135 protein-coding genes, 4 other RNA genes and 2 pseudogenes (1 of these 141 only partly in view) are annotated in these 167,523 nt (G+C 63.7%); 73 read left to right on the top strand and 68 right to left on the bottom strand.

Annotation, left to right across the window (positions count from 1 at the left end; genetic code table 11):
• Positions 1 to 30 precede the first annotated feature (30 nt).
• The 3 genes and pseudogenes from ASF90_RS24335 to ASF90_RS24325 all read left to right on the top strand — a co-directional run.
• Positions 31 to 1,680: pseudogene (locus ASF90_RS24335) on the top strand (hemagglutinin repeat-containing protein); the annotation flags it as partial.
• Between the two features lies 1 nt (position 1,681).
• The coding region (locus ASF90_RS24330; RefSeq protein WP_236699299.1) for a hemagglutinin repeat-containing protein at positions 1,682 to 2,887 on the top strand (1,206 nt) is incomplete at its 5' end.
• On the top strand, positions 2,776 to 3,117 hold the full coding sequence (locus ASF90_RS24325; protein ID WP_193552575.1) for a hemagglutinin repeat-containing protein: 342 nt from the start codon (positions 2,776 to 2,778) through the stop codon (positions 3,115 to 3,117). The genes ASF90_RS24330 and ASF90_RS24325, both read left to right, overlap by 112 nt.
• Before the next feature lie 43 nt (positions 3,118 to 3,160).
• On the opposite strand, the gene ASF90_RS17080 is transcribed toward ASF90_RS24325, so the two are convergent.
• The 12 genes from ASF90_RS17080 to ASF90_RS17040 form a co-directional block, all read right to left on the bottom strand.
• The gene (locus ASF90_RS17080) at positions 3,161 to 3,667 is read right to left on the bottom strand and encodes a hypothetical protein (protein ID WP_055852934.1); all 507 of its coding nucleotides are present in this window, start codon (positions 3,665 to 3,667) and stop codon (positions 3,161 to 3,163) included.
• A 110-nt stretch (positions 3,668 to 3,777) separates the two neighbouring features.
• Positions 3,778 to 4,161, bottom strand: coding sequence for a SymE family type I addiction module toxin (locus tag ASF90_RS17075; RefSeq protein ID WP_055852932.1), 384 nt, complete (start codon positions 4,159 to 4,161; stop codon positions 3,778 to 3,780).
• A gap of 342 nt (positions 4,162 to 4,503) precedes the next feature.
• On the bottom strand, positions 4,504 to 5,139 hold the full coding sequence (locus ASF90_RS23610; protein ID WP_153066507.1) for a hypothetical protein: 636 nt from the start codon (positions 5,137 to 5,139) through the stop codon (positions 4,504 to 4,506).
• Positions 5,140 to 5,467: 328 nt separating this feature from the next.
• Positions 5,468 to 5,713 (bottom strand): hypothetical protein, encoded by a 246-nt coding sequence (locus ASF90_RS23605; RefSeq protein ID WP_153066203.1) that lies wholly within the window; start codon positions 5,711 to 5,713, stop codon positions 5,468 to 5,470.
• A 375-nt stretch (positions 5,714 to 6,088) separates the two neighbouring features.
• Positions 6,089 to 6,652, bottom strand: coding sequence for a hypothetical protein (locus ASF90_RS17070; protein WP_055852930.1), 564 nt, complete (start codon positions 6,650 to 6,652; stop codon positions 6,089 to 6,091).
• A gap of 57 nt (positions 6,653 to 6,709) precedes the next feature.
• A complete protein-coding gene (locus ASF90_RS17065; RefSeq protein WP_153066096.1) occupies positions 6,710 to 7,549 on the bottom strand; it encodes a hypothetical protein in 840 nt (279 codons plus the stop codon).
• A 70-nt stretch (positions 7,550 to 7,619) separates the two neighbouring features.
• Positions 7,620 to 7,943 (bottom strand): hypothetical protein, encoded by a 324-nt coding sequence (locus ASF90_RS23600; protein WP_153066095.1) that lies wholly within the window; start codon positions 7,941 to 7,943, stop codon positions 7,620 to 7,622.
• 822 nt (positions 7,944 to 8,765) lie between these two features.
• Positions 8,766 to 12,611: a LamG domain-containing protein gene (locus ASF90_RS17060; protein WP_236699298.1), complete on the bottom strand. Its 3,846-nt coding sequence runs from the start codon at positions 12,609 to 12,611 to the stop codon at positions 8,766 to 8,768.
• 207 nt (positions 12,612 to 12,818) lie between these two features.
• Positions 12,819 to 13,847 (bottom strand): pectate lyase, encoded by a 1,029-nt coding sequence (pelA, locus tag ASF90_RS17055; protein WP_055852922.1) that lies wholly within the window; start codon positions 13,845 to 13,847, stop codon positions 12,819 to 12,821.
• Positions 13,847 to 14,824 (bottom strand): pectinesterase family protein, encoded by a 978-nt coding sequence (locus ASF90_RS17050; RefSeq protein ID WP_055852919.1) that lies wholly within the window; start codon positions 14,822 to 14,824, stop codon positions 13,847 to 13,849. The genes pelA and ASF90_RS17050 overlap by 1 nt, the downstream gene beginning before the upstream one ends.
• A gap of 13 nt (positions 14,825 to 14,837) precedes the next feature.
• The gene (locus ASF90_RS17045; RefSeq protein WP_055852917.1) at positions 14,838 to 18,038 is read right to left on the bottom strand and encodes a TonB-dependent receptor; all 3,201 of its coding nucleotides are present in this window, start codon (positions 18,036 to 18,038) and stop codon (positions 14,838 to 14,840) included.
• 184 nt (positions 18,039 to 18,222) lie between these two features.
• A complete protein-coding gene (locus tag ASF90_RS17040; protein WP_055852913.1) occupies positions 18,223 to 21,003 on the bottom strand; it encodes a TonB-dependent receptor in 2,781 nt (926 codons plus the stop codon).
• Positions 21,004 to 21,288: 285 nt separating this feature from the next.
• Between ASF90_RS17040 and ASF90_RS17035 the strand changes: the two genes are divergently transcribed.
• Positions 21,289 to 22,311 carry a sugar kinase gene (locus ASF90_RS17035; protein ID WP_055852911.1) on the top strand — a complete coding sequence of 341 codons (1,023 nt, stop codon included), beginning with the start codon at positions 21,289 to 21,291 and terminating at the stop codon, positions 22,309 to 22,311.
• A gap of 132 nt (positions 22,312 to 22,443) precedes the next feature.
• Here ASF90_RS17035 and ASF90_RS17030 read toward each other — a convergent pair whose 3' ends face one another.
• Positions 22,444 to 22,725, bottom strand: a complete 282-nt coding sequence (locus ASF90_RS17030) for a hypothetical protein (protein WP_055852909.1) — start codon at positions 22,723 to 22,725, stop codon at positions 22,444 to 22,446.
• 429 nt (positions 22,726 to 23,154) lie between these two features.
• Complete coding sequence (fabV, locus tag ASF90_RS17025; protein ID WP_055852906.1) at positions 23,155 to 24,363, bottom strand: enoyl-ACP reductase FabV; 1,209 nt, start codon at positions 24,361 to 24,363, stop codon at positions 23,155 to 23,157.
• 316 nt (positions 24,364 to 24,679) lie between these two features.
• Here fabV and ASF90_RS17020 point away from each other — a divergent pair, with 316 nt between their 5' ends.
• Together ASF90_RS17020 and ASF90_RS17015 are read left to right on the top strand one after the other, a co-directional pair.
• Positions 24,680 to 28,018 (top strand): winged helix-turn-helix domain-containing protein, encoded by a 3,339-nt coding sequence (locus ASF90_RS17020; RefSeq protein ID WP_055852903.1) that lies wholly within the window; start codon positions 24,680 to 24,682, stop codon positions 28,016 to 28,018.
• Positions 28,015 to 28,428 carry a hypothetical protein gene (locus ASF90_RS17015; RefSeq protein WP_055852901.1) on the top strand — a complete coding sequence of 138 codons (414 nt, stop codon included), beginning with the start codon at positions 28,015 to 28,017 and terminating at the stop codon, positions 28,426 to 28,428. Before ASF90_RS17020 ends, ASF90_RS17015 begins: the two co-directional genes overlap by 4 nt.
• Before the next feature lie 4 nt (positions 28,429 to 28,432).
• On the opposite strand, the gene ASF90_RS22745 is transcribed toward ASF90_RS17015, so the two are convergent.
• From ASF90_RS22745 to ASF90_RS17000, 4 genes are all read right to left on the bottom strand, one after another.
• Positions 28,433 to 28,501: non-coding RNA, sX9 sRNA (locus ASF90_RS22745), on the bottom strand.
• A gap of 398 nt (positions 28,502 to 28,899) precedes the next feature.
• Entirely contained in the window at positions 28,900 to 29,151 is a 252-nt protein-coding gene (locus ASF90_RS17010) for a hypothetical protein (RefSeq protein ID WP_115552481.1), read from the bottom strand.
• A gap of 735 nt (positions 29,152 to 29,886) precedes the next feature.
• Complete coding sequence (locus ASF90_RS17005) at positions 29,887 to 30,519, bottom strand: response regulator transcription factor (protein ID WP_055852897.1); 633 nt, start codon at positions 30,517 to 30,519, stop codon at positions 29,887 to 29,889.
• A complete protein-coding gene (locus tag ASF90_RS17000) occupies positions 30,516 to 31,742 on the bottom strand; it encodes a sensor histidine kinase (RefSeq protein ID WP_055852894.1) in 1,227 nt (408 codons plus the stop codon). The genes ASF90_RS17005 and ASF90_RS17000 overlap by 4 nt, the downstream gene beginning before the upstream one ends.
• Before the next feature lie 33 nt (positions 31,743 to 31,775).
• On the opposite strand from ASF90_RS17000, the gene ASF90_RS16995 reads away from it, so the two are divergent.
• From ASF90_RS16995 to lldD, 4 genes are all read left to right on the top strand, one after another.
• Complete coding sequence (locus tag ASF90_RS16995) at positions 31,776 to 32,342, top strand: PEMT/PEM2 methyltransferase family protein (protein WP_055852891.1); 567 nt, start codon at positions 31,776 to 31,778, stop codon at positions 32,340 to 32,342.
• Positions 32,343 to 32,580: 238 nt separating this feature from the next.
• Positions 32,581 to 32,973: a DUF2141 domain-containing protein gene (locus ASF90_RS16990; RefSeq protein ID WP_055853001.1), complete on the top strand. Its 393-nt coding sequence runs from the start codon at positions 32,581 to 32,583 to the stop codon at positions 32,971 to 32,973.
• Between the two features lie 25 nt (positions 32,974 to 32,998).
• Complete coding sequence (locus ASF90_RS16985) at positions 32,999 to 34,516, top strand: carotenoid oxygenase family protein (protein ID WP_055852888.1); 1,518 nt, start codon at positions 32,999 to 33,001, stop codon at positions 34,514 to 34,516.
• Between the two features lie 220 nt (positions 34,517 to 34,736).
• Positions 34,737 to 35,897, top strand: a complete 1,161-nt coding sequence (gene lldD, locus ASF90_RS16980; RefSeq protein ID WP_055852886.1) for an FMN-dependent L-lactate dehydrogenase LldD — start codon at positions 34,737 to 34,739, stop codon at positions 35,895 to 35,897.
• Positions 35,898 to 36,139: 242 nt separating this feature from the next.
• On the opposite strand, the gene ligD is transcribed toward lldD, so the two are convergent.
• The 3 genes from ligD to ASF90_RS16965 are packed head-to-tail and all read right to left on the bottom strand — an operon-like array spanning position 36,140 to position 39,621.
• Positions 36,140 to 38,263 (bottom strand): DNA ligase D, encoded by a 2,124-nt coding sequence (gene ligD / locus ASF90_RS16975; RefSeq protein ID WP_082473592.1) that lies wholly within the window; start codon positions 38,261 to 38,263, stop codon positions 36,140 to 36,142.
• Positions 38,264 to 38,266: 3 nt separating this feature from the next.
• Complete coding sequence (locus tag ASF90_RS16970; RefSeq protein WP_055852883.1) at positions 38,267 to 39,223, bottom strand: Ku protein; 957 nt, start codon at positions 39,221 to 39,223, stop codon at positions 38,267 to 38,269.
• The gene (locus ASF90_RS16965; protein ID WP_055852997.1) at positions 39,223 to 39,621 is read right to left on the bottom strand and encodes a hypothetical protein; all 399 of its coding nucleotides are present in this window, start codon (positions 39,619 to 39,621) and stop codon (positions 39,223 to 39,225) included. Before ASF90_RS16965 ends, ASF90_RS16970 begins: the two co-directional genes overlap by 1 nt.
• 152 nt (positions 39,622 to 39,773) lie before the next feature.
• Here ASF90_RS16965 and ASF90_RS23935 point away from each other — a divergent pair, with 152 nt between their 5' ends.
• Entirely contained in the window at positions 39,774 to 39,947 is a 174-nt protein-coding gene (locus tag ASF90_RS23935) for a hypothetical protein (RefSeq protein ID WP_162847477.1), read from the top strand.
• 33 nt (positions 39,948 to 39,980) lie between these two features.
• Here ASF90_RS23935 and ASF90_RS16960 read toward each other — a convergent pair whose 3' ends face one another.
• On the bottom strand, positions 39,981 to 40,376 hold the full coding sequence (locus tag ASF90_RS16960; RefSeq protein WP_055852993.1) for a DUF779 domain-containing protein: 396 nt from the start codon (positions 40,374 to 40,376) through the stop codon (positions 39,981 to 39,983).
• A 453-nt stretch (positions 40,377 to 40,829) separates the two neighbouring features.
• Here ASF90_RS16960 and ASF90_RS16955 point away from each other — a divergent pair, with 453 nt between their 5' ends.
• Together ASF90_RS16955 and ASF90_RS22740 are read left to right on the top strand one after the other, a co-directional pair.
• A complete protein-coding gene (locus tag ASF90_RS16955; protein WP_055852881.1) occupies positions 40,830 to 41,390 on the top strand; it encodes a hypothetical protein in 561 nt (186 codons plus the stop codon).
• 71 nt (positions 41,391 to 41,461) lie between these two features.
• On the top strand, positions 41,462 to 42,790 hold the full coding sequence (locus ASF90_RS22740; RefSeq protein ID WP_082473591.1) for a peptidoglycan-binding domain-containing protein: 1,329 nt from the start codon (positions 41,462 to 41,464) through the stop codon (positions 42,788 to 42,790).
• A gap of 267 nt (positions 42,791 to 43,057) precedes the next feature.
• On the opposite strand, the gene adh is transcribed toward ASF90_RS22740, so the two are convergent.
• Positions 43,058 to 44,587, bottom strand: coding sequence for an aldehyde dehydrogenase (gene adh, locus ASF90_RS16945; RefSeq protein WP_055852878.1), 1,530 nt, complete (start codon positions 44,585 to 44,587; stop codon positions 43,058 to 43,060).
• Between the two features lie 432 nt (positions 44,588 to 45,019).
• Between adh and ASF90_RS16940 the strand changes: the two genes are divergently transcribed.
• A complete protein-coding gene (locus ASF90_RS16940) occupies positions 45,020 to 45,643 on the top strand; it encodes a polymorphic toxin-type HINT domain-containing protein (RefSeq protein WP_161556460.1) in 624 nt (207 codons plus the stop codon).
• Positions 45,644 to 45,873: 230 nt separating this feature from the next.
• Positions 45,874 to 47,199 carry a hypothetical protein gene (locus tag ASF90_RS22735; RefSeq protein WP_082473590.1) on the top strand — a complete coding sequence of 442 codons (1,326 nt, stop codon included), beginning with the start codon at positions 45,874 to 45,876 and terminating at the stop codon, positions 47,197 to 47,199.
• A gap of 153 nt (positions 47,200 to 47,352) precedes the next feature.
• Here the strand turns inward: ASF90_RS22735 and ASF90_RS16935 are convergent, their stop codons facing one another.
• The 3 genes from ASF90_RS16935 to ASF90_RS16925 all read right to left on the bottom strand — a co-directional run bounded on the left by ASF90_RS16935 (position 47,353) and on the right by ASF90_RS16925 (position 50,485).
• Positions 47,353 to 47,985 (bottom strand): hypothetical protein, encoded by a 633-nt coding sequence (locus ASF90_RS16935; RefSeq protein WP_168371666.1) that lies wholly within the window; start codon positions 47,983 to 47,985, stop codon positions 47,353 to 47,355.
• Positions 47,921 to 48,217 (bottom strand): hypothetical protein, encoded by a 297-nt coding sequence (locus tag ASF90_RS16930; RefSeq protein ID WP_055852871.1) that lies wholly within the window; start codon positions 48,215 to 48,217, stop codon positions 47,921 to 47,923. The genes ASF90_RS16935 and ASF90_RS16930 overlap by 65 nt, the downstream gene beginning before the upstream one ends.
• Before the next feature lie 147 nt (positions 48,218 to 48,364).
• Positions 48,365 to 50,485, bottom strand: a complete 2,121-nt coding sequence (locus ASF90_RS16925; RefSeq protein WP_055852868.1) for a TonB-dependent receptor — start codon at positions 50,483 to 50,485, stop codon at positions 48,365 to 48,367.
• A gap of 156 nt (positions 50,486 to 50,641) precedes the next feature.
• On the opposite strand from ASF90_RS16925, the gene ASF90_RS16920 reads away from it, so the two are divergent.
• From ASF90_RS16920 to ASF90_RS16840, 17 genes are all read left to right on the top strand, one after another.
• On the top strand, positions 50,642 to 51,844 hold the full coding sequence (locus ASF90_RS16920; RefSeq protein ID WP_055852989.1) for an amino acid aminotransferase: 1,203 nt from the start codon (positions 50,642 to 50,644) through the stop codon (positions 51,842 to 51,844).
• Positions 51,845 to 52,323: 479 nt separating this feature from the next.
• The gene (locus ASF90_RS16915; RefSeq protein WP_055852866.1) at positions 52,324 to 53,334 is read left to right on the top strand and encodes a class 1 fructose-bisphosphatase; all 1,011 of its coding nucleotides are present in this window, start codon (positions 52,324 to 52,326) and stop codon (positions 53,332 to 53,334) included.
• A gap of 442 nt (positions 53,335 to 53,776) precedes the next feature.
• Positions 53,777 to 54,208: a hypothetical protein gene (locus ASF90_RS16910; protein WP_055852863.1), complete on the top strand. Its 432-nt coding sequence runs from the start codon at positions 53,777 to 53,779 to the stop codon at positions 54,206 to 54,208.
• 257 nt (positions 54,209 to 54,465) lie between these two features.
• Positions 54,466 to 54,855 (top strand): hypothetical protein, encoded by a 390-nt coding sequence (locus tag ASF90_RS16905; protein ID WP_055852861.1) that lies wholly within the window; start codon positions 54,466 to 54,468, stop codon positions 54,853 to 54,855.
• 179 nt (positions 54,856 to 55,034) lie between these two features.
• Positions 55,035 to 56,663 (top strand): TldD/PmbA family protein, encoded by a 1,629-nt coding sequence (locus tag ASF90_RS16900; protein ID WP_055852859.1) that lies wholly within the window; start codon positions 55,035 to 55,037, stop codon positions 56,661 to 56,663.
• 98 nt (positions 56,664 to 56,761) lie between these two features.
• The gene (locus ASF90_RS16895; RefSeq protein WP_055852856.1) at positions 56,762 to 57,115 is read left to right on the top strand and encodes a hypothetical protein; all 354 of its coding nucleotides are present in this window, start codon (positions 56,762 to 56,764) and stop codon (positions 57,113 to 57,115) included.
• Positions 57,116 to 57,357: 242 nt separating this feature from the next.
• On the top strand, positions 57,358 to 57,825 hold the full coding sequence (locus ASF90_RS16890; RefSeq protein ID WP_055852984.1) for a hypothetical protein: 468 nt from the start codon (positions 57,358 to 57,360) through the stop codon (positions 57,823 to 57,825).
• A 1,450-nt stretch (positions 57,826 to 59,275) separates the two neighbouring features.
• Positions 59,276 to 60,910, top strand: a complete 1,635-nt coding sequence (locus ASF90_RS16885; RefSeq protein ID WP_055852852.1) for a TldD/PmbA family protein — start codon at positions 59,276 to 59,278, stop codon at positions 60,908 to 60,910.
• A gap of 14 nt (positions 60,911 to 60,924) precedes the next feature.
• Positions 60,925 to 62,259, top strand: coding sequence for a TldD/PmbA family protein (locus tag ASF90_RS16880; protein WP_055852849.1), 1,335 nt, complete (start codon positions 60,925 to 60,927; stop codon positions 62,257 to 62,259).
• The gene (locus tag ASF90_RS16875; protein WP_055852846.1) at positions 62,256 to 63,068 is read left to right on the top strand and encodes a DUF4159 domain-containing protein; all 813 of its coding nucleotides are present in this window, start codon (positions 62,256 to 62,258) and stop codon (positions 63,066 to 63,068) included. Before ASF90_RS16880 ends, ASF90_RS16875 begins: the two co-directional genes overlap by 4 nt.
• A 211-nt stretch (positions 63,069 to 63,279) precedes the next feature.
• The gene (locus ASF90_RS16870) at positions 63,280 to 64,272 is read left to right on the top strand and encodes a MoxR family ATPase (protein WP_055852844.1); all 993 of its coding nucleotides are present in this window, start codon (positions 63,280 to 63,282) and stop codon (positions 64,270 to 64,272) included.
• Positions 64,273 to 64,282: 10 nt separating this feature from the next.
• The gene (locus ASF90_RS16865) at positions 64,283 to 65,179 is read left to right on the top strand and encodes a DUF58 domain-containing protein (RefSeq protein ID WP_055852841.1); all 897 of its coding nucleotides are present in this window, start codon (positions 64,283 to 64,285) and stop codon (positions 65,177 to 65,179) included.
• Between the two features lie 238 nt (positions 65,180 to 65,417).
• Entirely contained in the window at positions 65,418 to 65,807 is a 390-nt protein-coding gene (locus ASF90_RS24320) for a hypothetical protein (protein ID WP_055852838.1), read from the top strand.
• Positions 65,804 to 66,994: a BatA domain-containing protein gene (locus ASF90_RS16855; RefSeq protein WP_055852836.1), complete on the top strand. Its 1,191-nt coding sequence runs from the start codon at positions 65,804 to 65,806 to the stop codon at positions 66,992 to 66,994. Before ASF90_RS24320 ends, ASF90_RS16855 begins: the two co-directional genes overlap by 4 nt.
• Positions 66,991 to 69,255 carry a hypothetical protein gene (locus ASF90_RS16850; protein WP_055852833.1) on the top strand — a complete coding sequence of 755 codons (2,265 nt, stop codon included), beginning with the start codon at positions 66,991 to 66,993 and terminating at the stop codon, positions 69,253 to 69,255. Before ASF90_RS16855 ends, ASF90_RS16850 begins: the two co-directional genes overlap by 4 nt.
• Positions 69,255 to 71,051 carry a hypothetical protein gene (locus ASF90_RS16845; protein WP_055852831.1) on the top strand — a complete coding sequence of 599 codons (1,797 nt, stop codon included), beginning with the start codon at positions 69,255 to 69,257 and terminating at the stop codon, positions 71,049 to 71,051. The genes ASF90_RS16850 and ASF90_RS16845 overlap by 1 nt, the downstream gene beginning before the upstream one ends.
• 44 nt (positions 71,052 to 71,095) lie before the next feature.
• Entirely contained in the window at positions 71,096 to 71,356 is a 261-nt protein-coding gene (locus ASF90_RS16840) for an AraC family transcriptional regulator (protein ID WP_082473589.1), read from the top strand.
• A gap of 175 nt (positions 71,357 to 71,531) precedes the next feature.
• Here the strand turns inward: ASF90_RS16840 and ASF90_RS16835 are convergent, their stop codons facing one another.
• Positions 71,532 to 72,167, bottom strand: coding sequence for a DUF938 domain-containing protein (locus tag ASF90_RS16835; RefSeq protein ID WP_055852829.1), 636 nt, complete (start codon positions 72,165 to 72,167; stop codon positions 71,532 to 71,534).
• Between the two features lie 184 nt (positions 72,168 to 72,351).
• On the opposite strand from ASF90_RS16835, the gene ASF90_RS23590 reads away from it, so the two are divergent.
• A complete protein-coding gene (locus ASF90_RS23590; RefSeq protein ID WP_153066506.1) occupies positions 72,352 to 72,708 on the top strand; it encodes a hypothetical protein in 357 nt (118 codons plus the stop codon).
• Between the two features lie 83 nt (positions 72,709 to 72,791).
• Here ASF90_RS23590 and ASF90_RS16830 read toward each other — a convergent pair whose 3' ends face one another.
• Positions 72,792 to 73,586 (bottom strand): EcsC family protein, encoded by a 795-nt coding sequence (locus ASF90_RS16830; RefSeq protein ID WP_055852826.1) that lies wholly within the window; start codon positions 73,584 to 73,586, stop codon positions 72,792 to 72,794.
• A gap of 167 nt (positions 73,587 to 73,753) precedes the next feature.
• Between ASF90_RS16830 and ASF90_RS16825 the strand changes: the two genes are divergently transcribed.
• The gene (locus ASF90_RS16825; protein WP_055852824.1) at positions 73,754 to 74,212 is read left to right on the top strand and encodes an SRPBCC domain-containing protein; all 459 of its coding nucleotides are present in this window, start codon (positions 73,754 to 73,756) and stop codon (positions 74,210 to 74,212) included.
• A gap of 13 nt (positions 74,213 to 74,225) precedes the next feature.
• Here ASF90_RS16825 and proP read toward each other — a convergent pair whose 3' ends face one another.
• A complete protein-coding gene (gene proP, locus ASF90_RS16820; RefSeq protein WP_055852821.1) occupies positions 74,226 to 75,716 on the bottom strand; it encodes a glycine betaine/L-proline transporter ProP in 1,491 nt (496 codons plus the stop codon).
• Positions 75,717 to 76,149: 433 nt separating this feature from the next.
• On the opposite strand from proP, the gene ASF90_RS22720 reads away from it, so the two are divergent.
• A non-coding RNA gene (locus ASF90_RS22720) (sX9 sRNA) lies at positions 76,150 to 76,224 on the top strand.
• Positions 76,225 to 76,312: 88 nt separating this feature from the next.
• Here ASF90_RS22720 and ASF90_RS16815 read toward each other — a convergent pair.
• The 6 genes and pseudogenes from ASF90_RS16815 to ASF90_RS16790 all read right to left on the bottom strand — a co-directional run bounded on the left by ASF90_RS16815 (position 76,313) and on the right by ASF90_RS16790 (position 83,537).
• On the bottom strand, positions 76,313 to 76,642 hold the full coding sequence (locus tag ASF90_RS16815; protein WP_055852819.1) for a thioredoxin family protein: 330 nt from the start codon (positions 76,640 to 76,642) through the stop codon (positions 76,313 to 76,315).
• Between the two features lie 156 nt (positions 76,643 to 76,798).
• On the bottom strand, positions 76,799 to 77,197 hold the full coding sequence (locus ASF90_RS16810; RefSeq protein WP_055852817.1) for a host attachment family protein: 399 nt from the start codon (positions 77,195 to 77,197) through the stop codon (positions 76,799 to 76,801).
• A gap of 106 nt (positions 77,198 to 77,303) precedes the next feature.
• Positions 77,304 to 77,441 (bottom strand): annotated as a pseudogene (locus tag ASF90_RS24525) (alpha/beta hydrolase); the annotation flags it as partial.
• A 227-nt stretch (positions 77,442 to 77,668) separates the two neighbouring features.
• Positions 77,669 to 81,391 (bottom strand): M48 family metallopeptidase, encoded by a 3,723-nt coding sequence (locus ASF90_RS16800; RefSeq protein WP_055852981.1) that lies wholly within the window; start codon positions 81,389 to 81,391, stop codon positions 77,669 to 77,671.
• Between the two features lie 277 nt (positions 81,392 to 81,668).
• Positions 81,669 to 82,109, bottom strand: coding sequence for an NUDIX domain-containing protein (locus ASF90_RS16795; protein ID WP_055852814.1), 441 nt, complete (start codon positions 82,107 to 82,109; stop codon positions 81,669 to 81,671).
• Positions 82,110 to 82,325: 216 nt separating this feature from the next.
• Positions 82,326 to 83,537 (bottom strand): MFS transporter, encoded by a 1,212-nt coding sequence (locus ASF90_RS16790; protein WP_055852812.1) that lies wholly within the window; start codon positions 83,535 to 83,537, stop codon positions 82,326 to 82,328.
• A 213-nt stretch (positions 83,538 to 83,750) separates the two neighbouring features.
• On the opposite strand from ASF90_RS16790, the gene ASF90_RS16785 reads away from it, so the two are divergent.
• On the top strand, positions 83,751 to 84,365 hold the full coding sequence (locus ASF90_RS16785) for a TetR/AcrR family transcriptional regulator (RefSeq protein WP_055852809.1): 615 nt from the start codon (positions 83,751 to 83,753) through the stop codon (positions 84,363 to 84,365).
• Here the strand turns inward: ASF90_RS16785 and ASF90_RS23585 are convergent.
• Complete coding sequence (locus ASF90_RS23585) at positions 84,347 to 84,619, bottom strand: hypothetical protein (RefSeq protein WP_153066505.1); 273 nt, start codon at positions 84,617 to 84,619, stop codon at positions 84,347 to 84,349. The genes ASF90_RS16785 and ASF90_RS23585 overlap by 19 nt on opposite strands.
• 89 nt (positions 84,620 to 84,708) lie before the next feature.
• Between ASF90_RS23585 and ASF90_RS16780 the strand changes: the two genes are divergently transcribed.
• From ASF90_RS16780 to ASF90_RS16770, 3 genes are all read left to right on the top strand, one after another.
• Positions 84,709 to 85,365 (top strand): SDR family oxidoreductase, encoded by a 657-nt coding sequence (locus ASF90_RS16780; RefSeq protein ID WP_055852806.1) that lies wholly within the window; start codon positions 84,709 to 84,711, stop codon positions 85,363 to 85,365.
• A 110-nt stretch (positions 85,366 to 85,475) separates the two neighbouring features.
• Positions 85,476 to 86,540, top strand: coding sequence for a M4 family metallopeptidase (locus tag ASF90_RS16775; RefSeq protein WP_055852803.1), 1,065 nt, complete (start codon positions 85,476 to 85,478; stop codon positions 86,538 to 86,540).
• Positions 86,537 to 86,848, top strand: coding sequence for a protealysin inhibitor emfourin (locus ASF90_RS16770; RefSeq protein WP_055852801.1), 312 nt, complete (start codon positions 86,537 to 86,539; stop codon positions 86,846 to 86,848). Before ASF90_RS16775 ends, ASF90_RS16770 begins: the two co-directional genes overlap by 4 nt.
• Before the next feature lie 410 nt (positions 86,849 to 87,258).
• On the opposite strand, the gene ASF90_RS16765 is transcribed toward ASF90_RS16770, so the two are convergent.
• Complete coding sequence (locus tag ASF90_RS16765) at positions 87,259 to 87,735, bottom strand: SRPBCC family protein (RefSeq protein ID WP_055852798.1); 477 nt, start codon at positions 87,733 to 87,735, stop codon at positions 87,259 to 87,261.
• A gap of 244 nt (positions 87,736 to 87,979) precedes the next feature.
• Between ASF90_RS16765 and ASF90_RS16760 the strand changes: the two genes are divergently transcribed.
• From ASF90_RS16760 to ASF90_RS16750, 3 genes are all read left to right on the top strand, one after another.
• Entirely contained in the window at positions 87,980 to 89,152 is a 1,173-nt protein-coding gene (locus ASF90_RS16760; protein WP_055852797.1) for an HDOD domain-containing protein, read from the top strand.
• A 490-nt stretch (positions 89,153 to 89,642) separates the two neighbouring features.
• Positions 89,643 to 91,370 (top strand): peptidase S10, encoded by a 1,728-nt coding sequence (locus ASF90_RS16755; protein WP_055852794.1) that lies wholly within the window; start codon positions 89,643 to 89,645, stop codon positions 91,368 to 91,370.
• A 34-nt stretch (positions 91,371 to 91,404) separates the two neighbouring features.
• Positions 91,405 to 91,812 carry a 2-oxoglutarate dehydrogenase gene (locus tag ASF90_RS16750; protein WP_153066504.1) on the top strand — a complete coding sequence of 136 codons (408 nt, stop codon included), beginning with the start codon at positions 91,405 to 91,407 and terminating at the stop codon, positions 91,810 to 91,812.
• 108 nt (positions 91,813 to 91,920) lie between these two features.
• On the opposite strand, the gene ASF90_RS16745 is transcribed toward ASF90_RS16750, so the two are convergent.
• The gene (locus ASF90_RS16745; RefSeq protein ID WP_055852789.1) at positions 91,921 to 94,212 is read right to left on the bottom strand and encodes an ATP-binding protein; all 2,292 of its coding nucleotides are present in this window, start codon (positions 94,210 to 94,212) and stop codon (positions 91,921 to 91,923) included.
• A 343-nt stretch (positions 94,213 to 94,555) separates the two neighbouring features.
• A complete protein-coding gene (locus ASF90_RS16740) occupies positions 94,556 to 95,521 on the bottom strand; it encodes a hypothetical protein (protein WP_055852786.1) in 966 nt (321 codons plus the stop codon).
• A gap of 164 nt (positions 95,522 to 95,685) precedes the next feature.
• Here ASF90_RS16740 and ASF90_RS16735 point away from each other — a divergent pair, with 164 nt between their 5' ends.
• Both ASF90_RS16735 and ASF90_RS16730 read left to right on the top strand, forming a co-directional pair.
• Positions 95,686 to 97,206 (top strand): helix-turn-helix transcriptional regulator, encoded by a 1,521-nt coding sequence (locus ASF90_RS16735; RefSeq protein WP_055852784.1) that lies wholly within the window; start codon positions 95,686 to 95,688, stop codon positions 97,204 to 97,206.
• Between the two features lie 131 nt (positions 97,207 to 97,337).
• Complete coding sequence (locus tag ASF90_RS16730; protein WP_055852782.1) at positions 97,338 to 97,517, top strand: CsbD family protein; 180 nt, start codon at positions 97,338 to 97,340, stop codon at positions 97,515 to 97,517.
• A gap of 548 nt (positions 97,518 to 98,065) precedes the next feature.
• Here ASF90_RS16730 and ASF90_RS23925 read toward each other — a convergent pair.
• Entirely contained in the window at positions 98,066 to 98,812 is a 747-nt protein-coding gene (locus ASF90_RS23925) for a ricin-type beta-trefoil lectin domain protein (protein WP_115528132.1), read from the bottom strand.
• Between the two features lie 1,365 nt (positions 98,813 to 100,177).
• Between ASF90_RS23925 and ASF90_RS23580 the strand changes: the two genes are divergently transcribed.
• The 3 genes from ASF90_RS23580 to ASF90_RS16715 all read left to right on the top strand — a co-directional run bounded on the left by ASF90_RS23580 (position 100,178) and on the right by ASF90_RS16715 (position 103,133).
• Positions 100,178 to 100,555 (top strand): transposase, encoded by a 378-nt coding sequence (locus ASF90_RS23580; protein WP_115559549.1) that lies wholly within the window; start codon positions 100,178 to 100,180, stop codon positions 100,553 to 100,555.
• A gap of 709 nt (positions 100,556 to 101,264) precedes the next feature.
• Entirely contained in the window at positions 101,265 to 102,446 is a 1,182-nt protein-coding gene (locus ASF90_RS16720; RefSeq protein WP_055852779.1) for an MFS transporter, read from the top strand.
• Positions 102,447 to 102,686: 240 nt separating this feature from the next.
• A complete protein-coding gene (locus tag ASF90_RS16715; RefSeq protein WP_055852777.1) occupies positions 102,687 to 103,133 on the top strand; it encodes a hypothetical protein in 447 nt (148 codons plus the stop codon).
• 6 nt (positions 103,134 to 103,139) lie between these two features.
• On the opposite strand, the gene ASF90_RS16710 is transcribed toward ASF90_RS16715, so the two are convergent.
• A complete protein-coding gene (locus ASF90_RS16710) occupies positions 103,140 to 103,679 on the bottom strand; it encodes a hypothetical protein (protein WP_055852774.1) in 540 nt (179 codons plus the stop codon).
• 937 nt (positions 103,680 to 104,616) lie between these two features.
• Between ASF90_RS16710 and ASF90_RS22710 the strand changes: the two genes are divergently transcribed.
• The 6 genes from ASF90_RS22710 (at position 104,617) to ASF90_RS16690 (ending at position 109,639) form a co-directional block, all read left to right on the top strand.
• Positions 104,617 to 105,147: a hypothetical protein gene (locus tag ASF90_RS22710; protein ID WP_082473586.1), complete on the top strand. Its 531-nt coding sequence runs from the start codon at positions 104,617 to 104,619 to the stop codon at positions 105,145 to 105,147.
• Positions 105,148 to 105,163: 16 nt separating this feature from the next.
• On the top strand, positions 105,164 to 105,535 hold the full coding sequence (locus ASF90_RS23570; protein WP_153066503.1) for a hypothetical protein: 372 nt from the start codon (positions 105,164 to 105,166) through the stop codon (positions 105,533 to 105,535).
• 9 nt (positions 105,536 to 105,544) lie between these two features.
• The gene (locus tag ASF90_RS16705) at positions 105,545 to 106,198 is read left to right on the top strand and encodes a hypothetical protein (RefSeq protein WP_055852772.1); all 654 of its coding nucleotides are present in this window, start codon (positions 105,545 to 105,547) and stop codon (positions 106,196 to 106,198) included.
• A gap of 260 nt (positions 106,199 to 106,458) precedes the next feature.
• Positions 106,459 to 107,109 (top strand): hypothetical protein, encoded by a 651-nt coding sequence (locus ASF90_RS16700; RefSeq protein WP_055852769.1) that lies wholly within the window; start codon positions 106,459 to 106,461, stop codon positions 107,107 to 107,109.
• An 81-nt stretch (positions 107,110 to 107,190) separates the two neighbouring features.
• Positions 107,191 to 109,029 carry an XVIPCD domain-containing protein gene (locus ASF90_RS16695; RefSeq protein ID WP_055852978.1) on the top strand — a complete coding sequence of 613 codons (1,839 nt, stop codon included), beginning with the start codon at positions 107,191 to 107,193 and terminating at the stop codon, positions 109,027 to 109,029.
• Between the two features lie 388 nt (positions 109,030 to 109,417).
• Complete coding sequence (locus ASF90_RS16690) at positions 109,418 to 109,639, top strand: hypothetical protein (RefSeq protein ID WP_055852768.1); 222 nt, start codon at positions 109,418 to 109,420, stop codon at positions 109,637 to 109,639.
• 545 nt (positions 109,640 to 110,184) lie between these two features.
• Here ASF90_RS16690 and kwaB read toward each other — a convergent pair.
• From kwaB to ASF90_RS16680, 5 genes are all read right to left on the bottom strand, one after another.
• Positions 110,185 to 111,132: an anti-phage protein KwaB gene (gene kwaB, locus ASF90_RS16685; protein WP_055852765.1), complete on the bottom strand. Its 948-nt coding sequence runs from the start codon at positions 111,130 to 111,132 to the stop codon at positions 110,185 to 110,187.
• Positions 111,132 to 111,698, bottom strand: coding sequence for an anti-phage protein KwaA (gene kwaA, locus ASF90_RS22705; RefSeq protein WP_082473585.1), 567 nt, complete (start codon positions 111,696 to 111,698; stop codon positions 111,132 to 111,134). The genes kwaB and kwaA overlap by 1 nt, the downstream gene beginning before the upstream one ends.
• Positions 111,695 to 112,327: a hypothetical protein gene (locus tag ASF90_RS23565; RefSeq protein ID WP_153066502.1), complete on the bottom strand. Its 633-nt coding sequence runs from the start codon at positions 112,325 to 112,327 to the stop codon at positions 111,695 to 111,697. The genes kwaA and ASF90_RS23565 overlap by 4 nt, the downstream gene beginning before the upstream one ends.
• 173 nt (positions 112,328 to 112,500) lie before the next feature.
• A complete protein-coding gene (locus ASF90_RS23920; protein WP_162847476.1) occupies positions 112,501 to 112,644 on the bottom strand; it encodes a hypothetical protein in 144 nt (47 codons plus the stop codon).
• 202 nt (positions 112,645 to 112,846) lie between these two features.
• Complete coding sequence (locus tag ASF90_RS16680; RefSeq protein ID WP_055852764.1) at positions 112,847 to 113,194, bottom strand: helix-turn-helix domain-containing protein; 348 nt, start codon at positions 113,192 to 113,194, stop codon at positions 112,847 to 112,849.
• A gap of 89 nt (positions 113,195 to 113,283) precedes the next feature.
• Between ASF90_RS16680 and ASF90_RS16675 the strand changes: the two genes are divergently transcribed.
• On the top strand, positions 113,284 to 113,610 hold the full coding sequence (locus tag ASF90_RS16675) for a nuclear transport factor 2 family protein (protein ID WP_055852975.1): 327 nt from the start codon (positions 113,284 to 113,286) through the stop codon (positions 113,608 to 113,610).
• A 182-nt stretch (positions 113,611 to 113,792) separates the two neighbouring features.
• Complete coding sequence (locus tag ASF90_RS16670) at positions 113,793 to 114,389, top strand: NAD(P)H-dependent oxidoreductase (protein ID WP_055852761.1); 597 nt, start codon at positions 113,793 to 113,795, stop codon at positions 114,387 to 114,389.
• Between the two features lie 20 nt (positions 114,390 to 114,409).
• Here the strand turns inward: ASF90_RS16670 and ASF90_RS16665 are convergent, their stop codons facing one another.
• From ASF90_RS16665 to ASF90_RS16655, 3 genes are all read right to left on the bottom strand, one after another.
• Positions 114,410 to 114,811, bottom strand: coding sequence for a hypothetical protein (locus tag ASF90_RS16665; protein WP_236699294.1), 402 nt, complete (start codon positions 114,809 to 114,811; stop codon positions 114,410 to 114,412).
• Between the two features lie 430 nt (positions 114,812 to 115,241).
• Positions 115,242 to 115,955: a hypothetical protein gene (locus tag ASF90_RS16660; RefSeq protein ID WP_055852757.1), complete on the bottom strand. Its 714-nt coding sequence runs from the start codon at positions 115,953 to 115,955 to the stop codon at positions 115,242 to 115,244.
• A 130-nt stretch (positions 115,956 to 116,085) separates the two neighbouring features.
• Positions 116,086 to 116,739: a glutathione S-transferase family protein gene (locus ASF90_RS16655; protein WP_055852754.1), complete on the bottom strand. Its 654-nt coding sequence runs from the start codon at positions 116,737 to 116,739 to the stop codon at positions 116,086 to 116,088.
• A 462-nt stretch (positions 116,740 to 117,201) separates the two neighbouring features.
• Here ASF90_RS16655 and ASF90_RS16650 point away from each other — a divergent pair, with 462 nt between their 5' ends.
• Entirely contained in the window at positions 117,202 to 118,293 is a 1,092-nt protein-coding gene (locus ASF90_RS16650; protein ID WP_115559547.1) for an ATP-grasp fold amidoligase family protein, read from the top strand.
• A 221-nt stretch (positions 118,294 to 118,514) separates the two neighbouring features.
• Here the strand turns inward: ASF90_RS16650 and ASF90_RS16645 are convergent, their stop codons facing one another.
• Positions 118,515 to 119,426 (bottom strand): LysR family transcriptional regulator, encoded by a 912-nt coding sequence (locus ASF90_RS16645; protein WP_055852751.1) that lies wholly within the window; start codon positions 119,424 to 119,426, stop codon positions 118,515 to 118,517.
• Positions 119,427 to 119,551: 125 nt separating this feature from the next.
• On the opposite strand from ASF90_RS16645, the gene ASF90_RS16640 reads away from it, so the two are divergent.
• Together ASF90_RS16640 and ASF90_RS16635 are read left to right on the top strand one after the other, a co-directional pair.
• Positions 119,552 to 120,289, top strand: a complete 738-nt coding sequence (locus ASF90_RS16640; protein WP_055852749.1) for an SDR family oxidoreductase — start codon at positions 119,552 to 119,554, stop codon at positions 120,287 to 120,289.
• Positions 120,290 to 120,347: 58 nt separating this feature from the next.
• Entirely contained in the window at positions 120,348 to 121,247 is a 900-nt protein-coding gene (locus tag ASF90_RS16635; RefSeq protein WP_055852744.1) for an SDR family NAD(P)-dependent oxidoreductase, read from the top strand.
• Positions 121,248 to 121,744: 497 nt separating this feature from the next.
• Here the strand turns inward: ASF90_RS16635 and ASF90_RS16630 are convergent, their stop codons facing one another.
• Positions 121,745 to 122,407 carry a hemolysin III family protein gene (locus tag ASF90_RS16630; RefSeq protein WP_055852741.1) on the bottom strand — a complete coding sequence of 221 codons (663 nt, stop codon included), beginning with the start codon at positions 122,405 to 122,407 and terminating at the stop codon, positions 121,745 to 121,747.
• 175 nt (positions 122,408 to 122,582) lie between these two features.
• On the opposite strand from ASF90_RS16630, the gene ASF90_RS16625 reads away from it, so the two are divergent.
• From ASF90_RS16625 to ASF90_RS16615, 3 genes are all read left to right on the top strand, one after another.
• Positions 122,583 to 125,078, top strand: a complete 2,496-nt coding sequence (locus tag ASF90_RS16625) for a DEAD/DEAH box helicase (protein ID WP_055852737.1) — start codon at positions 122,583 to 122,585, stop codon at positions 125,076 to 125,078.
• Positions 125,075 to 126,595 carry a ribonuclease H-like domain-containing protein gene (locus tag ASF90_RS16620; protein ID WP_055852733.1) on the top strand — a complete coding sequence of 507 codons (1,521 nt, stop codon included), beginning with the start codon at positions 125,075 to 125,077 and terminating at the stop codon, positions 126,593 to 126,595. Before ASF90_RS16625 ends, ASF90_RS16620 begins: the two co-directional genes overlap by 4 nt.
• A 584-nt stretch (positions 126,596 to 127,179) precedes the next feature.
• Complete coding sequence (locus ASF90_RS16615; RefSeq protein WP_055852729.1) at positions 127,180 to 127,965, top strand: DUF1868 domain-containing protein; 786 nt, start codon at positions 127,180 to 127,182, stop codon at positions 127,963 to 127,965.
• A gap of 503 nt (positions 127,966 to 128,468) precedes the next feature.
• Here ASF90_RS16615 and ASF90_RS16610 read toward each other — a convergent pair.
• The 3 genes from ASF90_RS16610 to ASF90_RS16600 all read right to left on the bottom strand — a co-directional run bounded on the left by ASF90_RS16610 (position 128,469) and on the right by ASF90_RS16600 (position 131,233).
• Positions 128,469 to 129,584 (bottom strand): saccharopine dehydrogenase NADP-binding domain-containing protein, encoded by a 1,116-nt coding sequence (locus ASF90_RS16610; RefSeq protein ID WP_055852727.1) that lies wholly within the window; start codon positions 129,582 to 129,584, stop codon positions 128,469 to 128,471.
• 57 nt (positions 129,585 to 129,641) lie between these two features.
• Positions 129,642 to 130,271, bottom strand: coding sequence for a hypothetical protein (locus tag ASF90_RS16605; protein ID WP_055852724.1), 630 nt, complete (start codon positions 130,269 to 130,271; stop codon positions 129,642 to 129,644).
• Positions 130,272 to 130,795: 524 nt separating this feature from the next.
• On the bottom strand, positions 130,796 to 131,233 hold the full coding sequence (locus ASF90_RS16600) for a hypothetical protein (RefSeq protein ID WP_236699293.1): 438 nt from the start codon (positions 131,231 to 131,233) through the stop codon (positions 130,796 to 130,798).
• 116 nt (positions 131,234 to 131,349) lie between these two features.
• On the opposite strand from ASF90_RS16600, the gene ASF90_RS23560 reads away from it, so the two are divergent.
• Positions 131,350 to 131,820, top strand: coding sequence for a hypothetical protein (locus tag ASF90_RS23560; RefSeq protein ID WP_153067877.1), 471 nt, complete (start codon positions 131,350 to 131,352; stop codon positions 131,818 to 131,820).
• Between the two features lie 513 nt (positions 131,821 to 132,333).
• Here the strand turns inward: ASF90_RS23560 and ASF90_RS16590 are convergent.
• The 4 genes from ASF90_RS16590 to ASF90_RS16575 form a co-directional block, all read right to left on the bottom strand.
• The gene (locus tag ASF90_RS16590) at positions 132,334 to 133,956 is read right to left on the bottom strand and encodes a M56 family metallopeptidase (RefSeq protein ID WP_055852717.1); all 1,623 of its coding nucleotides are present in this window, start codon (positions 133,954 to 133,956) and stop codon (positions 132,334 to 132,336) included.
• 3 nt (positions 133,957 to 133,959) lie between these two features.
• A complete protein-coding gene (locus ASF90_RS16585) occupies positions 133,960 to 134,346 on the bottom strand; it encodes a BlaI/MecI/CopY family transcriptional regulator (protein WP_055852713.1) in 387 nt (128 codons plus the stop codon).
• 688 nt (positions 134,347 to 135,034) lie between these two features.
• Positions 135,035 to 135,961, bottom strand: a complete 927-nt coding sequence (locus ASF90_RS16580; protein WP_055852710.1) for a pirin family protein — start codon at positions 135,959 to 135,961, stop codon at positions 135,035 to 135,037.
• Positions 135,962 to 135,973: 12 nt separating this feature from the next.
• Complete coding sequence (locus ASF90_RS16575; RefSeq protein ID WP_055852708.1) at positions 135,974 to 136,384, bottom strand: DoxX family protein; 411 nt, start codon at positions 136,382 to 136,384, stop codon at positions 135,974 to 135,976.
• Positions 136,385 to 136,562: 178 nt separating this feature from the next.
• Here ASF90_RS16575 and ASF90_RS16570 point away from each other — a divergent pair, with 178 nt between their 5' ends.
• Positions 136,563 to 137,435, top strand: a complete 873-nt coding sequence (locus ASF90_RS16570) for a LysR family transcriptional regulator (protein ID WP_055852705.1) — start codon at positions 136,563 to 136,565, stop codon at positions 137,433 to 137,435.
• 99 nt (positions 137,436 to 137,534) lie between these two features.
• On the opposite strand, the gene ASF90_RS16565 is transcribed toward ASF90_RS16570, so the two are convergent.
• Entirely contained in the window at positions 137,535 to 138,410 is an 876-nt protein-coding gene (locus tag ASF90_RS16565) for a LysR family transcriptional regulator (protein WP_055852703.1), read from the bottom strand.
• 102 nt (positions 138,411 to 138,512) lie between these two features.
• Between ASF90_RS16565 and ASF90_RS16560 the strand changes: the two genes are divergently transcribed.
• From ASF90_RS16560 to ASF90_RS16550, 3 genes are all read left to right on the top strand, one after another.
• Positions 138,513 to 139,448, top strand: a complete 936-nt coding sequence (locus ASF90_RS16560; RefSeq protein ID WP_055852700.1) for an NADP-dependent oxidoreductase — start codon at positions 138,513 to 138,515, stop codon at positions 139,446 to 139,448.
• A gap of 37 nt (positions 139,449 to 139,485) precedes the next feature.
• Complete coding sequence (locus tag ASF90_RS16555; RefSeq protein ID WP_055852697.1) at positions 139,486 to 140,355, top strand: NmrA/HSCARG family protein; 870 nt, start codon at positions 139,486 to 139,488, stop codon at positions 140,353 to 140,355.
• A 220-nt stretch (positions 140,356 to 140,575) separates the two neighbouring features.
• Positions 140,576 to 142,114 carry a S41 family peptidase gene (locus ASF90_RS16550; RefSeq protein ID WP_161556457.1) on the top strand — a complete coding sequence of 513 codons (1,539 nt, stop codon included), beginning with the start codon at positions 140,576 to 140,578 and terminating at the stop codon, positions 142,112 to 142,114.
• A 94-nt stretch (positions 142,115 to 142,208) separates the two neighbouring features.
• Here ASF90_RS16550 and ASF90_RS16545 read toward each other — a convergent pair whose 3' ends face one another.
• Complete coding sequence (locus tag ASF90_RS16545) at positions 142,209 to 144,641, bottom strand: penicillin acylase family protein (protein WP_082473583.1); 2,433 nt, start codon at positions 144,639 to 144,641, stop codon at positions 142,209 to 142,211.
• Between the two features lie 250 nt (positions 144,642 to 144,891).
• Between ASF90_RS16545 and ASF90_RS22700 the strand changes: the two genes are divergently transcribed.
• From ASF90_RS22700 to ASF90_RS16530, 4 genes are all read left to right on the top strand, one after another.
• Positions 144,892 to 144,968, top strand: a non-coding RNA gene (locus ASF90_RS22700) — sX9 sRNA.
• 346 nt (positions 144,969 to 145,314) lie between these two features.
• Complete coding sequence (locus ASF90_RS16540; RefSeq protein WP_193552573.1) at positions 145,315 to 153,852, top strand: glucoamylase family protein; 8,538 nt, start codon at positions 145,315 to 145,317, stop codon at positions 153,850 to 153,852.
• Positions 153,849 to 154,070 (top strand): hypothetical protein, encoded by a 222-nt coding sequence (locus ASF90_RS16535; protein ID WP_055852685.1) that lies wholly within the window; start codon positions 153,849 to 153,851, stop codon positions 154,068 to 154,070. Before ASF90_RS16540 ends, ASF90_RS16535 begins: the two co-directional genes overlap by 4 nt.
• Before the next feature lie 946 nt (positions 154,071 to 155,016).
• Positions 155,017 to 155,910: a LysR family transcriptional regulator gene (locus tag ASF90_RS16530; RefSeq protein WP_055852683.1), complete on the top strand. Its 894-nt coding sequence runs from the start codon at positions 155,017 to 155,019 to the stop codon at positions 155,908 to 155,910.
• Between the two features lie 47 nt (positions 155,911 to 155,957).
• On the opposite strand, the gene ASF90_RS16525 is transcribed toward ASF90_RS16530, so the two are convergent.
• Together ASF90_RS16525 and ASF90_RS16520 are read right to left on the bottom strand one after the other, a co-directional pair.
• Positions 155,958 to 156,572, bottom strand: a complete 615-nt coding sequence (locus tag ASF90_RS16525) for an FMN-dependent NADH-azoreductase (RefSeq protein WP_055852680.1) — start codon at positions 156,570 to 156,572, stop codon at positions 155,958 to 155,960.
• A 244-nt stretch (positions 156,573 to 156,816) separates the two neighbouring features.
• The gene (locus ASF90_RS16520) at positions 156,817 to 157,698 is read right to left on the bottom strand and encodes a pirin family protein (protein ID WP_055852676.1); all 882 of its coding nucleotides are present in this window, start codon (positions 157,696 to 157,698) and stop codon (positions 156,817 to 156,819) included.
• A 371-nt stretch (positions 157,699 to 158,069) separates the two neighbouring features.
• Here ASF90_RS16520 and ASF90_RS16515 point away from each other — a divergent pair, with 371 nt between their 5' ends.
• Entirely contained in the window at positions 158,070 to 158,414 is a 345-nt protein-coding gene (locus ASF90_RS16515) for a hypothetical protein (RefSeq protein WP_055852673.1), read from the top strand.
• A gap of 356 nt (positions 158,415 to 158,770) precedes the next feature.
• On the opposite strand, the gene ASF90_RS22690 is transcribed toward ASF90_RS16515, so the two are convergent.
• The 6 genes from ASF90_RS22690 to ASF90_RS24455 form a co-directional block, all read right to left on the bottom strand.
• Positions 158,771 to 158,847: non-coding RNA, sX9 sRNA (locus tag ASF90_RS22690), on the bottom strand.
• A 60-nt stretch (positions 158,848 to 158,907) separates the two neighbouring features.
• Positions 158,908 to 162,000, bottom strand: coding sequence for an efflux RND transporter permease subunit (locus ASF90_RS16510; RefSeq protein WP_055852670.1), 3,093 nt, complete (start codon positions 161,998 to 162,000; stop codon positions 158,908 to 158,910).
• Positions 161,997 to 163,202, bottom strand: a complete 1,206-nt coding sequence (locus ASF90_RS16505) for an efflux RND transporter periplasmic adaptor subunit (protein ID WP_201782834.1) — start codon at positions 163,200 to 163,202, stop codon at positions 161,997 to 161,999. The genes ASF90_RS16510 and ASF90_RS16505 overlap by 4 nt, the downstream gene beginning before the upstream one ends.
• A 468-nt stretch (positions 163,203 to 163,670) precedes the next feature.
• Positions 163,671 to 165,062, bottom strand: coding sequence for an ATP-binding protein (locus ASF90_RS16500; RefSeq protein ID WP_055852667.1), 1,392 nt, complete (start codon positions 165,060 to 165,062; stop codon positions 163,671 to 163,673).
• Entirely contained in the window at positions 165,059 to 165,724 is a 666-nt protein-coding gene (locus ASF90_RS16495) for a response regulator transcription factor (RefSeq protein WP_055852664.1), read from the bottom strand. The genes ASF90_RS16500 and ASF90_RS16495 overlap by 4 nt, the downstream gene beginning before the upstream one ends.
• 200 nt (positions 165,725 to 165,924) lie before the next feature.
• Complete coding sequence (locus ASF90_RS24455; protein ID WP_269079393.1) at positions 165,925 to 166,053, bottom strand: hypothetical protein; 129 nt, start codon at positions 166,051 to 166,053, stop codon at positions 165,925 to 165,927.
• A gap of 66 nt (positions 166,054 to 166,119) precedes the next feature.
• Between ASF90_RS24455 and ASF90_RS16490 the strand changes: the two genes are divergently transcribed.
• Positions 166,120 to 166,794, top strand: coding sequence for a response regulator transcription factor (locus ASF90_RS16490; RefSeq protein ID WP_055852661.1), 675 nt, complete (start codon positions 166,120 to 166,122; stop codon positions 166,792 to 166,794).
• On the top strand, positions 166,791 to 167,523 hold the 5' portion of the coding sequence (locus ASF90_RS16485) for a HAMP domain-containing sensor histidine kinase (RefSeq protein ID WP_055852658.1). It continues 632 nt past the right edge of the window; the window shows 733 of its 1,365 coding nt (coding positions 1–733); it begins with the start codon at positions 166,791 to 166,793; the stop codon falls past the right edge of the window. The genes ASF90_RS16490 and ASF90_RS16485 overlap by 4 nt, the downstream gene beginning before the upstream one ends.

Raw genomic sequence — 167,523 nt, 5'->3', positions numbered from 1 at the left:
CACCTGGGCGGCAGCATCAGCGGCGACCAGGTGGGGCTGCGCTCGGCCAGCGACATCCGTATCGAAGGCGCCAGCGTCAGTGCAGTGGATGCGCTGAGCGTGCAGGCGGTCGGCGACATCACCGTTGCCTCCACTGTGGAAACACTCAGCGGCGGCGGCTATCACCAGTACAGCACCACCCAGCTCGAGCGCGTGGCCGGCCTGTATGTCACCGGTGCCAACGGCAACGGCGTGTTGTCGGTGGTGGCTGGCCGCGACGTTAACCTGCAGGCCGCGCAGATTCGCAACGCCGGCACCGACGGCGTCACCCAACTGGTAGCAGGCAACAACCTCAACCTCACCACGCAGACGCTCTCCAACACCACCGACACCACCGCCAACGGCCGTAACTTCCAGCGCAGCAGCGAGATCACCCACCTCGGCACCACCGTGCAGGGCGCGGGCAGCGTGGTGCTGGCGGCAGGCAACGATCTCACTCTCACCGCCGCGCAAGTCGGCGCCGGCAAAACCCTGGCTCTGCAGGCCGGGCGCGACATCAACAGCGTCGCGGCCGTGGACAGCAGCTCGCGCGATCGCAGCACGGTCACCAAGAGCAACTCGCTGGCCACCTCGACCTACGACGAAACCGTGCGCGGCACCCAGCTCGGTGCCGGCGGCGATATCGTCATGCAGGCCGGCCGCGACCTCACCCTGGCCTCCACCGCAGCGGCCAGCCAGACCGGCGGCATCGCGCTTGCGGCCGGCAACGACATCAAGCTACTCGCCACGCAGGAGCAGCATGATGCGGTGGTGGATAAGGAGGCAGCGGCCAGCCAGACCGGCGGCATCGCGCTTGCGGCCGGCAACGACATCAAGCTACTCGCCACGCAGGAGCAGCATGATGCGGTGGTGGATAAGGAAACGCGCAAGAAGAGCACCTTCTCCAACGAAAAGACCACCACCCACGACGAATGGCACGACAGTCTTGCGGTGGGCTCATCGCTCAGCGGCAAGTCCGTCAACATGGTGGCCGGCAACGACCTTGCCGTGGTGGGTTCGACAGTGCTTGCGCAGGACAACGTGCGTCTGGCTGCAGGCAACAATGTCACCATCGAGTCGGCGCAGGACACCAGCAGCGAAGCGCACAGTGTTCGCCAGAAGAAGTCCGGTTTGACCGGCAGCTCTGGTGGTGGCGTGGCAAGCGTCGGCTATTCGAAGTCCAGCAGCGACAGCCAGCAGTCCACACGCTCGGTCACCCAAGTTGCCTCTTCGGTCGGTTCAACGGACGGCAATCTCGTCATCAGCGCGGGCAACCAACTGACCATTGCCGCCTCGGACATCGGTGCCGGCAAGGACCTGACGCTGGCAGCCAAGGACATCGCCCTGCTGGCACGCCAGGACACGGTCGAGTCGCAATCCAGCCAGTCGAGTAAATCCAGCGGATTCTCGGTGGGCGTGACCTACGACCCGGGTGCCTCGTACCGCAGCGCACGCGATTCGACCACCAAGAACATGGTCGATACCGGCTCGACCATGAGCAAGRTCAGTCGTGATGCCGAAGGCGCAGCGGCCGGCACCATGGCCGCCATCACCCCGGTGGTGATCCAGGCCAGCAGCCACCGCTCCAATGCATCGCAAAACGAGAGCACCAGCGACGCGCGCGTCAGCGTTTTCGCCAGTGCCGCTGCGGCCATCAACCGANCAGTCGAGTAAATCCAGCGGATTCTCGGTGGGCGTGACCTACGACCCGGGTGCCTCGTACCGCAGCGCACGCGATTCGACCACCAAGAACATGGTCGATACCGGCTCGACCATGAGCAAGGTCAGTCGTGATGCCGAAGGCGCAGCGGCCGGCACCATGGCCGCCATCACCCCGGTGGTGATCCAGGCCAGCAGCCACCGCTCCAATGCATCGCAAAACGAGAGCACCAGCGACGCGCGCGTCAGCCAGTTGGCGGCCGGCGGCAACCTGACCCTGCTCGCCAGCGATGGCTCGATCACCAGCCAGGGCACGCAAATGTCTGCGGAGGGCAATGCGCTGCTGCTCGCCAGCAAGGACATCGTGTTCGATGTCGCGCACAACACCCAGTCCAGTGGYAACGCYAGTAAYGGCAAGGGCTGGGGCTTCAACAATGCCGCCGGCTTGCCGTACGGCAACTACAACCAGCAAGGCACCGGCAATGGCCAGACCGACACCATCACCGGTACGCAATTGTCGGTGGGCGGCAATGCCAGCCTGACCACTACCCAAGGCGACATCACCCTGACGGCAAGCAACATTGCCGCGCAGGGCAATGTGAGCCTGCGCGCGGCGGGCGATCTGACCATCCAAAGTGGCCAGGACATCCTGGGAAATACCAATCAGTCCACCAGCAAGGGCATCGGCACGGTGGTCATYTCCGACACCGAGCGYTTTGCCGGCTACAACAAGAAGAACCACTTCGACGACAACGCCCAGGTCTCGCAGGTGGCCAGCACTGTCGGCAGCCTGGGCGGYAATGTGAGCCTGACCGCAGGCGGCACGTAYACSCAGTCGGCCAGCAACGTGGTCGCRGCCAAGGACGTGGACATCACCGCGGCCTCGATCCAGTTGCTGACCGCCAACCAGAGCAGCTCCGCCTCGCAGAAGGACGACGACCTGAAGATCGGCGCGTTCGCGCGCATCAARTCSCCRCTGATCGATCTGATCAACAACGTGGACGATGCGCGCAAGTCCGAAGGACGGTTGGGTGCGATGCTGGGTATGGCGGCAGCGGCGAATGCGTACGAGACAGCGAAAGCGGTTCAGAGTGGTTCATTGCTCAGCGTGGAAGCCGGCGTGGGCTTCGCCACAAACGAGAGCAGCTTCAACAGCAGCAGCCAGAGCTCGCGGGCTCCACCATCACCGGTGGTGGCAATGTGCGCCTGAAGACCACCGAGGGCGACCTGCATATCGTGCAGGGCAACCTCAAGGCCGGCGATACCCTGAGCCTGAACTCGGCACGCGACCTGGTGCTGGAGGCAGGCAACTCCAGCAACACCGAACAGAGCAAGCCCTTATTTAGCCGAGTGATCTCGAGAAGTGAACCTGGCCCCGTTTGTCGATTTCTTGGAAGATGTTGTCACCAGCCTTCTCAAGGCAGGCATATCTCGGTTTGACCGGCACAACTAAGCAGCAAATTTTTCAGAAATGGCGCTGTCTTCAACATACAGACCCTACGAAGACACCTATGTTCCTTAAGATATTTTTCCTGTAGCCCGAATCGGCCATCAGACGTGGGTACTTTTCGAAATCAACCAGATCGCGCGCCCGGGATGAGAAGTGCGCCTCTTCAAAAGAAATTTTGCACGACGCATTATCGAAAAATTCTCGCAACTTCGCTCTTACCTTCGCAGCAATGCTTCTATCACATAATATAGCAATCTGAACAATGTCTAGTTGATCAGTCAACTCTTTGTATAGGTCTATAGCGAAAACGGCATGGCTTTCTTCTTTTTGATAGAAGTAGACATCCCCAGTTCCGACCTTAGTGCGATCGAAATATTCTATGTAGAGGCCAGCGAAATCGACTTTAATCCCGAGCTCTTGTATTGCTTTTTTAAGTTGGCTGTTGACGGAAAAATCTCGTTCGCCGCTTCCAACCCAAGTGACAAGATCTACCATCGAAACAACAAGATAGAAATCACACGCCGACAGCCTAGTTTCCATCCAAATTCCCCGATTAAGCCGTGTGTTATTGCGATCTTTGGCAATTGATTGCTACAAGCCGTACGAACACGACATCAGGCAATCCTCGGATGGGCACTCGCGATAGTCAATCATCGGGCGTCACTTGCTTCCATATCTTGCTCATCCTCATCGAACACGCTGACGACTAGCTCGCCGTTGCGCATGCGGATGTGGAGTTTGCTGCCGATGGTGAAGCCGAGTTGTTCCAGCCAGCGGCCACGTAGGCGCAGGGTGGGGATGCGTTGGTGGCTGGCGGGGTAATAGCCGTAGCCGACGGTGCAGTGTTGCGGGGCACGCGGGTGGCCTGGGCGACGCGGCTTGCTGGGATCGGGGGGGGGATCGGGGATCGGGGTGCGTTCGAGGTAGGGCCGCGGGGTGATCGAGGGGTCGAGCGAGTGCCACCCGATCTCGGTGGGTGGCGGTACCGTGGCGCGCTTGCGCGCTGGCTTGGGACGGGACGTGGATCGACGCATGGCAAAGCCCTCCTTGACGAACAGGCCCCGCCGCCGAGTGGCGACGGGATGTCGGGAGGTTAGAAACCGCTAAGAGTCGGCGGGCGTATTTCCCCGAAGGGTGTTCTATTAGCCGCCCTCCCGACGCAGGCATCGCGTCGGTTGTGCCCGCAAGACGCTGCAGGCACAAAAAAACCACCGGTTTGACGGAGGTGGGTACCGCTCTTAGAGGAGTTTCTACGCTCCTTGTGGTAGAGATTGCTGCGGGTTTGTTGGGATGTCAACCATTAGGATTCAAGCTATGGGTTGGTATCCACTGACAGCCCCGCAGACATTGAAGAAGCATAAGAACTCCCTAGCCGCTTATTTCTCGGTGGCTGTACGTTTAGGCTCTCGCGACGGTGAAGATCTCACTTGCTTGCGAAGCTCCAGAACTTTCAACTCACTTATCGCTACCACTATTGTCGAGCGGTGTTCGGGAATGTAAAAGAAGACATTACCTCCGGCCACGCCGAGGTAACGCGGCCTTTTTCCAATTGGCTCGACACCAGCAGGCACACTTCCGACTTGGCTCGGCGTGAAAGAATACTCCTCTCCAGACAAGACTCCGAGCGCCCGTAGCTTGCCGTGCCCGTATGCAAAAAAAGGGAGTACAGACAAAACAAAAATAAATATCGATCGTATATTCTTATGCGAGACGAGGTCTGAAAGCACCTCAAATCGAAGTCCCAGCAGATAAAGTGGAAGTCCCACAAGCACTGGAAGTATCCGCCACTTTTCATCTGGCCCAAATAAAAATAATAATAGCGTCATTGAGAGATAGGCCACAATCAGCAAGGGAGCAAAATTTCGAAGAAATCGTCCCGTCGCGGTGTTTACTCCTCCCCCTGGGGGAAGCAAATCTCCGTAAGCCAAAAACTCTCCCATCACGGCGCCTAACACAAAAAAGACAAACAGGGATGCAATTGGGTATGCGGCAGTCTTGATGACGTCGGTCAAGCCAGCATATTCGAGAATGTTAACATTGAATGTGGGCCAGTAACCCCATAGGTATAGAACCCCTACTGCCACGAAGTACAAGCTAGAGATATAAGCATACTTCGAGCCCGCTCCAATAGACTTCGTTTGCTCAGACATTCTTAGCTACGACTCCATATTTTATATGCGTCACAGATGGCATGACTTTTACAGAAAATGGGTAAGCCTGACTTCTAAAGTGAACCTGACCCCGTTTTTCCTCTAAAGTGAACCTGACCCCTGATTTGTGACCTTGCTACTAAAGACCATCAGCGCATCCCTGCCTGCCACGTGCCTCTCCGACTAGTTGTCAGAGTTCAACCGCATTACCAACGTACATTTTTCCATGCCAATTGCTGAGATAGATTTTCCAACTGGATGAGAGAGGATGTGGCTGCATTACAATATGATTGATGCCAAATACTTGATCACAGCCCGTTCCAGTGGTGTCTATTATATCTAACGTTCTAGCTCCATTGCCCTTGACCCACCGCTCAACGCTAATTTTCAAGCGATATGCATAGCCTTTTGGTTCTAGATCTGGTGCTTTCTGCATCTCAATAACCTTCCCTACAACTATTAGGTCCGCCCGACGGGCTTGGTCCGCTTCGGTGTCTCTGATCGGTGGAGTTGACCCAGGAATTGAGCAAGTGAAAGCACAACCAGAACTGCAGATGAGAGATATCGCAACCACTGACGATACTATTAATTTCATTGAATTTAATACCTCGTTAACTTCACAACAAAGCGACCTGGATTTGAAGTTATGGTAAGAAAAAGATCTTAGGTTAATTCTTGATCTGATTGAATTAATTACTTTTCTCCGAGGCTCTTCGTGGCCGCCAATGATGAAGAAGCGGGCTCAGGTTGGCTAAGTGAACCTGACTCCGTTCTTCTGGAGCCGCGAAGCGACTTCGGCTTGAACGAATTGTTAGCCCCCTCGTAGTGGAAGCATCCAGTAAAAAATAGCCATGGAAGATAGGATCAGAAAAATGCCGGCTAGACGGCCACCAGCAACTTTTGCATCGATCTTCCCAAGGAAAGATGCATGGGTCAGAGCTACAAGTCCAATATTGAGTGCCGCAAATACAAACAGGTAGAAGAGCGCGCAAAGAAGCCCTGGTACATGGCTCCAATAGCCGAACAATAGGCAGGCGATGATCACGGCTGAAACAACCGCGAACATGGGACCGATCAGGTCAACGACAAAAGCTGCTGGACGCTCCACTAAGATGCGCACTGCTGAAACTTTCTTGGAAGTCGATCTGCTATCTACCGATCCTAGTATCAAGAGAGTGAAGCCAGTAACAGCAGTGCAAGCTATGAATAGCAGAATGACGGCTGATGTCCCAAGAGGTTCCATGATCGCAGCAGCGATGTCCTTCTTGGCGATTTCAGGTCCGTACTCAATGAGCACACAAAAGAACATGCTGACAAGAAAGAAAGCCGGGAAAGTCTCAAGTGTCCGTTCTATGTGCTGGCGAGGATTTATCATAGGGGCTAACGCCTGGCTTAAGCCGTGCCGCGAAGCGGCGTCGGCTTGAATGAACTGTTAGCTCTCTGCTTGCGCGGATTTGCCTAGCATATAGTTGACGAACGCCGCACAGGCAGTGAGCATAAACTTGGCATCGACAAAATCAAGGCCTGATTCTTCTAACAGCGCATGCCTGATTCCGTCAGAGTCCGATGTGTACCCGTAAAGCGATGACAGACTTTTGTTTAATGCGGGATGCATCGGCGCCTTGGCCGATATCTCCTTAAGCGCTGCACCGAGCGTCGCGCTCTGGTCGCCAGTAACTGCCTGCGCTACCGCCTCAACGGCGCTAATGGACTCTTTTATGGAGTTTCGGTAATCAGGGCTCTTGCGATCACTGAGTAGCTCAAGAGCTCGCTTAAGGTGTGTATTAGCACCAGCAAGGCCACTAGTGATTCCGATAGCCTCCTCAATGGCCTCAAGTTCGCTTGATGAGCTGATTGGAACGATTTGCGTGTCAACCAGGCGATAGCCTGACATTTCACGCTCGAGAACTTCATTACACGCACGAATGAAGCGCGGGCGGCTCTTTCCGAGAATCGACGACGTGAACTCGATGAAGTCATAGACTTCGTACCATTCGAACTCAAAGAATACGGTTCGAACAGCATCTACCGTTCTGTGGATGTACTCGGGAATATCATTCGTGGGGATCTTAAAGTAGTCGCGCCAGTACAGCCTGATCAGCTCATAAAGGTTGGAGTGCGTTGTGTACGAATAGCTGGAGCGGGACTCATGGCTGCTCCATACAACTTCTTGAACGACGTTCCAAAGCGACGTACGTAATCCTTCATCCATCGATTCCAGTTGCAGCGCATCTCGCGGCGCCACGAACCCCTGCCTTTCTGAAAAACGCACAGACATCTCCTTAGAGAGCTAACGCTTGAGTTAAGCCGAGTTGCGAAGCAACTCCGGCTTGAATGAGTTGTTAGCGCGCTGCTTGATCGCCCAATGCGGGTAGCTTAAATACGTTTTTTGACCAAGCTGCCTGCGGGTTGTTTACGTACTCCCAAAACTCTGGTGGTAGCCAGCCTGAAGTATTCCACGCTGTTGCTTCGACCAGCATGAAAAGCGTATCGCCGAAGTGGCTGTGAAAAACAGCCCCAAGTTCTATCGCGGTTAGCCGTGAAACAACAATAGCTGAGAAAGGAAAGGGCGACACCCATGTGTCCACTGCGTTTGAACTGTTGAGCACTGCATGGACATGGTTAGCATTAAGAAGCGCGGAAAAGCTAAGGAGGAAAGCCTTCACACGTCACCTCCTCGAATGGTTTTGCTCTCTATTACGACGCTATCGACTGACGGCATCGGATTAATGGGATTAGTAGTTGGATCAGAAAGATTTAGATCTTCTAGTGGCACTGGCTGAGGCAAGCCTTTACCAGCAACAACCTGAATCTTTGTCATCTCGTACCGATACTCTTCCGATTGCAATCGGTCTGGATCATTCTTGGCGAAAATTGAGTACTGTCGGAAGTACTCGAAGATAATGCCGACTGCTGTAAACGCCAGAAGTATCGCAAGCCAGACAACGCTTCTTAGTAGGTAAACGCCGGCTAAGAGTAGGGGGACTAGGAATAGCGTTGGCACCAGAGGGCCCATTGCAGTTCCACGGCGTATGAGAAGATCGGATGCGTGCTGGAGTCCGCGCGACCATACACTATTGGGGCCATCACTCATTGATTCAATTCCCTATTGAGCGCTAACTACTATCGGACCGCCTAAGCGCGGCGTAACACGACGCTCGCCGGCTCCCTGATCGTAGTCAATCGCTACGAGCGTTGGAAGCTCACCGCTTTCCGGCTATGTCCCTCTGACGCCAGGTGTTATGCCGCATCCCCAATGCGGCCAAAGCCAGTGCCACGATGCCCCATGCCTTGCTCAACATTGTTTCTTCCCCCTGAAGAAATGTGTGGCTTTGCGGCTGCATTACGTACTGCGTGCATCGATCCTCGCCGAGTTTTTAGGTTGCGTCAATGCGCTTGCGCGAGTGGTCGTTGGCTTTGTCGGCTTTGCCCTCATCCGCCCTTCGGGCACCTTCTCCCGCGTGCGGGAGAAGGGATTGGTGAGTTGGTTATGGGCTGTTTTTTGTCGTTGGTGCTGTGGTTGGGGTTGGTAGAGGCAGCGTATTGTTGAGGTCGGTAATCTCTGCGACGTTGCCATCGGTGATGACGCGTAGTTGTGCGGCTTTTAGGTTTGTGGCGTTGGTTAGCGGCAGGCGCACCTGAGTGGTGATTGGCTGCAGATTGCGTGGTGCGGCGAGTGCCGGGAAAGCCGCTCTTGCCAGCTCCTTGCCACGCGCATCCTCCAACACCACAAACCCGGCTGGTGCGTCGGCGTGGCCGAGGCTGTGCACGGTCACTTCGATGGCGTCTGCAGTCACGCGTACATCGCCATGCCCGATGCCCAGGTCCGGGCGCAGTTCGACCGGGGTGGTGGCTGCGATGCGTTCGAGCTGCAGGATGGTGGTGCGGGCTGCGGGGAAGTCGATGTCGATGGAAGCGCTTTTTTCGAACGCCACTTCACGCGTGGCACCTGCACCGTCGAGCTTGCCGTCGCCATCACGGTCCACGCCTTGGGTAATGCGCCATTGGCCCGGGGCGACGTTCCAGCCGGTCATGCTGGCGCGCTGAGGTTTACTGGAGGTGTTGTAGGCGATGACGGTGAAGCGGTCTTGCTGCGGTGCGGGGATGGCGATGGCGACTTGGGTGGCGGCTTCTGGATCGGCGAAGCGCCAGCTGACGGTGTGGCCGGGATAGGTTTGGTTGCGTTTGAGGGCGACGCCGCCCAGGCGGGCGCGTTGCAGGTTGACGGTGGGGGATTCCACGCGGTCGCTCCACCAGTGGCCTTCGGTGTTCATGTAGAAGTTCTGCAGTTTCTCTCTGGCCTCGCTGCGGTAAGTGCTGGCGAGATAATCGAGGTTGCCGGTTTGCTCCCAGGCGACGTGATGCGGGAAGTCCGGGGCGCTGCCGTCTTCTTTGTTTGCGGCATCCAGCAGCTTGCTGCTCCAGTCGCTGCGCTTACCCATGACGTCGAGGAAGTTTTCGTTGAGCAGCGACAGGCCATTGGGGCCGCTGTTGGCGACGCGGTAGTTGATCGGTTTGAGATAACGCTCGTCGCCGGTGAAGCGGTAAGCGGCCCAGAAGGTGTGCAAGGTGTCGGCGCCGCCGCTGCCTTCGAACAGTTCACCGCCGCGGGTTTTGCCGGTCTGCCAGTTGATCTCGTTGGGCAGGGCCCAGTTGCCCTTGGCGTTGGTATAGGCGTGGGCGAGATAGCCGTCCGCCAGCCCGGTGACGATGCGGCGGCTGTTGGGGTCGGCATTAAAGCCGCCCAGGATGATGGCCGGGTGCACGACAGGAAACGAGTACGGTTTTTGCCATTGCCAGTTGGGCTCGCGGTAGACCTTACGGCCGCCGAACCAGTTACTGGCGAACAACAGGTGGCCTTGCGGGTTGACCTGGATGATGGTGTCGAAGGCTTTCACCGTTTCCATCAGGCGCTCGACGGTGCGCGGGTCGCCCCAGTTGAGATACAGCAGGGCGCTGTTGAGGTTGATGCCCTCCTCGTAGGAATGCAGCTCGTCGGTTTCGATGGTGGACAGGCCGTTGGTGAACATGCCGTTGCGATAGTTGGCATCGGACAAGGCGAGCATGGAGGCGTTGAGGATGTCCGGGTCCACGCCCATCAGGGCGACGCCGGGCCATTGCTGCACCAGGTCGGAATCGTCGGAGATGCCGCCGCCGAAATCGCCGTACGCCACCTGGCGCTGCTCGATCCACCAGCGGATGTAGCGACGCGTGGCGCTGAGGTCTTGCAGCTGCCAGAACGCCCAGGCGGGCACGCCCTTGGGCACTGGAGGCATCTCGACAGGCAGCGTGCCCTGGTTGGCGTAGCTGATGTCATTCCAGTACTGGCGGCCTAGGGCGTTGTTCGGGTCCACGCGCAGCAGGTCGGTGATGTCGGCGTCCAGTCGCTTGTAGAGCAGTTGGCGCTTGGAAGTGGTGTGTTCTTCGACCAAAAAGCCCCAGTTGTCCTTGACCTGATTGAAGCGGTCGGCGACGTGCTCTGTGATGGCCTCGGCGCGTGGTTTGAACACCAGCTGCAACTGGGTGCCGTCGAGTGCGTTGGCATCGAAGCCGGGCGCGGCGGCGGCGATGCTGAGCATCAGGCTGTCGTTGCTCAGGATGCGGTCGCGCAGGTCCAGCCACAGGGTGCGCGGCTGGCCGGGGGTGACCGCGACCGAGACATCGATCATGTCGCGTGCGGGCCAGATGGGATCTTTGATGCGGATGTTGAGCGGGATGCTGCCGTTGTGGGTGGCCGGCAGGTTCAACACCGGCAGGGTGATGGCAATGCCGTCCAGGCCGTCGTGCATGTTTTCCCAGCCGTACGACCAGCTGCGCATCAGTGCCTGGTCCGGCGGCGGGTCGCCCAGGCTGGACGGCACCAGGATGTGCACGATGGGCTGCTGCGCGCCTGCTGCGGCCTTGTCGCTGGGGCGCTTGCGTGCCGGTGCCTTGGTGGGCAGCGCGACCACAGTCTGGCGCTCGCTCGGCGGGTAGCGGCCGGCGATGTACTCGCGCAGCGGGGCGAGGTTGTCGTAGTCGGGCTGGATATCGCTGCGCACGGTGTAGCTGAGTTGCGCGCTGCCTTTGGGCACCTCACCCGGTTGCACGTTGTAGGCCCAGAGTTCCTGGATAGGGGTTTCCTGCGCGGTATTGGCAAAGCGCAGCGTGCCGCCACGGTGTGGCGCGAACTGGTCCACGCTGCGCACCACGCCTTGCTTGCGCTCGAACAGCGGCTGCGCTGGTGCATTGGGCGTGACATAGGTGGCCTGGCCGTAGGCGGCGCCGCGCAGCTCGATGCGGTTGACCGGCTCGTCCGGCAGAGTGAGGTCCAGTGCCTTGCCGCCTTCGACGTAGGTGTTCCAGTCGGGCAGCTGGAAGTAATCGTTACGGCCGGGCAGACGCGAGCGGTTGTAGACGCCTGGCCAGGTGGTTTCGGCGATGCCGTCGGTGGCCTTCCACATCCATTGCTTGAGGTCGCGCGCGTCGGTGAATTCCACCTTGCGGATGCTGGTGACCGGTGCGTCCAGCACGGGCGGCGCGTGGCCGTTGTCCCAACCGAAGCGATGCAGGAAGGCGGCGCTTTGCGCGGCCTGGGTGGGCGGCTCGGCGGTGGTGGGCTCTTGCAGGCGCGCCAGTGCGGCGGCGCCGTTGGCATCGAGCATGCGGTCGTAGATGCGGATCTCGTCAAAATCGCTGCCGCGCAAAAAGTTGTAGCGGCTTTGTACCTGATGCGGCGACATGACGCGGCCGGCGAGGCCGAACTGGTCGAGTGCGGCGTCGTAATCGAGCGCACCGCCGTTGGTGCAGGGTGCACCGCAGTCCACGCGTGCGGCCTCTTTGCCGTCCACATACAGGCGCACGCCGCGGGTTTCGTCCCAGGCAAAGGCGATGTGGGTCCACGCGCTGGCGCTGGGGTTTTTATCCAGCTTGAAGGAGACGCGGGTGCGCGCGAGGTTGGCATCGGTGACGAAGGCATCGAAGCCGTGGCCATTCCAGTCGATACGCAGCCAGGCCATGTCCCAGCTGGTGTGGTCGGCGTAGCCGACGCGGAAGATCACGAACGGCGCTTCGCCGACCGGGTAACGCGAACGCCAGAAGAAGCCGAGCGTGCCGCGCTGGGTGTAGAGGTTGCCGGGCGCATTCCACGACAGCACGCCGTCGTCGGCCCATTCGATGGCATTGCCGCGTTTGCCGGTGGGCACCAGCGTGATCTTGTCGCGGAAGTTGGGGACGCGATCGCCGCGGGCCACATCGGCCTCCAGGCTGCGATCGGCCGAGACCCGGAACAGCAACTCCGGGGCCGTGGGGGTGGCCGCACTCACCGGCAGCGCGATCAAACACAACAAACCCATCCAAACCTTCAGCACACGCACCTCGTCTCTTTCAAAACCACTGCCGCACCGCATGCGCGACAGACACTGCAACGTGCCACCACAACGCAGCACGCGGCGCACGCTTGGCGGCGAGCACGCGGGCCGGCACGTACGAGAGTACATGCCGTGCCTGGGTGCTGCGCGCGCCAGCCTGCGCCGCGTGCGGTGGTGCGATCGCTGCGTCCACTACAGCCCGTTTGCGGCCTTCCACTTGGGGATCTCGTCCTTCAACAACTTGTCCGGCCAGGTGCCATGCCAGGCATAGCCGACGCGGCGTTCGTTGGGCACCTGCATGTAGTCGGTCAAGGCTTTGCCCTCGCGGTTGGCATACAAGGGCCGTTGATTTTGCAGGTCGTAGAAGCGTGCCCATAACGACGCACCGGGTTGCGCGACCAGGATCACGTCCTTGCCGGTTTCCTGATTGGGGTCGTCGATTTTCTTGGTGGCCAGATCGCGCATGCGGTGGGTGTCGAACCAGACACCGGCCGATTGCACCGCGGTCTTGATCTTGGCCGACGGGTTGGGCTGGCGCATCAGAAACCGCACGATGCTCACCGACTCGCTGGACGACAACGAGGCCAGTTCATACGCGCGTGCCTTGGCCGGCTTGAGCGTGACTTCGTCGTACTGCGCGCCCCACACGGTGAGCGTGCTGCCGATCTTGACCTGGGTGGCAAGCACGCATTCCAGGCCCTTGGTGACGGCCTGCACTGCGCGTGCGCCGTGGCTGCTGCGCAGCTGCGCGCCGGTGTCGCCCTTGCCCTCGCCGATGTCTTGCAGCAGGTTGAGCACGCGCACCATCGCATCATCGTTGTAGGTGATCTGATGGTGGTAAGACGACAGATCCGGATAGAACTGCGGCCAGCCGCCGTTGGCGTACTGCGCCTTGAGCAGATAGTCCACGCCACGGCGTGCGGCAGCGATGTACTTGGCGTTCTTTTCGTTCTTGAAGGCGGTGGACAGGTATGTGATTTCGGACGTGGTCGCCTTGTTGTCGATGGTGGCGTCGTCCTTGCGCCCGGGTTGTTGCAGCTCGGCGATTTCGGCGGCGGTAAAGGTGCGCGTGTAGTCCACCGCCACGCCCTTGTACTGCTTGGACCAACCACCGGAGGCGGTCTGCAGCAGCAACATGTTGTCGGCGATCTTGTCGGCCATGGCCGACAGCGGGGCCAGCAGCAATGCGGTGGTGAATGCGAGTGTCGATAAGCGGATCATCAGAACGGCCTCCAGCTGCCCAGGATGGTGTTACGGTCCAGCGCGGCGGCCTGCGCAGCGGTGAGCTGGCGCGACCACTTCACGCGGCGCGACGGGTTGGCGCCGTTGCCGCTGCTCTGGTATTCGCTATAGCGGGCGGTCGCCTCGTTGGTGGTGTTGCCCCAGTTGTTCCAGCCTTCGGGCAGGATGTGTGCGCCCAGCTGGCTGCTGATGAAGCTGACGCTGGCATACGGCCGCCACGGGCGCCCGAGGTGCACGCGCGAGACACCGCTGGCGGCGGTGACGCGGGCGTTGCGAAACACGAAGCCGCGCGCGCTTTCCTGCGGGGTGGAGGCGGCGGTGAGATAGCCATCGCCCAGCGAGTGCAATTGCACGTTTTCGAACAGCGCGGTGCCGGCGCCGAACACGAAGTCCACCGTGCCTTCCACATAGCAATCCAAAAAGTACGACAGCTTGGCGCCGCGCAGGTACAGCGTGTCCTGGTAACCGAGGAAGCGCACGTTGCGGAAGGCAGCGCGGTCGCCATCCACACGCACCGCCACCGCCTGCCCCACCGGGCCTGCGTGATTGCCCAAGGCGAGTTTTTCGGCGGTGAAGTCGTTGCCGGCGATGATGACGCTCGACGAGCCGGAGGTGCCGTATTCCTTGCCGGTGGCCGGATTGATGCGCGAGGCGTAGTTGTCGTAGGTGATGATGGTCTGGGTGGGGCCAGCGCCGATGAGCTTGAGCGCCGGTGCGTTGGACGGCACCACGATCAGTTCCTGGTAGGTGCCGGCGCCGATGTTGATCTGCGCGCGTTTGCCGCCCTGTACGGCGGCGTCGATGGCGGCCTGTACGGTGCGGTAGCCGGCGCTGCCCTGCTTGGCCACGGTGTAGACCGGGTCGGCGGCCAGGGCCACCGTGCTGCAGAGCGAGAGCCCCGCGAGCATGGCGGTGGTGGCGAGGTTGCGTAACACGATCCTGCGATGCAGTTGCATTGCTGTGCTCCTGTTAGAACTTGTAGCGCGCGCCGACGTAGTACTGGCGTCCGGTGACGGTGTATTTATCCGGCAGTTCCAGCGTGGAATCGACGTAGCGACGGTCGGGGGTGTCGAGAAGGTTGATCGCCTCAAAGGTCAGCGACAGGTGGTCGTTGAGCTTGTAGGACATGTTGAAATCGACGTTTTCAACGCTGTATTTGCCGGTGACATCGGCGGTGACCAGACGCTTGCCGTCCAGGTCGTAGACGTCTTCCTGGGCGAGGATGTTGTTGATGTAGCCATCGCGATAACTGGTGGACACGCGCGCACTGAAGCGGCCGTCGTCGTAATAGACGGTGGCGTTGTAGGACTGCGGCGAGAGGTTGAGCAGGTCGCGCTCGGTGGTGGTGGTGGTGATGCTGGTATTGCTGTTGCCGGCGGTACTGAACAGGTAATTGATCTTGGAATCGACCTGGGTGTAGTTGAGCTGCACGCCGAAGTTGCGCCAGAAGCCGGGCAGGAAATCGAAGGCCTGCTGATAGGTCAGCTCGAAGCCCTTGAGCGGGCCGCCGGGCGTGTTGAAGTAGCTCTGCACATTGAAGATGGTGTCCGGGGTGAAGCCTGCGGGCAGCAGATCCAGCGAGTAGCCCATCGCTTCCCAGGTGGTGAGCACGCGGGTGCGCTGCACGTAACTCTGGATGTCCTTGTAAAACACCGCCGCCGACAGCAGCGAGCCTTCGCGGAAATACCATTCGGCGCTGAGGTCGTAGTTGGTGGAGCGGAACGGGTCGAGCTTGGGATTGCCCAGATTGATCGAGAAAAAGCGCCCGTCATCGAAGAACTGGGTGGGGCCGCCGCTGACGCTGGGCGACAGGTAGGCCAGCGTGGGGCGTGCCATGGTCTTGGCCGCACCGAAGCGCAGCACGACCTCATCGCTGACATCCCATGACAGGTTCAACGAGGGCAACACATCGCGGTAGTTGTGATTGACGGTGGTGGGCACCAGCAGGCGCTCGCCGGGGTTGGCGGTGGCGCTGGCCACGCCGAAGAACGACTCGCAGTTGGGCGAGATGGCGCCGGAGGCGGTGGCCGTGCACGGTGCATAGCCGCTGGCGGCGATCTGCGTCTGCACGTAGCGCACGCCCAGGTTGCCGCGCAGCGCGCGACCCCACAGGTCGGTATTGAAATCCAGCTGCAGATACGTGCCCAGGCTCTTTTCGTTGACCGCGAAATTGTTGTTGGACGAGCCGAAATGGCCGACATCGGCCAGGCGGTAATCGCCACCGGGCACGCCGGTATCGCAGTTGCAATTGATGTTGAGCAGGTCGGCGACTTTCTGGAAATCCGGAATCACCCAGGTGGTGGGGAAGTTGCCGTTCAAGCTGCGGCCGAAGCCTTCCAGCGTGGTGTTCAGATCGCCCACGCCCACGCCGGCCGGCAACGCCTGCGCCAGGCGACCGTAGGAGACATGGCGCGACTCGGTCGTCTCCATGTCGTAGTCCTTGTAGGCCAGACCGGTGCGGAAGGTGAAGGTGGAATTGATGTTGAATTCCAGATCCAGCTTGGCGGTGTCGAAGGTGTTGCTGACCGACTGCGGATTGAGCCGCACTTCGCTGATGTTGGTGCCGCGCGCGGTGCCATTGCTGTTGACCGGCACCGCGCCATAGCCCAGCCACTGCCAGTTATTGGGGTCGGCGGCGTCGAACGGGAACGTCATGCTGGGGTAATCGCCACCGTTACGCCGGTCGAGCACGAAACCGTCGAGGTTGGTGTTGTCGAAGCTGACCAGCGAGAACACCGGGCGCTCGTAATCGGAGGTGGAATGGCCGACCAATGCAGTCATGCGCACCTGGTCGTTGAAGCGGTGTGCCAGGTCCAGGTTGAACTGCTTGAACTCGGTGGATTCTTCGATGGTGCTGGATTCGGTGCGGTAGTCGACGTTGTCGAACACGCCGTAGGTGAGGCGGTTCTGCTCGTCCACCTGCGCTTCGCGCACCGCAATCTGGGTCTTGCCGCCGAAGTTGGCGGTGCGGTGCAGGTTGGCGCCAACCGAGTCTTCGCGCTGGTCCTTGTCCAACTTGGAATACAGCAGGTCGACGTTAAGCAGCGTGTCGTCGCTGAACTTGAATTGCAGTGCGCCAGTGACACCGAGCCGCTTGATCTCGTGATCGGTGCGGATATAGCGCGGGTAGCGCGGAATCCAGGCATCGGTGGCGGTTTCGTAGGCCTGGATGTTTTCGGGCGTATTGGCCGGGCGCGCGATGCCGGTGCCGCAGCTGGTGGCACTGATGCCGTAACTGCCCCAGCCGTTGTTGCGGTCCTGGTTGGCCTGCGAGCCCACGCCGGCGCGGGTTTCATTCGACAACGGGTTGCGCGGGGTTTGCGGGTTGTAGCCCACTGGCGAGCAGAACCCGTAGGTGCCGTTGTTGGTGGCGGTGCTCTGGTTGGAGTTGCGGTAGTTGCCGTGCTCCCAGCGCACCGGGTTGTAGCCTTCTTCGCGCAGATGGCGCTCGCTGTAGGACACCGACATCAACGCGCCGACGCGACCATCGGCCCAGATGTTGCTGATCAGGCCGGAGAAGCGCGGGTCTTTTTCGCGCGAGAGATCGTTGTAGCCGTATTGCGTGGACGCAGCAGCTTCAAAGCCGTCGAAGTCGAACGGGCGCGAGCCACGCAAATCGACAGTGGCGCCCAATGAGCCTTCGTCCATCTGCGCCGACTGGGTCTTGCTGATGGTGACGCGGCTGAACAACTCGGAGGCAAAGGTATTGAAGTCGAAGCCACGGCTGCGGTTGACGCCATCGCTGCCGCTGCCGGCGGTGGCCAGTGCTTCCAGCCCGTTGATGCGCACGCGGGTGAAATCCGAACCCAGGCCGCGCACCGAGATCTGCTTGCCCTCGCCGCCTTCGCGGTCGATGGAGACGCCGGCGATGCGCTGCATCGATTCGGCCAGATTCAGATCGGGAAACTTGCCGATATCTTCGGCATAGATCGCATCCACCTGCTCCACGCTGTAACGCTTGGCGTCCAGCGATTGCTGAAGGCTTTCGCGGTAGGTGGCCTTGACCTGCACACGGTCCAGATCCACCGGATCGGTGGGCGTGGTGGGCGAACCGACGGTTTGCGCGGCAGCGCCGACACCGTGCAAGGCCAGCACGATGGCCACCGACAGACGCGCGGCGGACAGGCGGGCGCCTGCCGCGTGGGCAGGACGACACGAACGGGCTTGCATGATGCGGCTCTCTCCCTGGCACTGGCTGCAAAGACGCGCTCAGCCCCCCAAGGCCATCGGCGTCGCACGAAACATCCCGCCCACCGCGTTGCATGCGCGCCCGAAAAACCGGGCGCAAGACGTCATCGCGATCAGGCGTTGGAATCAGGCCCGCTGCGCGTGTGCGCAGCGGGCGGACACGCTTTTAGAACTTGTAGCGGGCGCCGAGCAGGAACTGGCGACCGGTTTCACCGTATTGCAGCGGCAACTGGCCGGTGCGCGGCGACGACACCCATTCATCGGAGGCTTCGTTGGTGAGGTTGATGCCTTCCAGGCTCAGCTCCAGCTGCTTGCTGATCTTGTAGCGCAGCGAGGCGTCGATCATGGTGGTGCCGGTCATGCCGTGCACGCCATCGACGTTGAAGCCGGCTTCCGAACCCGGTGCCTGGGTCAGGTAGTCGTCGCGGTTGGTGGCCGACACGCGCCCTGCGAAGGATTCGCCTTCGTAGAACAACGTGGCATTCCACGACGAGCGCGACAGCCCGAGCAGATCGTTCTTCATCACCGGCGCGCCGCTGCTGGCCAGGTACTGGATCTGCGAATCAACCCAGGTGTAGTTGAGCTGCACGCCCAGGTTGGCCCACTTGCCCGGCAGGAAGGTGAAGGGCTGGGTGTAGTTGGCTTCCACGCCCTTCAATTCGCCGCCCGGGGTATTGAGCGGGATGCTGAAGGCGAAGTCGTCGTTGACGGTGGCACCGGTGCCGTCCAGCAACGAGGCCGGCAGGCCGCTGCTGGAATACGGGCGTACTTCGCGCGCGGTCTGGATGAAGCTTTCGATGTCCTTGTAGAACAGGCCAACACCGACCATGGCGCCTTCGTTGAAGTACCACTCCAGGCCGAGGTCGACGTTGGTGGCTTCGATCGGGTCCAGATCCGGGTTGCCGCCGGCCACGGTGCGCGACCCGCCGGCCACAGCCACGGTGACGCCGGGGGTGAGGCTGCCCAGGCCTGGACGGCTCATGACCTTGGCCGCACCCAGGCGCAGCAGCAGGTCGGGCATCAGCTCGGCGACCAGATTGAACGAGGGCAGCGTGTTGTTGTACTTGCGGCCCACGGTGGTCTGCGTCGGGATGTTGTTGATCAATGCGAACCCGGTGGACTCCTGCTCGGTACGCACGTAACGCACGCCGAAGTTACCCGACAGCGGAATGGACCCCAGGTCGGTGGAGAACTCGCCCATCAACCACACGCCGCGGTCTTTTTCTTCGACGCTACGGCTGTTGTTGACGCGCGGAGCCACTGCAAAGGTGCCGCTGTTGCTGTAGATGCCGAACTGATCGGCCACCGCATCCAGGTTGGGCACGACCCAGGCATTGGGGCTGCCGTTGATGCCCTTGAGCCCTGCCTGTTCGGTCAGGTCTGCCGGCACGATGGTGGTGCCGTTGGCGAAGGTGGGCACGGCCAGCTCGTTGGCGCGGCGCAGTTCGACAGTGCTGAACGTGTAGTTCTTGGCCAGCACGCCGCCCTTGAGGCGGAAGCCGGGGCTGACGTTCCAGTTAAAGTCGATCTGGCCGGTGTCGAAGTCGTTATCCACCGACTGCGGACGCAAACGGATTTCGGCCAGCTCCCAGCCATTGGGATTGGTCGGGTCGATCCCGTAGTTCAGCACCGGCGCGCGGTTGTTGCCGCGGTAGTCGTAGCTGTACCCGTCGACGTCGTACTTGTCCATGATGATGGTGGTCTGGATCGGGTTCTCGTGCGCAGAGCGCGAGGTGCCCACCCGGGCATTGACGCTGAAGGCATCGTTGAAACGATGCTCCATGTCGAAGCTGATCTGCTTGAACTCGGTGTTCCACTCGTCGTGGCGGTTTTCGGTACGGATGTCGACATTGTCGAATTCGCCGTAGACCAAGGCGTTGTTGCGGATCTCGCCGTTGCGCACGATGGTGGCCGGCTTGCCGTCGCGCACTGCACGACGCGGGGTGAGCCCGTCGCGGTTGCGGCTGAAGGAGATCGCTTCGATGTAATGCTCGTCGCGCTTGGCGTCGATCTTGGAATACAGCATGTCCAGCGACAGCGTGGTGCGATCGGACGGCTTCCACTGCAGCGAGCCGGTGATGCCCAGGCGCTGCTGGTCGTGGATCTGCTGGGTGTAGCGCGGGAAGCGCGGGTGGTAGACATCTGCCGAGCGCGCGGCGGCGAACGGCGAGGTGGCGCTGAAGCCGCCGTTGCTGGGGCCATTGGCCCAGCGGCCGGTGTTGGAACCTTCTTCCAGCACTTCGCGCTCGGTGTAGGCCACCGACAGCAAGGCGCCGAAGGTGTTGTCGGCCCAGGTATTGGCGATCAAGCCGGCCACGCGCGGGTTGGCCTTTTCGGCCATCGCGTTATAAGCGGCCTGGGTACTGGCAGCGAAGGTGAAGCCGTTGTAGTCGAACGGACGCGCGGTGCGCAGGTCGACGGTGGCGCCGAGCGAGCCTTCTTCCACATCGGCCGAGGCGGTCTTGCGCGCGATCAGCTGCGAGAACAGGTCCGAGGCGAACACGTTGAAGTCGAAGCCGCGGCCGCGGTTGGTGCCACCGCTCTGGTCGCCGGCGCCCACGGTGGTGAGCGCTTCCATGCCGTTGATGCGCACGCGGGTGAACTCCGGGCCCAGACCACGCACCGAAATGGCGCGGCCTTCGCCGGCCTCACGGGTGATCACTACGCCGGGGATGCGCTGCAGCGATTCGGCCAGGTTGAGGTCGGGGAACTTGCCGATGTCTTCAGCGACAATCGCATCGACCACGCCGGCTTCGCCGCGCTTGATGTCCAGGGCCTTTTCCACCGAGGCGCGATAGCCGGTCACCGTGACGGTGTCCAGGTCCACGGCCGGTTCTGCAGGCGCTTGGGTGGTTTCTTGTGCTGCCAGGTGGCCGCTCAGCGCCAGGCCGATCGACAACGCCAGCAAGGTAACCGGTGTCTTCCGGTTGGTGGTCCGAAATTGCATGTCCTCCCCTCCCAAGGGTCCATGAACAATGTGAAATGCGGGGGTGTGAGCGGCAATGACACCGCTGGTCAAAACGACGTTACCAGCTGAATCGTCGTTCAACATCTTGCAGCGCAGCAGAAAACGTCATCATATTTGCCCTAAAGGGGTGCAAGCGGTCGCTTCAGGTCGCATCATGACGCTCGCCCGGCGGGTTTGCTGCCGGCTAGAATGACACCGATGGTCATCGTAACGCGCCACCGGTCCCCCACCCCGTGACGCACCACACAGACGAGGTACTACCGCATGAGTCGAGCCCGCATCCTGTGTTTTGGAGAGTTGTTGCTGCGCCTGGGGGCGCCTGGTCATGAGCTGCTGTTGCAGCAGCCGCGACTGGACGTGCATTGCGGTGGTGCAGAAGCCAATGTCGGCGTGTCGCTGGCGCATTTCGGTCACGACGTGGCGATGGTCAGCACCGTGGCCGACAACCCGCTGGGTGCCGCGGTACTCGGCGAGCTGCGCCGGCATGACGTCGATACCCGCCATGTGCGGCGCGTGGATGGCCGCATGGGCCTGTACTTTTTGACCACCGGCGCGATCCATCGCCCCAGCGAAGTGGTCTACGACCGCGCCGATTCGGCGTTTGCGCTGGCGTCCGCCGATGCCTATGACTGGCCGCGCCTGCTTGAGGGTGCGCAATGGCTGCACCTGTCCGGGGTGAGCCCGGCGCTGGGCGCCGAGGTGGCGCAGGCCGCGCTGGCGGCAGCGCGCGCTGCGCGGGCGGCCGGGGTCAAGGTGTCGTTCGACGGCAACTACCGGCCCAAGTTATGGCAGCGTTGGCAGGGCGATGCGCGCGGCATCCTGCATCAGCTGTTCGACTGTGCCGATGTGGTGTTTGCCGACTACCGCGATATCGGTGTGGTGCTCGGTGGCGAGTTCCCGCAGGACACGCTGGAAGCGCGCGTGGAAGCAGCCGCGCAGCAGGCGTTTGCCGCATTCCCGCAGCTGCAGTTGATGGCCTGCACGCAACGCGTGGCGCATAACGTGGACCACCACAGCCTGGGCGCGATGCTGGTGCCGCGCGAGGGCGCGGTGGCGCGCGCGCCCAGCGAAGAACTCACCCCCATCATCGACCGCATCGGCGGTGGCGATGCGTTTGCCGCCGGCGTGCTGCACGGCCTGATCGAAGGCTGGTCGCTGGACGACACGGTGCGCTTCGGCCTGGCTGCCGGTTGTTTGAAGCACTCGATTCCCGGCGATTTCAATCCGCTGTCGGTGGCCGATGTGCAGGCGTGCGTGGGCGATGCGCGATTCGATGTGAAGCGGTGAGGAGCGGGGAATCGGGAATCGGGATTGGGGAATCGTAAGAGCGCTTTCATGCCGCTGCTCTGACCGCGTTGGAGCGATGAGGCATCTTGAGCGCGCCCCAGTGCGATCTCGCAAACCTCAGATCGGCACGGACTAGCGGCGCGTGCGGCGCTTGTTGATGACCCACGCCATTACGGCACTCACCAGCACCACGCAGACCGATGCCGGGACGCTGAAAAACGCCGCAATCAACAGCGCGTTCTGCCAGGGTGGTGCTGAGCCATCCTGCATCACCGCGGCGCAGACTACCGCGGTGGTGATTGCGAGATTGGCCAGTGCCTTGAGCGCGCCATGCACCCGAACAAAGCGCAACAGCACAGCGCAGGCGGTGCTGACGAGCAAGGCCAGCACGAGATGGGCGATGAGTTTGTCCATTGGGTGCCAGGAGTGGGAGTGGTGATTGGGGATGGATGCCGCGTTATTGACGCAATGGTGCGTGCATCAAGGGTGTGATGAGGAACACAAGCGCAGATCGCCTTTCCCTCGAGAAAAGCGGCCCGACGGGCGGAGAAGAGGAAGGCCGCTAGACGTTGCATCATCCGCCTGGCTGGCAATGAAGGCGTTAGCGAGCGCGCCGGATGCGTCACCGGCAGCCGCGACGCGGCACTGCAGTAGCCCGCCGTATCAGCGCGTCGATAGCGCATCGCGGCGCAGAGCCACACAACAACAGCAAGCCACGGCCTGCCCCCATAAGAACGGCCGGCATCACTGCCGGCCGTTTTCTATAGCTCCGTGTGCGCGGAAATTGGAAGAGTAGGGAGCCACGCTCTTGCGATTCTCGATTCCCCATTCCCGATTCCCCATTCACCCCAGCTCGATGCAATCGAAGCTCACGTCCGTCGCCACATCGGCGTCGTAATCCACGTCGTCGCGCTCGAAGCCGAACAGCTTGAGAAACTCGTGCTTGTAGCCGGCGTAGTCGGTGAGCGCGAACAGGTTCTCGGTGGTGACCTGCGGCCATAGCGCCTTGCAGGCGTCCTGCACGTCGTCGCGCAGTTCCCAGTCGTCCAGGCGCAGGCGGTTTTCGTCATCCAGCTCGGCCGGCTGGCCGTCTTCGCGGTACAGGCGCTCGCGGAACAGGCGGTCGAGCTGGTCGATGGTGCCTTCGTGCAAGCCCTTTTCCTTCATGATCTTGTAGACCATGGAGATGTACAGCGGCATCACCGGGATCGCCGCGCTGGCCTGTGTCACCACCGACTTGAGCACCGCTACATTGGCGCTGCCGCCGCGGGCGGCCAGGCGCGCGTTCAAGCGTTGCGCGGTGTGGTCCAGGTCCACCTTGGCCTTGCCCAGCGCGCCGTGCCAGTAGATCGGCCAGGTGATTTCGGTGCCGATATAGCTGAAGGCCACGCTGCGTGCGCCATCGGCGAGCACGCCGGCGCCTTCCAGCGCGTCGATCCACAGTTCCCAATCCTGCCCGCCCATCACGGTGATGGTGTCGTCGATTTCCTGCTCGGTCGCCGGCTCGATCGAGGCCTGGATGATGGCGTCCTTGTTGGTGTCGATGGCGGTGGCGGTGTAGGTGTTGCCGATCGGCTTGAGCGCCGAGCGTTTCACTTCGCCGCTGCCCGGCAGCTTGCGCACCGGCGAGGCCAGCGAATACACCACCAGATCGACGCTGCCGCCCATCTCGGTCTTGATCAGCTCGATCACTTTTTCGCGCGCCGCATCCGAAAACGCATCGCCATTGATCGACTTGCTGTACAGGCCCGCGGCCTTGGCGTGTTTGTCGAAAGCCGCCGAGTTGTACCAGCCGGCGGTGCCGGCCTTGGTGGCGGTGCCGGGTTTTTCGAAGAACACGCCCAGCGTGTCCGCACCGAACCCGAACGCGGCAGTGATGCGCGAAGCCAGGCCGTAGCCGCTGGACGCGCCGATCACCAAGACCTTCTTCGGGCCGTCGTTGCGCACGCCGCGCGTGCGCGTTGCGGCGATCTGCTCGAGCACATTGCGCTCGCAGCCAAGCGGATGCGTGGTGGTGCAGATGAAGCCGCGCACTTTGGGATGGATGATCAACGTGGACTCCTGGTCAGCAAGATGCTGGCGGCATCTTAATCGGTGCACCGCATGCGAAACAGCCTGATGCGTAACACACGCTGCTGTATGGAGGGCGATGCGCCCGCGCGCGGCGACTGCCTGCCACGCGCGTCGCCCTGCCAGCCACCGGCCCGCCGCGCCCGACAGCACTGCCCTGCGCTCGCGCGTCACACCGTGTGAAGCGCGACGCCGGGCAATTGCCGCCGCAACAGCTGTGCTATTTTTCGGGGCTGCCGTGCCGTGCCTGTTGGCGATTGTCCAGGCCCCTTCCAGTTGTACGACCGGTATCCGAGCGATGTCTCTTCGTAGCGAGCGCGTCACGCAGCTAAGCTCCGTTCCGCGGTTCCGCCTCGGCCCGCTGCTGGTCGAGCCCGAGCGGCTGACGCTGATCGACGACGGCCAGACCATCACGCTGGAACCGCGCATGATGGAAGTGCTGATCGCACTGGCCGAGCGCGCCGGCGAAGTGATCAGCGCCGAGCAGCTGCTGATCGAGGTGTGGCACGGCAGCTTTTACGGCGATAACCCGGTGCACAAGACCATCGCGCAGCTGCGCCGCAAGCTGGGCGACGACAGCCGCCAGCCGCGCTTTATCGAAACCATCCGCAAACGCGGCTATCGGTTGCTGCCCAAGGTGGTGTTTCCGCAGGAGTATCGCGGCGCGGTGATCGGCACCGGGTCGTGGGCGCAGGGCAGCCCGTACGTGGGCCTGCAGGCGTTCGACCCGGCGCACGCAGAGGTGTTTTTCGGCCGCAGTCACGCAATTGCACAAGTCGTTGCGGCGTTGCGCGCGCAGCTGCACAGCCAGCGCGGGCTGGTGCTGGTGAGCGGGGCCAGCGGCTGCGGCAAGACCTCGTTGCTGCGGGCCGGCGTGGTGCCGTTGCTGTCGCACGCCGGCGGGCTGGATGGGCTGGAAGCGGTGGCGGTGACGTACTGCAATCTGGCGCAATGCCGTGGCGGCGATGTGCAAGACACGCTCGCGCGCGCACTCGGCGACTGGTCAATCGCCGAGCGCGCGGTGTTCTCGCCCGCGCAACTGGCACGGCTTGCCGAGTGGCTGCAACACCCTGCCCCGCTGCATGCCGCAATCGTCGAAGCGCTACGGTATAGCGCCCCGGTACGCGATAGCGCGCAGACCCAGCGGCATCTGCTGCTGGTGATCGACCATGCCGAAGCCATGGTGGCCGCACCCGGCATCACCGATGCCGACCGCAGCGCGCTGGCCGCTGTATTGCAGGCGCTGTGCAGCAGCGCGCATGTGGCGGTGTTACTGCTGACCCGCAGCGACTTTTATCCGCGGCTGATCGATGCCTTGCCGGACATCGTCGAACTCAAACGCGGCGACGGGCATGTGGATCTGCTGCCGCCGCGCGACGGCGAGATCGGCCAGATCATTCGCGTGCCCGCGGCGATGGCCGGGCTGCGCTTCGAAGAAGAGCACGACAGCGTCAGCCGCCTGGACGATGTACTGCGCGACGCCACCGCACGCCAGCCCGATGCGTTGCCGTTGTTGCAGCATTTGTTGCATGCGCTACACGCGCAGCGCAGCGACGATGGCCTGCTGACGTTTGCGGCCTACCGCGCCTTGGGTGGATTGGAAGGCGCGTTGACGCACCATGCCGAAGCGACCTTTCGTGCCTTGCCGGCCGCCGCGCAGGCAGCGCTTGGCGAGGTGCTGACACAGCTGAGCGTCATCCACCCCGACAGCGCTGCGGTGACCGCACGCCGTGCACCCTGGTCGGCATTGCCGGCCGACGGTGCAGCGCATGCGCTGGTCGATGCCTTCGTGCATGCGCGGCTGTTTGTCAGCGAACTGGTGGCCGGCGAGCCGGGGTTTGCGGTGGCGCACGAAGCCTTGTTGCGGCAATGGCCACGCGCGGCCGAGTGGATCCACGAAAACCGCCGACTGCTGCAGGCACGCAAGCGCCTGCAGCTGGCCGCGCAGCGCTGGGCAAGCGAGGGCCGGCGCACCGATCACCTGCTCAACAGCGGGCGCCCGTTGAGCGAAGCGCGCGAAGCCGCACGGCGCATGCCGCAGGATCTGGATGCGGTGGATGTGGCGTTCCTGCGTGCCTGCGAACGCTCGCAGCAACGCCGCCGCGGCCTGTATGCAACAGCCGCCACCTTGTTGGTGGTGCTGGCCAGCGCATCGCTCCTGCTCGGTTGGCAGGCGCGCCAGGCCCAGCAAGTGGCAGAAGAGCGCCGCGATCAGGCCCAGCAACTGGTGAGCTACATGCTGGGCGATCTGGCCGAGCAGTTGCGCACCGTAGGCAATCTCAAGCTGCTCGACAGCGTAGGCAGCCGCTCGCTGCGCTATCTGGAAGATCTGCCCAACGCCAGCATGCAACCGGGCGATCTGATCAACCACGCCCGGGCCCTGCGGACCACCGGCGAAGTGCTGATGAACCAGGGCAAGTTGGACGAGGCGCAGGCGGCGTTTACACGTGCGGCCGCCACCGCCGAGCAGGCACGCCTGCGCGCACCCGACATGCTGGATGCACATGCGGAAACCGGCCAGGCCGCGTATTGGCTGGGGAATATGGCCTATCGCAAGAAGCAGTTCGCGCTGGCGCACGCCCATTGGTCGCAATATCTGGCCGCGAGCGAGTGGCTGGTGCGCAGCGTGCCGGCCGATCCTCACTGGCAGCTGGAACTGTCGTACGCGCTCAACAATCTCGGCATGCTGGCCAACGCGCAGGGCGATGTCGCAACGGCGATCGGATTTTTTGCGCGCGACATCGCGCTCAAGCGGGTGCTCAGCGCGCGCGCTCCGGACAATGCATCACTGCGCTACGAATTGATCGACAGCTTGTCCGGGCTGAGCCTGGCGCAGGAAAACCAGGGCTTACTGGCGCCTGCAGAGCAGGGGTATCGCGATCAAATCGCGATGCTGCGCGTGCTGGTCGCCAAGGACCCCAACGCCGATGCCTGGCGACGACGTCTGGCGGTGTCGTTGATCCGCGTGTCCAATCTGGCGTTGGTGCAGGGTCATCTGCCCCAGGCGCAGCGCGACGCGCAGGACAGCGTACGCATCCTGCAGCCGCTGGTGGCCTTGCAGCCGGACAATCAGACCTGGCGCAGCGATCTGGGGCATGCCTATACGCAGGCCGGCTGGATCGCCGCATTGGACGGGCAGTCTGCGCAGGCCACGCAGCAATTGGGGCAGGCGCGTCACACCATGGCCAGCCTGCTGCAGCAGTCGCAGCCGCTGCCCGACTGGGAATTGCTGGATGCCATCATCGCGTTGCGCTTGCACCACATCCAGGCCGCTCATGCGGGCAGCCTGGATCAGATCGTGGCGCGCGTGGATGCACTGCATCAAGCCAAGCCGGACGATCTGTCGGCTATTTCGACATTGGCACTCGCGCTGGTCTGGCAGGGCGAACAACGCGCAGCAGCGGGCGATGACAATGGCGCACGTGCTGCATGGCAGCGCGCGGTGACGCTGTTTGGCAAGGACATCGGCAACAGCCGCGACAAGAACCTGCTCGACCCCTGGATTCGCGCCCAAGTGCATCTGGGCCAGCGCACTGCTGTTACGCAACAGCTCGGATGGCTGTACCAAGCGGGCTACCGCCACCCGGGGTTTGTCTCCTTCTATGCCCCGCTTCTCAAGGAACAGGACAAGTCATGACGGACTTCAGTATCAAGCTCACGGTTGCTCGGGTGGGATTCGGAGGAAACACGGGCGCTGGCGAATATTTCTACAGCTTTGCTCCGGATCTGCTGATTGTCGACAAGGACGACGGCATATCCACGTTGACTTATCACTTCGATGAAGACGTTGTTCCCAAGCATTTCAAGATCAAGAGTTTGCTGACGACCGACGCGTTCAAACAGATCAGTGAACCCTTGATTGCCTCCGGCGGCCGCAGCGTCTCGGTCGTCAACGCCAATAGCGTCCCCACACTGATCTTTCTGACTCTCATCGTTGAAGACCCAAGCCGCAAGGACAAGAAAGGAAATAAAGTCTGGTTCAGTTGCGATCCCCAGGTCGGCAACGATCCAAAGATCAACCCGCAGGAACGTCCGCCCCGAGAATAAGAACGGCTAACCAGACGTAGCGAGCGGCTGCCAGGTCGGTGTGGACGGCGCGCAGGGACCGGCAGCGTGTGGTACGCGCCCGATTCTGAGCACCGGCCGCGCCCGCCTGGTGGTCGCGCAGTGATTTTTTACTCGCTCCTCATCTGCTGCTGCACGCGGTCTGGCAGTTCGCTGCCAGGCGATATGCCGCTCGGCTAGGTTGAACGGTCGAGCGAGAAGGGACGCGCAATGGGGGCGACCGTCAGGGCGCTGAGCCGTGATGCGCTCACTGCTGGCAAGCGCCGCTGCTGGTCAGTCACACCGGCGACGTTGGATACCGAGGTGCCAGTCGGCGCAGACAGACGGTCGGCACCGGGAGCGCACTGTCGTGCCGGTCTGCGTGTTTGGAAAAGACGCTATGGGTCCGCCGGTTCCCGGCAACCCTGACAGACCGCTGTTTGCCTGCCGGTGGTTGCTCGCTCCCTGCGGTGGTCATAACCAGGCCGGGGACGCGTCGGGGCCGAGCGGATTGCAGGCATCTTTGTCGCAGACGCGGGCTGCGGCGCGCTGCCTGTCCAGCTCGCCAGGACCGAAGACCATGCGCAGAACAGGGTCGACCGCCGACGGCTTGGTCAGCAATGCGGCCTGGGCCCAGGGTGCGGGCAGTTCGGCCTGCGTTGGACCCGACCAGCCCACCATGACGAGCAGAACGAGAAGCACAGCGACGGATCGGGGTTGGCGCATGACGGACTCCGCAGCAGACCGGAGCGCGGCGCGTTTCCGGGCGGCGCCAGTGGCCGCCGGATCACCTTGGTACGTGGCCGCTCGCCAGACCTGACGGCAACCTTACGGTTGCTGGTGGAAGCTGACGGATTCTGGAAACCCTTTTTGAAACAGCTAGATAGAGCAGCCGTGCGGAGTGCGGGCTGGTTGACGGACCGGCACGCTTGGCGTCGCTGCCTGCCTTCGCCACAGCTGCGTGACCTGTGGGCAAAGGGGCATTTAGGTGCAGCTCTTAGGTCAACCAAGTGGCAAAACTGGAGTGACTGGCCGCTGGCACCGAGCCATGCGGACTGGCTGCTGGGCTGTCACTTCTCCCTTTGCGCGAAGCTGCTCCGCGGGGATGGGCGAGGTTGAGGGCGAAGCTCCGTGTCGTCAGATTCCGCGGGTGGCTTCGCCCCGTACCCTCACCCCAACCCCTCTCCCGCAGGAGAGGGGCTTTAGGCTCCCCCCCTAGCTCCTCGACAGAAGAAGATTCTCTCCTCGACAGCAGAAGATTCCCCCATCGACATGCTGATCAGCCTTGGTCAACCGGAAGCAGACGACAGGCTTCCCGGTCGCCATGGAGCTCTCCCTTCTCCCATCGGGAGGGAGCTCTCCCTTCTCCCATCGGGAGAAGGTGCCCCGCAGGGGCGGATGAGGGTACGGGCGAAGCCTCATGCCCCCACTTCGCCTGGCACTCGCACCCACTCCCCGCCCTCAGATCACCCGCAAGGTGATCGCCTTCAGCACCGCGCGGGTGCGGTCGCGGGTGCCGAGCTTTTCCAGGATGGTGGAGACGTAGTTCTTCACCGTGCCTTCGGCCAGGAACAGGGTGCGGGCGATTTCCTTGTTGGAATAGCCGCCGGCCAGCAGGCGCAGGATCGCCACCTCGCGTTCGCTGAAGGTCTCGCTCGGCGCCTGTTGGTCGCGGAACTGGTAACGCGCGCGCACCGGGTCGGTGCTGACCGGTTGCAGCAGGGTTTCGCCGGCAGCGACGCGGGCGATGGCATCGCGCAGGTCTTCCGGGGCGGCGTCCTTGAGCAGGAAGCCCTGCGCGCCGGCTTCGGTGGCGCGCAACAGCAGGTCGCTGTCGTCGAAGGTGGTCAGCAGCAGCACGGGGGTGCGGTCGCCGCGGGCGCGCAGTTGCCCCAGCGCCTGGATGCCGTCGACGCCAGGCATGCGGATATCGCTGAGCACCACATCCACCGCGGTGACACTGAGCGCATCCAGCAATGCCTGGCCGTCGTCGGCCTCGCAGACCACCTCCACGCCTTGCTGCTGCAGCAAGGCGCGCAAGCCGGCGCGGACCAGGATCTGGTCGTCGGCCAGGGCGATTCGAAGTGAACTCATAGCGGAACTCTCGCAGTCAGATGCATCCCGCCCGTGGGGGTGAGGCCTAGATCGAGGTGGCCGTGCAGGGCCGCCAGGCGTTCGCGCATGCCGGTGATGCCGTTGCCTTCGCGGATGCACTCGGCGCGGCGGCCGTCGTCTTGAATGTCCACGCGCAGCTGCGCGTTCTCGCACTGCAGATGCACCGCGACTTCATCGGCATCGGCATGCCGCACCGCATTGGTCAGCGCCTCCTGCACCAGCCGCAGCAATAACTCCGCCACGCGGGCATCGGTGATGCGCACATCCGGGTCGATGCGCAGGCGCAGCGCCGGGCGCGGGAACGGTGCGGCCAGCGCGCGCAACGCGGTTTGCAGGTCCAGGCCGCGATCGTCGCGCATGGACTGCACCACGTTGCGGATGTCGGCCAGCAGTTCGGCAGACAGCTGCTCCAGCACCGCAATGTCGTCGCGCTGCGCCAACGCGGGGTCGGCGCTGAGCAGGCGCAGATTGATGCGCATGGCGGTGAGTTTGTGCCCGGCCACATCGTGCAGCTCGCGCGCCAGGCGCAGGCGTTCGGCATCGCGTGCGCTGTCGGCCAGCAGCGCGCGTGTGGCCAGCAGGTCGGCGTTGACGTAGGCCAGCGCATCGCGCGCGCGTTCGGCACTGCGCGCGTAGTTGGCGGTCAGCGCGGCAAAGGCCTGGAAGCTGGTGTAGATGGTCACCATCAGCAGTGGGCGCGGGAGATGCGCCTGCACGAAAATCGCATACGTGGCCGCATTGATCACCAGCATCAGCGCCAGCACCTGCGGCGGTTGCCAGCGTATCGCCGCCTGCGCGACCACCAGCACCAGCAACACCGGCGAGGTCCCGGTGCGCGGCTCCAGCCAGACCAAGGCCACCGCCAGCAGTGCCTGCAGCAACAGGGCGCCCCGCTGCGGCAGCGGCCGTGGCGGCAGCAGGTAGCGCAACAGGAACACCAGGGTGAAGCCAATCAAGGTGGCCCAGCGCCATCGCGCAGACGGTGAGAGCTCCGGACCGAACGACAGCATGACCGCCGCGATGGTGAGCATGCCGGCCAGGTTGAGCGGTTTGGCGATGTCGCGCAGGGGGGATGTCATACGGCGATGCTGACCGCCGCGTGGCCGCTCGGCAATGGTGCGCCTGCAGAAAGTGACTTCCGGCAGGTGGGATCGATGACCTGCGGCCCCTGTGCCGGGTGCAGCGCCTGCGCACACTGGCATCACCAACCCACCCCATCGCCACGGAGTTACGCCATGTCTGCGTCCAGTCTGTTTCTCGCACTCAATCTGATCTGGGGCGGCTATGAAGTGCTGCTCAGCCGCCGTCGCCGCGCCAGCGATGGCGGCGCGCACGATCAGGGCACGCTGCAGCAGTTGTGGCGGGTGCTGTATGCGGCGGTGGCCATTGCGGTGGCGCTGGCCTATAGCGGGCTGGCGCATTGGCCGCAGAGCTGGCACGCGCCGCTGCAGTGGGCCGGCTGCGCCTTGATCGGCGGCGGGTTGGCGCTGCGGGGGTGGGCCATCCAGGTGCTGGCACGCTGGTTCACGGTGGATGTGACCATCCAGCCGGACCACCAACTGGTGCGCAGCGGGCCGTATCGCCTGCTGCGTCACCCGTCCTATACCGGCGCGCTGATGGCCTTCTACGGGCTGGCGCTGGGCATGGGCAATGCGTTGTCGGTGGTGGCGATCGTGGTGCCGGTGACGTTGGCGTTCCTGCATCGCATCCGGATCGAAGAAGCCGCACTGCAACGCGCCTTCCCGGTTGCCTACCCGGCCTATGCCGCGCAGAGCCGTCGCTTGCTGCCGCTGGTGTGGTGAGTTGGCAGCAGCGCCTGCAACGCTGCAGGGCTTCGCGCGCTCGCACACCGGTTCGGCCTGCGCCGCATGTACACAGGAGCAGTGCCGCACTGTCTGGTGTCGCTGCCGCATCGGCCGATCTGCGACAGCCGCCACCGCTGCCGGGTCGGCGCGCTGCGTACCATCGGGCTGCGCGCGCCGCATCCCCCATCGTTGCCAGGAGAGTTGCATGCTTGCCCGCACTTACGCCGTTGTCGCCTTGGTCAGCCTGCTTGGCAGCGCTGCCGTCAACGCCGCCGATCTGGACGTGGGCATTAGCGGCCTGCGCTCGCAACAGGGCCAGTTACGGATTGCGGTGATCGCCACCGCCGCGCAACTGGACAACGCCCAACCCCCGGTGCAGGCGCAGACGGTGCCGATCACCGGCAGCGCGCCGCATATCCAGTTCAAGAATCTGGCGCCCGGGCGCTACGCGGTGATGGTCAATCACGACGAAAACGCCAACGGCAAGCTGGACACCAACCTGATCGGCATGCCGGTGGAAGGCTACGGCTTCAGCAACAACCCCACCGGCATGCGTAAACCCGGCTTCGACGAAATCGTCTTCGACCTGCCGGCCAGCGGCAAACGCCTCAGCGTGCAGATGCGCTGAGGCCCACGCGCGAAAGGAGCCATGCATGCACCGCCGCCGCTTCCTGCAATCGTTACTGGCCGCCACCGGCAGCGCTGCGCTGGGCGGCTTTGCCTTGCGCAGCCTGCCTGCACACGCCGCAGAAGCGGCCGCATTCCAGGCGCAGTTGCAACGCACGCCGTGGTTGCTGGGCTGGCGTAGCGTCACCAGCCCCACCCTGGGGCCGGCCACCGCAACGCTGCAGGGCGCACTGCCCGAGGGGTTGGCAGGCAGCCTGTATCGCAATGGCCCGGCCTGGACCGAGCGCGCCGGGTTTCGCTACGAACACTGGTTCGACGGCGACGGCATGGTGCACCGCTGGCAGCTGGGCGGTGGGCAGGTGCAGCACCGCGGGCGCATGGTGGCCACCCACAAGTTCACCCAGGAGCAGCAGGCCGGGCGCTTTCTGTATCGCGCGGCCGGCACCTCCGTGCCGAACATGCAGCCGGCGCGCAACAACGACGACGTCAACACCGCCAATATCTCGGTGACGATGCTCAACGGCCGCCTGTTCGCGCTATGGGAAGCCGGCTCGGCGATCGAACTGGACCCCGACGCGCTAAGCACCATCGGCCCGGTCACCTGGCGCGAGGATCTGGCGGCGATGCCGTTTTCTGCGCACCCATTGACCGACCACGATGGCAGCGTCTGGAATGTCGGCTCGATCAGCGTGGTGGGCTCCACCGGCGTGGTGCTCTGGCACCTGGGCGCCGATGCCACGTTGCGCAACGTGCAGCTGCTGCAGACCGACGCGCCCGCCTACATGCACAGCTTTGCGATGACCGATCGCCATCTGATCCTGGTCATGGCGCCGTATCGGCGGCTGGACGGCGACGGCGCGTTCTTCGAGCAAATGCGCTTCACCCCGGATGCCCCCTGCCGGATTGCGGTGGTGCCCAAGGATGCACTGGACCAACCGCGCTGGTTCGAGGCCGACTTTGCGGTGGCCTATCACTTTGCCGATGCCTACGCGCAGCACGACCGTATCGTGGTGCGCGCCATCGTGCACACCGATCCGGAAGAAGCCCGCTCGCCGATGCGCGCGGCCATGCACGGCGACCCGAACGCCACGCCGGCAGCGGTGCAGTTACGCAGCCTGCATCTGGATCTGGCCAGCGGCCGCGCGCACTGGCAGGTGCATCCGGTGGACAACCTGGAACTGCCGCTGTTCGACCACCGCACCCCACGCACGCACGGCGCACGTCTGTATGCGCCGTGCATCGATGGCCCGAACCAGTCGCCGTTTCTCAACGCGGTGGCCGGCTACGACCTGGAACGCGACCGCCGCCAGGTGCACCGCTACGGCTCGCATGTGCTGGCCGAAGAACATGTGTTCGTCGCCAAGCCGGGCAGCACGCGCCCGGACCAGGGCTGGCTGGTGGGAACGGTGCTCGACACCCAGCGCGCACGCACCGGGTTGATGGTGCTGGACGCACAGCACATCGATGCCGGGCCGATCGCGCAGGCATGGCTGCCTTACGCGATTCCGCTGGGATTCCATGGGCATTTTGTGGCGGCTGCATAGCGCGGCGGAGGACCTGCCCGCGCTTGCGTCCTATGACCGCTGACAACCTTCTCCGCCGAGCGACGCATGGCGCGTTGCGAACGACAAGGCCATCACCACGCTGACGAACAGCGTGGCCGTTGTAAGACACGCGTTGCTACCAACAGACGCGCAGCCCATCCCCGCAACACACCGATCGCCTTACACTCAACGGCTACCCCGCAGCTGTCGTCCGTCTTCGATGATCATTTCTGCCGCTTCCGATTACCGTGCCGCTGCGCAGGCGCGCTTGCCGCCCTTCTTGTTTCACTACATCGATGGCGGCGCGTATGCCGAGCACACGCTGCGGCGCAATGTCTCGGATCTGGCCGATATCGCGCTGCGCCAGCGGGTGCTGCGTAACATGTCCGACCTGAGCCTGAGCACCGAGCTGTTCGGCGAAACCCTGGCGATGCCAGTGGCGTTGGCACCGGTCGGGCTCACCGGCATGTATGCGCGGCGCGGCGAAGTGCAGGCCGCACGTGCGGCGGCCGCGCGCGGGATCCCGTTCACCCTCTCCACGGTGTCGGTGTGCCCAATCGAAGAGGTGGCGCCGGCCATCAGCCGGCCGATGTGGTTCCAGCTGTATGTGCTCAAGGATCGCGGCTTCATGCGCAATGCGCTGGAGCGCGCCAAGGCGGCCGGCGTCACCACGCTGGTGTTCACCGTGGACATGCCCACGCCGGGCGCGCGCTACCGCGATGCGCACTCGGGCATGAGCGGGCCCAATGCATCGCTGCGACGGATGCTGCAGGCGGTGACGCATCCGCGCTGGGCGTGGGACGTGGGCCTGCTCGGCAAACCGCATGATCTGGGCAACATCTCGGCCTATCGCGGCAGCCCCACCGGCTTGCAGGACTACATCGGCTGGCTCGGCGCCAACTTCGACCCGTCGATTGCGTGGAAAGACCTGGAATGGATCCGCGAGTTCTGGACCGGGCCGATGGTGATCAAGGGCATCCTGGACCCGGACGATGCGCGCGATGCGGTGCGCTTCGGCGCCGACGGCATCGTGGTGTCCAACCACGGTGGACGCCAGCTCGATGGCGTGTTGTCCAGCGCACGCGCGTTGCCGGCCATTGCCGATGCGGTGAAGGGGCAGCTCAAGATCCTGGCCGACTCGGGCATCCGCAGTGGGCTGGATGTGGTGCGCATGCTCGCGCTCGGCGCCGATGCGGTGTTGTTGGGCCGCGCATTCGTCTACGCGCTGGCGGCCGGCGGCCAGGCTGGAGTAGAAAATTTGCTGACTTTGATCGAGAAGGAAATGCGCGTGGCGATGACGCTGACCGGCACGCATTCGATTGCCGAGATCAGCGGCGATGCGTTGAGCCGGGTGACGCGCGAGAACGCTGTGTCTCCTTGAATCGGGGAATGGAGAATTGGGAATCGGTAAAAGCGCTTGGCCGCATTGGTTTTGCTGCGTGCATGCCGGGCAATAAGCAATGGCGGCGTTGTCTGCCACCGCTGTTCGCCCTTCTTTCAGCGGGCCATAACACGGCAGCAGTCTTTGCTTGAGCGGGCACGATGCTTCGACATCGGGAAGTACGCGTATCTCCTACGCCGCACTGCTTCTGCGTAGCGACTGCACAATCGTCGTATCAATCGTTAGCGCTTGCCCTCGCTTGTCGGCAACCGCTGCTTCACTGCCCGCACCTCCGCCCACGGGTCACTACGCTGTCGCTTGGCACGTTGCACGGCCTTGTCGATCGGAAACACATCCGGCCCGCTGATCTTGCCGAGCTCTTCCCAGTGCAGCGGTACGGCGACGGTGGCCTTTTCGCGCGCGCGCAGCGACCACGAACACACGCTGGTGTTGCCGCGGCCGTTGCGCAGCCAGTCGACAAAGATCACCCCATGCCGCTTGGCCTTGCTCATGGTGGCCACGTAACGCTCCGGCGCCTGTGTGGCCAGCGCCTGCGCGAATGCCTCACAGAAATCGCGCGCTTGCTCCCAGCTGGCATCGGGCACGATCGGCACGACGACATGCAGCCCCTTGCCGCCGGATAAGCGCACTGCGCTTTCCAGTCCCGCCGCGCGCAGCTTGTTGCGGATGTCGCGCGCGGCAGCCACCACGGCGGACCAGGCGACCTGTTCGCCCGGATCCAGGTCGAATACCAGGCGGTCCGGATGCTCCGGGTCGTCGATGCACGCCCCCCACGGATGCAGCTCCAGCGTGTTCATCTGCACCAGCTCGAGCAAGCCGGCTGCATCCTCGATATACAAATACTCCTCAGTGCCGCTTTTCTGCTTGAGCGCAATCGCCTCGATATGCGCGCCCAGTTGCCGACCCTGGTGCTTCTGGAAGAAACAGTCGCCTCCCACGCCATCGGGGCAGCGCAGCAACGACAGCGGCCGGCGCGCAACTTCCAGCAACACCAGCGGTGCGACGGCGCGGTAGTAGGCCGCCACCTCGCCCTTGCTGATGCCCAGCGCAGGAAACACCACACGCTCGGGATGGGTGATGGTGACGCCGTCGGTAGGCAGCGCCGCCGCTGTCTTCTTCGACGTGGCCGATGCAGTGCTGGTGACGCTCGATGCTATGAATGTCCTGCTCTTGGACGCTGCCTTGGCAGCGCGTTTGGGTGTGGCCGTGCTCGCAACGCTGCTGGTGGTCCTGGAGACTTTTTTGGTCGCAGTATCCCGTGTCGCCACGCTCGATTTCGCTACCGCAGTGCGTGTCTTGGTCGCGCGCTTGGCGGGTGCAGCGCGGTCGCCACCTAGATCGGTCATGGGTTTGTCGTGCCGTAACCGCTTGAACGCGGCCTGCCGCAACAGCCCTTGCTTGGCCCAGCCACGGAATGCCACTTCGGCGATCAGCGCAGGCCGCACCCAGTGCACATCGCGCGGACGGCCCGGCAGATGCGATGGCAGTTCCAACGTGGCGGTGTCGCTGTGCAGCGCACGCAGTTGCGTGGTGATCTTGCCCAGCAATGCGTCATCGAAACCGGTGCCCACGCGGCCAACGTAACGCAGCGCCTTGCCGTCCAGTTGTGCAAGCAGCAACGCACCGAAGCCGCTGCGCGTGCCCTTGGGATCTGTGTATCCCACCACCACAAACTCGTCGCTGTCTTCGTGCTTGGTCTTGACCCAATCCGCACCGCGGCCGCCGTGATACGCCGCATCTGCGCGCTTGCTGACAATGCCTTCCCAGCCCTTGTCGGCACTGGCCGCAAATACCTCCGGCCCGCGTCCGATCACATGGTCGCTGTAAGCCAACGTGCCCGGGGTGTCGCCCAGCAATGCACGCAGCAGCTGTTTGCGCTGCAGCAGCGGCGTGTCGCGCAGATCGACGCCGGCCACACCGAGCAGATCGAACACGAGATAGCGCAGCGGCTGCTGCGCGCTGCCATCCAGCGCCCGTTGCAATGCGGAGAAATCACTACGTCCCTGCGCATCCAGCACCACCAGCTCGCCATCCAGGCGTGCGTCGCGCACCGGCAACGCCTGCAGCGCGCTCACTACCTCTGGGAAGCGGTCGGTCCATGCCTGATCGTTACGCGAGCGCAGTTGCACACGGCCATCGACCAGGTCGGCCAGCAGGCGATATCCATCCCATTTGATTTCATGCAGCCATCCATCGCCGTCTGGGGCCTGCTCGCGCAACAGCGTGAGCTGCGCGCGCAATTCGGTCGGACACGGCGCATCGCGTGCGCCGTCCAACTCCAGTGCCCGCGTGCGCCAGGTAGCCTGCGTTGGGCTGCGCTTGGTGGCGTGGTCGTGCCGGCCCATCGGCTAGCCGGCCTTGCGGCGCGGTGCGGCTTTTACCGCGGTTTTCTTGATCGCCTTGCTCGCCGTCTTCTTGGTGGCTTTTTTGGCGACCTTCTTGGTTGTGGCCTTCTTGGCCGACGCTGCGTTCGAGCCAACTGTGCCGGTCTTCTTCGCCGGTGTGCGCGTATTGGCCTGCAGGCTTTTCTGCAGCAAGGACATGAAATCCACCACGTTGGTGGTGGCGTCTTCATGCTTGGTGGGCTCCACCTCCACCTGCGTGGTGCCACCCTTTTCCTGGATGCGCTTGCGCAGGATCTTCTCGAGCTTGCCGCGGAATTCGTCGTGATAGTCCTCCGGCTGCCAGCTGCCGGACATCGACTCGATCAACTGCCTGGCCATCTCCTGTTCCTTGGGCGTGATGCGGTACTCGCCCACCGCACCGGCCGGTAATTTGAAGTCCTGCGGGTCCACCACTTCCTGTTGATAGCGCAGCAGCAACAGGATCAACGCATCACCCTGCGGCATCACCGCGGCCAGGTATTCGCGGGTGCGGATCACCACCTTGGCAATACCCACCTTGCCGGTGTCGCGCAGCGTTTCGCGCAGCAGCACATAGCCTTTTTCGGCCTTCTTGCCTGGCACCAGGATGTAAGGCTTTTCGAAATAGCGCGGGTCGATGTCCGCCGCATCGACAAAGGTTTCCACCTCCACCGTCTCGTGGCTTTCCGGCGACGCCGAGCGGATGTCCTGCTCTTCGACGATGACGTAGCTGCCCTTGTCGTACTCGAATGCCTTGACGATCTCCTTCCACGGCACTTCATCGCCGGTATCGGCGTTGACGCGCTCGAAGCGGATCGGCTTCTTGTCGCGTGAGTCGAGCATGCGGAAGTGCAGGTCCACCTTGCGCTCGCCGGACATCAACGCTACCGGCACATTGAGCAAGCCGAACGAGAGGGTTCCGGTCCAGATCGGTCGTGCCATCAGTGCGCCGCTCCGTGGATGGCTGCGTCGGGAATATGATCCAGCGCCAGCCACGCGTCCTCGACGATGGTGCGCGCATGCGGCCAGTCCAGGCGCGAATTGCCGCGCATGCTGTCCCACTGCGCCGCCAGCGCCTGCTCGCAGTGCGCATCATTGCCGCGCGGCCAGTCTGCAGCGTGGGTCAGACGGGCGAACGCATAGGCCGGCGACAGATCGCGCCAGGTGGGCCCGCCGCGGCGGCGGCGGCGCTGGTAATCGACCAGGCTGTAGCACTGGAAGTCCTGCGCCACACCGACTGCATCGACTGGCGGTCGCTTGCGATGGGTCCGCTTGGCCGCTGCAGGCTCCACCTGCGCACTGAACAGGCGACGGTCGGGACGGCGGTCCTGGGGGCGCATGGTCTGCTCCACGGTGCAGCGTTGAGGGCCCACATCAGTAGCGCCGCTGCCGTGATCCAGACGTGAGAAATCCGCTTATATCGTGCGATTTGCGTGCCCTTCACCGCGCACGCGCTGAACTGGCAGCCCATCCAGACACCAGGAGCGGCGCCATGTCCCGCGACCCCTTACGCGACCAACCCACCCAACCGGGCGAACAGCACGGCAAGCGCGATGCCGAGCAGTATGAGGATCGCGGTGCAGGCGATGCACCAGGCCGCTTGATCCCGGCCGATGACGACACCCCTGCCAAGACCCCGGGCAGCACACCGGCAGCCGAGCACTGACACCGGCGCGGTCGCGGGGCATGCCTGGCGACGCTAGGCCCGCCCCGCCGCTTGCAGACGGCGGAATTCGTCATCGCTGAAGAGCCGCGAGCGCACCAGAAATCGCACGCCTTCGCCATTTTCCAGCGAGAACATGCCACCACGGCCTGGCACCACATCGATGATCAGCTGGGTGTGCTTCCAGTACTCGAATTGCGGCGCGCTGATGTAGAACGATGCGCCGCCGATCTCACCCAGCAGCACGTCGTGATCACCAACGATGAAGTCGCCGACCGCAAAGCACATCGGCGACGAGCCATCGCAACACCCACCGGATTGATGGAACAGCAGATCGCCGTGCCGCGCACGCAGCGTGTCGATCAGCTGTAATGCTGGCAGCGTGGCCATGACCTGCAATGGCAGGTCCGTCTGGGTGATCGTGCCGTGCATCATCCGCCTCCAATGGCCGCGTCAGGCTGCCATATCGCGCACGATACGCCCCTCGCAGTCATGCTGGCGCGCATGCATACGACAGTGGATGTGGCTGTCGCGTGTGTCGGTCGGAACGGTCGTAGCCACCCAGGTGTTCTGCAGGGGGCCTGTACCGCTTGAGGTCAAGCGGCAGGAGGCAAGTCAGATTCGGCCGTATCCGCGATCAACCATCATCCGAGCACCGGACAACCACGCAGCCTGCGCGTGAGCCCGCTCCCCACAGCCGCATGGAGCGCAGACATGGCGGCACTCGCAAGAGGCGCCGGCCGCGCGGACGCAGCCGATAGTCGCCGCCCTCACATGCCACTCGTACACTCCGCCTTTGTGCGCCATCCGCATCCGCCCGACGCCTGCGCGTCACGTGGTGCTGGTCACTGTGCGCTTTAACGCTCATACGGAAGGAACCACACCATGAAGCAACGCCTGCTCACCGCCGCCCTGCTTGCCCTGCTACTGCAAGGCTGTCAGGCGCCCGAGTCCACTGCCGCCGCCGATCCCGCTGCGCCGACCTCCACGGCCACGACAACCGCCGCCCCGGAACCGGCACCTCCGGCCACCCCGGCAGCACAGCGCCCCGCGCTGCCCCAGGGAGCCTGCGAGAAAACCGAAGACGGCTTCTCTGCGTTTCTGGAAGCGATCGTCGCCGATCCGGCGGTACGCGCGGCCTACAGTGCCCCACACGTCGAAGAAAGCGACCTGCGCGACCCGTCCAAGCCTGTGGACCGCCCCGGCGAGCCGTTCCGGCTGGTCCTGATCGATTCGCGCTGGTCCTACGACGAGCCCGACAAGCAGCCCGAGCAACTGGCGCGGGTGAAGCTGGAGCTCAAGCCCGACGGCGAGCGCATGCGCGCAGAGTTCATCAGGGCCGAGTTCTCCCCCGACGAAGAAGTCATCAAGACCGTCGGGACACCGGAGGCCTATGTGTTCGACTACACGCAGCAATGCTGGCAGTTGACCCAGCATCTGCGCTGATCGGCGGCTAGCCCGCCTGCGGGCAGACTCCGTCACTCTTGGTTGTCTCGCTATCAATAGGGAAATTGCACATGCCCAGGTACACCATCGTCGAATCGGTCGGACGCGGCGTCCAGCACATCCACGACTACGAAGACATCGAGCGCCATCACCCCACGCGCGGTAACGAGCGTGGGCGCGTGTACGGCACCGTCAACGGCGAACGCGAAGAACTGCTCGGCAACTACAACGGCGCGGCAACCGTCTCGCGCGATGGCGATCATTACGTGTCGAAGGATTTCGTGCTGCAGGCCGGTGGGGCCAGTGCGGTGCCGGTGCCGGCCATTGCCAGCGGCTATATCGGCCGCGTGGATGCCAGCGACGGGATCGTGCAGATCTACGACAAGCCGGCCTCCGACCCGAGCCGCGAAATGATCGCGCAGTACCGGCATCTGGACCTGCGCAATACCCAACTGGAAACCGGTGCGCGCATCGAATACGGGCAATCGGTGGGCATCCAGGGCGGCTTCAACAACGGCAATCCCAGTGCGTTCGGCAAGCACGTGCATGTGGACATCAACACCAGCTACCTTCCACAGGCCGAGCGCTATGTGCGCGACATCAGCAGCGGCGCGATCACCACCGATCAGCGCCCGCAACACGCCCAGCCCAACCTCACCGGTACGGCCCAGGTGACGGACATTTCAGGCAATGGCCGCACAGTCGCTGCGCCGGGCGGGGCCGCGGCGGTGAGCGCCGCTCCAATGGCCGATGGCGTGCTGCGCAAGAACGAACACGGACCGGACGTCACAGCGCTGCAGCAACGCCTCAACGCGCTGGGATACACCGATGCCCAGGGCCAGCCATTGGGCACCGACGGCAAGTTTGGCGATCGCACCCTGCAGGCTGTGCAGGCATTCCAGCGCGATCACCAACTGAGCGATGACGGCATCGCCGGCCGGGACACCTTCAAGGCGCTGGCCGGCGCCCAGCCGCGCCAGCCCGAGCATGCCGCCGCTCCCGAGCAACGTGACGCATCATCGCGCCAACCGCTGTTGTCCGATCAGGCGCATCCGCAGCATGCGATGTACCAACAGGCAGTGGGCGCGCTGGAAAAGCTCGGTCCTGCGGGCGGGTTCAAGGACCGCAAGGAGCTGGAGCAGGCCGCCGGCACTCTCACCCACGACGCCAGCATCAGCGGGCTGACCCGCATCGACCACGTCACGCCCAACAAGGCGGGCAACGGTCTGTTTGCGGTGGAAGGCAGGCTGGACGACCCGGCACACCGCCGCGCCTACATCGATCGCGATCAGGCGGTGCAACAGACGCTGGAGCAATCCACGCAGAAACTGCGGCAGGATCTGCCGACCGGCATCGAACAAGAGCCGGCGCGCGAAACCAACCGCGCGATGGCGATGTAGCCGGTCATCGGTTATCGCAACGTCCTGCAGGCGGCAGGGTCTGCTGCCTGCAAGGCGTTGCTGCATGCGCGATTGATCGATCGGGACACGCGACGAGCAGTTGCAACGTGACAACGGACTGCGTGCAGGAGCTGCGTTGGGGTGATACGAGCCGCAGCGCGCAACGGCCACGCCGTCGTCTACGGGGCACGCTGACACCTTCGACACGGGCGCGCCGTGCCTGCGCTGTTGATAGCGTGCCGCCCGAACAGGCGGCACGCCATTGCCTCAGAAGAACCCCAGCGCCTTCGGCGAATAGCTCACCAGCAGGTTCTTGGTTTGCTGGTAGTGGTCGAGCATCATCTTGTGGTTTTCGCGGCCGATACCCGACTGCTTGTAGCCACCGAACGCGGCATGCGCGGGATAGGCGTGATAGCAGTTGGTCCAGACGCGCCCGGCCTGGATCGCGCGCCCCATGCGGTACAACCGCGACGCATCGCGACTCCACACGCCAGCGCCCAGGCCGTAAAGCGTGTCGTTGGCAATCGCCAGCGCCTCGGCTTCGTCCTTGAAGGTGGTGACCGACACCACCGGCCCGAAGATTTCTTCCTGGAACACACGCATCTTGTTGTGGCCCTTGAACACCGTGGGCTTGACGTAGAAGCCCTCGGCCAGCTCGCCATCGAGCGTGTTGCGCTCGCCACCGATCAACACTTCGGCGCCTTCCTGCCTGCCGATGTCGATGTACGACAGAATCTTTTCCAGCTGCTCGCTCGATGCCTGCGCGCCAACCATGGTGTTGGGATCGAGCGGATTGCCCTGCTTGATTGCGGCCACGCGCTTGAGCGCTTTTTCCATGAACTTGTCGTAGATCGATTCCTGGATCAGCGCGCGCGACGGGCAAGTGCACACCTCGCCCTGATTGAAGGCAAACAGCACAAAACCTTCCACCGCCTTGTCGAGAAAATCATCGTCTTCGGCCATCACATCGGCAAAGAAGATGTTGGGCGATTTACCGCCCAGCTCCAGCGTCACCGGAATCAGGTTCTGGCTGGCGTATTGCATGATCAGCCGGCCGGTGGTGGTTTCGCCGGTGAAGGCGATCTTGGCGATGCGCGGGTTGCTGGCCAGCGGCTTGCCGGCCTCCAACCCAAACCCGTTGACCACGTTTAGCACGCCGGGCGGCAGCAGATCGCCAATGACCTCCATCAACACCAGGATCGACGCCGGCGTCTGTTCGGCCGGCTTCATCACAACGCAGTTACCGGCGGCCAGGGCGGGCGCCAGTTTCCAGCACGCCATCAGCAACGGGAAATTCCACGGAATGATCTGCCCCACCACGCCGAGCGGCTCGTGGAAATGGTAGGCGATGGTGTCGCTGTCGATCTCGGAAATGCCGCCTTCCTGTGCACGAATCGCGCCGGCAAAGTAACGGAAGTGATCCACGCACAGCGGTACATCGGCATTGAGCGTTTCGCGCACCGGTTTGCCGTTGTCCCAGGTTTCGGCATAGGCCAGCAATTCCAGATTCTGCTCGATGCGGTCGGCGATCTTGAGCAGCACATTGGAGCGATCGGTGGTGGAAGTCTTGCCCCAGGCCTCTTTTGCCGCGTGCGCAGCATCCAGCGCCGCTTCGATATCCGGTGCGGTGGAGCGCGCAATCGAGGTAAACACCTTGCCGCTGATCGGCGTGGTGTTGTCGAAATACTGGCCACCATGCGGCGCAACCCACGCACCGCCGATGAAGTTGTCGTAGCGCGATTTGAAGATGGACTGCGGGTCGGTATTGAGCGGTTTGGTTGAGGCAAGCGCGTTCATCATGGTCTCCTGGCAGCGTGGTCCGATGCGAACGTGTATACCCCTGCAAGTGCTAGCGCAATGTCATGTCAAGCGCTGTTGCGCTGCGTCATCATCAAATTGCGATTCTGCAGGGCTGGTTGCTTGGAAGAGCGCTGCACCGCGTCATTGCGGGAATAGGACGCAACGGTCTACACCGCGGCACCTGACCAAGTTTCCATCGAGATGTTGGGAACGGCCGTCCCGGATTCGGCTGACACTTTCGATACGACGTCACCGGACAGCATCGCTTATACCGCCACAAGCATCCTACTCAGCGACTGACTCGCTAGCGTGCTTTTCGCGTAATGTTCGCCTGTTTAGCAGGGCGCCATTCGCGCAAACTGCGAAGATCAAGCCTTAGGTGCCTTCCATCGCTTGATGTCAGGCCACTTCATCATCGAGAGCGACAACATGAGTATTCCGATGTCCAACGGTTTCATCGCCGGCACGTTAGTGTGGACGGAAACGGGCCAGGTCGCGATCGAGGCGATCAAGCCCGGCGACAAGGTGCTATCGCAACCGGAGGAAGGCGGCGAATTGGCTTATCGTTCCGTGGTCAGGACGATCAAGCATACGAACAAAGCGATCGTTAGGGTCTTTTATGTAGACCCCAATAGGCCGGAGGCCACGATCCCCACCTTCGTGACCGAAGATCACCCTTTCTGGATGAAAGGCCGTGGATGGGTCGCCGCTGGCGCACTACGACGCGGTTACAAATTACAAGGTACCGATGGGCGCAAGCTTCGCGTAGACAGCGCCTCGCCTGTTTATCAAACCGAGACTCCAGGTGTGGGCTGGCGCCCACTTCTCCCTAGTTCGGACTTATACGAGCCCTCAGACTTAGGTAGTGACTTCGACTTCAACGGTTCCAAGTTGGGCTTGGTCAAGTCAAGGACTTATCGACCTACCGATGAATCCGTTGAGGGGAAGTTGCTGGGTGTGGATGTCTACAGTATTGAGGTTGAAGGGTTCCACACTTACTACGTCGACAAGGCCGGCACCTGGGTACACGACGCCAACTGCACCTCCGTCTAAAGAGTCAAGAACAACGGTAGTTCGTCCCGGAGCAATCGTGGCGCTTACCTCACACCATACTGTCCGACTCGCATCTATTGCGCGTATAGACAGACAGTTATTATCAGGAGCATGGATGGAGTTGCAGTTGCCGTTCCTGGGAACGACAGTCCTGAAGCAACATAAGTATATTGGTCTGAAGATGGAGGCATGCCTTTATTGGTCATGCCATTGAAAAGGGGCAATCCTTCTTGTCGCAGAACACCAAACCTTATTGGATCATCATCGCATTGGTCGCCGCGACTCCCATCGTGCTCGGCGTCATCGTCGACAAGCAGCGCGCACGCAAGGCCGAAGATGCTCGCACCGCGATGCGGAGCATTTTGGAGTGTCCAAGTACACGACCGGAAGCCTGGCAGATCCCTGGGCTTGAGCGCGTCGTCTCGATTGCTTACCAACGGGACAGGCTGACTTCTATTGATTCAGAGGGCCGACTATGGTCGTACTACGCCTTTCCCACAGCCGACTGTATTGGCGCGCCCGAACGCAGTTATCCAGGGCGAAGCGCCGGTGACGAAGACCCTGCCGCGACCCGAATGGGGCACATCACATCGTCACTGATCGGGGGCATCGGCCTCACCGATGACGGCCGCCTGGTCGATTGGAGCGTCTCTTCTGTGAGTGCTGCAAGTCAGCTGAGCGGCCGGCCGGATATTCACACCCGAGATGCCTCGAATGTCCGTTCAAATATTGTCGACGCGTCCAAGAGCAGGGAACATTTGCTTGCCGTTGATCGTCAGGGCGATGTCTGGAGCGAGGGCTGGGACGATTGTGGTCAACTGGGCCGGCCCGGCCTGTGGGATGGCAGGTCGGATTCTCCGTATGGTCGTGTTCCGGATCTGGCAAACATCAAGGCAGTGGCTACCGGCATGCGTTACAGCTTGGCGCTGGATAAGGCCGGCACGGTCTGGGGTTGGGGAAGCCTGTCAAACACGAACACCTTGGCTGGAGGCATTTATCACCCTGGATCGAAAGCGCCCCTGTGTCGACCTAACGGGAAAGGGGCGCTCGACGTCGATGAGGCGCCACACCCGACTCCGGAGAAAATTCCCGGACTGCCAGCCATCAAATCCATCAGCATGTTGAACGGGTTTGCACTCGCGCTTTCCCGCAAGGGACATGTTTGGGCCTGGGGTAACAACGAATGCGGCGTGACCGGGGTCGAGCCACCTCCGGGGGGAGTCAGCCCCTTCCAGGCCAAACCGCATCGCATCGAAGGTCTCCCACGCATTGTCGCCATCAGTGCCGGCGTGCGTCATGCCTTATTCCTTGACGCAGACGGTGGCGTGTGGGCAACAGGAAACGACGAAGCTCACCAGCTCGGCTCATTACCGCCGCTGACTGGCGCCATCTCAAATTGCGCATCAAGCAGGGATTCTGCGGGTACAGAACCTTATTCCGCCATTCCTCTCAAGGTTCCAGGACTTCCCCCCGCCATCGCGATCGCTGCAGGCCGCGATCGCAGCGCCGCCGTGGATCGCGATGGGCATGTGTGGATCTGGGGACGCGTCCCATAACGCTTTCGCCAGATTCCAGCATTCCCTGCATCCGCCCCCATCGGGGTGAATCCATCTGCATGGAGCAACCGACTCGTTATGCATCCCCACCGTTTGCAACGCGGCACCACCCGATTGCGGTGTCGCCTCTAACGGTGTTCAGGGTCTACCGAATCAACTACCTGAAGCAGGCATCGCCTCATCCGGCGGTGCAGCACAGTCGGCAACGGTTTTCATCTGATAGGTGCGCAGCTGCCATGCAGCGGCCGGCGTCTGCTGCCATACATAGACCCAGCGATAACGCTGACCGGCGTTGCACGCATCGATGGTGACTTCATCGCGCGGGCGGCCTTGCGACGGCAGGGGCAGTGCCGCGGTGGCTGCATCGATGCGTGTGCCCACGGGCCTGTCGAAAAGGACGGTGCTGACGCGAACAGTGCCCAAATCGGCAGCGGCTGGCGGCGGCATCTGCCTGGTTTGACCGCTCGGCCTGGGTTGCTGCAGCAACCAGGCATGGATCTGTGCGATGGCCGGGGCACCGGCGGGGTAGTCGTGCACGATGCGCATGTCCATATGGTCTGCCCTGGCCACATTGCAGGCCAGCAGACACGCCACCGTCGCCGAAAAAACCAACGCTTGCTTCCAGGCTGTCATCGTTGCGCTCCTTGCAGTGAATGAGTGGCCCAAACTATCACGCACGTGTTGAGTGACGACAGCCTTCTTCGCATAGCGCGACGCTGCTTCAAGCCGCCGTCGTACCTCCTGCGACGCGCCATGCCTGCACTGCCGCAAGCACGCGGTTGCCATGCAGGGCGCTGCTATCGCGCACGGCATAGGCGTGTGGTCTGGCTTGTACCTGCGCCGCCAGTTGCGCGCAGGCGGCGTGCGCGTCTACCAACACATCGGCGAGCTCTGTTGCGTTCAACGACAGCAGGATCGAGAAGCCGGTGGCCGACATCGTGCAGTTGATGTCCAGCCAGTAGCGGTTGTCCTGGCGCAGGAGAAACCAGTCTGCGGGGGCGTGATCGATGACGCGCATGGTGTGGCCTGGCGTTTTACTGAAGATGCCTCTGCGCTGCTGTGGCGGCCGCATAGCGAGGCGTGCTATCGGGACGGCTTCGTCGCGCCCGGGTGCGCTCCTACGGGGCAGCGGGCGCGTTGTTGGACGCGCACCGCTACGGCCTGCTCAGCCACCAAAATCCCACTGCAGCCCCACCGTATACGTGCGATCCGGGCCCGGCTCGTAATAGCGCCCGTTGCCGTCGTTGACGATCACCGAGCCCACGTACTGCCGGTCCAGCGCGTTGTCGATGCGTGCAAACGTACGCACCGCACCCTGCGTAGTGGTCCAGCGGCGCGAGGCTTCCAGATTGACCAACGCATAGCCGGGCGCGCGTTCGGTGGCCAGGTCGTTGGCCACGGTGGCGTCGGAGGCCACCGTTTCGGCGGCAAACTGCCACTGCGCCGGCTGCCACTGCCAACGCGCGAACAATTGCTGGCGCGGCACGCCGGGCAGTCGCGAGCCGCTGGCCACCGGTGCGGTGGGCGTGGCGCAACCGCTGCTGGCGCAGGTGAGATAGCCATCGCGCACGGTGGCGTCGACAAACGTGTAAGCCAGCTGCACTTGCTGGGTGGCGCCCAGCGGTTGCTGCCAACTGAGCTCGGCGCCCTGGCGGCGGGTGGCGCCGATGTTGCGGAAGGTGCTGCGGCCGTTGGTGTTGCTGGCCACCGCCAGTTCGTCGTCGGTGTCGGCGCGAAACAGCGCCACCTGCAGCGCCGCGCCGCTCTGCGCGCGCCACTTGCTGCCGACTTCGTAGTTGCGGCTCGTGGCCGAGCCCAGATCCAGCGCCAGACCGGCAGCGCCATCGTTGCGATAGCCCAGCTCGTTGAAGGTGGGTGTTTCGAAGCCGCGTCCGGCGGAGGCGTAAAAACGCAGATCGTCGGTGGCGCGGAACACGATGCCGCCCACCGGCGTGGTGGCCGAATAATCGCGCCGCCCGCTGTCGTCGGGATTACGGCCCACGATGTAGTGGTCGTCCGACTTGAAACGCACCTGGCTATGCCGCACGCCCAGCAGTGCCGACCAGCGGTCGCTCCACTGCCACCAGGCTTGCGCGAACTGGTCCACGTTTTCGACCTGATCGCGTTGATTGCGGCGCAGCGCGCCCTGCACGCCCAACGTGGCGCCGACGAAGTTTTCGTAGCCGGTGCGGTGCTGCCGTTGGCGATCGACATTGGCGCCGACGGTGAGCTGCAGGGGCCGGCCCAGCGCCTGCCCCTGCCACGCCCAGCGCGCGTCGGCGCCTTCGTAATTGCTGTCCAGATCGATCACGCCACCGGCGTGCAGCGGGTTGCGCTGCACCGCCACCGGCACCGCCAGGAACTGCTCCACGCTGCGCTGGCCGCCATAGGCCATCAGCCGCAGCGTCTGGCTGTCGAATTGCTGGGTGAAGATCGCCCCGGCCTGCGATTGGCGCACCGATTTGCGGGTATTGAACTGCGTGGCCACCGATGTGGCCTGGCGCGGGTCGGCGTTGAATTGCGCGCGGGTCAGACCCAGCGGGTCCTGTGCATCGGGCGCGTCGAGATAATTGAGCACCAGATCCAGCCGGCTGCCGGGCGCCAGATCAAAACCGAGCTTGGCGTTGACCGAGTCGCGCTTGGCGCGGCTATGGTCGCGGAAGCCATCGGTTTCGAAGTGATTGGCGGCCAGGTTGTAATGCACCGCGCCCTGCTGCCCGAGCAACTGCGCGCCCACATTGACGGTGGCATTGCTGCCGTAGGTGGCACGCAGCCGCCATGGATCATCCGGCTTGCCATCGGCGCTCCACAGCTGCAGCACGCCGCCGGAAGAGTTGCCGTACAGCGCCGAAAACGGCCCTCGCAGCACTTCCACCCGCTCGGCGCCCAGCACGTTGAAGTGCGACAACTGGCCTTGGCCATCGGGCATGCTCGCCGGGATGCCGTCTACCAGCAGGCGCACGCCGCGTACGCCAAAGGTGGAACGCGCGCCGAAACCGCGGATCGACAGCTGGGTGTCCTGCGCGTAGTTCTGGCGGTCGCGCGCCACCAGCCCGGGGATACCGTCCAGCAGCTCGGACACCTGCGCGCCGCGGCGGTTGTCGTCGTCGGCCGACACCACGGTGAACGAGGCCGGCAGGTCGAAGTCGTCCACCCCGTGCACGCGCGCGGCATCCACCTGCACGGCTGGCAGCAGCTGGGGTGTGGGCTCGGCGGCCAGGGCGGGCGCAACGGCGCTCGCAACGAACACGCCGCACGCGGCGGCCAACAAGGTGAGTCTGGGCATGCGCGTAGTGTCCCTCATCCGTCCTGTGGCCGCATTGTTGCGTACGGAACGAAGCATGCTACGCCCGCCACGCCCTGCTACGATGAAGTGGTTTGGCCCAGCAGCGGCCAACGATCCGGAAGTACCCCACTCTTTCGTCCTTCAGTGAGTCATGCCGTGTCCTTCTTTGCAAACGTAGAACAGGTTCCAGGCGACCCCATCCTGGGCCTGACCGAGGCCTACAACGCCGATAGCCGCCCCAACAAGGTCAATCTGGGCGTGGGTATCTATTACGACGAAAACGGCCGCATCCCGCTGCTGCGCGCCGTGCACAAGATCGAGCAGCAGCTCGCGCAAGAAGCCAAACCGCGCGGCTATCTGCCCATCGACGGCCTGGCTGCCTACGACAAGGCCACCCAGGAGCTGCTGTTCGGTGCCGAATCGGCACTGGTGGCCTCCGGGCGTGTGGCGACCTCGCAGACCGTCGGCGGCAGCGGTGCGCTGCGCGTGGGCGCAGACCTGCTCAAGAAGTTGCTGCCCACCTCCACCATCGCCATCAGCAACCCGAGCTGGGAAAACCACCGCGCGGTGTTCGGCGCGGCCGGCTTCGAGGTCGTGGATTACACCTACTTCGACGCAGCGACCCACGGCCTGAATTTCGACGGCATGCTCGCCGATCTGGCAAAACTCGAACCGGGCACGGTGGTGCTGCTGCACGCCTGCTGCCACAACCCCACTGGCGCGGACCTGACCAAGGACCAGTGGAAGCAGGTCGCCGGCCTGTTGAAGGAACGCAACCTGTTCCCGTTCGTGGACATCGCCTACCAGGGCTTCGACAAGGGCATCGAGGCCGATGCCTACGCGGTGCGCCTGCTCGCTGCCGAAGGCATCGACAGCTACGTGGTGGCCAGCTCGTATTCCAAGTCGTTCTCGCTGTATGGCGAGCGCGTGGGCGCGCTGTCGGTGGTCTCGGCCACCGCGGCCGAAGCCAAGGCCGTGCAGTCACAGGTCAAGCGCATCATCCGCACCATCTACTCCAGCCCGTCCACGCATGGCGCCGCACTGGTGGCCGGCGTGCTGACCAGCCCGGAACTGCGCGATGTGTGGGAACAGGAATTGACCGAAATGCGCGAGCGCATCCACGCCCTGCGCGCTGGCCTGGTCGAGCGGCTGGCCACGCTGGGCTCGCCGGAATTTGAGTTCATCCAGCGCCAGGCCGGCATGTTCTCGTACTCGGGACTGACCAGGTCGCAAGTGGACCGCCTGCGCGATGAGTTCGCCATCTACGCCGTGGGCACCGGCCGCATCTGCGTGGCCGCACTGAGCCAGCGCAATCTGGACTACGTGGCCCAGGCCGTGGCGACCGTCAGCCGGATGTAAGCAGCCACCGATGCGGTTGACCGCATCGGTCGATCTACGCAACGCAAGTACCGGGAGCGCGTAAGCCTCCCGGTTTTTTTATGCCCGCGCAGCAGAGCCTTTGACAGGCCTGCGGCCACACGACGCGCTCCACAGCCCACCGCGGACAATGCACGTGACAGGCAGCGACGCGTTCCAGGCCCGACGCCGTCGCTTGCCAGAGGCACAAGCCGCGAGCGACGACAAACGCTTCGCCTGCCAGTGCCGCATGCGCGGGAGCAGCCACGCTATCGGCCGGCGACGCGCACTGCCTGCTCCCTTCCCCCGCCCGCGGGGGAAGGTGCCCGAAGGGCGGATGGGGGCAAGCACGCCGACCCACACCTTCCCTCAATGCGCGCATGGTCGATCAACACCGCTGCAAAACGCGCAGCAAGTGATCGAAATCTAACGGCGCAATGGCGACAATGGCGGCCCACTTCCTACACAGGCTGCCCGCCCCCATGTCGCGTCCCTCGCTGACCCGCTTCCTGATCGAAGAACAACACGCCGGCCGTATCGATGCGGAATTGCGCCAGCTGATCACCATCGTTTCGCGCGCCTGCAAGCGCATTTCCATCGCAGTGAGCAAGGGCGCGCTGGGCGGCGTGCTTGGCGATGCCGGCACCGGCAACGTGCAGGGCGAGGCGCAGAAGAAGCTCGACGTGCTGAGCAACGACATCCTGCTCGAAGCCAATGCCTGGGGCGGCCACCTGGCCGCGTGCGCCTCCGAAGAAATGGACCACAGCCAGCCGGTGCCCGACCAATATCCCAGCGGCGATTTCCTGCTGCTGTTCGACCCGCTCGATGGCAGCTCCAACATCGACGTCAACGTCTCGGTCGGCACCATCTTCTCGGTACTGCGCGCGCCCAAGGGCACCGAAAAGCCCGGCGACGAACACTTCCTGCAGCCGGGCACGCAGCAGGTTGCCGCCGGCTACTGCATCTACGGCCCCAGCACCATGCTGGTACTCACGCTCGGCCACGGCACCCACGCCTTCACCCTGGAGCGCGAAGAAGGCAGCTTCCTGCTGACCCAGGCCAACATGCGCGTGCCCGAAGACACCGCCGAATACGCCATCAACATGTCCAACCAGCGCCACTGGGAACCGGCCATGCAGGCCTATGTAGGCGACTTGCTGGCCGGCAAGGACGGCACCCGCGGCAAGGACTTCAACATGCGCTGGATCGCCAGCATGGTCGCCGACGTGCACCGCATCCTTACCCGCGGCGGCATCTTCATCTACCCCTGGGACAAGAAGGACGCGGCCAAGCCCGGCAAGCTGCGCCTGATGTACGAAGCCAACCCGATGAGCATGCTGGTGGAACAAGCCGGCGGCGCGGCCACCACCGGGCGCGAACGCATCCTGGACATCCAGCCCACACAACTGCACCAGCGCGTGCCGGTGTTTCTGGGCTCGAAGAATGAAGTGGCGCAGGCCACGCGGTATCACCTGGATGCGGATAAGGCGTAACGCCGAGTTTCGGCTTGGCCACGGACAAGGCCTGATTTACTCAAGACACCCGCCTGGTGCGGGTGTCTTGAGGATTGTCGCCAGGAGTGGCTTATTCGTTGGTGATAGATCGCAACTGTGCCAACGACCGCAGAAGCCTGGCGACCTACACGAGCGCATGTGTCGCTCGCCTCGAGCCCTATGCCGGTTCCTGGCAGAGCCTGCTATTTGAGACAGGCCAGTAACCAAAGTACGTTGTGTACACGTACGCACAAGGTGGATCTGCACTTGTGGACATCCACAGCGCGCGTGCAGGTGATCTGCTCTGACCCAGGCAGGATGTGCATTGCAGGCTTGATGACGGCGACCGCATCCGCATTGGAGAACTGGCGTGTTGATCTTGAATGCGACCTTCGCTGCGACTCAGCCGACATGACGTGGGCCGCTTTAGCGCAAGGCGCTAATGCTAGCCATGGCACAGGTGGCGAAAGCGGGCTTGAAGATTCTTGCCGTCTCGATATACGCCAGCCTTACCGCTTCAATTTTCAGCAGATTCATCCTTTTCACCGTGGCAGTGTTTTTCGGCGATGCTGATAGTGCAGGCAGCCTTCTTTCTGGTTTTTTTGTTATTTCATTCGTCATGGGTTTGCCTGCATTTCTGGTTCTGGGCGTGCCCGTATTGCACTTGATTCCCAGGCTGAAGCACGCGCGTCCTCGCTACGCGGCCCTGGCCGGGGCAATCAGTGCAGCGATCGTCGACTGTTGGCTGTACTTGTTTGGCCATGCCCCGGAGCTAACCGATTCCCTGCGGGCTGCGACGATATTTTTTGGATCCACCATCATCTGGGCCGCATTCGCCGGCTTGCTGTATCAGTACACCAGGAAATCAACGTAAAACGCGTAGCTGCAGCGTATGGCCGTGGTGTTCCTTGCTACGCACCACCAAACGCAAGACATGCTGGACTGCAGGATGTTCGCGCGGCGCACGGTGCCTACATGCTCATCAGCATGGCACGCGTTTTACCAGCCAGATGTCGATCTATGGCGCGAACGGATGGCCACATGTTGCATGCCAGGGGACGTTGACGCACGCGCATCCATCCACAAGTATTGGCGCGCTCGCACTCCCGCCGCGCCAACCGAGCTGTACCGATGCGTATGCGCACTGCCCGTTGCCTGCTGGTTGTTGTTGGTTTGGTACTTCCGTACGCGGTGCGACTGCCGTATGGCATGGACTGGTTGCGGCAATACACCGACACCGGCTGGGGCGGATGGCTGTTGTTGGGCGGATTCAACGCAATCGCCTGGGGGGCGCTGCTGGCGATCAGTTTTGCGTACCGGCGGGCGGTCGCGCTGCTCATGCCGTGCCTGCTTGGCTTCGGTACGTTGGCCTGGGCGCACGCCACGCTGGATCTGCGTGCCGACGCGCAGTCGGCGCTGGCGCTGATCTTCATCCCGATCTATGCGCTGCTGCCCATCGCCATCGGCGGCCTGCTGGGCTATCTGTTGGACCGGCGATTGCGGGCTCTACCTGCACGCTAAGCCCGCCATGGCGCATTGCCTGGAACCCAGGGTTTACGCGATGGGCATGACGGCGCTGCAGATGGAGCTGCCAGATGCCGCGTGGCCATTGCCCCCTTGACCGCCATCGCCCGCACCAGCCAGTCTCGGGGGCTGGCGCGGCGGGGAGTCGTACCGCTCGCCTTCAACGGAGAACCGCTGTGGACCGTCGTACCTTCCTCACCTTGTCCGGCGTCGGCGCAGCCGGCCTGTTATTGCCGCATACGCGTCTGATCGCTGCAGAGCAATTGCTTGCACCTGTAGATGCGGCACGCAACCGGCGCCTGTCCGATACCGCGCTGACCACGGCCAAGGCGGCCGGTGCCAGCTATTGCGATGTGCGCGTGGGCCGGTATCTGCGCCAGTTCGTGATCACTCGCGAGGCGCAGGTGGAGAACGTGGTCAATGCCGAATCCAGTGGCGTTGGCGTGCGCGTGCTGGCCGAGGGTGCGTGGGGCTTTGCGGCAACCAATACGCTGACCAGCGATAGCGTGGCTACCGCCACGCGGCAGGCGGTGGCGATTGCCAAGGCCAATGCGCGGCTGGGCGGCACGCCGGTGCAGCTGGCGCCGGTGACGCCGGCCGGGCAGGTCAGTTGGAAGACACCGATCAAGAAAAACGCGATGGAAGTGCCGCTGCAAGACAAAGTCGCGCTGCTGATGGACGTCAACGCGGCCGCGCTCAACGCCGGCGCTACCTTCGTGGCCTCGCGCATGTTTGCGATCAACGAGCAGAAGTATTTCGCTAGCAGCGATGGCTCCTATATCGACCAGGATGTGCACCGGCTGTGGCTGCCCTTCACCGTGACCGCGGTGGACAAGGCCAGTGGGAAATTCCGCACCCGCGATGGGCTGTCCTCGCCGATGGGCATGGGGTATGAGTATCTGGATGGCGATGCGCGCGAGAAGCATGCACTGCCTGGCGGGCTGGTCGGTTATGGAAGCAGCTACGATGCGCGCGAAGACGCCATTGCCGCTGCAAAGCAGGCGCGCGCCAAGCTCACTGCGCCTTCGGTGAAGGCCGGCAAGTACGACCTGGTGATCGACCCGAGCAATCTGTTTCTCACCATCCACGAATCAGTGGGCCACCCGCTCGAGCTCGATCGTGTGCTGGGCTATGAGGCCAATTACGCCGGCACCAGTTTCGCCACGCTGGACAAGCGCGATGCGAAGTTCCGCTGGGGTAGCGACGCGGTGACCTTTGTCGCCGACAAGACGCAGCCAGGCAGCCTGGGTGCGGTGGGCTACGACGATGAGGGCGTCAAGACCAAGCAGTGGGACTTGGTGAAGGACGGCATTCTGGTCGATTACCAATGCACGCGAGATCAGGCGCATCTACTCGGAAAAACAGCATCCGACGGCTGCAGCTACGCCGATTCGTGGTCCAACGTGCAGTTCCAGCGCATGCCCAACGTGTCGCTGGCAGCGGGCAAGACGCCGCTGGCGGTGGCGGACATGATCAAGAACGTCGAGCGCGGGCTGTACATCCATGGACGCGGTTCGTACTCGATCGATCAGCAGCGCTACAACGCGCAGTTCGGTGGACAGCTGTTCTACGAGATCGAAAACGGCCAGGTCACGCGGCTGGTGGAAGACGGCGCTTACCAGATCCGCACGCCGGAATTCTGGAACGCCTGCAGCGCGGTCTGCGATGCGCGCGACTTCCGGTTGGGCGGCTCGTTCTTCGATGGCAAGGGGCAACCGAGCCAAGTGTCGGCGGTGTCGCATGGCTCGGCCACCGCACGTTTCGATGGCATCAACGTGATTAATACCGCGCGTTCGTTGGGCTGAAGTCTTTTAGCTGAAAGCGGCTAACGGGATGGTTTGTTCGCAGGTGTAGGGCGAGGTACCCGCAGCGCTAACGTGACACTCAGTGCCCTCTTTGCTGGATGGCTTCGCTGGTATATCCAAACCGCAACACGTTGCTGGACAACGGCGAACGCCTACAGAACAAGGAAACGCGTGCAGGCGTACCTGGCCTGCTTGCCTACCTGATCGCCAGCACTGCAACACAGGCACCGCAACACGCGGTGTCCGACGCAGAAGATCGCGCAGCACGCTTGCGCCGCAACAAACCGTTTTGGGAGGCAATCGATTCGGCGCAGCACCCGATCGATTGGGCTGCATGGTCGGACCCGCAGCGATGCAAGGTGTCGGCTCAACTGTATCGCCAAGCACTGGCATTGCCGCCTGCGCAAGCAGCGCCGTCATTGCGCGCATTACGGGTTATCCATTTCGATTGAGTCCTGGGTAAGCGGTCATGATTGCATCGCCAACGATGCGCGAGGCAAGCAAGGCCTGCCGACTCCATGTGCCGTGAGTTGACTCACCACCGGGCAGCGGTGAGTATCGCCCTCGGGCCGGAGTGGGACGGTCTACGAGAAGTCGATCTCTACGCGCAATGCCTTGCAAGCAGTCGCCTGACTGCCCGCAGGGATCACATATCGATAAGGGAGTTCTCATGAAGACCGCATGTATTGCACTGGTGGCTGCCGTCGTGTTGCAAGCCACACCCGCCGTCTCCGCACCAACCGCGCCATCGCCACTGGTTGGAACCTGGCTGCTGGATATCGGCAGCCTGCCGATGCCGGCTGCTGCACGACCCAAACGCGTTGTCCTGGATTTCAAACAAGTTCCAGGCAACAAATGGTTCACCAGTGCCGAGATCGTCGACCAAGACAACAAGACGCTGCAGGCGCAATCCACGCTGTTGCTGGACGGCACGCCGGGTAAGGCATCCGGCACTTACCTGGTCGATCGTGCCGCAGTCAAAATGCCCGAGCCCGGCGTGCTGGTGATGCAGTTGATGTACCAAGGCGTGCCGGCATCTACCCGCACCTATACGGTCAGCGCCGATGGCAAGGTGATGACCGAGATTGAAGCGTACTTCAAGGACGGCAACCCGATGATGCGCACGGCGTATTTCAAACGCGCGGCAAGTCAGACCAAGTGAGCACTGTCGAGCCGGCGCCGCACCGTGGCGCGGCTCGATTCCGGGGGGAGACGTCGCAGCTCGGCGGTTGGCCTTACACAGGCCGCGTCGTCGGCTCGACACCCTGAGTAAGGTTCAGCGAAGCTCTGAACAATCCACCGAAATCCTTTAACTCCAGCATCCTGCGTACCAATGCTGCGGCTTGGTCATCTAAGTCATATGGCTCGTCCACCGCGCGCTTCGAGGGCATCAAGGTGATCAATACCGCGTATTCGTTGGGCTGAAAGTGTTGGACTGGAAGCGGCTGACGGGACGGCTTTTTGCTGGTCTTGGTGTGCCGCCTTCAGCTCTTACGAGACACGGCTTGCCTCCATCGCTCGATGGTTCCGTTGGGCACTCAAACCGCCACAGTTCGTCGAGAGCCCGGCGCCCTCACCACTCGCGGGACACGCTGTGAATCCATCCTTGCCCGCTCCGTTGCGGCATCCATGCCGCCACAGGGTCCCGCAAGCGGTAAGGACACCGCACCAGACAGTGTGCTGGCCGCTTTATTGAAAACCCAACACACCGACCCTCTTCACTGGTCCTTGCCCGCCTACCGTCGCGGGACCTTTGGCGGCATGGATGCCGCCAAAAAGCTTACATGGACGTACTTGCAGCGTGTCCCGAGATGGTGGGCGGGCAAGGACCCTGCAGCGAAACCGCAGCCCTAGCGGTGCGCGACTGAGACATCCACTGCGGCTACTAGGCTCAGAAGCACAGAGACGTCGAGACATACCGCCTCTCGGATGCAGTCAAATGCCTGGTGCGTCGGGGATGCGGTGTCCTCACCGCTCGCAGGACACGCTGTGAATCCATCCTTGGACGCTCCGTGGCGGCATCCATGCCGCCACAGGGTCCGGCAAGCGGTAAGGACACCGCACCGGCACGTTGATCGATCGCTTGTTGAAAACCAACACACCGACCCTCTTCACTGGTCCTTGCCCGCCTACCGTCGCGGGACCTTTGGCGGCATGGATGCCGCCAAAGAGCTTACATGGACGTACTTGCAGCGTGTCCCGCGATGGTAGGCGGGCAAGGACCCTGCAGCAAAGCCGCAGCTGTATCACTGCGCGACCAAAGCCTCCACAGCCTTTTTCCAGCTGTTTGGAACATGTAAGACAACTACTGCGCACAACCCTGCGATCTTCACGCAAGGCGCGATCGTCAACAGGACAAACGCGTGCGGCATCGATCAACCGCGTGTCGCGGCGATGATGTAGCACCCATGTGCAGCCAGTCGTGTTCGCCACGTTTCAAGACAGATCCGCCGCGTCACTGACGTCATGTGGGACATCGCTTACCCACACCCCCCTGCCGAAAGTCATTTGACGCCGCATTCTTCGCCCGGCAAGAATCGGGGATACCGCGTGCAGAGCTGTGCGCGTCACCACACCACCTGCGCGCCGCGCGGGACTATTGGGGAGTTGCCGTGCAGCGACGTGATTTCCTGGCCCTGACCGGGCTGACCATGGGCGGGCTGATCGTGCCGGCCTACTTCGGCAAGGCGATTGCCGCCGAACAGTTGTTGACGCCCTTCGATGTGGGCCGCAAGAAGCGCCTGGCCGATGCCGGGCTCACTGCCGCGCGTCAGGCCGGCGCGAGTTATTGCGATGTGCGCATCGGCCGCTATCTGCGCCAGTTCGTGATCACCCGCGAAGACAAGGTGCAGAATGTGGTCAACACCGAATCCATCGGTGCCGGCATCCGCGTGATCGTGGGCGGTGCGTGGGGCTTTGCTGCCACCAACGATCTGACCGAGCAGGGCGTGGCCAAGGCCGCCGCACAGGCCGCTGCCATCGCCAAGGCCAATGCCAAGGTGCAGGGCACGCCGGTGCAGCTGGCGCCCACGCCCGGTGTTGGCGAGGTCAGCTGGAAGACGCCGATCACCAAGAACGCGATGGAGGTGCCGATCAAGGACAAGGTGGATCTGCTGCTGGGTGTGAATGCCGCCGCCACCGCGGCCGGCGCCAGCTTCGTCAACTCGATGCTGTTCGTGGTCAACGAACAAAAGTATTTTGCCAGCACCGATGGCTCCTACATCGACCAGGATGTGCATCGCATCTGGGCGCCACTGACCGTGACCGCCATCGACAAGGCCAGCGGCAAGTTCCGCACCCGCGAGGGGCTGTCCGCGCCGATGGGCCTGGGCTACGAATATCTGGATGGCGCAGCATCGGGCAAGTTCGTCTCGCCCAATGGCGTGGTGAACTACGGCCTGTCCTACGACATGAAGGAAGATGCCATCGCCGCCGCCAAGCAGGCACAGGAAAAACTCAAGGCGCCGTCGGTGAAGCCGGGCAAGTACGACCTGGTGCTGGACCCCTCGCACACCTGGCTCACCATCCACGAATCGGTGGGCCACCCGCTGGAGCTGGACCGCGTGCTCGGCTACGAGGCCAACTACGCCGGCACCAGTTTCGCCACGCTGGACAAGCTCAGGGCCGGTTTCCAGTACGGCAGCGACAAGGTGCATATCCTCGCCGACAAGACCCAGCCCGGCAGCCTGGGCGCGGTGGGTTACGACGATGAAGGCGTCAAGACCAAACAGTGGGACCTGATCCGCGACGGCAAGCTGGTGGACTACCAGGCGATCCGCGATCAAGCGCATATCCTTGGCAAGACCGCCTCCGATGGTTGCTGCTACGCGGACTCGTGGTCGAGCGTGCAGTTCCAGCGCATGGCCAATGTGTCGCTGGCCGCCGGCAAGACGCCGCTGAGCGTGAGCGACTTGATCAAGAACGTCGAGAACGGCATCTACATCATCGGCGACGGCTCGTTCTCCATCGACCAACAGCGCTACAACGCGCAGTTCGGTGGCCAGTTGTTTTACGAAATCAAGAATGGTGCGATTACCCGCATGCTCGAAGACGTGGCCTACCAGATCCGCACGCCAGAATTCTGGAATGCCTGCAGCGCGGTGGCCGATCAGCGCGACTACCGCCTGGGCGGTTCGTTCTTCGATGGCAAGGGCCAGCCCAGCCAGTCCTCGGCGGTCTCGCATGGTTCGTCCACCGCACGCTTCGATGGCATCAACGTCATCAGCACCGCCCGCTCGCTCGGCTGACAGGAGAAACCCACATGAGCATCCTTACCGAAGCGCAGGCCAAGGCCATCCTGGACAAGGTCATCAAACTGTCCAAGGCCGATGAGTGCACCGCCACGCTCACTGGCGCCATCGACGGCAATATCCGTTTTGCGCTCAATAACGTGTCCACCAGCGGCATTGTCGACAACACCGATCTGCAGGTGCAGGTGGCGTTTGGCAAGCGCGTGGGCACCGCCACCATCAACGAGTTCGACGATGCATCGCTCGAGCGCGTGGTACGCCGCGCCGAAGATCTGGCAAAGCTGGCACCGGAGAATCCGGAGTTCATGCCGGCCGTCGACAAGCAGACCTACACCGCCAGCCCCACCTTCAGCGCATCCACTGCAGCGGTAGACCCGGCGTTCCGCGCGCAGGTCGCAGCCGATTCGATCGCCCCCTGCAAGGGCAAGGGCTTGATCGCGGCCGGCTTTCTGGAAGATGGCCAGAGCTTTACCGCGTTCGCCAACAGCAAGGGCAACTTCGGCTATCAGCGCAACGCACGCTTCGACTACACCTGCACCGTGCGCACCGAAGACGGCCGCGGCTCGGGCTGGGTGGGGCGCAATCTGAAGGACGCATCCGACTTCAAGGCCGAGCAGGACGTTCGCATCGCGATGCGCAAGGCCAGCGATTCAGCCGAAGCCAAGGCGCTGGAACCGGGCAAATACACCGTGATTCTGGAGCCGGCAGCAGCGGCCGGCTTGATCTCGTTCATGATGCGCTACTTCGATGCGCGCATGGCCGATGAGGGCCGCAGCTTCCTGTCCAAGAAAGGCGGCGGCAACAAACTGGGCGAGCAGGTATACGACCCGCGCGTCAACATCACCGCCGACCCATGGGACGCGCGTGCAGCAGTGATGCCGTGGGACGAAGAAGGCCTGCCGCGCGAGAAGATGTCCATCGTCGAAAACGGCAAGGTCGCCAACCTGCAGTATTCGCGCTATTGGGCGCAGAAGAACGGCAAGCGTGCGATCGGCGAGCCGGGCAATCTGCTGATGGCCGGCGGCGACAAGAACATCGCCGAGCTGGTGCGCGGCACCGAGAAAGGCATCCTGGTCACGCGCACCTGGTACATCCGCATGGTTGATCCGCAGACCGTGTTGCTGACCGGGCTGACCCGCGATGGCACCTTTTACATCGAGAACGGGCAGATCAAGTACCCGGTGAAGAATTTCCGCTTCAACGAATCGCCGATCATCATGCTCAACAACATCGACGAACTGGGCAAGCCGGTACGCGTGGCCGGCGATGAATCCAGCTACGTGATGATGATCCCGCCGATGCGGCTGCGTGATTTCACGTTTACCTCGTTGTCGGATGCGGTGTGAGTAGGAGCCGGGAATCGGGAGTCGGGAATCGGGAATGGGAGAGCAAGAGCGGCTTCTCTCAACCTGAGTGTTCACGAGTGCTTCCGGTTCCAGGTTCCCTCCCGGCGCCTGCAACGCGCCGCCATTTCCTGCAGCTGCTGCTTGGCAGCGCTGCCAGTTTGGCGCTGCCATGGCCGGCGCGTGCGGCCGGCGCTTACGACTTCTGGTTTACGCGGCTGCGCTACGACTCTGGCGATTGGGATGTGGATGCGCGCATGCCATCCAACCTGATCACCTCGTTGATCGACTACACGCAGCTGCGGGTGGACCCGGAAGAACACGTCATCGACCTGGCCGATCCGCGCATGTTGCAAGCGCCGTTCTGCTATCTGTCCGGGCACAAGCTGGTGGAATTCAATCCGGCCGAGCGGCGCAATTTCGAACAGTACGTGCGTAACGGCGGCTTCGTGTTTGTGGACGACTGCAACCACGATATCGATGGCTTGTTCGCCACCTCGTTCGAGGCGCAGATGACCGCGCTGTTCGGCAAGAGCGCGCTGCAGAAATTACCGAAGAACCATCGTCTTTACAGCGCATTCTTCAAGTTCCCGGACGGCCCGCCCGCCACCGGCTTCGAACTCAATGGCTGGGGCGATGATCTGGTGCACGACTACCTCAAGGGCATCAGCATCGATGGAAGATTGGGTGTGCTCTACAGCAACAAGGATTACGGCTGCGAATGGGATTACGACTGGCGCAACAAACGTTTTCTGGCCGAAGACAACACCAAGTTCGGCGTGAACATCGTGATGTATGCGTTGACCAACTGACATGCTGCGCAGCGCGCGCGATGCGGCCCACCGATAACGTGTCGCGCGCAGGCACGCTCTTACGTAAGGCACGTCTGGCTGGGTAACCTCATCGCATACGCAGATCACCGTGGCTTCGCAGGAACCTGCTCGCACCATGCAACACCATCGATAACACCGTACTACGCGCCAATACGCGATACGCACGCCGCCACATCATCAGAGACTCCGCATGACCTCCCCCGACGAAGACACACTCACTGCCCAGCTCTCGCAACTTGGCGCGCTGCGCGCCGCTTTGGCCCAGGCCGTGGTTGGGCAGGATGCGGTGGTGGAGCAGCTATTGATCGGCCTGTTGGCTGGTGGCCACTGCCTGCTGGAAGGCGCGCCCGGGCTGGGCAAGACGCTGCTGGTGCGTTCGCTTGGCCAGGCATTGGAACTGCAGTTCCGCCGCGTGCAGTTCACCCCCGATCTGATGCCCAGCGACATCCTGGGCACCGAGTTGCTGGAAGAAGACCACGGCACCGGGCACCGGCATTTCCGGTTTCAGCAAGGCCCGATCTTCACCAACCTGCTGCTCGCCGACGAACTCAATCGCACCCCGCCCAAGACCCAGGCCGCATTGCTGGAGGCGATGAGCGAGCGCACGGTCAGCTATGCCGGCACCACTTATGCGTTGCCGGATCCGTTCTTCGTGCTGGCCACGCAGAACCCGATCGAGCAGGCCGGCACCTACCCGCTGCCGGAAGCGCAGCTGGATCGTTTTTTACTGCATGTGCGCGTGGAGTACCCCAGCGAGCAGGAAGAGCGCGACATCCTCAGTCAGACCACCGGCAGCGCAAGCGCGCAGGTGCCCAAGGTGATGGATGCGGCCAGCGTGCAGGCGCTGCAGCGGCAAGTGCGGCAGGTGCATGTGAGCGCGGATCTGCTGACCTGGATCAATCGCCTGGTGCGGGCAAGCCGTCCCGGCCCGCAGGCCAGCGATGAGGTGCGGCAATGGATCAAATGGGGCGCCGGCCCGCGTGCGGGGCAGTCGCTGGTGCTGGCGTCCAAGGCGCGCGCGTTGCTGCATGGCCGGCTGGCCGCCACCCGCGAGGATGTGCTGGCGCTTGCGGCGCCGGTGATGCGACATCGGTTGCTGCTGTCCTTCGCTGCCGAAGCCGAACAACGCAGTGCCGATGATGTGGTCGCCGCGCTGCTGCGCGCGGTGCCGTTCCCGAACTGAGCGCAGCGCCATGCATCCACCGCTGCCGGCTCTGATTCCCGCCGATGTGCGCAGCCGTTTGCGCGGCTTGCAGCTGCGTGCGCGTCAGGCGCAGGGCGGGCACGGGATTGGCCAGCACGCCAGCCGCAGCCGCGGCGCCGGGCTGGAATTTGCGCAATACCGCGCCTACGAGCCGGGCGATGCGCTGCGCCAGATCGACTGGAAGCTCTACGCGCGCTCGGACCGGTTTTTCGTGCGCGAAGCCGAGCGCGAAAGCCCGCTGACGCTGTGGTTGCTGCTCGATGCCACCGCGTCGGCCGGGCAAACCGACAGCGCGCGGCCGGAGCACACCCGCCTGCAGACGATGGCGACACTGGCCGCCTGCGCGGCCGAAGTGGCGCTGCAGCAAGGCGACCGCGTCGGCCTGTATGCCTTGCATGGCGGCGGCCTGGTTGCGGTGCCAGCAGGTGTCGGCAGCCGTCAGCGCGACCGGCTGTGGCTGGCCCTGCACGGCTTGCGCGCCGGCGGCCGCTGGCCCGGGCTGGAGGCGTTGCGGCCGTTGTGGGAACGCATCGCCGCGCACGATCTGCTGCTGTCCATCGGCGATGGGTTCGATGAAGAACTGGCGAGCGCATTGGAAAAGTTCGCCGCCGCGCGTCGTGAAGTGCTGCAGCTGCAGGTGCTCACCTGCGACGAACGCGATTTTCAATTCAGCGGCGGGCACCGCTTCCGCGACCCGGAAACCGGCGAAGAACTGCTCGGCGACGGCGCGGCGATGCGCGACGACTATCTGCAACGCTTTGCCGCGGCCCAGCGCGCACGGCAGGCGCGCTGGCAGGCGGCCGGCATCGCGCATGCGGTGCATTACCTGGATGCGCCAGCCGATGCCGCGCTGCGCCAGCTGTTCGGTCAGGGTACGGCTCGATGAGCGCGTGCCTGCGCGGGGCGACGACGGCGCATTCCAGCGCGCGATCGGTCTCGCTGTCGGCAGTGGCGGTACAGCAGCCACCACAGCGGCAAACGCCTCCTGCAGTCAGCGGGCAACGTACGCAGAGGCAGCCACGCGTGCCGGGTAGCATCGCGCGTGGCATGTCGATACCAGCGCGGCGTACAGCGCCGTGCGCGATGTATCTGCATTACCCGGGCGACGCCTGCGCATGAGTGCAATGCAGACCATCGTTGCGCATGCGCACGCCATGCAACTGCGCATGCCACCGCTGTTGCGATTGCAGTCGCAGTTGCGGCCGCAGTTACCTAGGCGAGGTCTTCGCACGGGTACAACGCTGACCAACGTCGAGCACGTGCACATCATGCAACTCCGTATGCCACTGCAGTTGCAGTTGCCTAGGCAACGTCTTCGCATGAGTACAACGCCGACCACCGTCGCGCGCGTGCGCGGCTTGCAACTCTGGATGCGATTGCGATTGGAGTTGGAGTCACGGCTACAACTGCCGTTGCCGCTGAGCCAGCAAACCCACCCTACCCACAGCCACCCGCACACCGGCAGCACCATGCATGCACTCGCGCACAACGTCAGCGCAGAGGCATGGCAATGAACTTGCTGTTGCTAGTCCCCGCCGGGCTCGCGGCATTGGCCGCCCTGCTGCTGCCGCTGCTGATCCATCTGGCGCGGCGTAGCGAGCACCGGCCTACCGACTTCGCTGCGCTGCGCTGGTTGCGTGCAGTGCCACGCCCACGCCACCGCGTGCGCCTGGATGAGCTGCCGTTGCTGCTGGTGCGCCTGCTGCTATTGGCAGCGTTGGCACTGCTGCTGGCAGAGCCGGCGTTGCGTGCGCATCAGGATGCGCGCCCGCGTATCGCAGTGAGCCCGGGTGTGGACCTGGCCGCGGCACGCGCGCTGGCGCAGCCCAAGGATGCGCAATGGGTGTGGCTGGCGCCGGGCTTTGCACCGATCGATGCCAAGGCAGATGTCGCCACCAGTGATGATGCTCAAGCCGGCAGTCCGCAACCTGTCGGCAGCCTGCTGCGCGAACTCGATGCCAGCCTGCCCGCAGACGCGCCGCTCAGCGTGATCGTGCCCGCGCAGTGGGGCGTGGTGGATGCGCAACGGGTGCAGCTGTCGCGTGCAGTGCAGTGGCAGGTGCTGCCCGGTGCGTCGCCGGTGGCCGCCACAACTGCCACCGTACCGCTGCGCGTGCAGGCAATTGCCGACGACCGCGCCGCACCGGCCTTGCGCTATCTGCGCGCGGTGCATGCCGCCTGGGCGCTGCCGGGCAGCTTGCCGGTGAGCGCGCCTGCCGATGCCGCGCCGGCGCGCTGGACACCCGGCACGGTAGTGGCGTGGCTGTCGCCCACCGCCCCGCCCGCGCCGGTGCTGGAGTGGGTTGCGGCCGGCGGCCAGCTGCTGCTGGATGCGCGCACGCCGGTGCCGCCCGCACTCGCCGCGCCGCTGCAACCCGTGCTCGAAACACAGGGGCAGCCGGTGCTCGACGCCGCCGCCTTCGGGCGTGGGCGCCTGCTGCGCTGGGCCGCGCCATTGCAGCCGCAGCAGCTGCCGGCGTTGTTGGACGCCGGGTTCCCCACCCGCCTGCACGCTGCGCTGCAGCCACCGCCCATCCCGCAGCGCGCCCTGGCGCAGACCCAACAGCCGCAGCGCGGCGGCGCGATTCGGCTGACCACGCCGCCATGGCCGCTGGCACCGTGGCTGGTCGGTGTGGTGTTGCTGCTGTTTGCGCTCGAGCGCTGGCTGGCCACCGCGCCACGCCGGAGCAGCGCGGCATGAGCACGCCCCCACTGCAGCGCGCCTGGCAGGCCGCACGCCGACGTCGCGCTGCCGGGGTGCTGGTGTTCGGGTGGCCGCTGGCGCTGCTGGCGGGCGCGGGTGCCTGGCGTATGGGCGCACACGCCGCGGTGGTGCCGCTGTTGCTGGTGGGCGTCGCGATGCTGGTCGCCATCGCGCTGCACGCGGCGCGGCAGCTGGACCAGACCTGGCTGATCCGCCGGCTGGATCGCGAACCGGACCTGGACGACAGCAGCGACCTGCTGTTCGCACCGGCCACGCAACTTGGCGCGCTGCAGGTGCTGCAACGTCAGCGGTTGGAGCAGCGCCTGCGCAGCACTCCGCGCGATCTGCGCCCGGCTTGGCCGTGGCGGCGCGCATGGCCCTGGAGCCTGCTCGGCCTGGCCGCCTGCAGCGCGCTGCTGCTGTGGCCGCCGCGTGAGCTGCCGCCAGCCGCCCCTGCCGACCGCGTGGCCGCTGCGCGTGCCAGCAGCGGCGCCGCGATGCTGCGTCAGGCGCAGCTGCGCAGCACACCGCCGGCCTACACCGGCCTGCCCGCCGCGCGGCTGCCCGGCCTGGATGCGCGCGTGCCCGCCGGCACCCGGCTGGACTGGCAACTGCAGGTCAGCCCGGCCCCGCGCAACGTGGCGTTGCGGCTCACCGACGGCCGCCTCATCCCGCTGACCCGGCAGGGCAGCAGCGACCAATGGCAGGGCCAATGGATCGCCACGCGCGCCAACCTGTACCGCATTCTCATCGACGGCACGCCCGCCGACCGCCAGTTGCACCGGCTGGATGTGCTGCCGGACCGCCCGCCGCAGGTGCGCGTGCTCGCCCCCGAGCAGAGCCTGGTGCTGTGGACACCGGCCAATGGCGCCTGGGCACTACGCTTCGAAGCCAGCGACGATTACGCCGTGGCCGCCAGCGCCGAGCTGCGCCTGACCCTGGCCCAGGGCAGCGGCGAGAACATCACCTTCAAGACCCAGGGCCGCACGCTCACCGGCAGCGGCCCGGTTACCCGCCGCAACTTCGCCGCCACGCTGCAGCCGCAGGCGCTGGGCATGGCCGCCGGCGATGACCTGATCGCGCAGCTCATCGTGCATGACACCCGCCAGCCCGGCCCGCAGGAAGGCCGCAGCGCCAGCGTGATCCTGCGCTGGCCGCCGCCGGAACAGACCATGGCCGCCGGCCTGGAGGCGAGCGTCAAACAGACCTTGCCGGCCTACTTCCGCAGCCAGCGCCAGATCATCATCGACGCCGAGGCGCTGCTGAAGGAAAAACCGCGCCTGGACGCGGCCACCTATCTCAAACGCGCCGACGCCATCGGCGTGGACCAGCGCCTGCTGCGGCTGCGCTACGGCCAGTTCCTGGGCGAAGAAAGCGAAGGCGCGCCAAAGGGCCCGCCGACCGCCGACGCACCGCCCACCAGCGACGCCCCGGCCGATGCCCTGCCCACGGCCGACATGCCCACCGCCGATGCGCCGGCCGCGCCGGACGAGCACGCCCATGACGCCACGCAACCACACACAGATCATGACCACGCCGCCGCCCCCGCCAGCGGCGCCGCTGCCCTGGACGACCACGACCACGATCACGCGGATGGGCGCCCCGAGCGCAGCGGCTTCGGCCAGGCGCAGGACGTGCTGACCGAGTTCGGCCACACCCACGACCACGCCGAAGCGGCCACCTTGCTGGACCCGCAGACCCGCGCCCTGCTGCGCGCGGCGCTGGACCAGATGTGGCAATCCGAAGGCGAGTTGCGCCAGGGCCACCCCGAGCGCGCGCTGCCGTTCGCCAACAAGGCGCTGGGCTTCATCAAGCAGGTGCAGCAGGCCGAGCGCATCTATCTGGCACGCGTCGGCACGCAACTGCCGCCGATCGACCCCAGCCGGCGCATGAGCGGCAAGCGCGACGGACTGGCGCGCGGCGCCGCTGCCCTGGACGCGCGCACCAGCCCGGATCCGCAACCGATGGCGCTCTGGCAGGCGCTGGGCAACGCTGCGCCCGCCCAGGATGCCGCCGCACTGGACGCCTTCGCGCGCTGGCTGCCGGCGCACGAGACCCAGCTCGATGCCCCGCTGGACCTGGCCGCCGCCGTCGAGACCCTGCGCGCCACACCCGACTGCGCCAGCTGCCGGCAACGCCTGCGCGCGCTGCTGTGGCCGGTACTGGTGCGTCCGCCGGCTGCCGTGCAACCGCGCACTGCCCCCGATGCTGGCGGCCAGCGCTATCTCGATGCCCTGCACGCACAGGAGCGCCGCTGATGCCGGCCTGGATCATCATCGCCACCCTGGCCGGCATCACGCTGCTGGCGTGGTGGCGCCTGCGCCGCGCCCCTATCGCCGGCTGGCGCAAGGCCGCGCTGCTCGCCTTGCAGCCGCTGTGCGCCGCGCTGCTGTATTGCGCACTGGTCCCGCCGTCGCTGCCCGGGCATGGCGGCACGCTGGTGGTCGCCACTGCCGGCAGCGACACGGCAGCGCTGACCATCGCGCCCGGCGACGCGGGCATCGCGCTACCCGAAGCCCCGGCCGCGCTGCGCCATGCCGAGCGCATGCCGGATCTGGCCACCGCCTTGCGTCGCCATCCCGGCACCACCGGGCTGCGCATCGTCGGCGCCGGCCTGCCCGCGCGCGACCGCGACACCGCGCGCGGCTGGCCGCTGCGCTACACCGCTCCAGCGCCCACGCCGGGCTTGAGCGAGCTGTCCACGCCATCGTTACTGGCGCCAGGGGCCGATCTGCGGATCCACGGCCGCATCACCGGTGTGCACGAGGCCAGGCTCGAACTGCTGGACCCGGCGGGGCGCCGCGTCGATCTGGTTGCGCCCGACGCTGACGGCCGCTTCCAGCTCGGCGGCAGCGTGCGCGCCGCTGGCGACAGCGTTTTTGTGGTGCGCGTGCTCGGGCCGGACGCACGCCCACGCGACCAGGCCGAGGTGCCGGTCACCGTGGTGGAGAGCCCTGCCGCCAACCTCTGGATCATCGCCGGCGCCCCGCAACCCGAGCTCAAATATCTGCGCCGCTGGGCGCACGACGCCGGCCTGGACCTGCACACCCAGATCGCCACCGGCGGCGGCATGCAGCTGGGCGACGCGCCGCGTGCGCTGGACGCCGCCACGCTGGACCGCAGCGACCTGCTGATCCTCGACGAGCGTGCGCTGGCCAGCCTGTCGCGGCTGCAACGCGATGCAGTGCGTGCAGCGGTCGAACGCGGCCTGGGCCTGTTACTGCGCCTCAGCGGCCCGCTCGATGCCGCACAACGCACTGCCATCGCCGCGCTGGGCTTGCCGCTGCGTGGCGATAACGCCGCCGCGCCGCTGCTGGTCGCGCCCGCATCCAATGCCTCACAGCAGGCGCTGCATCCGCAATCGCCACAGCAGGCAGCGGACGCGCGCGCTGCCACAAGCGAGGCACTGCTCACCCTGGAACGCCGCACGCTGGTTCCCGACGCCCCCGATGCCATCGCCGTGTTGCGCGCATCCAACGGCACGCCGTACGCGTGGTGGCGCGCCATCGGGCGCGGGCGTATCGGCCTGATCGCCGTCACCGACAGCTACCGCCTGTTGCTGCAAGGCCAACCCGATCTGCATGCTGCGCTGTGGAGCCAGACGCTCTCGCCGCTGACGCGCGCCCAACCCACAGCGCGCGGCCCCACCCGCGTTGGTTGGCGCGACCAACGCATCAGCGTCTGCAACCTGAGCCGCGATGCACAGCTGCTTTCGCCCGATGGCGCCACCCACCCACTGCCACCGGACCCCGGCACCGGCGCGGCGGCCTGCGCCGCCCTCTGGCCCGAGCACACCGGTTGGTATCGCTGGCAAGACGCAACACGCAGCGGCGCGCTCTACATCCGCGCACCTGCCGACGCGCCTGCCCTGTTCGCCAACACGCAACGCGATGCAACGCGTGCACTCATCAACCACAGCGCTACGCCACATCAGGCACGCCCAATGCCCCAGCCCGGCCCACGCTGGCCATGGTGGCTGGGGTTTGTCGCCGCGGCGGCGGTGCTGTGGTGGTTGGAACGGTGGCGCAGCGCACGCGCGACACCTGCCACCTAGGCAGCGATGTGTGATGCGTGCGCCCAAGGTTTGAACGCTGCCGTATGTCCTACCAAGCGCCTAGGCTAGGAGTGAGCAGCCGCACATTGCAGCACCGCCTGCATGAGCAAGGCACCATGTTTCAGCACACGCTGGACAAGGTGCGCGCGGCGCTGGCCGAGCATTATCTGCGCAAGACCATGATGTCCAGCGCAGAGATCGCCTTGCTGCTCGGGTTTGAAGATACCAACGCGTTCGTCCGCGCCTTCCGGGTCTGGACCGGCAAGACGCCGCAAGCCGTCCGTCGCGATCCGCCGCAGGAATGATGCGATGGCGCCGCGTGCGATCCAGCGCGCGCGCTGCAGTGCGGCCATTACGACAACGCGATAGAGGCCAACGGCAGCGCTACACGGTCGGCGATGCGATGACTGCCGCCGCTGGCGCGGATGCGATCCTCGTCGGCAACTGCACGACCGGCGCGCATCAAAACGCCAACGCGTTCTAGCCCCGACGCCACACCCGGCAGCAGTTGTTGGCCGGCATTTCCACATCGTCCACCAGCTGCAGGCCCACCTGCGCAGCCAGCGCGTCCACGTCGGCCGCATCACGAATGCCCGATGCCGCATCGCGCGCGCGCAACATCGCATCGAAGTCGCGATTGCTGTCGCTGGTGAACTGACCATCGCGATTGAACGGCCCGTACACCACCAGCACTGCCTGCGGTGCCATCACCTCGGGCAAGCCCGCAAACAAGGCCTGCACCTGCGGCCAGCCCATGATGTGCAAGGTATTGGCGCTGTAGATTGCATCGAAACCACGCTGACCATCGGACAGTGCGGGCAAGGCCGGCAGTGGCGCCAGACCAGACGTCGGCGTCAGTACAGCCTGCATGGCGATTGGCGGCGGCGTGTTGGGTAGCGCGGCGTCATCCAGCCATTGCTGCATGCCCGGCAGATGATCGGCGTGATCGCTTGCCTGCCACTGCAACCACGGCATCGCCGCAGCAAAATGCACCGCATGCTGGCCGGTGCCTGCGCCGATTTCCAGCACATGGTGGCGATCGGCGAAGTGACGCTGTAACACGGCAAGAATCGGATCGCGGTTACGTGCGGAAGCGGGAGAGAAGGGCTTGGTCATCGTACTGGAACGCATCTTGAATTCTCGATTATGCCTGGCGACATGCCATGCGAGGTCAAGTGACCAAATTTCCGATCAGGACGTCTTGGGTGATAGGCATATGGAATATGGATCTACATCCCATCTCTTGAAGCGCCAACGATGCACTATCTCGGTCGGGGGACCTACTCACGAGGATATGTGCATGAACAAGGCCGTTACTTTTTGCACCGCAAGTATCTTGTTAGCCGCTGCCAGCCTGATGTACGCACCGAGCGCTAACGCACAAGCATCAACCGTGCTGCTTGATTGCACGGGCAGCGATTATTGTTGGGCAGGGGTAGATAGCCCGGGGTCTCCGCAACCATTTAAATATGCGTGGAGTTTCAGCAACACGGCCGGTGCCATCTTCCCCAGGAACTGCACAAATAGTTCCGACTGTTCTTTCTATTGCCTGCGGGGCGATACCTTCATCAATGCCACGGTGATGGTGAGCGATGCCAATAACCAATTCATTGGATCTGCCACTGCACGCGCGCTGTGTACGGCGCAGCCGATTTGACTCGGGCCTGATGACAGCTTGCAGACTTTAAGTATCGGGTCGATCAGCCAAGGCAGGGCTGATCGATCCGATGCCGTTACCTCTCAGCGCGCAGGAGGCAGCGCCTCATACGCCCGCCGCACCGCCTCCTCGCCGAACTGTCGCTCTAGCCGGCGCACGATGAAGTGCCCGCGGGCCATGGCCTGGAAGTGGCGGATAAAGACCGTGTTGAGGGTGGCGCCGCTCACCGCGCCTACCAACGGCACCGCCTGCACGGCGAGTTTCTCGCCCACGTTGACCGAGAACTTGGCAGCGATGCGCGAGACCAGCGACACCAAGGCCGGCGCGCCCTTGCTGGCGAAGCCATGCGCAGCGACATGGCGGGCAGCGGCGCTGAGCTGCTGCGCCATTGCCGCGCGCACCGCGAAATAGCCCGATTCGGCGCCGTCGTCCACCACGCTGCGGCCGCCGTGCGCCAGCACTTCCAGGCAGGCCAGCGCAGTGTCCGGGCTTTGCAGCGATTCGCCTTCGGCGCGCGCGATGTCGGCGATGGAGCGCAGCATCACGGTGGTGGTCAGCGGTAGCTCCACCATCAGGCCCGGCAGGCCGAAGAAGCCGCCGGCACCACCGGCCACGGCCACCGCCAGGGTGTGCCGGGTGGTGGAGGCCGGCTGCAGCGGCTCGGTCTTGCCGCGCAGACTCAGCAATGCCGACTTCATGGCCACCTGCAACGCGCGACGGGTGAGGCCGTCGATGCTGCGGGTCACCATCTTGGGCAGCCGCTTGGTGATCAAGCTCTCGATCGGCGCGCCCAGCGCGTTGGCCAGCTGGGCTGCCACGCCGGGGTTTTCCAGTAGCGCGTGCGCCGCGGCCAGGTCGCGCTGCGCGGCCATATCCATCACCGGTATCGGAAGCGTCGTCATGCCTGCTCTCGTCATAGGGTCTGCGTCGATGGTACCCAGCGCCGTGTGAGCGCCGGACGAGCGGCCGGCCGCAGATCGGGCAAAGCTGCAATTGGCTGGCAAAATGCGCGATCATCGGCGTCCACGCAGGCAATGCCCATCAGATGAACCGTGAGATCCGCCACAGCATCGTGATCGCCGCCGCACCGGAAGTGGTGTCCGCCGCGCTATCCGAGCCCGTGCAGCTGGCGCGCTGGTGGACGCGCGAGGTGCAGCAGGCCGATGACTGCGTGCGCCTGGACTGGAGCAGCCACGGCTGGCAAGTGGTCCTGCGCATCGACGAAGGCGCCGACCATCGGCTGGTGCGCTGGCGCTGCGAGCGCTCCAACATGCTCGACACCGCGGCCTGGGAGGGCACGGTGATGCGCTTCGATCTGATCTCCACCAGCGAGGGCACGCGTGTGGAATTCGTGCAGTCCGGCTACCGCGATTCGCCGTGTCTGGAGGCGTGCACCCAGGGCTGGCAGTACTTTCTGGGCAGCAGCCTCAAGCGCTATGTGGAAACCGGGCAGGGCATGCCCTACCCGGACATGCCCGACACCCGCGACCCCGCACTGCGCTGAGCGCGGCGCGCGCTCATGCGGTGCGCGGCTGGCCTACCGACGGCACGCCGGGTACCGGCAACTGCGCATCCACCGTGACCGGGCTATCGGCCTGTAGCAACGCGCGCGCCTCCGCAGCGCTGGCCACCGCCGGCGGCGAGCCGCGCAGCGGCAGGCCGGCGGTTTCGCGCACGAACAGCATCGTCACCAGCCCGATCGCCGCCGCGCCCATCAGGTAATACGCCGGCACCAACGGGTCGCCGGTGCGCTCCACCAGCCAGGCAGTGACCAGCGGCGTGGTGCCGCCGAACAACGACACCGAGACGTTGAAGCCGATCGACAGGGCGCTGTAGCGCACCGGCGTGTAGAACAGCGCCGGCAAGGTGGACGGCATCGAGCTGGTAAAGCACACCAGTGCCAAACCCAGCAGCATCAATCCGAGGAAGATCAGCGCATCCGAGCCGCTGCCGATCAGCAGCAGGCACGGAATCGCCAGCGCAAACAGGGCGATGCACGCGCCGATGATCATCGGCCGACGCCCCAGTTTGTCGCTGAACATGCCGCCGACAATATTGAGCGGCATCATCACCAGCATGACCAGGATGATCAGCAGCAAGCCCTTGCTTTCCGCATAGCCCATGGTGACGCTGAGGTAGCTGGGCATATAGGTCAGCAGCATGTAGTCGGTGACGTTGAACACCAGCACCAGGCCGACGCACTTGAGCAGTTGCGGCCAATGCAGGCGCAGCAGGGTCATCAGGCCCTGGCCGGCAGTCTCCCGTTCGCGTTGCTCGGATTGCTCGGTGTAGGCACGAAACGCCGGGGTTTCTTCCAGTTTCATGCGCATGTACAAGCCCAGCAGTCCCAGCGGGCCGGCGATCAAAAAGGGCACGCGCCAGCCCCAATCGAGCATCTGCGACGGCGTCACGCTCATGTGCAATGCGGTCACCGTGGCGGCACCGGCGATATAGCCGCCCAGCGTGCCGAATTCCAGCCAGCTCCCCATTACACCGCGATTGCGGTCGGTGGCGTATTCGGCAATGAAGGTGGCCGCGCCGCCGTATTCGCCGCCGGTAGAAAACCCTTGCAACAAGCGCGCCAGCAACAGCAATGCCGGTGCCCACAGACCGATACGTTCGTAGGAGGGAATCAGGCCGATGCTGAAGGTGCCCAAGGCCATCAGGATCATCGTGGCCGCCAGCACCTTCTGCCGCCCATAGCGGTCGCCCAGCGGGCCGAACACCATGCCGCCGATGGGTCGCACCAGAAAGGCGACGGTGAAGGTGGCAAAGGTGGCGATCAACTGCGCAGTGGGATTACTCGCCGGGAAGAACACCTGCCCCAGCGTCACCGCCAGATAGCCGTACACACCGAAGTCGAACCACTCCATCGCGTTGCCCAGCGCCGCGGCGCTCACCGCGCGGCGCAGCATGCTGCGATCCACCACGGTGACGTCGTCGAGTTGCAGTTGGCGGCGGCGTTTGAACCAACCGAAGTGCGAACGAATCGCGCGCGTGTCGTGCATGTGCTTGGTCTCCAGGTGCGTTGCAGCTGCGGGCCATCGCTGCCCGCTCGTCCTGACAACACACAGGACACGGCACTTCACACACACGGCAGGAGCACATGCACTGGAGAGACCGGAGGCATTCCCGGACGGCCGCGTCAACTCAGCGGCGCTGCGGGACAGATGACCAAAGGGATGGGCGTACGCCCAAGGGCTTGATCAGCCCGCTATGTTACTACAGCGAGCAATTGGCTGCAGACGCGACCGTGCGCGACGCAGTATCTGCGCTGATTTCAGGTGTTTTTCTTGATTTTTTTGCAATTGCATCAACGGCAGCAACGCCTGCTCCGCGATGACAATGACGACGTTTTGATGCAGTGGCACTGCACGCTTGGAGCAGCCAACAAAACGCGTGTGCAGCCGCCAGGCAGGCACGGCATGTGCTCAGCGCGACATGTACGACTCGTACATTGCAATTCCTAGTGCGCCGTCTGCATCCACCGGACGACTGCTCACTGCATTTTTAGCCGCTCTCGGTTCGTTTGCGCGCGATGACGCGCGCGATCGGGGCAACCGCAACACATCCACCACAGCGCAGGCTGCAAGCGCAGCGCGCGTCAACCTGCGTCCAGCACCGCCAGCAAATCTTGCAGATCTTCACGGGTCTGCGGGCGCACCGCGCGGGCGACTTCTTCGCCATCGCGCAGCAGGATCACCGTCGGCCAGAGCTTGACCCGAAAGGAGCGACCCAACGGCCGCCCTTTTCCGCCTTCGAACTTGCGGTACGCCATGGCGTCATAACCACCCAGCAGTTTCTGCAACAACGGCTGCGCCGCGATGCAATGCCCGCACCAGTCGGTGCCGAATTCCAGTAGCTGCAGCCCGGCCTGCGCGTCCACCTCACTACGCTCCGGTGCCTGTGTGGCGTAATCGCGAACAAACCCCATCGACACTGTCTCCATGACCGTAAGTGACCGACACCCTACCGCACAGGCGACCGATCGCTGCGCAAGCTGCGTCCGGCAGCGCGGTGCACAAACACTACCCCACGATCCCGAACGCCGGCCGCGCGGGCCGAACGGCGCTCGGTTCGATCGTTGCGCTTACGATAATGCGCGCTGGATGTCTTCCAGCGGCAGATTGGTCAGGTCCTTGGCCAGATCGCCCACCAGGCGCTGCTGGGTTTCCTTGTGCAGCAACGGACGGATGCGGCCCAACGTGGTCGGGTCGGCCACCAGCACCAGGTGCATGTACTCGTGCTTCAGTGCGCCATCGTTCAACGCGTGCGACAGCTGTTTGGCGAAGGTCATTTCGTCCCGGTCTGCATCGGTGAGATCCTGCGGCGCCTTGCCGGCCGGGCCGTCGTCGTCGACGTTCTGCACATCGGTGCGCGCATGCTGGCGCAGCACCACCTTGGCTTCGTTGCCGGTATTGGTGAACCAACGCGCTTCGCCGCCGTCAGCCACTACCACCAAGGCACCCTGAGGAATTTGCAGGCTCATCCGATTTCTCCTGTTTCGATGATCGGTGCGGCATGTGCTGCACCCAGTCGGTCTCAACCTAGGCGAGAAGATGTAAGCGCCGTGCCTAGCCGGTGTCAGTGCCGCGTTAGCGTGGCGCGGCCAAGGTTGGCACCGGCAGCCCCAGATGTCGGCTGAAAAAGCGCGCGGTCACGCGCAGCACCTTCTGGCTTTCCGGCAGCGTGTCGGTGCGATGGAACCCGCGGCCCAACCCATCTCACACATGCGTGCCGGGCGTTGGCAGTCGCACACGTGCGCGGTGGCGCCACACCTTGCATCCCTGCTGAAAACGATCAGCGGCAGGGATGCACATGCACACGCAGTAGCGCACCCATCAGACGCGCGCTGTGCACGCGCATCGGCGCTCGGCGTTGGTGCGCCGTTCCCCGCACAGCGACTTCTGCGTCACCGGCACGCAGCGGAGCACTGCGTGCCAGCTGCTGTGCGCCACGCTCAGCCCAGATACGGCCGCTCGTTGGTAAACAGCAAGTTCCGTGCGCCGTCGCGCCATGCCTGCGGACAGCGCTGACCGAGCAACACCGCCGCCATCGCATACGCCACGCCGCGCCCGGTCAGGCTGACCCCCTTCAATGCCGCCTCGGCATCTTGCTGGCTGTTGCCGGCCTGCACGGCGGTAAAGAAATGCGAGATCGCCGTGGCGTCGTCGCCAAGATCGCGCAGGGTGGTGTCGCGCGCTGCCTGCACCGGCCAGCCCTGACGTGCGGCCAAGGCCCACGCAACCGGTGCGGTGAAATAATCGATCCCCGCCTCATCGCCGAGCGCGCGTGCCTGTTGCAGCAGTGCCGCGGTGGCGCCCTCCGATGCTGCCGCCAGCCGCACCAGCCTTGCCTGGACCTCGGGATCTGCCGCAGCGCCCGCCACCGCAGCGTCCAACTGGCCAGCGGCCAATGCGTGATAGCCCTGGTATGGCGTGTCCTGCGTGCCCTCGCCGCTTGCCAGCGCAAGCATCGAGGCCAGCGCTGGCGAGCGCTGCGCCATCGCCGCAAGATCCGGGGCCAGGCCACGGTAACGCTGCAGCCGCACCAGCTGCGGCACGATGTCATCGGCCATCGCCGGAACCTGTGCGACTTGTTCGTAAAGCGCCTGCGCTTCCGGCAAGCGGCCTTGTTCGGCATGCACGGCGGCGGCAGCGCGTTGCAGCCACGGATCGTTCGGCCAGCGCGCGTGCGCATCGAGGAAGGCCCGATCGCGCGCCGCCGGGTCGCTGCCGCAACGGATTGCCGCGTACTGCAATGCCGGCGCGTCGGGGCGGGCCAGGGCCATCGCCGTGTGCTGTTTGCAGACCTGAGCACGCTGCTCCGGGGTGGCGGTGTCCTGCTGGACGCGCAAGGCCACCACATCCAGCGGGTCGCGCTGCAGGCGCTCGGCCAGGATCGCCGGGACTGCCTGCGGCGCCGCGCGTTGTAGGCGATCCAGCCATTGCTCCAGATAGGCCGATTGCGCGCCATCCCAGCGTGCATGCGCCTGCATCAGCGCCAGATCCTGCGCAGGTGTCAGCTCGCCCAGCAGTTGGTGCGGTGGCCGATCGGACACCGCAGTCACCACATCGCGGTACTGGCTGCCCTTGCCGCTGACCGTTTGCGGCGGCTCGTTGAAGACCGCTTGCGCGGTGGTGCGTTCCCAGCGTGCGTTGTCGAGATGGCGTGTGCTGTCTTCTGCAGCCGCGCCATAGCTGGCGCGCCAGTGCAGCAGCAGCGCGGCGCCGGCCACGTTATAAGCGAACTGGCCGCCGTGCCCGCCGCTAGGCGCATCGAAGGTTTCGATCACCCCGCCTGCCGCAGAGCGCGTGCTGATGTGGTGGCTTGCCTGCTCTGCCAGCTGGAACACATGCCGACCGTTTGGCGGCAGCGAGGCGATCTGGTCGTCGATGCGCACCGTCACCGTCTGCTGCAAGCCGTTGTAGGCCACCACCTCGGCCAGGCCGACTGTGCCGCCGGCCCACAGCACCCCGGCCACGATGGACGCGGCCACCACAACGCGCGCAACGGAGGGAAACAGGCCATCGGCGGCCAGAAAGCGCTGCCACAGGTTTTGTTTGAGGTTGCGCTGGCGCTCCTCGCCCGGCAGACGCGCCGGATAGTCCGCAGGTGCCGCCGCCGGTGTGTCGCTGGTGGGCGCCGGCGCGCCGTGGCGCATCTGCTCGGCCACTGCATCTTCGGCGTGCAGCAACTGCTCCAGGCTGGCATCGCGCAGCTCGCCCAGCGCGCTCATGGTGACCTGCACCCAACCCTTGGCCGCATCCATCCACGGGTTGATGTTGTTTTCGTCGGCCTCGGACAGCCGGAACTCCGGCAGGCACTGCTGCCACTGTTGTTTGCCCAGGGCAGCGGCCAGCGGAGCATTCAAGCGCATGTGCGCGACCTGTTCGTACACCCGGCGCAGCACCCGTTGCAGTTCATTGCACGCGGCCACCAGCTGGCGCAGCTCCTTGGCCGACACCCGGCCATCGGCGATCACGCTGTGGAAGGTCTGCAGGTACAGCAGATGCGCATCGTCCAGATCGGCGAGGGTGTGGTCGGTGTAATGCAGCACGGCCAGGTAGCCACGCAGCAGCTCGGGCCAGCCGCCGCCGAGGGTGTTGGCTGCGGCCAGATGCACGCTGCGGCAGCGTCGGTCGTGGCCGCTGACCCGCGCACGCAACACCTGTAGTTCGTCATCGAGTGTTGCGATCACCGCAGGCAGCTGCGCGCGCGTCAGGCTGGTGCCTTTCCAGGTCACCACGCCGCCATTTGCACGCAGCCCGCCGTCCATCAAGGCCTGCAGGCTGGCGCGTTGCCGCTCGCGTTCGCGCAGTTGCTCGATGGCCTGGCCATCCTCAGGCAGGTACAACCCATCCAGCGCCTGCAGCAGATCGCCCTGCGGCAACGGATCGGCGTAGAGCTCGGCCACGGTTCGCGCAGCGCGGGTGCAGGAGCGGCCCAGATACAGGCCTTGATAGCGCCGCGATAACGACAGGGCCGCAAACTCGCGCTCCAGCGCGGCCAGCGACACCTCGATGTCCACACAGGTGGGCGCCTGCCCGTTGAACAAGCCGAGCGAGACCTGCTCGCGCAGCGCTTGTGCGTTGCGCAGCACGTCCATGGCCGGGCGGGCGTCGATCGGGCAGGCGATGTAGTGACGCTTGAGGTTTTCTTCGCGCGCTGCGCTGGGCGGATGGGTGGCCCACATCTGCGAGGGTTGTGCGATGTCGTTCTGAAACAGCCGGTACGCGTGCGCCGCATCCTCGGGCACCGCCGGTACCACGCCGTGGCCGGGGTCGTTCAAGACCACGCGCATGTGTTCGATGGTGCGCGACTGGATGGCGAACAGATCCTTGACCGGGCGGTCCTGCGCAAACTCGCGCCCGGCAAAGCGCAACGCGCGCTGCCAGCCGTCGTCGGCCGCTTCCAGCTTGTGCAGCGCGTGGACGAGGGCGTCGCTGCCGGTGAGCGAGGCGGCTACCAGATCGGCCTGGTATTCCATCTCGCGCGATAGCGCACGCTGCGCCAGCACCACGCCACGGAAGGCGATTTCGACCAACGAACGGATCGACCACACGATCAACGACAGGCCCCAGCCGATCCACGCCACGCGCAGGTCGATCCGCGACAGCGTCGCCAGCAGCTTGTCCAGGGCATCGCGCTTGCCCACGATATGCGCGGCGATCTGCTGGGCGATGTAGACCCAGCGGCCGACCGCCATCGTGCGTTGGGCGAAGTGGCCGAATTCGTGGGCAAGCACGGCCTTCAATTCGCCCAGGTTGAGCACATTGACCAGGCCCAGGCCGATATCCAGATTTTTGCGCGAGGGCAGCAGCAGGTTGAGCAGCGACAGGTCGTAAAACACGCCGGCGTTGACCTGCGCCGACAGGTAGACCTTGTGCGGACGCGGTGCACCGGCTTCGTCGGCCAACCGATGCAGGAACGCGAACAGCTCCGGTTGCTCGGCCGGGCGCAGTTCCAGCGCGCGCGTATCGCGTTCGGCACGCTTGTTGAACACCAATGCCTTGGCCATGAAGACGGCCAGAAACGCGGCGCCTACGGCCACCAACCACATCCACACGGCCTGCTCGCCGCCGGAGCCCTGCAGCAGCCCGGACGCCAGCCGATACGCCGTCCAACCGAACCACCCCAGCAATCCCAGATACACGGCGATGAAGCCGCCCAGCCCGAGCATGGCCAGCCAGGCATTGCGTCGGTATTTGCTGCTGGGTGCGGTGAGCCGTTCCGGCACTACCGCCGGGCCTTGCGGATAGAGCGATTCCATTCTTCTTCCCTGTAATGAGTAACCGGGCGCAACGCAGTCAATCGGCATCCCGGCCGGGTGATTCGATGTCCAGGTGCGATCTCCCCTCGCCCCGGACGCGCCAAAAATAACGGACTGCTGCTGCAAAATCCATGTGTGCCTGCGGGCGCCGCGCGCTGCCACGCGCGGCCCGCAGCAGCAACACGTGTCAGGCGGGCTGTGCGTCCCGTTCCGCCTGGAGCTGCTGCACCGCCTGCCTTGCCGAGCGGGTCAGCGGCGTGGGTAGCGCATCCAGGGCAAACCAGCCGATATCCAGCAGCACCTGCGGTTCGCGCAGCTCGGCGGTCTCACTGCCTTCGATCGCGGCCAGATACACCGGCGCCACCCAATGCTGCGGCGGGTCCATGTCCGGCTCGAAGTGGCTGACAACGCACAGCACGCGCTGCGGATGCACCTGCAGGCCGGTTTCTTCCAGCACCTCGCGCACCACGGTGGCCTCTACCGTTTCCATCCAGTCCACCTTGCCGCCGGGCAGTCCCCAATGCCCCTGCTCGGGCGCCCGCCCGCGCAACACCAGCAGCAAGTGGCCATCGGCGCGTTGGATGAAGGCACCGCAGCCAACGCGGGCACGCAGATCGGAATGGGGCATGAGCTGTCTCGTGAGCGGGCTGGTAATTGTCCCAGATGTGGCCGTACGGGTAACGCGTCACGCGCAGGTTGGCATTGTTCCGGTGTGGGTGACGTCCCCGTCCACCGCTCACGTCGTCCAGGTACAGCTCACCTGCGTCGCGCCTGGGCGTCAGCGCGTGCCTTGCCGCGCAGCGCCACCGCCGCCTGACACTGGGCGCAACGTCCCTCGCACGCGCTAGTGGCCAGGAACCGCTGCGCGCGCGCCGGCCGCAAATCCGTGGGTGCGTGCGGACCATGCAATCGCCCATCCGATTGCCAGCAACACTGCCATGGCGGTCGGAAAGCTCTGCGCTCCCCAATGCTCCAGCAGCACTCCGCCCAACACGCCACCGCCGGCGATGACGCTGTTCCAGGCCACGACATTAAGCGACAGCGCGACATCGGCGCCGTCGCCTGCGCTATCGGCAAGCGCGGTTTGCAACAGGGTCGCCGCACCGCCGAAGGTCAGCCCCCAGACCGCGACGCACGCATACACGACCGGCTGCACTCCCTGCAGCAAGGCCAGCACCACCGACACCCCAAAGAACGTCGCCAACGACACCAGCACGGTGCGGCGCAGATGCTGTTCCACCAACTTGCCGGCGATACCGATGCCCACCAGCGCCGCCATGCCGAAGGTCAGCAGCAGCACGTCCACGCGATGGCCCAGGCCTGCACGTGCGGCGAACGGTGCCACGTAGGTGTAGAGAATGTTGTGCGCCAGCATCCAGGCCATCACCGTGGCAAGCACCGGGCGGACGCCGGGCGTGCCGAGCACCTTGCGCAACGGCACCCGCTGCGTTGCAGTCTGGCCGGGGTAGTCCGGCACCTTGAGCAACACCCAGACGATCAGCGCGACCGTCAGTGCCGACATGGCCGCGAACGCGGTGCGCCAGCCGATCAGCCCGCCCATCCAGGTTCCCAGCGGCACGCCGAGCGACAGCGCAATCGGTGTGCCCACCATCGCAATCGCCATGGCCTTTCCCTGCTGTTCCGGTTGAACCATGCGCCGGGCGTACCCGGCAAGCAGGCTCCACGCCAGGCCCGCCGCTGCGCCAGCGAAGAACCGTGCCACCAGGGTCAGACCATAGTGGGTGGATAGCGCGGTGACGGAGTTGAACACCAGGAATCCGACGATGGTGAGCAACAGGACGCGACGACGACGCCAGTGCTGGGTGGCGATGGTCAACGGGATCGCCGCCAGCAGCGAGCCCACCGCATAGGCGGTCACGGTCTGCCCGGCGAGCGCGGGGGTCACTGCCAAGCCGTCGGAGATCTGCGGCAGCAAGCCAGCCGGCAGCGTTTCGGTCACGATGCAGATGAAGCCGGTCATGGCCAAGGCCAGCAGCGCGGCGATGGGTAGCGGAGCAGCACCGGCAGGTGCCGGCGAGGCAGTGGAAGAAGTCACAAGATGTCCTTGGTCATGAGCAATGAAATTCTTTATCTATGTATCGATCGATACATAAATGAGAAAAAAAGAGACCCGCTGCGCAGGCCTGTCGACATTGTCGTCTCGCGACGTCGCAAGATATGTATCGATAGATATAAATCTAGGTCGGTAGTCCTTGGTTGTCAATGACATATGTATCGAATAGTATTTATCTAAGCGGCGGAGCGCGTTATGGCACAGATGGGCAGACCACGGACCTTCGATCGGGATGTCGCGGTGGAGGAGGCACTGCATTTGTTCTGGGAACAGGGTTACGAGTCGACGTCGCTCAGCCAGCTCAAGGCTGCGATCGGCGGCGGGATCACCGCGCCCAGCTTTTATGCAGCGTTCGGTTCCAAGGAAGCGCTCTACAAAGAATGCATGGAGCGCTATCTGGCGACTTACGCGCAGGTCACCCACTGTTTGTGGGATGCATCGCTTGCGCCAAGACAGGCGCTGGAACTTGCCCTGCGGCGCTCGGCCAAGATGCAGTGCGAACGCGGGCATCCAAAGGGCTGCATGGTTGCCTTAGGGGTCATGAGCGCGCCATCCCCGGAACTGGCTGCGATCTCAACCCCGCTGACGCGGTCGCGCGCGCGGACACGTGCGGGCATCCGCGCCTGCGTGGAGCGGGCAATTGCCAGCGGAGAATTGGCAGCCGACCTCGATGCAGCCGCATTGACCTGCGTCTTCGACAGCTTCCTGCTTGGGCTTTCCACGCTCGCCAGGGATGGCGTGGGCTTCAAGCTGATGGATGCAGCCATCGCGCAGGTGCTGCAGCTTTGGGATCACAACAGCGCTGGATAGCCGATGCCTGGCAATCGTTCGGTGCGGCAGCGCGCATGCATCGCCCGCCGCGCCGCGTCCACGGCAGCGACAACACGTATCGCTTGATGGCGGCTCCCATCAGAGAACGGTGACACCGCATGGCGAGCGCTCATCAGCTTGGGATGGACGGTGTCGTGCCCCGACAGTGCTGCGCTCTGCTCACTGCCTCTGGTCGCTGACAGCGTTCTTCGCGCCTGCAAATCTTGCACGATCGATCCATCGGAAGAACTCACACCCCTCTGCGCTGACATCGTCTTAGCGTCGCATTGGCGAGGATGATCGCCCTCGGCGCTGTGTCGGCGCGCATCGGTTGGAGTTGTGCATGTCTCGTATCCTCGTCATCGGTGGCCACGGCAAGGTGGCACGTTTACTCACCCCACTGCTGTTGACCAGCGGGCACCACGTCACCGCGCTGTTCCGCAATCCCGAGCACGAAGGCGATGTCATTGCCGATGGCGCCACGCCGGTGGTGTTCGACATCGAACACGCCGACACCGACGCCATCGCCGCGCAGCTGGCCGGCCACGATGCGGTGGTGTGGTCGGCCGGTGCCGGTGGCGGCGATGCCGCGCGCACCTATGCGGTGGACCGCGATGCAGCCATCCGTTCGATGCATGCGGCCGAACAGGCTCGCGTGCGCCGCTACGTCATGGTGTCGTATCTCGGCGCCGGGCTGGAACACGGCATCGGCCCGGATGACGGGTTCTTTGCCTACGCGCAAGCCAAGGCCGCGGCCGACGCGCATCTGCGCAGCACCCATCTGGACTGGACCGTGCTCGGCCCCGGCCGGCTGACGCTTGATCCAGCGTCGGGCCGCATCACCCGCGACCCGGGCAGCGATGCCGACGGTGGCGTCTCGCGTGCCAACGTGGCTCAGGTGATCGCCGCAGCACTGGCAACGCCGGCCACCATCGGCAAGACCGTCGGCTTTATCGACGGGCAGACCCCGATCCAGGACGCCTTGTCGCAGCTGGACTGAACACCAGGCCTGTCGCAACCCGCTGCACGGGCGCAACACGACCAGGCCTAACGTTTTCCTAAACCCGGCCTCGGCATAGTCGCGGGCACACCCCACTGTGGAGTCCGCTGATGTCTGCGCCTCTAGCCCCGCGCCGTGCCGGCATCCTGCCGCCGTATCTGCTGGACCATATGGCACAGGCGGCGCCCGAACATGCACGCCATTGCGCGCAACTGTCCCGCCAGATCACCGCCCACCTGCGCCAGCAGCGCGCGCGTGGGCTGCTGGCACGCGGACAGGCCCTCGCAGCGGATGCCGCACCGGCCATGCAAGCGGTGCGGCGGCGCATCTACGATGCGCAACAGGGCACCGCATTGCCCGGCATCCTGGTCCGCGACGAGGGCGCTGCGGCCACCGATGATGTGGCAGTGACCGAGGCCTACGATGCTCTCGGTGCCACGCACGAGTTCTTCCAGACCGTCTACGGGCGCAATTCCATCGATGGCGCAGGCATGCCGTTGATCGGCAGCGTGCATTACGAGCGTAGCTACGACAACGCGTTCTGGGATGGCGAGCAGATGGTGTTCGGCGATGGCGATGGCGAGGTCTTCAACCGCTTCACCATCGCCATCGATGTGGTGGGCCATGAGCTCGCTCACGGCGTCACCGAACGCACCGCCAACCTGATCTACCAGGGGCAATCGGGCGCATTGAACGAATCGGTGTCGGATGTGTTCGGGGTGCTGATCAAGCAGTACACGTTGCACCAAACCGCAAGCGAGGCCGACTGGATCATCGGCGCAGGTCTGCTGATGCCTGGCATCAACGGAGTGGGACTGCGCTCGATGCGGGCGCCCGGCAGCGCGTACGATGACCCTGCACTGGGAAAAGACCCGCAACCGGCCACGATGGCCGACTACGTCAACACACAGGAGGACGATGGCGGCGTGCACTACAACTCCGGCATCCCCAATCACGCGTTCTATCGCGCTGCGGTCGCGATCGGTGGCGCTGCGTGGGAGACAACCGGCCGCATCTGGTACCGCACGGTCACCGGTGGCGAACTCGCCGCAACTGCGGATTTCGCCACCTTTGCCGCACGCACCGTCACTGTCGCCAGCACCGATTACGGCGCTGACAGTGCAGAGACACGCGCCGTGCAACAGGCCTGGCGCGACGTAGGCGTCCTCGCATGAGTCCACAGCGGCCGCCGGTGGAGTTGGGCGTGACGCTACGTCTTGCACGCGAGGGCGGTGTGGCGGCGTTCCCGGCCATGCGCCGCGAGCGGCAACTGCCAATGGATGCGTTGGACGATGCGCAGCGGCTGCACCTGCGCGCGTTGCTGGACCAATGCCTGGTGCATGCGTTGCCGCGCCCGCAGGCTGGTGGCGGCGACCGGCGCTATTTCAGCATCGCCTGGGACGGTGCCAGCGAACCGTTGCGCATTCCCGAAGAACACGCGCCGGCCGAAATCGTGCGGCTATGGAAGCAGGGCACGCTGTAGCGCGGTGTGCTGCACTGAGCGTGCGCTTGGTGCACCGCGCGCGTGCACATACCGCGCAAACGAAGACACCGTGCAGTGCACGGTGTCTGTCGAAGGTGGTCCAACTGCGGATGCCTGCACCCTTTAAGCTGCCTAGATGCTCTAGAACTGCACAGCTGGTGACGCATGGTGGGGATCGGTGCGTTAGCGCAACGTGCAGCGCAGGGGTCAGCTTGAAGACACGCCCATCATTGCTGCGCTGCAGCCATTGCTGCAGACACCGTCCAACGCCCTTACAGCAGCTGACACTGCGCACTGTGTGCACGCCCGCCTGCTGTTACGCACCCCAACAACACGATGCACGCGTGATCACTACCGGCGCGCAACGCCGGGTGCGCCGACGCTGCCACGCGCACTCGGATCCGGCGCGCTCAGTGCTCTGTCTGCGCCTCTACCAGATGCGCCAACAGCGTCAGCGAGTCCTGCCATCCCAGGTAGCAGGCGTAGAGCGGAATCTGCTCGGGGATGCCGTCCTGCACGATGTGCACATCGGTGCCGCAGGGCAGCGCGTGCAACTGCACGGTGGTCAACATGGTGCCCGGCAACGCCGGGTCGTCGAATACGTCGTTGTAGCGCAGCAAGGCGCTGGGCTGCAGCTCCAGGTACGTCCCGCCAAACGCGTGGCGCTGGCCATTGGCGAAGTTGGTAAACGCCATCCGGAAGGTACCGCCCACCTGCGCATCCAGATGCTCGACGGTGCCGGTGAAGCCGGCAGGCGGCAGCCACTTGACCAGCGCATCGGCATCGAGGAAGGCGCGGTAGATGCGCTCGGGGCTGGCACGTACGACACGGTGGAGCGTCACTGTGGACATCGGGCACTCGCTTGGCTGGCAGAAGACACCCATCATGCTACCGATCGATGACGCTGGAGTGCAGCTGCAGCACGGGTGAAGCAGGCGCTGGCGAGCGACGCGGCAGGCGCTGCGTGGCCCGCGATCGCACCGAATGCGTCGGGGATGGCGTGGCATGGCGCCTGCCAGGCCGCGCTTCTTGCCAGACATCCACGGTCACGCGGTGCACGCGCCACTGCACGCGACATTGCCGCCGCGCCCGCCATCGCCGATAGTCGCGGCATTCATCAGACAACGACCTATGATGCTCGCGATTGTGTTGCTGCTTATTGCCGGACTTGTCGCTGTGGCGATGATTGTCGGTGCCATCGTGTGGTGGATGCGCATGCGCCAGCACGCGCCCGAGGCCTCTGCCCCGGCAGCCGGTGGTTCCGCTGCGCCCGATGCGCCGGCCGCGCAAACCTCGATCGCACCGGCACCGATCGCGATGGACGAGCAAGCGCCGCCGCAGCCAGCGCCTGCCGCAGCGCAGCCCTTGCAGGCCGAGCCGCCGCCGATGCGTCCGCTCCTGCGCCGCATGTATGCCGCCGTGATGGCCAACCCGTCGCTGGCCGACGGCAGCCTGCCCAGCGACCCCGCACAGGTCGCCGTGCTGGAAGTGGCGACCGCCGCGCTCGACCATGTCGACCTGCGCCCGCAGCTGTTGCCACGTCGCCCGCATCTGCTGCCGCAGCTGATGCGCGCGGTCAACGACCCGGACGCGTCCGGGCGCGGTATCGCCGCCATCATCGCGCAAGACCCCGCGCTGTCGGCCAACCTGCTGCGCATCGCCAACAGTGCGCTATACCGCCCGCAAGGCGCTCCGCTGGAAAGCCTGGAGCGCGCGGTGGTGCACATCGGCACCGAGGGCGTGCGCCAGATCGTCGCCGCGGCGGTGATGCAACCGGTGTTGAGCCTGGATGGCGGCCTGCACTCGCGCCTGCCCGCGGCGGTGTGGGACTACGCGCTGCGCACTGCCACCGCAGCGGCCGCCTATATGCGCGAACGCGGCGGCGACACCTTGTCGGCGCAGCTGGCCGGCCTGCTGCAGGGCCTGGGCGCGGTGGTGATCCTGCGCGTGCTGCGCGACGCCTACGCCGAACGCCCCGGCCTGCCCTACAGCCTGGAAGTGGCTGCCGCCCTGGTCGAACGCCATACCGCCGCAGTGGCCAAGACCATCGCCACCACCTGGGAGTTGCCGGCGGTGCTGGGGACCGCACTGGACGAACAGCGCCCCGAGTACGACACCACCTTGCTGGCCACCAGCCTGGGGCGCGCCCTGCGCTACGGCCGCCTGGCCGCCGCGCTGGCCATGCTGGCCCGCTGCGGCGCCGAGCAGGAGGACCACGCCCTCAGCGTGCTAGCCACGCTGGAACCGGATGAAGAAGCAAACGCTGCGTTGTGGCAGCGGCTGGTGGCTGCCAGCGTGGAGTAGATCGGCAGCTGCCTGCCGTTGGCTCGCGCATCGCGTGCATTGGCCGTCATCCGCGCAAGCGTTGCGCTGCTGGCCTGCACCGCTGCGCCGACCGGCTGATCACGCCGCCAGGCTGGATGCATCTGCCGGACCCGCTCCCCGCTCAACGCGCATGGCATCGGCGCGCAGCCACACGAACAACCCGACCAACTGATCGACCGGGCGGTCTGCCGCCGCGCGCGACGCGCGGGAGCGATGTCGAGTCGGTCACAACGCGTTGCACCGGCGCTGGCCAGCGCAGTTTCCGCTTCGCTCGCCACGCTGTGGCTTCGCATCGCAGTCTCAGAGGCGGCCGGCAGGCTCCACAAGCTAAGCACCGGTCTGATCCGCTCGCTGCATCACGACCTTGGGATGACATGCCGGCTGCAACGCACGTGCGCAATGACCGTGCGCGGCGGGGTGCGTGTGATCGCCACACCCTCGCAGCGCCTCCCTCTGCCACAGGTGCACCATGTCCCAGCGCAATGCCGGTACCGTGCGACACCCGCTTGTCCTGCTGTTTGGTCTCTTGCTGGCTGTGCCGCTATGCGTTGGCGCGCAGCAGCAGGTGCAGGCGGCCAGTGCCAACACCCCGTATATCGATCGCATCGCCTATTCGGTTAAGGCCGACGCCGGGCTGGATGCAAGCGTCGCCAACGAGCGCTCTGCGTTGATGCATTACCTGTGGCGCGGCAAGCAGGACACCGTGGCCTACAGCGTACGCACCGGCCACCTGATTGCGCGCGACGCTGCCGGGCAGCCGCAAGCGACCTTGTCGTATGTGGCCTACACCGCGCCGGCACGCAACGGCAAACCGCGGCCGCTGACGTTTTTCTACAACGGCGGTCCCGGCGCATCGGCATCGCTGTTGCATCTGGCCTCGTTCGCACCCAAGCGCATGGCCACCGCAGCGCCCAGCTTCGGCAGCTGGCCCAATTACCCGATGGTGGACAATGCCGAGAGCCTGATCGCCAGCACCGACATGGTGTTTATCGATCCGCCGGGTACCGGCCTGTCGCAGGCGATCTTGCCCAACACCAATGCCAGCTTCTGGGGCAGCGATGCCGATGTGCGGGTGATGCGCGACTTCATCCAGCGCTATGTGCAGGTCAATCGCCGTGCCAATGCACCGCTGTATCTGTTCGGCGAATCCTATGGCACCACCCGCTCCGCCATGCTGGCGCTGGCGCTGGAATCGGCTGGGGTACGTTTGCGCGGCATCGTGCTGCAGTCGTCGATCCTGAACTACTACGCCGACACGATTGCGAGCGGTGGGCTGTATTACCCGGATTACGCAAAAGGCATGAAATACAGCGGCGACACCATCGGCGGCTATTTCCCCAGTTATGCCGCAGTTGCCGCGTATCACAAGCAGACCGAGGTCAGCGCAAGCGATGAGTTCTATGCGCTGCAGATGCGCGCGTTCGTCAGCGTGGTGCATGCGGAGTTTCAGCGCTATGGCCCCACCTGGGTGCTCAGTCAGTATGGGTTTCCAACCATCCTGGGCAAGCCGGTACAACCCGGTGCAGCGGTGCTGACGCGGTGGCGGCCACTATCCGGATTGACCACGCAGGCCTTGCAAGGCTACTTCTCGCTGGCCTCGTTCAATCAAGGTCTGCTGCCCGGCACTAGCATCGGCCGCTACGACGGGCGCGTCAGCCTGCCCAACAGCGACGGGCGACTGAAGAACGATAACGACCCGTCCAACATCCTGATCGAGCGCCCCCTGACCAACGCGCTGGCGCAGCAGTTCCGCACCTATCTGGGGTATAGCGCGCCCAACGCGACCTATACCTCGCTCAACATGGACATCATCAACGTCTGGGACTTCCGCCATGCAGGCCGGCTGCTGCCAGATACCCTGCCAGACCTGCTTGGCGCGCTGCGCCTGAATCCGGCGCTCAAGGTCTTTGCGGTCAGCGGTTATCACGATCTTGCAACGCCGTTCTACAGCAACGAAAAACAACTGGCGCGGCTACGCACTATTCGCAATCTCGATGCCGATGTGCAGGTGGCTACCTACGCGGGCGGCCACATGATCTATCTCGACGACAACTCGCGCCCCAAATTGCAGGCCGACCTCACCGCCTACTACGCCAACGCGCCGATCGCCGATGCCGTGCCGTTGGCCTTGCTGGATTCGCCATGGCCGGACAACCGCAACGTCAATGCTGCGACTGCTGCAACCGCAACGCCATGATCGCGCTCCGCTCATCCATCGCGAGGAACTCCTGATGCGCCTGCTCCGCTGCCTCCGTTACGCCACCGCCATGCTTGCCGTGGTGGCGACCACCGTCAGTGCGCAAGCGTTGCCGCCGCAACGCGTCGCGTCCATCACATCCAACGCCCGCCACGGAGGGATCGATGGCCCATTCATGCCCATCGCGCAGCTCGGCCTCGAAGCGGAGCGCACGGACAGCACCGGCGACACGCTGGAAGACCAGGCGCAACAGCGCATCACCAGCACGCTCGACGAGGGTGGTGCACTGGCGCATCGCGATGCGCTCACCAAGCAGCAGGCGCAAGCGCGCGGGCTGGGGTTTGTCGCCACGCACTTCGAGCAGATCGATCGCAGCGGCAGCGGTCGCGTCACGCTGCAGGACATCGAGGCGTACTTGCGCGATCAACGTCGCGACAAATGATGCAGACCACTGCAGCCACCAGTGAACACCGCCTATGCCATGGACGCATGGCTGCCGCAGGGTCGCGGCGCAGGCACTCGCAGCGCGAGCGAGTTCCTGCGCGCACACTCATCCCTGCGTGGAAATCAGTTCCTTCACCCGCGCTGTCAGCACGCTCACGCTGAAAGGTTTGGTCAGCACCGCCATGCCCGCTTCCAGGTGGCGGTCGTCCAGCAATGCGTTTTCGGCAAACCCGGTAATGAAGAGCACCTTGAGACCTGCGCGGTGGGCGCGGCCGGCATCGGCCATCTGACGGCCGTTCATGCCGCCGGGCAGGCCCACGTCGCTGATCAACAGATCGATGCGCGCGTCCGATTGCAGCAGCCCTAGGCCTGCCACGCTGTCGCCGGCTTCGATGACGGTGTAGCCCAACTCCTGCAGCACCTCGCCCAACAGCAGGCGGATGGACGGTTCGTCGTCGACGATCAGCACCGTCTCGCCGGCATCGGTGGGGGTGAGTTGCAGCGGGTGGGCATTGGCATCGGGCTGCGCTGCATCGCCCAGGTGACGCGGCAGATAGAGACACACACTGGAGCCCTTGCCCACTTCCGACTGGATCCGCACCTGCCCGCCGGATTGCTTGGCAAACCCATAGATCATCGACAGCCCCAGCCCGGTGCCTTCGCCTAGCGGCTTGGTGGTGAAGAACGGATCGAACGCGCGCGCCACCACGTCCGGCGGCATGCCGGTACCGGTGTCGCCGACGCAGAGCCACAGGTATGGGCCCTGCCGCATGCCCAGTTGCCGCGCCAGATCGTGGTCGATCCAGTGGTTGCCGGTCTCGATCCGCAGACAGCCGCCATTGGGCATGGCGTCGCGCGCGTTGATGCACAGATTGAGCAACGCATTTTCCAGCTGCGATGCGTCTACCAACGCAGGCCACAGTGCGGTGTTGGGCGTGTACTCCACATGGATGCCCGGGCCCACCGTGCGCTGCACCAGCTCCAGGATATCGACGATCAACTGGCTGACATTGGTCGGCTTGGGCAATAACGTCTGCCGCCGTGCAAACGCCAGCAAGCGGTGCGTCAAGGCCGACGCGCGGGTAGTGGCGCTCTGCGCGATGCCCAGATAGCGCGGTAGCTCGGGAAAACGCTGCTGCTCCATGCGCAGCGTCATCAACTCCAGTGCGCCGGAGATGCCGGCCAGCAGATTGTTGAAGTCGTGCGCCAGCCCGCCGGTGAGCTGACCCACCGCTTCCATCTTCTGCGATTGGCGCAGCGCTTCTTCGGCGACCATCAGCTCGCGCGTGCGCGCGGTGACGCGCTGTTCCAGCGTCTCGCTCAGCTCGCGCAACGCGGCCAATGCGCGGTCGCGCTCTTCGGACAAGGCGTGCCGCGCGTCGATGTCCAGCAACACGCCCGGAAACCGCAGCGGCGTGCCGTCGGGCGCATGTTCGACGCGGCCATTGGCCTCCAGCCAGTAGTAATTGCCGTCGCGACGCTTAACCCGGTACTGGTGCGCATAGGCGCCGCCACGTGCGGTCGCTTCGCTGATCGCCGCGCGCAGGCCGTCGCGATCGTCCGGATGCACCGTGGCGATGACCTGCTCCAACGGCAGGCCGGTGCGACTGATGGACGGATCGAAACCGAAGGTGTCGGCAAAGGCCTCGTCCACCGAAAACGCATCGGTGGGCAGGTCCCAGATCCAGGTGCCGATGATGGCGCCGGCCGCCAGCGCCAGCTGCACGCGCTCGGCATTGCGGCGCGCGACGGTCTCCGCTTCCAGCGCGCGATCGCGCTCGCTGGTGCGGCTCACCACTTCATGCACCAGATGCGTGTTCGCATTGCTCAGCATCGCGTTCTGAATCTCGCGATGGCGCTCGGCCGCCACTTGCGCGGTGGTTTCGATGGCGATGTTCAACAGCCCCACGATGCTGCCGTCTTCTCCGCGGATGGGCGAGGCGGTGGAATTCCAGTACGTGGTTTCGCGCACGCCGTTACGCACCATCGGCAACGAAACAACGCCCTGGCCGTAGCCGTCGCCGGTCCGCATCACCTGTGCAAAATCCTCGGCGATGGGCGCATAGGTTTCGCCCCAGACCTCGGCCACCGGTTGCCCCAGCGCGTGCGGATGGCGGTCGCCCAACGATTGCAGGTAGACATCGTTGTAGAACAGGCGCAGTTGCGGCCCCCACAGCACTGCGCCCAACAACTTGGCGTTGAGCATCATCGACAACGCCGAGCGCAGCGATTGCGGCCAGGTGTGCGGCTCGCCCAGCGGCGTGGCCGCCCAGTCGTGCGCCCGGATCACCGCGCCCATGACGCCACCGCCGGAGAGAAATTCCAGACCGCTCGGCTCGATGGCGGGGTGCGCTGTGCTCACGTGATGGCGGCCGTGCCTGGTTGGAAGTGGCCGCATTGTGGCATGCGCTCCTGCGCGGGATGTGCAGTGCCTGCGCGGCGTCGGCCGGGTGAGGCGGCCGGTGTCTGCGGTGGCGTGGACGCCGTGGTTGCCTGCGATTACCGCTGCGACATGGCGGCAGCTGACCAGGCCTGTCGTCACCCACACCGCCCCGACGCGACAACCAAAAAACACCGGGCCATCCCTAGATGGCCCGGTGTCGAGCGAGTCGCGGCATCCATTGCCGGGAAGGGTTGCCCCTGCACCTTGCTCACCTCCTGCTCCTTGTCGACAGCGCCGGCTTGCGCACGGCGCCCTGCTGCAGGCCACGGTCCCCACCGTGGGCCTTCAACACAAGCGCTTATACCTCGATGATCGGGTCGGTGCGGCGGCCGATACGGCCAGCGCCAAACGCGATGCCGGCGCCCAGGATCAATAGCGCCAAGGTGGTCCAGGCCGCGCGCGACACGCCACGGGCAGCTACATCACCTGCCTCACGGGCCTTCTGCTCAGCGGTGCGCTTGAGCGATGCGTACTGCGCCATGGCCTGCTGATAGGTCTGCGCGTAGTTGTCGGCAATCTGCTCGGCCTGCGCGCGCGGCTTGCCGGTGCGGGCCATGATCAGGTTGATCAGGGCATCGCGGTCGGCGGCGTCGATGGCCGGCTTGGCCTGGGCACGCACGCGGTCGAACCAGGCGGCAAAGGCGTCCGGTGCTGCCTGCGGAGTCTGCGCCGCGTCGCTGGCGGTGGCCTTGCCGTCGGTGGTGGCGCCTTCGGCCTGGTCCTTCAAGCGCTCGGGGTTGAGCTCGGCCTTGCCGGTCTGGCGCAGCACCGTTTCCAGCTGGCCGCGCAGGTCGCCCCATTCCAGGTCGATGCCCTGCTTCTTGAGCTCATCCTGCACGCCGTTACCCAGCGTCGGTGCGGCGGCGGCAATGCCCTGACCGGTCAGCGACAAGCCTTTGCCGACCACGCCGGACACCGCGCCCACCGCACTGCTGGCCAGCGCGGCCACCAGCCAAAGGGTCACCAGCGAGGTCACCGCCCAGCTCAGCAAGCCGTGCGTGCCGCCACGGGAGGTGGCCAACCGGCCGGCGACAAATGCGCCCACCGCCATCGAAATCAGGGTGCTCACGCCCAGCCAGATGCCGGCGCCGGTGCCCAGCCCGCTGACCGGGTTGACCTCGCGCAGCGGGTCGATGGTGGACGCGCCGATCGCGGTGCCCAGCACGCTCAGGGTCAGATAGGTCACCAGCGCGACGGTGCAGCCGGCGAGCACGGCGCCCCACGACATCTTGGGAGCGTAGGAATGACGGATAACCTGTGCCATGGAGTGGCCTCGTTACAGTGGAAAAGTGCGGCTAGTGTGGAAGTGGCACCGGCTGGACGCCTGAGCCGAATGCACCAGTGCAGCTAGTGCATTCGCGTCAGGCAGCCGCTACCGTGAGCGCCCACTGTTGGTTTCCACCGCCGTTGTTTGCCCAAGGGTCACCCATGTCGTCAGACAGTGAAGCCGCATCCTCCAGCAGCCCGCCCAGTTCCACCAATCGCCGCCAATTGCAGCAGATCATCACCGGCCTGAGCGAAGGGGTGATCCTGATCGAGCCGGATCAGACCATCACCTGGGCCAACGAGGCCGCGCTGGCCATGCATGGCGCCAGCGAACTTGCCGAGCTCGGCGCCACCGTCAGCGATTACCGCGCGCGCTTTCAGTTGCGCTATCGCAACAACCATCGCTTGAATGCCGGCAACTACCCCATCGACCGCGTGATTGCCGGCGAAGTGTTCAACGACGTGGTGGTGGAAGTGGTGCGCGAAGGCACCGATGCGCAATGGGTGCACCGCGTGCGCAGCCTGGTGCTCACCGACGCGCAGGGCGAACCGGATTGCCTGGTGCTGATCGTGGCCGACGCCAGCGATTGGGCCAGTGCCGAACAACGCTTCGAGCGCACCTTCAACGCCAATCCTGCGCCGGCCTGCATCTGCCGGCTCGATGACAAGCGCTACATCAAGGCCAATCAGGGCTTTCTGGAAATGACCGGCTACACGCGCGAAGCGGTGGTGGGCAAAAGCGTGTTCGAAGTGGACGTGATGGAAATGGCCGACCGCCGCGAGCTGGGGCTGGAGCGGCTCAACGAAGGCGCCACCATTCCGCAGATGCAGGCCGAACTCAGCCTGCCCGATGGCACCACCAAGCTGGTGGTGGTGGCCGGCCAGCCGATCGAAATCGGCGAAGAAGCCTGCATGCTGTTTACCTTCATGGACCTGGAACCGCGCCGCCGCGCCGAGGTGGCGTTGCGTCAAAGCGAGGAGCGCTTTGCCAAGGCGTTTCGCATCACCCCGGTGCCCACCCTGATGTGCAATGCAGAAACCTTGCAGATCGTGGAAATCAACGACGCTGTCTCGCAGATCACCCAGTACGCCACCGAAGACATCGTCGGCAAACCCATCGAAGACATCGGCCTGTTTCCCAGCCGCCAGGCCTACCAACAGTTTCATCGTGCGCTGGCCGAGACCGGCAGCATGCTCAATGTCGAATACGCCATCGCGCGCAAGGATGGCGAGCAACTGGACTGTCTGGTCTCCGCAGAAACCGTGAGCATCCACGGCGTGCAGTGCTATCTGCTGTCGCTGATGGATATCACCGACCGCAAACGCACCGAGATGGAACTGGTCACCGCCATCGAAGCGGTGATGCAGGACGCCTCCTGGTTCAGTCAGAGCTTGCTGGAGAAACTGGCCAACGTGCGCCGCGCCAATCGACCCAGCCAGACCAGCGGCTGCGGCATCGCCGAACTCACCGACCGCGAGCGCGACGTGCTCGGACACATCGCCGAAGGCCTGGCCGACAAACAGATCGCGCAGGAACTGGGCGTCTCGCCCAATACGGTGCGCAATCACGTGGCGGCGTTGTATTCAAAGATCGACGTGCATAGTCGCGGTGAAGCGATCGTCTGGGCACGCGAGCGCGGCTTTGTCGGTCGCAGCGCCAAACCGGCAGCGCGCAAGAAGTAACTGCACACGTGGCGCGAATGCACTAATGCATTTAGTGCATTCGCAACTGGGCCAGCCACGCGCGAGCGCACATCATGCTCACACCGGCCCGGAGACACTGGCCGGGTTCCCCAAACTACGAGAAAGGTCCCATGGATAAGAACCGTATCGAAGGTACCGCCAAGCAGATCAAGGGCTCGGTCAAGGAAGCCATCGGCCGTGTCACCGGCGACAAGAGCACCGAGCTGGAAGGCGCCGCCGAAAAGAATATCGGCAAGGTCCAGGCCAAGGCCGGTGAAGTGGTCGACAAAGTGCGTGACGCTTCGAAGTAAGCGTGGCGTGAGGGTTTGCGAGGTTGGAAGAGTGCGAGCGTTGGCGCGATAAGTTGATGGTGCGACGAGTTGCAGGAGGTAGCCGAACAGCAACACTTGTCGACGCTTTGGGCCAAGTAGCAGTGTAGTTGTGCCAAGCAAGAGCTAAGGCTGTTCCAAGCAAGAGCTTAGTTGGCCGAATCGGGGAGCAACTTGATTGGCTGCATGAGGTGTCTGGATGGATGATGTGTCTGGATCATCTGCTTGCCACGACGCGTTATCTGCTCGTGTCGACTCGCGCTACCCATTAACTCGCGTTGCACAGCGTTAAAACGCTGGATACCCTCACCACCAAGCGCCAAACAAACAACGACGCCCCGACTAAATCGGGGCGTCGTTGTTTTTATCGTATCCAGTCAAAGGCCAAGTTACTTGACCACGCAAAAACCAGCTAACGCACGCCCGGCAAGCCAACCAAAGCACGTATAGCCATTCCCTTCTCCCCTCGGGAGAAGGTGGCCCAAAGGGCCGGATGAGGGTACGGGCGAAACCTGATGTTATAGATTCAGCTACTGTGTGCCTGAGTAGGACCAAACTTGATTCGCATCGCCGGTGCAATCCCAAATGTACGTCTTAGCTCCATCCATAGCTCCGCGTCCAGGATCAGCCAAACATTTATTGCTAGCTCCATTTCGGATTTCGCCGATTAGCTGCCATTGCTGATGGCTTCCGCCATTACAGGTCCACATTCTAATTAATGCCCCGTTATCCGAGCGGCCATCGGCTGCTTCGAGGCACTTCCCGGCAAACTGCACTGATCCGTTGCGCCCAAGACTCCATTTTTGCTGAGAAAGTCCATTGCAATCCCACAGCTGTACGAGTGCGCCGTCTGCGGTTGAACCACCAACAACATCTAGACATTTTCCGTCAATACCTCGGATTTCGCCGCTGATTGGATCGTAATTCCAACGCTGCTGCGGATTACCCAACCACTCCCATAGCTGTAATCTTGTCCCATTGGCAGTTAACCCATTAATTACATCCAGCACTTTCCCGTTAATGCCAACGAGCGACGCGAATGTGAAAGTCCATTGTTGGTTTTTACCTCCAAGCTGATCGTACAACTGAAGCCCTGACCCATTTGCCGTGCCATATCCAGCCACATCCAATATCCGTTGACTTGGTATGCTACGGAAATAACCAGTTCCACTCTCTAGTCGCCAGACTTGCTGGTCATTTCCATTACACGCGAATTGCTGAATTGGTGCTCCGTTTGACTTGGCTCCACCTTCAACATCTAGACATTTCCCACCCATTCCGACTACGGCACCAAAAATTGAAAGTGGTGGAGATGGCGGAGATGGCGGAGACGGCGGAGACGGCGGAGACGGCGGAGACGGGATTTGTGAGATTATGGCTCCCGTTGGAAAATAGCTCGTGCACCGATTTGTAGAGGAAGTTCCAGTTTTGTACCAACCACTCGGGATAGGCGACACCGGGCATATTACAATTCCATTGTAAGGCTTTTGGATATAATACTGACCCAAATCACAAGTCTGACCGTTATTATTATAAGATTGCGTGACAACATAATCCGCAGGAACAAAAGAGTCTGCGCATATGAGCATGTTGTTTCTTGGCAACTCATACCGCCGAGTTTTGAATAAAAGCGTTCCGCAGCTTAACGAGCTTCCATTAGATGTGAATACGTATCCCGGGGGGGTAGGACTACTGCCGCAGGCCAAAATACCGTCCCTTGCTTGTTGTATGGTGTATTGCCCTGAGTAACAGCCGCGGTCACTTTGATCATAATTTGTTATTACATAACCTGTTGCAATCGGCGAAAACGCGCATATCAGCAAGTTATTTCGAGCAGCATTTATCCTTACTCGTGGCTCCCCACAAGTAGCAGTGTTGTTATCCCCAAAGGGAGTGATTACGTAGGGATCAGGAATACTAGAGCTACGGCAGATGAGCTTCCCTTCAGAGGGAACTTCCATGGTCCAAGCCAACCCTGACCCGCAAGATGGGACACGTACAAGTGATGTTTTTACATAGCCGGGTGGCATCACATTGTTAGAACAGACCTGAATTTGCGCCGAGGCATCTATTGAAAATAGACACGCCCCTAAAATCACAATTATTTGTAGAAATTTCATTACCCCATTCATATTCACCCCCTGATATTAATAAATAAATTTAGAATAAAATTCTATGGCTGAACTTACATTTTTTTAAAATTACCCCTCAGACGGAACGTATTGCATACGAAAATAAATTCCTTAGCAATACCACAACATAGCTCAGCACTTATTTTCAGATAATGCTGCGGACACGAACGCACCGCAATTCGGAAACCGATTAAAATGTAAAGCTACTTGAATAATCCCCATCTTTAAAGCGACCAGCAGCCCCATAAGATCGCAAGTTCACAAGCACTGACGCCTGGTACGTCTCCTATTATGGGGTACAGCGATAAAATATAGGAAAAAACTTTCACTGCGCGATAAGTCACCTCCTCGGCACACCAGTCCGGCTAAGACAGATTTGAACGACTCCTCATGATCCTGCGACAATCGAAATAAAGCCAACGAGGCGATGATGCGATGCTCTTGGCGGCGACGCGGAGTAAGGGGGAAAGCTCGAACGTAAACAGAAGCTGCGTGGGATCATGAGGTGCTGTGGAGGGATCTTATAGCGTTGATCATGCCGCACTCTCCTACCTCGGGGCTGCCGGGGCCGCAGGCTTATCGGCTAGAGACTATGCTGGACATCTACTTTTGCATCAGTGGTATGCACTGAGCGATCTGTGGGCGGAAGAGGTTCTTTACGACACGCTATCAATGCGCCGTTTCGAGAACATCGGCGGCCTGGATGAGACCACAGTTCTCAACTTCCGTCACTTGATGAAGCGACATGATGTGAAGCGCAAGCCGTTCAACCACTTCGACGCGCACCTGTTGCGCAAGGAGCAGAGCCTGCGCGGTTGCATGATCGTAGATGCCATTATCACAGGTACGCCCAATTGGACCGAGCACACACAGCCGGTGCGATCCTGAGATGCACCGGACTAGATAACGACAATTAGTATTTCCTCGGGATAAGGGTGCATATCGGAGGGGACGATGTGTCCGGTCTGGCGCACCACGTGTAATCTACGACAGCCACCGTGGCCGATATCACATGCTTACAAGCTGTTGCACGGCAAAGGGGACCGTGTGCGGCTACGGCAGCAACGCCGGGCGGAAGAGCGCCAGTAGACGAAGAGCAAGCGCCAGCTATCTTACCTAATCGCGTAGAAGCTCTCAAAACTTTAGGCGATCCCGAGCACTCGCGAGATGGAGTAGACCAAATGCTGAGAGCATGCCAAGGCGTGCGTGCCTGCTTGGGAAGGTGGAATATCTTGTCAGGGTGACCAAGCGCCAGCTTGGCTATGTCAAGTTGTGTTACTCGTGGCTTGGCGAAGAACACCGCGCAGGTTAGACGCTGTTTGCGCCGTCTAACCTGTGGCTGAAGCGAAAGCAATTAATGCCTGCTGTGGAAATGGTGTGCACGCAACCCAGGTGCCGCTCGAAAACGCCCTAAAAAAGGCAAGAACCGAATATCTAAGCGCTGTGGACGAGGTCGATGAGGTGTGTATCATCCTCCAACCGTATTGATTGGATTCCCTAGAGAGAGCGATACGAGGGTTGCATCGCTTGACGCAACCAGGGATCAATTCTCTGTACCCATAAGGCGCATCCGATGACACACGCCGTACCAACACCCATGCGACCCAGCACTGCGCTGGTGGTGATCATCGTGGCGCAGTTGCTGGGCACCTCGTTGTGGTTTTCGGCCAATAGCGCGGCCGACGACGTGATGCGGCAGTGGGGCGTGGGTGCGGCGGCCATCGGGTTGCTGACCATGGCCACGCAGGTCGGTTTTATCCTGGGTACGTTGAGCTTTGCGCTAAGCGGGTTGGCCGACCGGTTTGCGGCCAACCGCATCTTTGCCAGCTGCGCGGTAGGCGGCGCGGCGTGCAATCTGGGCTTTGCGGTGTTTGCCAGCGATGTCGCCACGGGAATGGTGTGGCGTTTTGCGGTGGGGCTCTGCCTGTCTGGCATCTACCCGATCGGGATGAAGCTGGTGGTGCAGTGGGCGCCGCAACATGCGGGCAAGGCACTGGCATGGCTGGTCGGCATGCTGACGCTGGGCACCGCGTTGCCGCAGGGCATCAAGGCGATAGGCGGCGCGTTGCCGTGGCAGACGCCGATCCTGGTGGCGTCGGTACTGGCGGTGATTGCGGCAGTGATGATCCTGCGCCTGGGGCAAGCTGCGTCTGCCCCGCGACGGGCGGGCGGCAAGCTGGCATTCGGTGCGGTGTTGCAGGCTTTTTCGCTGAAGGACTTTCGCGCGGCCACGTTTGGCTACTTCGGACACATGTGGGAGTTGTATGCGATGTGGACGCTGACGCCGCTGCTGATCACCCGCGCCGGGTTGGCACAGGCGCTTGGGCTGAGCACGGCCATGTTGGCGTTTGCGGTGATTGCCGCAGGTGCCGTTGGCTGCGTGTTGGGCGGGCAGTTGAGTGCGCGCATCGGCAGCGCGCGCGTGGCAGCGGTGGCGTTGCTGATGTCGGCACTGTGTTGCCTGGCGTTTCCGTGGGTGGGTGCGCAGTCTGGCTATGCGGCACTGGCGTTGATGCTGGTGTGGGGCGCCAGTGTGGTGGCGGACTCGCCGCAGTTTTCTGCATTGGCTGCACGCGCGTGCCCGCCCGCCATCGTGGGCAGCGCGTTGTCGATGCAGAACGCGATTGGCTTTGCGATCACAGTGGTGGCGATCGGCGTGACCACGCGGTGTGTGGACGCGCTAGGGCTGCACATCGCGTGGGTACTACTGCCGGGCCCGTTGCTTGGGTTGGTGGCGCTAATGCCGTTGTGGCGCAAGCGGCCAGCAACGTCAGCGTGATGTGATGCCAGAGGCGAGCGCCGCGCGGTGTGGCGCAACGCCCTACACGGCAAGGGCATCGCAGTCGGCAGAAGTGGCGCTAGATGTCGCGCACACGGTTGAGGTAGCCGATCTTTCGTAGCGGCATCCTTGTGTCGTCGCGGCGAAAGGCGCCAGAGACAGGCCCTGAGTACCAAGCGGGCTGAACCACCCGCGCATGCAACGCGTGAGCTAGGATCGCTGCGGACCGGGGGGAACACCATGGACAGGATCACCATCGCGCGCCGTGGCGCGCTGGCGCTGACAGCGCTGTGCATGCTCGCGTGCGCACAAGGCGCGCCGGCACAGAGCATGCGCTCGGCCACGGGCAAAGCGACGAGCAAGTACATCCCGCCAACGCGGCAACCGTACAACTCCATGGCGCGCGACACCACGCCCCTCAATTGCGAGCAGCACCGCGCGCACCCGCATCCGGGCATGGTGCGTTACTGCCAGAGCATCGAGAACATGATGCTGCGTAACGAGGCGCGCAACCAGGGACGCCCCGCTCCGTCGGATTCCATCATTGCGCTACCGGGCCTGGGCACGGCAGAGGCCAAACAGCTGGGTTACGCCTGCGTGGGCGGGCAAGCGATGAAGCGGCTGCGCAATGGATGGGAGCAGGTGTCGGCTGCTGCGGGTGGGTGGCAGCGGTGTCAGGGTGGATAAGTGAACCTATTCTCCGCCGGCTCTGAACAAGGCCAACATCCGCCAGGAAACAGCGGCGCTGATCAGAAATGAAATCCCCACCGCTAGCACCGGAGCGAAGCGCAGTGGCGTATGGCTAAACCCTGACCACGGGAATGCCCGCTTGATCTGCAAGAACGGATATCCCAGCAAAACCGCGAAGAAAGTGGGATCCCAGCTGAATCTGTCGCCACGTGGCACGCCATTGAAGACTACGTCAAGGCCAAAATAAAGCATGTAAGCAGCAAAGCCCATGAGTATCACTGCATGGACTTTGAGCGCGGTGCCAAGCTTTTCCCGGCGAATGAAGGCGAGCACCGAGAATGCCAACGCAACGATCACCGCAGGCACAGACACATAGGCAAACGCAATCTCCTGCGCCATCTCCGGTACCTTGCCGGTACTCACCAACAGCAGGGCGCCCCCATGTGCGAGCAGTACAAGGGCGCACAGTGCAGAGTTTACGCAGAGCATCGCAAAGGAACTGATGCTGTCCAGCCTATCCAACAGCGAGTTAAGAATTTTCACGACTACTCTCGGTACCAGTGCCCCCTTATGTCACATCGAACAGCTCGTCAGGACGTGGCGGGCGGAAAGACACTGACTGTGATCCTACCTCAAGGTAAGCAGGGTGGATAAGTGAACCTCGCCGCGTTGTTTGTAGTTAAAGCGCTAGAGTCAGCGCAGCGGCGCGAGCGCAAAGTGTGGGCGAAGACAGTCACGCAGTGAATTTCCCATTTCTTTCACTGTGGCGCGCATAGACGTTGGAGTGAGCGATGCGATTTCGGAGAAAGTATGTGTTGACAGCGAGAGTTAGCATCACTAACGTTGCTGTACCTGCCCCGGAGCGAGTCAGCCAAGAAAGCCAATCTCCCACCCTTTTTTGTGACGAAGATGCTTGGTCATGAATAGGAGCAGATGTGTGCGGCGCACAAACATTCGGCGGGACGTTGTGAATCGGTTGCCTGGGCGACAGCGTCTCTGTTTGGCACCTCAAGCGCATCGCGAGATCAACTTAATGCTGATCACAGCTTATCGGCAGTTTCCAATTTCCATAGTTCACGTCGATAAATCGATGAATCATGTGATCCAAAGGCAGCTATTCCACGAGTAGGAACTAGACACGTGAGATAGCTGATGGCACTGCCAAATTGCTAAGGAACCTCTGAATAACTCATGGCCCAGCGAGAGAGTGTTGCAATCTAGCCTAATCACGACAATCGCCGGCGCTTAAAATCAAGCACTTGCGCGTGATTTAGTCTGTCCAAGGCATCGATCGGAAGGCTATGAAAGAGTTGTTCAGAGCTTCCCTAAAGTATGATCACTAGCCCGTATGGACGAATTGCTGATGAGACCTACCAAAGTTGCGCTAGTCTCATTCTTCGTCCTCTGCATATGCTCGCTATGTGCATGCGCGCATACGACTGCCAATCCAACCTCGCGACTTCCAGAAGAGCCACGCGCAATGACGACGCCTGAGACCTCAATGGTCAATCCTATGCTTAGCGCTGTTGAAATCGCTGAAAAGTTTTTGAAGTTGCTGGAAGGGTTGCAATCCAGAAAAGATCTGACCGTTGAGCGGATACGCGAAGTCACCGGGGTGTCTCTAAGAAAAGTTTCCTTCCCTTCCGAAAATCTTGAGTCATATATATATGGCCAGGCGGTTGGCAGTGGCTGGAGCTACTCATTAGAGCTCATCCCCGAGTCCCCCTCTCTGAAGCAGGGAATAAGCCTATCCTTCATTAACGAAGGTGATGACTATTCCAGCCTAGAAAGCAATTGCGTTGATTTTGAGAAGTACAAGAATTCTCTGATAACCGCTGGATTCATCGATTCGCCTGTATACGGTGAAATAGGTCAATTGCAAAGTTGGCGGCTTTCCAAGTTTGCGAAGGATGGGAGTGGGAACGATATTGTTATATCGATCGTTCCACAGAACGAGATACCTGGTTCGCCTGGTAGGCTCTGCGTCAAATCAGTTGGTACATTGAATTAATCAAGGATGGATGCTGATGGCGACTCCGAATCCACAACTTGAAGCGGCGTTAGCCCAGTTTGCTGGTTCTGGTGTAAGCCAGTATCAAGTTACCCAGTTGCGTGGTGCGCTTGCAAAAGATATGACAGGCAATCGACGGTCAACCATCAATGCCTCACCGTTTTTAGCCAACGAGCTCAAAAAGTCTGCGGCTCAGATCGATCAATCGTACCCGTATAGCCAGGGGAGAGCACAGTTTGAGGACTTTGGCTTCCTAAGGCTTGGTGTAGCGGCTGAAGGTACTTACGGCGGCAGCAACAGGATCATGAGTTTGCAACTGCGAGGACTTCATGCCGGCTCGGTAGCTAATCCTTACCCAGCCTTCTATGCTCAACAATTCATCTCTTAGGATCCGCTGATGCGCTTCTCCCGAGTCGCCCTGCTCTTCCTAACCGCACTTTTTGTGCATGCATTGGGCGCTTGCGCGCATACAGCATCCCAACCCCTCAAGCCGCTGGCGAAGGAGCACGCTGATATGACCTCGCCGGAGACCGTCACGGCCGACAACATTACGCTAAGCGTTGAGGAGATCGGCAATCGGTTCTTGAAGCTGATCGAGGGGCTGGACTCTCGTGATGACCTAAGTCCTGAACGCATTCGGGAAGTCATGGGAATCACGCTTAAGAAGCCAGACCCAGGAAAACTGGCGGTGGGATACTGGAGCGTCGATCTGGCAGATGGGTGGCGATATGCATTTACTTACGTGCCTGAATCCCCTTCTTTGTTAGAAGGGGTCGATCTGACATTTCAAAACAGTGTGGATGATATGGCAAACATGTCTGCGATTTGCGGGCTGGATTTCAATCATTACGACAAAGCACTCCGAGCAATGGGTTTTGATGCGTCGCCCACGTACGGTCCGATTGGTCAGTTAGAAGATTGGCGCTATACAAAGCTATCTAAGAATGGCGCCGGGGGGAATATCGTCATATCAGTAATTCCTCAAAATTTGAATGGCCGCGAACACACGCAACTTTGTGTCAAGTCGATTGGCGCATTAAACGGGCGCTAGGTCATTCAGGAGAATCAGACATGGCCGAGCCAAGCCCATAGCTGGAAGCCGCGCTCTCACAGTTCTCTGCTGGGCAAGACGTCAGTGGCAACAAAGTAGCACAGCTCCGCAATGCGCTAGCGTTGGATTCCAAACTGTTAGCTTAGTTTGAACAGTGCTAAGCGCAACGAGGGTAGTGAGTGTCTACGAAACCTTGGGCGTATCACGACCCGTCTAATGATGCGCTGTATGCTCTACAACCCATTTGTTAGGATCTGCCAATGCGCCTCCCTCAAGCCGTACTGCTCTTCCTAACAGCACTCAGTGTGCCTGTACTATGCGCTTGTGCTCATACAGCCCCCCAACCCTTGAAGCCGTTTCCGAAGGAGCACGCTGACATGACCTCGCCGGAGACCGTCACGGCAGACAAAATTAACCTAAGCGCTGAAGAGATCGGCAAGCGGTTCTTAAAGCTGATTACTAGCTTGGATTCACGTGCTGACATAACACCACAGCGCATTCAAGATGTCATGGGCTTCCCAGTCACTGTCGCACCTGGTGCGCTCGGTGCCGTTGTATGGAGTAAAGATCTGGGTGCTGGGTGGAAGTACGCGTTTGACTACGTTCCTGAATCTAAATCACTGTTACCGGGCGTCGGCCTTTCATTCGAGAACGACGCAAATCGCAAGTCTGAAATTGAAGTCATTTGCAACTTGGATTTTGAGCATTACGACAGTGTGCTGAAAAGCTCCGGATTTATTGCATCACCCACATACGGGCCGATCGGTCAACTTGAGAACTGGCGCTATGCAAAGTTCGCGAAGGACGGTAAGGGCGGAGATATCATTGTTTCTATCGTTCCACTGAGTGCTGCTGAGAGTTCTCCAAATCAGGTGTGCGTTAAATCCATCAGCACCTTGAATGGCCGGTAAGACGCTAAGGAGAAACCTCTCATGGCACGTCACAGCCCTCAGCTCGAAGCCGCGCTCTCCCAGTTCTCCGCTCAGCCGGGTATAAGTCCTGATCAGGCTGCGCAACTACGTGACGCGCTCAAGGCAGATGCCGACTTGTTGAGTCAGGTGGATAAGCAGGCCCAAGCCGGGGCACTGCGTGGCTTTGCTGTACAGGCTTCAAGCAGTAGTCCGCCCAATTTAGCTGGAACTTACGATATCCAAAGTGGCGTCATCACTCTTCCGGCATCAAGCCTTCAACCAACTGGCATGGTGGCAAGCCAAGACCTGAAAGCTACGTTGCAGGTGCAGCAGATGTCCGTTGCGTTTGCACACAGTACCTATCCAGATGCAGCGGGGAACAGGCAGCCCGTCACTCAAGACATGGTCAACAATCTGCAAGCGACTATCAATGGCTCTCCTGCTCTTGCGGATGAGGTGAAGAGGGCTGCCACCACTATTGATTTAACGGACACGCAAAAGCCGCAAAGAGCAAATCTTGAGGGATTCGGTTTTGTCGGCCCAGGTGTGGCTGCTGGTGGAACATACGATGGCAACCGAAAACTGATGAATTTGCCACCCGTTGGATTGCAGTCCTTCTCAGCTGCAAGTCCATCCGGAAGATTCAATCCGCAGGATATGACTTTCGTATTGGGCCATGAGATACAACATAGTTTCAACCATTCTTCCAAGCAGCAGGCGACCGCACTTTTTCTAGCACAAGTTGAGAAGCAATCGAAGATAAGAGGACCTGTTCACGATTACACCGATGAACTCAGGGCCTATATCCAGGCGGGGAGGGAGGATGAGGCAAAGGCAGAGATTTCTGGTTGGAATGCGTTGTTGAGTCGCGAGAAGCAGGTCAACCCAGCTGCAAATAGCTTGGATGCCATGCTGGCGACGAAACTCGACAGGAATCTTGATTTCATTGAGCAGGATAAGACGTCAATTTCAACTAAAGCGTTACCAAAACCTGGGCTCGCGTTCAATCAAGACGGAACTCTCTCCCAATCGCCAGGCAATATTGCAGCGATGGGGCAGCACTACTTCGACCGGCCCTCGCAGCTTTACGCACAGCCAGGTCAACGCCCGGTGGGTATTGGCGAGCACCGCAATCAGGCTGGGCAACTGCAGCCCACTGCGGACTACCCCAACTACTACGGCACTTGGGCCGTGGAGCAAATCCTGCAGGCCGAAGACAAGGCGAACGTGCTGTATCAAGGTGCCCGCCCGAAGGTGACTATCGATATGGCGGCGTTGGGCTTGAAGGAACACCTTATCGAGAACGAAGGCCTGGACCGAGGCGCAAACAAGACGCCGTTTCCGTATCACGACAGCAGCACCGCGCCGCCCACCTTGCACCATTTCGATCACACCCAAGATGGCAGCGTGCGTCCGTCGCAGGACCACACCTATGTGCCCGTGGTACCCAGCACACCTGCGGCAGCCGGCCCGCGTGGCCCAGACAATCCCGCACACCCCGACCACACCATGCTGGAGCAGATCCGCAATGGCGTCCGCAAGATCGATGAAGGGGTGGGCAAGCCCTACGATGAGATGAGCGAGCGCGTTAGCCGCAGTCTGTTGGCGGTATGCAAGGACAACCGCGACGCTTACCCGGGTGCCGGCGACCGGTCGCTGGCAGACAACGCGCTGAGCCGCGTGGACCATGTGGTGATGGGCAAGACGGGCAACGTGTTTGCAGTGGAGGGTCGGTTGGATGACCCTGCGCACAAGCGCGTGCATGTGGACATCGATCAGGCGATCCGTACGCCGGTCGAACAGTCTGACCAGAAGTTGCTGGCCGCCAATCAGACCATCGCCCAGGAACGAGCACTCGCCCAACAGCAGGACCTGGCGCGAGGGATAAGTGAGCCGAGCCAAGGCGTGCACACGCGGTAGCGCTTCAGGTCACCACGTCCTATCGAATGTTTGAGCTCATAGGCATCTCTGGCAACCCTAGAGCAGGCGCGAGTAAGCACCGATAAGCAGTGATCATGGCAGGTGAGGAGACCTCGCCAGACAGCACGCTTGACCCTGCCAACCGGCCCCCGCACACTCCGACACGGAGCCTAGAAACTCCACACACAGCGGCACCCACCTCCGACACCCTGGTGGGTTTTTTATGCCTGATCGAAAGATTTGGCATGGCTCGGCGTTTCTGCGCCGGGAGGGCGGCGAATACAACACCCGCAAGGGGAATAAGCCCGCCGGCTGTGTGCGGTTTCTAGCCTCCCGGCATCCCGCTGCGTTGTGCAGCGGGAGTCGTCCCAGGCCAAGGAGATGCGCCATGCACGACGAACCCGGCTACTGGATGTCCGAAGGCACGCAATACCACCTGCTGCGCGTACGCGACCAATTGCGCCTGCTCGCTACCCTGGCCACACCGCGAACGCGCGAGGAAGACGCCATGAGCATGCCGGCCATTCCGCTGCAGCAATGGGCGCATTGCCTGCAGCACCTGGCCGAGCAGGTGGATGATGTGCTTGAGGATTTGAGTAGCGCCCCCTAGCGCTGTGCCTGTCTCCGTCAGCGTGTCAGACCCGCAACCGGTGGGCTGGCCGGTTGGACCTGGGCGAGTATCTCGCCCTGTATCAGACCGCCGCACCTACATACAAGACAACAATGACCCGCTTTCGCTTATTCATACTGCTGCTTTGCTTTGCACTTACCTCGGCGCTGTCGAGCGCGCGCACCTTGCCGTCTGAGAAAGCCAGCGATTTGTCGGGACCCAATAACTAAACCTGACCCCGTTATATCGACCCCGTTATATCGCCAGGTTTGTACCTGGGCGAGCACCTTGTCCTTTATCAGCCTGCCGCACCTGCATACAAGACAACAATGACCCGCTCCGCTCATTCTCACTGCTGCATTGCTTGGCAATGGCTTTGGTGCGGTCGAGTGCATGCACCCAGCCGTCTGAGAAAGCGAGCGATCTGCCGGAGGCCAAATGACCCCGTTATAGACCCTCCGTTATAGGAGGGTACTTCCGAATTACAGCTAAGGGTTGGATAGATGAAATTATAATTATCGCTCCGACTTCGATGAGCAGTATAGTTATGCTATCTGATCTTTTGCTCTTGATTCATACTGATTCTGCGTGAGCTCAGACCTTAAAAAATTATCCGTAAGTAATTTCAAAAATGAATTTTGAGCTGATTTTGTTGCCAAGATTAACTTGGTTCCATCTGTTGAGATCTTAATTCTTTTACCTAACGAACTGTGATTAGAAACAAATTCAATTATTTGATCATTGGGTACTCTTCCTAGTACCAGCGGCTTCCTAGCTGCTTGAGCCAACTTCCTTTTAAACGGCAGATCATCTTTGCGTTCCTCAAAGAAGTCAGTCGCATCTATCAAGTTAGCGCCTGATATTTGCTGGACAGCCTCCCTGGCTACGTTCTCAATTGCGTGGCGAAAGCCGTACATTCTCTCGAGGAGTTTTAAATCGAGCACGTAGATTTCCTCTTCAATAAGCGCAAAATGCACGTTGAGCCCAATCTTAACGATATCACCCGGCACCTCTTGAAATGAATTTACATTTCCAGGCTTAAAAATATTGAATGAACTTCCTCGTCTTACCACATTGACGGGATAGTGATGCTGATAAATAGCCATCTTATTCGTAGCGGATCCTACAACAATGACTATCGCCTCAAGTTCACCGATTGAGTCCACGGTATAATCAAAATTACCATCTCCGCCCTGCATTGCTTTTTTCATGGCAGAGAGTGTTGCCGGGACATCCTCCATATCATAACGATAGATGACACTAGCCCGGTCGTCTGCTTGAGTGACGTCGAGGAGAGAGGTAGCCTCGGATTGTGCCAGCTTGAAATAAGCCGCACCAATAACTTTGTCTGAAATTTCCGACTGGAGGGTTTGAGGTAGATTTATACGCCTAACTCGCAACCCGGAAGTTCCGTCAAGGACAAAGTAAATTTCTCCAGAAGCTCCTTTTTGGGTAAGTATCTCGAATGAACGAATCTTCATTGCGTCGATCATCACTTGCTCCTTGAGGCAATTGCGACTCTGTCGTCAATCAATTTTAAACACACTAAATCCTTCACTTTAATTCGAGACCTAGTAATAACAACAAAATCTTCATCTGAGCCATCAAACTTCAGCTTATACAACCTAAATCCCAGCACAGCCAAGGTAGGATTTGAATAAAATCTATCGGTTTTGATGTAAATCACCCCAATGATTGTCAATAGAATTCCGACACAGACCACGTAGCGCGAGCTACTTAGATTGAAAGATATTATCGGAATTATGTATGTCGTCAGGAAAGTAAGATGTTCATAGTTAACATCTTCCGCCTTCAACACCTCTCGCGGCAAATCACCACCACGTCTTGTGAGGTGATTGAAACGAATTATGGATACCATGCCTGATAGCATTAATAATGCAGAAGAAAGTGCTATTTTATTATTGCCAATAATTTCTTTCCAGCCAACGAAATTACAATCTTCGCCAGTGCAAAGCGGAATATCGATCGCCAACACAATTGCTAGGACAAACAACAGCCATAGCGATGCCACGTAAAGCTCTGCTTTCAACCACCTCATACCCTATAACTCCTTAAGAGTAATTCAGGGCAGGAAATAAATTTCAGAGCGACGCAACTTATTAATTCGTCAAAAGCCAGGGCCACTCTATTTGTATTTTTTGCTGGATAATTAACGATAATTAAGACACTTAAGCAAATAACGGCGACCTTAGGTAGTAGAGGAACAAAATTTGAATTAATCGCATTGGATTGCACCACCATGGGGCTGCCGTTTTTACACAGGACTAGGTCGCCGCTACTTTCTGCGCTTGCCAGCCCGATTTCTTCCACGACATAGCCCTGGGGACGTGGAACTTCGGCCACCAGCCGTTCGAACCGGGACCAACCCTTAGCGGACAGGCTCTTTAACGTGTTGCGGGTGTCCAACAGTTCACGGCGCCGGTAGCTGCCGGAAAACGAAACAAGAGCGGGCAGGCAAGACAAGGCAAACACCAACCACGCGATGGGCGCGAGTACCGCGCTGATGCCTTGATTGAAACCTCGTGCGAATGGGCCGCTTTGGTACGACAGCAGCCACGGCACGCCTGAACAGATGGCGAAAAAAGCGCCAACTCCCACAGCGAACCCAAGCGGGCATGATGATGACCGCATAGCGGTAAACCCGGTACCTCCCAGCCTGCTTCCCATGCATGAAACCCCCGTTCCAGTCTGCACACTATCGTTGTGTAGCAGTTTTGTCAGCGGGGCACCCGACATTTTGTATCAGCGGCGTCATCCACTGTGATTGCCCGCACTAAATCATTTCGGTAGAGGCGCTCGCCTTTTTGCGAACGCCTCTACCGATCTACTGCAGCGCTCGCTTATTTCTTTTTTGCCTTCTTGTCCGGCGCCTGACTCAAAGCGGACGCGGCCGCTGTTTTTGAATCCTTGCCGGTGTTGCCGCTGCGCAAGACCTTGCTTGCGGCCTTGGCCGCTTTCGGGCCGGTTTTCTCGTTGGTCGCCATGCGTGTGACCTCCTCGCCACCCCAGTGGTGGCGAGGCGAAACTATGACGATTATGGTGGCCGCACAAGTCTGGTTGCAGCGCGCGAGACGGCAGATACTGCAAGACCGCCGGTGCGTTATCTGGGCCAGTTCTCTAGCGATATGCTCGGTGCTGTGTGCCTGATGTTTCAGGGTCGGCGTGCAACGGCACGGTGCCAAGCGATTACTGCGGCGACGGCTCGGCCAACTGCTTCCGTGCCTCGCCCCAGGTAAGCATTGCATCCAGTGCGGGGCAAAGCGCCTGGCCCCATGGCGTGAGGCGGTAGTCCACTTGCGGCGGGACCTGCGCGTAGACGGTGCGCAGCACCAAGCGGTCGCGTTCTAGCTGGCGCAGCTGTTGGGCGAGCATCTTCTGCGAGATGGCGGGAATTAGCCGTTCCAGGTCTGAGTAGCGCTGCACTTTGCCATCGAACAGGTGGAACAGCAGTAGCAGTTTCCAGCGACCTTCGATGAGTTTGAGCAGGGCTTCGACATCGCATGCGGCGGTGTCCGGGGTGTGCGGCTTTCCCATGGGTGCGTGACTTACCTTTGCGTGCGTTCTTGCGGCAGGTGATGCCGCTGCCGATCATGGCATACCCCTTTACACCAGACATCGCTGCCATGTCGCCTGCCCTGCCCCACGCCATCGCCTGCTTCTTTGCCGCCAGCAACGCCGGCGATGCCACCGTGCTGCTGCCGCACCTTGCCATTGATGCGGTGGTGCACGATGAGCGCCGCGAGCACCGTGGCGCTGCCGCCATTTCGGCGTGGCTGGCACAGACGCAGGCCACCACGCCGTATTGCGCGGTGCCGCTTGGCGTGCACACCCAGGGCGAGCATGTGCGCATCACCGCGCAGGTGTCCGGCGATTTCCCGCAGAGCCCGCTGCAGCTGGAGCACGTGTTTCGGCTGGTGGGCGGCAAGATTGCAGCGCTACAGATTCATTGACTAGGCATGCCGGCGTGTTGCGCCGTTAGCACGTGCCGTGTGCCCTGCTGCCACAGCAGTCGGTACGACGTTTCGCCATGACGAGCGCTACCGCAACGCGATGGATGCGCTATCGCGCGCGTACTCACCGGCAGCGGCGATCATCTTCTACAACCTCTCTCTCTTTTGGAGCCAGCCAGCTGATGCATGCCCTTATCGTTGTTGCCCACCCCGAGCAGCGCTCGCACACACACGCGGTGGCCGCGCAGATTGGCGAAGCGCTGCTGGCCTCAGGCGGGGCGCATACATTTGAAGTGGCGGACCTGGCGCAGGAAGGCTTCGACCCGCGCTTTACGCCGGCCGATGTAGCGCTGTTTTCGGGGCAGGCCGGAGCGCCGCCCGATGTGGCGGCCGAGCAGGCGCGGCTGGACCGGGCCGATGCATTGGTGCTGGTGTTCCCGATTTACTGGTGGTCGTTTCCGGCGCTGCTCAAGGGCTGGATCGACCGCGTGTTTACGCTGGGCTGGGCGTTCGATGAAGACGCCAACGGCAAGATCGTCAAGAAGCTTGGGCGTCTTGGCGTGCATGTGGTGGCGATCGGTGGTGCGGATGAGCGCACCTACGCGCGGCACGGCTACTTCGGCGCGATGAAGACGCAGATCAATCACGGCATCTTCGACTTCTGCGGCGCGCCGGTGCGCACCACGGAGTTACTAACAGTGCCGGACCCCGCATTCCCGCAATTGCACTTTGCCACCGCGCGGGCGGTGGGTGAGCGGGTGTTTGCTACCAAGGCGTGAATAGGTCGCGTTGATACGACCTAAGGCCGTGCGGGGACGCCGGATGCCTTGCTGGGGGCTAGATACGCAGCGTCTATGTGCACTGTGTTGGCAGTCGCTTGCTGCCAAGCTGCGCGTAGCGAATCGCGAGACGCATCCGCGAAGGCTGAGCTTGGCCTGTTTAAATGCAGCACCGGGCTACGCAGGCTCACGGTGTAGGTTTGCCCAGGCGTGAGTCTGTAGTTGCGTTGCAGGTCCACCGTGATGACCAGGCGCTGGCCTGGCGCGATGATGACGTAATCATCTTCCCGTGCATTTTCCAGATTGACGTAGATGCCGTAGTACGGCGCCTCGCTGCCGCTGGCATCGCGCAGGCTCAGCACGTTGTTCATCATCAACCCCTGCCTGTTCAGGCGCGGGAAACTTTGATCGAGCAGCTGCACTGCCTGGTCGCCATCGTTCTGGGCGATGACTTGCAGACGCATCGCTTGTTCGGGCAACTGTGCACTCTGTGCAGGTTGCTTGAGCTGCACGTGCAACCTGCCGGCTGCGATGACGGGGCTGCTGCAAAGCAGAGCGGTGGCAATCAGGAGTGCGGCCCAGGGCTTCATCGACGGTCCTTGTGCTTGGTGGGTGGCGCTTGGGTTGCTGTCTTGCGTGGCGTTTACGATGACGCCATGACGCGCCGCTCGAATTTGTGCCTCACTCGGCTCATCTCCCGGTGAGAGCGTGGAGTGTGCTCATGCATCGGTGCCGTTTGTCACCCACTGTGTGACGGATGAGATGTCGGGCGATGCCTAGTCACCTTTCGCTCGTCTCCGTCGCCGGGTTGGTCACACCTCATCTCCTCAGCCTGCACGCAAAGAGGGAGGCTTATTCCAGTGGCCGCGGAGAAGGTTGCCGGTTCTTGGTGTAAGTCTGGTACAGCCCTGCGGCGCGCTCGTCTGCGACGACGTTTTCGATGCTGCTCAGCCCTTTCGCGGCGATGGCCGACGACGCCTTGCCATCGCCCAACAGGTAGGCCAGGCGCAGATACGCCGCGCTATCCACCAGGTTCTTGTGCTCAGTGTCGCTGGCGTAGACCTCGGCCAGGCCGTAGTAGGCGTACAGGTTTCCGGTGGCTGCGGCCTTGCTCAAGATCGCCAGGCCTGGGTAGAAGCGGCCGCTCACTGCGGTCTTGGTGCCGTAGAGCACCGTTGCGGCCTTGTTGCCTGCTTGCGATTCGGCCTTTAGCTGGGCCAGGTCCATGCGGTCCAGTCGCGCGCGTTCGGCGTGCGAGGGGTAGCCGTGGGTCAGCAGCCATTGCGCTTCTGCCTGCGAGTTGGCCACCAACGGGCTGCTGATTGGGCACGCGTGTGCGCCGCGCTCGCACAGGTACTGCGCTGTGTCGGCGCCGGTTGCAGCTGGATGGGCAACCGATGCTGGTGTTGGATTGTTTGATGCGGCAGTGCGGTTGGCCGTGGCTGCGTTGCGGCCGGGCGCACTGGCGGTTGATGCGGCATCGGCTTGGGTGTGTTGCTGTGCGCGTGCGCAGCCGGCCAAGGCCACTGCAACGATTGCCGCGAACAACATGCTGGTCGGTTTCATCTCACTCTCCTTGTGGATGCGGTGACGACGGCAGTGCCGGTCATCGCCGCCATTGCGCGTTACTGACGAGTGCGCACCTTGGCGTGCAGCCACTGCGTGGTCAAGACCGATGCAGCCACGCTGCCTGCGATCAAGCCGGTGCGCCACCGTCGCCATTGATGGCCCATTGCGCGGCAAACGCGCGTTGATACGCCTGCCGGCTTTCGCCACGCGCAACGTAGGCCTGCAGGTTGGGGAAGGCGTCCAGCAGGCCGGTGAGTTTGATGCGGATCAGCACGGAGATCATCAGCAGGTCGCCGGCGCTGAAGTCGCCTTCCAGCCAGGTGCGGTCGCCAAGGTAGGCGCTCAAATGCTGCAGGCGGCGGTTGATGCGTTTTTGCAGCAGCGGTAAGCGCTCTGCCATCCAGGGCTTGTCGGCTTCCAGCAGCAGGGCGTTGCCCAGTTCCAGCATCGGCGGCTCGACGGTGTTGAGGGCGGCAAACATCCAGGCGATGGCACGGGCACGGGCGTTGTGGTCGTGCGACAGCAAGCCGGCATGGTGCTGGGCGATGTGCAGCACGATGGCGCCGGTTTCGAACAAGGCCAAGCCATCCTGCTCGAAGGTGGGGATCTGGCCGAACGGGTGGATGGCCAGGTGCGCCGGTTCCTTGATCGCACGGAACGGCAGCAGGCGCACCGCATAAGGTTGGCCCACTTCTTCCAACGCCCAACGCACACGGATGTCACGCACCAGCCCCTTGCCGCCGTCGGGCGAGCGCTCGAACGCGGTGATGGTGATCGTCATGGTCGAAAGACTCCCGGTGGCCGGCAACTGAGGGCCTAGCGTACGCCGGAGAGACGCGCGGCCGCTGCGGGCAGTGACTCGCCTCGATGACGTGCCCATCGGTTGTCCGCCTCACCTGCGCTGGCGCCGCAAAGGTCGCGGCAAGCGCCGCATCCCTACGCGTTGGTATGGCCGTGGCAGATGCCCTCGGCCTGGCGGCGGCAGCAAGTGCCCGACCAGCCAACGCCCGCTGACAGCGCCGACCGCAGGCACGGCCCGCCCGAATCGTTTTTGCACCGCACAACGGTCGCGCCCGGTTGCCCGGTTGGCGGGGTGTTTTTAGGCGTAAAGCGCCTGCGCCTTTGCGTAATCAGGCCGATTGAGACGTTTTGCCATCCTCGTCTCACTTCCTCGTTATACCGTGCTCTACATCACACCCTTGTGTGACGGAACGCACATTTATAGCCGGAAAGGAGAGTCGTCATGATCGATAATGGACTGGGTTTGCAGACGCAGCCTATGGGGACGCGAGGTGCTGCAGGGCATGCGTGGGCCGGGTTTTTCCCCAGCGTGGCAACGCCATTTGGCAATGCCCCGCCGACGCGCCTGCCACCCGCGCCCCGGCCAGACAGCCTCACCCTCAAGCGCCTGTTGCGTAAAAGCGCGCGCCGCCTGGTGCGGACGCTGCCCTGGCGGCATCAGGACCGGCTGTACTTCTTGAACACGTTCGGGCGGCTGCCCAATCTGTACCACCCCACCTGCTTCAACGAAAAAGTGCTGTACCGCAAATGCGTGCACGGCGATTACCCGCTGTATCAGCGGCTGGCCGACAAGGTGGCGGTGCGGCCGTATGTGGCGGCGCGGATCGGCCAGGCGCATCTGATTCCGATGCTGCTGGACAGCGCCAACCCCGACGATCTGCTGGGCCTGCCGCGCTGGGAGCAGACGGTGATCAAGGCCAATCACGGCGCGAGCATGGTGGAAGTGGTGCGCGATGAGCCGGACGCGGCGCAGCGGCAGCGCATCGTGGCGCGTTGCAAGGACTGGCTGCGCACCGACTTCTCCGACATGGAGCGCGAGATCCATTACCACAACATCCCGCCACGCATTCTGGTGGAGCAGTACATCGGCGACGCGCAGCAGGTGCCGGTGGATTACAAGTTCCATATGTTCCGGCAGCCGGATGGCCGGTTTCAGTACGTGCTGCAGGTGATCTACGGCCGCTTCGACACGCCCAAGCTATCGATGACGTTCTTTGTCGACAACCTGCACACGCCGTTCCACCGCATTCGCGACGACGGCCGCTCACCACCGTGCGCACCGGCGCTGCTGGAGCAGGCGCTGGAATTGAGCAAGGTGCTGGCTAGCGACTTCGATTACGTGCGCGTGGATTGGTATATCCAGCAGGGGCAGGTGTATTTCGGCGAACTCACCTTCACTCCCGGCGCCGGCATGGTCACCGGCCTGGACCGCGGGCTGGACCGGATGATGGGCGATATGTGGGTGCAACGGCGCGCACCGGTGGAAGCGCGATTGCCGGCATATGGCATGGGCATGCGGGTGCCGGTGCGGTGAGGCATGACCGCAGGCGCAGCACCCATGCGATGACGATGCAGCGCACCAGCGATGCCTGCAGCGTTTCGGTGCGCCATGCACAAGCGTTGCGGGTGGCTGTTAGTGATGTGCCGATGTGCACGTTGCGGCAGTACGCGCGGAACGCACGCGATGCCGAGGATTCGATCGATCATGCGATCGCCGCCGCGCTGTATCCGCAATACCGGGCACCGCAGGCGTGCCTACCCGATCGGCTGGGCCACGCCTGCATGTTTGGCAAACTCGCCAGCGGCCCAATCCAGAAACACACGCACCCGTGGCGACAGTTGGCGGGCGCGGGAATACAGCAGCGACACCGGGTTGGACGGTGGCGGTGTATCGCGCAGGATTTCCACCAGCGTGCCCCGTTGCAGGTCGTGGGCCACATGGAAGCGCGGCACCTGTGCAATCCCCAGGCCCAGGCGGATGCCGGCCAGATAACTCTCTGTGCCGGTGACGGTGAACAGGCTGGGCGGCGCGAACGTGCGCAGTCCTTGCGCGGTCTGAAACTCCAGCGGGGTGATCACGCCGGTGGTGATGGAGCGCAGGCCAACCATGCGGTGCGCGTGCAGCGCATCGAGCTGCGTGGGCATGCCGAAACGCTGCAGGTACTCCGGCGTGGCACAGGTCAGGCGCTCGAGCACGGCAACGCGACGCGCGACCAGTTCGCTGTCGCGCAACGGGCCGTAGCGCAGCACGCAGTCGATGCCTTCCTCCACCAAATCCACCCAGCGGTCGCTCTCGCTCATCGCCAGCTGGATCTGTGGGTATTGCGCAAAGAACGCCGGCATCCCTGGCAGCAAAAAGTGACGCGCCAGCGTGCCCTGCACCTCCACCCGCAGCAGCCCTTTGGGTGCCACACCACGGAAGCCGCCTTCGGCATCGTCGACGTCGTCGAGGATACGCACGCAGCGTTGATGGAAGAGCTCGCCATCGAGCGTTGGCCGCACCACCCGCGTGGTGCGTTGTAACAAGCGCACGCCCAGACGCGCTTCCATCTCGGCGATGACCTTGGTGGCGGTGGAGCGCGGAATGTCCATGTCGTTGGCGGCCGCGGTGAAGCTGCGCCGCTCCACGATGCGCACAAACAAGCGCATGGCAGCGAACCGATCCATTGCACCCTCTGCCCACTGTTCGGGCGCTGGAAACAGTGCTGTGCATTCTAGTGTGATTATCGCCGTGTCATTGCGTTGGATAGTTTCGCAACGCCGCAGCCCGCGGCTTTGACGGAGAACTTCCCATGACGCAGCAACACAAGGTCGCGTTGGTTACCGGTGCCTCACGCGGTATTGGCGCCGCCATTGCCCAGCGCCTGGCCGGCGATGGTTTCACGGTGGTAATCAACTATGCCGGCCACGCCGCCGATGCCGAACAACTGGCGCACAGCATCGAGGCGGCCGGCGGCCATGCCATCACCGCGCAGGCCGATGTCAGCGACGCGGCCGCGGTGGCGGGCCTATTCGATTCGGCCGAGTCCGCTTTTGGCGGTATGGATGTGCTGGTCAACAACGCCGGCATCATGCAGCTGGCCACGCTGTCAAACAGCGATGACGCGTTGTTCGACAAGCACATCGCGATCAATTTGAAAGGCACTTTCAACACGCTACGCCAGGCCGCACGGCGGCTGCGCGATGGCGGCCGCATCATCAACCTATCCACCAGCGTGGTGGAGCTGAAGCTGGAAACCTACGGCGTGTATGCAGCCACCAAGGCGGCGGTAGAAACGCTGACGGCGATCTTGTCCAAGGAATTACGCGGCCGCGCGATCACCGTCAACGCGGTGGCGCCGGGGCCCACGGCCACGGCGCTGTTTCTGGACGGCAAACCACCGGAGCTGATCGAACGCTTGTCCAAGGCCAACCCGCTGGAACGCCTTGGCAGTCCGGAAGATATCGCTGCGGCGGTGGCGTTTTTGGCTGGCCCCGATGGCGGCTGGATCAATGGGCAGGTGCTGCGCGCCAACGGCGGCATGGTCTGACCCGCTATGGCACGCCGCATTGCGCACGCTGCTGGCTTTCCCATCAAGGAGCACTGACATGAGCAAACGCATTCTGGTCACTGGCGCGTCCAGTGGATTCGGACGACTGACTGCCGAAGCACTGGCAGCCGCCGGCCACACCGTCTACGCCTCCATGCGCGATACCGCCGGCCGCAATGCCGGTGTTGCGCAGGAGATCGCCGACTTGGCAGGCACGCGACAGCTGGCCTTGCATGCGGTCGAGCTGGACGTGCAATCGCAGGCGTCGGCCGACGCGGCGGTGGCTTCCATCGTGGCCAACGCAGGCGGGTTGGACGTGGTGGTGCACAATGCCGGGCACATGGTGTTCGGCCCGGCCGAAGCGTTCACTGCCGAGCAGCTGGCGCAGGTCTACGACATCAATGTGCTGGGGACGCAGCGGGTGAACCGCGCGGCGTTGCCACAGTTGCGAGCACAGCAGCAAGGCCTGCTGGTGTGGGTGTCCAGCAGCAGCTCGGCAGGCGGCACGCCGCCGTATCTGGCGCCCTACTTCGCGGCGAAGGCGGCGATGGATGCGCTGGCGGTGCAGTACGCGCGCGAGCTGGCGCGCTGGGGCATCGAGACCTCGATCATCGTGCCCGGTGCCTTCACCAAGGGCACCAATCACTTTGCCCGTGCCGGTGCCCCGGATGATGCCGCACGCGCAGCTGCGTACGAGGCAGGCCCGTATGCAGGGTTTGGCGAACAGGTGCAGCAGGCGTTTGCGCGGATCGTACCGGAGGATGCAGACGTGGCCGAGGTGGCTCAGGCCATCGTGCGGGTGGTGGATACGTCATTCGGCAAGCGCCCCTTCCGCGTGCATATCGACCCGGCCGGTGATGGCGCCGATGTGGGCTTTGGCGTACTCGATCGCCTGCGTGCAGAGATGTTGCACCGTGTGGGATTGGGCGATCTGTTGGCACCGCGCGTGGTGAAGTGATGGGATGCGGCAGGGGTTGGGAGCGCATGCCGGCTATGCAGTTGCGCTGACTGCGCAAATGCAACCGCGCGCGGCAGTGTTGCTGGTTGGGTGCCGGCGTGGTGGTGGTGCTCGCACCACGCCGGCACCCTTGCTGCAGCGCTGCGGTGATCTGGCGCTTGCGCGGACTGGCGTTTGGCCATGCAGGCCTGACGTCGGATCGCGCCCGGGTGCGCTCCAATGCGCCAATCCAGACCTGGTGTGTTTCCTCAACGCTTACAAGGACGTCGCTGTTGTTGATCGGTTCGTTGCGCATCCTCTGGCCCGTGGCCCTGGTTGGCCTGATGGCTTCCTGCAGCGAACCCTTGCACTGGTCCCTGCGCACTCTGATTGGAAGCCGACGTCGTAAGGCGATCGACAGATCCATGACATGTCGATGCTATCGAGCAGGCAGGCAGACGCGACTGGTCGACGACAACGACAACGACAACGACAACGACAACGACAACGACAGCACGCTACACCCCACCCAATGGCCGCAGGCACAGCCAGATCGCATACCAATGCGACAACGCGCCGCCCAGCACGTGGGCGTGCCAGATGGCGCGGTTGTAGACCAAGGATTTGCGCACGTAGAACGTCACGCCCACGGTGTAGAACGCGCCGCCGGCAACGATGAGCCAGAGCACGGCGCTGTCCAGGCCGGCGATCATCTGGTCGACCACCACGATCCCGGCCCAGCCCAGCAGCAGGTAGATCGCCACCCAGAAGCCCTTGGCGATGCCGGGCAGGCAGAGCTTGGCGAACACGCCGAACAAGGCCACGCTCCAGACCGTCAGGATCATGGCCCAGCGCCAGCTGCCATCGAGCGCGACCAGAAAGAACGGCGTGTACGAGCCGGCAATCATCACGAAGATGCCGGCATGGTCGAACTTGCGCAGCATCGGTTGGCGCAGCGGCGGGGCGAAGTTGTACGCCGCCGAGCAGGCGAACATGGTCAGCAGGCCCAGCGCATACACGCAGGTGGCCAGCAACATGGTCTGGTTGGCGTGGGCGCGCCACACCATCCAGATGCCGCCGACGATGGACAGGAACAGACCGGCGGCATGCACGATCACATCGGCACGGCGGGCAGCAGGGGTTTTGTAGTGCGGAGCAATGGCGCGGGGGGGCACGGGCACGGCGGGTCTTCGAGGGGGAGGGCGCCCAGCAGCGTGCAGCGTCGGCGTGACGCGGTGGGGGCAACAGGATACCCGCTTGCTGAATCCGCTCAGTGAGGCAGGCTGGGCGGTTGCGCGCTGGTCTCATACCCTGAGACACCTCCCCTGTCTCATGCCCCTCTTTGGGAGCTGCCGTATGCCTCCGTTTGCCCTCGCTCCCCGCACCGAAACCGCCGAACGCGCGCTGGCCACCACCGATGGCCGGCCCAGCCGCGATGGCGCGCTGCTCACCGAGCGCCTGGAACGGCGTTACCACGACCGCATCACCGGCAGCTTTACCCTGCCCGGGCGCGAAGGCCGTTATGCGCCGATCCCCGACGATGTGCCCAGCGCGCTGGCCGATGCCTTGCACGCGCGCGGCATCAGCCAGCTCTACAGCCACCAGGCCGACGCCTGGGCGGCGACGCAGCGCGGCGAGCATGTGGCGATCGTGACGCCCACCGCGTCGGGCAAATCGCTGTGCTACACGCTGCCGGTGGTGAGTGCGGCAATGACCGCCGGCGCCAAGGCGCTGTATCTGTTTCCCACCAAAGCGCTGGCGCAGGACCAGGTGGCCGAGCTGCTGGAGTTGAACCGCGCTGGCGAACTGGGCGTCAAAGCCTTTACCTTCGACGGCGATACGCCCGGCGATGCGCGGCAGGCGATCCGCCTGCACGGCGACATCGTGGTGAGCAACCCGGACATGCTGCACCAGGCGATCCTGCCGCATCACACCAAGTGGGCGCAGTTCTTCGAGAACCTGCGCTATGTGGTGATCGATGAGATCCACACCTATCGCGGCGTGTTCGGCAGCCATGTCACCAATGTGCTGCGCCGGCTCAAGCGCATCTGCGCGTTCTACGGCGCCAACCCGCAGTTCATTTTGTGCTCGGCCACCATCGGCAACCCGCATGCGCACGCGCAGGCCCTGATCGAAGAACAGGTGCATGCCATCACCGAATCCGGCGCGCCCACCGGCGACAAGCACGTGCTGTTGTGGAACCCGCCGGTGGTCAATGCCGATCTTGGCCTGCGCGCGTCGGCACGCTCGCAGAGCAACCGCATTGCGCGCATTGCGATCAAGAGCGGGCTGAAGACGCTGGTGTTCGCGCAGACGCGCTTGATGGTGGAAGTGCTGACCAAATACCTGAAGGACATCTTCGACCACGACCCGCGCAAGCCGGCGCGTATCCGCGCCTACCGTGGCGGCTATCTGCCCACCGAGCGGCGCGAGGTGGAGCGGGCAATGCGCGCGGGCAACATCGACGGCATCGTATCCACCTCTGCGCTGGAACTGGGCGTGGATATCGGCGCGCTGGACGTGGTGATCCTCAATGGTTACCCCGGCAGCGTGGCGGCCACCTGGCAGCGTTTTGGCCGCGCCGGGCGGCGCCAGCAACCGGCGTTGGGCGTGCTGGTGGCCAGTTCGCAACCGCTGGACCAGTACGTGGTGCGACACCCGGACTTCTTTGCCGATGCCTCGCCCGAACATGCGCGTATCGCGCCGGATCAACCGCTGATCCTGTTCGATCACATCCGCTGCGCGGCGTTCGAATTGCCGTTCATCGCCAGCGAGCCGTTCGGGCCGATCGACCCGCTGGTGTTTCTGGAAGCCCTGGCCGAGAGCGAAGTGATCCACCAGGAAGGCGACCGCTGGGAATGGATCGCCGACAGCTACCCGGCCAATGCAGTGAGCCTGCGCTCGGTGGCCGATGGCAATTTTGTGGTGGTGGACAAGACCGACGGCAAGCAGCAGATCATCGCCGAGGTGGATTATTCCGCCGCTGCGCTCACCTTGTACGAAGGCGCCATCCACATGGTGCAGAGCACCCCGTATCAAGTGGAACGGCTGGATTGGGACGGCCGCAAGGCGTACGTGACGCGCACGCATGTGGACTACTACACCGACAGCATCGACTACACCAAGTTGAAGGTGCTGGACCGTTTTGACGGCGGCGTGGCCGGGCGCGGCGACTCGCATCATGGCGAAGTGCATGTGGTGCGGCGCGTGTCCGGCTATAAAAAGATCCGCTATTACACGCATGAAAACATCGGCTACGGCCCGGTGAATCTGCCCGATCAGGAGCTGCATACCACCGCGGTGTGGTGGCAGTTGCCGCAGGCCACCTTGGGCAAGGCGTTCGCGTCCAAGCAGGATGCGCTGGATGGATTTCTGGGTGCGGCATATGCGCTGCATGTGGTAGCCACGGTGGCAGTGATGGCCGATGCGCGCGACTTGCAAAAGGCGGTAGGCAATGGCGACGGCGCGTGGTTTGCGGTGGCCGACCAGACCGGGCGCGGGCAACTGCGCGGTGTGGAAGAAGGCGAGCAAGGCGCGGTAGAACTGCAGCAGGCGTTCGTGCCCACGGTGTATCTGTATGACAACTTTCCCGGCGGCGTGGGCTTGAGCGAGCCGCTCTGGCTGCGTCAGGCCGAGCTGCTGCAGCGTGCGGACGAGCTGGTGCGCGGTTGCGATTGCACGGCCGGCTGCCCGGCCTGCGTGGGCCCGGTGCTGGCCGCGCATGAAGAGGGCAAAGGCGAGTCGCCCAAGTCGCTGGCCCTGACGGTGCTGGCGCTGTTGTTCGATGCCAATGCGCCCTTGCGGCATGCCACCCAGGTGGACGACGACTTGGCGCTGGACGTGCTTGCATGAGGGTGAGTGCAGACCGGCTGCGCTTGCTGCGTCGGCAGGCGGGGCACGCGGATGTGCGCGAGCCGGTGGCGGTTGCACACGGCGATGCAGCGCATGGCGCCGATGCCTTGCCTGCTGATGCCGTGCCTGCGGTTGCTACGGCCGGCGATGGTGTCGGTGGAGGGGCGGAACTGCATTCCAGCGCAGTTGAACCGCTAAGCGGTGATACGGCTGTTGCGGGTGATGTGCGCATGGAAGCCGCACCTGTTATGCATGCAGCGGCGGCGCCGACGCGTGCCCCGGCAGTACCGGTGGCTGGCAGCGATGCAGGCGTCAGCGCAGACCGCCTGCGTTTGCTACGCCGTCAGGTCGTTGGGCTAACGCCTGCGCCGCGCACGCAAGATGCGCTGATGCCGACACGTGCGCAGCGCCAGTCCTCGGCCGGCATCGCGTCGCAAGAGGGGCGCACCTCGCCGCGCGAGACTGTTGCACCAAGCGCACAGCCCGGCAGCGGAAGTGCTGGCAGTGCACAGCGTCCCCCGCACACCACACCGGCAATGGCGCGCCGCGTGCAGGCGCCGGTTGCCGCAGCGCCTGCACGCGATAGCTCGGCGTTTGCCTGGGTGGACCACGATGTGCGTCACAAGCCGGCAGGCGCGGCGGCCGATACGGCCGCGCGCGTGCCGGCTGTGCGCGCGGCACCTGCGCTGCCCGCATCCAACCCGGCACCGCAGCGACGCACCGATATCGCCGGCCTACGCAAGATGATCGGCCTGCGCGAGCGTGCGGTGTCGGCGCACACGCCGGTGCGCACGCCGTCCACCGATCGGCACCTGCCCGGCGACGAGATCGCACCGGGATTGCATCTGATCGAAGCGTTCCTGCCGCAGCCGATTCCATGCGAACCGCTCTCGCTGGCCTTCGCCAAACGCGAGGATGCGCTGCAGCCGGAGCACGTGCTGTTCTTCGACACCGAAACCACCGGCCTGGCCGGCGGCACCGGCACGCGCGCCTTCATGATCGGGGTTGCGCAGTGGTGCACCGATGCCGCGCAAGGCAGCGGCCTGCGCGTGCGCCAGCTGATGATGTCCACCATGGCCGCAGAGAGCGCCATGCTGGAGCTGTTCTGCACCTGGCTCACGCCACAGACGGTGCTCTCCAGCTACAACGGCCGCTGCTACGACGCGCCGCTGTTGAAGACGCGGTACCGGCTGGCGCGGCGTGGCGACCCGATTTCTGCATTGGATCATGTGGATCTGTTGTTCCCTACCCGCCGCCGGTATCGCGGCACCTGGGAGAACTGCAAGCTGTCCACCATCGAGCGGCAGCTGCTGCGCGTGGTGCGCGAAGACGATCTGCCCGGCTCCGAAGCCCCGGCCGCGTGGCTGAGCTATCTACGCGGCGGCAGCGCGCGCAACCTGCGCCGCGTGGCCGAGCACAACCACCAGGACGTGGTGACGTTGTCGTTGTTGATGCAGCGGCTGGTGGCGGTGGAGGCACAGGACAGAGACGTGATTCCGTTGATGGAGTCGGTGTAGCGGTCTGCGGCGAGCCCGGGCGGTGCTGGCGGGTCAGATCTGGATATCAGTGATGCGGTGCGCTGGTGATCACGATCCGGCGACAAAAGTGCCCTGCCCCGTTACTTCTCATCGCGGTGCGGCTGCTTTCGCGTTGTTGCGGAGCGCAGCGAGCAGCATGCGCAGGTGTGCGACGAATCGTTGTGCGATGGCCGGCGGTCTGTCTTTCCGCAGCGTGTGCGCGATGGGCAAGATGAGGTGTTTCGGCATTCAAGCCACGCAAAAGCGGCGACCCGAACGCTTGGCCGTCTTTGCGAAGAAGGCCGCCTTTTCGATGTGAAAGGTGGGGCGCTGTCATATTCGTTTTTTTCGGCGGTCTTACAGTGCAGTTGAGGTTCCGTCCGCAGCGCTGGTTTCCAGCGTTCTGCAGACCTAACCACTGACGGATGCGCAGCCTGCGAGTTCGCTGCCGTGCTGCGCTGTGCGCAGTTGTCGGTTCGTCAGCTCGCCGCAGGAGCTGTCATCGACGCACACCAACGCACTGCGATGTGGCCGGGTTTATTGCGCACGTTGTGGGTTGACCCTGAACTTGAAGGATTGGCCGCATGGTTTCATTGCTGGATACACGGATCAGCCGACGTCGCCTGGTGGCAGCCGCCGCTGGTGCCTCGTTGCTGGGCTCCGCCCTGCCCGCACTGAGCGCCGCGCCACCGCCGGATGTGGGGCGCAAGTTCCTGCGCTCCCGTCGGCCGATGGCATTTGCCGGCAATACCTTCGTTGGCCACCTCGAACAACAGGGCGATGGCTACGACAGCTTCGACCGCGTGCTGGACATCTACCGCGAACTGCCCGGGCACCGCTTCGCGAACAAGTTCGCGCTGCTGCCGCCCAGCAGTTATCACGTGACCCTGCTGGGCGGGGTCAACGAAATCGACCGCGCACGCGGGCCCTGGCCAAGCGATTTGGCGCGCGATGTGGCGTTGAGCGAGATCAATGCCGATGTTCTTGCGCGGCTGGCGCAACGCACTGCCGCGCCGTTGGGTGCGTGCCGCTTTGTGGTGAATCCGGCTGCGGCAAAGACCGGCAACAACGACAATCTGCTCATCCCGCTGCAACCTGCCGACGCGCAGACCGCACAGCGCCTGGAAACGGCGCGCCAGGCACTGATGACGCTGACCCGCTTGCAGCGCCCGGACTACATCAACTTCCAGTTTCATCTTTCGCTGGCCTACCTGTGCGAGACGCTCGATAGCGCAGAGCAGGCTGCCTATCGCACTGCAGTAGGCGACTGGCTCAAGCGACTTGCGGCAGCGGGCCCGATCACGATCCCGCGCTTTCACTTTTGCACGTTTGCCGATATGGAGGCGTTTCGGACGGTGCGGGAGGTGTAAGGGCGGGGATTTGGGAATGGGGATTCGGGATTGGAGTGTGGTGTGCGATCTCGTCGGTCCTCCGTGGGTGGTGCCTGAGAGCGGCTGATAAAACGTAGCGAACAGCCGTATGGTGTATTTGGAGAAAGCGCTCAGAACTGGATGTACGGGTGGTGCACCGCGCACCAGCTGCACTCAGCTGGTGATGAGCACAATGGTTTTTTGTCAGCAGCTCTACGAGACGCAGTGCAACGGCCAATTTCTTGCACGTCCGGCATTACGCGTTTGCACTGATAGCCATGGATCTGAAGATGCGATAGCGCGGCTGTGCCACGCATTCCCGCGCTCGGTCTGCTTTCACAACAAGTGCGGGTGGAAGCAGACGCGGCGTCCAGAGCGCATCCGCAATTGCACGTGCCGATGACGCGATCGCGACTTACATGGAGATGCGCAGATCTGCACCGCCGCCGCACAGCGGCGTGCTGTCGCTACGATTCACTGTGTGGCGTGCACCGCACCCACACTTACGGCCGCGTCTCCACCACGTCTGTACGCATCTGCCAGGCGGCGAATTCCTGCTCGAAGTCGGCCAGGGTCAGCAGCCCCATGCAGGCGTGGGCGCCGCTTGGCAGCACCTGCCCCGCGGCGAGTTTGCGCACCAGCAGGATCGCGGCGAAACAGGGGATTTCCGGGCCATGCAACATCGCTGCGGTGAGGTCCCAACGCACGGTGAGCGGCTGTCCATCGCGCTCGCCGGCCAGCTCCACGCGCATGCCGCCCAGGTCGGTGCCGAAGCGGTCGAACCAGCGCCCTGCGCGTGCGAACGCTGGCGCCAGACGCGGTATCGGCACCGGCACGCCGCGCTGGCGTAACCAGGCCAGCGCGGCCAGGCAGCGCTGCAGAAACGGCACCTCCAGCGCGGCGCGGAATTGCACGCTGCACACGCCGGGGTAGCGCTGCGGCAGCAGGTCGTGATCGGGCACATCGCAGGGCGATGCCAGCCGCGGTGCCAGCTGTGCAAACTGCACCCGCTGCGGCGATGCCCAGCCCACCACGGTCTGCCAACAGCCCTCGCTCCACCATGTAAACGGCGTGCCGCAGTACGACAGCGCCGCACGCACGGTGGCCAGCCCCAGCGGCGTGCCCTGGGCGGGCGCGATCACCATGCCAATGGCGTGCAGGGTCGACAAGCGCGGCAGCAGTGCGTCGATCACTGCACTGGACAGTGCGGGCAAGGTGCTGGCACCGCTGATCGCCACGCGGCCAGCGTGCTGTGCCAGGCCGTGCAACGCGTCCGGAAAATCGCGCACGAACGCACGGCCGTCGGCCAGGTCGATGTAGTGCATGCCGGCCTGCAGACAGCTGCGCGCCACTGCATAGTCCTGGCCCTGGAATGGTCCGGCGGTGTGCACCACTACATCGGCGGCGGTGGCGGCCAGGCGCATGGCGAAATCGTCGGCGGCACTATCCAGCCGGCATGCGGAAATACGGCCAGGCACGGCGTCGGGCCAGGTCGCGGCGATCGCGCCGGGATGGCGCCCGGCGGCAATGACATGCAGGTGTGGCAAGGCGGCCAGCGCCCGCACGATGCGCGCACCGAAGTGCCCATAGCCACCCAACACCACCACCCGGTACGTCATCGCCCGCTCGCCCTTCCGCCAATGCCCTGCAGTATCGGCGAACCGCGGCCATCGCGATCAACGCGTCACAGGGCTTGCCAGGCCGTTGCGGATGGCCTCACGCATGGCGTGCCGCGCCTGGCCGTCTGCACGCGCGCTTGCCGCGGCCTGTTGCGTGGCCAGATCGGCCTGCTGCGCAGCGAGCGCTTGCTGTTGCGTGGCCAATGCCTCGATCTGCTGCTGCGTGCTGCGTTGCCTGGCCGCGTTGGCCTGCTGCGTCGTGGACGTGGCCGGCCGCGCCGCAGCGTTGTCGCGTGCAAGCGACGCACGCGCCTGCGCCACGGCAGCGGCCGCATCGCGTGCCGCCACGGCGGCCATCTGCATTCCCAACGCCGCTTGCTGCTCGCCCAGCTGGCCCTGCCGCTCGCCCAGCGCACCCTGGGCTTCGCCCAGCTGGCTGACCGGTGCGTACAGCACGCGGATGCGCTGCAGGGTAGCCGCATCGCGCACCACGTAGCTCTTGCCACTGTTACGAAACCACAGCAGTGCGCCCGTGCTACCAGCCAGGCGCCGCGCGCGGGCCAGATCCTCGGTGGAGCCGTGCATGAGCGCCTCGCCGTCTTGGATCAGCACGTACGCGTCCTGGTCGGGGTGATCCGACAGGGTGAGATGGCCATACGTGGTCACGTCGCTAGTCGGCGTGCGCATGGATGTCGCCGGCGCTGCCGGTGCGTGCGGCGCAGTGGGCATCGCGGTCGCGGCAATTACAGCGACCGGGGCCGATGCAATAACCGGTGTTTGCGTACCGGGCACAGGCGCAGTGCTGGGTTGACCAGCTGATCGTGCGGCCATACATGGCGTCAACGCGCTGGTGAGCGCAATCGCCAAGAGGGTCATCAAGCCAGCGCGCGCCGATGCGGGGGTTAGGTGCAGCATGGGAATCTCCTTGTGTGGATGAGGTTGGGCAAATCTTTCGTGTGATGCGCTGCTGCGCGTCGTATTGCGGTGCTTTCGATTGCAGAGCTGCACCGGCGAAGCGAATGCAGGGTTGGCGTTGCTTGCACATGTCGTTGCTGGCGGCCCAACAAACACTGCTTGCCCTTACCGGTGCCGCCCGTAAACAAGCGTGGCGTTGCAGGCGTAATGCACTACCCGCAGCAGCACGCTGTACGTCGTCGAAGACCGCAGCTGTACGGCAAGGCTGCGTCCACGCCGGTTCGCAGTTGCTGCAGCTAGCCAGTCACCCGCGTTGCCCGACCACTGGCAAGTGCTTCGCGCAGAATGCTCAGCGCCTGGCGGGTGGCGAGCCGCGTGGCGCCGGCCTGCTTTCTGGCCAGCACGGCCTGCTGCTGCGTCAACAGGCGCTGCTGTTCCGCCAGCGCCTGTGTGTCGCCGGCAGCGCCCTGCACAGGTTGCGTCGCTGTTGCCATAGACCCAGGTGTACCGGCAGCTGCGGCGGCGAGTTGCGCGGCAAGCGCTTGCTGACGCGCTTGCACACTGTCCTGGGCCGCGCGCAGTTGCAGGCTGCGTGCATAGCCGGTGCGCAGCCGATGCAGCAGGCCCGGATCGCGCACGACGTATTGCACGCCGTTGGCCCGGAACCACAGCACCCAGCCATTGGCATTGGTGTACCGATGTGCGGTCTGCAGATCGTCGGTGGTGCCGTGCATGAGATGGCGCTCACCCTGCAGCAGCACATAGGCATCGCCATCGTCCTGGATGTCCTGCGCGTTGCTGCCGCAAGCGGCTTTGGTCGATCGCGCGACGGATGCGACGTGCCTTAGGCGTGGCGTCGAAAGCGCAGGCGTTGGTGTGGGCATCACTGCGGGAGAAATCGGCGCAGTGGGTGGAGCGAGAGGAGCGTGTGGATGCGCGGGCTGTGCAGACCCGGCCGGTGCTGACAGTGCCACGGAAGTGGCAGAGGCCGATGGCGCCGAAGGGGCGACCGGCGCAGTACCGGATGCGAAGGTCGAAGCAGCGCGTGGCGCAGCGCGATGGGCCGGCGCAGGCGGTGCGGGCGGTAACGGCATCGCGGCTGCGTTGGCTGCTACTGCCGGTAATGTTGCTCTGGCTGGTTCTGCTGGTGCTGCTGGTGCTGCTGGTGCTGCTGTTGTTGCTGCCTGTGCTGCCTGTGCTGCCTGTGCTGCCGGTGCTGCCGGTGCTGCCGGTGCTGCCGGTGCTGCCATCAGCATGGGCGCAGCGAGCGCGCCGAGAGCAAGCAGCAAGGCGCGGCGCAGACGCTGCTGTGGGAACGTAATCTGATGCATGTGCGATCTCCTTGGGGATGTGGGTGCCGCCGGCCGGTAGCGGTCAGGCGGATGGGGCAATAGCGAACACACGGCCACGGCGTTGCCGACGCTGGTTGCGTCGAGACGTGCTGAGTCGATGAGCGGGCGCGTGGCCTGACCCGCGTGAGTGGGGTACAGCGTCTGGTGCTGTGCGCGATCACTGCAGTGGTCGCGCTGGATGAAACGGTCAATCGGAAGGAGCGGTGATGGAACGCCTGCGCTGCCGGTACAAAGATCAACCGCCGGTACCGCCGTCAGGAACGGCGACAAGGTATGCGGTGCTGACATGCCGGCCGCCGCCGGCGCAGAGTAATCAGCAATCAGTAATCAAAGATCAACGATCACCAGCACCATGCATTCCAGGCACGGCGCCGCCCGCCTGGCGACTGCAGGCCATACCTCACGCTTGGGTCGTGCGCTACGCGTTGGATCTACTGCCGCGCACTGCCATGGCAATGCGCGCTGTGCTGCGGCGCAGGTCTCTAGTTGTCTTGGTCCGTGCCGGCCGCGGAGTGTTGGGCACGCGCGGCGTTAAGGCGGTCCTGGCGTGCGGCTTCCTTGTCCGCTTCGGCCTGATGGCGGCTCAACTCGGCTGCCTGGCGCGCGGCGGCAACATAGGCGTATTGCGCGTTGCGTTGTTGCAACGCCACCTCGCGGATCTGCTGCGCCGCTTCACGCACCTGCTGCTGCGCGTCCTGCTTGGCCTGCTCCAGCTCGGGGCCGAGCGACTCCAGTTGCTCGCGTGCTTCTACCAATGCGTCCTGCGCCGCCTGCAGCTCGTCCTGGCGCATCTGTGCATGCATATCGCTCGCTTCGATGGCCTGCTGTGCGGCGGCCCGTGCCTCCACCTCGGCAGCCTTCGCGCTGCGTGTGGCCTCATCGATGGCGTCGCGTACGCTTTGCTGTGCGTCGGCATCCCAGCCGGAGGTGTCCATCTGCCAAGTGTCTTGCGTGTCTTGCGCGCCCGGCGCATCCAGCACACCCGCCAGCACGCCGTTTGCCGGTGCTGCAGGTGCGGCCGGTGCCGCAGCCGGTGCCGCAGGCGCTGCCTGCAGCTGCAGTGGAGCAGCGCCATTGGCACTGCGCATGCCGTGCGACATCGCCGGCGATGCGCTGGCGGTGACCACGACCGGCTGCAGCGCAGGCGACGGCAGCGGCGCGGGCATGGCGACCAGACGCAGCGGTGCCACGCCCAGGACCGCCACCGCGACCAGCGCACGCGCGCCCCAGCCCGGTGTGGCGTTGGTGTTTTGCAACATGATCAAACGGCGCTTGAGGCTCAGAAAACTCGGCGACGCACTGGACACCCCAGCCACCGGCGCTGCAGAAACCCCAAGGCTGACCAGCAGGCGGCCATAGTCGTGACGGCAGCGCACGTGACCGGCAACCACCGCCGCATCGCAGGCGGCTTCGCGGGCGATGGCGTATTCGCGCGCGGCCAGATGCAGCAGCGGATGGAAGAAGAACAGATGCTGCGCCAATGCCGGCAGCAGCCCCCACAGCAGGTCATTCCGACGCAGATGCACCAGCTCGTGGGTCAGCGCCATGTCCAGCTCATCGTCGCTGATGCTGGCCAGGCGACGCGACGGCAACAACAGCACCGGCCGCCACAGGCCGATGAGTTGCGGCGAATCGATGTGTGCGCTCAGGCGCAATGGCGGTGCGTGGCGCAAGCCGTGCGCATCGGCGGCCAGTTGCAGGGCCGCCAGCAGTGCGCGATCAGTACACGGCTCGGTGGATTGCACCTGACGGCGGCTGATCCACCAGGCCATTGCGCTGCGCGCCAGCATCACCAGCACACCGGCCAACCAGGCTGCCATCACCCAGCGGACCCACAGCGACGGCGATGCATTGGGCAGCGCCGTGACCGCGTCCCCAACTGCCTGCGCCACCGGTGCGGCGGCCGGCAACACCGCCAGCTCGACCGGTGCCAGAAACAGGCCCAGCAACGCCTGCAGCCCCACCATCCACCACAGCCAGCATTGGGTGGACGCCGGCAGGCGCGGCAACGCCTTGCACAGCAGCCACACCACCGCCACCAGCGCGGCCGATTGCAGGCTGGTCATCGCCAGCCGCTGCACCACCAGTTCGAACAGGCTCTGCATGATTCAGCTCTCCTTGCGCTGCGATTGCAGCTTGGCGACCAATGCTTCGAGTTCGGCCAGCTCGGTATCGCTGACCTCCGCGCGCTGCGACATCCACGCCACGAACGGCGACACCGAGCCCTGCAAGGTGTTTTCCACGAACTGCCCCACCGCCGTGCGCACCACCGCGTCCTGCCCGCTGGTGGCGCTGTAGCGGTACATGCCGTCTACCTGCTTGCGGCGCAGAAAGCCTTTGGCGCGCAGCCGCTCCATCATGGTCAGCACGGTCGAGCGCGCCAGCCCACGTGGCTCGCCGAACGCGGCAGCGACCTCGCCCACACTGGCGTGCCGTTGTTCCTCGATGTGTTGCAGCAGGGCCAGCTCCTGGTCCCCGATGGTCTTAGCGCTCATCTCGTGCCCCATGACTACAGATGTCGCTACCGTAGACATGACTACAGCTGTCGTCAATAGGTCGGATGGCAGGGGGTCGTAAGGATGATTACTTCAGAAGCAGAGGCCGCTTATCGGTTTGCTGCTGTCGGTAAGGCTGATGTGGAAACGCCGCGATAGACGCCAAGTGCTCCGATTAGTCGATACGTACCGGGTATCGCAGTCGAAGCACTTGGGCTATCGCAGTGCCTTCAACAAATCATTGATGTACGCGCTTCCGAAGCGGTGGTCAGGCCGCAGCGCCGCTCGTGACCCTTGACACCCCAGTGGCGATGACGTGCCTGTGGTGAGGTGCGACGCGAGCAACCGACCAAGGAACGTTTGATCCAGACGTTGTCGTTGAAGCGCCGACGACAGCGCCGCTTGAGCGGGTACCGGCATCAACGGTTCGAGGCGCCTGGCATGTATCAAAAGGCGGGAGTCGATGTCTGCAGAGTCTTTGCAGAAGCAGGCATCAGCGTTGCTGTCCGCAACGTCAGTGTGAAACGGTGTCTGATGGGCACAGGGTTACCCGACGCAGGGACAAACACCACACAACATCGATTGGAGCCCCGCGTCGGAAACATGCAGATGCAGCTTCAAATAGCGACGCCTTTACTCATTGCCAGGAGTAAAGGCGCGTCTTGCCGCATGCCCTTCAGCATCGCGTTTACTTGAACACCGGCGTCGTGCCGGAAGCAGTCTTACGGTCGCCTGCTGCCTGCATCTGTTTCCCCAGCGTGCGGATGCGCTCTTCACCGATGGCGAGTGCTTGTGCAGTGGTGTGCACCGAGTAATAGCCAAGGTGCAGTGGGTGCGGATGTGGAATGGCCGAGCCGAGCACGAAGACCGCATCGCTGTTGCCGCTCGCTTCGAGCACGATGGGCGCGCCGTTATCGGCAAAGACCACCATGTCGCCGCGTTGCAGCCGTTCACCGGTATCAAGAGTGCCGCTGGCTACTGCCAACCACCCGACCAAATGACCGGCGGGCGGGTGGTAGGTCCAGCGTTCGCCGGGTTTCAAGGTGACCAATAGGTAATTGATACCGTCAGGCGCATCGACCGGACTCTGCGCGCCCTCGTAGCGACCGATCACCACATGCGCGGGGCCGGTCTTGGCCATGTGCTGCGCTTCGATGTAATGGCTTTGCGGCTCCGCCAGCTCCACGGCTTCAGGCAGTGCCAGCCATAATTGAAATCCCTGGATGCAGGAAGCATCGGCTGGCGGCACCATTTCCTTGCCATGCCATACGCCCATTCCGGCACGCATCCATTCGGCTCCGCCATAGGCAATGGTGCCGCGACCGGTTGTCTGGTCGTGGTAATGCATGCTGCCTTCGGTAAAGACCGTGACGGTGGCGATGCCCGAATGCGGATGCAGCGGCATGCCCGACATCGTGTGGATGACCGAACCCTGCGCATCGAAGATGTCGAGGAACACAAACGGCTTCAGCACCTGCCCAAGATCGGACGGGCTCATGAGCCGGGTGATGGGGCCGCCAGAATCGTTGCCGCGTCTGCGGTGGACGATGGCGCGCGGCGCGGCAGTGGGCGCTTCCGTGGCGGGGAACGAAGGCTGCAGTGAAAGAGTGCGCATGACAGGCCTCGATCAAACCGAACGCGTTGCGCGCAGCACCGCGGCGATGCGGGCGCGATGCAACCAGGCGATTGTCGCGGTCACCACCATCAGGAAGATCGCCGGCACCGGGCTGCCGCCGATGACGAACAGATGCACACCGGTCGCCACCAACATCATGGCCGCAAGCAGTGCACCGCTGAGCGCAAACGTTGTCGGTAGCAGCAATGCGATTGCCCCGATGATTTCGATCGCACCGGTCACGATGCGGAACCATTGACCGAGGCCGATGTGATCGAACACCTCGACCATCATCGGAACGCCGGCCAGCTTGGCCGCACCCGCAGCGAAGAACGCCACGGCGGCGAACACGCGCAGGGTCCAGGAAAGGCCGCGAATGAATCGCCCGGCGCTGGGCTGGTTGGGAATGGACGAGGTGTGCATGAGGTGTCTCTCTAGAAAGGATGTGGGCGAGGCGGAGTTGGTTGAGGGCCGGGGTGGGCGTGAATGGCGTTCCCGGTCAGAGCGTCTTGCCTGGCGCCCGTGAGTCCACTGTGGCGTTCCGAATGCAGCTAAGCTAGCCGCGCAAAGCGACATGCCGTGTCGCAGAAACAGGGACGCCATGGAATTCGAAGACCTGCGGACGTTCGTCGAGGTGGCAGACGCGGGCGGGGTATCGCCAGCAGCCAGGCGCCTGGGCGTTGCCAAGTCCATCGTCAGCCGCCGTCTCATTCGGCTCGAGGACGCTTTGGGGATCCAACTGCTCGCGCGCACCACGCGGGGCGCTGCCGTCACCGAGGCAGGCGCGACGTTTCGCGAGCATGCCGCGCGGATGTGTGCCGAAATGGACGTGGCGCGCGAGACCATCTTGCCCGCGGGCGATCTGCGTGGCCGCCTGCGTATCGCTGCGCCGCTGACGTTCGGCCCTACCCACTTGGCGCCGGTGCTTGCCGAGCTGGCCAGCCGGCATCCAGCCTTGCAGGTCCATGCCTGCTACAGCGACCGCTTTATCGACATCGTTGCCGACGGTTTCGACTGTGCGATCCGGTTGGGATATCTCGCCGATTCGAATCTGGTCGCGCGCCGCATAGCGCCGATGCGCGGCAGCTTGATGGCCACTCCCGCGTACCTGCGCAAACATGGCGAACCTGACACGCCACAGGCGCTGCTGACGCACGAGGCGCTGTTGCAAGGCACGGAAAGCTGGCGGTTCATGGACGGCGACAAGCTGGTGACGATCCATCCACGCGGGCGCTTCAAGGCCGACAACGGCACTGCGATCGCGGCCGCTGCGCTTGCAGGGCTCGGGATCGCGGCACTGCCGGATTTTCTCGTGGCCGAGCATCTTGCCTCCGGCGCGCTGGTTCGCGTCATGACCAGGTATCCGTCTCCCGAGGCCGGGCTTTACGTCGTGCGGGCGCCTGCCGCGCATCCTGCGCGCAAGATTCGTGTCCTAACCGATCTGTTGATCGAACGCTTCGGTGGTGGTGTTTGAAGTGCGGCGGCGCCATTTTGGGGTGATGCCGCCCCTCTCGCCTGGACGCGACGTCGGCTGGCCGGCACGCACTGGCCGGCGCAGCCAGATGCAGCCGCCCTAGCCCTTCAGCACCAGCGATACATCGGGATATCTGTCGCAGATGAAGTCCACGAAGGCACGCACCTTCGGCGCCGCCAACCGTCTGGACGTGTGCAATACCCACAATGCCGGCTCCACGCCGGAGATCGTGCCCCACTGCACCAGCTCACCGCGGGCGAGTTGATTCCATGCGATCGACTGCGGAATCAACGCCACGCCGCCGCCTGCAAGCGCCGCATCGCGGACCATCAGGAACGAGGAAAACCTCAGCCGTGGAATGGGTTCCAGGACCAGGCGCCCGTCATCCAGAGCCCATGTGGTCGGTTGGAAGCTCGACATTACGACAGCGGCAATTGGCGCGACCGCGTTGCTGGTTGGCATGGCGATGCTCGGCGCTGCGACCACAACCAGCCGATCTTTGGCAAAGCAGCGACCGACCAGGCTGCTGTCCGGGCTGGGGTTGATGCGGATGGCCACATCGAACTGTTCTTCCACCACGTCGACCGTGCGGTCCTCTGCCACCACCTCCAGCGTGATCTCCGGGTAAGCCGCACAGAACTCTGCGCCGATGCGCCCCATCGCCAATTGCGAGAACAGCACCGGAGAGGCCACACGCAGGCGGCCGCGCGGCGTTGAAAGCCCTTCGCGCGCGGCCGCCATGGCCTCGGCCACTTCGCTCAGCGGGACTTCGGTGCGCTCCATCAGCAACTGTCCGGCCTCTGTAAGCCGGAGGCCACGGGCGCTGCGCTCGACCAAGCGCACCCCCAGTTGCTCCTCGAGCTCGGCGATGCGACGGGACAGGGTCGCCTTCGACCGACCACTCGCACGGCTGGCCTTTCCCAGGCCCTGGTTCGCGGCGACCAGCGCGAAATCGATCAATGCATTCAGATCCATGGTGTTCCAGATTTGAAACCAGGCGTCTATATATTGGCGTCTTCGTATTACCTGCGCAACGCCATACAGTTTGCTCATCGCAACGCCAGACGAGCAACTGTCATGAGCACCACCCAACGCGCAGTCGTCATCCGGGCCTACGGCGGCGCCGATGCCGCCGCAGTGGCCACCATTGCAATACCCCACGCCGGAGCCGGCCAGGTGCTGGTGCGCATCCGCGCCGCCGGCATCAACGGCATCGACTGGAAAGTCCGCGCAGGCTTGGTGCGGGAGGTCTTTACGCTGCCCTTGCCGGCCGTGCTGGGCGCCGAACTGGCAGGTGTGGTCGAGGCCGTCGGGCCCGGTGCCACGCGCTTTCAGGTCGGTGATCGGGTCATGGGCGCGATGGGCGCGCTCGGCGCATTTGCCGAGTTCATTGCGGTAGACCAGACCAAACTCGCACGCACTCCCGATGGCCTGGACGACGTGCATGCCGCTGCCATGCCGGTTGCTGCGGTGGCCGCCTGGAAGAGCCTGCACCACGCAGGCCCGCTCGTGGCAGGCCAGCGGATCCTGATCCATGGCGCAGCAGGCGGGCTGGGTGGCTATGCGGTGCAGTACGCCAAACGCGCAGGGGCGCAGGTGTTCGCAAGCGCATCCACCGAGCACGTCGATTACGTGCGCAGCCTCGGCGCGGACCAGGTCATCGACTATCGATCGCAACGCTTTGAAGACCTCGTTGGCGACATCGACCTGGTGCTGGACTACGTCGGCGGCGATGTCCTGGACCGCTCGTGGCAAGTGCTCGCGCCGCACGGCGCGATCATCGGCACCACCTCGCCGGACATCCTGGCCCGCACACCGCGTGGCCGCCGTGGACTGTGGTTCATGAACACCCCGGACGTCGCACTGCTGGAAACCCTGGCCGCACAAGTGGCCAGCGGCGCGCTGACATCCAAGGTCGGCGAGGTCGTCGGTTTCGCCGAGATCCCGTCAGCAATCGAACGCAATCGCACCGCTTCGCGAGCCGGCAAGGTCGTGGCGGACATGTCGCACTAACTCATCCATCCACATCCATCCACAGCAGGAGACTCACATGAGCATTCTCGTTACCGGTGCCACCGGCACCATCGGTTCCCTCGTCGTCCAGGGCCTGGCCGATGCCGGCGCACAGGTCCACGCACTGGTGCGCCAGACCGGCAAACGCGCCTTTCCAGCCGGCGTCACCGAGGTTGTGGCAGACCTCACCGACGTTGCATCGATGCGCGCAGCACTGTCGTCGGCACGCACCTTGTTCCTGTTGAATGCAGTGACCCCGGACGAGGTGACGCAGGCGCTGATCGCATTGAATCTTGCCCAGGAAGCAGGCATCGAACGCATCGTTTACTTGTCGGTGATCCATGCCGACAAATTCACCAACGTGCCGCACTTCACTGGCAAGCACACGGTCGAGCGCATGATCGAAAGCCTGGAGATTCCCGACACCATTCTGCGTCCGGCGTACTTCATGCAGAACGAGGCGATGATCCAGAAGACCATCGAAGGCTACGGTGTCTATCCGATGCCGATCGGCGCGACCGGTGTTGCCATGATCGATGCACGCGACATTGCAGACATCGCCGTTGTCGAGTTGCTGCGACGCGACCGTGCACCCGCAGCACTTGAGCGCGTCACGCTGGAGCTGGTCGGCCCGCATGCCGTGACTGGCGCTTCCGTCGCGAAGACCTGGAGTTCAGCACTCGGTCGCGAGATCGCCTACGCCGGCGACGACGTGGCGGCGTTCGAAGCACAGATGGCTGCGTATGGCCCCTCCTGGCTGGCATACGACATGCGCCTGATGATGGCCGGCATCCAGAAATTCGGCATGCAGGCAGCAGACGGCACGGTGGAAAAATTGCAGGCGATCCTGGGCCGCCCGCTGCGCACCTATGAAGACTTCGTGCGCGAGGCCACTGCGCGGGTTTAAGCCCAAGTTGCCAGCAAGCGCGGATATTCCGCGCTTGCTGCGTACAAGCCTCTGTTGGAAGCGTGTGTCGCGTCAAAGACCAACGCGGTGGACGACCGAACAGAGAAACGGACGTCCGCGGACACTTCTGCAGATCGAAAAACCTCAGGGTGTGCGGCCGAAGCGCTTGGCATGCCGATTGCTTAAGCCTGTGTACCTTTTCCAGTTCAGGTACCAAAACATGACCGTCACCATCGGTGGGCCATCGCGTACTCCCCAACGGCAACGTCGCGTTCAACGCGCAGTGCTAGCCAGCCTTTTATCGACAGCGTTGCTGGCCGCTGCGTCCTGCCTGGCCGCCGATCAAGCGTCGCTCACACCGCAAAAGCCCCTGCAAGGCTGGGCAGCGATGGCTGACAAAGACGTAGACTTTTCATTGCAGTGGTTCAAGAACCAATCAATCCTGGCGGTGTATCCAGATCCTGCAGCATTTGAGGCCACGATGGCCAAGGCGCGTCAACAGGCCGATGCCGATATCCAACACGTCACCAACTTCGAAGGCTATCGTCAAACACTCGCGCATTTCTTTTCGACCTTCAACGACGCCCATGCCTATGTCTGGATGCAACTGCAGGCAAAGACGTATCAATGGCCGGGCTTCCTTGCCAGGTACCAGGGTGGCCGCTTCCTGGTCGCCGGCTCGGACGGAAGCGTGGCAAATGGCTCGGAAATCACCGCCTGCGACGGACAGCCGATGCGTCAATGGTCAGAGCGCATTGCGCTCTACGAGCACATGATCCCGGAAAACATCATCCCCGGCTTGGAGTCGACGCATGCGCGCACTGCGCCGATCATGTTTCGGTATCGGAAAAGCCCATTCCTCAAACGTCCGGAACACTGCACCATCGATGGGCGCAGCGTCGTCCTCGATTGGAAATCCCTGCCGCAAAGCGACCTGACGAAGCTGATGTCGGCGATCAAGCCCGACCTCGGCACGGACGTCGCTGTCACGCCATTCGGTGCGAACGGGGCATGGGTCAGGCTTGGCAATTTTTCGCCGGCGAACAGACAGCAATCGGATCAATTCCAGGCGTTGTACCGCACGGCTCCATCGCTGCGCGACAAGTCGGTAATCGTCTTGGACGTCCGCGGCAACGAGGGCGGACCTTATGAGTGGTTCATGGGTGTGCTGCGAGCGCTCTATGGCAACGACTACACCAACTATTACGCAAGAGAGCGGCTGAAGATTTCGGCCGTCTATCGGCTCACCAAACAGTCGGTCGACACCTCGACGTTTTCCCCCGCCAGCCCTGGCCCAGACGCGCCAGCAGCTGCACCGCCGGACGGCATTACCTACGATGAAGACAACAAGCTCTCCCTGGCGGCAATGGCGCGTGGGGACCAGTTGCTGCATGCGCCGGCCAATGCAGAACGAATCGCCAAGCCAAAACGACGGCCGATCAACCCCGTGCACGCGCGCGTGCTGGTACTCACCGACTACGACTGTGGCAGCGCCTGCATCGGATTTGTCGACGAGCTGAAGCAGTTTCCAGGCGTGCTGCAGGTGGGCACCGAAACCTTTGTCGATGCGCGCACCGGCTCGCCGATGACGGCCATGCTCCCAAGCGGCAATGGCGGTATCGCCATGCCTTACATGACGCGCGACGGACGGCCACGCAACGACAACGTGCCACAGAAGCCGGATATCGCGTTCACCGGCAACATCGACGACACCGCCGCGGTGCAGGCATGGCTTGAGCAAATCCTGAGCACCCCCTGATACAGGCTGTGGCCGTTGGGTTTTCTGCGCTGAGTGCTCTGTTTCCAGACGCCGCGCCGGTGTAGAGAACGCCGCGCTTGCCTGCCTGGGCGTGCTACCGGGTTCTGCTTGCAGGCGCGCGCGCCGGCACCAGATCGAACACTTGCTCGGTCGCCGCGTCGACCGCCGCACGCGTGTACAGCAACGGGAAATATTTGCCCTGCAGCCATAGTGGGGCCAGATCGCGGTAATGCGGGCTGGCCGGGTCGCCGGATTGGCCGGGGTAGTTCACCGCACGCGAATTGTCCCAGTCGCCGAGGTCGATGATCAGACGTGCGGACGGGCCGATGGTCTGGCGGAAATCTTTAGGGTCGTAACTGGATTGATTGGGCGTGTAAGGGCTGCCGCCCTTAGGGAATGGTCCGACATCCAACCGCGCGCGTTCGCTGCCGAGCGCTGCGCTCATCGCATGGGTAACGCTGTTGGTGTGCAGCTTGCCCCACTGCCATTGCGCCGGATCCGGCCCTTGCTGGTCGACCAATGACTGGTATGCGCTGCGCAGCGACTGCAGCAGCAACTGGTCGCGGCGTGCGGTGGGGGTTGGACCGAATGCGGCCCCCGGATGCTCCAACGCATCCATCAGCACTGCGGCGTCGGGCATGCCGAAGGTGGCCGCCTCGGCAGGGCGCAGGACCAGCGCTTTGTAAGCCGCGCCGAGATAACTGCTGAACCACACTTCTTCCAGCGCGGCAGCGGCAGAGGTTGCGCTGACCTCGCCGTTCCACGGTCGCAGCAGTGCCAATGCCGCGTTGGTCGCCGGGTCCTGCGCGTGCAGCGGTTGGAGCAAGGCCACCAGCCGCTGTGCCAGCAACGACACCTGGTCGTTCTGCAACTGCTGCGAATCCTGCAGGGTCACCTTGGGCAACTGCGCGAGGACTTGGGTGATGCGTGCATGCCGCGCGTCGTTGGCCCATTCGAAGCCGATCTTGCGCGCCAGGGATGGATCGCCGGCCGGCAGATTCATCTCGTTGGAGGTGGTGATGAAGCCGGAGGCGGGGTTCTTCGATGAGGGCAAGATATCGCTGTTCCAGAAGCCGCTCCACTCGTAGCGGCCATCGCCTGGAACCGGCAGCAACCCATCCGAATGTTCGCGGCGCGGGGTCATGCCAGCCGTCGCCCAACCGATGGTGCCGTGCACATCGGCATAGACCTGATTCACCGATGGCGCGCCCCAGTGCGCGAGCGCGTCCTTGAACTGCTCGAACGATGCGCTGCGCAGATAACGCAGCGACCCCAGATACGGCGCCGCACCGGGTTGGCTCCAGACCGAGCGAATGGCGTAGGCGATGTGCTTGTCCGCATCGACATAGATCACCGGCCCATGCCGGGTGAATTGCAGCTCCACCGGCACCGATGCAGCGTCGCGCACCGCAATGGACTCGCGCTGCGTGCGCATCGGCTCCCAATGGCCCTGATACCAATACGACGTGTGATCGGCCGGGTTCAAACGGTAGACGTAGAGATCTTCCTGATCGATGTTGAAGATGGTCAGGCCAAAGGCGCTGGTGCGGTTGTGGCCGATCGCGATGCCCGGCGCGGTGGGCTCGCCGGCGCCGATGATGTCCAGCCCCGGGCTGTTGAGATGCACGAAGTAACGCAGGCTGGGCACGGTGTACGCGCGGTGCGGATCGTCCGCCAGCACCGCATGACCGGTGGCCGATTTGTGCGGGGCAATCACCCAATTGTTGCTGCCTTCTGCAGCGGCTTCTTCTTCCGGACGTAGCGCTGCGATGTCTGCGATGGCGCTGCGCGGGTGGGTATCGGCGCTCAGCCTGGGGCTTTGCGTGGCCAGTTCGTAGACCTTCAACACCGCGTCCGGAAGGCAGGGATCCAGTCCTTCGGGCACCTTCGTGGTCCAGGCCGGCTGCAGTTTCAGCCGGATCGCGTCGACGCTTAGCGCAGCCTTGCAAGCGACCTTGGCGCGGGCGACCTCGCTTTTGACGTTGCGGCTCAAACCGGTGGTGCGGATGCGCAGTACGTCTTCTGGCGACCATGTCTGCGGTCGATAAGCGAAGGCGCGGAATTCGTACGGCAGCGCCTGTGGATGCGCATCCATCCAGGCGATGTAGGCATTGATGCCGGCAACGAATCGGCTGACGTCGCGCTGTGCATCGGGGCCGTAGCTGGCCCATTCGGCGTGCATGTCGCCGCGATACAGAAACAGCCGCGACGCGCGGTCCTGTTCGACATAGGCCGGCCCGAACGCATCGGCAAGCTGGCCCAGCCCTTTGCGACGCAGCAGGTCGAGCTGAAACAGGCGGTCGCGCGCGACGTTGAATCCCTGCACGAAGAACGCGTCGCTATCGGTGCGGGCGTAGATGTGCGCCACGCCCCAACGATCGACGCGAATCTGCGCCGGCTGTTCCAACCCGGCCAGGCTCATGGACGATTGCGATTGCGATTGCGATTGCGCGGGCGCGGCATTGCCATGCAGGCTCAAACTGCTCAGCAGCAGGCACAGCACCCACCGGTGTGTTGTGTGGAGCATGGATGACGCCTTGTGAACGCAGAAAGGAAGATGCCGCACGCCTGCACGATGACACAGGCAGCAAGCACAGCGTGCCGCATTGGCGGCGTGTGCTCACACCGATTGCAGAATGCCCGGCGCAGCAAGCGAATCATGCTGGTCGCTTCGCGCCTGCGATCCATCGTGGGTGCAGTCAATGCATCGCTCTAAGAGCAGCTAACAAAGTAACTGTGCGCACCGCCAGGCAGGCGCGGCCCGTGCTCGGTGCGGCATGGACCACGCGTACACGCAGGTTATGAGCGCGCCGTCCGCATCCACCTGGTGACTGCTTGCTACGTTTTATTAGCCAATCTAAATACACACGCACCCATCACTGTCGCGTCGGCTTGATCGCGCGTTGCACGTCTGCATTCGACGATGCCATGCGCCGCATGCGCCGACATCGATCGCCGACATCACGTGGCATCGCGCGTTGCACATGCATCCCCCTTCACATGTCGCCTAACGCGAGCGCGCATGATCGTGGCTCTAGCGGCACTTATGCTGCACAGGCAATGTCTCCATGCCGCCAAAGCGGAAAGCGTCTGCGTTCTCTCTCTGGTGGCAATCGATTACCCAACCAGCACGATCACTCCAAGCGCATCCGGTCCGTGATGCGGTCGCACCGGGCGTTACCTTGCTCGGCGACGAGCAGATGGAAACGCTGGCGCGTGCGCTGGCAACCTCGCATGCGCTCTACACCGGGCCGGCACGCGAGCTGTTGTTGTCGGGGCTCAAGTTCAACCAACGGGCGCTCGACGGTGCGGCATCGCGCCTGACCGAGATGGCAGCCGATGGCGTGCGATTGCATCCTGCCGGCGAGTGGTTGCTGGACAACTACTATCTGATCGAAGAGCAGATGCGCCTGGCGCGGCTGCATCTTCCGCCCGGCTACAGCCGGCAACTGCCGCGTCTGCGCACCGCCACCGCAATCGGCCTGCCGCGCGTCTACGAGTTGGGCCTGCAGGTCGTCGCGCATGGCGACGGGCGTGTGGATGCGATCACGCTGAGCCGTTTCATTGCGGCCTATCAACAGGTGGCACCGCTCAAACTCGGCGAGCTGTGGGCGATTCCGATCGTGCTGCGGCTGGCATTGCTCGACAACGTGCGTCGCATTGCCGACGGCATCATGCACGACGGGCGCGACAACGCCCTCGCCGCGGACTGGGCGGCCTTGCTCAACGCCACTGCCGCGGCCCAGCCCAAGGATGTGGTGGTGGTGGTGGCCGATCTGGCGCGCTCGCAACCGCCGGCCACCGGCGCGTTCGTCGCTGAGTTGACGCGCGGCATCCAGGGCCGCGGCCCGGTGCTGTCGATGGCCAGTGCCTGGGTGGAGCAATGGCTGGCCAGCGAAGGCCAGAGCGTGGAGGGGCTGGTGCATGCCGAAAGCCAACGCCAGGCGGCCGAACAGGTGGCGATCAGCAACAGTATCGGCAGCCTGCGGTTTCTGGATGAAATGGATTGGCGCGAATTCGTCGAAAGCATGAGTGTGGTGGAGCAGCACCTGCGCAGCGATCCGGCCGATGTCTATGCGCGCATGGATTTTCAGACCCGCGATGCCTACCGGCATGTGGTGGAGCACCTGGCCCAGCGCATGCACTGCGACGAACCGGCGGTGGCGCAGACGGTGTTGCAGCTGGCCGCGCAGGCCAGCGCCGACGCGCCGGTAACCGCCCATGTGGGCTATTACCTGGTGGATGCGGGGCTGCCGACGTTACGTGCCGCGCTACGCGCGCCATCCACGTCCGCGCGCCCGACGCCATTGCCGCGCGGGCGGCGCGCACGCCGCGTTGCGCTGCCGGTGTATCTGTTGCCGATCGCATTGATCGCCCTGCTATGGACCGGCCTCTTGCTGCAGGGCGTGAGCGCACTGCCAGCGACGCTGTGGTGGACCACCGCCGGTCTCGCACTCCTGGCTGCCAGCGAGTTGGGTATTGCCTTGGTCAATTGGGTGGCGACACTGTGGGTGCGCCCGCATCCGTTGCCGCGCATGGACCTCCGCCTGGGCATTCCACCGGATTGCCGCACGCTGGTGGTGATGCCGAGCATGCTGGCCAGTGCCGATGCCATCGATGAGCTGGTCGGCGCGTTGGAGGTGCATTACTTGGCCAACCGCGACGAGCAGCTGTACTTCGCGCTGCTCACCGATTTTCTCGATGCCGCGCAAGCCTTGTTGCCTGCCGATGTGGCGCTGGTGGCGCATGCGGCGCAACACATCGATCGGCTCAACGCGGCGTATGCCGACGCGCATGTCGATCGGTTCTTCCTGCTGCACCGCGCACGCGAATGGAACGCCCACGAGGGCTGCTGGATGGGTGCAGAGCGCAAGCGCGGCAAGCTGGAAGCACTCAACCGCCTGCTCTGCGCGGAAGATGCGCCGCTGCAGGCAGCCAACGACTTCCTGCAGGTGCAAGGCGATGTCGCCGCGCTGGTGCAGGTGCGTTATGTGATCACGCTCGATAGCGATACCCACCTGCCTCGGGATGCGGCACGCGCATTGGTCGGCGCGATGTCGCATCCGTTGAATGTGCCGCGCATGGATGCGTCCGGGCAGATCATCGAAGCCGGTTACGGCATCCTGCAGCCTGGCTTGGGCACCGGCATGAGCGAGGGCGGCGAATCGCGCTTTGCACGCATGTTCGGCATCGAGCCGGGCATCGACCCGTACACGCGCGTGGTGTCGGACGTGTATCAGGACCTGTTCGGCGAAGGCTCCTTTATCGGCAAGGGCATCTATGCCGTGGCCACTTTCGAGCAGGTGCTGGCCGGCCGCTTCCCCGACAACCGCGTGCTCAGCCACGACCTGCTGGAAGGCTGCTATGTGCGCGCCGGTTTGCTCAGCGACGTGCGTCTGTACGAGCGCCATCCGCAGCGCTATGCCACCGATGCCAAGCGCCGCGCGCGCTGGGTGCGTGGCGACTGGCAACTCTTGCCGTGGCTGCTGCCTTGGGTGCCCGACCGGGGTGGCCGGCGCGCGCGCAATCCGTTGTCGTGGTTGTCGCGCGGCAAGCTGCTGGACAACCTGCGCCGCAGCCTGGTGGCACCGGCCGCTTTCGGCTTGTTGCTGATCGGCTGGCTGTGCTCGCCCACACCGCTGCGTTGGACGCTCTGGCTGTTGGTGCTGTGGCTGCTGCCGGGGCTGTGTTCGGCGCTGTATGCGCTGGCGCATCCGCCCGAGGGCCTGGGGCTGCGTCATCACGCGCGCCAGGTGGGGGCGGGGCTGCGCCAGTATCTGCTGCGCACCGGTGTGGTGCTGGCCTGCCTGCCGTTCGAGGCAGGGCTGCAGCTGGCGGCCATCGCCCGCACGCTACTGCGGATGACGATCACCCATCGCCATCTGTTGCAGTGGGCGCCATCCAGCGAAGTGGAACGCAGCGCGCGCAGCGGCAATGCCGAACACCCCCTGATGGCCGGCGCCGCCTGCAGTGCGGCGCTGGTGGTTGCGGCGGTGGCGTGGTGGTCGCCGTCGGCCTTGTGGGCGGCGCTGCCGCTGGGGCTGGCGTGGTTGGGCGCGCCCTGGCTGATGGCCTGGCTGGGCGAACAGCCCGCTGCGCCGGTGGCGCAGTTGTCGCAGGAGCAGCGCGATTTCCTCGGCGGATTGTCGCGGCGCACCTGGGCGTTCTTCGAGAGCCATAGCACCGCGCAGCACCATTGGCTGCCGCCGGACAACGTGCAGGAATACCCGGTCACGGTAGTGGCCAACCGCACCTCGCCGACCAACATCGGGCTGGGGTTGCTGGCCAACCTGGCCGCCTACGATCTGGGCTACCTGACCGTGGCCGGCGTGATGACCCGCGTGGCCGACACGCTGACCACGCTGGAATCGCTACCGCGCCACCGCGGCCATTTCTACAACTGGTACGACACCGAAACGCTGGCACCGTTGATGCCGCGTTATGTCTCCACCGTCGATAGCGGCAACCTGGTCGGGCATCTGCTGACGCTGCGGCAAGGGCTGCTGGCGCTGGTGGATGCGCCGGCGGTGTCGATGGCGGTGTTCGACGGGCTGGCCGACACGCTTGGCGTGCTGAGCATGCAAGCGACGCCGCGCAGCGACGATGCCACCGCCGCACTGCGCGCGATGACGCAGCGCGTGCAGGCGATCCGCAACCAGCCCACGCCGACCCTGCACCAGGCCGATGCCGCCCTGCGGCTGCTGTTGGCACAGAGCCAATCGCTCCTGGCGGCGATGCCGAGCACGGGCGATGACGAAGAGCCCTGGCCGCAGCGCCTGGTGGACTGTTGCAAGGCGACGTTGGACGAGGTGAGCCAGTGCGCGCAGGCACTCGCCAGCCCCTCTCCGCACACAGCGGAAGAGCACTCCCAGGCTGTCGCCACGCTGCGGCAACTGGCCGACGGCAGCCAGCCGCCGCAGGTGCAGACCTGGGCCGCCACGCGCGTGCAGGAGCTGCAACGGCTTGCGCATATCGCCGGGCAACTGGCGCAGATGGACTACGGCTTTCTCTACAACCGTGCCCAGCAGCTGTTGTCGATCGGCTACAACGTCGACGACCGCCGCCTGGATAGCGGCCATTACGACCTGCTGGCCTCGGAGGCGCGCTTAGGGCTCTTCGTGGCGATCGCCCAGGGCAAGCTGCCGCAGGACAGCTGGTTCGCGCTTGGGCGCACGCTGACCGATACCGGCGCCGAGCCGACGCTGCTGTCGTGGAGCGGCTCGATGTTCGAGTACCTGATGCCCGACCTGGTGATGCCCAGCTACCCGCAGACGCTGCTGAGCCGCTCGATGCGCGGCGCGGTGCAGGCGCAGATCCGCTATGGCGCGGCGCGCGATGTACCGTGGGGCGTGTCCGAATCGGGCTACAACACGGTCGATACGCGGCGCAATTATCAATACCGCGCGTTCGGCGTCCCCGGGCTGGGGCTCAAGCGCGGGCTGGGCCAGGATCTGGTGATCGCGCCCTATGCCAGCGCGATGGCGTTGATGGTCGAACCGGATGCGGCCTGCCGCAATCTGCAGCAACTGCAGGCGCTGGGCTTCGGCGGCCGCTTCGGTCTGTACGAGGCGATCGATTACACACCTTCGCGGGTGCCGCGTGGCGAACAACACGCCGTGGTGCGCTCGTTCATGTCGCATCACCAGGGCATGGCGCTGCTGGCGCTGGATCACGTGTTGCGCGATGCGCCGATGCAACAACGCTTTGTCGCCGATCCGCAATTCCAGGCCACGTTGTTGCTGTTGCAGGAGCGCGCACCGCGTGCCGGCGTCTACGTCAAAGGCCTGGTCGAAGCAGCCGAACGCCCGGTCGCCACCGAGGCGGGGATGGCGTTGCGTATCCATCGCGACCCCAACATGGCGCAGCCGGCGTTGCAACTGCTCTCCAACGGGCGTTACCACGGCATGTTGACCTCCGCCGGCGGTGGCTACAGCCGTGCACGCGACATGGCGGTCACCCGCTGGCGCGAGGATGGCACCCGCGATCACTGGGGCACGTTCTGCTATCTGCGCGATGTGGACAGCGGCGCGGTGTGGTCGGCCGCGCACCAGCCGACCTGCGTGCCGGTAGAGCGCTACGAAGCGATCTTTTCCGATGCAAAGGCCGAGTTCAAGGGCAGCCACCAGCGGTACGACAGCCATCTGGAAATCGCCATTTCCGCCGAGGACGATGTGGAACTGCGCCGCTTGCGCATCCGCAACCGCTCGCGGCAGACGCGGGTCATCGAGATCACCACCTACGCCGAAGTGGTGCTGGCGCCGGCCGCCTCCGATGAGGCGCATCCGGCTTTCAGCAACCTGTTCGTGCAGACCGAGATCCTGGCCGACCGACAGGCCCTGCTGTGCACACGCCGACCGCGCGGGCACGACGAGGCGCAGCCGTGGATGCTGCATCTGGTGGCGGTGCACGATGCCGATGTGGCGACGATCTCCTACGAGACCGACCGCGCCGCGTTCATCGGGCGGGGGCGCAGCACCCGCAATCCGGCGGCCCTGAGCGAACAGACCGCGCTGTCGGGCGCGGCCGGCTCGGTGCTGGACCCGATCGTGGCGATCCGCTGCCGTCTTTCGCTGGCGCCCGATCAGCAGGCGCAGGTCGACATGGTCTACGGCGTGGGCACCCAACGCGCCGCCTGCACCGCATTGATCGACAAGTACCGCGACCGCCGTCTGGCCGACCGGGTGTTCGATCTGGCACTGACCCAGAGCCAGGTCACGCGCCGGCAGATCAATGCTTCGTTGGCCGATGCGATGCTCTACGAGCGGCTGGCCGCGCGCGTGCTGTTCGTCGACCCGCAACTGCGCGCCGATAACGAGGTGCTGCTGCACAACCACCGCGGCCAGTCGGCGCTGTGGAGTCACGCCATCTCCGGCGATCTGCCGATCGTGCTGCTGCGCATCACCGACCCGGACAATCTCGAACTGGCGCGCCAGCTGGTGCAGGCGCACGCGTACTGGCGCCTGAAAGGCCTGCGTGCGGATCTGGTGATCTGGAACGAAAGCCAGGCCGGCTATCGCCAGCAGTTGCAGGACGCCATCCTGGGCCTGATCGCCGCCGATCCCGAAGCCAATGTGCTCGACCGCCCCGGCGGTACTTTCGTGCGCGCCATCGAACACATTTCGCAGGAAGACCGCGTGCTGTTGCAGACCGTGGCACGCGCGATACTGAGCGATGCCAACGGCACCCTGGACGCGCAACTGCAGCGCCACCCCAGCGCACGTGCGCACCCGCCGCTGCTGGAGCCGATCCAGCAACTGGACAGCGCCGACGCGTTGGCCAGCACGCATGCCGCTTACCTGGACCACACCCTGCAGGCCGCAGCCGAAGAAGCGGTGCTGTTCGACAACGGCCTGGGCGCATTCGCCGCCGACGGCCGCGAATACCGCATCACCCTGGACGAAGGCACCGCCACGCCGGCGCCGTGGTGCAACGTGATGGCCAATGCGCAGTTCGGCAGCGTGGTCAGCGACAGCAGCCCCGGTTACAGCTGGGCCGAGAACGCGCACGAATTCCGGCTCACGCCGTGGCATAACGACCCGGTCGGCGATGCCTCAAGCGAGGCGTTCTATCTGCGCGACGACGACACCGGCGAGGTATGGTCGCCGATGGCACTGCCATGCCGCGGCAACGGGCGCTACACCGTGCGCCACGGCTTCGGCTATAGCGTCTACAGCCATATCGAACACGGTATCGGCAGCGAGCTGTGGGTGTTCGTCGATGTGGAGCGGCCGATCAAGTTCAGCCATCTGCGGCTGAAAAATCTGTCTGGGCGTCCACGTCGGCTCAGCGTCACCGGGTATGTGGAATGGGTGCTCGGCGACATCCGCGCACGCTCGCAACTGCATGTGGTCAGCGAGGTGGACCTGGGCAGCAGCGTGCTGACCGCGCGCAACCCGTACAACACCGAATTCGACGGCCGCGTGGCGTTCTTCGATGCCGATGCGCCCAGCCGCAGCATCACCGCCGACCGCAGGGAATTCCTCGGGCGCAACGGCAGCCTGGCCGCCCCCGCCGCGCTCACTCGGCAGCGTTTGTCCGGGCGCGTGGGTGCCGGCCTGGACCCCTGCGCGGCGATCCAGATTCCGGTGACGCTGGCGGCCGAACAGACCTTTGAAACGGTGTTCCGCCTGGGTGCGGCCGCCGATCGCGCCAGCGCACTGACGCTGGCACGTCAAAGCCGTGGCGTGGCCACCGCGCACACTGCACTGCTGGCGGTGCGTGCGCACTGGCAGCAGATTCTGGGCACCGTGCAGGTGAGCACGCCGGATGCGGCGGTGGATCTGCTGGCCAATGGCTGGCTGCTCTACCAGACCATCGCCTGCCGGTTCCTGGCACGCAGCGGTTACTACCAGTCCGGTGGCGCGTTCGGCTTCCGCGACCAGTTGCAGGACAGCATGGCGATGGTGCATGCGCAGCCGGCGCTCACCCGCGCGCATCTGCTGCGCTGCGCCGCGCATCAGTTCGTACAGGGCGATGTGCAGCATTGGTGGCACCCGCCGCAGAACCGGGGTGTGCGCACGCAGTGTTCGGACGATTTTCTGTGGTTGCCACAGGCGCTGTGCCGCTATCTGGACACCACCGCCGATACCAGCGTGCTGGACGAGCGCGTGGGTTTCATCGACGGGCGCGAACTCAAGCCCGACGAAGAATCGTATTACGACCTGCCCCAGCTCACCGGCAACATGCAGTCGCTGTATGCGCATAGCGTGCTCGCCCTGCAACGTGGCATGACCCGGCTGGGCGAACGCGGCATGCCGCTGATCGGCAGCGGCGATTGGAACGACGGCATGAACCGGGTCGGCAAGGACGGCAAGGGCGAGAGCGTGTGGCTGGGCTTTTTCCTCTACGACACGCTGCTGCGTTTCGCAGACGTGGCCGCGCAGCGCGACGATGCGGCATTCGCCGCGACCTGTCGCACGCATGCACAATCTTTGCGCGCGTCGCTGGAACAGCACGCCTGGGATGGTGGCTGGTACCGGCGTGCGTGGTTCGACGACGGCACCCCGCTGGGCGCAAGCGACTCGGACGAATGCCGTATCGATTCGTTGTCGCAGAGCTGGGCGGTGCTGTCCGGCGCGATGGACCCGGCGCGCAGCGCACAAGCGATGGACGCGATGCACCAGCATCTGGTCGACACCGACGCCGGCATCGTCAAGCTGCTGATGCCGCCGTTCGATCGCACCGAACACGACCCCGGTTATATCCGTGGCTACGTCCCTGGCGTGCGCGAGAACGGCGGCCAGTACACCCATGCAGCGGTGTGGGCGACGATGGCCTTCGCCCACCTGGGCGACAGCGCGCGGGCCTGGCAACTGGCCGGCATGATCAACCCGATCCACCATGCCCGCGATGCAGCGGCGGTGCAACGCTACAAGGCCGAACCGTACGTGCTGGCCGCCGATGTCTACGCGGTGGCGCCGCACGCCGGCCGCGGTGGCTGGAGCTGGTACACCGGCGCGGCAGGCTGGATGTACCGGCTGCTGACCGAATCGCTGCTCGGCCTGCAACGGCATGGCGAACGCATGCACATCGTGCCGTGCATCCCGGCCGGCTGGCCGGGCTACCAGCTGCGGTATCGCTTCGGCGCCAGCACCTACGTAATCGATGTCACCCAACGCCCAGGTGGCGCGGCACGGCTGGAGCTAGATGGCGTGCTGCAGGCCGAGCTTGCTTTCACTCTCATCGACGACGGTGCGGTCCACGCTGTGGCTCTGGACTGGCCGGGAGACGCGACATGAGCCTGCACACACGCACCCACACCAATCATCAGCTCTCCGAGCTAGGCAAGATGCTGTCGGTCTGGCCGCAGCGGGTGCGCGACCCCAGCCAGTTCTGGCCGCAGTTCGATGCACTGGCGCAGGACATTCTGGACGAGGCAGCCGACGCTGACCTGCAGCGGGTGCAGGACCGCCTGCAGCAGTTGTTGCAGCGTCACGGACTCACGCGCACGCAATAAGTGTCCCGCAAGCGGCGAGAACGCCGCACCAGAAAGTTGGTCGGTCGCCGGGTAAAAAGCTGAGCGTCTCGCAGGTTGCATGGGCTCGGTGGTGCGCGTCGCAGAACGACACGATAGCTAACCAATCAGAAGAACGTCCTGCATTGCTTGCACTATGCACACCGACCATCTCGACTGGTCCTTGCCCGCTCACCATCGCGGGAATTTATGCGGCATTGATGCCGCAGAAGAATTTACATGGGCGTATTTGCAGCGTGTCCCGCGACGGTGAACGGGCAAGGGCCCTGCAACCAAGCTGCACATCACTCGCTTTGCATCTGATCTATCCGAAACATCTCATTCCATCGAGACACACGCTGCAAAGGCAGCCAAGGATTCGAGCCGCAGAGACGTTGGATACCGTCAAACGCTGAGTGAGTCGAATGTGCGGTGCCCTCGCCGCTCGCGGGACACGCCGCAAGTACGTCCATGTAGGCTCGGTGGCGGCATCCATGCCGCCACACGGTCCCGCAAGCGGCGAGGACACCGCACCATAAAATTGGTCGGCTGCTTAAAAACATGCACACCCACTACCTCCACTGGTCCTTGCCCGCCCACCGTCGCGGGACCTTACGCGGCATGGATGCCGCATAAGCGCTTACAAGGACGTACTTGCAGCGTGTCCCGCGATGGTGGGCGGGCCAGGGCCCCGCAGCAAGCACGCAGCACCAATGCTCTACGCATGCCTTACCGCACCGTTCCACCACATCTGAGCAAGCAAGATTTTGCAACTTAGCTTGGTTAGACGCAGCGTCAAAATCTCAATCAACCGAGCGCGGGCAACAAGGCATGACGCGCTTTACTGCTAGTGCACCTGAGCTACCGCATACAGCACCCGACGCCGCCATGATCGACTGCACGCAGGCAGCGCGCTTAGACTCCGCGTTTACATGCGCCAAGGCCGCTGGTGATCGATCTCAATGACATCGCGCTGTACGTGCAGGTGGTGCGCAGCGGCAGCTTTGCCGAAGCCGCGCGCCGGCTCGGCACCGCTCCCAACAGCGTGAGCCGGCGCGTGCAGCAGCTGGAAGCGCAGCTGGACACGCGCCTGATGCAGCGCTCCACCCGCAAGCTGACCTTGACCGACGCCGGGCAAGCCTTCTTCGAACGTTGCGCCGATGCGGTGGACGGGCTGACCTCGGCCGGGCAGAGCCTGGTGGCCGATGGCGACGAAGCCGCCGGGCTGGTGCGCGTAGCGGCACCCGCGGATTTTCTGGATTTTTTCCGCATCGAATGGGTCGGCGAATTTCTCGCCGCGCATCCGCGCGTGCGGCTGGAATTCGTGCTCAGCGATGCCAAGGCCGATTTGATCGCCGAACGCATCGATGTGGCCTTCCGTGGCGGCACATTGCCGGACCTGGGGTATGTCGGCCGCCAGATCCTGGCCGACAACAGCGACCTGATGGTCGCCAGCCCAGACTATCTGCAGGCGCGCGGCAGGCCGCTGCAGGTGGACGACTTGCCCCAGCACGACGGCATCGGCTTCCCGCACCCAAGTGGGCAGATGACCTGGACGCTGATCGGGCCGTCCGGGCTTGCCGAGCAGGTGCAGGTGCAGGCGCGTTTTGCTGCCACCACCGCGCGCGCCTTGCGCCTGGCCGCGGTGGCCGGGCTCGGCATCGCGCTACTGCCGCAGGCACTGACGCGCCCGGATATCGAACAGGGCCGCCTGAGCGTGGTGCTGCCGGATTTCCAACGCCGGGGGCAGGGCTTGCACGCGCTCTACCCAAGCCGACGGCATCTGCCGCGTGCGGTCGCAGCGTTTATCCAGGCCGTGACCTTGCGATTGAATGCGCTGTAGGCGCCTGGGCAGTGGCAGTGGCGACGCCGCTATGGCGTCGCGCCGACTCAGGCAGCCAGCCCATCGATCTGCTGATGGGCAACGGCAAGACCCGCTTCACGTCCCTCCTTCCCGGTGGCCAGTCCCTCGGCAACGATGACCTCCGGGTGATGCAGGCCGACGAAGCCCAGCGCGGTGCGCATGTAGGTTTCGGCATGCTCCAGCGACGCCAGCGGCGAGCCGACGCTATAGAACCCACCGCGCGCCACCGCCAGGATCACCCGCTTGTCGCCGGCCAGCCCTTCGAGCACTCCGTCGGACGTATAGCGGAAGGTCTTGCCGGCCACCAGTACGCGATCGATCCAGGCCTTGAGCTGGGTCGGCACGGTGAAGTTGTACAGCGCCACACCGATCACCACGGTGTCGGCATCCAGAAATTCCTGCAGCACCGCAGCACCATTGGCCAGGTCGGCGGCCAGTTCCGGCGTCTGATCGGCCGTGGGATTCTGCTGCGCAGCCAGATGCGCGCCGGACAGATGCGCGATGGGGTTGGCGGCCAGATCGCGGTGGGTGACGGTGACATCGCCGTTGCTCTGTTGCAGCTTGGCAACGATGCGTGCGCTGAGCTGACGGCTCGCCGAATAGTCGCCGAGGATGCTGGAATCAAGATGAAGCAGTTTCATTGGAATGCCTTTGCTGGATAGGTGGGGTGTGATGGGTGGCGATGCATGGCTGAGGTGCGCACGCATCGACGGTTGGGCGGTGCAGGCCATCGTTGAAGACCTGTCGCCATGGCTCGGGCGTGCGGGTTTGAAAGGCGCATTGCCTTCCGCACGATCGGTAATGCGCTGTGTTGCCTGGCAAGCGCTGCGTGCTTGACGCCGCATGCCGGGCAGCCATGTCTCGGCTGCCCGGCATGCGCGCGACTCAGCCCAGGCGGCCCTTGGCGCGCAATTGCTCGCCGATGCGGCGGATCTCCGCCTCGCCCTGCGCCAGTGCGGCGGTGCTGGTGTGCACCGAGTAGTGGCCCATGACCAGGTCGTGCGGGTGCTTGACCGCCGACCCCAGCACGAAGGAGCTCGCACCGACCGACACCACATCGATGGCCTGCTCGGCATCCTTGAACACCGCTATCTGGCCGCTGCCGATGCTCTCGGCCGCGTCCAGCTGCCCGGTGTGCACCGCGATCCAGGCCACGCTGTGGCCGGCCGGCGGCACGTAACGCCAGCGCTCCCCGTCCTGTAGTTGCACGCTCAGATAGGTCATGTCGGCCGGCGCCGGAATCTTGCTTTCCAGCTCGCCGTAGCGACCCAGCAGCACACGCACCGGCCCGGCCACCGGCACATCGGCCGGCGACAGATACAGGCTTTGCGCCGGAGCGTTTTCTTCGGCTGCAGGCAATGCGACCCAAAGCTGGAAGCCCTTGGCCGAGGACTGGCCAACCGGCACACCGTCGTGCCACACGCCATTGCCGGCACGCATCCATTCCACACCGCCGGTAGGCAGCGTGCCCTGCTTGCCGGTGCTGTCCTCGTAGCCGACCTCGCCCTCCATCAGGTAGGTGAGCGTGGCAATGCCCGAATGCGGATGCATGCCCATCGGTGCTCCTCCCACCGACGGTTTGACGGTGAACAGGTCCAGGAACACGAACGGCTTGACCAGCTGCCCCAGATCGCCCGGGCTCATCAGCCGGGTGATCGGACCGCGGGTGGTGCCGCGGGTGCGAAACACCACCGGGCGCGGCGTGGCCTGCACGCTTGTCTCGTGCTGCGGCTGATCGGCGTAGGTGGTGGCCAGTTGTGCGTTCATGACAGATCCCTGTGCGGTGGTGGAGCCAGCTGCTCCGGTGATGCAAAGCGTAGAGATGCGCCTATTGATCGACTAGCCGGAAGATTTGGAGTGGAATCGTCCAAAAATCGAAGTAATCCAGCCTGCACGCCTTCGCCTCCTTGGTGCGCGTGGACGGAATAGCGGCCGGAATCCCGCCTGGGCTGCCTGCACCGAGTGGGGCAGTCACGCGGTCTGGGGGGCTTCGCTCAGCGATCCCGATGCTGGGCGCCACCGCCAGTGCAGGAGCGCACGGCGCTGCGTTGCGGGCGCCGCGCCCCAGCGGGCGGCCTTCATGCCACACCAACAACGGGTTCTTCACGCTTGCGCCATTCTTTCGCTGGAGACGCCCGATGATCCGCACCCTCGCCCCGCTCGCTGCCGTCCTGTTGCTCTCGGCCTGTGCTTCCAATCAAGTGGCGCAGGTGCAACCCATCGATGGCGCGATCTCCGGCCAATGCCATATCGAAAAGGTCCGCGGCATCGTGGGTTTGGCCGCAGCGGCGCAGACGGTGGAGCGCGCGCGCGTGGATAGCGACAGCCTGCAGGTCAGTGTACGGCGCGGCGAGCGCGCCACCGGCGGCACCACCGCCAGCGGTCTGGCCGACCCCGCACAGGGCGCCAGCGAAAGCGGCGGCGATCACCTGAGCATCGAAACCGGCCCGACCAACAACATCACTGCGGTGTATTGCGGCTGAGGGCAACGCGCCTCGCTGCGCACCGGTTGGCCGCAGCACGGGCGGTGCGCAGCGCTTGGCGAAGCGCGCCGCGCAGAAGTCTGGGCTCTGACGTGAGAGGTGTCGGTGGCAGTTGACGCACCGCCGGCACGTTGCTGCTTTGCGGGGTCGCCAGCGCACAGATGCCGAGCGCTGGCCGCCTGCTGGTGATCCAAACAGGTGGCGGCGCGTTTCAGAGCGGCTGACACAGTGGCGCGAACGGCCGCCAGATCGGAGATGGACGGCATTGAGCAACCGCAGCCAACGCACACGGCAACCAGATTCCGCGCACCGGCTGCGGCCGCCTGGCGGCTGCGTCGTCGGTTGCTTCTTGGAGCGGTAAACGCAAGCTGGCAAGCAGTCGTCAGCTAGGCGTGGGTGGCGCGCCCGAAACCGCAGTGCACGGGTGGTCCATGCCGTACCGAGCGCTGGCTGTGCCCACCTGCGGAGCGCGCCGTCGTTTTGTTAGCCGCGCTTAGTCTGCCGCACGCGCTTGGCCGCCCGGATCATCATCCACCCGCCTAAACGCGCCGCGCCAACGCCGATGCAGCCATGTTCGACCATCGTGGATGCAGCTGAAAACCGCAGGCACCACCACCAGGCACAGCAGGGTCGAACTGATCAATCCCCCGATCACCGCGATGGCCATCGGCTGGCGGAAACTGGCATCGGCACCAAAACCCAACGCAATCGGCAGCATGCCGGCGATCATGGCCACGGTGGTCATCACGATCGGGCGCGCGCGCTTGTGGCACGCATCGAGCAAGGCGACGTCGACCGACACTGCGCCATCGCGGATCGCGATCACCGCGTATTCGACCAACAGGATCGAGTTCTTGGTGACGATGCCCATCAGCATCACCAGGCCGATCATCGATGGCACATCGAGCTCGCTTCCGCACAGCAACAACGCAATGAAGGCGCCGCCGAGCGACAGCGGAATGGCCGACAGGATCGTCAACGGTTGGAAGAAATCGTTGAACAGCAGGATCAGCACGCACAGCATGCACAAGGTGGCGATCGCGATCGCCAGCAGCAAGCCGGACGACAATTCCGCCGCCACTTCTGCATCGCCGGACTGGATCAGCGACACGTTCGCAGGCAGGTGCTGGATGGCGGGGCGCGTGGTGGCCAAGGCCATCGCCTTGCTCAACGGCATGTCGCCCAGGTCGGCGCTCACCGTGACGTAGCGTTGGCGATCGTAGCGATTGATCTCGGTCGGCCCGCTCTCCATCGCCAACACCGCCACGCTGGACAACGGCACCAGCCCATTGCGCGATTGCACGCGCAGGTTGGACAACGCCTCCAGATCGGCCCTGACCCGGTCGGGAACCTGCACGCGGATGTTGATCTGCCGGTTGTCCAGATTGAGCTTGGCAAGTTGCGGTTCGAAATCGCCGCTGGTCGCAGTGCGCAGGGTCTGGCCGATATCGGCGCTGCTCACGCCATAACGGGCGGTCTGGCGCTGGATCGGCCGCGCTACCAGCTCCGGGCGTTGCAGGCCTGCGGTGGTACGCACACCCGACAGGCCGGCCGAGCGCAATTGGCTTGCGAACGCAGCGACGGTGGCATTGAGGGCATCTTCCGATTCGCTGGTGAGAATCATCGACAGGTGTTCGCCCGGCCCGCCGCCGCTCACGGTGACGCGTGCGCCGGTGATGTTGACCAGAACCCGCCGCACTGCGCGCTCGATCTGCGCCTGCGCCGCACGCGTCTTGCGCGGCGACAACACCAGGGTCATCTCGGCCTTGCGCACCTCCGCCACTTGCGCACCGCGCCCGCCCGCAGTGCCGCCGATGCTGGTGAACACCGCGCCGACACCGTCGATGCGGCCGACCGCCGCGCGCACCCGCTCGGTGACCTGACGGGTCTGCCCGATGTCGCTCTCCGGCCCCAGCTCGACGCTAACGGTGATGAAGCCGCGGTCGCTGGGCGGCACCAGGCCTTTGGACAGCAACGGCAACAACGCCAGCGACAGCAGCAGAAACACGCCGGCGGCGCCCAACGTTGCCGCGCGATGCCGCAGGCTCCACTGCACCATCTGCAGATAGCACGCGGTCACCGCACCGGTCGCCGGCTCGGATGGATCGCTGTGCCGCGCGCCAAGAAAGGTGGCCGCCATGATCGGGGTGATCAGCCGCGCCACCATCAACGAGGCAACCACCGCAATCACCGCAGTCCAACCGAACTGTTTGAAGAACAAACCCGGGATGCCGCCCATCAACGTGGTCGGCACAAACACCACCACCAGCGTCGCGGTGGTGGCCATGACCACCAAGGCGATTTCGTTGACCGCATCGGCGGTAGCTTGAAACGCGGATTTGCCCATGCGCCGATGACGTTCAATGTTTTCGATCTCGACAATGGCATCGTCGACCAGGATCCCGACCACCACCGCCAGGGCCAGCAAGGTCAGCGTATTGAGCGAGTAGTCCAGCCACCACATCACCGCAAACGCCGGCAGGATGGACAACGGCAGCGCCGATGCGGCGATCAGGGTCGCGCGCCAGTCGCGCAGGAACAGCCACACCACCAGCACCGCCAGCAGTGCGCCCTCGTACAGCATCGACATCGAGCCTTCGAATTGCTCCAGGGTGTAGGCCACGGTGCCGGAGACCGGGGTGATGCGCAGCGAGGGGTCGCTGTGTTGCAACTGCTGCAGCGCCTGCGCAACGCCTTCGGCGATTTTGGTCTCGTCGAAGCCCTTGGTGCGATACAGGCTGAGCCCGATCACCGGCTTACCGTCGAGCAGCGCGGCCTGCCGACGGTCGGCGATGCCATCGCGTACGCGCGCGATTTGCTCCAGGCGCACGCTGCCGCCGGTGGCGAGCGCAATCGACATGCCAGGCAATTGCGCGGCCTGCTGCACGCCGGCCAGCGTGCGTACCGATTGCTCGGCGCCGCCCAGTTGCACGCGTCCGCCGGAGGAATCCTGCTGGGTCTGTTGCAGCGCGCGCGACACATCGGACGTGGTCACCCCGAGTGCGGTCATCTGCACCGGATCCACCTCCACCCGGATCTCGCGCTGCACGCCGCCCAGGCGTTGCACGCGGCCCACGCCAGGCACCTTCAGCAGCGCCTTGCTTACGGTATCGTCGACAAACCAGGACAACGCGGTCTCATCCAGCGTTGTCGATGTCACCGCATAGGTCAGGATCGGCGTGCCGGTTTCGGTCACCGCACTGATGGCAGGCTGCAACAGTTCCGGCGGCAACGACGAACGCACCCGGTCGACCGCATCCTTGGTTTCGATCAACGCATCGGACAGCGATTTTTCTAGATGGAATTCGGCCACGATCTGCACCTGTCCATCGCTGATGGTGGTGCGCAGATGGCGCAGGCCGCTGACGATGGCGATGGAGTCTTCCACCTTGCGCGCCACCTCGGTTTCCAGCTGCGCCGGTGCCGCCCCCGGCTGCGTCAAGGCGACAGTGACGGTGGGCAGGTCCATATCCGGCAACGCCTGGATGGAGAGATTGCGAAAGCCGTACACACCCGCCAGGGTCAGCAGGAAGAACAGCAACACGGCGGGAATGGGATTGCGCAGCGACCAGGTAGCAAAGTTCATCGTGGCGTACGTGGAATCAGCTGCATGCCGACCAGCGGGCCGGCCGGCGTGGTCTTGACCAACACCGTGTCGCCATCGGCAAGCAGCCCGGCCCCCTGCGCCACGATGCGCTCGCCACCGCTCCACGGCTGCAGCAGTTCGACGTCGGTGCCGACCCGTCGCCCCACCGTCACCGCTTGCGCGCGCACCCTGGATTCGGGACCGCTGCCGATGATGCGGAACACCAGGCTGCGGCCATCGCGCACCACCACACTCGACGCCGGCACCACCAGTGCACTGCTGGCCGGCAACGCCACCGCACCGTCGATGTACATCCCGCCGCGCAGCAGGCGGTCGGGCTGGATATCCGCATACACCACGCCAAGCCGGGAGCGCGCATCCAGCAGCGGCGCGATCTGGCGCACGCGTGCCACGGCGGCACTGCCGTCGGGCAGCCGTAGCCGGACGTCCTGGCCTACGGCGATCCGCGCAATCTGCTCGGGTGTGAACTCTCCACGCCATTCCAGGCGCCCCTGCCGCACCAGCCGAAACAGTTCCTGGCCGCTGCTGGCCACCGCGCCCAGCGTGGCGCTCTGCGCGCTGATCAACCCGTCGTCGGGGGCGGTGATGTCGGCTTGCTGCAGCTGCAGCCGGTTGGCATCCAGCTGCGCCTGCGCCACCGCGATCTGGGTGGTGGCGGTCACCGCTTCGGTCACGTAGCGCTGCACTTCCTGGTCGCTCATCGCCCCGGCCGCCTGCACGCGCATGGCACGTGTGCGATTGGTATCGGCCTGGTGTGCAGCCGCCTGTGCTTTGGCCAGGCCCGCACGTAGTTCTGCGCGTGCCGCAAGCAGAGTGGCGGTATCAAAACGTGCCAGCAGCTGCCCGCGCGTCACCACATCGCCGACTGCCACGTTGAGCGTCACCAGCCGCAGCCCGTTGCTTTGCGAACTGATCACCGCCTCCTGCCAGGGCGCCACGATCCCGGTCGCCGACAGCGTGCGTGGCCACTCCACCTGGCGTGGCGTGATGGCCGTGACCGACAACGCGGTGATTGGAAGATTCTGGAGCTGCGGCCGGGCGCGCGTGGACCAGCCCCAGCCTGCGGCAATGGCACCACTGGCCAGCAGACACCACATCAGCGGCAAAGCGAAACGTCGCCGTTTGCGCTTGGATGCCGCAGCGTTGGTGCGCGCGCTGTCCGTTGTGTCGGTTGGGGTCATGGTGGTTACGCGATCTGAGGAAAAGGGGAAAGGGGAAAGGGCCACACCAGCACGCGGCACATGCGTCTGCGCGCTTGCATGCATGTGGCGGTATCGCGCGAAGAGGCGGCCGGGTGCAGGCCAGGTGTGGCATTGCGTGCACTCTCTGCAAACGCGATGACGTTGGCACCCTCGAGGCAGCGACTAGCGAGTCTCAAGCACCAGCGAACCCTGGCTAGGTGGCATCGTTTCAAGCCGCCGTTAAAGAACTTTTAGTCCGTTGAAGAATTCTTTAAGCGCACCGAGTCCGCTGCGCGAAAGGTTCAGCTTCAGATACGCGGACCGTCCAGCCGATTTGCGCCACGGTCGACGACGCGCGGGCCTGCATCGGCCGACAGCACGGACGCCGCAGCTGCGTGCACGCGCAACGCATCCGGCACGCGCATCGACGCTTTGCACACAGTGCTCCCCACGGCCCGGGGCAGGTGCTCAGCCCGTCGCGCTGCCTGGAAAGACGATGCGCACGCTAAACCCACGCCCGCTCAGACCAGGCCCGGTCTCGATACGTGCCTGGTGCAGATCCGCGATACCGGCGACCAACGACAACCCGATGCCGCTGCCGCGGACCGGAGTGCCGGCCACGCGGTGGAAGCGGACGAAGATCGCCGCGCGTTCCGATTCGGGGACGCCGGGCCCATCGTCGGCAACCTGCAGAAACACCTCGCTGACGGTCTCTGCACCGTCTTCGCTTGTCGCATCGGCGATATAGCCGCAGCTGATCAGGATGTTGCCGCCCTCCGGCGTGTAACGCATTGCGTTATCCACCAGGTTGCGTAGCAGGATGCCGATGTCGTCCACGTTGCACGCAACGACACAGCTGTGGATATCCAGATACAACGCGCGCCCGTTCTGTAGCGCATTGACCTCGAATTCCTGTGCGATGTGATGCACCAGCATGCTCAGTTCGGTCGGTTGATGCATCGATGCGCTCCGCCCCGCGTTCAACCGCGCCAGATCCAGCAGTTGCTCGGACAAGCGGGTGCTGCGCTTGGCCACGCGCAGCAGCTTCAGTAGTGCTTGATTCTTGCTTTGCAGGTCTTGCGCGCCCAGCGCGATTTCGGCCTGCGCCTGCAGTGCCGATAGCGGCGTGCGCAGCTCATGCGCGGCGTCGCCGATAAAACGGCGTTCGCCTTCGATCGCCGCATCCAGCCGCTCGAGCAGATGATTGAACGACGCCACCAGCGCATGTATTTCGCGCGGGAGTTTGGACAACGGCAACGGGGCGAGGTCCAGGCTCTTGCGCCGCCGCAACGCCTTGCCCAGCGCTCTGACCGGCTGCAGCGAGCGGCGCACCACGCACCACATCACCACGCCCGCCACCACCACCAACACCGTGGCCAAGGCGAGCGCGTGCCACGCCTCGTGGCGCAGGTCCGCATCCACCACGCTCTGTGGGTTGCCGACCTGCACGCTGACACGGCCGGTTCTGTCGGTGACCGAGTACACCCGCCAGTGTTCGCCCTGGATGAGGGTGGTGGCCGCCCCATCGGTAAACGATGGCTGCAGCGCCGAATCGGGCGCGCCAGGCGTGCGCGCCACCATCATGGTGCGGTCGATCCAGACCTGGAACACCAACTGTTCGCGCGCACCGGTGAAGGTGTCCGGCAATTGCAGGCCCGGACCGGCCCTCTGGTCGAACCTGCTCTTGGCCGGAATGGTGATCAGCATCTGCGTGGCGATGGCTTCGAGCTTTTCGTCCCACGTACTCTTCAGATTGAGCGAGAGCAGCGTGAGCACCAGCGCGATGACCGCGACCCAGCACAAGGCGATGACGCTGACGATCACCATGAACAATTGCGCAGTGATGGATTGCGGTCTCATCCGGTCGGCTGCCCCACCACGTAACCCAGGCCGTGCACGGTTCTGATCAGGTCCTCGCCCAGCTTGCGCCGCAACTGATGGATGAACACCGCAATGGTATTGCTCTCCAGCTCGCTGGTCGGTCCGTACACCAGGTCCTGCAGACGGTCGCGGGTCAGCACATGGCCGGGGCGTTCGATCAACGCCAGCAGGGTGCGGTATTCGTGTGCGCTCAACACCACATCGACACCGGCCTTGCTCACCGTGCGGCGACTCCGGTCCACCTTCACGTCGCCGAAGCTGAAGATCGGCACCACGCTGCCCTGGCTGCGCCGAATGACCGACCGCACGCGCGCCCACAATTCGTCGAACTGGGCCGGCTTGACCAGATAATCGTCGGCACCGGCGTCCAGACCGACGATGCGCTCACTCAGCTGCCCGCGTGCGGTCAGGATCAACACCGGAGTGGGGTCGCACCGGGCGCGCATGCCGCGCAGCACCGACAGCCCCGACTCGCCGGGAAGCCCCAGATCCAGCAGCACTGCCGCATACGGATGATCGATCAGCGCCACGTGCGCCCCAGCGGCATCCACGACATGGTCCACCTCCCACCCGCCCTGTTGTGCGCCATCGCAGATGGTGTCGCCCAACATGGCGTCGTCTTCGACAAGGAGCAGCTTCATTCGGTGCTGGTCGGTAGGCACTAGGGGGCCACAGCATCCTGGAGTGGGTTTAATTCTGCATTAAGCGGCCCGCGATGGCGGCTGGATTGGGCAGCGTCGTGCGCGGGCAGGGCAGTTGCGTCCTGGCAATGTGCCTGTCGGTGCCTGTCGCAGTCAGTCGACAACCGACACGCTTGCGCCAGGAAAGCGGCGGTATGCAGTCAGGCCGGCGAAAACGCCAGCCACAACCCGCCACTGCGGTCGATCGGCTGCACCGCCTTGCGCTCCAGTCCGCCATGCCCCCCGCCCGCTGCAGGTGCCAAGTCCTGCGGTAGGCTGGGGCGTCGCATGCCGGGACATGTTCACGACAGGTCGCGGGTGTAGAAGGACCGATCCACCGGGGCAGGAGCGCAACCATGAAGGTGCTTTTGATCGAGGACGAGCCCGAGATGGCGTCTGCCATCCGCGACGTCCTGGCAACGTACAACATGATCGTGGATCACGCCCCGACCTTGGCAGCGGCGGCCAGCGCGGCCGCACTGGGCGCGTTCGACGTGATGATTCTCGATCGGCAGTTGCCCGACGGCGATGGCTTGCAGTTTCTCAAGACCCTGCGCGAGCAGGGCAATGTCACCCCCGTGCTGGTGCTCACCGCGCTGGCCGAGTTGTCCGAACGCGTGGTCGGCCTGGACATCGGCGCAGACGATTACCTTGCCAAGCCCTTCGCGGTGGAAGAACTGATGGCCCGGCTGCGCGCACTGGTCCGCCGGCCGGCGCATTTGCAGACAGATATCGTCACTGCCGGCAACCTGTCCTACGACTTCGTCAATCGCACCGCCAGCATCGGCGGCGAAGCGCTGGATCTCAAGCGCAGGGAGTTGCTGGTGCTTGAAGCATTGCTCAAGCGCGTCGGACGCATGGTGCCGCGCGGCACGCTGATGCAGGCGGTGTTTTCGATGGACGACGACGTGCAACCGAATGCGTTGGACACCCACGTCTCGCGGTTGCGCCGCAAGCTGTCCGATGCGGGTAGCGCGCTTGCAATCAATGTGGTGCGCGGCGTGGGCTACATGTTGAGTGTGAGCGCATGACCTACAAGCCGCCGTCGTTGCGATGGCGTCTGGTGCGTGGCCTGGCCGCCGCGCAGACCGCCATGATCGCGCTGGCCGGAGTCGTCATCTTCGTCCTGGTCATCCAGGCCACGATGGAATTTCCCAACGGCAACCTGACCTACGAGTTGCAGACCCTGGAAACGCTCACGCGGTCGGTCGCGCACGACCGCGCGGGTCGGCTGTACATGCGCCCGAGCGCAGACATGTCCGAGCTGCGTGCCAAGTCGACCACGTTGTGGTTCATCGTCACCGACAAACACGGGCAGCGCCTTACGGAGGGAACGCCGCCAGCGGGCATCCAGCCGGCGCTGTCCGCACTGCCGTTGGTGGAGTCGGCAAGCTTCGATGTGGGCGGTGCCAGCACCACCGACACGCGTGCAAGCGTGGCCTGGGTGGAGTCGGATGCCGGGCAGGTGCAGATCGCATTCTGGGCACGCGGGCCGGTGAGCACGTGGGAACTGCTGCGGCTGGCCTCGCCGGTGCTGTGGCAAACCCTGTTGATCATTGCGCTGGTCTCGGTGTCCACCATGCTGGTGATGCCGCTTGCGGTGAAGCGCGGCCTCAAGGGGCTGGACAAGGCCGCGCAAGAGGCCAGATCGATCGATTTTCATCGCACCGGCATGCGCCTGGGCCTTGACCAGGTACCGGCCGAAGTGGCGCCCTTCGTGCAGGCCATCAACGACGCCCTGGCGCGCCTGGACACTGCGT

This window comes from Xanthomonas sp. Leaf148 (assembly GCF_001423585.1).
GTDB lineage: Bacteria > Pseudomonadota > Gammaproteobacteria > Xanthomonadales > Xanthomonadaceae > Xanthomonas.
This window is presented reverse-complemented; position numbering and strand designations above follow the sequence as displayed.

Excerpts from the sequence above, each read along its gene's own strand:
- ASF90_RS17080 (WP_055852934.1), bottom strand. The coding sequence starts at position 3,667 with ATGGAAACTAGGCTGTCGGCGTGTGATTTCTATCTTGTTGTTTCGATG.
- ASF90_RS17075 (WP_055852932.1), bottom strand. The coding sequence starts at position 4,161 with ATGCGTCGATCCACGTCCCGTCCCAAGCCAGCGCGCAAGCGCGCCACG.
- ASF90_RS23605 (WP_153066203.1), bottom strand. The coding sequence starts at position 5,713 with ATGCAGAAAGCACCAGATCTAGAACCAAAAGGCTATGCATATCGCTTG.
- ASF90_RS17070 (WP_055852930.1), bottom strand. The coding sequence starts at position 6,652 with ATGATAAATCCTCGCCAGCACATAGAACGGACACTTGAGACTTTCCCG.
- ASF90_RS17060 (WP_236699298.1), bottom strand. The coding sequence starts at position 12,611 with ATGGGTTTGTTGTGTTTGATCGCGCTGCCGGTGAGTGCGGCCACCCCC.
- pelA (WP_055852922.1), bottom strand. The coding sequence starts at position 13,847 with ATGATCCGCTTATCGACACTCGCATTCACCACCGCATTGCTGCTGGCC.
- ASF90_RS17050 (WP_055852919.1), bottom strand. The coding sequence starts at position 14,824 with ATGCAACTGCATCGCAGGATCGTGTTACGCAACCTCGCCACCACCGCC.
- ASF90_RS17045 (WP_055852917.1), bottom strand. The coding sequence starts at position 18,038 with ATGCAAGCCCGTTCGTGTCGTCCTGCCCACGCGGCAGGCGCCCGCCTG.
- ASF90_RS17040 (WP_055852913.1), bottom strand. The coding sequence starts at position 21,003 with ATGCAATTTCGGACCACCAACCGGAAGACACCGGTTACCTTGCTGGCG.
- ASF90_RS17035 (WP_055852911.1), top strand. The coding sequence starts at position 21,289 with ATGAGTCGAGCCCGCATCCTGTGTTTTGGAGAGTTGTTGCTGCGCCTG.
- ASF90_RS17030 (WP_055852909.1), bottom strand. The coding sequence starts at position 22,725 with ATGGACAAACTCATCGCCCATCTCGTGCTGGCCTTGCTCGTCAGCACC.
- ASF90_RS17020 (WP_055852903.1), top strand. The coding sequence starts at position 24,680 with ATGTCTCTTCGTAGCGAGCGCGTCACGCAGCTAAGCTCCGTTCCGCGG.
- ASF90_RS17015 (WP_055852901.1), top strand. The coding sequence starts at position 28,015 with ATGACGGACTTCAGTATCAAGCTCACGGTTGCTCGGGTGGGATTCGGA.
- ASF90_RS17010 (WP_115552481.1), bottom strand. The coding sequence starts at position 29,151 with ATGCGCCAACCCCGATCCGTCGCTGTGCTTCTCGTTCTGCTCGTCATG.
- ASF90_RS17005 (WP_055852897.1), bottom strand. The coding sequence starts at position 30,519 with ATGAGTTCACTTCGAATCGCCCTGGCCGACGACCAGATCCTGGTCCGC.
- ASF90_RS17000 (WP_055852894.1), bottom strand. The coding sequence starts at position 31,742 with ATGCCAGTGTGCGCAGGCGCTGCACCCGGCACAGGGGCCGCAGGTCAT.
- ASF90_RS16995 (WP_055852891.1), top strand. The coding sequence starts at position 31,776 with ATGTCTGCGTCCAGTCTGTTTCTCGCACTCAATCTGATCTGGGGCGGC.
- ASF90_RS16985 (WP_055852888.1), top strand. The coding sequence starts at position 32,999 with ATGCACCGCCGCCGCTTCCTGCAATCGTTACTGGCCGCCACCGGCAGC.
- lldD (WP_055852886.1), top strand. The coding sequence starts at position 34,737 with ATGATCATTTCTGCCGCTTCCGATTACCGTGCCGCTGCGCAGGCGCGC.
- ligD (WP_082473592.1), bottom strand. The coding sequence starts at position 38,263 with ATGGGCCGGCACGACCACGCCACCAAGCGCAGCCCAACGCAGGCTACC.
- ASF90_RS16970 (WP_055852883.1), bottom strand. The coding sequence starts at position 39,223 with ATGGCACGACCGATCTGGACCGGAACCCTCTCGTTCGGCTTGCTCAAT.
- ASF90_RS16965 (WP_055852997.1), bottom strand. The coding sequence starts at position 39,621 with ATGCGCCCCCAGGACCGCCGTCCCGACCGTCGCCTGTTCAGTGCGCAG.
- ASF90_RS23935 (WP_162847477.1), top strand. The coding sequence starts at position 39,774 with ATGTCCCGCGACCCCTTACGCGACCAACCCACCCAACCGGGCGAACAG.
- ASF90_RS16960 (WP_055852993.1), bottom strand. The coding sequence starts at position 40,376 with ATGCACGGCACGATCACCCAGACGGACCTGCCATTGCAGGTCATGGCC.
- ASF90_RS16955 (WP_055852881.1), top strand. The coding sequence starts at position 40,830 with ATGAAGCAACGCCTGCTCACCGCCGCCCTGCTTGCCCTGCTACTGCAA.
- ASF90_RS22740 (WP_082473591.1), top strand. The coding sequence starts at position 41,462 with ATGCCCAGGTACACCATCGTCGAATCGGTCGGACGCGGCGTCCAGCAC.
- adh (WP_055852878.1), bottom strand. The coding sequence starts at position 44,587 with ATGAACGCGCTTGCCTCAACCAAACCGCTCAATACCGACCCGCAGTCC.
- ASF90_RS16940 (WP_161556460.1), top strand. The coding sequence starts at position 45,020 with ATGAGTATTCCGATGTCCAACGGTTTCATCGCCGGCACGTTAGTGTGG.
- ASF90_RS16935 (WP_168371666.1), bottom strand. The coding sequence starts at position 47,985 with ATGGCAACCGCGTGCTTGCGGCAGTGCAGGCATGGCGCGTCGCAGGAG.
- ASF90_RS16930 (WP_055852871.1), bottom strand. The coding sequence starts at position 48,217 with ATGCGCGTCATCGATCACGCCCCCGCAGACTGGTTTCTCCTGCGCCAG.
- ASF90_RS16925 (WP_055852868.1), bottom strand. The coding sequence starts at position 50,485 with ATGCCCAGACTCACCTTGTTGGCCGCCGCGTGCGGCGTGTTCGTTGCG.
- ASF90_RS16915 (WP_055852866.1), top strand. The coding sequence starts at position 52,324 with ATGTCGCGTCCCTCGCTGACCCGCTTCCTGATCGAAGAACAACACGCC.
- ASF90_RS16910 (WP_055852863.1), top strand. The coding sequence starts at position 53,777 with ATGCTAGCCATGGCACAGGTGGCGAAAGCGGGCTTGAAGATTCTTGCC.
- ASF90_RS16905 (WP_055852861.1), top strand. The coding sequence starts at position 54,466 with ATGCGTATGCGCACTGCCCGTTGCCTGCTGGTTGTTGTTGGTTTGGTA.
- ASF90_RS16895 (WP_055852856.1), top strand. The coding sequence starts at position 56,762 with ATGGCTTCGCTGGTATATCCAAACCGCAACACGTTGCTGGACAACGGC.
- ASF90_RS16880 (WP_055852849.1), top strand. The coding sequence starts at position 60,925 with ATGAGCATCCTTACCGAAGCGCAGGCCAAGGCCATCCTGGACAAGGTC.
- ASF90_RS16870 (WP_055852844.1), top strand. The coding sequence starts at position 63,280 with ATGACCTCCCCCGACGAAGACACACTCACTGCCCAGCTCTCGCAACTT.
- ASF90_RS16865 (WP_055852841.1), top strand. The coding sequence starts at position 64,283 with ATGCATCCACCGCTGCCGGCTCTGATTCCCGCCGATGTGCGCAGCCGT.
- ASF90_RS24320 (WP_055852838.1), top strand. The coding sequence starts at position 65,418 with ATGCAGACCATCGTTGCGCATGCGCACGCCATGCAACTGCGCATGCCA.
- ASF90_RS16855 (WP_055852836.1), top strand. The coding sequence starts at position 65,804 with ATGAACTTGCTGTTGCTAGTCCCCGCCGGGCTCGCGGCATTGGCCGCC.
- ASF90_RS16850 (WP_055852833.1), top strand. The coding sequence starts at position 66,991 with ATGAGCACGCCCCCACTGCAGCGCGCCTGGCAGGCCGCACGCCGACGT.
- ASF90_RS16845 (WP_055852831.1), top strand. The coding sequence starts at position 69,255 with ATGCCGGCCTGGATCATCATCGCCACCCTGGCCGGCATCACGCTGCTG.
- ASF90_RS16840 (WP_082473589.1), top strand. The coding sequence starts at position 71,096 with ATGTCCTACCAAGCGCCTAGGCTAGGAGTGAGCAGCCGCACATTGCAG.
- ASF90_RS16835 (WP_055852829.1), bottom strand. The coding sequence starts at position 72,167 with ATGACCAAGCCCTTCTCTCCCGCTTCCGCACGTAACCGCGATCCGATT.
- ASF90_RS23590 (WP_153066506.1), top strand. The coding sequence starts at position 72,352 with ATGAACAAGGCCGTTACTTTTTGCACCGCAAGTATCTTGTTAGCCGCT.
- ASF90_RS16830 (WP_055852826.1), bottom strand. The coding sequence starts at position 73,586 with ATGGATATGGCCGCGCAGCGCGACCTGGCCGCGGCGCACGCGCTACTG.
- ASF90_RS16825 (WP_055852824.1), top strand. The coding sequence starts at position 73,754 with ATGAACCGTGAGATCCGCCACAGCATCGTGATCGCCGCCGCACCGGAA.
- proP (WP_055852821.1), bottom strand. The coding sequence starts at position 75,716 with ATGCACGACACGCGCGCGATTCGTTCGCACTTCGGTTGGTTCAAACGC.
- ASF90_RS16815 (WP_055852819.1), bottom strand. The coding sequence starts at position 76,642 with ATGGGGTTTGTTCGCGATTACGCCACACAGGCACCGGAGCGTAGTGAG.
- ASF90_RS16810 (WP_055852817.1), bottom strand. The coding sequence starts at position 77,197 with ATGAGCCTGCAAATTCCTCAGGGTGCCTTGGTGGTAGTGGCTGACGGC.
- ASF90_RS16800 (WP_055852981.1), bottom strand. The coding sequence starts at position 81,391 with ATGCTCGGGCTGGGCGGCTTCATCGCCGTGTATCTGGGATTGCTGGGG.
- ASF90_RS16795 (WP_055852814.1), bottom strand. The coding sequence starts at position 82,109 with ATGCCCCATTCCGATCTGCGTGCCCGCGTTGGCTGCGGTGCCTTCATC.
- ASF90_RS16785 (WP_055852809.1), top strand. The coding sequence starts at position 83,751 with ATGGCACAGATGGGCAGACCACGGACCTTCGATCGGGATGTCGCGGTG.
- ASF90_RS16780 (WP_055852806.1), top strand. The coding sequence starts at position 84,709 with ATGTCTCGTATCCTCGTCATCGGTGGCCACGGCAAGGTGGCACGTTTA.
- ASF90_RS16775 (WP_055852803.1), top strand. The coding sequence starts at position 85,476 with ATGTCTGCGCCTCTAGCCCCGCGCCGTGCCGGCATCCTGCCGCCGTAT.
- ASF90_RS16770 (WP_055852801.1), top strand. The coding sequence starts at position 86,537 with ATGAGTCCACAGCGGCCGCCGGTGGAGTTGGGCGTGACGCTACGTCTT.
- ASF90_RS16765 (WP_055852798.1), bottom strand. The coding sequence starts at position 87,735 with ATGATGGGTGTCTTCTGCCAGCCAAGCGAGTGCCCGATGTCCACAGTG.
- ASF90_RS16760 (WP_055852797.1), top strand. The coding sequence starts at position 87,980 with ATGATGCTCGCGATTGTGTTGCTGCTTATTGCCGGACTTGTCGCTGTG.
- ASF90_RS16755 (WP_055852794.1), top strand. The coding sequence starts at position 89,643 with ATGTCCCAGCGCAATGCCGGTACCGTGCGACACCCGCTTGTCCTGCTG.
- ASF90_RS16750 (WP_153066504.1), top strand. The coding sequence starts at position 91,405 with ATGCGCCTGCTCCGCTGCCTCCGTTACGCCACCGCCATGCTTGCCGTG.
- ASF90_RS16745 (WP_055852789.1), bottom strand. The coding sequence starts at position 94,212 with ATGCGGCCACTTCCAACCAGGCACGGCCGCCATCACGTGAGCACAGCG.
- ASF90_RS16740 (WP_055852786.1), bottom strand. The coding sequence starts at position 95,521 with ATGGCACAGGTTATCCGTCATTCCTACGCTCCCAAGATGTCGTGGGGC.
- ASF90_RS16735 (WP_055852784.1), top strand. The coding sequence starts at position 95,686 with ATGTCGTCAGACAGTGAAGCCGCATCCTCCAGCAGCCCGCCCAGTTCC.
- ASF90_RS16730 (WP_055852782.1), top strand. The coding sequence starts at position 97,338 with ATGGATAAGAACCGTATCGAAGGTACCGCCAAGCAGATCAAGGGCTCG.
- ASF90_RS23925 (WP_115528132.1), bottom strand. The coding sequence starts at position 98,812 with ATGGGTGGGAAATGTCTAGATGTTGAAGGTGGAGCCAAGTCAAACGGA.
- ASF90_RS16720 (WP_055852779.1), top strand. The coding sequence starts at position 101,265 with ATGCGACCCAGCACTGCGCTGGTGGTGATCATCGTGGCGCAGTTGCTG.
- ASF90_RS16715 (WP_055852777.1), top strand. The coding sequence starts at position 102,687 with ATGGACAGGATCACCATCGCGCGCCGTGGCGCGCTGGCGCTGACAGCG.
- ASF90_RS22710 (WP_082473586.1), top strand. The coding sequence starts at position 104,617 with ATGACGACGCCTGAGACCTCAATGGTCAATCCTATGCTTAGCGCTGTT.
- ASF90_RS23570 (WP_153066503.1), top strand. The coding sequence starts at position 105,164 with ATGGCGACTCCGAATCCACAACTTGAAGCGGCGTTAGCCCAGTTTGCT.
- ASF90_RS16705 (WP_055852772.1), top strand. The coding sequence starts at position 105,545 with ATGCGCTTCTCCCGAGTCGCCCTGCTCTTCCTAACCGCACTTTTTGTG.
- ASF90_RS16700 (WP_055852769.1), top strand. The coding sequence starts at position 106,459 with ATGCGCCTCCCTCAAGCCGTACTGCTCTTCCTAACAGCACTCAGTGTG.
- ASF90_RS16690 (WP_055852768.1), top strand. The coding sequence starts at position 109,418 with ATGCACGACGAACCCGGCTACTGGATGTCCGAAGGCACGCAATACCAC.
- kwaB (WP_055852765.1), bottom strand. The coding sequence starts at position 111,132 with ATGATCGACGCAATGAAGATTCGTTCATTCGAGATACTTACCCAAAAA.
- kwaA (WP_082473585.1), bottom strand. The coding sequence starts at position 111,698 with ATGAGGTGGTTGAAAGCAGAGCTTTACGTGGCATCGCTATGGCTGTTG.
- ASF90_RS23565 (WP_153066502.1), bottom strand. The coding sequence starts at position 112,327 with ATGGGAAGCAGGCTGGGAGGTACCGGGTTTACCGCTATGCGGTCATCA.
- ASF90_RS23920 (WP_162847476.1), bottom strand. The coding sequence starts at position 112,644 with ATGGCGACCAACGAGAAAACCGGCCCGAAAGCGGCCAAGGCCGCAAGC.
- ASF90_RS16680 (WP_055852764.1), bottom strand. The coding sequence starts at position 113,194 with ATGGGAAAGCCGCACACCCCGGACACCGCCGCATGCGATGTCGAAGCC.
- ASF90_RS16675 (WP_055852975.1), top strand. The coding sequence starts at position 113,284 with ATGTCGCCTGCCCTGCCCCACGCCATCGCCTGCTTCTTTGCCGCCAGC.
- ASF90_RS16670 (WP_055852761.1), top strand. The coding sequence starts at position 113,793 with ATGCATGCCCTTATCGTTGTTGCCCACCCCGAGCAGCGCTCGCACACA.
- ASF90_RS16660 (WP_055852757.1), bottom strand. The coding sequence starts at position 115,955 with ATGAAACCGACCAGCATGTTGTTCGCGGCAATCGTTGCAGTGGCCTTG.
- ASF90_RS16655 (WP_055852754.1), bottom strand. The coding sequence starts at position 116,739 with ATGACGATCACCATCACCGCGTTCGAGCGCTCGCCCGACGGCGGCAAG.
- ASF90_RS16650 (WP_115559547.1), top strand. The coding sequence starts at position 117,202 with ATGATCGATAATGGACTGGGTTTGCAGACGCAGCCTATGGGGACGCGA.
- ASF90_RS16645 (WP_055852751.1), bottom strand. The coding sequence starts at position 119,426 with ATGGATCGGTTCGCTGCCATGCGCTTGTTTGTGCGCATCGTGGAGCGG.
- ASF90_RS16640 (WP_055852749.1), top strand. The coding sequence starts at position 119,552 with ATGACGCAGCAACACAAGGTCGCGTTGGTTACCGGTGCCTCACGCGGT.
- ASF90_RS16635 (WP_055852744.1), top strand. The coding sequence starts at position 120,348 with ATGAGCAAACGCATTCTGGTCACTGGCGCGTCCAGTGGATTCGGACGA.
- ASF90_RS16625 (WP_055852737.1), top strand. The coding sequence starts at position 122,583 with ATGCCTCCGTTTGCCCTCGCTCCCCGCACCGAAACCGCCGAACGCGCG.
- ASF90_RS16620 (WP_055852733.1), top strand. The coding sequence starts at position 125,075 with ATGAGGGTGAGTGCAGACCGGCTGCGCTTGCTGCGTCGGCAGGCGGGG.
- ASF90_RS16615 (WP_055852729.1), top strand. The coding sequence starts at position 127,180 with ATGGTTTCATTGCTGGATACACGGATCAGCCGACGTCGCCTGGTGGCA.
- ASF90_RS16610 (WP_055852727.1), bottom strand. The coding sequence starts at position 129,584 with ATGACGTACCGGGTGGTGGTGTTGGGTGGCTATGGGCACTTCGGTGCG.
- ASF90_RS16605 (WP_055852724.1), bottom strand. The coding sequence starts at position 130,271 with ATGCGCACGCCGACTAGCGACGTGACCACGTATGGCCATCTCACCCTG.
- ASF90_RS16600 (WP_236699293.1), bottom strand. The coding sequence starts at position 131,233 with ATGCACGGCACCACCGACGATCTGCAGACCGCACATCGGTACACCAAT.
- ASF90_RS16590 (WP_055852717.1), bottom strand. The coding sequence starts at position 133,956 with ATGCAGAGCCTGTTCGAACTGGTGGTGCAGCGGCTGGCGATGACCAGC.
- ASF90_RS16585 (WP_055852713.1), bottom strand. The coding sequence starts at position 134,346 with ATGAGCGCTAAGACCATCGGGGACCAGGAGCTGGCCCTGCTGCAACAC.
- ASF90_RS16580 (WP_055852710.1), bottom strand. The coding sequence starts at position 135,961 with ATGCGCACTCTTTCACTGCAGCCTTCGTTCCCCGCCACGGAAGCGCCC.
- ASF90_RS16575 (WP_055852708.1), bottom strand. The coding sequence starts at position 136,384 with ATGCACACCTCGTCCATTCCCAACCAGCCCAGCGCCGGGCGATTCATT.
- ASF90_RS16570 (WP_055852705.1), top strand. The coding sequence starts at position 136,563 with ATGGAATTCGAAGACCTGCGGACGTTCGTCGAGGTGGCAGACGCGGGC.
- ASF90_RS16565 (WP_055852703.1), bottom strand. The coding sequence starts at position 138,410 with ATGGATCTGAATGCATTGATCGATTTCGCGCTGGTCGCCGCGAACCAG.
- ASF90_RS16560 (WP_055852700.1), top strand. The coding sequence starts at position 138,513 with ATGAGCACCACCCAACGCGCAGTCGTCATCCGGGCCTACGGCGGCGCC.
- ASF90_RS16555 (WP_055852697.1), top strand. The coding sequence starts at position 139,486 with ATGAGCATTCTCGTTACCGGTGCCACCGGCACCATCGGTTCCCTCGTC.
- ASF90_RS16550 (WP_161556457.1), top strand. The coding sequence starts at position 140,576 with ATGACCGTCACCATCGGTGGGCCATCGCGTACTCCCCAACGGCAACGT.
- ASF90_RS16545 (WP_082473583.1), bottom strand. The coding sequence starts at position 144,641 with ATGCTCCACACAACACACCGGTGGGTGCTGTGCCTGCTGCTGAGCAGT.
- ASF90_RS16540 (WP_193552573.1), top strand. The coding sequence starts at position 145,315 with ATGGAAACGCTGGCGCGTGCGCTGGCAACCTCGCATGCGCTCTACACC.
- ASF90_RS16535 (WP_055852685.1), top strand. The coding sequence starts at position 153,849 with ATGAGCCTGCACACACGCACCCACACCAATCATCAGCTCTCCGAGCTA.
- ASF90_RS16525 (WP_055852680.1), bottom strand. The coding sequence starts at position 156,572 with ATGAAACTGCTTCATCTTGATTCCAGCATCCTCGGCGACTATTCGGCG.
- ASF90_RS16520 (WP_055852676.1), bottom strand. The coding sequence starts at position 157,698 with ATGAACGCACAACTGGCCACCACCTACGCCGATCAGCCGCAGCACGAG.
- ASF90_RS16515 (WP_055852673.1), top strand. The coding sequence starts at position 158,070 with ATGATCCGCACCCTCGCCCCGCTCGCTGCCGTCCTGTTGCTCTCGGCC.
- ASF90_RS16510 (WP_055852670.1), bottom strand. The coding sequence starts at position 162,000 with ATGAACTTTGCTACCTGGTCGCTGCGCAATCCCATTCCCGCCGTGTTG.
- ASF90_RS16505 (WP_201782834.1), bottom strand. The coding sequence starts at position 163,202 with ATGACCCCAACCGACACAACGGACAGCGCGCGCACCAACGCTGCGGCA.
- ASF90_RS16500 (WP_055852667.1), bottom strand. The coding sequence starts at position 165,062 with ATGAGACCGCAATCCATCACTGCGCAATTGTTCATGGTGATCGTCAGC.
- ASF90_RS16495 (WP_055852664.1), bottom strand. The coding sequence starts at position 165,724 with ATGAAGCTGCTCCTTGTCGAAGACGACGCCATGTTGGGCGACACCATC.
- ASF90_RS24455 (WP_269079393.1), bottom strand. The coding sequence starts at position 166,053 with ATGCGACGCCCCAGCCTACCGCAGGACTTGGCACCTGCAGCGGGCGGG.
- ASF90_RS16490 (WP_055852661.1), top strand. The coding sequence starts at position 166,120 with ATGAAGGTGCTTTTGATCGAGGACGAGCCCGAGATGGCGTCTGCCATC.